Annotated in this window: 215 protein-coding genes and 4 pseudogenes (2 of these 219 cut by a window edge); 106 read left to right on the top strand and 113 right to left on the bottom strand. The window is 71.4% G+C overall.

Translation table 11 applies throughout. The features are described from left to right. From OCT49_RS22825 to OCT49_RS22805, 5 genes are all read left to right on the top strand, one after another. On the top strand, positions 1 to 114 hold the 3' portion of the coding sequence (locus OCT49_RS22825; RefSeq protein ID WP_283853700.1) for an SPFH domain-containing protein. It extends 858 nt beyond the left edge of the window; 114 of the gene's 972 nt are visible here — the last part of the coding sequence; its start codon lies off the left edge, out of view; the stop codon is at positions 112 to 114. Beyond that, positions 111 to 374 (top strand): type II toxin-antitoxin system antitoxin, encoded by a 264-nt coding sequence (locus OCT49_RS22820; protein ID WP_502963405.1) that lies wholly within the window; start codon positions 111 to 113, stop codon positions 372 to 374. Before OCT49_RS22825 ends, OCT49_RS22820 begins: the two co-directional genes overlap by 4 nt. 181 nt (positions 375 to 555) lie before the next feature. Then, positions 556 to 1,080, top strand: a complete 525-nt coding sequence (locus tag OCT49_RS22815) for a PadR family transcriptional regulator (protein WP_148838964.1) — start codon at positions 556 to 558, stop codon at positions 1,078 to 1,080. Beyond that, positions 1,077 to 1,763, top strand: coding sequence for an ABC transporter ATP-binding protein (locus OCT49_RS22810; protein WP_283853699.1), 687 nt, complete (start codon positions 1,077 to 1,079; stop codon positions 1,761 to 1,763). Before OCT49_RS22815 ends, OCT49_RS22810 begins: the two co-directional genes overlap by 4 nt. Continuing rightward, on the top strand, positions 1,760 to 4,177 hold the full coding sequence (locus tag OCT49_RS22805; protein ID WP_283853698.1) for an FtsX-like permease family protein: 2,418 nt from the start codon (positions 1,760 to 1,762) through the stop codon (positions 4,175 to 4,177). Before OCT49_RS22810 ends, OCT49_RS22805 begins: the two co-directional genes overlap by 4 nt. Before the next feature lie 177 nt (positions 4,178 to 4,354). Here the strand turns inward: OCT49_RS22805 and OCT49_RS22800 are convergent, their stop codons facing one another. Then, positions 4,355 to 5,317 (bottom strand): hydrogen peroxide-inducible genes activator, encoded by a 963-nt coding sequence (locus OCT49_RS22800; protein ID WP_283853697.1) that lies wholly within the window; start codon positions 5,315 to 5,317, stop codon positions 4,355 to 4,357. Positions 5,318 to 5,448: 131 nt separating this feature from the next. Here OCT49_RS22800 and OCT49_RS22795 point away from each other — a divergent pair, with 131 nt between their 5' ends. Together OCT49_RS22795 and OCT49_RS22790 are read left to right on the top strand one after the other, a co-directional pair. Next, the gene (locus tag OCT49_RS22795; protein ID WP_189542777.1) at positions 5,449 to 6,003 is read left to right on the top strand and encodes a peroxiredoxin; all 555 of its coding nucleotides are present in this window, start codon (positions 5,449 to 5,451) and stop codon (positions 6,001 to 6,003) included. 12 nt (positions 6,004 to 6,015) lie between these two features. Then, positions 6,016 to 6,549, top strand: coding sequence for an alkyl hydroperoxide reductase (locus OCT49_RS22790; RefSeq protein WP_283853696.1), 534 nt, complete (start codon positions 6,016 to 6,018; stop codon positions 6,547 to 6,549). Between the two features lie 122 nt (positions 6,550 to 6,671). Here the strand turns inward: OCT49_RS22790 and OCT49_RS22785 are convergent, their stop codons facing one another. The 4 genes from OCT49_RS22785 to OCT49_RS22770 form a co-directional block, all read right to left on the bottom strand. Continuing rightward, the gene (locus OCT49_RS22785; RefSeq protein WP_283853695.1) at positions 6,672 to 8,078 is read right to left on the bottom strand and encodes an AI-2E family transporter; all 1,407 of its coding nucleotides are present in this window, start codon (positions 8,076 to 8,078) and stop codon (positions 6,672 to 6,674) included. A gap of 144 nt (positions 8,079 to 8,222) precedes the next feature. After that, positions 8,223 to 8,927, bottom strand: coding sequence for an aggregation-promoting factor C-terminal-like domain-containing protein (locus OCT49_RS22780; protein WP_283853694.1), 705 nt, complete (start codon positions 8,925 to 8,927; stop codon positions 8,223 to 8,225). A gap of 389 nt (positions 8,928 to 9,316) precedes the next feature. Beyond that, entirely contained in the window at positions 9,317 to 10,639 is a 1,323-nt protein-coding gene (gene phoH2, locus OCT49_RS22775; protein ID WP_283853693.1) for an RNA 5'-3' helicase PhoH2, read from the bottom strand. Between the two features lie 463 nt (positions 10,640 to 11,102). Beyond that, a complete protein-coding gene (locus OCT49_RS22770; protein ID WP_283855904.1) occupies positions 11,103 to 11,864 on the bottom strand; it encodes an isoprenyl transferase in 762 nt (253 codons plus the stop codon). A gap of 198 nt (positions 11,865 to 12,062) precedes the next feature. Here OCT49_RS22770 and mgrA point away from each other — a divergent pair, with 198 nt between their 5' ends. After that, complete coding sequence (gene mgrA, locus OCT49_RS22765; RefSeq protein WP_283853692.1) at positions 12,063 to 13,103, top strand: L-glyceraldehyde 3-phosphate reductase; 1,041 nt, start codon at positions 12,063 to 12,065, stop codon at positions 13,101 to 13,103. A 288-nt stretch (positions 13,104 to 13,391) separates the two neighbouring features. Here the strand turns inward: mgrA and OCT49_RS22760 are convergent, their stop codons facing one another. The 4 genes from OCT49_RS22760 to OCT49_RS22745 all read right to left on the bottom strand — a co-directional run bounded on the left by OCT49_RS22760 (position 13,392) and on the right by OCT49_RS22745 (position 16,539). Beyond that, complete coding sequence (locus tag OCT49_RS22760) at positions 13,392 to 13,940, bottom strand: hypothetical protein (RefSeq protein ID WP_283853691.1); 549 nt, start codon at positions 13,938 to 13,940, stop codon at positions 13,392 to 13,394. A gap of 177 nt (positions 13,941 to 14,117) precedes the next feature. After that, positions 14,118 to 14,585, bottom strand: coding sequence for a hypothetical protein (locus OCT49_RS22755; protein ID WP_283853690.1), 468 nt, complete (start codon positions 14,583 to 14,585; stop codon positions 14,118 to 14,120). A 108-nt stretch (positions 14,586 to 14,693) separates the two neighbouring features. Then, positions 14,694 to 15,503: a class I SAM-dependent methyltransferase gene (locus tag OCT49_RS22750; RefSeq protein WP_283853689.1), complete on the bottom strand. Its 810-nt coding sequence runs from the start codon at positions 15,501 to 15,503 to the stop codon at positions 14,694 to 14,696. A 94-nt stretch (positions 15,504 to 15,597) separates the two neighbouring features. After that, positions 15,598 to 16,539 carry a prepilin peptidase gene (locus OCT49_RS22745; RefSeq protein ID WP_283853688.1) on the bottom strand — a complete coding sequence of 314 codons (942 nt, stop codon included), beginning with the start codon at positions 16,537 to 16,539 and terminating at the stop codon, positions 15,598 to 15,600. 103 nt (positions 16,540 to 16,642) lie between these two features. Between OCT49_RS22745 and OCT49_RS22740 the strand changes: the two genes are divergently transcribed. The 4 genes from OCT49_RS22740 (at position 16,643) to OCT49_RS22725 (ending at position 20,401) form a co-directional block, all read left to right on the top strand. Further along, positions 16,643 to 17,026, top strand: coding sequence for a DUF192 domain-containing protein (locus OCT49_RS22740; protein WP_502963404.1), 384 nt, complete (start codon positions 16,643 to 16,645; stop codon positions 17,024 to 17,026). A 153-nt stretch (positions 17,027 to 17,179) separates the two neighbouring features. After that, entirely contained in the window at positions 17,180 to 19,189 is a 2,010-nt protein-coding gene (locus OCT49_RS22735) for a hypothetical protein (RefSeq protein ID WP_283853686.1), read from the top strand. Between the two features lie 85 nt (positions 19,190 to 19,274). Beyond that, positions 19,275 to 19,859, top strand: coding sequence for a hypothetical protein (locus tag OCT49_RS22730; protein ID WP_502963403.1), 585 nt, complete (start codon positions 19,275 to 19,277; stop codon positions 19,857 to 19,859). 92 nt (positions 19,860 to 19,951) lie between these two features. After that, positions 19,952 to 20,401 (top strand): DUF3592 domain-containing protein, encoded by a 450-nt coding sequence (locus OCT49_RS22725; protein WP_283853685.1) that lies wholly within the window; start codon positions 19,952 to 19,954, stop codon positions 20,399 to 20,401. Between the two features lie 68 nt (positions 20,402 to 20,469). Here OCT49_RS22725 and OCT49_RS22720 read toward each other — a convergent pair whose 3' ends face one another. From OCT49_RS22720 to OCT49_RS22710, 3 genes are all read right to left on the bottom strand, one after another. Beyond that, complete coding sequence (locus OCT49_RS22720; RefSeq protein WP_283853684.1) at positions 20,470 to 21,198, bottom strand: Imm52 family immunity protein; 729 nt, start codon at positions 21,196 to 21,198, stop codon at positions 20,470 to 20,472. Between the two features lie 77 nt (positions 21,199 to 21,275). Next, entirely contained in the window at positions 21,276 to 23,699 is a 2,424-nt protein-coding gene (locus OCT49_RS22715) for a Tox-REase-5 domain-containing protein (protein ID WP_283853683.1), read from the bottom strand. A 227-nt stretch (positions 23,700 to 23,926) separates the two neighbouring features. Next, positions 23,927 to 24,520 (bottom strand): hypothetical protein, encoded by a 594-nt coding sequence (locus tag OCT49_RS22710; protein ID WP_283853682.1) that lies wholly within the window; start codon positions 24,518 to 24,520, stop codon positions 23,927 to 23,929. Between the two features lie 366 nt (positions 24,521 to 24,886). Here OCT49_RS22710 and OCT49_RS22705 point away from each other — a divergent pair, with 366 nt between their 5' ends. After that, positions 24,887 to 25,390 carry a DinB family protein gene (locus OCT49_RS22705; protein ID WP_283853681.1) on the top strand — a complete coding sequence of 168 codons (504 nt, stop codon included), beginning with the start codon at positions 24,887 to 24,889 and terminating at the stop codon, positions 25,388 to 25,390. A gap of 170 nt (positions 25,391 to 25,560) precedes the next feature. Then, a complete protein-coding gene (locus OCT49_RS22700; RefSeq protein ID WP_283853680.1) occupies positions 25,561 to 26,085 on the top strand; it encodes a VOC family protein in 525 nt (174 codons plus the stop codon). A gap of 178 nt (positions 26,086 to 26,263) precedes the next feature. Here the strand turns inward: OCT49_RS22700 and OCT49_RS22695 are convergent, their stop codons facing one another. Beyond that, complete coding sequence (locus tag OCT49_RS22695; RefSeq protein ID WP_283853679.1) at positions 26,264 to 26,635, bottom strand: hypothetical protein; 372 nt, start codon at positions 26,633 to 26,635, stop codon at positions 26,264 to 26,266. Between the two features lie 480 nt (positions 26,636 to 27,115). Here OCT49_RS22695 and OCT49_RS22690 point away from each other — a divergent pair, with 480 nt between their 5' ends. After that, positions 27,116 to 27,589, top strand: coding sequence for a carboxymuconolactone decarboxylase family protein (locus OCT49_RS22690; protein ID WP_283853678.1), 474 nt, complete (start codon positions 27,116 to 27,118; stop codon positions 27,587 to 27,589). A gap of 105 nt (positions 27,590 to 27,694) precedes the next feature. On the opposite strand, the gene OCT49_RS22685 is transcribed toward OCT49_RS22690, so the two are convergent. Next, complete coding sequence (locus tag OCT49_RS22685; protein WP_283853677.1) at positions 27,695 to 28,342, bottom strand: TetR/AcrR family transcriptional regulator; 648 nt, start codon at positions 28,340 to 28,342, stop codon at positions 27,695 to 27,697. Between the two features lie 301 nt (positions 28,343 to 28,643). Between OCT49_RS22685 and OCT49_RS22680 the strand changes: the two genes are divergently transcribed. The 3 genes from OCT49_RS22680 (at position 28,644) to OCT49_RS22670 (ending at position 32,127) form a co-directional block, all read left to right on the top strand. Beyond that, a complete protein-coding gene (locus OCT49_RS22680) occupies positions 28,644 to 30,047 on the top strand; it encodes an MFS transporter (protein WP_283853676.1) in 1,404 nt (467 codons plus the stop codon). Next, the gene (locus OCT49_RS22675; protein WP_283853675.1) at positions 30,044 to 31,267 is read left to right on the top strand and encodes an FAD-dependent monooxygenase; all 1,224 of its coding nucleotides are present in this window, start codon (positions 30,044 to 30,046) and stop codon (positions 31,265 to 31,267) included. The genes OCT49_RS22680 and OCT49_RS22675 overlap by 4 nt, the downstream gene beginning before the upstream one ends. 287 nt (positions 31,268 to 31,554) lie before the next feature. Further along, a complete protein-coding gene (locus OCT49_RS22670; protein ID WP_283853674.1) occupies positions 31,555 to 32,127 on the top strand; it encodes a dihydrofolate reductase family protein in 573 nt (190 codons plus the stop codon). A gap of 155 nt (positions 32,128 to 32,282) precedes the next feature. Here OCT49_RS22670 and OCT49_RS22665 read toward each other — a convergent pair whose 3' ends face one another. Continuing rightward, positions 32,283 to 32,609, bottom strand: a complete 327-nt coding sequence (locus tag OCT49_RS22665) for a hypothetical protein (RefSeq protein ID WP_283853673.1) — start codon at positions 32,607 to 32,609, stop codon at positions 32,283 to 32,285. Positions 32,610 to 32,645: 36 nt separating this feature from the next. Here OCT49_RS22665 and OCT49_RS22660 point away from each other — a divergent pair, with 36 nt between their 5' ends. Together OCT49_RS22660 and OCT49_RS22655 are read left to right on the top strand one after the other, a co-directional pair. Further along, positions 32,646 to 32,840, top strand: coding sequence for a hypothetical protein (locus OCT49_RS22660; RefSeq protein WP_283853672.1), 195 nt, complete (start codon positions 32,646 to 32,648; stop codon positions 32,838 to 32,840). Between the two features lie 90 nt (positions 32,841 to 32,930). Further along, positions 32,931 to 33,620: a DUF899 domain-containing protein gene (locus OCT49_RS22655; protein ID WP_283853671.1), complete on the top strand. Its 690-nt coding sequence runs from the start codon at positions 32,931 to 32,933 to the stop codon at positions 33,618 to 33,620. A gap of 142 nt (positions 33,621 to 33,762) precedes the next feature. Here OCT49_RS22655 and OCT49_RS22650 read toward each other — a convergent pair whose 3' ends face one another. Beyond that, positions 33,763 to 33,981: a hypothetical protein gene (locus OCT49_RS22650; RefSeq protein WP_283853670.1), complete on the bottom strand. Its 219-nt coding sequence runs from the start codon at positions 33,979 to 33,981 to the stop codon at positions 33,763 to 33,765. Between the two features lie 623 nt (positions 33,982 to 34,604). Here OCT49_RS22650 and OCT49_RS22645 point away from each other — a divergent pair. Together OCT49_RS22645 and OCT49_RS22640 are read left to right on the top strand one after the other, a co-directional pair. Continuing rightward, on the top strand, positions 34,605 to 35,456 hold the full coding sequence (locus OCT49_RS22645) for a helix-turn-helix domain-containing protein (protein ID WP_283853669.1): 852 nt from the start codon (positions 34,605 to 34,607) through the stop codon (positions 35,454 to 35,456). An 11-nt stretch (positions 35,457 to 35,467) separates the two neighbouring features. Further along, positions 35,468 to 35,659, top strand: a complete 192-nt coding sequence (locus OCT49_RS22640) for a hypothetical protein (protein ID WP_283853668.1) — start codon at positions 35,468 to 35,470, stop codon at positions 35,657 to 35,659. 70 nt (positions 35,660 to 35,729) lie between these two features. Here the strand turns inward: OCT49_RS22640 and OCT49_RS22635 are convergent, their stop codons facing one another. The 14 genes from OCT49_RS22635 to OCT49_RS22570 all read right to left on the bottom strand — a co-directional run bounded on the left by OCT49_RS22635 (position 35,730) and on the right by OCT49_RS22570 (position 47,793). Further along, on the bottom strand, positions 35,730 to 36,380 hold the full coding sequence (locus OCT49_RS22635; protein ID WP_283853667.1) for an OmpA family protein: 651 nt from the start codon (positions 36,378 to 36,380) through the stop codon (positions 35,730 to 35,732). A gap of 7 nt (positions 36,381 to 36,387) precedes the next feature. Then, positions 36,388 to 37,008 (bottom strand): hypothetical protein, encoded by a 621-nt coding sequence (locus OCT49_RS22630; protein ID WP_283853666.1) that lies wholly within the window; start codon positions 37,006 to 37,008, stop codon positions 36,388 to 36,390. Between the two features lie 31 nt (positions 37,009 to 37,039). Next, a complete protein-coding gene (locus OCT49_RS22625) occupies positions 37,040 to 37,642 on the bottom strand; it encodes a pilus assembly protein TadG-related protein (RefSeq protein ID WP_283853665.1) in 603 nt (200 codons plus the stop codon). Continuing rightward, a complete protein-coding gene (locus tag OCT49_RS22620; protein WP_283853664.1) occupies positions 37,642 to 37,872 on the bottom strand; it encodes a hypothetical protein in 231 nt (76 codons plus the stop codon). The genes OCT49_RS22625 and OCT49_RS22620 overlap by 1 nt, the downstream gene beginning before the upstream one ends. Positions 37,873 to 38,117: 245 nt before the next feature. Beyond that, the gene (locus OCT49_RS22615) at positions 38,118 to 39,215 is read right to left on the bottom strand and encodes a response regulator transcription factor (protein ID WP_283853663.1); all 1,098 of its coding nucleotides are present in this window, start codon (positions 39,213 to 39,215) and stop codon (positions 38,118 to 38,120) included. 70 nt (positions 39,216 to 39,285) lie between these two features. After that, complete coding sequence (locus OCT49_RS22610) at positions 39,286 to 40,602, bottom strand: sensor histidine kinase (protein ID WP_283853662.1); 1,317 nt, start codon at positions 40,600 to 40,602, stop codon at positions 39,286 to 39,288. A gap of 51 nt (positions 40,603 to 40,653) precedes the next feature. Beyond that, on the bottom strand, positions 40,654 to 41,541 hold the full coding sequence (locus OCT49_RS22605; RefSeq protein ID WP_283855902.1) for a DUF5936 domain-containing protein: 888 nt from the start codon (positions 41,539 to 41,541) through the stop codon (positions 40,654 to 40,656). A 14-nt stretch (positions 41,542 to 41,555) separates the two neighbouring features. Further along, positions 41,556 to 42,494 (bottom strand): type II secretion system F family protein, encoded by a 939-nt coding sequence (locus OCT49_RS22600; protein ID WP_283853661.1) that lies wholly within the window; start codon positions 42,492 to 42,494, stop codon positions 41,556 to 41,558. Positions 42,495 to 42,504: 10 nt separating this feature from the next. Next, positions 42,505 to 43,842: a TadA family conjugal transfer-associated ATPase gene (locus tag OCT49_RS22595; protein ID WP_283853660.1), complete on the bottom strand. Its 1,338-nt coding sequence runs from the start codon at positions 43,840 to 43,842 to the stop codon at positions 42,505 to 42,507. A gap of 69 nt (positions 43,843 to 43,911) precedes the next feature. Continuing rightward, positions 43,912 to 44,298: a TadE/TadG family type IV pilus assembly protein gene (locus tag OCT49_RS22590; protein WP_283853659.1), complete on the bottom strand. Its 387-nt coding sequence runs from the start codon at positions 44,296 to 44,298 to the stop codon at positions 43,912 to 43,914. Further along, positions 44,295 to 44,738 (bottom strand): TadE family protein, encoded by a 444-nt coding sequence (locus tag OCT49_RS22585; RefSeq protein ID WP_283853658.1) that lies wholly within the window; start codon positions 44,736 to 44,738, stop codon positions 44,295 to 44,297. Before OCT49_RS22585 ends, OCT49_RS22590 begins: the two co-directional genes overlap by 4 nt. A 114-nt stretch (positions 44,739 to 44,852) precedes the next feature. Beyond that, entirely contained in the window at positions 44,853 to 46,133 is a 1,281-nt protein-coding gene (locus OCT49_RS22580; protein WP_283853657.1) for a CpaE/TadZ family protein, read from the bottom strand. A 7-nt stretch (positions 46,134 to 46,140) separates the two neighbouring features. Next, positions 46,141 to 46,851 carry a Flp pilus assembly protein CpaB gene (gene cpaB, locus OCT49_RS22575; RefSeq protein ID WP_283853656.1) on the bottom strand — a complete coding sequence of 237 codons (711 nt, stop codon included), beginning with the start codon at positions 46,849 to 46,851 and terminating at the stop codon, positions 46,141 to 46,143. A gap of 75 nt (positions 46,852 to 46,926) precedes the next feature. Then, positions 46,927 to 47,793: a hypothetical protein gene (locus tag OCT49_RS22570; RefSeq protein WP_283853655.1), complete on the bottom strand. Its 867-nt coding sequence runs from the start codon at positions 47,791 to 47,793 to the stop codon at positions 46,927 to 46,929. A 717-nt stretch (positions 47,794 to 48,510) separates the two neighbouring features. On the opposite strand from OCT49_RS22570, the gene OCT49_RS22565 reads away from it, so the two are divergent. Together OCT49_RS22565 and OCT49_RS22560 are read left to right on the top strand one after the other, a co-directional pair. Next, positions 48,511 to 50,247: a chitinase gene (locus OCT49_RS22565; protein ID WP_502963402.1), complete on the top strand. Its 1,737-nt coding sequence runs from the start codon at positions 48,511 to 48,513 to the stop codon at positions 50,245 to 50,247. Between the two features lie 19 nt (positions 50,248 to 50,266). Further along, on the top strand, positions 50,267 to 52,450 hold the full coding sequence (locus OCT49_RS22560; RefSeq protein ID WP_349632800.1) for a protein kinase domain-containing protein: 2,184 nt from the start codon (positions 50,267 to 50,269) through the stop codon (positions 52,448 to 52,450). Positions 52,451 to 52,471: 21 nt separating this feature from the next. Here OCT49_RS22560 and OCT49_RS22555 read toward each other — a convergent pair whose 3' ends face one another. From OCT49_RS22555 to OCT49_RS22540, 4 genes are all read right to left on the bottom strand, one after another. Further along, positions 52,472 to 53,947, bottom strand: a complete 1,476-nt coding sequence (locus OCT49_RS22555) for a GntP family permease (RefSeq protein WP_283853653.1) — start codon at positions 53,945 to 53,947, stop codon at positions 52,472 to 52,474. Between the two features lie 212 nt (positions 53,948 to 54,159). Then, positions 54,160 to 54,570: a RidA family protein gene (locus OCT49_RS22550; RefSeq protein WP_283853652.1), complete on the bottom strand. Its 411-nt coding sequence runs from the start codon at positions 54,568 to 54,570 to the stop codon at positions 54,160 to 54,162. 6 nt (positions 54,571 to 54,576) lie between these two features. Continuing rightward, entirely contained in the window at positions 54,577 to 55,338 is a 762-nt protein-coding gene (locus OCT49_RS22545) for an IclR family transcriptional regulator (RefSeq protein WP_283853651.1), read from the bottom strand. Beyond that, positions 55,335 to 56,477, bottom strand: a complete 1,143-nt coding sequence (locus OCT49_RS22540) for a sugar kinase (protein WP_283853650.1) — start codon at positions 56,475 to 56,477, stop codon at positions 55,335 to 55,337. The genes OCT49_RS22545 and OCT49_RS22540 overlap by 4 nt, the downstream gene beginning before the upstream one ends. A 169-nt stretch (positions 56,478 to 56,646) precedes the next feature. Here OCT49_RS22540 and OCT49_RS22535 point away from each other — a divergent pair, with 169 nt between their 5' ends. Together OCT49_RS22535 and OCT49_RS22530 are read left to right on the top strand one after the other, a co-directional pair. Next, positions 56,647 to 57,987, top strand: a complete 1,341-nt coding sequence (locus tag OCT49_RS22535) for an alanine racemase (protein WP_283853649.1) — start codon at positions 56,647 to 56,649, stop codon at positions 57,985 to 57,987. A gap of 162 nt (positions 57,988 to 58,149) precedes the next feature. Then, positions 58,150 to 59,781, top strand: a complete 1,632-nt coding sequence (locus OCT49_RS22530; protein WP_283853648.1) for an N-acyl-D-amino-acid deacylase family protein — start codon at positions 58,150 to 58,152, stop codon at positions 59,779 to 59,781. Positions 59,782 to 59,802: 21 nt separating this feature from the next. On the opposite strand, the gene OCT49_RS22525 is transcribed toward OCT49_RS22530, so the two are convergent. Next, the gene (locus OCT49_RS22525; RefSeq protein WP_283853647.1) at positions 59,803 to 60,639 is read right to left on the bottom strand and encodes a siderophore-interacting protein; all 837 of its coding nucleotides are present in this window, start codon (positions 60,637 to 60,639) and stop codon (positions 59,803 to 59,805) included. An 84-nt stretch (positions 60,640 to 60,723) separates the two neighbouring features. Between OCT49_RS22525 and OCT49_RS22520 the strand changes: the two genes are divergently transcribed. Beyond that, positions 60,724 to 61,536, top strand: a complete 813-nt coding sequence (locus OCT49_RS22520; RefSeq protein WP_283853646.1) for a TetR/AcrR family transcriptional regulator — start codon at positions 60,724 to 60,726, stop codon at positions 61,534 to 61,536. A 186-nt stretch (positions 61,537 to 61,722) separates the two neighbouring features. Here the strand turns inward: OCT49_RS22520 and OCT49_RS22515 are convergent, their stop codons facing one another. Both OCT49_RS22515 and OCT49_RS22510 read right to left on the bottom strand, forming a co-directional pair. Continuing rightward, positions 61,723 to 62,610 carry a S1 family peptidase gene (locus OCT49_RS22515; protein ID WP_283853645.1) on the bottom strand — a complete coding sequence of 296 codons (888 nt, stop codon included), beginning with the start codon at positions 62,608 to 62,610 and terminating at the stop codon, positions 61,723 to 61,725. 165 nt (positions 62,611 to 62,775) lie between these two features. Then, positions 62,776 to 63,642: an AraC family transcriptional regulator gene (locus OCT49_RS22510; protein WP_283853644.1), complete on the bottom strand. Its 867-nt coding sequence runs from the start codon at positions 63,640 to 63,642 to the stop codon at positions 62,776 to 62,778. Between the two features lie 246 nt (positions 63,643 to 63,888). Here OCT49_RS22510 and OCT49_RS22505 point away from each other — a divergent pair, with 246 nt between their 5' ends. The 3 genes from OCT49_RS22505 to OCT49_RS22495 all read left to right on the top strand — a co-directional run bounded on the left by OCT49_RS22505 (position 63,889) and on the right by OCT49_RS22495 (position 66,689). Beyond that, positions 63,889 to 64,722: an arylamine N-acetyltransferase family protein gene (locus OCT49_RS22505; RefSeq protein ID WP_283853643.1), complete on the top strand. Its 834-nt coding sequence runs from the start codon at positions 63,889 to 63,891 to the stop codon at positions 64,720 to 64,722. A 252-nt stretch (positions 64,723 to 64,974) separates the two neighbouring features. Beyond that, positions 64,975 to 66,186: a pyridoxal phosphate-dependent aminotransferase gene (locus OCT49_RS22500; RefSeq protein ID WP_283853642.1), complete on the top strand. Its 1,212-nt coding sequence runs from the start codon at positions 64,975 to 64,977 to the stop codon at positions 66,184 to 66,186. A 101-nt stretch (positions 66,187 to 66,287) separates the two neighbouring features. After that, positions 66,288 to 66,689 (top strand): SCO4983 family protein, encoded by a 402-nt coding sequence (locus OCT49_RS22495; RefSeq protein WP_283853641.1) that lies wholly within the window; start codon positions 66,288 to 66,290, stop codon positions 66,687 to 66,689. 270 nt (positions 66,690 to 66,959) lie between these two features. On the opposite strand, the gene OCT49_RS22490 is transcribed toward OCT49_RS22495, so the two are convergent. Continuing rightward, positions 66,960 to 68,702 carry an NHL repeat-containing protein gene (locus OCT49_RS22490; RefSeq protein ID WP_283853640.1) on the bottom strand — a complete coding sequence of 581 codons (1,743 nt, stop codon included), beginning with the start codon at positions 68,700 to 68,702 and terminating at the stop codon, positions 66,960 to 66,962. Between the two features lie 281 nt (positions 68,703 to 68,983). Next, a complete protein-coding gene (locus OCT49_RS22485; RefSeq protein ID WP_283853639.1) occupies positions 68,984 to 70,816 on the bottom strand; it encodes a phosphoenolpyruvate carboxykinase (GTP) in 1,833 nt (610 codons plus the stop codon). Positions 70,817 to 71,028: 212 nt separating this feature from the next. Here OCT49_RS22485 and trhA point away from each other — a divergent pair, with 212 nt between their 5' ends. Next, positions 71,029 to 71,769, top strand: a complete 741-nt coding sequence (gene trhA, locus OCT49_RS22480; RefSeq protein WP_502963401.1) for a PAQR family membrane homeostasis protein TrhA — start codon at positions 71,029 to 71,031, stop codon at positions 71,767 to 71,769. Between the two features lie 51 nt (positions 71,770 to 71,820). After that, complete coding sequence (locus OCT49_RS22475) at positions 71,821 to 72,453, top strand: TetR/AcrR family transcriptional regulator (protein WP_283853637.1); 633 nt, start codon at positions 71,821 to 71,823, stop codon at positions 72,451 to 72,453. Between the two features lie 89 nt (positions 72,454 to 72,542). Here OCT49_RS22475 and OCT49_RS22470 read toward each other — a convergent pair whose 3' ends face one another. After that, complete coding sequence (locus tag OCT49_RS22470) at positions 72,543 to 74,576, bottom strand: thioredoxin domain-containing protein (RefSeq protein ID WP_283853636.1); 2,034 nt, start codon at positions 74,574 to 74,576, stop codon at positions 72,543 to 72,545. 142 nt (positions 74,577 to 74,718) lie between these two features. On the opposite strand from OCT49_RS22470, the gene OCT49_RS22465 reads away from it, so the two are divergent. The 8 genes from OCT49_RS22465 (at position 74,719) to OCT49_RS22430 (ending at position 82,669) form a co-directional block, all read left to right on the top strand. Next, positions 74,719 to 75,285 carry a Uma2 family endonuclease gene (locus OCT49_RS22465; RefSeq protein ID WP_283853635.1) on the top strand — a complete coding sequence of 189 codons (567 nt, stop codon included), beginning with the start codon at positions 74,719 to 74,721 and terminating at the stop codon, positions 75,283 to 75,285. Between the two features lie 464 nt (positions 75,286 to 75,749). Beyond that, positions 75,750 to 76,493, top strand: coding sequence for an NUDIX hydrolase (locus tag OCT49_RS22460; protein ID WP_283853634.1), 744 nt, complete (start codon positions 75,750 to 75,752; stop codon positions 76,491 to 76,493). Continuing rightward, positions 76,494 to 77,651 (top strand): 5'-methylthioadenosine/S-adenosylhomocysteine nucleosidase family protein, encoded by a 1,158-nt coding sequence (locus OCT49_RS22455; RefSeq protein ID WP_283853633.1) that lies wholly within the window; start codon positions 76,494 to 76,496, stop codon positions 77,649 to 77,651. Further along, a complete protein-coding gene (locus OCT49_RS22450; protein ID WP_283853632.1) occupies positions 77,648 to 79,630 on the top strand; it encodes a hypothetical protein in 1,983 nt (660 codons plus the stop codon). The genes OCT49_RS22455 and OCT49_RS22450 overlap by 4 nt, the downstream gene beginning before the upstream one ends. Positions 79,631 to 79,656: 26 nt before the next feature. Then, positions 79,657 to 80,196, top strand: a complete 540-nt coding sequence (locus OCT49_RS22445; protein ID WP_283853631.1) for a hypothetical protein — start codon at positions 79,657 to 79,659, stop codon at positions 80,194 to 80,196. Positions 80,197 to 80,428: 232 nt separating this feature from the next. Next, entirely contained in the window at positions 80,429 to 81,880 is a 1,452-nt protein-coding gene (locus OCT49_RS22440; RefSeq protein WP_283853630.1) for a CBS domain-containing anti-phage protein, read from the top strand. Between the two features lie 112 nt (positions 81,881 to 81,992). Continuing rightward, positions 81,993 to 82,265 carry a hypothetical protein gene (locus OCT49_RS22435; protein WP_283853629.1) on the top strand — a complete coding sequence of 91 codons (273 nt, stop codon included), beginning with the start codon at positions 81,993 to 81,995 and terminating at the stop codon, positions 82,263 to 82,265. Next, positions 82,262 to 82,669, top strand: a complete 408-nt coding sequence (locus OCT49_RS22430) for a type II toxin-antitoxin system VapC family toxin (RefSeq protein WP_283853628.1) — start codon at positions 82,262 to 82,264, stop codon at positions 82,667 to 82,669. The genes OCT49_RS22435 and OCT49_RS22430 overlap by 4 nt, the downstream gene beginning before the upstream one ends. A gap of 33 nt (positions 82,670 to 82,702) precedes the next feature. Here the strand turns inward: OCT49_RS22430 and OCT49_RS22425 are convergent. From OCT49_RS22425 to mca, 3 genes and pseudogenes are all read right to left on the bottom strand, one after another. Then, positions 82,703 to 82,861 (bottom strand): annotated as a pseudogene (locus OCT49_RS22425) (DUF255 domain-containing protein); the annotation flags it as partial. A gap of 199 nt (positions 82,862 to 83,060) precedes the next feature. Next, positions 83,061 to 83,297: a hypothetical protein gene (locus OCT49_RS22420; RefSeq protein WP_283853626.1), complete on the bottom strand. Its 237-nt coding sequence runs from the start codon at positions 83,295 to 83,297 to the stop codon at positions 83,061 to 83,063. Position 83,298: 1 nt separating this feature from the next. Beyond that, positions 83,299 to 84,180 (bottom strand): mycothiol conjugate amidase Mca, encoded by an 882-nt coding sequence (gene mca, locus OCT49_RS22415; protein WP_283853625.1) that lies wholly within the window; start codon positions 84,178 to 84,180, stop codon positions 83,299 to 83,301. A gap of 97 nt (positions 84,181 to 84,277) precedes the next feature. Between mca and OCT49_RS22410 the strand changes: the two genes are divergently transcribed. Next, positions 84,278 to 84,694, top strand: a complete 417-nt coding sequence (locus OCT49_RS22410; protein WP_283853624.1) for a DUF4307 domain-containing protein — start codon at positions 84,278 to 84,280, stop codon at positions 84,692 to 84,694. Between the two features lie 250 nt (positions 84,695 to 84,944). Beyond that, complete coding sequence (greA, locus tag OCT49_RS22405; protein WP_283853623.1) at positions 84,945 to 85,442, top strand: transcription elongation factor GreA; 498 nt, start codon at positions 84,945 to 84,947, stop codon at positions 85,440 to 85,442. A 118-nt stretch (positions 85,443 to 85,560) separates the two neighbouring features. On the opposite strand, the gene ilvA is transcribed toward greA, so the two are convergent. After that, positions 85,561 to 86,790: a threonine ammonia-lyase gene (gene ilvA / locus OCT49_RS22400; protein ID WP_283853622.1), complete on the bottom strand. Its 1,230-nt coding sequence runs from the start codon at positions 86,788 to 86,790 to the stop codon at positions 85,561 to 85,563. 186 nt (positions 86,791 to 86,976) lie between these two features. On the opposite strand from ilvA, the gene OCT49_RS22395 reads away from it, so the two are divergent. The 4 genes from OCT49_RS22395 (at position 86,977) to OCT49_RS22380 (ending at position 88,808) form a co-directional block, all read left to right on the top strand. Then, positions 86,977 to 87,507 (top strand): MarR family winged helix-turn-helix transcriptional regulator, encoded by a 531-nt coding sequence (locus OCT49_RS22395; protein WP_148838895.1) that lies wholly within the window; start codon positions 86,977 to 86,979, stop codon positions 87,505 to 87,507. Between the two features lie 213 nt (positions 87,508 to 87,720). Further along, complete coding sequence (locus OCT49_RS22390) at positions 87,721 to 88,218, top strand: sigma factor-like helix-turn-helix DNA-binding protein (RefSeq protein ID WP_283853621.1); 498 nt, start codon at positions 87,721 to 87,723, stop codon at positions 88,216 to 88,218. Beyond that, a complete protein-coding gene (locus OCT49_RS22385) occupies positions 88,215 to 88,463 on the top strand; it encodes a hypothetical protein (RefSeq protein WP_283853620.1) in 249 nt (82 codons plus the stop codon). The genes OCT49_RS22390 and OCT49_RS22385 overlap by 4 nt, the downstream gene beginning before the upstream one ends. Before the next feature lie 153 nt (positions 88,464 to 88,616). Beyond that, positions 88,617 to 88,808, top strand: a complete 192-nt coding sequence (locus OCT49_RS22380) for a DUF1059 domain-containing protein (protein WP_283853619.1) — start codon at positions 88,617 to 88,619, stop codon at positions 88,806 to 88,808. Positions 88,809 to 88,931: 123 nt separating this feature from the next. On the opposite strand, the gene OCT49_RS22375 is transcribed toward OCT49_RS22380, so the two are convergent. Beyond that, positions 88,932 to 90,077, bottom strand: a complete 1,146-nt coding sequence (locus tag OCT49_RS22375; protein ID WP_283853618.1) for a cystathionine gamma-synthase — start codon at positions 90,075 to 90,077, stop codon at positions 88,932 to 88,934. Between the two features lie 68 nt (positions 90,078 to 90,145). On the opposite strand from OCT49_RS22375, the gene OCT49_RS22370 reads away from it, so the two are divergent. Next, positions 90,146 to 91,249, top strand: a complete 1,104-nt coding sequence (locus tag OCT49_RS22370) for a hypothetical protein (protein ID WP_283853617.1) — start codon at positions 90,146 to 90,148, stop codon at positions 91,247 to 91,249. A 98-nt stretch (positions 91,250 to 91,347) separates the two neighbouring features. Continuing rightward, positions 91,348 to 91,956 carry a hypothetical protein gene (locus OCT49_RS22365; protein WP_283853616.1) on the top strand — a complete coding sequence of 203 codons (609 nt, stop codon included), beginning with the start codon at positions 91,348 to 91,350 and terminating at the stop codon, positions 91,954 to 91,956. Between the two features lie 39 nt (positions 91,957 to 91,995). Here the strand turns inward: OCT49_RS22365 and OCT49_RS22360 are convergent, their stop codons facing one another. Then, positions 91,996 to 92,187, bottom strand: a complete 192-nt coding sequence (locus tag OCT49_RS22360; RefSeq protein ID WP_283853615.1) for a hypothetical protein — start codon at positions 92,185 to 92,187, stop codon at positions 91,996 to 91,998. 238 nt (positions 92,188 to 92,425) lie between these two features. Here OCT49_RS22360 and OCT49_RS22355 point away from each other — a divergent pair, with 238 nt between their 5' ends. From OCT49_RS22355 to OCT49_RS22345, 3 genes are all read left to right on the top strand, one after another. After that, the gene (locus OCT49_RS22355; RefSeq protein ID WP_283853614.1) at positions 92,426 to 92,977 is read left to right on the top strand and encodes a DinB family protein; all 552 of its coding nucleotides are present in this window, start codon (positions 92,426 to 92,428) and stop codon (positions 92,975 to 92,977) included. A gap of 254 nt (positions 92,978 to 93,231) precedes the next feature. Continuing rightward, positions 93,232 to 93,936 carry a tectonin domain-containing protein gene (locus OCT49_RS22350; protein WP_283853613.1) on the top strand — a complete coding sequence of 235 codons (705 nt, stop codon included), beginning with the start codon at positions 93,232 to 93,234 and terminating at the stop codon, positions 93,934 to 93,936. 286 nt (positions 93,937 to 94,222) lie between these two features. Continuing rightward, on the top strand, positions 94,223 to 94,681 hold the full coding sequence (locus OCT49_RS22345) for a YrdB family protein (protein ID WP_283853612.1): 459 nt from the start codon (positions 94,223 to 94,225) through the stop codon (positions 94,679 to 94,681). A gap of 72 nt (positions 94,682 to 94,753) precedes the next feature. Here OCT49_RS22345 and OCT49_RS22340 read toward each other — a convergent pair whose 3' ends face one another. Further along, positions 94,754 to 95,632, bottom strand: a complete 879-nt coding sequence (locus OCT49_RS22340) for a hypothetical protein (protein WP_283853611.1) — start codon at positions 95,630 to 95,632, stop codon at positions 94,754 to 94,756. A gap of 395 nt (positions 95,633 to 96,027) precedes the next feature. Between OCT49_RS22340 and OCT49_RS22335 the strand changes: the two genes are divergently transcribed. Next, a complete protein-coding gene (locus tag OCT49_RS22335; RefSeq protein ID WP_283853610.1) occupies positions 96,028 to 96,873 on the top strand; it encodes an endo alpha-1,4 polygalactosaminidase in 846 nt (281 codons plus the stop codon). 171 nt (positions 96,874 to 97,044) lie between these two features. Here OCT49_RS22335 and gdhA read toward each other — a convergent pair whose 3' ends face one another. The 3 genes from gdhA to OCT49_RS22320 form a co-directional block, all read right to left on the bottom strand. Continuing rightward, complete coding sequence (gene gdhA / locus OCT49_RS22330; protein WP_283853609.1) at positions 97,045 to 98,424, bottom strand: NADP-specific glutamate dehydrogenase; 1,380 nt, start codon at positions 98,422 to 98,424, stop codon at positions 97,045 to 97,047. Positions 98,425 to 98,650: 226 nt separating this feature from the next. Next, a complete protein-coding gene (locus OCT49_RS22325) occupies positions 98,651 to 98,818 on the bottom strand; it encodes a hypothetical protein (RefSeq protein WP_283853608.1) in 168 nt (55 codons plus the stop codon). A 151-nt stretch (positions 98,819 to 98,969) separates the two neighbouring features. Then, complete coding sequence (locus OCT49_RS22320) at positions 98,970 to 99,482, bottom strand: hypothetical protein (protein ID WP_283853607.1); 513 nt, start codon at positions 99,480 to 99,482, stop codon at positions 98,970 to 98,972. Positions 99,483 to 99,807: 325 nt separating this feature from the next. Between OCT49_RS22320 and OCT49_RS22315 the strand changes: the two genes are divergently transcribed. Further along, positions 99,808 to 100,281 (top strand): RDD family protein, encoded by a 474-nt coding sequence (locus OCT49_RS22315; RefSeq protein ID WP_283853606.1) that lies wholly within the window; start codon positions 99,808 to 99,810, stop codon positions 100,279 to 100,281. Between the two features lie 315 nt (positions 100,282 to 100,596). Here the strand turns inward: OCT49_RS22315 and OCT49_RS22310 are convergent, their stop codons facing one another. The 7 genes from OCT49_RS22310 to OCT49_RS22280 form a co-directional block, all read right to left on the bottom strand. Then, positions 100,597 to 101,859, bottom strand: coding sequence for a L,D-transpeptidase (locus OCT49_RS22310; protein WP_283853605.1), 1,263 nt, complete (start codon positions 101,857 to 101,859; stop codon positions 100,597 to 100,599). Between the two features lie 280 nt (positions 101,860 to 102,139). Further along, positions 102,140 to 102,613, bottom strand: a complete 474-nt coding sequence (locus tag OCT49_RS22305; RefSeq protein ID WP_283853604.1) for a hypothetical protein — start codon at positions 102,611 to 102,613, stop codon at positions 102,140 to 102,142. A 119-nt stretch (positions 102,614 to 102,732) separates the two neighbouring features. Continuing rightward, complete coding sequence (gene hutH / locus OCT49_RS22300; protein ID WP_283853603.1) at positions 102,733 to 104,283, bottom strand: histidine ammonia-lyase; 1,551 nt, start codon at positions 104,281 to 104,283, stop codon at positions 102,733 to 102,735. A gap of 196 nt (positions 104,284 to 104,479) precedes the next feature. Further along, positions 104,480 to 105,637: a GGDEF domain-containing protein gene (locus tag OCT49_RS22295; protein ID WP_283853602.1), complete on the bottom strand. Its 1,158-nt coding sequence runs from the start codon at positions 105,635 to 105,637 to the stop codon at positions 104,480 to 104,482. A gap of 94 nt (positions 105,638 to 105,731) precedes the next feature. Next, the gene (locus tag OCT49_RS22290; RefSeq protein ID WP_283853601.1) at positions 105,732 to 106,544 is read right to left on the bottom strand and encodes an enoyl-CoA hydratase/isomerase family protein; all 813 of its coding nucleotides are present in this window, start codon (positions 106,542 to 106,544) and stop codon (positions 105,732 to 105,734) included. Positions 106,545 to 106,688: 144 nt separating this feature from the next. After that, a complete protein-coding gene (locus OCT49_RS22285; protein WP_283853600.1) occupies positions 106,689 to 107,864 on the bottom strand; it encodes an adenylate/guanylate cyclase domain-containing protein in 1,176 nt (391 codons plus the stop codon). A 305-nt stretch (positions 107,865 to 108,169) separates the two neighbouring features. Continuing rightward, positions 108,170 to 109,033, bottom strand: coding sequence for a biotin--[acetyl-CoA-carboxylase] ligase (locus OCT49_RS22280; RefSeq protein WP_283853599.1), 864 nt, complete (start codon positions 109,031 to 109,033; stop codon positions 108,170 to 108,172). Between the two features lie 134 nt (positions 109,034 to 109,167). Between OCT49_RS22280 and OCT49_RS22275 the strand changes: the two genes are divergently transcribed. From OCT49_RS22275 to OCT49_RS22260, 4 genes are all read left to right on the top strand, one after another. Continuing rightward, positions 109,168 to 110,751, top strand: a complete 1,584-nt coding sequence (locus tag OCT49_RS22275; RefSeq protein WP_283853598.1) for an acyl-CoA carboxylase subunit beta — start codon at positions 109,168 to 109,170, stop codon at positions 110,749 to 110,751. Between the two features lie 14 nt (positions 110,752 to 110,765). Continuing rightward, positions 110,766 to 110,981 (top strand): acyl-CoA carboxylase epsilon subunit, encoded by a 216-nt coding sequence (locus tag OCT49_RS22270; RefSeq protein WP_283853597.1) that lies wholly within the window; start codon positions 110,766 to 110,768, stop codon positions 110,979 to 110,981. 165 nt (positions 110,982 to 111,146) lie between these two features. After that, positions 111,147 to 111,278: a morphogenic membrane protein MmpB gene (mmpB, locus tag OCT49_RS22265; protein ID WP_283853596.1), complete on the top strand. Its 132-nt coding sequence runs from the start codon at positions 111,147 to 111,149 to the stop codon at positions 111,276 to 111,278. 97 nt (positions 111,279 to 111,375) lie between these two features. Beyond that, positions 111,376 to 111,987 carry a nucleoside triphosphate pyrophosphatase gene (locus tag OCT49_RS22260; protein WP_283853595.1) on the top strand — a complete coding sequence of 204 codons (612 nt, stop codon included), beginning with the start codon at positions 111,376 to 111,378 and terminating at the stop codon, positions 111,985 to 111,987. A gap of 323 nt (positions 111,988 to 112,310) precedes the next feature. Here OCT49_RS22260 and OCT49_RS22255 read toward each other — a convergent pair whose 3' ends face one another. Next, positions 112,311 to 112,772: a hypothetical protein gene (locus OCT49_RS22255; RefSeq protein WP_283853594.1), complete on the bottom strand. Its 462-nt coding sequence runs from the start codon at positions 112,770 to 112,772 to the stop codon at positions 112,311 to 112,313. A 412-nt stretch (positions 112,773 to 113,184) separates the two neighbouring features. Between OCT49_RS22255 and OCT49_RS22250 the strand changes: the two genes are divergently transcribed. Together OCT49_RS22250 and OCT49_RS22245 are read left to right on the top strand one after the other, a co-directional pair. Then, entirely contained in the window at positions 113,185 to 114,939 is a 1,755-nt protein-coding gene (locus OCT49_RS22250) for an acetyl/propionyl/methylcrotonyl-CoA carboxylase subunit alpha (protein ID WP_283853593.1), read from the top strand. A 221-nt stretch (positions 114,940 to 115,160) separates the two neighbouring features. Continuing rightward, the gene (locus tag OCT49_RS22245; RefSeq protein ID WP_283853592.1) at positions 115,161 to 115,760 is read left to right on the top strand and encodes a TetR/AcrR family transcriptional regulator; all 600 of its coding nucleotides are present in this window, start codon (positions 115,161 to 115,163) and stop codon (positions 115,758 to 115,760) included. A gap of 234 nt (positions 115,761 to 115,994) precedes the next feature. Here OCT49_RS22245 and OCT49_RS22240 read toward each other — a convergent pair whose 3' ends face one another. Next, a complete protein-coding gene (locus OCT49_RS22240) occupies positions 115,995 to 116,975 on the bottom strand; it encodes a DeoR/GlpR family DNA-binding transcription regulator (protein ID WP_283853591.1) in 981 nt (326 codons plus the stop codon). Between the two features lie 202 nt (positions 116,976 to 117,177). After that, positions 117,178 to 118,617 carry an NAD(P)H-quinone dehydrogenase gene (locus OCT49_RS22235; protein WP_283853590.1) on the bottom strand — a complete coding sequence of 480 codons (1,440 nt, stop codon included), beginning with the start codon at positions 118,615 to 118,617 and terminating at the stop codon, positions 117,178 to 117,180. A 304-nt stretch (positions 118,618 to 118,921) separates the two neighbouring features. Between OCT49_RS22235 and OCT49_RS22230 the strand changes: the two genes are divergently transcribed. From OCT49_RS22230 to OCT49_RS22220, 3 genes are all read left to right on the top strand, one after another. Next, a complete protein-coding gene (locus OCT49_RS22230) occupies positions 118,922 to 119,359 on the top strand; it encodes a gamma-glutamylcyclotransferase family protein (RefSeq protein ID WP_283853589.1) in 438 nt (145 codons plus the stop codon). Between the two features lie 101 nt (positions 119,360 to 119,460). After that, positions 119,461 to 120,285, top strand: coding sequence for a purine-nucleoside phosphorylase (locus tag OCT49_RS22225; RefSeq protein ID WP_283853588.1), 825 nt, complete (start codon positions 119,461 to 119,463; stop codon positions 120,283 to 120,285). Positions 120,286 to 120,393: 108 nt separating this feature from the next. After that, entirely contained in the window at positions 120,394 to 122,034 is a 1,641-nt protein-coding gene (locus OCT49_RS22220; RefSeq protein WP_283853587.1) for a phospho-sugar mutase, read from the top strand. Between the two features lie 145 nt (positions 122,035 to 122,179). Here OCT49_RS22220 and OCT49_RS22215 read toward each other — a convergent pair whose 3' ends face one another. Further along, on the bottom strand, positions 122,180 to 123,625 hold the full coding sequence (locus OCT49_RS22215; protein WP_283853586.1) for an NCS2 family permease: 1,446 nt from the start codon (positions 123,623 to 123,625) through the stop codon (positions 122,180 to 122,182). A 284-nt stretch (positions 123,626 to 123,909) separates the two neighbouring features. Here OCT49_RS22215 and OCT49_RS22210 point away from each other — a divergent pair, with 284 nt between their 5' ends. The 3 genes from OCT49_RS22210 to OCT49_RS22200 all read left to right on the top strand — a co-directional run bounded on the left by OCT49_RS22210 (position 123,910) and on the right by OCT49_RS22200 (position 126,443). Then, positions 123,910 to 124,587, top strand: a complete 678-nt coding sequence (locus OCT49_RS22210) for a helix-turn-helix domain-containing protein (RefSeq protein ID WP_283853585.1) — start codon at positions 123,910 to 123,912, stop codon at positions 124,585 to 124,587. Between the two features lie 162 nt (positions 124,588 to 124,749). Next, entirely contained in the window at positions 124,750 to 125,406 is a 657-nt protein-coding gene (locus tag OCT49_RS22205; protein WP_283853584.1) for a TetR/AcrR family transcriptional regulator, read from the top strand. Continuing rightward, entirely contained in the window at positions 125,403 to 126,443 is a 1,041-nt protein-coding gene (locus OCT49_RS22200; protein ID WP_283853583.1) for a DMT family transporter, read from the top strand. Before OCT49_RS22205 ends, OCT49_RS22200 begins: the two co-directional genes overlap by 4 nt. 382 nt (positions 126,444 to 126,825) lie before the next feature. Here OCT49_RS22200 and OCT49_RS22195 read toward each other — a convergent pair. Further along, positions 126,826 to 127,917, bottom strand: a pseudogene (locus OCT49_RS22195) (serine hydrolase domain-containing protein); the annotation flags it as partial. 85 nt (positions 127,918 to 128,002) lie between these two features. Between OCT49_RS22195 and OCT49_RS22190 the strand changes: the two are divergent. Next, positions 128,003 to 128,671 carry a TetR/AcrR family transcriptional regulator gene (locus tag OCT49_RS22190; RefSeq protein WP_283853582.1) on the top strand — a complete coding sequence of 223 codons (669 nt, stop codon included), beginning with the start codon at positions 128,003 to 128,005 and terminating at the stop codon, positions 128,669 to 128,671. Positions 128,672 to 128,871: 200 nt separating this feature from the next. Continuing rightward, positions 128,872 to 129,447 (top strand): hypothetical protein, encoded by a 576-nt coding sequence (locus OCT49_RS22185; protein WP_283853581.1) that lies wholly within the window; start codon positions 128,872 to 128,874, stop codon positions 129,445 to 129,447. A 281-nt stretch (positions 129,448 to 129,728) separates the two neighbouring features. Here the strand turns inward: OCT49_RS22185 and OCT49_RS22180 are convergent, their stop codons facing one another. After that, on the bottom strand, positions 129,729 to 130,397 hold the full coding sequence (locus tag OCT49_RS22180; protein WP_283853580.1) for a PH domain-containing protein: 669 nt from the start codon (positions 130,395 to 130,397) through the stop codon (positions 129,729 to 129,731). Between the two features lie 157 nt (positions 130,398 to 130,554). On the opposite strand from OCT49_RS22180, the gene deoC reads away from it, so the two are divergent. From deoC to OCT49_RS22165, 3 genes are read left to right on the top strand one after another with little or no spacing between them, the layout of a single operon-like run. After that, positions 130,555 to 131,517 carry a deoxyribose-phosphate aldolase gene (gene deoC, locus OCT49_RS22175; protein WP_283855900.1) on the top strand — a complete coding sequence of 321 codons (963 nt, stop codon included), beginning with the start codon at positions 130,555 to 130,557 and terminating at the stop codon, positions 131,515 to 131,517. 5 nt (positions 131,518 to 131,522) lie between these two features. After that, positions 131,523 to 132,962, top strand: a complete 1,440-nt coding sequence (locus OCT49_RS22170; protein WP_283853579.1) for an aldehyde dehydrogenase family protein — start codon at positions 131,523 to 131,525, stop codon at positions 132,960 to 132,962. Beyond that, the gene (locus OCT49_RS22165) at positions 132,952 to 133,857 is read left to right on the top strand and encodes an aldehyde dehydrogenase family protein (protein WP_283853578.1); all 906 of its coding nucleotides are present in this window, start codon (positions 132,952 to 132,954) and stop codon (positions 133,855 to 133,857) included. The genes OCT49_RS22170 and OCT49_RS22165 overlap by 11 nt, the downstream gene beginning before the upstream one ends. 201 nt (positions 133,858 to 134,058) lie before the next feature. On the opposite strand, the gene OCT49_RS22160 is transcribed toward OCT49_RS22165, so the two are convergent. Further along, positions 134,059 to 134,496, bottom strand: a complete 438-nt coding sequence (locus OCT49_RS22160) for a hypothetical protein (protein WP_283853577.1) — start codon at positions 134,494 to 134,496, stop codon at positions 134,059 to 134,061. Between the two features lie 63 nt (positions 134,497 to 134,559). Between OCT49_RS22160 and OCT49_RS22155 the strand changes: the two genes are divergently transcribed. Beyond that, complete coding sequence (locus tag OCT49_RS22155; protein WP_283853576.1) at positions 134,560 to 135,267, top strand: uridine kinase family protein; 708 nt, start codon at positions 134,560 to 134,562, stop codon at positions 135,265 to 135,267. 330 nt (positions 135,268 to 135,597) lie between these two features. Here OCT49_RS22155 and OCT49_RS22150 read toward each other — a convergent pair whose 3' ends face one another. Then, the gene (locus OCT49_RS22150) at positions 135,598 to 136,359 is read right to left on the bottom strand and encodes a SigE family RNA polymerase sigma factor (protein ID WP_283853575.1); all 762 of its coding nucleotides are present in this window, start codon (positions 136,357 to 136,359) and stop codon (positions 135,598 to 135,600) included. 225 nt (positions 136,360 to 136,584) lie between these two features. On the opposite strand from OCT49_RS22150, the gene afsQ1 reads away from it, so the two are divergent. The 5 genes from afsQ1 to OCT49_RS22125 all read left to right on the top strand — a co-directional run bounded on the left by afsQ1 (position 136,585) and on the right by OCT49_RS22125 (position 140,412). After that, positions 136,585 to 137,262 carry a two-component system response regulator AfsQ1 gene (gene afsQ1, locus OCT49_RS22145; RefSeq protein WP_176729344.1) on the top strand — a complete coding sequence of 226 codons (678 nt, stop codon included), beginning with the start codon at positions 136,585 to 136,587 and terminating at the stop codon, positions 137,260 to 137,262. After that, complete coding sequence (locus OCT49_RS22140; RefSeq protein WP_283853574.1) at positions 137,259 to 138,797, top strand: ATP-binding protein; 1,539 nt, start codon at positions 137,259 to 137,261, stop codon at positions 138,795 to 138,797. The genes afsQ1 and OCT49_RS22140 overlap by 4 nt, the downstream gene beginning before the upstream one ends. Beyond that, entirely contained in the window at positions 138,794 to 139,429 is a 636-nt protein-coding gene (locus OCT49_RS22135) for a GerMN domain-containing protein (protein WP_283853573.1), read from the top strand. Before OCT49_RS22140 ends, OCT49_RS22135 begins: the two co-directional genes overlap by 4 nt. Positions 139,430 to 139,573: 144 nt before the next feature. Beyond that, positions 139,574 to 140,116 (top strand): VanZ family protein, encoded by a 543-nt coding sequence (locus tag OCT49_RS22130; protein ID WP_502963485.1) that lies wholly within the window; start codon positions 139,574 to 139,576, stop codon positions 140,114 to 140,116. Positions 140,117 to 140,208: 92 nt separating this feature from the next. Then, on the top strand, positions 140,209 to 140,412 hold the full coding sequence (locus OCT49_RS22125; protein ID WP_283853571.1) for a PspC domain-containing protein: 204 nt from the start codon (positions 140,209 to 140,211) through the stop codon (positions 140,410 to 140,412). Between the two features lie 82 nt (positions 140,413 to 140,494). Here OCT49_RS22125 and OCT49_RS22120 read toward each other — a convergent pair whose 3' ends face one another. Continuing rightward, entirely contained in the window at positions 140,495 to 140,833 is a 339-nt protein-coding gene (locus tag OCT49_RS22120; RefSeq protein WP_283853570.1) for a hypothetical protein, read from the bottom strand. 152 nt (positions 140,834 to 140,985) lie between these two features. Next, on the bottom strand, positions 140,986 to 142,137 hold the full coding sequence (locus OCT49_RS22115; protein WP_283853569.1) for an adenosine deaminase: 1,152 nt from the start codon (positions 142,135 to 142,137) through the stop codon (positions 140,986 to 140,988). Positions 142,138 to 142,239: 102 nt separating this feature from the next. Here OCT49_RS22115 and OCT49_RS22110 point away from each other — a divergent pair, with 102 nt between their 5' ends. Beyond that, positions 142,240 to 143,001: an alpha/beta fold hydrolase gene (locus OCT49_RS22110; RefSeq protein ID WP_283853568.1), complete on the top strand. Its 762-nt coding sequence runs from the start codon at positions 142,240 to 142,242 to the stop codon at positions 142,999 to 143,001. A gap of 350 nt (positions 143,002 to 143,351) precedes the next feature. Here OCT49_RS22110 and OCT49_RS22105 read toward each other — a convergent pair whose 3' ends face one another. Then, positions 143,352 to 144,305 carry a LysR family transcriptional regulator gene (locus tag OCT49_RS22105; RefSeq protein ID WP_283853567.1) on the bottom strand — a complete coding sequence of 318 codons (954 nt, stop codon included), beginning with the start codon at positions 144,303 to 144,305 and terminating at the stop codon, positions 143,352 to 143,354. Positions 144,306 to 144,367: 62 nt separating this feature from the next. Between OCT49_RS22105 and OCT49_RS22100 the strand changes: the two genes are divergently transcribed. From OCT49_RS22100 to OCT49_RS22085, 4 genes are all read left to right on the top strand, one after another. Continuing rightward, positions 144,368 to 145,690 (top strand): MFS transporter, encoded by a 1,323-nt coding sequence (locus tag OCT49_RS22100; protein WP_283853566.1) that lies wholly within the window; start codon positions 144,368 to 144,370, stop codon positions 145,688 to 145,690. A 169-nt stretch (positions 145,691 to 145,859) separates the two neighbouring features. Then, a complete protein-coding gene (locus tag OCT49_RS22095) occupies positions 145,860 to 146,576 on the top strand; it encodes a L,D-transpeptidase family protein (protein ID WP_283853565.1) in 717 nt (238 codons plus the stop codon). Positions 146,577 to 146,825: 249 nt separating this feature from the next. Continuing rightward, positions 146,826 to 147,818, top strand: a complete 993-nt coding sequence (locus OCT49_RS22090; RefSeq protein WP_283853564.1) for a sigma-70 family RNA polymerase sigma factor — start codon at positions 146,826 to 146,828, stop codon at positions 147,816 to 147,818. A gap of 10 nt (positions 147,819 to 147,828) precedes the next feature. Further along, complete coding sequence (locus OCT49_RS22085) at positions 147,829 to 148,146, top strand: hypothetical protein (protein WP_283853563.1); 318 nt, start codon at positions 147,829 to 147,831, stop codon at positions 148,144 to 148,146. 132 nt (positions 148,147 to 148,278) lie between these two features. On the opposite strand, the gene OCT49_RS22080 is transcribed toward OCT49_RS22085, so the two are convergent. Next, positions 148,279 to 148,656, bottom strand: coding sequence for an STAS domain-containing protein (locus OCT49_RS22080; protein ID WP_283853562.1), 378 nt, complete (start codon positions 148,654 to 148,656; stop codon positions 148,279 to 148,281). Positions 148,657 to 149,026: 370 nt separating this feature from the next. On the opposite strand from OCT49_RS22080, the gene OCT49_RS22075 reads away from it, so the two are divergent. Then, the gene (locus OCT49_RS22075) at positions 149,027 to 152,332 is read left to right on the top strand and encodes a S8 family peptidase (protein WP_283853561.1); all 3,306 of its coding nucleotides are present in this window, start codon (positions 149,027 to 149,029) and stop codon (positions 152,330 to 152,332) included. 146 nt (positions 152,333 to 152,478) lie between these two features. On the opposite strand, the gene OCT49_RS22070 is transcribed toward OCT49_RS22075, so the two are convergent. From OCT49_RS22070 to OCT49_RS22035, 8 genes are all read right to left on the bottom strand, one after another. Beyond that, entirely contained in the window at positions 152,479 to 153,069 is a 591-nt protein-coding gene (locus OCT49_RS22070; protein ID WP_283853560.1) for a Uma2 family endonuclease, read from the bottom strand. Between the two features lie 98 nt (positions 153,070 to 153,167). Then, on the bottom strand, positions 153,168 to 154,445 hold the full coding sequence (locus tag OCT49_RS22065; protein ID WP_283853559.1) for a thymidine phosphorylase: 1,278 nt from the start codon (positions 154,443 to 154,445) through the stop codon (positions 153,168 to 153,170). 224 nt (positions 154,446 to 154,669) lie between these two features. Next, a complete protein-coding gene (locus OCT49_RS22060; RefSeq protein WP_283853558.1) occupies positions 154,670 to 155,068 on the bottom strand; it encodes a cytidine deaminase in 399 nt (132 codons plus the stop codon). Further along, positions 155,065 to 156,330, bottom strand: a complete 1,266-nt coding sequence (locus tag OCT49_RS22055; RefSeq protein ID WP_283853557.1) for an ABC transporter permease — start codon at positions 156,328 to 156,330, stop codon at positions 155,065 to 155,067. The genes OCT49_RS22060 and OCT49_RS22055 overlap by 4 nt, the downstream gene beginning before the upstream one ends. Further along, positions 156,327 to 157,445 carry an ABC transporter permease gene (locus OCT49_RS22050; protein ID WP_283853556.1) on the bottom strand — a complete coding sequence of 373 codons (1,119 nt, stop codon included), beginning with the start codon at positions 157,443 to 157,445 and terminating at the stop codon, positions 156,327 to 156,329. The genes OCT49_RS22055 and OCT49_RS22050 overlap by 4 nt, the downstream gene beginning before the upstream one ends. Beyond that, positions 157,442 to 159,025 (bottom strand): ABC transporter ATP-binding protein, encoded by a 1,584-nt coding sequence (locus tag OCT49_RS22045; protein ID WP_283855899.1) that lies wholly within the window; start codon positions 159,023 to 159,025, stop codon positions 157,442 to 157,444. Before OCT49_RS22045 ends, OCT49_RS22050 begins: the two co-directional genes overlap by 4 nt. Before the next feature lie 343 nt (positions 159,026 to 159,368). Further along, positions 159,369 to 160,418: a BMP family lipoprotein gene (locus tag OCT49_RS22040; protein ID WP_283853555.1), complete on the bottom strand. Its 1,050-nt coding sequence runs from the start codon at positions 160,416 to 160,418 to the stop codon at positions 159,369 to 159,371. 420 nt (positions 160,419 to 160,838) lie between these two features. After that, positions 160,839 to 162,068, bottom strand: a complete 1,230-nt coding sequence (locus tag OCT49_RS22035; RefSeq protein ID WP_283855898.1) for an amidohydrolase — start codon at positions 162,066 to 162,068, stop codon at positions 160,839 to 160,841. Positions 162,069 to 162,587: 519 nt separating this feature from the next. Between OCT49_RS22035 and OCT49_RS22030 the strand changes: the two genes are divergently transcribed. The 3 genes from OCT49_RS22030 (at position 162,588) to OCT49_RS22020 (ending at position 164,578) form a co-directional block, all read left to right on the top strand. Beyond that, positions 162,588 to 163,562, top strand: a complete 975-nt coding sequence (locus tag OCT49_RS22030) for an ArsR/SmtB family transcription factor (protein WP_283853554.1) — start codon at positions 162,588 to 162,590, stop codon at positions 163,560 to 163,562. A gap of 191 nt (positions 163,563 to 163,753) precedes the next feature. Continuing rightward, complete coding sequence (locus OCT49_RS22025) at positions 163,754 to 164,137, top strand: peptidase inhibitor family I36 protein (protein ID WP_283853553.1); 384 nt, start codon at positions 163,754 to 163,756, stop codon at positions 164,135 to 164,137. Positions 164,138 to 164,263: 126 nt separating this feature from the next. Continuing rightward, on the top strand, positions 164,264 to 164,578 hold the full coding sequence (locus OCT49_RS22020) for a helix-turn-helix domain-containing protein (RefSeq protein WP_349632799.1): 315 nt from the start codon (positions 164,264 to 164,266) through the stop codon (positions 164,576 to 164,578). On the opposite strand, the pseudogene OCT49_RS22015 reads toward OCT49_RS22020, so the two are convergent. The 10 genes and pseudogenes from OCT49_RS22015 to OCT49_RS21970 form a co-directional block, all read right to left on the bottom strand. Next, positions 164,553 to 164,768 (bottom strand): annotated as a pseudogene (locus OCT49_RS22015) (helix-turn-helix domain-containing protein); the annotation flags it as partial. The gene OCT49_RS22020 and the pseudogene OCT49_RS22015 overlap by 26 nt on opposite strands. Positions 164,769 to 164,803: 35 nt before the next feature. Then, positions 164,804 to 165,142 (bottom strand): helix-turn-helix domain-containing protein, encoded by a 339-nt coding sequence (locus OCT49_RS22010; protein WP_103532846.1) that lies wholly within the window; start codon positions 165,140 to 165,142, stop codon positions 164,804 to 164,806. After that, the gene (locus tag OCT49_RS22005) at positions 165,139 to 165,477 is read right to left on the bottom strand and encodes a type II toxin-antitoxin system RelE/ParE family toxin (protein WP_283855897.1); all 339 of its coding nucleotides are present in this window, start codon (positions 165,475 to 165,477) and stop codon (positions 165,139 to 165,141) included. The genes OCT49_RS22010 and OCT49_RS22005 overlap by 4 nt, the downstream gene beginning before the upstream one ends. Positions 165,478 to 166,185: 708 nt before the next feature. Beyond that, positions 166,186 to 166,626: a winged helix-turn-helix domain-containing protein gene (locus tag OCT49_RS22000; protein WP_283853551.1), complete on the bottom strand. Its 441-nt coding sequence runs from the start codon at positions 166,624 to 166,626 to the stop codon at positions 166,186 to 166,188. After that, positions 166,593 to 167,000: pseudogene (locus OCT49_RS21995) on the bottom strand (hypothetical protein); the annotation flags it as partial. The gene OCT49_RS22000 and the pseudogene OCT49_RS21995, both read right to left, overlap by 34 nt. Positions 167,001 to 167,118: 118 nt before the next feature. Further along, positions 167,119 to 168,126 carry a LamG domain-containing protein gene (locus OCT49_RS21990; RefSeq protein WP_283853550.1) on the bottom strand — a complete coding sequence of 336 codons (1,008 nt, stop codon included), beginning with the start codon at positions 168,124 to 168,126 and terminating at the stop codon, positions 167,119 to 167,121. Between the two features lie 139 nt (positions 168,127 to 168,265). Next, positions 168,266 to 169,321, bottom strand: coding sequence for a hypothetical protein (locus tag OCT49_RS21985; RefSeq protein WP_283853549.1), 1,056 nt, complete (start codon positions 169,319 to 169,321; stop codon positions 168,266 to 168,268). 11 nt (positions 169,322 to 169,332) lie between these two features. Further along, positions 169,333 to 170,265: an N-acetylneuraminate synthase family protein gene (locus tag OCT49_RS21980; RefSeq protein WP_283853548.1), complete on the bottom strand. Its 933-nt coding sequence runs from the start codon at positions 170,263 to 170,265 to the stop codon at positions 169,333 to 169,335. Between the two features lie 167 nt (positions 170,266 to 170,432). Next, entirely contained in the window at positions 170,433 to 171,659 is a 1,227-nt protein-coding gene (locus OCT49_RS21975; RefSeq protein ID WP_283853547.1) for an acylneuraminate cytidylyltransferase, read from the bottom strand. A gap of 122 nt (positions 171,660 to 171,781) precedes the next feature. Next, a complete protein-coding gene (locus OCT49_RS21970) occupies positions 171,782 to 173,131 on the bottom strand; it encodes a DUF6716 putative glycosyltransferase (RefSeq protein ID WP_283853546.1) in 1,350 nt (449 codons plus the stop codon). A 208-nt stretch (positions 173,132 to 173,339) separates the two neighbouring features. On the opposite strand from OCT49_RS21970, the gene OCT49_RS21965 reads away from it, so the two are divergent. Continuing rightward, positions 173,340 to 174,320: a glycosyltransferase family 2 protein gene (locus OCT49_RS21965; RefSeq protein ID WP_283853545.1), complete on the top strand. Its 981-nt coding sequence runs from the start codon at positions 173,340 to 173,342 to the stop codon at positions 174,318 to 174,320. Next, positions 174,317 to 175,633 carry a polysialyltransferase family glycosyltransferase gene (locus OCT49_RS21960; protein WP_283853544.1) on the top strand — a complete coding sequence of 439 codons (1,317 nt, stop codon included), beginning with the start codon at positions 174,317 to 174,319 and terminating at the stop codon, positions 175,631 to 175,633. Before OCT49_RS21965 ends, OCT49_RS21960 begins: the two co-directional genes overlap by 4 nt. Positions 175,634 to 175,702: 69 nt before the next feature. Here the strand turns inward: OCT49_RS21960 and OCT49_RS21955 are convergent, their stop codons facing one another. The 4 genes from OCT49_RS21955 to OCT49_RS21940 form a co-directional block, all read right to left on the bottom strand. Next, positions 175,703 to 176,854: an acyltransferase gene (locus OCT49_RS21955; protein ID WP_502963400.1), complete on the bottom strand. Its 1,152-nt coding sequence runs from the start codon at positions 176,852 to 176,854 to the stop codon at positions 175,703 to 175,705. After that, complete coding sequence (locus OCT49_RS21950) at positions 176,851 to 178,194, bottom strand: polysialyltransferase family glycosyltransferase (protein ID WP_283853543.1); 1,344 nt, start codon at positions 178,192 to 178,194, stop codon at positions 176,851 to 176,853. Before OCT49_RS21950 ends, OCT49_RS21955 begins: the two co-directional genes overlap by 4 nt. 3 nt (positions 178,195 to 178,197) lie before the next feature. Continuing rightward, positions 178,198 to 179,163 (bottom strand): glycosyltransferase family 2 protein, encoded by a 966-nt coding sequence (locus tag OCT49_RS21945; RefSeq protein ID WP_283853542.1) that lies wholly within the window; start codon positions 179,161 to 179,163, stop codon positions 178,198 to 178,200. A gap of 190 nt (positions 179,164 to 179,353) precedes the next feature. Continuing rightward, entirely contained in the window at positions 179,354 to 179,992 is a 639-nt protein-coding gene (locus tag OCT49_RS21940) for a TetR/AcrR family transcriptional regulator C-terminal domain-containing protein (RefSeq protein ID WP_283853541.1), read from the bottom strand. 44 nt (positions 179,993 to 180,036) lie between these two features. Between OCT49_RS21940 and OCT49_RS21935 the strand changes: the two genes are divergently transcribed. Further along, positions 180,037 to 181,521, top strand: coding sequence for an FAD-dependent monooxygenase (locus OCT49_RS21935; protein WP_283853540.1), 1,485 nt, complete (start codon positions 180,037 to 180,039; stop codon positions 181,519 to 181,521). Positions 181,522 to 181,571: 50 nt separating this feature from the next. Here the strand turns inward: OCT49_RS21935 and leuE are convergent, their stop codons facing one another. The 3 genes from leuE to OCT49_RS21920 form a co-directional block, all read right to left on the bottom strand. Further along, positions 181,572 to 182,249, bottom strand: a complete 678-nt coding sequence (gene leuE, locus OCT49_RS21930; protein ID WP_283853539.1) for a leucine efflux protein LeuE — start codon at positions 182,247 to 182,249, stop codon at positions 181,572 to 181,574. Between the two features lie 83 nt (positions 182,250 to 182,332). Continuing rightward, positions 182,333 to 182,944, bottom strand: a complete 612-nt coding sequence (locus OCT49_RS21925) for a Uma2 family endonuclease (protein ID WP_283853538.1) — start codon at positions 182,942 to 182,944, stop codon at positions 182,333 to 182,335. Between the two features lie 89 nt (positions 182,945 to 183,033). Continuing rightward, the gene (locus OCT49_RS21920; protein WP_283853537.1) at positions 183,034 to 184,614 is read right to left on the bottom strand and encodes an acyl-CoA mutase large subunit family protein; all 1,581 of its coding nucleotides are present in this window, start codon (positions 184,612 to 184,614) and stop codon (positions 183,034 to 183,036) included. Positions 184,615 to 184,761: 147 nt separating this feature from the next. Here OCT49_RS21920 and OCT49_RS21915 point away from each other — a divergent pair, with 147 nt between their 5' ends. Further along, the gene (locus OCT49_RS21915) at positions 184,762 to 185,724 is read left to right on the top strand and encodes a L,D-transpeptidase family protein (RefSeq protein ID WP_502963399.1); all 963 of its coding nucleotides are present in this window, start codon (positions 184,762 to 184,764) and stop codon (positions 185,722 to 185,724) included. Between the two features lie 455 nt (positions 185,725 to 186,179). Here OCT49_RS21915 and OCT49_RS21910 read toward each other — a convergent pair whose 3' ends face one another. Together OCT49_RS21910 and OCT49_RS21905 are read right to left on the bottom strand one after the other, a co-directional pair. Further along, on the bottom strand, positions 186,180 to 187,433 hold the full coding sequence (locus OCT49_RS21910; RefSeq protein ID WP_283853536.1) for a hypothetical protein: 1,254 nt from the start codon (positions 187,431 to 187,433) through the stop codon (positions 186,180 to 186,182). Continuing rightward, positions 187,433 to 188,212 (bottom strand): RNA polymerase sigma factor, encoded by a 780-nt coding sequence (locus OCT49_RS21905; protein ID WP_283853535.1) that lies wholly within the window; start codon positions 188,210 to 188,212, stop codon positions 187,433 to 187,435. The genes OCT49_RS21910 and OCT49_RS21905 overlap by 1 nt, the downstream gene beginning before the upstream one ends. Positions 188,213 to 188,738: 526 nt before the next feature. Between OCT49_RS21905 and OCT49_RS21900 the strand changes: the two genes are divergently transcribed. Beyond that, positions 188,739 to 189,320 carry a Uma2 family endonuclease gene (locus OCT49_RS21900; RefSeq protein WP_283853534.1) on the top strand — a complete coding sequence of 194 codons (582 nt, stop codon included), beginning with the start codon at positions 188,739 to 188,741 and terminating at the stop codon, positions 189,318 to 189,320. A 151-nt stretch (positions 189,321 to 189,471) separates the two neighbouring features. On the opposite strand, the gene OCT49_RS21895 is transcribed toward OCT49_RS21900, so the two are convergent. After that, the gene (locus tag OCT49_RS21895) at positions 189,472 to 191,079 is read right to left on the bottom strand and encodes a beta-N-acetylhexosaminidase (protein WP_283853533.1); all 1,608 of its coding nucleotides are present in this window, start codon (positions 191,077 to 191,079) and stop codon (positions 189,472 to 189,474) included. 463 nt (positions 191,080 to 191,542) lie between these two features. Between OCT49_RS21895 and OCT49_RS21890 the strand changes: the two genes are divergently transcribed. From OCT49_RS21890 to OCT49_RS21860, 7 genes are all read left to right on the top strand, one after another. Next, positions 191,543 to 192,043, top strand: a complete 501-nt coding sequence (locus OCT49_RS21890; RefSeq protein WP_283855894.1) for a 2-oxo-4-hydroxy-4-carboxy-5-ureidoimidazoline decarboxylase — start codon at positions 191,543 to 191,545, stop codon at positions 192,041 to 192,043. 209 nt (positions 192,044 to 192,252) lie between these two features. After that, on the top strand, positions 192,253 to 192,633 hold the full coding sequence (gene sdhC, locus OCT49_RS21885) for a succinate dehydrogenase, cytochrome b556 subunit (RefSeq protein WP_283853532.1): 381 nt from the start codon (positions 192,253 to 192,255) through the stop codon (positions 192,631 to 192,633). 5 nt (positions 192,634 to 192,638) lie between these two features. Continuing rightward, positions 192,639 to 193,115, top strand: a complete 477-nt coding sequence (locus OCT49_RS21880; RefSeq protein WP_283853531.1) for a succinate dehydrogenase hydrophobic membrane anchor subunit — start codon at positions 192,639 to 192,641, stop codon at positions 193,113 to 193,115. Between the two features lie 29 nt (positions 193,116 to 193,144). After that, the gene (sdhA, locus tag OCT49_RS21875) at positions 193,145 to 194,899 is read left to right on the top strand and encodes a succinate dehydrogenase flavoprotein subunit (protein ID WP_283853530.1); all 1,755 of its coding nucleotides are present in this window, start codon (positions 193,145 to 193,147) and stop codon (positions 194,897 to 194,899) included. Beyond that, positions 194,899 to 195,657, top strand: coding sequence for a succinate dehydrogenase iron-sulfur subunit (locus OCT49_RS21870; RefSeq protein ID WP_283853529.1), 759 nt, complete (start codon positions 194,899 to 194,901; stop codon positions 195,655 to 195,657). Before sdhA ends, OCT49_RS21870 begins: the two co-directional genes overlap by 1 nt. 181 nt (positions 195,658 to 195,838) lie before the next feature. Continuing rightward, positions 195,839 to 196,426, top strand: a complete 588-nt coding sequence (locus OCT49_RS21865) for a hypothetical protein (RefSeq protein WP_283853528.1) — start codon at positions 195,839 to 195,841, stop codon at positions 196,424 to 196,426. A gap of 122 nt (positions 196,427 to 196,548) precedes the next feature. Next, a complete protein-coding gene (locus OCT49_RS21860) occupies positions 196,549 to 197,292 on the top strand; it encodes a TetR/AcrR family transcriptional regulator (RefSeq protein WP_283853527.1) in 744 nt (247 codons plus the stop codon). A 127-nt stretch (positions 197,293 to 197,419) separates the two neighbouring features. Here the strand turns inward: OCT49_RS21860 and OCT49_RS21855 are convergent, their stop codons facing one another. The 3 genes from OCT49_RS21855 to OCT49_RS21845 form a co-directional block, all read right to left on the bottom strand. Further along, complete coding sequence (locus tag OCT49_RS21855) at positions 197,420 to 198,976, bottom strand: ABC transporter substrate-binding protein (protein ID WP_283853526.1); 1,557 nt, start codon at positions 198,974 to 198,976, stop codon at positions 197,420 to 197,422. Positions 198,977 to 199,185: 209 nt separating this feature from the next. Beyond that, the gene (locus OCT49_RS21850) at positions 199,186 to 200,613 is read right to left on the bottom strand and encodes a metallophosphoesterase (RefSeq protein WP_283855893.1); all 1,428 of its coding nucleotides are present in this window, start codon (positions 200,611 to 200,613) and stop codon (positions 199,186 to 199,188) included. A 54-nt stretch (positions 200,614 to 200,667) separates the two neighbouring features. Continuing rightward, on the bottom strand, positions 200,668 to 200,913 hold the full coding sequence (locus tag OCT49_RS21845; RefSeq protein WP_283853525.1) for an SCO4848 family membrane protein: 246 nt from the start codon (positions 200,911 to 200,913) through the stop codon (positions 200,668 to 200,670). A gap of 121 nt (positions 200,914 to 201,034) precedes the next feature. Between OCT49_RS21845 and OCT49_RS21840 the strand changes: the two genes are divergently transcribed. Then, entirely contained in the window at positions 201,035 to 202,288 is a 1,254-nt protein-coding gene (locus OCT49_RS21840) for a D-alanyl-D-alanine carboxypeptidase family protein (protein WP_349632798.1), read from the top strand. Here the strand turns inward: OCT49_RS21840 and OCT49_RS21835 are convergent. Beyond that, a complete protein-coding gene (locus OCT49_RS21835; protein WP_283853524.1) occupies positions 202,236 to 203,177 on the bottom strand; it encodes a YihY/virulence factor BrkB family protein in 942 nt (313 codons plus the stop codon). The genes OCT49_RS21840 and OCT49_RS21835 overlap by 53 nt on opposite strands. A 142-nt stretch (positions 203,178 to 203,319) precedes the next feature. On the opposite strand from OCT49_RS21835, the gene dprE1 reads away from it, so the two are divergent. Together dprE1 and dprE2 are read left to right on the top strand one after the other, a co-directional pair. Beyond that, the gene (gene dprE1 / locus OCT49_RS21830; RefSeq protein WP_283853523.1) at positions 203,320 to 204,684 is read left to right on the top strand and encodes an FAD-binding oxidoreductase; all 1,365 of its coding nucleotides are present in this window, start codon (positions 203,320 to 203,322) and stop codon (positions 204,682 to 204,684) included. Positions 204,685 to 204,773: 89 nt separating this feature from the next. Then, complete coding sequence (dprE2, locus tag OCT49_RS21825) at positions 204,774 to 205,637, top strand: decaprenylphospho-beta-D-erythro-pentofuranosid-2-ulose 2-reductase (protein WP_283853522.1); 864 nt, start codon at positions 204,774 to 204,776, stop codon at positions 205,635 to 205,637. A 67-nt stretch (positions 205,638 to 205,704) separates the two neighbouring features. On the opposite strand, the gene OCT49_RS21820 is transcribed toward dprE2, so the two are convergent. Together OCT49_RS21820 and trpS are read right to left on the bottom strand one after the other, a co-directional pair. Further along, positions 205,705 to 206,295, bottom strand: a complete 591-nt coding sequence (locus tag OCT49_RS21820; protein ID WP_283853521.1) for a 2'-5' RNA ligase family protein — start codon at positions 206,293 to 206,295, stop codon at positions 205,705 to 205,707. A 111-nt stretch (positions 206,296 to 206,406) separates the two neighbouring features. Continuing rightward, complete coding sequence (gene trpS, locus OCT49_RS21815) at positions 206,407 to 207,420, bottom strand: tryptophan--tRNA ligase (protein WP_283853520.1); 1,014 nt, start codon at positions 207,418 to 207,420, stop codon at positions 206,407 to 206,409. A gap of 245 nt (positions 207,421 to 207,665) precedes the next feature. On the opposite strand from trpS, the gene rocD reads away from it, so the two are divergent. Both rocD and OCT49_RS21805 read left to right on the top strand, forming a co-directional pair. Beyond that, on the top strand, positions 207,666 to 208,871 hold the full coding sequence (rocD, locus tag OCT49_RS21810) for an ornithine--oxo-acid transaminase (protein WP_283853519.1): 1,206 nt from the start codon (positions 207,666 to 207,668) through the stop codon (positions 208,869 to 208,871). A gap of 72 nt (positions 208,872 to 208,943) precedes the next feature. Continuing rightward, the gene (locus tag OCT49_RS21805) at positions 208,944 to 209,723 is read left to right on the top strand and encodes an SMI1/KNR4 family protein (RefSeq protein ID WP_283853518.1); all 780 of its coding nucleotides are present in this window, start codon (positions 208,944 to 208,946) and stop codon (positions 209,721 to 209,723) included. Positions 209,724 to 209,795: 72 nt separating this feature from the next. Here the strand turns inward: OCT49_RS21805 and OCT49_RS21800 are convergent, their stop codons facing one another. From OCT49_RS21800 to pdxR, 3 genes are all read right to left on the bottom strand, one after another. Beyond that, positions 209,796 to 210,995, bottom strand: a complete 1,200-nt coding sequence (locus tag OCT49_RS21800; protein ID WP_283853517.1) for a glutathionylspermidine synthase family protein — start codon at positions 210,993 to 210,995, stop codon at positions 209,796 to 209,798. Positions 210,996 to 211,001: 6 nt separating this feature from the next. Then, positions 211,002 to 211,274: a hypothetical protein gene (locus tag OCT49_RS21795; protein ID WP_283853516.1), complete on the bottom strand. Its 273-nt coding sequence runs from the start codon at positions 211,272 to 211,274 to the stop codon at positions 211,002 to 211,004. 151 nt (positions 211,275 to 211,425) lie between these two features. Next, positions 211,426 to 212,835, bottom strand: a complete 1,410-nt coding sequence (pdxR, locus tag OCT49_RS21790) for a MocR-like pyridoxine biosynthesis transcription factor PdxR (protein WP_283853515.1) — start codon at positions 212,833 to 212,835, stop codon at positions 211,426 to 211,428. 47 nt (positions 212,836 to 212,882) lie between these two features. On the opposite strand from pdxR, the gene OCT49_RS21785 reads away from it, so the two are divergent. Together OCT49_RS21785 and OCT49_RS21780 are read left to right on the top strand one after the other, a co-directional pair. Further along, complete coding sequence (locus tag OCT49_RS21785) at positions 212,883 to 213,401, top strand: carboxymuconolactone decarboxylase family protein (RefSeq protein WP_283853514.1); 519 nt, start codon at positions 212,883 to 212,885, stop codon at positions 213,399 to 213,401. A 206-nt stretch (positions 213,402 to 213,607) separates the two neighbouring features. Continuing rightward, positions 213,608 to 214,342, top strand: coding sequence for an isocitrate lyase/PEP mutase family protein (locus OCT49_RS21780; RefSeq protein ID WP_283853513.1), 735 nt, complete (start codon positions 213,608 to 213,610; stop codon positions 214,340 to 214,342). A 69-nt stretch (positions 214,343 to 214,411) separates the two neighbouring features. On the opposite strand, the gene OCT49_RS21775 is transcribed toward OCT49_RS21780, so the two are convergent. The 4 genes from OCT49_RS21775 to OCT49_RS21760 all read right to left on the bottom strand — a co-directional run bounded on the left by OCT49_RS21775 (position 214,412) and on the right by OCT49_RS21760 (position 219,162). After that, entirely contained in the window at positions 214,412 to 215,788 is a 1,377-nt protein-coding gene (locus OCT49_RS21775) for a B12-binding domain-containing radical SAM protein (RefSeq protein ID WP_283853512.1), read from the bottom strand. A gap of 150 nt (positions 215,789 to 215,938) precedes the next feature. Then, positions 215,939 to 216,928, bottom strand: a complete 990-nt coding sequence (locus OCT49_RS21770; protein ID WP_283853511.1) for a malate dehydrogenase — start codon at positions 216,926 to 216,928, stop codon at positions 215,939 to 215,941. Between the two features lie 635 nt (positions 216,929 to 217,563). Beyond that, complete coding sequence (locus OCT49_RS21765; RefSeq protein WP_283853510.1) at positions 217,564 to 218,268, bottom strand: DUF3017 domain-containing protein; 705 nt, start codon at positions 218,266 to 218,268, stop codon at positions 217,564 to 217,566. Between the two features lie 30 nt (positions 218,269 to 218,298). Next, the gene (locus OCT49_RS21760) at positions 218,299 to 219,162 is read right to left on the bottom strand and encodes a bifunctional methylenetetrahydrofolate dehydrogenase/methenyltetrahydrofolate cyclohydrolase (protein WP_283853509.1); all 864 of its coding nucleotides are present in this window, start codon (positions 219,160 to 219,162) and stop codon (positions 218,299 to 218,301) included. Between the two features lie 228 nt (positions 219,163 to 219,390). On the opposite strand from OCT49_RS21760, the gene OCT49_RS21755 reads away from it, so the two are divergent. After that, positions 219,391 to 220,113: an RDD family protein gene (locus OCT49_RS21755; protein ID WP_283853508.1), complete on the top strand. Its 723-nt coding sequence runs from the start codon at positions 219,391 to 219,393 to the stop codon at positions 220,111 to 220,113. Between the two features lie 137 nt (positions 220,114 to 220,250). Here the strand turns inward: OCT49_RS21755 and purH are convergent, their stop codons facing one another. Next, a complete protein-coding gene (purH, locus tag OCT49_RS21750) occupies positions 220,251 to 221,810 on the bottom strand; it encodes a bifunctional phosphoribosylaminoimidazolecarboxamide formyltransferase/IMP cyclohydrolase (RefSeq protein WP_283853507.1) in 1,560 nt (519 codons plus the stop codon). Continuing rightward, positions 221,797 to 222,453 carry a phosphoribosylglycinamide formyltransferase gene (gene purN / locus OCT49_RS21745; protein WP_148838790.1) on the bottom strand — a complete coding sequence of 219 codons (657 nt, stop codon included), beginning with the start codon at positions 222,451 to 222,453 and terminating at the stop codon, positions 221,797 to 221,799. The genes purH and purN overlap by 14 nt, the downstream gene beginning before the upstream one ends. 308 nt (positions 222,454 to 222,761) lie before the next feature. On the opposite strand from purN, the gene OCT49_RS21740 reads away from it, so the two are divergent. Further along, positions 222,762 to 223,646: a hypothetical protein gene (locus tag OCT49_RS21740; RefSeq protein WP_283853506.1), complete on the top strand. Its 885-nt coding sequence runs from the start codon at positions 222,762 to 222,764 to the stop codon at positions 223,644 to 223,646. Between the two features lie 38 nt (positions 223,647 to 223,684). On the opposite strand, the gene OCT49_RS21735 is transcribed toward OCT49_RS21740, so the two are convergent. Further along, on the bottom strand, positions 223,685 to 224,851 hold the 3' portion of the coding sequence (locus tag OCT49_RS21735) for a cell division protein PerM (RefSeq protein WP_283853505.1). Its footprint extends 600 nt past the window's final position; the window shows 1,167 of its 1,767 coding nt (coding positions 601-1,767); the start codon falls outside the window, past its right edge; its stop codon occupies positions 223,685 to 223,687.

The raw sequence follows: 224,851 nt of genomic DNA, 5'->3' as shown, positions 1-224,851 counted from the left end.
ATCGTCGAGCTCGACTCGGAGCGGAAGGCCGCCATGGTCAGCAATCTGATGGTGGTGCTGTGCGGTGACCGCGCGGCGCAGCCGGTCCTCAATACGGGCACCCTCTACCAGTGACCGAGCAGCCCCCGGAGCGCAGGAAACAGCCGCAGCGCAAGCAGATGCTGCTGCGGCTGGACCCCGCGGTGCACGACGCCCTGGCCCGCTGGGCCTCCGACGAACTGCGCAGCGCGAACGCCCAGATCGAGTTCCTACTGCGCCGCGCGCTGGCGGAGGCGGGCCGGCTGCCGGGGACGGCCCGGCCGATCCCGCGCCGCGGACGCCCGCCGAAGAACCGGCCGGAGCCGGACGAGGGCCGGGCACCGGACGGCGCCTGAGGGCGGGGACCACTACGGGCGCGGGAGAACGGGCACCGCTACGGCGCAGGAGAACGGGCCCCGGGCGGAACGAACCATTCCGGGAAGACACGGGCGCGGGGAGGACACCTCCCCGCGCCCGTTCCCGTACCCCCACCCCGGGTATACACCCGAGGTATACACACCATGTACAGTGCTCCACATGTCTATCGGCCACACCCTGCTCGGGCTCCTGGAGTCCGGCCCACGCCACGGCTACGACCTCAAGCGCGCGTTCGACGAGAAGTTCGGCCACGACCGCCCCCTGCACTACGGGCAGGTCTACTCGACCATGTCGCGGCTGCTCAAGAACGGGCTCGTCGAGGTCGACGGGATAGAGAGCGGCGGCGGCCCCGAACGCAAGCGGTACGCCATCACCGAGGCCGGCATCACCGATGTCGGCGCCTGGCTGGCGCAGCCGGAGAAGCCCGAGCCGTACCTCCAGTCGACGCTCTACACCAAGGTCGTCCTGGCCCTGCTCACCGGGCGCAGCGCGGAGTCCCTGCTGGACACGCAGCGCGCCGAGCACCTGCGCCTGATGCGCATCCTGACCGACCGCAAGCGCGGGGGCGATCTGGCCGACCAGCTGATCTGCGACCACGCGCTCTTCCACCTCGAGGCCGATCTGCGCTGGCTGGAACTGACCGCCGCCCGGCTCGACCGGCTCGCCATGGAGGTGGGCGCGTGATCCCCGCCGGTTCCCTGCTCAGCGCCGACGGTCTGCACAAGACGTACGGCCGGACGCCCGCCCTCGACGGCGCGTCCTTCTCCATCCACCCCGGCGAGGTCGTCGCCGTGCTGGGCCCCTCCGGCTCGGGCAAGTCGACCCTGTTGCACTGCCTCGCGGGCATCGTCACCCCGGACCAAGGCACGATCATGTACGCGGGCCGCGAGCTGTCCGCCATGTCGGACGCCGAGCGCAGCGCGCTGCGCCGTACCGAGTTCGGCTTCGTCTTCCAGTTCGGCCAGCTCGTCCCGGAGCTGACCTGCGTGGAGAACGTCGCCCTGCCGCTCCGGCTGGCCGGTGCCAAGCGCAAGGACGCCGAGCGCACCGCCCTGCACTGGCTGGAGCGGCTGGAGGTCGACACCGTCGCCGCCCAGCGGCCCGGCGAGGTCTCCGGCGGTCAGGGGCAGCGCGTCGCCGTGGCCCGCGCGCTGGCCGCCTCCCCGAAGGTGATCTTCGCGGACGAGCCGACCGGCGCGCTGGACTCGCTGAACGGCGAGCGCGTGATGCAGCTGCTCACCGAGGCCGCCCGGTCCACCAACGTCGCCGTGGTCCTGGTGACCCACGAAGCGCGGGTGGCCGCGTACTCCGACCGTGACGTGACCGTGCGCGACGGGCGGACCCGCGATCTGGAGCCCATCGGATGACCCTGCTCGACGAGAAGAGCGCGGCGGCCCCGCCGGCCGCCCCGCGCCCCACCGCCCCCACCGGTCTCGCGGCCTGGATCCGCGACCTCGGCCTCGGCATGCGCTTCGGTGCCGGGGGCGGCCGCGAGGGCTGGATCCGCACCGCGCTGACCGCCGTCGGCGTCGGACTCGGCGTGGCCCTGCTGCTGACCGCGGCCTCCGTGCCGCACATGCTCCAGCAGCGCTCCGACCGCAGCGCGGCCCGCGCCGCGAACCCCCTCGACCCCTCGTCGGGCGGGCCCGCCTCGAAGTCCGGCGCCTCGGTGCTGCTGGCCGACATCGAGACGGAGTTCCGCGGGCACGTCGTCGAGGGCTGGCTGATGCGGGCGGACGGCGCGCACCCGGTGCGCCCGCCGGGCGTCGACCGCTTCCCCGCCCCCGGCGAGATGGTGGTCTCCCCCGCGCTGAAGGAGCTGCTGGGCTCCTCGGACGGCGCCCTCCTCAGGGAACGGCTGCCGTACCGGACCGTCGGGACCATCGGCACCCCGGGCCTGGTCTCGCCGAACGACCTGGTCTACTACGCGGGCGACGACACCCTGGCCACCGGACCCGGCACCCACCGGATCGCCGGGTACGGCGACCGGAACCTGGCCGAGGAGATGCCGCCCATCCTGATCGTGCTGATCATCATGATCTGCGTGGTGCTGCTGATGCCGGTCGCGATCTTCATCGTGACGGCGGTGCGGTTCGGCGGCGACCGCCGCGACCGCCGGCTCGCCGCGCTGCGCCTGGTCGGCACGGACATCCGGATGACCCGGCGGATCGCGGCGGGCGAGGCCCTGTTCGGGGCGCTCCTCGGGGTGGTGACGGGTGTGGCGTTCTTCCTCGTGGGCCGGCAGTTCGTCGGCCGCATCGAGATGTGGAACGTCAGTGTCTTCCCGGCCGATTTGGTGCCCGACCTCCGGCTGACGGCCCTGGTGGTCGTCGCGGTGCCGCTGACGGCGGTGGTGGTGACGCTGGGCGCGATGCGCGCGGTGGTCGTCGAGCCGCTCGGGGTCATCCGCAACGGCCGCAGCCGCGGGCGCCGGCTCTGGTGGCGGCTGCCGCTGCCGTTCGCCGGCCTGGCGGTGCTCGGCCTGACCGGCAAGGTCGACACGTACGGCACGGTCGACCCGTATCCGATCGCGGGCGGGGCGGTGCTGGTCCTGGTCGGGCTCGCGCTGCTGCTGCCCTGGCTGGTCGAGGCGCTGGTGAACCGGCTGCACGGCGGCCCGGTGGCCTGGCAGCTCGCCATCCGCAGGCTCCAGCTGAGCAGCGGGTCGGCCTCCCGGGCGGTCAGCGGGATCACGGTCGCGGTCGCGGGCGCGGTGGCGCTGCAGATGCTGACCGCCGCGGTCGCCGACGAGTTCATCAAGGTGACCGAGCAGGACAGCACGCGGGCCCAGTTCTCCTCGTACTCCGAGAAGGTCACCCGGGACGGCGCCACCAGGACCGTCGAGGCGCTCCGGGCCGCCAAGGGCGTGACGTGGGCCATCGGCAAGATCAACGTGTACGTCACCCATCCCGGCGACGCGAAGGGCGCCGCGGGGGGCGAAGGAGAGGTCCAGCGGACCACCAGCCTGACCGTCGCCGACTGCGCGAGCCTGCGCGAGATGGCCCGGATCGGCTCCTGCAAGGACGGCGACACCTTCGTCTCGCACCCCGCGAAGAACAAGGAGCTGTCCCTCTGGGTCGACAAGACGGCCCGCAAGGGCGAGGACGTCGTGGCCACTTCGGGGGATCTCAAGAAGTCGGTGCGGTGGAGGCTGCCCGCCGACGCCCGGACGGTCACCGCCCGGAACACCCCGCTGGGCGACGAGACCAGCGGCATCCTGGCCACCCTCGGCGCGGTGGACCCGAGCACCCTGCCGGACGCGACGACCGAGACGCACGTCCGGGTCGACGAGAGCGTGGAGGACGTCGCGGAGTACGTACGGAACGCGGTGGCCGAGGTCGACCGCGCGGCGCGGGTGTCGTCCCTCACATCGGTGGCCCGTGACAAGAAGTACGCCAGCGTGCAGCGCGGCCTCCAGGTCGGCGGCACGGCGACGCTGCTGCTGATCGCGGCCTCGATGATGGTCTCGCAGCTGGAGCAGCTGCGCGAGCGCAAGCGCCTGCTGTCGGTCCTGGTCGCCTTCGGCACCCGGCGCTCCACACTGGGCTGGTCGGTGCTCTGGCAGACGGCGGTGCCCGTGGTCGTCGGACTGGCGGTGGCGGTCGCGGGCGGAATCGGCCTGGGCGCGACCCTGATCTCCATGCTCGACAAGGAGGTCACCGACTGGTGGCTGTTCCTGCCGATGGCCGGCGCGGGCGGCGCGCTGATCCTGCTGGTCACACTGATCTCGCTGCCACCGCTGTGGCGCATGATGCGGCCGGAGGGCCTGCGCACGGAGTGACGGCACGGAGGTGCGTGAGGGGGTGCGGCCCCGGACTCCCGGACATCCGGGGGGCCGGGGCCGCCCGCCGTCCCGGGGTCACGGGGTAACGGCGCCACGGCGCCACGGGGTCACGGCGTCCGCCGGGAACCGCGCGGGGCCGTCACGCCCTTCCCGTACCGGCCCTCGCGGCGGCCTTCATCCGCCGCCCGCCGTCACCCGTACCGGCAGCGCCTCCATCGCCTCCCGCAGCGCCGCCGCGAACTCCTCGAACTCCTCGTGCCGCGCCGCCCCCGTCCGCATCGCCAGGGCCACCCGCCGCGACGGCGCGGGCTCCGCGAAGTATCCGGTGGCCAGCGCGTCGTTGCGACCGGTCTCGACCGGTACGGCGGTGCGCGGCAGCAGCGTCACACCGAGCCCGCCGGCCACCAGCTGCACCAGCGTGGAGAGCCCGGCCGCGGTCGTGGTCACCGGCGTCCCCTCCGTGCGCCCCGCCTCCCGGCATATGTCGAGGGCCTGGTCGCGCAGGCAGTGCCCCTCGTCGAGCAGCAGCAGCGGCAGTTCGCGCAGCGCCTCGCGCGGGATGTCGACCCGCCCGCCCAGCCAGTGGTCCCGCTCCATCACCAGCACGAAGTCCTCGTCGAACAACGGGAGTTCGGCGACCCCCGGCACCCCGAGCGGCACCGCGAGCAGCAGCAGGTCCAGCCTTCCTGCCGCCAGCCCCTCCAGCAGCGAGGAGGTCTGCTCCTCGTGCACCTGGAGGACCAGCTCCGGGTAGCGCTCGTGGACCAGCCGCAGCACGGTCGGCAGCAGGTACGGGGCGACGGTCGGGATGACACCGAGCCTGAGCACCCCGGTGAACGGCGCCCGGACCGCCTCGGCCTCCTCCATCAGCTCGCCGACGGCCTCCAGCACCGCCCGCGCCCGCACCGCCAGCCGCTCACCGGCCGGCGAGAGCAGCACCTTGCGCGTCGTACGCTCGATGAGCTGGACCCCCAGTGCCTCCTCCAGCGCGGAAACGGCCCCGGACAATGCGGGCTGGCTCATCCCGATCGCTGCCGCCGCATCCCTGAAGTGCAGATGTTCGGCGACGGCCGCGAAGGCGCGCAGCTGCGAGAGGCTGGGCTGTTTGGGTCGATTGCCCTGAATCCCCTGCACCACTGATAGGCACCTCCGATCATCACAGCAAAGTGTAGCTATTTCCGTGATCAATGCACCCTGTGCCAAGGTGGATCCCGTCCAACCCTCAGGAACTCCCCCAAAAGGGGATTCCAACGCTGCAAGGAGAGCGCGTGCTCACTGTCGGTGACAAGTTCCCCGAGTTCGACCTGACCGCTTGCGTCTCGCTGGAGAGCGGCAAGGAGTTCGAGCAGATCAACCACAAGACCTACGAGGGCAAGTGGAAGATCGTCTTCGCGTGGCCGAAGGACTTCACCTTCGTGTGCCCCACCGAGATCGCCGCCTTCGGCAAGCTGAACGACGAGTTCGCCGACCGTGACGCGCAGATCCTCGGCTTCTCCGGCGACTCCGAGTTCGTGCACCACGCCTGGCGCAAGGACCACCCGGACCTGACCGACCTGCCCTTCCCGATGATGGCCGACTCGAAGCACGAGCTCATGCGTGACCTCGGCATCGAGGGCGAGGACGGCTTCGCCCAGCGCGCCGTCTTCATCGTCGACCAGAACAACGAGATCCAGTTCACGATGGTGACCGCCGGTTCCGTGGGCCGTAACCCCAAGGAGGTCCTGCGGGTCCTCGACGCCCTGCAGACCGACGAGCTGTGCCCCTGCAACTGGACCAAGGGCGAGAACACCCTCGACCCGGTCGCGCTCCTCGCGGGCGAGTGAGCTGACAGCGACATGGCACTCGACGAACTGAAGGCCGCCGTCCCGGACTTCGCCAAGGACCTGAAGCTGAACCTCGGCTCGGTCATCGGCAACAGCGAGCTCCCGCAGCAGCAGCTGTGGGGCACCGTCCTCGCCTGCGCGATCGCCTCGCGCTCGCCGAAGGTGCTGCGCGAGCTGGAGCCGGAGGCGAAGGCCAACCTCTCCGCGGAGGCGTACTCCGCCGCGAAGTCGGCCGCCGCCATCATGGCGATGAACAACGTGTTCTACCGGACCCGGCACCTGCTGTCGGACCCCGAGTACGGGACGCTCCGGGCGGGCCTGCGGATGAACGTCATCGGCAAGCCCGGCGTGGAGAAGATCGACTTCGAACTGTGGTCGCTCGCCGTCTCCGCGATCAACGGCTGCGGCCAGTGCCTGGACTCGCACGAGCAGGTCCTGCGCAAGGCCGGCGTGGACCGCGAGACCATCCAGGAAGCCGTCAAGATCGCCTCGGTGATCCAGGCGGTCGGCGTGACCCTCGACGCCGAGGCCGTGCTCGCCGAGTAGGCCGGCAGTACCCTGTTGCACGAGCGGGGCCCCGTGGACGACCGACCGTCCCCGGGGCCCTTCTCGCGTCCGCCGCTCCCCGCCCGGCGCCCGGCGACCCGTTCGGCGCCCTGCGGACCGGCCTACGCGCCGTTCTCGTCCTCCTCGCGGCCGGACTTCCCGGCGGGCGATCCCGGCGCGGGCGTCGGGGCGACGTCGACGGCGCTCGCCCCGCGCGGCTGGGGCGCGTGCCGCAGGGCCTCCTCCCGCCCGAACGTCCGCAGATAGCCGACCACCGTGTTGGTGACCGCGACCAGCGGCACCGCGACCACGGCTCCCCCGATACCGGCGATGAGACCGCCGGCGGCGACGGAGAGCACGACGGCCAGCGGATGCACCCGCACCGCCCGGCCCAGGATGAACGGCTGGAGCACGTGGCCCTCGATCTGCTGCACGGCGAGCACCACGGCCAGCACCATCAGCGCGGTGAACACGCCCTGGGTCACCAGCGCGACGACCACCGCCAGCGCCCCGGAGATCACGGCGCCGACCAGCGGGATGAAGGCGAAGAGGAAGATGAAGACGGCCAGCGGCACCGCCATCGGCACGTCGAGGAAGAAGATCCCGAGCCCGATGAAGATCGCGTCGATCAACGCCACTATGACGGTGCCCCGCACGTAGGCGGTCAGCGTCCGCCAGGCGCGCGGCCCGGCGCCCGCGACGCCCGGCCGGGCCTGGGCGGGCACCAGCTTCAGCACCCATTCCCAGATGCGCTTCCCGTCGTACAGCAGGAAGAGCGTCGAGAACATCGCCAGCAGCATCCCGGTGAGGACCTCCACCATCACCGTGACGCCCTCCAGCCCGGCGGAGGTGATCTGTTCGGTGTTGGTGCCGATGGTGTCGCTGAGGTTCTTCGCGATGTCGTTGATCTGCTGCTCGGTGACGTGGAAGGGGCTGTCGAGCAGCCAGCGCTTCAACTCGTCGATGCCGTCCCGCACCCGGTCGGACAGGGTGTCGAGGTTGTCCATGACCTGCCAGACCACGAACCAGCCGACCAGCCCGATGATGACGAAGCCCAGGACCGCGGTGACCGCGGTGGCCAGGCCGCGCGGCAGCCCGTGCCGTCGCAGCCGGGCGACCGTCGGCTGGAGCATCGCGGTGACGAGCAGCGCGGCGACGAAGGCCAGGACCACCAGTTCCACGGCGCTGATGATCTGCGTCAGCACCCAGACCGTGCCCGCGAGGACGAGCAGCCGCCAGCCCGCCTCGGCCGCGACCCGCATGCCCCAGGGGATCGCCGCGACCGGATCGGGCCGGGCGGCCACGGAGGGCGCGTACGAGGGGGGCGGCGGCACATGGTCGGTGACGGTCGCGGCGGGCACGGCGGAGGGCTCGGCGGCCCCGGCGGATGCGGTGGCGGCCTCGGCCGGTCCGGGGCCGGACCCTGCGGTCACGTCCTCCTCGGCGTCGGCCCTGCGCCGCTCCAACCGCTCACCCAGTTCGGTCAGTTCGGCCCCGAGCCGGCCGAGCCACCCCGGAATCTTCGACATGTTCGTCCCTCTTCCCCCGTCTTCTCCCCCGCCGCTCCCCGCCGGGCGGTCCGGACCCGACCGTACACGCGCGAAGCCCCCCGCCGTAGGAGGGCGGGGGGCTCTGCACGTTCGAACCGCGAACCTGTGAGGGCTCCGGCAGGTCTAGTACCAGTGGTTGGCCTGCCAGAAGGCCCAGGCACCACAGGGGCTGCCGTACTTGGCGCCGTTCATGTAGCTGAGGCCCCACTTGATCTGGGTGGCCGGGTTGGTCTGCCAGTCCGCGCCGGCGCTCGCCATCTTCGAGCCGGGCAGTGCCTGCACGAGGCCGTAGGCGCCGGAGGACGGGTTGCTCGCGCGGTAGTTCCAGCTCGACTCGACGTTCACGATGTTGCTGAAGCACTGGAACTGGTCGGCGGGCACGATCTGCCGCGCGATCGCCTTGAGCTCGGCGACGGTGTACGAACCCTGCTGGGCGAACGAGGCGGTGCTGCGGACCTCGGAGCGGCTGGCGCGCTCCTTCTCCTCCTTGGCCTTGCGCTCCTTCTCCAGCTTCGCCTCGGCCGCCTGCTTCTTCGCCTTGGCGTCCTTGGCGGCCTGGATGCGGGCCGATTCCTCCGCGGACTTCTTCGCCGCGGCGTCGGCCGCGGAGGCCTGCGCGTCGGCCTGCTGGGTCAGCGAGGCCGTCTGCACCTGGGCCTGCTCACCCGCAGGGATGTCGGCGAGAAGCGTCGTGTCGGCTGCGGCCGCCTCGAAGTTGTTGTCGTCGACAGCGGGGCTGCTGCCCGACGCAACGCCCACGACGGCGCCGACGGTGGTGACCGCAGTGGCAGATGCCACGGCGAATCCCCGGACCGAGATCCGGCTCACACGGTGTCCTTCCAGCATCGCCCGCTTAGGTGACCTCGCGGACGCAATCGTGCCCCTGGCGCTGGCCTCCCCACTGCTTGGGTCACGGGAGGCACGGGCCCGGTGGGCGACTCCGCGAAGGAGTGCCGCGTGGTACTCGCGGGCGGCATACGGACGGCGTGTGTTGAGTTGTGTGGTGCGTGGCACCTCTGGAGGTGCTCGTGTGCCGTATGCGGGGCCTGACGGAAGCAAGACTTTGCCGGAACGGGCCACCGGGAAGCAATTCCCCGTCGCGTGTGAAAGCTCACACCCCGTTCGGAGCAAGTGATTTACGAAAATGTCGCCGCAGCGCGGTGCCGCCCGGCTAAGCTACTGCGCTCGCCGGGCGGCACCAACGGTCGTATCCCGTATCAGATCTGGCCTTCCTCCAGCATTTCGGTCACCAGTGCGGCGATGTGCGAACGCTCGGAGCGGGTGAGCGTGACGTGCGCGAAGAGCGGATGCCCCTTCAGCTTCTCGACCACGGCGACGACCCCGTCGTACCGGCCGACCCTGAGGTTGTCCCGCTGGGCCACGTCATGCGTGAGGACGACCCGGGAATTCGACCCGATCCTGGACAGCACGGTCAGCAGGACGTTCCGTTCGAGCGACTGCGCCTCGTCGACGATCACGAAGGCGTCGTGCAGCGACCGGCCCCGGATGTGGGTGAGCGGCAGGACCTCCAGCATCCCTCGCCCCAGCACCTCCTCGATCACCTCGCGCCCGGCGACCGCCGAGAGCGTGTCGAAGACCGCCTGCGCCCAGGGGCTCATCTTCTCGGCCTCGGTGCCGGGGAGGTAGCCCAGCTCCTGCCCGCCGACCGCGTACAGCGGACGGAAGACCATCACCTTCCGGTGCTGCCTGCGCTCCAGGACGGCTTCGAGACCGGCGCAGAGCGCCAGCGCCGACTTGCCGGTGCCGGCCCGGCCGCCCAGGGACACGATGCCGACGTCCTGGTCGAGGAGCAGGTCGAGCGCGATGCGCTGCTCGGCGCTGCGGCCGTGGATGCCGAAGACCTCCCGGTCTCCGCGCACCAGCCGCACATTGCCCTCGGCGGTGACCCGGCCGAGCGCCTTGCCGCGCTCGGACCGCAGGACCAGCCCGGTGTGCACGGGCAGTTCCGCGGCCTCCGGCACGTACAGCGTCTCCTCCCCGTAGAGGAGGTCCACCTGGTCGGCGCCGAGCGGGAGCTCCGACATGCCCGTCCAGCCGGAGTCGGTGATGGCGAGTTCGGCGCGGTACTCCTCGGCGAGGAGGCCGACCGAGGACGCCTTGATGCGCAGCGGCAGGTCCTTGGAGACGACCGTGACGTCGTACCCCTCGGCCTGGAGGTTGCGCGCGACCGCGAGGATCCGTGAGTCGTTGTCCCCCAACCGGTAGCCGGCGGGCAGCACGCCGGGATCGGAGTGGTTGAGTTCGACGCGCAGTGTCCCGCCCAGATCCCCGAGCGGGATCGGGGCGTCCAGCCGGCCGTACCTGACCCGGAGGTCGTCCAGCAGGCGCAGGGCCTGCCGGGCGAAGTAACCGAGCTCCGGGTGGTGCCGTTTGGCCTCCAGTTCCGTGACCACGACGATCGGGAGCACGACTTCGTGCTCGTCGAACCGGGCCATGGCGTTCGGATCGGCCAGCAGCACGCTGGTGTCGAGAACATAGGTGCGCCTGTCGGGAATGCGGCGCTTTGTGCTGGTCACCACGGAAGGACGTACCCCCTCGGACGAGGTTGGGGTGCGACGGCGTCGCGGAGCATCCCAATGGGAGAGAACGGACCGGGCTCTGGCCCCGTTGCGCGGGCCGAGCACCGGCCCTCCGCGTCGGCCGCACGGTGTGTACGGTCCTTCGTGTGCAAAGGGCCTCCCGGGCGAGCGGACTCCATGCCGCTCATCTGGACACGACATCCGCCTGGTTCCTGACCGGATGTCGACCTGTCAGGGGTATTCCCTCGAACACGCGGAGCCATGCCGCCCGGGGCGGGTGAGCTGGGAGTTGTGCCCCGGCCGCATGTGATCCGGGGTCTGGTCCGGGGCCCGGCCCGGGAGGTGGGCCGGGGTGGGATCCCGGGCGTGAGCCGGGGTGCGATCCGGGGCCCGGTCCGGGATGGCCGTCCGTATCGTTGCGTCCCGCGCCCCCGGACGGACCGGGGGCGGGCGGGCGATGGCGTCAGCCGCCGTAGCGGCGGTGGCGGGCCGCGTAGTCGCGCAGGGCGCGCAGGAAGTCGACCCGGCGGAAGGCCGGCCAGAAGACCTCGCAGAAGTAGTACTCGGAGTGCGCGCTCTGCCAGAGCATGAAGCCGGACAGCCGCTGCTCGCCGCTGGTGCGGATGACCAGGTCCGGGTCGGGCTGGCCCCGGGTGTAGAGGTGTTCGGAGATCAGGTCGGTGGAGACGATCTCCGCGAGGTCCTCGAAGGACGTCCCCTTGGCGGAGTGCTCCAGCAGCAGCGAGCGGACCGCGTCCGCGATCTCCTGCCGCCCGCCGTAGCCGACCGCGACGTTGACCAGTATTCCGTCGATCCCGAGCGTGGCCTGCTCGGCCTCCTTGAGCACCGTCTGGGTGTGGGAGGGCAGCAGGTCGAGCGTGCCGACGTGGTGGACCCGCCAGCGGCCGTCCGCCGCGAGGTCGCGCACCGTGTTCTCGATGATCTTGAGGAGCGGGGTCAGTTCGGACTCGGGCCGGTCGAAGTTGTCCGTGGACAGCAGCCAGAGCGTGACGACTTCCACGTCCGTCTCGCTGCACCAGCCGAGGAGGTCCTTGATCTTGTCCGCACCGGCCTGGTGGCCCTGCGCGGCCGTGCCGCCGGACGCCTTCGCCCAGCGCCGGTTGCCGTCGAGGATGACGCCGATGTGCTTGGGCACCTGGGTGTGGTCTAGGCGGGCCTCCACCCGGCGCGCGTAGAGCCCGTACACCAGGTCGCGCAAGTTCACTGAGTTCACCTCTCGGTTCCGTGCGGGCCCGCCCGCCCCTGTGCCCGGGGTCGTCCCCCCCGGGTCACCGCGCCGGTACACAGAGTCCGTCGCCCCGCCATGGCATGTCATGACGGCCCCCCGAAGCCGCCACATTACTGCGCAGGGGGCGTACCGACCCAACCCGGTCTGTCACAAGTCCGTGATAAGGAGAGAAACGTGACTGATTCCCCTCTCCATTACCTGGCCGCCGGTTCGCGCTACGACTCCATGGAGTACCGCCGCACCGGCCGCAGCGGTCTCAAGCTGCCCGCCGTCTCGCTCGGTCTCTGGCACAACTTCGGCGACGACCGCACGCTGGGCTCCCAGCGGGCCATCCTGCGTCGCGCCTTCGACCTGGGCGTGACCCACTTCGATCTGGCCAACAACTACGGGCCGCCGCCCGGCTCCGCCGAGCTCAATTTCGGGAAGATCTTCCACCAGGACTTCGCCCCGTACCGGGACGAGCTGATCGTCTCCACCAAGGCCGGTTACGAGATGCACCCGGGCCCGTACGGCGAATGGGGCTCCCGCAAGTACCTGCTGTCCTCGCTCGACGCCTCGCTGAAGCGGATGGGCCTGGAGTACGTGGACATCTTCTACTCCCACCGCTTCGACCCGGAGACCCCGCTGGAGGAGACGATGGGGGCCCTGGCCTCCGCCGTCCAGCAGGGCAAGGCGTTGTACGTGGGGGTGTCCTCGTACAACGCGGAGCAGACCGCCGAGGCGGCCCGGCTGCTCAGGGGGATGGGCGTCCCGGCCCTGATCCACCAGCCTTCCTACTCGATGATCAACCGCTGGATCGAGGACGACGGCCTGCTCGACACCCTGGAGGAGGCCGGCATGGGCTGCATCTCCTTCGTGCCGCTCGCCCAGGGCCTGCTCACCGGCAAGTACCTGACGGGCATCCCCGACGGTTCGCGCGCCACCCAGGGCAAGTCCCTGGACCCCGGCCTGCTGTCGGACGAGGTGCTCCGCCGGCTGAACGGCCTGAACGACATCGCCCGGCGGCGCGGCCAGTCGCTCGCCCAGCTGGCGCTCGGCTGGGTGCTGCGCGACAGCCGGATGACCTCCGCCCTGATCGGCGCCTCCAGCGTGGCGCAGCTGGAGGAGAACGTCGCGGCGCTCACCGGCTCACCGCTGTCCGCCGAGGAACTGGCCGAAATCGACACCTTCGCCGTGGACACCGCGGGCGCCAACATCTGGGCCGGGCGGAGCTGACGGGCTCCGAAGTTGACGGGATCCGAGCTCCGGGCCGACGGGATCCCGGATCCGAAGCTGACGGGAACCGGGCTCCGCGGGACCGGCCCCTGACCGGCCCCGCGGCCCAAAAGAAAACGGGCCGGTCCGTGGGGGGGGGATACGGACCGGCCCGAGGGGGGTTTCCACCATAACCCTTCGTAAGTGATGCTGCGCGCCACGCCACTCCACAATTACTCTCCGGGTTCACTGAACTCCGTTGCGCGCGCATCACCGGGTTGACGGCCCGCGGGCCCGCCCGGCGGGCTCTCAGTGGCCCCCGACCGGCTTCACACAGCCGGTGCCCTCCAGGTACTTGCCGTGCGCCTCGGCCTTGACGAGCCCGCCGACCTCGCCGTCCAGCGACCCCACCACGCAGAGCCTGCCGAGGTCGAGGATGAAGGTGGTGCGGTGGGGGCCGAAGGTGCCGGTGGATACGGACTCGGGCGGGTAGCCCAGGCCGGTGAGCGCGGTACGGACCCGGGGTTCGGTGCTCCTGCGGCCCTCCGCGAGCCCGGACAGGCCCGCCACGACCTTCTTCACCTCGGCGTCGCCCCGCTCCCGCTCGGCCGGGGAGAGTTCGGCGGTGGACTGGAAGGCGTGGTTCTCCCGGTACTTCGAGGCGTCGCTGCCGTCGACGGGTCCGTCGGAGCGGGTGTTCCCGGCGAAGGGGGCGCTGCTCGTACCGGACCCGTCGGCCCCGGCCCCGGCTCCGGCCCGCTCCGTGCCGCAGCCGACGAGGACGAGGGCGAGGACGGGTACGAGAACGAGTGCCGTCGCGGTGGCGGCGGCTCGGGCCGCGCGTCTCACAGAGGTCATGCGCCGAGTATGGGACAGGGCCCGGCCCCGGGGCCGCCCTCCCCGAATCGTCCGGCATCGTCCCGGATCGCGGTCATCTGCCGGGCGGGGGCGCGGATTTGAGGCCGGGCCGGCTCCGGGGCCGGGGTCGGTGTCGGCTCCGGGGGCGGCGGGGCGCGGGTGGGCGGTTGCCCGGGTTCAGGCGGTGGCCGGGGCGCCGCGGTGGCCGCGGGTGAAGCGGATCGTCATGCTGTCGCCGCCGAGGACCACGAAGCTGCCGCCCTCGCAGCGGATGGCGGCCTCGCGCACCTGGCCCCGTTCGTCGCCGTGCTCCTCGGTGCGGGTGACGGTCCAGCCGCCGTCGGGCGGCGGCGGCAGGTTCGTCACGGGGGCGAACTCCCACTGGCCCGAGGGCACGCACCAGTCGGGCAGTCGGGGCCAGGCACCCGGGCCGACCCGCAGGGCCCCCTCCGACGCACAGGTCAGGAGCACCGACTGGCCGTCGGCCAGCAGGAACTCGACGGCCTCCGGCTCCCCCACCCGCCCCTCCGGCCGGTAGAAGACACCGAGCACCCCGACGATCCGGGCGCCCCTGAGCCAGTCGGCCCTCCCCTGCCGCGGGACGCGCGGTGTTCCGTTCTCGTGGCCCGTGTTCCCCGTCCTCATGACGATCCCCTTCCCCGGCGTTCACCGTCCAGGGTCGCACCCTTCGCGAAGTACGGGGCGGTGATCGTCCGGGTGGCGACCGGTCGCGACCGGTTCCGGCCCCGGCGGCTACCGCGGTTTGCGGGCCTCGATCAGGAAGCGGGTGGTGTGGGCCACGAACGGGCCCCCGGTCTCGATCCGGTGGTGCAGTTCGGCCAGCCGCGAGCGGTACTCCTCGACGGTGAAGCCCGGCACCATCCAGATCACCTTCCGCAGGAAGTAGACGACGGCGCCGATGTCGAAGAACTCGGTGCGCAGCCGCTCCGCCCGCAGGTCGACGACCTCCAGCCCGGCCGCCTCGGCCGCGGCCCGGGCCCGCTCGGGGTCCCGGGCGCCGCGCACCCGCGGCGGCTGCGGGCCGAGGAAGTACTCGACGAGCTCGAAGACGCTGGCCGGGCCGACCTGCTGCGAGAAGTACGTGCCGCCGGGGGCGAGCACCCGCGCGATCTCCTCCCACCAGGTGGTCACCGGGTGCCGGCTGACCACCAGGTCGAAGGCGTCGTCGCCGAACGGCAGCGGCGGCTCGTCCGGATCGACGACCACGGCCACACCGCGCGGGTGCAGCAGGGCCGTGGCGCGGGCGACGTTCGGCGGCCAGGACTCGGTGGCGACCACGAGCGGCGGCAGCTTCGGCACGGACGCGAGGACCTCGCCGCCGCCGGTCTGGATGTCGAGCGCGGCCCGGGCCCGCCCCATCCGGTCCGCCATGGCGCGGGCGTACCCCCAGGAGGGGCGCTGCTCCGTGGCCCGGCCGTCGAGCCAGGAGAAGTCCCAGCCGGCGACCGGTGCGGCGGCGGCCTCGGCGACGAGGGCGTCGAACCGTGCGCGTTCGGCCTCCGCCGCCGCGCCCGCTGTCTCTTCTTCGGGTGTACCGGTCATACGGAGATCGTGTCAGCCGGGTGTCGGCCCACGCGACCTCAATACCCCGGGGCCACCGCGGATCGTGGCGGGGCCGGGAACCGCCCGCCGGTTCTCAGGCGGCCAGGGCGCCGAGCAGGATGCCCAGCAGCGCACCCGTGATCATGAACGGGCCGAACGGGATGCCGGTCTTGCGCCCGGCCCGGCGCAGGACCATCAGCCCGAACCCGTACACCGCGCCGAGCAGGAACCCGGCGAAACCGCCGGCGAACAGCACGGCCCAGCCGTACCAGCCGAGGGCCACGCCCAGCGAGAGGGCGAGCTTGACGTCGCCGAAGCCCATGCCGTTCGGGTTGATGAGGAAGAGCAGGAGGTAGAAGCCGCCGAGCGCGGCCCCGCCGAGCAGCCCGGACAGCCACGATCCGCCGTGCTCGGGAAGGAGCGCCGCGACGCCCAGGAGCACGGTGACGGCGCCGGCCGCGGGCAGGGTCAGCAGGTCGGGCAGCCGGTGGACGCGGCGGTCGATGGTCGCGAGGAGCACGCCGACGGGGGCCAGCAGCAGCCAGACGGCGAGTTCGGGACGGGTTCCGGTGGCGGCGGCGAGCACGGCGCAGGCGAGCGCGGTGACGACGGGGACGAGGGTGCCGGGGGCGTAGCGCGCCGGGTGCGTGGGGGCGGGGGGCGCGGGGGCGGGGAATGCGGATTCCGAGGGTGTGGATTCCGGGGGCGCGGATTCGGGGGGTGTGGAGCCGGGATGGGGGGACTCGGGGGGTGTGGAGCCGGGATGGGGGGACTCGGGGGGTGTGGAGTCGTCCGCTTCGTCGGCGGGGGTGCCCGGTCCCGTACCCGCGGCGACGGGCACGGGCGTTGCGGCGCACACCGGGCAGCGGGTGGAGCCGAGCCAGCCGCGGGCGATCCCGGTCAGGGGGTGTCCGGAGGGGCAGGTGTCGCGCCATGGCTCGTCCGGCTCGACGGAGAACCGGTGGGCGGCGCGCGGGACCAGCAGTCCGGCCGCTGCGCCCCAGAGTGCGGCGAGCACTGTCAGCATGGCTTCCACGGAGCCGACCCTAGGCGGGTGCCGGGCACCGGTCATGGGTCCTGGGGCCCACTGCACACCGTTCCGGACCCAGCAACCGTCACCGGGCGCTACCTTCATGGCCATGGCTCAATGGCGCAATGGCAGCGGTACGTTGACGGTCACCGGCACCGGGGGAGGTCAGGGGCGGCGCATTCCGTTGCGGATCGCGGCCTCGTACCGGGCCCGCAGCCGGGGGCTGCTCGGGCAGGACGGGATCGACGGTGCCCTCATGATCACCCCGTGCGGGAGCGTGCACTGCTTCGGGATGCGGTTCACCATCGACGTGGCGTACCTGGACCGGAAGTTCAGGGTTCTGGCGGTGCGCACGATGAAGCCCGGACGGCTGGGGCTGCCCCGGCTGCGGGCCCGGCACGTGATCGAGGCGGAGGCCGGCGCGATGGAGCAGTGGGGGCTGCGGCCGGGGGCGCGGGTGGAGATCGTCCAGGACGTGGTCGACGGCAACTGAGGGGGCGACAACCGCCCCTCTCCTGCCTGTTGGGCCCGACTTTGGGGCCAAGGGCCCAGGTCACGGGGCTCGTACGTCCGTACGCTCACGCTGAACCCGAAATGCTGAACTGCGGGCTCGGGCAGGGCAAGTGGACGTCGGAGAGGAAGAACCGTGACTGGTGGCGGGGGCTGGGGAAGCGGAAGCGCGGGCCACATACCGCCGGGGAACGGGGGTGCCGGCTCCCACCAGGGCGGCGGCGGCGTGTTCTTCGCACTGACCCGCAGCTGGGCCGCCGGCGCGCTGGTGTACATCGCCGCCGGGTACCTCGTGTCGCGCGGGCTCGTCGAGATGCTGGCCACCGAGGAGCGGCTGGCCAGTTTCGGCTGGCGGCTGGGAGTGCTGCACATCCCGAACGTCATCACGACCGTCCTCACCGTGCTGGCCGCCGCCCGTGTCCTGCCCGACGAGCACCGCGAGTCCCGCCTCGTGTCCCTCCTGGCCGCCCTCGGGGTGCCGGTGGTCGCGCTCGGCTACGGCCTCGCCGTGTCCTGGCACGTCATGAACATCGAGGGCACGCTGATGCCCATCGTCTCGCTGGCGACCGGCGCGGCGGCCGGGCTGGCCGTCGACCGGCTCCTGGACGACCGCGCGGACGACCCGGCGCCGGCCCCGTACCACCCGTACTCCTGGCGGGACGGCGGTGCCACCGCCATGGAGTACCTGGGGGTGGTCGTCCTCGTCGTCACGCTGATCGGCGCGATGTCCATGGCGGGCGTCGGTGGCCAGATCGGCGAGCGCATCCGTTGCGCGATCAGCTCGCTGGGCGGCGGCGGGGGCGGCTGTTCCACGGGCGGCGGCAACGGGGAGAACACCGCCAAACCGAAGACGGACGCCGACTACGAACCCAAGATGTGCCAGGTCTCCAGCATCTCCGACACCGTCGGCGGCAAGGTGAAGATCGGCTGGTTCGAGTGGGGCAACGAGTACGGCTTCCAGCAGAAGGTCAGCCAGGCCAACACGGACGTGAACGAGGACGGCAAGGTCGACGAGAACGACAAGCTGGTCTACATGACGTTCACGGACGCCATCTCGGCCGGCGCCACCGGCAGCACCCCCGGCGCCAAGCTCGGCAAGCTGGGCAAGGCCGATGTGGACGTCGGCGGCGGCATCAAGATCACCAACGGTGACACCTGGGTCTTCAAGAGCGAGGAGGAGGCCCAGAAGATGCGCGACGACATCGAAGAAATGAAGATGTGGGAGACCTCCACGAAGTACAGCGGCGGCTACGGCGGCGGCTGGTACTCCGGGATGAAGTGGGCCGACAAGAAGAAGCAGGTCGAGGACCAGATCGGCGACAAGAAGATCTCCTACTCGACCATCGGCCTCAACGGGTACGCGGACGGCGGCCTCTCCATCAGCGCGGGCGACGAGTCCGAGCTGGGCGCGAAGCTCGGCGGCAAGGCGAAGTTCTCCCCCGAGGTGACCATCACCAAGGACGACGTCAACGGCAACGAGTCGTACACGTACACCGCCAAGCTCGAACTGGAGGGCAAGGTCAGCGGTTCGGCCGGCCCGCTGGGCGGCACGGCCGGCGCGAAGGACAACCGGACCGGGGCGATCACCGTCACCCGCGACCAGAAGACCGGCAAGATCGTCCGCATCGACATGACCCAGACCCTCGAAGGCGGCTCGACCTCCAGCAAGGGCGACATCAAGGGCGACAACGGCGAGAAGGGCAAGGACAAGCGGGGCGGCAAGGTCAGCGGCTCCGACTCCTCCGGCGAGACCGGCGTCCAGGTGCGGACCAACTCGATCGTCTTCGGCAAGGACACGGACAAGGCCACCGAGGACAAGCGGGCCATCGCCGAGCAGTGGCTCGACGGCTCCGGCAACAACACCGCCCCGTTCGAGTACATGTTCGGCGACCACTCCCTGCAGGACCGGCCCACCAACGGCGACGCCTTCGAGCAGCTGATGTTCGAGGACGGCCTGTCGAGTTCCATGAAGTACACCGGCCTGACGGACGCCCAGGAGTTCGGCTTCGAGGTGTCGCTCGGCATGAGCCTCGGGTTCTCCTTCTCCGACGAGCACAAGAAGGAGACGCTGACGGACGCGGAGTTCCTCGGGGCCCCGCAGGGCGACAAGCGTTCGTACCTGCCGTACAGCTACTGCGCGAAGTAGCGACGGCGGTACGACGGGCGGTACCGGGTCCGGCTACGGTGCCCGGTGACCGCGGCCACCACGCACGACGACAAGGCGATAGGCGATGACGACGACGATGAAGATGTCCCGGGCGATCGGCGCAGCTGCTGCCGCCGCCATCGGCCTCGCCCTGCTCGCCGGCTGCGGCGGCGACCCCGCCGCCGTCCCGGAGGGCTGGGGCACACTCGACACCAAGAGCCTCTCCGTCGGTTACCCGGAGAACAAGGGCTACAAGGAGCAGGCGGAGGCCGACCGTGCCGAGTCCAACGCCGCCGTCGCGCTCAAGAAGGAGGGCGGGGTGCGGGCCGGCATGGTCTCCGTGCAGCTCGACTTCGCCACGGGTGTGGACGACGCCGCCGAGGCAGCGGCGGCGGCGGGCGCCGGGATCGGTCTCGGGGCGACCCGCAAGAACACCGAGGATGTGCGGCTCGCAGGCGCGGAGGACGCCCGGGACGCCCGCCGGATCGACTACGAGTTCCTGTCGAGCGGCAAGGACGAAACCCCGGCGCCCGGCACCCGGATGACGGGCGTCGTGGTGGCCGGTGTCGACTCCAAGGGCGTGCCGTTCGCCGTCCGGATCAACGCCGTGAAGGGCGCGCTGAGCAAGCAGGACCTCGACGCCTTCGTCGGCTCCATCACGGTCAAGTAGGCCGCGCGGGCCGAGTGGGCCGCGCAGGTTGAGCAGGCCGCGTAGGTTGATTCGGTCAAGTAGGTCGAGCAACGGATCGGGAGCACCCGTTCATGCAGATCCTGCCCGGTGGCACAGCCACGTTCCTGCTGCTGTTCGGTCTGTTCCTCGGCGCGTTCGCGGTCCGTTCGGCGCTGCGCCTGTACCGGGTGCTGCGGCTGCTGCAGCACGGTGAGCGCGTCGAGGGCCGGTGCACGGACCGCCTGACGGTGGACCGGGGCCCCGGCTCGGAGCGCGGCTACACCACCGAGTACGTCTTCGCGTTCCGCACCCGCGACGGCCGCGACGTCGAGTTCACCGCCCACGCCCCGGGCCCGTTCGGCTTCGAGGTCGGGGCGCCGGTCCAGGTCAGTTACGACCCGGCCGACCCGGAGCACAGGGCCGCGCTCGCCGGGCCGGGGGCGTGGGGGCCGGTGGTGATGCCGGCGGTGTACACGCCCATGCTCGGGGCGTTCGCGGGGATGCTGCTGGCCGGTTTCGCGATGATACGGGGCTGGATCTGAGGCGCGGTACGGCTCGGGCCGGGGCGTGCCAGTGGGCGTGACCCCGGGTGTGCGCGGCCCCGTGGCCGTCAGAACGTGGCGCGGTCGAACGGCTTCGGAAGCGCCTCCAGCGCCCCGGCCTCCCGCAGCCGTTCGTTCGCCCCGATGACCGTGTCGAGGTCCGGGAGCTTCGTACCGCCGCACGTGAGGTCGACGACCAGGCCGTCGTTCGCGGTGCGGACGTACGTCCCGGGCAGGTCCTCGGGGGCGCGGGCGGCCCGGCCGGCGGAGAGGAAGACCGCCCGGCCGCAGCGGGGGTCGCTGTTCTTCAGGTCGAATCGCTCGGCCACCGCCCGGTACTGGGGCCGGTCGTACACCTGGCCCGCGTCGAACTCCCAGTGCTCCGCGAGGAGCCGCAGGATCTCCGGGGCGCGGCGGATCACCTCCGCGGTCTCGTCCACCTCGCGCGAACGGAAGGAGAGCGCGACGGAGTTCCCCGCGTACTGCGAGGTGCTGCCCGCGTGGACCGCCAGGGACACGTGCGGCGAACCGGGGTTGCTCGCCCACAGCGAGGCGGTGTAGCCGATCACGTCGAGGTCGGGGCCCGTGTTCCCCCGCTCGATGTACTCCGCCAGCGCGGCGGCCGAGGGTTCCAGCACCGGGTCGGACGGCCGGCCGTCCCCGGCCTCGTGCCAGGTGCCGAAGGTCGGACCGTCGATCTCCCCCAGGGCGGCGAGCGTCACGGCCCAGCGCTCGGCGACGGCCGCAACGGACTCCCCTCGAAGGCCCCAGAGGCCGTTCACCACGACGTTCAGCACGACACGTTCTCCCTGGGGCCCGGGCCCCGGTCCTCGATCCTCGGTTCTCGGCTCACGGTCCGTCGTTCTTCCGACGCTCAGTCGCCGACCACGTCCCCGGGGGTGTGGATCACCTTAACCGGGATGCCCCGGTCCTCGAACATCTCCCGCGCCGCCTCGGCGACGTCCGGGTCGGACATGTGCCACTCGACCGGCTTGCCGCGGGCCGCGTCGACCTGCCGGCTGGCCTGGTCCGCCCACCGGTCGGCGACCTTCGGGGTGAGCGCCCCGGTGTCGGCGTCGTAGAAGTCCTTGCCCCGGTACCCGTACTTCGCCTCCAGGTAGGTGCCCCGCGAGGCGTCCCAGCCGTCGAAGTCGACCGGCTTGCCCGTGAGTTTGTCCAGCGGCACCCGGTACTCCTTGCCGCGGCCCACCTTGGAGATCTGCTCCTGGTAGCGGGCGCCCATCTCGGTCGGGTAGCTCCAGACGCCCGGCTTGATCTCCTGCCAGTTGCCCTCGCCGCCGTCCTTGGAACCGGTCGTCGGGTCCTTCAAGTCCTTGTACCACTCCGGCTTCGGCTGGTTCTGGGCACGCTCCAGGTCCTTCTTCCGCTTGGCCGCCTTCGCGGCCGCGGCGGCCTCGTCGGCCAGTCGCTGGGCCTCTTCGGCGGCGGCCTTCTTGTCCGGATCGACCTCGCCGCAGTCCTGCGCGAAGAACCCGACGGGCACGGCCGTGCGCGGGCCGGCCAGGACCCCGGTGCCGGTGCCGGGCAGCCCCGGCGCGGTGCCGCCGCCGTACGGGACCCGCAGGCGACCGCCCAGGCCGACGGTGCAGCCCTTGAGACCGGCCTCCTCGGCGGCGTCGTCGGCGTGCTGCTGCGCTTCCTTCGCGGCCTTCTCCGCGGCGTCGACGTCGCCCGCCTTGGCGGCCTTCTTCGCCTTGGACGCGGCCTCCGACGCCTTCTCGGCGACCTCGCCCAGCTTGCCGAGTTTCCCGAGCTTGCCCAGCTTCCCGAACTTGCCGACGAGCTTGGCCTCGCCGTATCCCGGGATGAGGAGGGAGCCGATGTTCCAGAGACCGGTGCCGATCGCCTGGCCCTCGTTGCCCTCCTTCCACATGTCCCGGACCTCGTCGCCGATGAACATGTCGTCGAGGACCTTGATGCCGGTGCCGCCGGACGCCTTGGTCCAGTCCCAGATCGCGCCGAGGTAGTCGCCGTCGGCCCACTTCTTCCCGGCGTCCTTGGAGTCCTGGCTCCACTTGTCGCCGAGGCTCTTGCCGTAGTCCATCAGGCCGTTCCACGCGTCGACCGGGTGGAAGATCGTGTCGATCGTGCCGGTGATGTCACCCCACAGGCCGTCGCCGATCAGGCCCTCGAAGAAGCCGCCGGTCTGGTCCACGGCGCAGGAGAAGAACGCGCCGATGCCCGAGGTGCAGCTCTCGTCGTCGCCCCCGTCGCCGTTGTCACCGCCGTCGCCGTCGCCGTCCGGGATGTCGCCCCCGTCCACCTCTCCCGAGGTGTCCACGTCGTCGCCGCCGTCGTCGACCTGGATGGTGTCGCCGCCGGTGGAACCGGAGCTGCCGGAACTGCTGGAGTCACCGGAGCCGCCGGATGCGTCCGCACCGCCCGAGCCGCCCGATGCGCCGGAGCCGCCCGTCGCGTCCGAGCCGCCGGACGCATCCGAGCCGCCCGTCGCATCGGCGCCGCCGGAACCCGAGTCCGTACCACCGGAGTCCGTGCCGCCGGAGTCCGTGCCGCCGGAGTCCGTACCACCGGTGGCGACCGAGCCGCCCGAGTCCGTACCGCCGGAGTCCGTGCCGCCGGACGAGGTCCCGTGCCCCGCCTCCACCTCGCTGCCGCCGGGCGCGGGGCAGGCGCTGCCGGTCAGCCGGCAGATCGCGTCCTGCATGCCGCCGGTGATCTGGGCGCCGATGCCCGTGACGACGAGCCCGGCGATGAGGGCCACGACCACCAGGACCATGCCCAGGTATTCCATCGCGGTCTGGCCGGCGTCGTCGCGGCGCCACCTGATCATGCGCGCGATGCTGAACCGCCGGTGCGGGGCGCGCTGTTCGGGGCTCAGGGCGAACCACTCGCGGGAGCTCACCCGGAACAGCAGGACGACGACGACCACGGGGATCACCAACTGCGTGATGCCCCGCCCGCTCCCGTCCCCGCCGAGGGTCGACAGCGCCCCGGCGATGAACCAGACGTGTACGGCGAGGAGGCCGCGCCAGATCCAGACGCCGCCCGTGCGCACGTAGAGCGACAGCACCAGGCCGATCACGCTCGGCAGCGCCGCGTACAGCAGCAGCCCGAAGAGCCGGCCGTCGACCTCGTTGACCGCCGACGCCACCGTCAGGACACCGGCACCGCCCAGCACCGCGGCCGCGAAGAGCAGCCGGACGAGGATCAGTACCGCCTGCAACGGTCGCGGCAGGGGCTGTCTGCCCTGCCGGGTCATGACGGCGCCACCACCGTCGGCGCCGCCCGCGATCGCGAATCCACCTGTGCCAGACACGACGAGTCCCCCAGCTTGCCGGTGTGCGGCCACAGTTCAGCCACTCCACGCATCCGACCACACCGGCACCCTTCGGGGCATGGGCCCCAGGGCCCAATGCAACGCTCAAAGTCGCCGATTCCCACGGGAGTTGCGGATCAACGGAACAAATAGGGCACCTGCCGCCACCACCGAACGGGGACTCCGTCACCGCCGCGCGGGGCCTCGCCATCGCCGCACGGGCCCCACTACCGCACGGGGACCTCGCTGCCGAACAGCATCCAGGGCGACTGGTCGTAGGAGGCCACCCCGGACAGCTGCGGCTGCACCGCGGCGATCTCGTGCCGCACGGCGAGCGTGTCGGGCCAGCTGTCGAAGCACGTCGTCCCGTTGACGACGACACCGCTCCAGTCCGTCGCCGCGGAGGCGCCCTCGCGGTCGACGACGAACCCGATGCAGAGCACGGAGGCCCGCCCTATCGCCTCCCGGATCGCCCGCGCGGCCGCCTCCTGCTCGTCCCGGGTCAGCCGGCCGAGCCCGAATTCCAGCGCGACGACCCCGTCCCGCATCCGGTAGATGCGGGCGGGGACCTCGGTGCCGCCGCTCGTCCACAGCAGGAAGTCGACCGTGTCGAGCCGTTGCAGCCCGGCCAGCAGCACGAGCTGTTCCCGGGTCACCCAGGACGGGGCGGCCCGGGAGCCGGGCCCCGGACCGAGGAGGGTGACCCGCCTGGTGACGGGGTGGGCCAGCCGCAGCCCCGCCGCGTCGAGGTCGTTGAAGAGGGACTCGGCGTCCGGTCGGCTCCAGCCGAGGTGGTACGAGTAGAAGAAACCGTCACTCATCGACACATCACCCCATGAACGGATACAGGTGGAGCGTGCAGATCAACGTGCGTGCGGGCGCGCCGGACGGACGCCCGTGACGGGCGCCGGGTCGGGTGTGCTCACGATTGGTCACGCATGAGCGTAATGAGATCCATCCGTGCGGGCGTGGGCCCACGGACCCAGGGCGGACCCCAATGGTCCGGTACCGGCCTCCCGGCGCCCGCGCCGACCCGGTGCCCGGGCCCCGGCCCCGCCCCTTGGCCGACCCCGTGGCCGATTCCGTCGCCGGTGCGGCCACCGGTGCCTCGCCGCCGGTGCCGGGACCGCGCGGGCGCCGGTTTATACGTTGGACAGGCCCCGGCCCGTCGCCCATGGTGTACGTCGATGACACGCACCGATTCGCCTCCCGCATGGGACGAGCGCACCCAGCTGACCACCTTCCTCGACTACGTCCGCGACACCGCACGCGCGAAGTGCGAGGGCGTCTCCCCCGACGACGCCCGCCGGGCCCCGTTGCCGGGCTCGCCCCTGATGACGATCGCCGGGCTGATCAACCACCTCAGCTGGGTCGAGTACTACTGGTTCGAGGTGGTCTTCCTCGGCGGGGAGGACGAGGGCCCCTGGACGGACGAGGACCCCGACCGCGAGATGCGCGTCGCGGTGGACATGCCGCTCGCCGACGTCCTCGCCCTGTACGCCGAACGGAACGCCCGTTACCGCGAGTTGGTCGCCTCCCACGACCTGGACACCCCGGCGGAGCGTCCGCGCCGGGACGGCAGGTCCCCCGATCTGCGCTGGATCGTCCTGCACCTGATCGAGGAGACCGCCCGGCACAACGGCCACCTCGACATCATCCGCGAGATCGTCGACGGCACCACCGGCGTCTGATCCGGCCCCCGCACCGCAGGGGCCCTTCGGCAACCGCATCCGCTGTCACCCGGCCGAAGGGCCGAGTGCCCGTCACATCCCGTACCCCTTCGTCGATACAGGACCGGACCCGACCTATTGGGTTCCTACGATCGTCACGTCCGGAAAGACCCCGAGGAAGGACGTGACCGATGAACCCCATCGCCCCCGAAGGCCACACCTCCGTCGCCCCCTGGGTGGTGACCGACGACACCGGCGCCCTGTTCGACTTCCTCACCGCGTCGTTCGGCGCCGAGGAGCTCGTCCGGGTACCGGTCGAGGACGGCAGCATCGGCCACGGCGAGATCCGGATCGGTGACACGGTCGTGCTGGCCTTCGACCGCCGGCCCGACTGGCCGGTGATGCCCTCGCTGCTGCGGGTGTACGTCCCCGACGCGGATGCCGCCATGGCCACCGCCGTCGCCCACGGGGCGCGGGTGGTCACCGAGGCCGCCGACAGCGCGTGGGGGGATCGCGGCGGCCGGGTGCGGGACCCGTTCGGCAACATCTGGTGGGTGGTCGGCCGGGTCGAGCAGGTCGCGCCGGACGAGGCCTGGGAGCGGATGTCGGAGCCGAAGTACGTCGAGTCGATGCGCACGGCCCAGGAGACCCTGGACGTCGAGCTCAGTGGCCGCGCGACGGGCGTGGCGAGCACCCCGCTGCGCCCGGCGGACTGAGCCCGGGGGCCGGGGACGTCGAGCCGAGTCCGGGGGCCGGGGCCGGTGGGCCGGGGACGGCGGAGGAACGGAACCGGGCTCCGGAACGACTCGCGGCGGTCGGCCATCCGTCGAGCCGCACCCGGTCCCGTGCGGGCCCTGGATGCTCCCGGCCCCGCGCGGGGCCGGGGGCGTGGCGCTACTCCGGTTCCCCCCGAAGCTTCCTGATCATGACCGCGAACGCGGAAAACCCTCCCGGGCAGGAGAGGATCGCGTCGCGGTACTCGTAGGCGTCACTCACGAGGGACGAATAGGTGACCGGACGAGGGCAGTGCAGCGAGAAGAACCAGATGTGGGCGCTCCAGTCGCGCTGCGTCATGGCCTCCCATTCGTCCCCGCACCCCTCCGCCAGGGCGTGCAGGCAGGACGCCACGGAACGGGCTTCGTTCCCGGCCCACTCCTCGTCGAGCCAATGCCGGAAATTCGAGGTCAGCCGCTCCACGTCACGTGCCGTGTGATCTCCCCTGAAGACTTTGCCGACGATCTCACCCTGTTCGTCCGACATCGCCATACCGCCAGCTCACCGGCCTTCCGCACTCAAGGACGAGCTTCCGGACACCCTGCGTTTCGCCATCGCCGCCGGAGCGGGTCCCTCCCCGTCCCCACCGGCCGTCGATCACCGAGCACTGGCCGCGAGCACGCCAACGATGCCCAGCATTAAAACTTTCTAGAAAAATATTCTTGTTTTACCTACCGTCCCATGTGCGACTCCCAACGTCAACGCCCTTGCCACGGACGGCAACTCACTCGCGCGCGGCCAGGCGCACCAGGGCAGGCTCCCCCGCGCATCGGAATTCGATCCGTTGGCTACCGGGTACCCGTCCGCGACGTGACGCCTGCCCCTGGAGCGTCACGTTCGTCCGCACCCCCGCGCCCCGCGCCCCGCGCCGCACCGTCCCCCGAAGAGACGTACGCCACATCGCCCCCTGTCACATCTTGCCGAGCTGTTCCGTCAAGGAGGTGTAGTCATCGAAACGGCAAGGAGTTCACCATGGACGCCCGTCTGAACCTCTTCGAAAACCCGATCGCGACCAAGTTCCTGAGGCACATCGTCTCGGCGGGCAAGGTGATTGCGGACTCGACGCTGCCGGCCACGACACAGCACCTGGTCGAGATCCGCGCCAGCCAGATCAACGGCTGCGCCTTCTGCACCGACATGCACACCAAGGAAGCCGCCCACATCGGGGAGACCCCGACCCGCCTCAACCTGGTTGCCACCTGGCGCGAGGCCACGGTCTTCACCGACGCCGAGCGCGCCGCCCTGGAGGTGGCGGAGCAGGGCACCCGCATCGCCGACACCGCCGGTGGCGTCACGGACGAGGCCTGGGCGAACGCGGCCAAGCACTACGACGAGGACCAGCTCGCCGCCCTGCTGTCGCTCATCGCCCTCATCAACGCCTTCAACCGGCTGAACGTCATCAACCAGCAGCCCGCCGGCGACTACCAGGTGGGCCAGTTCGGATAACCGATCGGTTCGGGGCACCCGGACCCGGACACCCGGACCTCGACGGCAGGGGCCCGGCACCGCGAGCACGTCGCGGTGCCGGGCCCTGCCGTCGTTGTCGCGGACCTACGCGCTCCGATATGCCCGGAGAAAGGTCCGCACTCCCTCGACGACGAGCGGTCGGACGCGGGTGTCCTCCGCGGCGTTCGCGGAACCGAGCCTGTCCAGCGCGACGCCGAAGGTCAGCGCGAGGAACTGGTCGGCCGCGAGCCGGGGGTCGGGGACGTCGAGCAGCCCGGCCGCGGCGAAGGCGGCGAACCGCCCGGCAAGCGCCTCGTCGGGAGTGTCGGCCATGGAGTTGTAGCCCGGGTGCGGCAGGTGGCCGGATTCCGCCCGGACCAGTCGTCGCAGCGTTGCGTACTCCGCCGAGTCGAGCATGTCGGTCGCGATGCGCATCGAGAACGTGACCAGGGCGTCCTCCAGGCCGGCGGCCTCGGTGGGGCCGGTGAGGGTCTCGTCGAGGGTGCGCCGGATCGTGGTGACCAGTGACCGGCCGATGTCATCGACGACTGCTCGCAGCAGCGTCCGCTTGTCGCCGAAGTAGTCGTAGACCGTTCGCTTGGACACCTCGGCCCGGGCGGCGACCGCGTCGACGCTGGAGCGGTCGAAACCGTCGGCGAGGAACAGCTCCCGGGCCGCCAGGAGGATGGCGGCCCGCTTCCGCGCGGACCCCTCGCGCAGTGTCTTCGTGGTCGGCGTCTTCATGGTCGGCATGGGCACATCCTAACCTTCCTACACTGCACGGTGTAGTGCAATACTGGCTCGGCGGGGACTGCACCCCTACACCCGCTCCGTCCGGCGGAGCCACACATGAGCCGCCTCGGGTACCGCTTTCCCCGGGTTCACCCCGCCGGACGACCTCGGACCTGTCCACAGAGCACCCTGCACACCGCGCCCGAGCGAATGGCCGCCGTGTCCGCGCCGGGCCCGGCAGGGCGGCAGCACCCCGCGTACGGCCGGTTCCTTCCTCGCCCGGCAATGACGGAAAGGACCACCCTTGAAAGGCAGGACGTCCATGACCACAACTTCGGCTCCCCCGGCCCGCATCGGGATCGGAAAGGCCGCTGTCGGGGCCCTCGGCATGCTGGCGGTCGCCACCGGCGCCCTGGAATCGGTGGTGACGCCGACGCTCCCGCTCCTGCAGCGCGAGCTGGACATGAGCCCCGCCGAAGGCGCGTTACTCAGCGTCGTGCTCCTCATCACCGGCGCGCTCGTCACACCGGTCGCAGGCAGGTTCGGCGACCGCTACGGCGGAAAACGGGTCCTGATCCGGCTGATGACGGTGGTCTGTGCCGGTGGTCTGGTGTCCGCCCTGGCGCCGAACCTGCCGGTGCTGCTGCTCGGTCAGGTACTGCAGGGAGCGATGGTGGGCGCGCTGCCCCTGTCGTTCATCCTCGTGCGCGAACACCTCCCCGCGGGAGAGTCGAAGGTGGCCATCGGGGTGGTCAGCGGGTTGTTCGTGGGGGGCGGGATGGCGGGAACGCTGTCGGCCGGGCCCGTGGCGGAAGGGCTGTCCCGGCACTGGATGTTCGCGCTGCCGACGATCGCGGTCATCGGGGCCACCGTGCTGGTGAACAGGCTGATGCCGCACGATCCGCCGGCCCGGTCGGACGGCACCGGGGTCGACTGGCCCGGCCTGGTTCTCCTGAGCGGGACGCTGGTCACGCTCATGCTCGTGCTCGCGCTGGCGCCCGACATCGGCTCGCGGCCATTCGTGCTCGGCGCCCTCGTCGTGGCCTTGGCCGCCTTCGTGACCGGATGGACAGCCGTCGAGCGTCGTGCGGCCTCGCCGATGGTCGATCTGCGCATGCTGGCACGGCCCGCGGTGTGGAAGTCGTGTGTGCTGACGTTCGTGATCTGCGTCGGCACCTCGGTGGCGGTCTATCTCGTCCCGCAACTGTTCGCGGTGCCCGCCGACAAGTACGGCTTCGGGGCCGGCGCCACCGAGATCGGCTTCTTCCTGCTGCCCGGCGCCGTGGCCGCGTCGCTGGCCGGGCCGATCGGCGGGATCGGGGCGCGGCGTTTCGGCTCGCGTGCCGTGGTCACCACCGGGGCCGTCATCATGGTCGCCGCCCTGATCGCCCTGGCAGCCGTGCACACCGAGGTCTGGCACCTCGTCGTCGGCAAGGCGCTGATCGCGCTCGCCAACGGCCTGTGCGTCACGGCGATGGTGGCCGGCACCGCCACATCCGTCGCCCAGGGCGACACCGGCATCGCCACCGGCCTGGTCCTGGTGACGCGCGTGCTCGGCTATGCCGTGGGGGCGCAGATCAGTGGCGCGATCCTCACCGCCGAAACCCCTTCCGGGTCGGATGTCCCGGCCGAATCGGCCTTCGTCACCGGCTTCGTCATGGCCGGCGCCGTCACGGCGCTGTCCCTGTTCGTCGCCCGCACCACGAGCAAAGGAGTCGAGGAATGAGCCGCACCGGTCTGTTGAGGGATGCCCGTACCACGCCGAGGCGCACGGCCCTGGTATCCGGGGCCGGCATCGCGGGGCCCGCCCTCGCGTTCTGGCTGAACCGCCACGGATTCGCGGTCACGGTGGTCGAGAGGGCGGGCACGCTTCGTGGCGGTGGTTATCCCGTCGACGTGCGCGGCACCGCACTCGAGGTCGTCCGGAGGATGGGAATCCTGCCGCGGCTGCGGGACGCGCACATCGATCTGCGCCGGCTGACCTTCCTCGACGGCGACGGCGGCGAGGTGGCCTCGGTCGACCCGCACGCCGTCACCGGCGGTGTCGCGGGACGGGACCTGGAGGTACGGCGCGGGGATCTGGCCGGCGCTCTCCACGCGGCGGTCCGTGACGACGTGGAGTTCTTGTTCGACGACTCCATCGAAACCCTCGACCGGTCCGGCCACGGGGTCGACGTCGCCTTCCGCGGGGGCGGCAGGCGTACGTTCGACATGGTGTTCGGTGCGGACGGCCTGCACTCGCGCACCCGCGAGTCCGTGTTCGGCCCCGAGGAGCAGTTCCACCGGTACCTCGGCTACTGCTTCGCCGGGTTCACCATGCGCAACACCTTCGGGCTCCTCCGCGAGACCGTGATGTGGAACGCCCCGGGCAGGGCCGCGACGCTCTACGCCGTGGGGGACGACAGCGACGAGGTCCACGCCTTCCTGAACTTCGCCCGGCCGAAACCGCCGTTCGACGCGTTCCGGAACCCGGAGGCCCAACGGGACCTGGTCGCCGCGGTCTTCGCCGACGCGGGATGGGAGGTCCCGGGCATGCTCGCCGCCATGCGCGACGCGGACGACCTGTTCTTCGACGGGGTCGGTCAGATCCGCATGCCCCGCTGGTCCAGCGGCAGGGTCGCGCTGGTCGGCGACGCCGCGTACGCGCCCTCGTTCCTCACCGGGCAGGGCTCCAGCCTCGCGCTCGTCGGCGCGTACATGCTCGCCGGTTCCCTGGCCGGCCGGGACCACGCCGCGGGCTTCGCCGCCTACGAACACAGCACCCGCGAGTTCGTGACCCTGAACCAGGATCAGGTCGGCGAGGGCGATGCCATGCTCTTCCCGACCACCGCTCGGGCCTTGGAGCAGCGCAACGACATGCTGCGCAATCTCGGCGCCACGCCCTTCGCGGAGGGGCGACCGGCCCATTCGGCCCTCACCCTGCCCGAATTCACGCCCATCACGTGAGTCCGGGCACGCGCGCCACGGAGCGCTGCTGCGGGGAGGCCGACCGGGCCCAACTCACCGGTCACAAGGGCCGGACCGAGATGGGCGGCCCCACCGGATCGCTCGGATGCCCCCCGCACGGGCGAACTGACCACCCCCTTCTGCCACAGGTGTACGAAGTCCGATGAGTTTCCCGGCGATCCGCAGTCATATGGATGATGGTTGGTGCACCGCAGCCGCGAAGCGGGCCGAGCGGACACCGGCCGAACCTGCTGCGGGCACGCCACATGACTTTGGGAGACCTTCAGATGCGCACCCTGATCAGCACCGCCTTCGTCTCGCTCGACGGCGTCGTGGAGGCCCCTGGCGGGGAGCCCGGATACCGGAACTCGGGGTGGACCTTCAAGGACATGGAGTTCGTCCCGGAGGCATTCGAGATCAAGGGCCAGGAGCAGCAGGAAGCCACCGCGCTGCTGCTGGGCCGGGTCAGCTACCAGGCGTTCAGCCCGGTCTGGCCGGACATGGTGGAATTCGCCGGCTACCGGCCGATGCCGAAGTACGTCGTCTCCACCACCCTCACCGAGGCCGACCTGGTCCCCGGCTGGGGCGAGACCACGATCCTGCGCTCGCTCGACGAGATCGCCACCCTGAAGGAGACCGAGGGCGGCCCGATCATCGTCCACGGCAGCGCCACCCTCAATCAGAACCTGTCGGACGCCGGCCTGATCGACCGCTACCACCTGCTCGTCTTCCCCCTGCTGCTCGGCGCGGGCAAGCGCCTGTTCAGCGGCACGGACAAGGACACCCAGAAGCTGAAGCTCGTCGAGCACGAGGCGTACTCCAACGGCCTGCAGAAGAACATCTTCGACGTCGTCCGCTGACGCCACGGCCAACGGAGCAACCGCACCCGGGACTTGGCACCCGGCCGCGACGAATTCGTTTCACCGGCACACCCACCTCGGCCGCGGCCGGACGGAACGAGGTGGGGCCTGCCGCACGGCCGCCCCGGACAGCCGGTCCGGGGCGGCCGGCGCACTCAGTAGGCCACGAAACTCAGGTATTCACCCGCCTCGAAGCCCCGCAACGTGCCCAGGCCCCACGCCCCTCCAGTACAGTCCGCGCTTTTGTACGCGATGACCTGGGTGACATCGCTCCACCCGACGAGGAGGGTCGCGGTCGAGGGGAACGCGGTGCACTCGCCGTCGGGGTCGGGGAAGTTCGCAACCGGTGTGAGCTGGTCGGCGTCGACGGCGTAGAAGGTCAGGCCCGTCTCCTCCGGTTCGGATGCCGCTGCGGCCGGATTCGCCGTGATGAGCACGGCCGCGGCCGCGGCCACGCCGATGGCGGTACGTAAAGCACTCATCCGCATGATGTCTCCTCAGAATCCCGGAACCAGTAGTTGAAGTTTGAAAGACGACAGAACGGAGCGCAACCCCCTCTCCGTTGCACCGACAGCCACCCCGAGGCGGCCCACCGAGCCAACGCCCTCACCTCCACCGGCACCCCGGCGACGATCTTCGGCCACGCCCTCGCGCTGCCCAGGACCACCTCCGGCACCGCTCAGTCGGCGGAGTCGGCCATCGCCTCGGCGTGACTGGCCCGGATGGGTGAGCGATGAGTCCGGGGACCCGACCCGGTCTACCCATGTGTCAGTGACAACCGCACCCGAACTCTGTGAGGGACCATGACCACCCACCCGCTGCCGCCCGTCGTCGACGCCGCCACCTGGGAGCGCCGGCTCCGGACGCTGCGCGCCAGGGAGAAAGCCGCGACGCGGGAGCTGGACGCCATCGCCGCCGAGCGCCGTCGCCTGCCGATGGTGGAGATGCCCGACTACACCCTCGTAGGCGAGGACGGGCCGGTCCGGCTGGTGGACGTCTTCGACGGCAAGCGGCAGCTGATCGTCTACAACCACATGTGGTTTCCCGGCGAGGAGTGGCAGTGCCCGGGATGCACGGGCTTCACCGCGCAGTTCACCCGCCTGGAGTTCCTGAACGACTACGACGCACGTTTCGTCATTGTCACCCAGGGACCGATCGACGAGGCGCTCGCGTACAAGCGGCGGGTCGGCAACCGGATGACCTGGTACTCGACCGCCGACAGCTCCTTCGGAGCCGATGTCGGCGCGCCGCCCGGGGGAGAGTTCGCGGTGAACGTGTTCCTGCGCGACGGGGACACCGTCTACCGCACCTGGCATACCAGCGGCCGGGGCATCGAGCAGCTCACGCACACCTTCGCCCTCATCGACCTCCTGCCGTACGGGCGACAGGAGGAATGGCAGGACTCGCCCGAGGGGTGGCCGCAGTCCCCCGCCTACAGCCGGTGGCCGAGTTCCCAGGACATCGCCGCGCGGTACGGCACGGGCGCCGACTGAGCCGAACGGCCGCGTCAAGGTCGGTGACCGTGCGAGGCCGTCGCCGTCCCACTTCTCGGTGACCCGTCGGCGCACGTCCTCGGGGAAGGAGTTGTGGAACGACGCGGTGACGGCGATGCCCCCGGCCAGGCCGTCGAACCTCTCAACGAGGCAGCTGAACCCAGGACTTGGTGCCACCCCACGGCGGCTTCGCCTCTCCGGTGCCCCACTCCCCGCCCCAGTCGTCCACGACGGCCGCCAGCAACCAGAGCGCCCGGCGCCGCCGCGTCTCGCAGAGCGCGGCGACATCGGCCCGGTCGTGCCGCGGATGCTGGTCCCAGACCAGCATCCGGACCGCGTCGTCCCGATGACGCAGGGACACGTACAGCTCCTTCCCCGGGCTGTTCCGGACGCTGACGGCAACCAACTCGTCCACGACGTGCGTCGCGGGCCAGACGTACCGCGCAAGCCCGTGCGCCTCCAGCGCAGTGGCAACCGCCGTACGCCCGATGAACGGACTGCGGGCATCACCCGGCAGCGTGAAACTCATCCCGAACCCGCGCCAGGAAGCCCCGTCCGGACGCGGGCGAGAACGGAGGTGCGGCTGTGGAACAAACTGCGGATACGGAACCGGCGTACCCACCTCGGTGACGGCCGGACAGAGCGAAGTGATCGAAACCGAGCGCATGACTGACTCCCCTTACACGGGTGGTGAGTTGACGTTGTCTCTTTTCGCGTGGGCGCGCACGAGTGGCTCACGTCGTTGTGCTGCGGACGAGCAGTGGCCTGTCTCCCCGACGCGGAACCACCCCTCCCAGGGCAGGAGGTTGCGGGCAGGACCACGCGATGCACTTCCGGCTCGTCGTCACTGAGTGAGCGGTGCGTAACTCAACGTAGGACACCAAGGGTCATATTGGCCACCCAACTCTGAAAAGTTGACCCTTGCGTGGCTCGGAGCGCCCTCCACGCGGCAGACTTCACGGACAAGGTCACGGAAGGACTGACATGGCATCGCGAACGTCCCCGACCGAACGACAGAAACGCCTGGGGTACGAGGTCCGGAAGATGCGGCTGGCCGCCGATATCACCGCCGAGGCTGCTGCGGGCTTACTCGGAGTCGACCGGTCCAGACTCTCCAACATCGAGCAGGGCAGTCGGGCGATCAATGAGAGTCGGCTGCGCACGCTCGCCCAGGCGTGTGACTGTCCGGACCAGGCATATGTCGAGGCGCTCGCTGCCATGGCGGGATCCGCAAAGCGCGGTTGGTGGGAGCGTTACCGTGGCTTGCTTCCCGAAGGGCTCCTGGACATTGCCGAGTTGGAGGCCCATGCCCTTCGCATGCGAACCGCCCACTCTGTGCACATCCCGGGAATTCTCCAGACCAGCGACCACGCCCTGGCCGTCTTCCGAGTGGTCGTACCCGCACTCCCGGAGCACGAAGTCGCCCTGCGGCTCGCGCATCGAGTGGAGAGACAACAAGTCCTGGAAGGAGCAGGTCCCCCTGAGTACGTAGGAATCGTGCACGAAGCCGCTCTGCGCATGCAGTTCGGCGGTCGCTCGGTGGCCCGTGCCCAGCTCGACCACCTGCTCTCCGTATCCGAGAACCCTCACATCACACTTCGGGTCATCCCCTTCAAAGCCGGAGCATTTCCGGGCGCGGGACAGACGGTCAATTACGCGGAGGGACCTGTGCCGCAGCTGGACACAGTCCAGGTGGACAGCACTCATGGACCTGAATTCCTTTACGAGGAAGACCAGCTGGCGAAATACCGTTCACACCTCGACTGGATGGAGGGCATCGCACTGCCGCCCAATGAGTCGCGAGACTTCATCCACGGCATCGCACGTCACCTCTGAGGGGAGTCACCATGCAGAACGTCACGTGGGAAGAACCATTCTGCGGCGAGGGCGCCAGCTGCTACCGGATAGGCACCGACGACCGGGGCAACAGCTACATCGCCGTCAACGGCTCGGAGGATCGCTTCCTCACCGACAGCCGCGAAGCACTCCAGCAGCTGATCCTCGACATCAAGGCCGGCAAGGCCGACCACCTGCTGTAGACCGAACACGGCAGGGGCCCGGTACCGCGATGCGCTCGCGGTGCCGGGCCCCTGCTGGTGGCGCGGTTCCTCAGGAAGTCGTGCTGCGCGGGAAGGAGACCTCCACGCGCCGGTTCTTCTTCCGGCCCTCTTCCGTGCCGTTGTTGGCGATCGGGTACTGCTCGCCGTAACCACGGATCTCGAAACTGATGCCCGACCCCAGTTCCTTGGCCAGCACGCCGTGCACGGCGTTGGCGCGCTGCTTGGACAGCACGTCGCCGTGGGCCGCCGAGCCGAGGTTGTCGGTGAAGCCGAAGACGCGCACCTTGGTGGCGTTCTGCTTCTTGATCTCGGCGGCGATGGCCGCGATGCGGGAGTTGGCGGCAGAACTCAGCTTGGCGCTGTCCTTGCCGAAGAGGACCTCGGCCTGGAGCGCGAACTTGACGTTCGCGTTGGTGTCCTCACGACGCTCCTCGCCGCCTTCGTCCTCGATCACCTGGACGATGTCGAGGACCTTGGCGGGGGCGAGCGTGCCGCCCTCGGGCATCTTCAGGTCGGTGTCGTTGGGGTCGACCTTCACCGGCGGCACCGATGTCGCCTCCGTGCCGGGAGGAACGGAGGGGCCGTCGTCGGCAACGGCGTTGGTTGCACCGAGGACGCCGACACTCGCCACCAACAACGCGGTCGCGACGACATGGCTCGCCAGGTACGGCGGCCTACGACGAGTACGGTTGTGGTTCACGTCCGCCTCACCCGGAGATCTTGAGCGATGTGGTGGCGAAGGTCGGCAGCATGAAGTCGACCTCGGTCGTGGTGCTGGGCGGCGCCGGGAACTGCATGAACACGGGGGTCGAGCCGTTGGGCTGGAGCGGCAGGATGCCCGTGGTGCAGAGGCAACGACCGTCCGTGTCCCTCAGAACGTAGTAACGCTTCTTCCCCGCTTTGTCGATCAGCGCGGCACCTGCGACCGAGTTGGGGTTCTTTTCGACGAGCAGTTCCTCGGAACCGGACCAACCGCTGGTGGGCTGGTTCATGTCGCTCCCGTTCTTGACCTCGCCCTGAACCGTGACGAAGCCACCGGAATCACGCTTCACCTGGTTGATGACCAGGGTGATCCCTCGCTGCCCCCTGATCTCGGCGAGCTTCACATTCGGGTCCACGTTCTCCCCGGCAGCCGTGTCCTCCGGCTTCTCGTCCTCCTTGTCCCCGTCCGAGGACTTGGAAGGAACGGAGGAGGGCGACGAGCCGGCGTCATTGGACTTGTCGCCACCGTCGTCGGTGCCGCAACCGGTGACGGCCAAGGCCATTGCCGCCGCCAGCGAGACGGCTGCCACAGCCCTTCGGGACCTGGTGGAGCGCCGAATGCTCATGGGTTCTGATTCCTTTACTCGTCGTTCGCCATCAATTGTCGACCAGGTGCACGTCGTAGAGGATCCTGCTCACCGTGGACCAGGGCGGAGGACTGGCCGGAGCGATCTGGAGGAAGTCCTTGCCGCACGTGAAGAAGAACATGTCCCGGATGCTGTCGTCGTTGTAGTCGACCGATGTCCAGCTGCAACGGAACTTGATGACAGCGGTGGCCTCTGCCTCCGCCTTCGTCTCCTTCGAGTCGGGAAGCACCGGTGAGTCCACCGGCTTGAGTCCCCGAACCTTCACCTTGATCCGGTCTTCGTAGCCACCAGGCATCGGTGTGCAGCTCACAAGCTCCGTCTGATTCGCCGAAGCGAGCCCCGATGCTGCGGAGCAGCCGCCCACCGGGTGGGCACGAAGGTAGGCGTCGAGCAAGTCCTCGGGGAGCGAGGCGAGGAATCCGCCCTGGAACTCCTCACGGGCCTGACGCGCCGCAGCCAGAGCTGCCGCGTCCGCCGCCCCCTGGGCGCTGTTGCGCAAGGCAGCTGCCTTGCCGACGGCAAAGAATGCGAACACGAGGAAGAGCAGGCCCGCCACCATCACTACATAGATGGGGAAGGCCTGCCCTGCGTCTCGGCGATTAGTGCCGGTCATCAGCCCGAGGTGATCGAGGACACCAGGCCCTGGATGCGGCTCGAGATCGCGCCACCGATGCCCGTGGCCATGATCGCACCGATGATCGCCACGACCACCAGGATGATGCCCAGGTACTCGAACGCCGTCTGGCCGCGGTCCTTGGCCTCGTAGCGCTTCTGGATGGCGCTGACGGCGGTGTTGGCCCAGCCGTTGACGCGGACGGCGGTCTTCAGGGTGATGTTCGACATGGTGTTCCCCTCCGGGTTCGGCCGACCGGTAGCCGGCCGACTCGCAAGTTTCCTGGGTGTCGCCCGCGGTACCGGCTTCCTCCTGGCCGGTGCCGCTGGCGACATGAGAAACATACGGCGGCGCGCCCCGCTCGCCGGAGGGTCCCAGGGCCCATTCCCGGGCCCAAAGCGTCAGTTGGGTCTGTGGGATCGGCGCACCGCGCCGGGGCCCACGTCCCGTCGTACTCCCGTTCGCATTCCCGCGCTCAGCCACGGTGACCACCGGCCTCGCGCGCTCCCCGTCCCGCAGAGGGGGCCGTGCCGAGCCAGCGGGCGATGGCCTCGCTGCGGCTCGTGCTGTGCAACTTGGTGAAGATGCGGTTGATGTGGTTCTTGACGGTCTTCTCGCTGATGAAGCAGGTGGCGGCGATCTGCTGATTGCTCATGCCGGACGCGATCAGCTCCATGACCTCCACCTCCCGTGAACTCAGCCCGTACTGCTGCCTGTTGAGCGCTGCACCCGGTTCCCCGGTCATGGAAGACTGTGCCACAACTGGTTGCAGATGCGAAAGACCTTGCGGTGCTCGAACAGGTCGCGGCGCAGGTGGAGCCGGTTCGGGCGTGGGTGCGTGTGCAGGCGCACCGTGTTGCTGGACGGAACTCGGGCCATGGCCGTCGTAGCCGGACCCCTGATAGGGAACGCCGGTGGTCAGCGCCGTTCCGAGCCCCTCGGGAAGCGGTCGCTGCTGCGGTCCCGGGCCCTGGCGCATGTGGGCGAGGAGGGCGTTGGCCGCAGTGGCGGTGAAGTGGGCGCGGCCTTCCTTCGTGTCGCGCACGGCCTGCACCAGCTGGTCGGCCGTGAATTCGCCGTGGACCAGGTAGCCGCCGGCGCCCAGGCGCAGCGCCTCGTGGACGATCTCGTTCTCGCGGCTGTAGGTCAGCATCATCACGGGTGCGACCTGTACGAGGTGGGGCAGGGCGGAGATGCCGTCGACGCCGGGCATCCGGACGTCGAGCAGGACGACGTCCGGGCGGTGCAGGACGGCCATGTCGTAGGCCTGGCGGCCGTCCGTGGCCTCCGCGACGACTTCGATGTCCTCGCGGCCGGAGAGCAGGACGCCGAGGCCGGCCCGGACCACGGGGTTGTCGTCGGCGACGACGACCCGCAGGACGCCGGGCACCGGTCGGTTCAGGGCCGCCGGGAAGGGGGACAGGGGCTCGGATGCCGCGGACTGCTGGGGAACGGGGAAGGCGTGGGAACCGGGTTCCGGGTCGAGCGGGGTGACGTGCGAGGACGTGTGCTGGGACGCGTGGTTCTGCGCGGCCCGGTGCTGGCCCGACGCGCGGGAGATGTCGTCCGGCATCTGCGACCTCCTCTCAAGGGTCTATGGGGGGTGAGGGTGGAGTACGGACGGTTCATGCGGTTCATACGGTTCATGCGGGGTGCTCCGCGCCGGGGGCGGCGGTCAGAGCGGCGATCGGGAGTTCCAGGCGCACCTCGGTGCCCTTGGCCGCCTGTCCCTTCCCGATCCGGATGCGGGCGCCGATGGACGCGGCGCGTTCGACCATGCCGACCAGGCCGAAGTGTCCGGCGTGCCGGAGGTCGTCGAGCGTCGTGCCCGGGGGCAGGCCGCGCCCGTCGTCGTACACGCTGACACGCAGGACGTCGCCCTTCACGCCTGCGAGCACGACGAGGTAGGTGGGTTGTGCGTGGCGGTGGGCGTTCTCCATCGCCTCGGAGGCGATGGTGAGCAGCTGGCGGGCGACGGCCTGGGGGACGTGCGGTATCGGTGCGTCGTCGAGGAGCCGGAAGGTGGCGGTGAGCCCGTGCCGCCGGGTGAAGTCCTCGGCACGGGCCCTCAGCTCGCGTACGACGTCCACTCCCCCGTCGAGGCCGGACTCGCGGCGCAGGTCGGAGAGCAGTTCCCGGGACTCGGCGGCGGCCCGGCGGGCGGAGCGGGCGACCAGTTCGGCCTGGTGCCTGACGGTGAGCGGGTCCATCCGGTCGGAGGAGGCCGCCAGGCCGTCGGCCGCCAGCGCCAGGCCGTGCAGGGTCTTGGCCACCGAGTCGTGCATCTCCCGGGCGAGGCGGGTGCGCTCGCCCTCCACGGCCTCGTTGACGGCGAGGCGGGCCCTGGTCTCGGTGAGGGCCTGGCTCGCCGTCCCGAAGCGCAGGAGCAGGTTGCGCAGGGTGACGCCGACGGCTCCGGCGATGCAGCAGAAGCCGGGCAGGAGGATCGCCGTGGCGTCGGCGGGCTGGAGCTTCGGGTTGGTGTTGTACACGCCGAGGACGATGATCACCTGGAGCGCGGCGAAGACCGCCGCGCCGCGCCAGCCGTAGACGAGCCCGGCCAGCAGCGGGGTGCAGACGGTGACGTACGCGAGGGTGGACTCGGGGCTGGCCGTGATCAGCAGCAGGGCGCCGAAGAAGGCGTCGATGCCCAGCAGCCAGGGGTAGCGCAGCAGGACCGGGCCGAAGCGCTCCCAGTCACGGAACAGGACGTACGACCCCATGAACGTGACGAGGATGGCCGAGCCGATCAGCCAGGAGGCCAGGCCCGCGGCGGTGTGGTTGATCGCGAACGGGGTGGCTATGGCGATCATGGCGAGCCGGAAGCCGAAGACCTGGCGACACATCGCCTGGAGCGCGTTCAGCTGGATCGCGAACGCCGGTCGTGAGCCGGGATCGGCGATCGCCTGACGCACCTCGGCGTTCAGTTCGTTCTGGGCGTTGCCGAGCGGGAACGACATGAGCCTGCCACCTCCTTCCGACCGTTCTGCCCACCGTCCGCGTCGTCCACGTCATCCGCCCGTGAGGAACCCGAAGTCGATGTTGGCGCCGTAGACGAAGCCGACCGTCAGCAGGACCAGCGTTCCGGGCAGCAGGAACGTGGTGACGGCGAAGGTGGCCTTGGGGACGGCCCTGGCCGCCTTCCGGCGGGCGTTCTGGGCGTCCGTGCGCCGCATGTCGTTGGCGATCTGGATCAGCGTCTCGACAATCGGCGCACCGAGCTCCTCGCCCTGCTGGAGCGTGGTCACGAACATCGCGACCTGTTCCGAGTCGTTGCGCCTGCGCAGCTGCTCGAACGCCTCGCGGCGGCTGACGCCCATGTCCATCTGGCGCAGGGTGATGCGCAGTTCGTCGGCCCAGGGGCCCTCGTACTTGTCGGCGACCCGGGCCAGGGCCTGCCGGAAGCCGAGACCGGCCGACACGACGACGGCGAGGACGTCGAGGAAGTCGGGAAGGGTCCGGTCGATGTGGTCACGGCGGATGCGGACCGCGGACCAGAGGCCGACCTCGACCCAGAAGATACCGAAGGCGACCAGCAGCAGGGCCAGGAAGATCTGGCCGCGCATGAGCATGCTGAAGGCGCCGAGCGCGCCGAGGCCGCCGTAGACGGCGCGGCGTGCCGCGTAGCGGTCGATGGTCAGACCGCCCGGGTTGCCCGCCATGTCGATCTGGCGGCGCTTCTTGTTGACGGCCTTGGGGCCCATCATCCGCAGGACCGCGGGGGCCCAGCGCATGCCGAGTCGGTCGATGCCGGAACCCACCGCGCTGGTGCGGGTGGAGCCGACCTCCAGCGCGATCGCGAGGTCGCCGGGAAGCTTCGCGTCGCGGCGGTACATGCGGATGCCGGCGATGGCGCCGTACACCGCGAGCCCCATGATGCCTGCGAGGACCAGGTCCATGTTCGCCCCGCCCATCAGACGTCGATCTTCGACATGCGGCGGATCACGATGAATCCGATCGCGTACAGGGTGATGGAGATGACCACCGCTGCCTGGCCGATGAAGGCGCCGGTCATCCGGTCGAGCGCGCCGGGCATGACCGCGTCCATCAGGAGCATGGTGCCCAGGCCGAACATCGGTACGGCGTAGGCGGTGACGGTGACCTGGGAGAGCTGGGTCTTGACCTCTCGGCGGGTCTCCTTGCGCTCCTCCAGCGTCTCGGTGAGGTTGCGCAGCGAGCTGACGACCGTACCACCGGCCCGGTTGGACAGGACGAGGGTGGTGACGAGGACGACGAGTTCGCGGGAGGGCAGCCGGTCGGTCAGCTCGCTCAGCGCGTCGTCGAGGGACTCTCCGACGGCGAGGCGCCGGGAGACCCGGGACAGTTCCTCACCGGCCGGGTCCTCCATCTCGTCCGCCGCCATGCCGATCGACGTGCGCAGTGCCAGGCCGGCCTGGGTGGCGTTGGCGAGGATGCGGGCGAGTTCGGGGAGCTGGTTGATGAAGCGCTCGGTGCGCTTGGTCCGCTGCCAGTTCAGGAAGGCGTTGGTGCCCCAGAGGCCGATGAGGGCGGCGACCGGGCCGAAGAAGCTGGCGAGGAGCGACGAGGCGATCATCCAGAGCCCGGCCAGGGCGGCGACCGCGTAGACGAAGAACTCGCCCGGGGTGAGCTCCAGGCCGGTGGCGGCCAGCTTGAGTTCGAGCTTCCGGCCCAGACCCGTCCTGCGCAGCTTGGCGTCGAAGCCCCGGAAGCGGCGGTGCCGCCCGGTCTCCGGGATGTGTCCCGTGTGCGAGAGCCGGTCCACCAGGGCGTCCCGGTCGGCCTTGCCGCCGCTGTAGGCATGCAGGCCCACCACGCCCGTGACGCCGGCCAGCAGCGTCACACCGATGGTGAGAAGAGGAAGATTCGTCATGGCGCGTTACCTAGTTGGCCTCTCGAGTGGCGAGCTGATCGGCGGATTCGGCGACTCCGAAGGCCTGCGGGATGGGCTGGCTGGCCATGTAGAGGCGTTCGGCGATCCTGCGCGGGATGGGGAGGTAGTTGAACTCGCCGTTGATCCGTCCCTCGGCGTCCATCGGCTGGGCGTCGAACTTGGCGACGGTCACGATGCGGTAGGGGTCGCGTCCGTGGGAGTCGAGGACGGCGATCTCGGTGATCTTTCGGGAACCGTCGGCGTGCCGGGTGAGCTGGACGATCACGTCGACGGCGCTGTTGATCTGGTCGTGCAGCGCCTCGAACGGGATCTTGATCTCGGACATCGAGGCGAGGGTCTGCAGACGCATGAGCGCGTCCTCGGCGTTGTTGGCGTGGACCGTGGCGAGCGAGCCGTCGTGACCGGTCGACATCGCCTGGAGCATGTCGAGCGACTCGCCGCCACGGACCTCACCGACGACGATGCGGTCGGGACGCATACGCAGGGAGTTGCGGACCAGGTCACGGATGGTGATCTGGCCCTTGCCCTCGACGTTCGCCGGCCGGGACTCCAGCCGGATGACGTGGCTCTGCTGGAGCTGGAGCTCGGCGGAGTCCTCGATGGTGACGATGCGCTCGCTGTTGGGGATGAGCCCGGAGAGCGCGTTGAGGAGCGTCGTCTTGCCGGTACCCGTGGCCCCGGACACGATGACGTTCAGCTTCGCCTGGACGAACCCGGCCAGCAGGATCAGCATCTGGTCGTCGAGCGAGCCGACGTTGATCATTTCCTGGAGCGTGAAGGCCCGGGGGAACCGTCGGATGGTGAGCGTCGCCCCGGTCAGCGACAGCGGCGGGATGATCACGTTGACACGCTCACCACTGGGTAGACGCGCGTCGACCATGGGGTTCTGCTCGTCCACGCGACGGTTGACCGTCGACACGATGCGTTCGATGGTCTGCATGAGCTGTTCGTGCGAGCTGAAACGCATGGGCAGTTTCTCGACCCTGCCGCTGCGCTCCACGAAGATCTGGTCCGGCCCGTTCACCATGATCTCGGTGATGGACGCGTCCTCGAGGAGCGGTTCCAGGATGCCGAGGCCGAGGGCCTCGTCCACGACCCGGCGGATCAGCTGGGTGCGCTCGACCGTCGAGAGAACCGGCCCCTCGCGGCTGATGATGTGGCTGAGCACGCGCTCCAGCCGGGCCCGCCGGTCTGCGGCGGCGAGCGAGGACATCTCCGCCAGGTCGATCTCTTCGAGCAGCTTGGCGCGGTAGGCGGCCACCATGTGGCTGTCCTCCCGCGCCCCGCCGTTCTTCTCGGGGGCGCTCATGCGTGCCCGCAGGCTCATTGCGTAACTCCTCGTTCCGACTTGCTTGTTGAGCCGCTGGAGAGATCGTGGAGCGGCGTGCCGCGGGCGTCAGGTGCGGGGCATGGTGGAGCTGCGCTCGGCGGTGCCCCAGATGTTGACGCCCGGAAGGATGTCGGGCACCTTGACGCGGGTCGTGCAGGTGACCTCTTGGCCGGAACCACTGGTGCGGATGCGGGCCCGCTTGGCGGTCCAGCCGCTCATCGCGTCCTTGCCCGCCTCGACGTCGCAGCCGCCTCCGAGCGACATGCTGGCCGAACGCGCTGCCGCGCGGGCCCCCGTGCCCGCCTGGTTGGCGGCGTACGCGGCGAGGCCCGCCTGGATCGCGAGGAGGCCGCACAGGAGCATCAGGGGGATGAAGCCCAGGTACTCGATGGCGACCTGGCCGCGGTCGCGACGGGTGGCCGTGGTGTGGGAGTCGGGAATGTGCTCGTTCACAGTCGGTCCGCCTCCACCGGGAATGCGCCGTTGCCCTTGACCTCGAACGGCCAGTTGAGTACGCCGGGCACCAGGATCGGCACCTGGAGCTTGACCTCGGCCTTGTACATGCCGCCGGAGGTGCGGCACCTGGGGTTCTTCATCTCGTCCTCCCAGGCGTCCGGCAGGTTCTCCTTGGCCGCGTGCCGGCACGCCTGACCGCGCATGCTCTGCGCGATGGCTCCCGCGTGCGCCGCCTTGTCCGCGGAGTTCCCCGCCAGGGAGAACGTGTAGCCGATCAGCGCGCACTGCCAGAGCGCGATCATCAGCAGGATGATCAGCGGTGTGACGCCCAGGAACTCGATCGCGGTCTGTCCCCGGTCGCGCCCGCGGCCGGACAGCCGGCCGTGGGCCCGGGCGGGCGGACGGCCGTGGGCCCGTCCGGACAGCCGGCCGCGCATCCGGCCCCGTGCGGTATCTCGTTCCGGTCCCCGTGCCGGGGAAGGGTCACCGTGCTGCCTTCCCCGTATCTCCGTGTCTCTCGTCTCGGTGATTGCCATTGGTCAACTTGCCCCCTAGGTCGTCGCCCGGTTCCGGGAGTCGCTGCCGCGCCGGCGCCCGATCGAGCCCCGGTCGTTCTTGAACTTCGCGTTGCTCTTCGCGCCGTTCTTTTCCGCCTTCTCAGGAACCTTGACGATGCCCAGCTCTCCCGCAAGGGCCCAGAGGGCCTGTTTGACCGTGCTCTTGGAATCGAGTTCGTGGAGTCGACCCGCGTCGACCACGCTCTGTAGTTCCTTGAAGTTCGCGGGGATGGCCGTGTCGGCCGTCCTGGTGCCGGTGATCTTCTCGATCAGCTGCGGCTGGATCTCGGTGTTGCGGATGAAGCGGTTGACGAGGGTGACCGTCTCCTCCGCCTTGCGGATCTGGAGCCGGTCCCACATCCGTACGGCCCGCTTGGCGCCGCGCACCGCGATCACGTCGGGGGTGGTGACCAGCAGCGAGGTGTCCGCCATCTCGATGGCCGCCGCGTTGGCGCCGTTCAGCTGGCTCCCGCAGTCGATCACCACGACCTCGTTGCGCGAGCGCAGGGCGCTGACGATCTGCCGGGCCGAGCGGTCGGTGACCTCCTCGGCGCTCTCCCCCTCGTTGGGGGCGAGCAGCAGCGACAGGCCGGTGTCGTGGCTGAACACGGCGTCGGCCAGGACGCGCGGCGAGATGTCGGTGATCGTCGACAGGTCGACGATGGAACGCCGGAACTGCACGTCGAGGTACGAGCCGATGTCACCGGCCTGGAGGTCCATGTCGACCAGGGCGACGGTGCGCCCGGACGCCTGGGCCGCCAGGGCCAGTTGCACGGCGGTGATGGTGGCGCCCACGCCGCCCTTGGCGCCGCTGACGGTGATGACCGTACCGCCGGGTCCGGTGAAGACGTCGTTGCCGGTGGACAGGTGACGGCGCACCCCGACGGACCATTGGGCCGCGGATTGAACCCTGTTGGCCAGTTCTTCGTAACTGAGGGGGAGGGTGACGACGCCTCGCGCGCCCGACTCCATCGCGGACGAGAACAGACCGGGGGTGACATCGGCGGTGATCAGCACGACCCCGATGGCGGGGAAGCGGAGGGAGACCTCCCGGATCAGTTCCAGGGCCGGCACCGGCCCGATCCGCTCGTGGACCAGGACGACCTCGGGCAGGTCGTCGAGCGATTCGCCGGCGAGCCGGGCGAGGGTGTCGATGAGCTGCGTCGAATCACTGACCGGTGCGGCCGGCTCCGCCTCGGGGAGCTGGCTGAGCAGGGTGCTGACGGATCTGGCCGCGTCGACGTCACCGACGGCCGGGAGGATCCTCGTGGTCATTCGATCCTCACTTGTCCTTGTTGAGCGTGTAGGTGCGGTCGCCGGGGCGGATGGTGCTGTCGCTGCCGGAGGCCAGGAGCGCGAGGCGTACGTGCTCCGCGAAGGACTCGGCGTAGGCGATGCGCTGGGTGTCGAGCGTGTTGAGCGCGAAGGTGATCGGAACGGCCTCGGTGCCCATGTTGGACTTGGTGCCATCGGTGCGGGGCTCCAGGGCGGTCAGCTTGCCGACGTCCAGCACCTTGGCGTTGGAGACGATGACCTTCGACTGGGAGGGGTCGCCGTCGCGCTCACCGGCGAAGGTGGCGTAGATGTTGACGGTGGCGCCGGGGGTGATCTTGCCCGCGACCCCGGTCGCGGCGTCGATCATGATGGCGATCTCCTGCTCCCCGGGTTGCAGTTCGGGGCGCCGCTGCATCATGTCGGACTGGAGCAGCGAGCCCTTGCGCAGCTGGGTGACGGCGATCTTGCCGTTGACCTCGGAGAGGTCCGTCACCGCGTTGGTGGACAGCCAGCGCTTGGGCATCGAGATCTTCTCGAACTGTCCGGCGGACAGGGCGGTGTAGGGGGCCACGTCGGACTTCAGCTGGTAGGCCGAGACCTCCGGCCCGACCTTGGAGTTGACATCGCTGATGACCGAGAGCACGCCGGCGAAGGCGCCGAAGGCGCACAGAACCGACAAGAGCAGGAGTATCACGCCGCGGCGCTGACGGGAGTTCATGGGCCGGACAACCTCGTTCGATTCGGATGCGTGGGGCAGCGGACGGAAGGGCGTCTACGGAGGAAAGCGGAAGCGCTAGGACTGCGGTGGTGCGAGCGCTCCATGGCTGAGGACACCGGCTTGGTGCGTTCGGTTCTCGGCCGCGGGAAGCGGGGAGGAGCAGAACCCGCAGCGGTCACCGATGAGTTCCATCCCGCACCAGTGACAGTTCTCCCGGCGTACGGAGGAGACCAGCTGGTACAGGACGGAGAGGTCTGGCAGGTAGGCGGCGAATTCCACCAGTTTTCCGGTTCCCCACCAGGCGGGGGAGGCGGAGGGGAGCGCGGCCTCGTGGACGGACTGGACCTTCCACGCGGGCGCGAGGGTCTCCTTCACCCACTCGGACTGCGACTGCCCCTTGGCGGTCATCAGATGAGTGGCGAACTCGGGGCCGGTCGGGGGTTCCGCCTTCGGACCGACCTTGACGAGCTGCGGTTCGGGGGCCGCGACCACGGCGAACTGGGAGCCGGGCACCCAGGACTGGGCGTGCGTCCTGAGGTCGACCGGGACCCGGTCGAACTTGGCGACCGAGTGCAGCAGGGCACCCGCGTGGATGTAGTGCGTCAGCAGCCGGGCGGCGGAGGCGACCACTCCCGGGCTGAAGTCGCAGATGGACAGCTGGCGCAACTGCCGTACGAGCACGGCCACGCCCAGCGGCGGCAGGTCCACCTTCACCAGGGCGATGCGATCGCTCTCCAGGACGGCGCGGACGGAGTAGAGCCGACGCTCGTGGGCGGAGGAGATGCCGGTCGGATAGACGGCGACGACATAGCCGTGCTGTTCGAGCAGCACGTGCATGTCGCCGATGGCCATCTCCAGGGCCTGGGCGTCCGGAGCCTGCAGCAGGGCGGCTGTCGGCGTCTGCTGATCGGTCGGAGGTAGTACCAGGTCAGCACTGGTCACTGCTATTGCGGTCGGCACGCTGTTCCCCGTTTCGGCTCCGACCGACGCCGGTCATGACGTCGGTCGCAATCGCTCCTGCTCCGCGGTTCTGCCTCAGCACTTTATCCACGTCTTACCTGGCAGAGAACACTTTTCAGAGGCCAGTCCGACAACGTGTGCGAGGCGCCCGCGCAACGTCGCGGTGCTAAATCGGATCAAATCGAAAATCGTCAACTTCTGTACAACTGCGGAGGGTTACCGATACACCTTCCGGTTACCTGGTCAAGAAATTCATCGCCGCACGTCAGGGCGGTGAAGGGGGATTCACCCCTCCCTCCGATGAGGGGTGGTTCGTCACTGTCCGGACACCCCCGGCACTTCACCCGCATGAGGTTGCGAGGCTGCAACAAAACGTCAATCCACAGGTTGGAAGGGGCCGTTCCGCTACCCCTCCGGGGGTATTCACGGGGTTCCGCCGAGGCCGTTCGCGGACTCCCGGCGGACCTGTTCCGAAGGGCCGAACAGACCCGCCCGTCGCAGCCTCCGCCGCCAGAGGTCTTGACAACTTGATTGGTCTGGACCAGTTTTGTCGGCCAGCGGTGGCCACCGTTCACCTACTCCGTCTCCTCTTCATCTGCCCGTCACCTCCCGGCCGTTCCGAAGTGCCGCCGGTCCACCCCGCCGGCTCATCCCCAGGTACCCCGGCAGGCATCCCCCGACTCCCCACGGAGGCAGCAAGTGGAACCTTCCCCCGTCAACGGACGCAGAATCCGCAGGCGTTACAACCGCCCGTTCGCCGGCATCGCGACGGCCGTCCTCGCGGCCGGTGCGCTGACCGCCACGGGCATGACCGGCAGCGCCCAGGCCGCCGACGTCAACGTCGCCAAGAACGCGGGCTTCGAGTCCGGGCTCGCCAACTGGTCCTGTACCGGCGGCACCGCCACCACCGTCTCCTCCCCGGTGCACGGCGGCACCTCCGCGCTCCAGGCCACCCCGACCGGCCAGGGCACCGCCCGGTGCACCCAGACCGTGTCCGTGAAGCCCGACTCGACGTACACGCTCAGCTCCTGGGTGCAGGGCGGTTACGCGTACCTCGGAGCGAGCGGCACCGGAACCACCGACGTGTCCACCTGGTCCCCCGGCTCCGGCAGCTGGACCCAGATCACCACCAGTTTCAAGACCGGCCCGAACACCACGTCGGTCGACGTCTACACGCACGGCTGGTACGGCCAGGCCGCCTATCTGGTGGACGACGTGTCCGTCAACGGCCCCGACGGCGGCAGCGGCCCCGACCCCGAACCCGAGGTTCCCGCACCGCCCGCCGGTCTCGGCGTCGGCACGACCACGGCCTCCTCCATCGCCCTGTCCTGGAACGCGGTGCCCGGCGCGACCGGCTACACCGTCTACCGCAACGGCACGAAGGCGACCACGACCACCGGGACCTCGGCGACGGTCACGGGACTGGCCGCCGACACCGAGTACCAGTTCTCGGTGAGCGCCACCAACGCGGCCGGCGAGTCCGGCAAGTCCGCCACGGTCAGCGCCCGCACCGCCAAGGAGGGCGGCGGCGAGCCCGGCCCCGGCCCCGCGGTGCCCAAGCACGCGGTGACCGGTTACTGGCAGAACTTCAACAACGGCGCGACCGTGCAGAAGCTCAGCGACGTGCCCGCGAACTACGACATCATCGCGGTCTCCTTCGCCGACGCCACGAACACCCCGGGCGCCGTCACCTTCAACCTGGACACCGCCGGGCTGAACGGCTACACCGACGACCAGTTCAGGGCCGACATCAAGGCGAAGCAGGCGGCCGGGAAGAACGTCATCATCTCGGTCGGCGGCGAGAAGGGCACCGTCTCCGTCAACAGCGACGCCTCGGCGACCAACTTCGCCAACTCGCTCCACGCGCTGATCCAGGAGTACGGCTTCAACGGCGTCGACATCGACCTGGAGAACGGCCTCAACTCCACGTACATGACGAAGGCGCTGCGCTCCCTGTCGCAGAAGGTGGGCCCCGGCCTCGTCATCACCATGGCCCCGCAGACCATCGACATGCAGTCGACCGCGGGCGAGTACTTCAAGACGGCGCTCAACATCAAGGACATCCTGACCGTCGTCAACATGCAGTACTACAACAGCGGTGCGATGCTCGGCTGTGACGGCAAGGTCTACTCGCAGGGCTCGGTGGACTTCCTCACCGCGCTCGCCTGCATCCAGCTGGAGGGCGGCCTCGCCCCGTCGCAGGTCGGTCTCGGTGTCCCCGCCTCGCCGAGCGCCGCGGGCGGCGGCTACGTCTCCCCGTCGGTGGTGAACGCGGCCCTGGACTGCCTGGCCTCCGGCACCAACTGCGGTTCCTTCAAGCCCTCGAAGACGTACCCGGACATCCGCGGTGCGATGACCTGGTCGACCGCCTGGGACGCCAAGTCGGGCAACGCCTGGTCGAACGCGGTGGGCCCGCACGTGCACGGCCTGCCGTAGCCACTGGCCCGGCACATCCATGACCAGCAGCGCCGCCGCTCCCCCGGCGGCGCTGCTGCATGTCTGTACGTCTGCATGTCGCGGGGCGCGGTCCGGGCCGGGCCGGTGGCTGGGTTCGGTGGCCGGGCATGTCGCGGACCGGCAACAGAGTGCCCGGGACTTCCCGCGTTCCATGGCCGTTCGGGCACACTCGTGGCACCGTTGTGGGGCGCGATGGCGGTGCGACGGGGGGAATGACATGGCCGCGGCACGGGTGCGAGCACTGGACACGGACGATCCGACGGCTCTCGGGCCGTACCGGCTGATCGGACGGCTGGCGTCCGGCGGCATGGGACGGATCTATCTGGCCCGCGACGACCAGCGCGGCGGCCGGGGTCTCGTCGCGGTGAAAACACTGCTGGCCGAGGGGCACGTCAGTGACATCGACCGGCGGCGCTTCGCCCGCGAGGTGAAACTCGCCCAGCGCATCGACAGCGCGTACACGGCGCGCGTACGGGACTCCGACCCGGACGCCGAACGGCCCTGGATGGCCATCGACTACATCGCCGCCCCCTCGCTCGCCGAACTCACCCGCACCTGCGGGGTGTTGCCCGCATCGGCGGTGCGATGGATCGCCGCCGGAACGGCCGAGGCGCTGGTCACCCTCCACCGCGAGGGCATCGTCCACCGCGACGTGAAACCGCAGAACGTACTGCTCCCGCTCGACGGCCCCCGGGTCATCGACTTCGGCATCTCGCACGCCGACGACCTCACCCGTACCAGCCTGACTCTGGGCACGATCGCCTTCACCTCGCCCGAACAGGCCCGCGGCGAGGCGTCGACGGCGGCCTCCGACGTGTACTCGCTGGGCGCCACGCTGTTCCTGCTCGCCACCGGACGCCCGCCCTACACCGCGGACGGCGACACCCTGCGCCTGCTCGCCCGCGTCCAGCGCGGCGAACTCGACCTCGGCGGACTGCCCAAGGAACTCGTACCGACGATCCGCCCCTGCCTGGCCACCGACCCCGCCGAACGCCCCGCACCCGCCGAACTGCTTGCCCGGTTCCGCAAGGACCAGGCCGGGATGCCCACCACGCGCGGCGGGAACCGCTGGCTGCCGCCGCGCTGGACGGCACTGATCGGGGAGTACGCGGCCCAGGGCCGGGAGTTGACCCGCGCGAACCGGATCGACCCGGACGCCCTGACCGTGGACCAGCGCACGAGCGTGATACCACCGCCGAACCCCACCCGGATGTACACGGCGGAACGCGAACGGGAGCGCGCCGCTAAGGAGCACGAACGCGCCGAACGCGAGCGCGCCGAGAAGCATGCGCAGCGCGAACGCGCGCGGAAGGAACGGGCGGAGAGAGAACGCGCGGAGAAGGAGAAGGCCGAAAAGGCGCGGGCCGAGAAGGCGCGGGCCGAAAAGGCGCGGGCTGAGAAGACGCGGAACGCACGGCGCGCCCGCGCCACGTCGTCCGCCTCGGGCTCGACCCCGTCGTCGTCCTCGACCCGCTCCGAGCCCAAGCCCGAACCCGCACCGACACCCACGCCGGCGGCGAAGAAGTCCTCCAACGACGCCTGGATACTCATCCCGCTCGCCATTCTCGTCCTCTTCTTCTGGCGGCCCTGGGAAACGGACACCACCAGCACCTCGACCACCGGCAGTTCCTACGGTTCCTCGGCGAGCCGGAGTTGGACGCCGACGCCGACGCCCACCCCGACCGCCGACGCCACGGACCGGGCGTTCCGGTCCGTACGCAGCGGTCAGTGCCTCAACGCCTACGCCGACGGGCACGGGAACTGGAACTCCACCGTGCCCGTCCCGGTCGACTGCGACTCCGCCAACGCGTACGTCCACGTCACCCGCGCCTCCTCGACCGGCGGCACCTCCGACCCCTGCCCGTCGGGGAACGGTCGCGGCAGGTGGTACCACGCCGCGAACGACGACATGAACACAACGCTGTGCCTGAGCCGTCAGTTCCGCAAGGGCCAGTGCTTCCCCGCCGACCTCGACGGCAACGGCAACGCCGATCTGCTGGTGGTCTGGAGCTGCAACTCGGACAAGGTGCCCGTCGCGGGCCAGTCGATCGCACAGATCACCGGTTACTACCGGGCGCCCAAGTCGTACCGCGGTCAGATCTGCCCGGCGAACGGCGGGCAGCGCTATTGGTACTGGAAGGTGGACGGCGGCAAGAACATCGTCTGCGTCAGCCCGGCCTGAGGCCGGACGGGGAACCGCCGGCTAGATCACCAGGCTCAGCAGCGCCGCCACCACGAAGCCCGCGACCGACAGGACCGTCTCCAGGACCGTCCAGGACTTCAGGGTGTCGCGTTCGGAGATGCCGAAGTACTTCGACACCATCCAGAAGCCGCCGTCGTTGACGTGCGAGGCGAAGATCGAGCCGGCCGAGATCGCCATGATGATCAGCGCCAGGTGGGCCTGCGACAGGTCCTGTCCCTCGACCAGGGGGACGACGATGCCGGCGGTGGTGACGATGGCGACCGTCGCCGAGCCCTGGGCGACGCGCAGCACCACGGAGATCAGCCAGGCGAGCAGGATGACGGGCAGACCGACGTCGTTGAAGGTGTCCGCGAGCGCGTTCGCGATGCCGCTGCCCTTGAGGACGGCGCCGAAGACCCCGCCCGCGCCGACGACCAGCAGGATGTTGCCGACCGGCTTGAGGGAGGAGGTGGACACCGTCTCCAGGGACTTGCGGGACCAGCCGCGCCGGATGCCGAGCAGGTAGTAGGCGAGCAGCAGCGCGATCGTCAGGGCGACGAAGGGGTTGCCGAAGAACTCGATGACCGAGCGCGGGGTGGAGGGGTCCAGCGCGATGGAGGAGAACGTCGCGGCGAGGATCAGCACCAGCGGGGTGCCGATGATCGTGAGCACGGTGGCGAGCGCGACCGGTTCCTCGCGCGGGGTGACCCCGGCCTCCCGCTGTTCGGCGGCGACCGCGGCCTTCGCCTCCTCGGCGGCCTCGACCATGTCCTGCGGGACCGCGACGAAGATCCGCTTCCCGATCCAGGCGGCGTAGCCCCAGGCGGCGAGGACGGACGGGATGCCGACGACGGCGCCCATCAGGATGACCCAGCCGAGGGAGACCTCGAAGAGTCCGGCGGCGGCGACCGGGCCGGGGTGCGGCGGCAGGAAGGCGTGGGTCATGGAGAGGCCCGCCAGCAGCGGCATCGCGTAGAGCAGGATCGACTTTCCGGAGCGCTTCGCGGCGGCGTACACGATCGGCGCGAGGACGAAGATGCCGACGTCGAAGAAGACCGGGATGCCGAAGATGAGGCCGGTCAGACCCATGGCGAGCGGGGCCCGCTTCTCGCCGAAGAGGTTCAGCAGGCGGGCGCTCAGCACCTCGGCCCCGCCGGAGACCTCCAGGATCGCGCCGAGCATCGTGCCGAGGCCGATGATGATGGCGACGTGGCCGAGGATGCCGCCCATGCCGGATTCGATGACGGAGACGGCGGCGGACTTCTGGACCGTGCCGAAGAGTTCCGTGACGGAGAGACCGGCGCCGAGGCCGACGGCTATGGAGACGGCGAGCAGCGCGACGAACGGCTGCAGCCTGACCTTGATGATCAGGAAGAGGAGGAGCGCGATGCCGAGGGCGGCGACGGTCAGCAGACCGGCGGTGCCGTCGACGAGCAGGAGGAGACCACCGGTGTGGGGTGGCGCCTCGGCCGATTGCGGGGAAGCGGCGAGCGACATGGGCAACTCCGTGTTCGGAGACGGCTTTTGGGTGCGGTGGAGCGCGGCACGGCGCTTTCATGGGATGAAGCGCCGTGCCGTGCGCGAGGGGGTGGAGGGGGTGGCGGAGCGGGTGTGACAAAGGGATCGGTCGGGTCGGCCGGATCGGTCAGGTCGGCTGAGGACCGCGAGGACCGGCCGAGAACGCGAGGACCGGCCGAGAACCGCGAAGGTCAGCCGAGGACCGCGAGGGCGTCGATCTCGATGAGCAGGCCCTTGGGGAGGCCGACGTAGACCGTCGTGCGGGCGGCCGGGGGCTGCGTCAGGTTCTGCTCGGCGAAGTAGGCGTTGTAGATCTCGTTCATCTCGGCGAAGTGGTCCACGTCCGTGAGGTAGACGCGCATCATCATCACGTCGTCCCAGCTCGCGCCGCCCTCCTCCAGGATCGCCTTGACGTTGGCGAAGGTCTGGAGGGTCTGCTCGCGCAGGGTCGGGCCGGCGGGGGTCGGGGCCTGGCCCTCGACGGCGGGCAGGAAGCCGACCTGGCCGGCGACCTGGAGGATGTTCCCCTTCTTCACCCCGTGCGAGAACTTCGCGGGGGGCGTGGTGTGGGTGCTCGGGGTGAGGGCGATCTTCTCGGTCATGGCTGTTCAGGCTTTCTTGGGTCGGTTGTCGGTACCGGAGTACTCCCGGCTGATGGTTTCGGCGGTGCGCCGCACCAGGGGGAGCAGGGTGAGGAGTTCCTCGGCCGTGACGACGACATTGGGCGCGGAGACCGACATCGCTGCGACGACCCGCCCGTCCGCTCCCCGGATGGGGGCGCCGATGCAGTTGATGGACTCCTCGTGGCCGCCGAGGTCGGTGGCCCAGCCCTGTTCGCGGACGACGGCGAGCTCCTTGAGGAAGGCACCGGCGTTCGGGGTCGAACGGGACGTGTACATGGGGTAGTCGAGCTTCTCGGCGACGGCGCGCCGCTCGGGCTCGGGGAGGTCGGCGAGCAGCAGTTTCGCCACGGCGGCGACGGTGATCGCGACGGGCTTGCCGATCCGCGAGTACATCCGGACCGGGTAGCGGCTCTCGACCTTGTCGATGTAGAGGACCTCCTGCTCCTCGTACACCGCGAGGTGGACGGTGTGCCCGCAGTTCTCGTTGAGTTCGACGAGGTGGGGGTGGGCGATCTCCCGTACGTCGAGGTTCTCGACGGCCTCCTGCGCCAGGGCGAAGAGCCGGGCGCCGAGGCGGTAGCGCTGGTCCTGCTGGCGGTAGACGAGTCCGTGCTCGTGGAGCGTGCGGAGCAGGCGCAGCGCCGTGGACTTGTGGACGTCGAGCCGCTCGGCGACCTGTCCGAGGTCGGCGGGTCCCTGGGCGAGCAGCGGCAGGATGCTCAGCGCCCGGTCGACGGTCTGACTCATGTCGTACGTACCTCCTGGTCCTCCCCCGTCCAGCCGGGGCCGAGACGAAGTCTCCCCCAGGCCCCGTCGTCCAGGGCGGCAAGGGCGTCGGCGTGCGCACGGGCGGGCGGATCGGTGAGGTCGCCGGGGACGGTGAGGACGGCGGCGGCCATGAGGTGGCCGTGCCGGGCCCGGTCGCGCACCGGCAGGCCGCGGAGGGTGGCGGAGAGGAACCCGGCGGCGAAGGCGTCACCGGCGCCGACGGGGGCGACGACGTCGACCCGGAGCGCGGGGACGACGGTGACGGCATCGGCCCGGGAGTCGGTGCCGGCGCCGGATTCGGTACGGGAATCGGCTTCGGTACGGGAGTCGGCTCCGGTACCGGAATCGGCCCCCGCAGCATGCGAGAAGGCCGCGCGCGAGAAGACCGTGGCGCCCTCCGACCCCCGCTTCACGACCAGCACCTCCGGCTCCGGCAGGGCCGCGCGGATCGCCTCGGCGCCCCGCACGTCCCACGCCTCCTCCGCCTCGTCCTCGCCGACGAAGACGAGGTCCGCGCCGCGCGCCAGGTCGAGCAGGACGGACGGCTCCGCCCCGTCCCGCCACAGGCCCGGCCGGTGGTTGACGTCGAAGGAGACGAGCGGGCGGCCGGGCCGGGGGGCGGTCAGGTCGCGCAGCAGGGCCAAGCAGTCGGCGGAGAGCGCGGCCGTGATGCCGGACAGGTGCAGGACCCGGCCGGCGAGCAGCGCCTCGTACGGGACGTTGTCCGGGGACATCGCGGAGGCGGCGGACCCGGCCCGGTAGTAGGCGACCTCGTGCACGTCGGCGGCCCGGTCCGTGGCCGTGCGGAAGTAGATCCCGGTGGGCCGCGCCGGGTCGCGCCGCACGGCGGAGGTGTCCACCCCGTATCCGGTGATCGCCTCGACGAGGTGGTCCCCGAAGCCGTCCGCGCCGACCCGGCTCACCCAGGCCGCCCGGTGCCCGGCGGCGGCCAGCGCGCAGGCGACGTTGGACTCGGCGCCCCCGATGCCGCGGCCGAAGGAGGGCACGTCGGCGAGGCGTCCGGGCTGCGACGGCAGGAACGTCACCATGGACTCGCCGAGGCACACGACTTCGGTGGCCGTGGCGGCGTCGGTGGTCCTGGCCGGGGTTCCGGACACTCGGGGGCTCCTCGCGGGTTCGGGGGTACGGCTCGGTGACGCGGGTTCGGTGGTACGGCCCGGTGATGCGGTTCGGGGCGCGGTGGGTGGTGGCCCGGGGCGCGGCGGTGGTACCCGCCATTGACCCGGCGTCGGCTCGGATGTTAGACAGCGTTAAGCGATATACGCAATGGGTGTTGCACATGATGCAACGACTACTTCGATCGAGGAGGCCCCCTTGGCCGCCGACCGTTCCGTGGCCGGACTCTCCGACGAGCCGGTCGACCACCGCTTCAAGGCGCTTCCGCCCGACGCGGAGGGCCTGACCGTGGGCGCCCTCGCCGCCGAGCGGCGCGACCTCTTCACGGGGGGCTTCACCACCCCGGTGCTCGCCCTGTCCGCCGAGTCCGTCGAGCACAACCTCGACCTCCTGGAGACGTACGCGGAACGCCACGGGCTCGCCTTCGCCCCGCACGGCAAGACCTCCATGTCCCCGCAGCTCTTCGCCCGCCAGCTGGAGCGCGGCGCCTGGGGCATCACCGCGGCGGTGCCGCACCAGGCGCGGGTCTACCGGGCGTACGGGATCCGGCGGATCTTCCTCGCCAACGAACTGGTCGACGCGGCCGCCCTGCGCTGGCTGGCCGGCGAACTGGACGCCGATCCGGAGTTCCGCTTCGTCTGCTACGTGGACTCGGTGCGCGGCGTCGAGCTGATGGACGAGGCGCTGCGGGCCGCGGGCGCCACCCGTCCCGTCGACGTCGTCGTGGAGCTGGGCGCGGGCGAGGGGGCGCGCACCGGCGCCCGTACCGAGGCCGAGTGCGCGGCGGTCGCCGACGCGGTGGCCGCGACCGGGACGCTGCGGCTGGTGGGCGTGGCCGGTTACGAGGGCGAGGTGCCGGACGCGTCCGGCGAGCGGGTGCGCCAGTGGCTGCACCGGCTCGTCGCGCTGACCGTCGAATTCGACCGGGCGGGCCGGTTCGCGGCCGCGACGGAGGCCGGCGGGGAGATCGTGATCAGCGCGGGCGGCAGTGCGTGGTTCGACGCGGTGGCGGACGTGTTCGCGCAGGTCCCGGAGCTCTCCGCGCCGGTGCTGAAGCTGCTGCGCTCGGGTGCGTACGTCTCGCACGACGACGGCCACTACCGCCACCTCACCCCGTTCAACCGCGTCCCCGAGGAGGGGGCCCTGCGTCCCGCCTTCCGGCTGTGGGCGCAGGTGGTCTCCCGCCCCTCCCCCGAGCAGGCGTTCCTGAACGCGGGCAAGCGGGACGCGGCGTACGACCTCGACCTCCCCGAGGCACAGGTCGTGCGCTCCGGCCGCGACGGCACGGTCCGGCCCGCGACCGGCGTCACGGTCAGCGGACTGTCGGACCAGCACACCTGGGTGCGCACCGGGCCGGAGGCGGAGCTGGAGGTCGGCGACTGGGTGGGGATGGGGTTGTCCCACCCGTGCACGAGCTTCGACAAGTGGCAGCTGATTCCGCTGGTCGCCGAGGACGGGACGGTCGTCGACTTCGTCCGCACGTTCTTCTGACGCGCGGGGGAGCCGCCCCGCGGGACGGCTCCCCTCCCCCTCCCCCGCCCCGCGACCGGGGCCCGCCCCGCGACCGGACTTCGCCCCGGCCCCTCCTCCTCGACCGCGCAGGAACTCGCCCCCGCTCCCCCGTCACCGGGGTGGCCCGACCCGGGAGCCTCCATGGACCTCGTCATCCGCAACGCCCACGTCGTCGACGGCACCGGCAGCCCCGGCCGCCGGGCCGACGTGGCCATCACCGAGGGCCGGATCGCCGAGATCCACCCCGAGGGCGCCCCCGGCCCGCGCCCCATCGCCCGCCGCGTCCTCGACGCCGACGGGCTCGCGCTCTCCCCCGGCTTCGTCGACATGCACGCGCACAGCGACCTCGCCCTGCTCCGCGACCCGGACCACAGTGCGAAGGCCGCGCAGGGCGTCACCCTCGAAGTCCTCGGCCAGGACGGGCTGTCGTACGCGCCGGTCGACGACCGGACGCTCGCCGAGGTCCGGCGCTCCATCGCCGGCTGGAACGGCAACGGCGACGACATCGACTTCGACTGGCGCACGGTCGGCGAGTACCTCGACCGGCTGGACCGCGGCCCCGACGGCCGGGGCATCGCGGTCAACGCCGCCTACCTGATCCCGCAGGGCACCGTCCGGATGTACGCGATGGGCTGGGAGGACCGCCCCGCCACCGGCGCCGAACTGGCCCGGATGAAGGAACTCGTCGCCCGGGGCATGGCGGAGGGCGCGGTCGGCATGTCCTCCGGGCTCACGTACACCCCCGGCATGTACGCGAACGACGCCGAACTCACCGAACTGTGCCGGGTGGTGGCCGAGTACGACGGCTACTACTGCCCGCACCACCGCTCGTACGGGGCGAGCGCGCTCGAGGCGTACGAGGAGATGGTGCGACTCACCCGGAACGCGGGCTGCGCCCTCCATCTCGCCCACGCCACCATGAACTTCGGGGTGAACGAGGGCCGGGCGCCCGAACTGCTCGCCCTGCTCGACGACGCGCTCGACGGGGGCGCGGACATCTCCCTCGACACCTACCCGTACACCCCCGGCTGCACGACCCTCGTCGCGATGCTGCCGAGCTGGGCGGGCGAGGGCGGGCCGGACGCGGTGCTCGCCCGCCTCGCGGACGACGCGACGGCCGAACGCGTCCGGCACCACCTGGAGGTGGTGGGCTCGGACGGCTGCCACGGGGTGCCGATCGAGTGGGACACCATCGAGATCTCGGGCGTCGGCGCGCCCGCCCTCGCCGACCACGTCGGACGCACGGTCGCCGAGTCCGCCCGGCTGCGCGGCGAGGCGCCCTGGACGACCGCCCGCCGGCTGCTCGTCGAGGACCGGCTCGGCTCGACGATCCTCCAGCACGTGGGCCACGAGGAGAACGTGCGGCAGATCATGCGCCACCGGGTGCACACCGGCGGCAGCGACGGCATCCTCCAGGGCGACAAGCCGCACCCGCGCGCCTACGGCACGTTCCCGCAGTATCTCGGCCGGTACGTCAGGGAGTTGGGCATCCTCACCCTGGAGGAGTGCGTCGCCCACCTCACCTCGCGCCCGGCGAAGCGGCTGCGGCTGACCGACCGCGGGTACGTCCGCGAGGGCTACCGGGCCGACCTGGTGCTCTTCGACCCGGCGACGGTGGCGGCGGGCTCGACCTTCGAGGAGCCGCGCACCCTGCCGGTCGGCATCCCGCACGTGCTGATCGACGGCCGGTTCGTCATCGAGGACGGCCACCGCACCCAGGTCCTCGCGGGCCGGGCCGTACGGGGAGCGGGGCGCACCCGGAACACCCCGTGAGGCCCCCGCCTGCTCCGCCGCCTACTCCGCCGTCCGCTCCCTCGCCCAGGCCAGGTCCTCCTCGGTCGGGACGTCGTCCTGGGTGAGGCTGCGGCGCCAGTAGCCGCTGAACTCCACGGCCCCGCGGCCCATGCCGCGCTCCTCGACCAGGTGGCGGCGCAGGGCCCGGACCGTCGACGCCTCGCCGGCCAGCCACGCGGCCCCGGACCCGGCGGGCAGCGGGGTGTCCCGCACCGCGTGCGGCAACGACCCGCCCCGGTCCCGGTGCACCCACCGGACGCTCACGTCACCGGGCGAGTCGAGCGGCAGTTCCTCCGCCTCGTCGGCCACCTCGACCCGGACCAGCGCCCGCGCCCCCGCCGGCAGGGCCTCCAGGATCGTCCCGATCGCGGGCAGCGCCGTCTCGTCCCCGGCCAGCAGCAGCCAGTCGGCGGCGGGCAGCGGACGGGCGTACGCGGACGACGGGCCGACCATGCCGAGCACGTCGCCGGGACGGGCCCGCCGGCCCCAGCGGGCGGCCGGCCCCTCCTCGCCGTGGAGCACGAAATCGACCGTCATCAGGCCGGAGCCGGGGTCGTACCCGCGGACGGTGAAGCTCCGCATCAGCGGGCGCTCGGGCTCCGGGATCGCCAGGTACGCCTCGTACCAGCGCATCCCGTACGCGTCGTCGGCGTCCGGCTCCGGCAGCCGGGGGACGTCCTGCCCCTCCCGCGGGAAGCAGAGCTTCATCTGCTGGTCCGGCCGGTCCTCCATGAGCCCGGCCAGCGCGTCCCCGGCGAAGCCGACGCGCGCCGTGCGCGGGGTGATCCGCTCCACGCCCACGACCCGTACGTACGACACCGCCAACGCCTGCCCCATCGCGGATCCCACCCTCTCCGACTGATACTTTACGACGTAAGGAATTACCCCGGGGAAGTTACTTTACGGCGTAAGGAGTTGCAAGTGGTGGTCTTTGCCGGGCAGGGCGACGCCCGCCGGTCGATGTCCCTGCTGTGGCGCGCCGGCCGGCCGGAGGAGCAGGACCGGCGCCCCGGCCCCCGGCCCGCGCTGAGCGTGGACGCGATCGTGGCCGCCGCCGTCGCCGTCGCGGACGAGAAGGGGATGGCCGCGCTCTCGATGCGCGCGGTGGGCGAGCGGCTGGGGCGTACGGCGATGGCGCTCTACACCTACGTCCCCGGCAAGGACGAACTGCTGGACCTGATGTACGACGCCGTCCACGCCGAACTGCCCACCCACTACCCGGACACCGGCGACTGGCGCGCGGCGCTCACCGACTGGGCGCGGGACACCCTCGCGTTCCAGCTGCATCACCCCTGGGTGCTCCGGGTCTCCCAGGCCCGCCCGGTCCTCGGCCCGCACGAGTACGCGGCACTGGACACCCTGGTGCGCCTGCTGAGCGGGACCGGGCTCGACGCGGCCGTGGTGCGGCGGCTGGCCGGGACGCTGTCCCACTTCGTCCGGGGCTGCGCCGGGACGGTCGCCGAGGCGCGGCAGGCCGCGGCGGCGACGGGCGAGCCGGACGAGGAGTGGTGGTTCGCCCGCTCGGCGCTGCTGGGCGAGGTGGCGCCCGATTTCGCGGAGCGCTACCCGAGCCTGAGCGCGATGGAACGCGCGTCCGCCCCGCCGCCCCCGGACCCGTCGTCGACGGACGGCATGCCGCACCTGGAGCGCGAGGCGCGGAGGACGTTCGAGGCGGGGCTCGACGTCCTGCTGGACGGGATCGAGGCGGCGGTCCGCCGCGCCGGGACACCCTGAGCGGGGCGGGGCGGATCACAGCGGGGCGGGCCCAGGCCGTACGAGTACGCACCCCCTACGCACAACACGACCGCCGCGACACCCCGTCGGGCATCGCGGCGGTCACACACGTACGTTCACGACACGCATACGTTCACGACACGCATACGTTCACGAGCGGTCGTTTACGAGCGGTCGTTCACCCGTTCACGGCTTGGGCAGTTCGCATCCCGGCCGGTCGAGGTCGAACTCGTTGCCGGCGCCGATGCACGGCACGAGACCGTAGGTCTGCTGGGCGTAGTTGATGCCCTCGCGCACAGTCACGTCGCCGTTCTCGTCGACCTCGCACGGGTTGTTGTCCGCGCACTCCAGGCCGTTCTCGTTGCCGGTGTTGTTGACGGCGACGACCTTGCCGGTCGCGTTGTCGACCACCGGGGAGCCGGACGTACCGCCGATGGTCCGGCAGGCGGAGGTGTAGCGGACCGAGTCCTTCCAGGTCCACGCCCCCTCCTTGAGGCGGTAGACGAAGCCGTCGATGTTGCAGGAGTACGTGCGCTTCCAGTAGCCGGACACGACCGTGATCGCGGTGCCCTCGACCGGGTGCGCGGCGTTGAGCTCCAGCGCCTTGATGCCGTAGGTGCTCTCGATCTGGGCGTAGGTGCGGGTGAGTTGGTACACCGATATGTCGGTGTCGGTCATCGTCCCGTACGAGATCTTGCTCGCGCGCAGGGTGCCGACGCCGCTGCCCGAGGCGTTCAGCAGGGTGAAGCTCCGGCTGGACGGCTGGTCGACCACGACCTCGCCCGGCCCGGGGAATCCCGTCTCCATGCAGTGCCCGTTGGAGAGCACGAGCGCGGGATCGTCGGGCTGGGAGTCGGGGGTGCGGACGACGGAGCCGGAACAGTTGCTCAGCGCCACGGTTCCGGCGAAGTTGACCGCCTTGGGCCTGGCCTTCTCCTTGACCGCAGCGGGCCTGGCCTTCTCCTTGACCGCGCTGGGCGACGTCGTTTCTTGGGCGGTGGCCGCGGTCGCCGGAGCGACACCCGCTCCGAGGAGCAGAACGGCGAACAGCGCACCGACGAGAGGCTTTTTCATGTGGGGGTCCCCTCCAGGCGTATGTGCAGGGTCCGAATGGCCCCTGCCACCGAAGTTCCTTCGGTTTTGACATGCGCATGTTGGCGTACTGGAGGGGCCCCCACAAGGGGCGGTTTCAAGCCGTCCTCGAACCGCCGGGCCCGACGGCGGCCTTCGAGCCGGGCCTCAGGAGGCGGTCGGCTCCACCGGGATCCACAGCTCCGCCTCGGCCCGCGCACCGTCGGGCGAGGGCCTGGTGCGCAGGATCTCGGGACCGGGCCGGCTCCGGTACGGATTGGACGGGAACCACTGGGTGAACACGTCCCGCCACAGGTACTGGAGCGCCTCCGGGAAGGGCCCGGAGTTCTCGAAGACGGCCCAGGTGCCCGCCGCGACCACCAGCACGTCCAGGTCGTCCGGCGCGTTCGCACCGGTCACCACGGCGTGGTAATAGTCGAATTCGGTCCCCTCCGCGCGGCCCTCCGCGAGATTGTCGCTGACCTGGACGATGCCCTCCGGCTGCTGGTCGGACAGTGCCGCGATGCGCGCCACGGCCTCCTTGCCGATGCCCCGGACGAACTCGGCGATGGCCCAGTTGACGCCCTCGTGCACCAGGGGGACCCGCGCCTTCCTGCCGACCACCCGGAACTCGCCCTTCGTCACGATCCGGTATTCCATGCTGCTGCTCCCTTCGACCACGAGGCGGAAGGACATCCGGGGCTGCGAGCGCAGTGCCGCACCGACCCGCCGGGCCTCGCCCGGACCGACGCCGTGCATGGCCCGGAACGCCCGCGCGAACGCCTCCCCCGAGGAGTAGCCGTACCGGACGGCGATCTCCAGCAGCGTCCGCTCCCCCGCGAGCACCTCGGCCCCCGCGAGCGTCAGCCGCCTGCGCCGGACGTACTCCGACAGCGGCATCCCGGCCAGCGCGGAGAACATCCGCCGGAAGTGGTACTCCGACGTCATGGCGATCCGTGCCAGCTCGGTCACCTCGATCCGCCGGTCGAGACGGCCCTCGATGTGCTCCATGGCCTGGTTCAGCTTGTCCAGCACCCCGGACTCCTTCCCTTGCGGGTCACCACGTTAGGAACGGCGCACCCGCCCCGACCCGACATCCTGTGCCCGGTGCGGTCGGGTGAGGCGCAGTCAGGTGGGGTGCGGGGTGCGGGGGTGCGCCGGGGCGGGCCTCCGGTTCCGGCGGACCGGCGACCGCGACCGGCGGACCGCGACTCGGGGACCAGGGCCCCTCCGCCCCGGGACGGAGGCGGCCGGCCGCCCGCGCTGCGTACTGTCGGGAACATGACTTCCGACCGCGAGCACCTGCCCGACCTCGACGCCTACCTCGATCGCATCGGCTGGAGCGGGACGCGCGAGCCGACCGCGGAGGTGCTGCGCTCCGTGCACCGCGCCCACGCCCTGGGCATCCCCTTCGAGAACCTGGACCCGGTCCTCGGCAGCGCGCCCTCGCTCGCGATCGCCGACCTGGAGGCGAAGCTCGTGCGCGGCCGGCGCGGCGGGTACTGCTACGAGCACAACACCCTGTTCGCCGCCGCGCTGACCGCGCTCGGGTTCCAGGTCACCCGGCTGTGCGCGCGGGTCGTGGTGGGGGCCCGGCCCGGGGACGTCCGGCCGCGCACCCACATGCTGATGGCGGTACGGATACCGGGCGGGTCCACCCCGTACCTGGCCGATGTCGGCTTCGGCTCCCCCGGTTCACTGCTGGAGCCGATCCCGCTGGTCGCGGGCGCCGAGGTGCACGACGCACCGCGCCGCCACCGGCTCGTGACCGTCCCGCACGACGGGCCGCTGGAGCTGTGGGAGCTGCGGACGCTCGCCGCCGACGGGAGCTGGGAGCCGCAGTACGCCTTCACCCTGGAGCCCTTCGAGGCGCCGGACTACGAGGTCATCAACTGGCACATCGCGACCAACCCGCGCTCCCCCTTCTCGTCCGGCGTGTACGCGCAGCGGACCGTCCCGGGCGCGCACCTGTCGCTGACCGGCCGCACGTTCGTGACCACGACCGACGACGGCGGCCGCGAGGAGCGCGAGCTGGCGGACGGCGACGAGGTGCTGCGGGTGCTGGCCACCGGGTTCGACATCCATCTGCCCCCGGGCACCCGACTGCCGGAGTGAGGACCGGGGCCGCCGCCCCGGTCCCGCCCGCCCCGGTCCCGCCACGTGGCCCATCTCACCCGTCCGTGTTCGTCACGCCCCCGATCCACCCCATTCGAAGCCCGGCCCCCGTCCCCGCCCGGCGTTCCCACGGTCCGGGACGGGGGATGCATGGCTATGGAAGACACGTCCGGCGCACCGGACCACCCGGGTGGGCCCACCCCGGCGGGAAAGCCCCGGCGGCACGCGGGGCGCGGTCGTAAGCTCCCGGACATGCAGGTCATCCAGTCCACGAAGCTCGCCAACGTCTGTTACGAAATCCGGGGCCCCGTGCTGGAGGAAGCGATGCGGCTGGAGGCAGCCGGTCACCGCATCCTCAAGCTGAACACCGGCAACCCCGCCGCGTTCGGTTTCGAGTGCCCGCCCGAGATCCTCGAGGACATCCTGCGCAATCTCGCCGGGGCGCACGGCTACGGCGACGCGAAGGGCCTGCTGTCCGCGCGGCGGGCGGTGGTGCAGCATTACCAGACCAAGGGCATCGAGCTCGACGTCGAGGACGTCTACCTGGGCAACGGCGTGTCCGAGCTGATCCAGATGTCGATGCAGGCGCTGCTCGACGACGGCGACGAGGTGCTCGTACCCGCCCCGGACTACCCGCTGTGGACCGCCTCGGTCTCGCTGGCCGGCGGCACGGCCGTGCACTACCGGTGCGACGAGCAGTCCGACTGGATGCCGGACCTCGCCGACATCGAGCGGAAGATCACCGACCGCACCAAGGCGCTGGTGATCATCAACCCGAACAACCCGACGGGTGCGGTGTACGACGAGGAGATGCTGCGCGGGCTGACCGAGATCGCCCGGCGCCACAACCTGGTCGTCTGCTCCGACGAGATCTACGACCGGATCCTGTACGACGGCGCGGTCCACGTCCCGACCGCGACCATCGCGCCCGACCTGATGGTGCTCACCTTCAACGGGCTCTCCAAGAACTACCGGGTGGCCGGCTACCGGTCGGGCTGGCTGGCCGTCTGCGGCCCGAAGGCGCACGCCTCCTCGTACATCGAGGGGCTGACGATCCTCGCCAACATGCGGCTCTGCGCCAACATGCCCTCGCAGCACGCCGTGGCCACCGCGCTCGGCGGGCGGCAGTCGATCGACGACCTGGTGCTGCCGGGCGGGCGGATGCTGGAGCAGCGCGACACCGCGTACGAGCTGCTGACCCGGATCCCGGGCGTGACCTGCGTGAAGCCGAAGGGGGCGCTGTACCTCTTCCCGCGCCTCGACCCCAAGGTCTACAAGATCAAGGACGACCGGCAGATGGTCCTCGACCTGCTGCGGGCCGAGAAGATCATGGTGGTGCACGGCACCGGGTTCAACTGGCCGGAGCCCGACCACTTCCGGGTCGTGACGCTGCCCTCGACCGAGGACCTGACGGACGCGGTCAACCGGATCGCCCACTTCCTGGACGGGTACGGCCAGCCCTGACGACCGGCGGCGGGCTCGGGGGCGATCCCCGGATCGATCGCAGTCAACTTTAGACTCAATCCAATGTAGGATGGTTCCACAGCACCACCAGGAGGCCATCCATGTACGAACCGATCCGCACCAAATCGGTCCACACACCGGCCGACCACGCCGACGACTTCCCGCATCGTTCCCGCGAGGAGGAGCTGGACATCCAGCTCGCCGGGCACCTGGCCGCGCTTCTCGCGGTCACCGACGAGCTGGGCCTCGGCGAGGCGGGCGACCGCATCGCCGAACAGGTCGCCAGGCTGCGCGGCGCGGCGCCCGCCCGGCACGCCGGCCGGACCGAAGCATCCGCAGCCGCGCTGCACCGCCGCGCCCACGCCCTGGCGGGCCGTGCGCTGGTGGTGGCCGCGTCCCGCGCCGACACCGCCGCGGCGATCCTCGCGGCCGGGCGCATGGACGCCCACGCGGCGGCCGTCGCCGCGCCCGCCGCGCCCGCGCGGCTGGTCGGCGCCCACTGACGGCCCCGGTCCGCACGCCGCCGAGGCGCGTGGACCGGGCGCCCCTCACCCCCGCACCGGGCGCCACTCACCCCTGCTCCGGGCACCCTTCGCCCCCGCGCCAGGCACCCTCAGCCCCGCGCCGGGCACCCTTCGCCCCGCACCCGGAACAGAACCGCCCGGAACGGAACCGCCCGCCCCGGGCCGCACTCCACCGCACCGGAACCGCCTGCCCTCCGCGGGCCCCCGCGCCGCACCGGAACCACCCGTCCCGGTGCGGCGCGGCCGTGGTCAGCGACGGACCCGTACCGTCGCCGACGCCGTCGATCCGCTGTGCAGGTCGTCGCCCGCGTAGCCGATCTCGTACGTCACCTCTCCGATGGCCCGGGGCAGGTCGTTGACGGTGAAGGTGCCGTCGGCGGCGACGGCGGCCGAGGTCAGCGTGCCGGTGCCCTTCCGGTCGGTGCGCACCACGGACAGCGTGATCCCGGCGGGCAGCGCCCTGCCCTGCCCGGTCAGGGTGCCGGTGATCGTCAGGCCCGCGCTCTTGGTCGCCTCCGTCGGCGCCCGGAGCGCGATGGCGGTCGGGGCCTTGTCGACGGTGACGGCGAGCGTGACGTCCTCGGCCGGGCGGTGGGTGACGTCGCCGGTGAAGGAGACGGTGTAGGTGGCGTCGCCGACCAGGGACGGGACGTCGAGGACGGTGAACGAGCCGTCGGCCTCGACCTCGGCGGCGGCGAGCCTGCGGTCGCCGTTCGCGTCGTGCCGCACCGCCGTCACCCGGACCGGTTCGGCGGGGGCGGGGCCGTCCAGCTCCAGCCGGCCCCTGATCCCGACCGGTTCGCCGACGACGGGCCGGCCCGGGGTGGTGGAGAGGCCGCCGGTGAAGCGGGAGTCGTACTGGGCGGCCGGGGGCTGGATGACGTGCAGCCAGTACTCGGTGCCGGAGGTGTTGGTGGTGACGGCGAACAACCGCGAGCCGTCCTTCGACCAGCCGAGGCCGCGCGGCGCGACCCGGTCCCCGTCGAGCACTCCCTCGAAGGCGAACTCCAGCGGGGCCCGGCCGGACGCCGGGTCGGCGGGCTGCACCAGCAGGTCGGCCGTGCCCCCGGTGGCGGCGGCGCCCCGGGCGATGTACGTGCCGTCGCCGCTGAACGCGACGGCCGACGCCTTGGCCCCCTCGGGCAGCGGCTGGTACGGGACGGGCGCGTCGGACAGGTCGGCGGCCTCCAGGAGCCGGGTGCCGTACGCGGCGTCGGCGACCGCGATCCGCCGCCCGTCGGGGGACTGCGCCACGTCCTTCATGTCGAGGCCGCCCTGCCCCTGGGCGTCGGCGAAGCGTCGTTCGGGACCGCGCACCAGGGTGTCGCCGCTCGCGTCGAACGTGGTGACGAAGGGGTTGGTCTCGGTGGCGGTGCGGGTCTGCGCCATCACCAGACGGTCCGGGACCTCGGGGTCGCTCTCCAGCCGCAGCCGGCTCGCCGCGTTCCACCCGGTGCTGACCGACGCGCTGCCCGCCGCACCGTAGAGCGTGCTCCGGAAGGCGGCGCAGTCGGTTCCGTTGTACGGCGTCTCGGCGTGCCACTCCTTGCCGCCGGCGAAGGCCACGTCGCGCGGGCAGGTCGGCGCGGTCGCGGTGGAGACGGCGCCGGTGCGCTCCCAGGTCACGGTGTCGAAGGCCAGGACGGCCGAGGACTGCGAGACGTAGAGCGTCCCGCCGTCCGTGCTCAGGGCCATCCCTGACGGGACGGTGCCGACGGCGAGCGATCCGGTCCTCTGGCCCTGGAAGTTGTAGATGTGGACCTGGTTGTTCGTGCTGCGGTCCTGACCATCCGTCACGTAGACCCGCTCGTGCACGGAGTCGACGACCATCGCCGCGTACGAGGAGATCGGCAGCTTTGCCACGGTGTCGCCGGGCACGGTGCCGTCGGCCGCGCGGGCGGCCGGGGGTGCGACCGCGGTGAGGCCCGCGGTGCCGAGGGTCAGCGCGGCCAGCGTCGCCGCGATGCGTACATGGTGCCGGTTCTTGCTCAACTGAGTCCCCCACAAGATCTGTTGGCCTCCGGCCGACCGAGCCGGAGGCGATGTGAAGGAACATCGAATCGTTGTGGAGGTTGTGTGCGCAAGTCTCGGGCGATCTTGGGACGTTCGCCATGAAACGCCGGAAAGGGAGCGACCCCCGGAACCGTGAGGGAGTTCCGGGGGTCGTACCGCGGCCGGGCTGGTGAGACCCACAGGTCAGGGCGGATGTCCAGGGCCCGGTCGCGGGGCATGCGGGGCGCACCCGCGCGGGGTGCGCCCGGAGCCCGGCGGGATCAGCCCAGGCGCTGGACCAGCGCGCGGTACTCGTCCCACAGCTCCTTCGGCGTGTGGTCGCCGAAGGTGTTGAGGTGCTCGGGCACCAGCGACGCCTCCTCGCGCCAGATCTCCTTGTCGACGTCGAGCAGGAAGTCCAGGTCGGCGTCGGAGAGGTCCAGGCCGTCGGTGTCCAGCGCGCCCTTGGCCGGCAGGATGCCGATCGGCGTCTCGACGCCCTCGGCCTTGCCGTCCAGGCGCTCGACGATCCACTTCAGGACGCGGCTGTTCTCGCCGAAGCCGGGCCACACGAACTTGCCCGCGTCGTTCTTGCGGAACCAGTTCACGTAGTAGATCTTCGGGAGCTTGGCCTGGTCCTTGTCGGCACCGACCTTGATCCAGTGGTTCATGTAGTCGCCCATGTTGTAGCCGCAGAACGGCAGCATGGCGAACGGGTCGCGGCGCAGCTCGCCGACCTTGCCCTCGGCGGCGGCGGTCTTCTCGGAGGCGACGTTGGCCCCGAGGAAGACGCCGTGCTGCCAGGTGAAGGACTCGGTGACCAGCGGCACTGCGGAGGCGCGACGGCCGCCGAAGAGGATCGCCGAGATCGGCACGCCCTTCGGGTCCTCCCACTCGGGCGCGATGATCGGGCACTGCCCGGCCGGGACGGTGAAGCGGGCGTTGGGGTGGGCGGCCGGGGTGTCGGAGGCGGGCGTCCAGTCGTTGCCCTTCCAGTCGGTGAGGTGGGCCGGAGCGGTCTCCGTCATGCCCTCCCACCAGACGTCGCCGTCGTCGGTGAGCGCCACGTTGGTGAAGACGGAGTTGCCCCACATGGTCTTCATGGCGTTGGCGTTGGTGTGCTCGCCGGTGCCGGGCGCGACGCCGAAGAAGCCGGCCTCGGGGTTGATCGCGTAGAGACGGCCGTCCTCGCCGAACCGCATCCAGGCGATGTCGTCGCCGATGGTCTCCACGGTCCAGCCGGGGATCGTCGGCTCCAGCATGGCGAGGTTGGTCTTGCCGCAGGCGCTCGGGAAGGCCGCGGCGATGTACTTGGGGGCCTCGGCCTCGCCCTGCGGCGGGGTGAGCTTGAGGATCAGCATGTGCTCGGCGAGCCAGCCCTCGTCACGCGCCATGACGGAGGCGATGCGCAGCGCGTAGCACTTCTTGCCGAGCAGGGCGTTGCCGCCGTAGCCGGAGCCGTAGGACCAGATCTCGCGGGCCTCGGGGAAGTGCGAGATGTACTTGATGGAGTTGCACGGCCACGGAACGTCCTCCTGGCCCTCCTCCAGCGGGGCGCCCAGGGTGTGGACGGCCTTGACGAAGAAGCCGTCGGAACCGAGCTCGTCCAGCACCGCCTGCCCCATGCGGGTCATGGTGCGCATGGAGACGGCGACGTACGCGGAGTCGGTGATCTCGACGCCGATCGCGGAGAGCGGGGAGCCGACGGGGCCCATGCAGAAGGGCACGACGTACATGGTGCGACCGCGCATGGCCCCGCGGAAGACGCCGTTCTCACCGGTGAAGATCTCCCGCATCTCGGCGGGGGCCTTCCAGTGGTTCGTCGGACCGGCGTCCTCCTCCTTCTCGGAGCAGATGAACGTACGGTCCTCGACGCGGGCGACGTCGCTCGGGTCGGACGCGGCGTAGTAGGAGTTCGGGCGCTTGGTCTCGTCCAGCTTCGTGAAGGTGCCCTTGGCCACGAGCTCCCCGCACAGGCGCTCGTACTCGGCCTCGGAACCGTCGCACCAGACCACCCGGTCCGGCTCGGTGATCGCCGCGATCTCGTTCACCCAGGAGATGAGCTCCTGGTGCTGGGTGGGGGCAGTGGGGGGAGCCGCGATGTCGCGCGCCACGATCGCTCCTTGTTGAGGGTGTCTGTTTGGTAGTTGCCCCGTGGGGGCTGCGACCCGGATGCTTCGACCCCTTCAAATCCCGTTGGCGCTCATCCGGTGCCGACCGCACTCATTTGATCATCCGACCGTTTCGCCCATATGTCCAGGGGACCTCACACGTGAGCATTGCCACTCGCATCCGTTACTTACGGTTGCGTAGGTACGATGCGGGAATGACTGCCGCCGCCGCGCCCGAGTCCCCCGGGCTGGAACCAGCCGATTCCCATCTCCTCCCGGCGAATCCCCTCCCGGCACCTCCTCTTCCGGCGAATCCCCTTCCTGCGAAACCGCGGATGCGCGGCTGGCTGCACGCCGGGATGTTCCCCGCCGTGATCGTCGCGGGGGTCGCCCTGATCGCGTTCACGGACAGCGCCCTCGGCCGGATCGCCTGCGGGATCTACACGCTGACCGCGTGCCTGCTGTTCGGGGTCAGCGCGCTCTACCACCGGGGCACCTGGGGGCCGCGCGGCGAGGCGGTGCTCCGCCGGCTCGACCACGCCAACATCTTCCTGATCATCGCGGGCACCTACACCCCGCTGACCCTGCTCCTGCTGCCCGAGTCCACCGGCACCCCGCTGCTGTGGGCGGTCTGGGCGGCCGCGGCGGCCGGCATCGCCTTCCGGGTGTTCTGGGTCGGCGCCCCGCGCTGGCTCTACACGCCCTGCTACCTCGCCATGGGCTGGGCCGCGGTCTTCTTCCTGCCGGACTTCCTGCGGACCGGCGGGATCGCCGTACTGGTGCTGGTCGTCGTCGGCGGCCTGCTCTACAGCGCGGGCGGGGTCATCTACGGCATCAAGCGGCCCAACCCCTCCCCGCGCTGGTTCGGCTTCCACGAGGTCTTCCACTCGCTGACCCTGGCCGCCTTCGTGGTGCACTACGTCGGCATCTCCCTGGTGGCCTACAACCACGGCTGAGCAGCGTCCCGGCCGGTGCCGACGGCCCGCCGATGCCCGACAATGGCGACCATGGCCGCCACCTCCCGTACCCCTTCCGTTTCCGCCCCGGAAACGCCGCCGCAGCTGGGACTGCGCGAGCGGAAGAAGCTCCGGACCCGGATCGCGATCCGGCACGCCGCCTGCCGGCTGATCGCCGCGCAGGGCTACGAGGCGACGACGGTCGAGCAGATCGCGGAGGCGGCCGAGGTGTCGCCCAGCACCGTCTTCCGGTACTTCCCGGCCAAGGAGGACATCGTCCTCGCCGACGAGTACGGCCCGGTCCTGGAGGCCGCCCTGCTCCGCCGCCCGGCCGGTGAACCGCTGCTGGAGTCGCTCCGGCACGTCCTGACCGAGACGTTCGCGGCGATCCTGGCGGCCGAGGAGGACGAGATCCGCCAGCGCGCCCGGCTGATCGTGGAGGTCCCCGCGGTCCGGGCCCGGATGACGGAGAGCATGTCGGACACGGCCGGCACCCTGGCCGCCGCCCTCGCCACCCGCGCCGGCCGCGCCCCCGACGACCTGGCGGTCCGGGTGTCGGTCGCGGCGGTCCTGGGCGCGCTGCGCGAGGTGACGCTGTACTGGTGCGAGCACGACCGGGAGGGCGACCTCGTCGCGATGATCGGCCGGGCGCTGGACAGCCTGGAGAACGGCCTGTCGCTGTGACACCGTGCCGGCCCCGCCGGACGCCCGGAACATGACTGACGCACGACCGACGGACGCCCCGCCGCCCCTCCTCCCGCCCTACTGACTGCTCACCGCACCCCGCGCCCCGAGCCCCCGCCCAGCCGCCGCGCCAGCTCCTGCGCGTCCGTCGTCGGGACGTCGCACACGAAGTTCCGGCACACGTAGGCCGTCGGCGCCCCGCCCGTCATCGGCCGGTCCGCCAGCAGCGGGAACTCGCTCCCGCCCGTCTCCCCCGCGGCCACCACCGCGCCCGGGGCCGTGCCCAGCAGCGCCGTGCGGTGCAGCTCGCCGCCGACCGGCCCGGCGACCGCGACCTCGCGCGGCCCGTCGAGCAGCGCCTCCGCGACCGCGAGCCCCCAGCCGGTGAACCGGGGAGCCCGCGGACCGAGCGCCTTCACCACGCCCAGCGCCCCCTCCCCGGCGGTGCGGTGGGCCTCGGAACCGGTGTGCGCGGCGTACGAGAGCAGTGCCCCGGCCGCCGCCGTCCAGCCCGCCGGGGTCGCGTTGTCGGTGGGGTCCTGCGGGCGGCGGATGAGCTGCTCGGCGTCGTCCGCCGTGTCGTACAGCTGACCGCCCTCGCCGGTGAAGTGCTGGAGCACGATGTCGAGGAGGAAACCCGCGAACTCCAGCCAGACGCCCTCGCCGGTGACCGAGGCCAGGGCGAGGAAGCCCTCGGCGACGTCGCCGTAGTCCTCCAGCACCCCGGCGTTGGCACCGGCCCGGCCGTCCTTCGAGGTACGGGCCAGCCGGGCGACGTCCCCCATGTGGACCCGGACCAGCAGGTCGGCCGCCTCGGTGGCGCGCTCGATCAGGTCGGGCCGGCCGAAGTACGCCCCGGTCTCGGCGAGCGCGGCGATCGCCAGACCGTTCCAGGCGGCGACCACCTTGTCGTCCCGGCCGGGCCTGGGGCGCAGCTCGCGGGCGGCCAGCAGCCGGGCCCGCACGTCGGCGACCCGGTCCGCGTCCGCCACGCCCGTCCCCGGCAGCCGCAGGACGGAGGCCCCCTCCTCGAACGTGCCCTCCTCGGTCACGCCGAAGTACTCGGCGGCGAAGGCCGCGTCCTGCTCGCCGAGCACCTCCCGCAGCTGCCCGGGCGTCCACACGTAGTACGCGCCCTCGACGTGCCGCCCGGCCCCGTCCTCGCTGTCGGCGTCGAGCGCGGAGGCGAACCCCCCTTCGGCGGTGCGCAGTTCGCGCACCATGAAGTCGGCGGTCTCCAACGCGGTCCGCCGGGCCGACTCCGAGCCCGTGACCCGCCACAGATGCGCGTACACCCGGCAGAGCAGCGCATTGTCATAGAGCATCTTCTCGAAGTGGGGCACCACCCACTCCCGGTCCACCGAGTAGCGGGCGAACCCGCCGCCGAGCTGGTCGTACATCCCGCCCCGGGCCATCGCCTCGCAGGTGTCGACGGCCATCTGGAGGGCACCCTCCGCCCCGGTGCGGGCGTGGTGGCGCAGCAGGAACTCGATGATCATGGACGGCGGGAACTTGGGCGCCCCGCCGAACCCGCCGTGCTTGCCGTCGTACTCGCGGGTGAGCCCGAGCAGCGCCTGCGCCAGCTCCGGCTCGCCCGGCAGCCCCTGGCCGGCGTGCACCAGGGAGCGCCGGGAGAGGTCCTGGACGATGCGCCCGGCGACCTCGCCCACCTCGTCCCGCCGGCTCGTCCAGGCCGCCGCGACCCCTTCGAGCACCTGCCGGAAGGACGGCATGCCGTGGCGCGGCTCGGGCGGGAAGTACGTGCCGAAGTAGAAGGGTTCGGCGTCGGCGGTCAGGAAGACGGACATCGGCCAGCCGCCCTGCCCGGTCGCCGCCTGCACGGCCTCCATGTAGACCGCGTCCACGTCGGGGCGCTCCTCGCGGTCCACCTTGACGTTGACGAAGTGCTCGTTCATGTACGCGGCGGTGGCCTCGTCCTCGAAGGACTCGTGCGCGAGGACGTGGCACCAGTGGCAAGCGCTGTATCCCACGCTCAGGAACACCGGCACATTGCGCCGCCGCGCCTCCTCGAAGGCCTCGGGGGACCACTCCCACCAGTCGACCGGATTGTCCGCGTGCTGAAGCAGATACGGGGACGTGGACTGCGCAAGTCGGTTGGCCATGAGTCCAATCCTCGCGCACCCACTCCCACGACACACGCGCGCCACGGGGCAGAGCGGTGAAGGGCGGGTGGGGCACCACACCGGGCAGTGGGCTGAGCCCAGCAGCGCCCGGACTGTTGAGGCACCACGAAGGAGGTACACCATGACCGCCGAGATGGTGGCGCCCGCGTGGATGCACACCCAGATCAGCGCGGAGCAGTACGACTCCTGGTCCGAGGAACAGTGCGCCGGCATCGAGATCGTGGACGGGATGGTCGTCGTGAGCCCGAGCGGCTCCAAGCGGCACAACCGCCTGGCCCGGCTCCTGGCCAATGCCCTGGACGCCGCCGCGGGCCCGGAGTGGAACGCCGATGCCGACTTCGACGTCCGCCTGCAGGACGTCCCCCTCACCAACCGCCGCCCGGACGTCACTGTCCACCGGTCGGAAACCATCGACCTCACACCCACCCGCCCCGAGCACGTGCTCCTGGTCGTCGAGGTCGTATCACCCGGTTCGGAGACCACGGACCGGGTCGTGAAGGTGGACCAGTACGCCAAGGCCGGCATCCCCTTCTACTGGCGCGTCGAACAGGCAGCCACCGGGGTCCCGATCATCTACACCTACGTTCTCGATCCCGCCACCAAGGCTTACAGGGACGGCGAGATGTTCACCGGCACGGTGAGGGCCACCGCGCCTTTCTCCCTCACGGTCGATCTTGGGGTCATGTAAGGACGGAGGGTCTCCCCGCTTTCGACAGCTGACCGGTAGCGCCCGGATGGTCATTGTTCGCAGACCGATCGGAACATTCCCCACCTCCGAGCCGGATGCACCACCTCCGGATGCCATGCCGGCTCATGGGCGATCGTTTAGCCGTGCCTGGTCAGGAACTGATCAAGGTCACGTTGACGGGAGATCGCACCACCGGGGCAGCCGCCTACGAGACTGACACAGGGCCCGGCATCCGGTTGTGGTTCATCGACGTGCACGGGCCACGACTGCCCCCCTGTGCCCTCGACGCCACGAGCGCGCCAGTCGCAGGCCGAAGAACCGCGGCACTGCAGGCAGGCACGAGCTGACATGTTCGATTACCAGCTGACCATCCATGCGCGCCACGGCCATGAGGTCGAGCGGTATAGCGATCCCAACACTCTACTTCTTGTGCAAGTGACAGTAACTGAAGTACCTTGCAGGACATGCAAGATGACGCATGGTCACCACCCTCTGTCCTATTGACGGTCGATCTCGTGATCCTGACGCTGCGCGACAGTCGTCTGCACGTCCTCCTGGTGGAGCGGGGCGAAGACCCCTTCCGGGGCATGCTCGCACTGCCCGGAGGATTCCTGAGCCATGACGGCGAGGAGATCCTGGACGCCGCTCACCGCGAACTGAGTGAGGAAACAGCCCTGACCTCCGGCTGGGTACACCTTGAACAGCTGGCCGTGTACGGAAGATCGGGCCGCGACCCGCGGGGCCGAGTCGTCTCCGTCGCGCACCTGGCGATCGCACCGGGACTGCCCGACCCTGTCGCGGGGACGGATGCCACCGATGCCGCGTGGATACCCGCAGAAGCCGTACTGTCCGGCGAGGCGCCCCTCGCCTTCGACCACCATCGAATCGCCGCGGACGGGATAGAACGCGCACGCACCAAGATCGAATTCTCGGCACTGGCCACCGCGTTCTGTGGGGAGAGCTTCACCATCGCGGAGCTGCAGCAGGTGTACGAGGCCGTCTGGGGCACCACACTCGACACCCGCAATTTCTACCGGAAGGTCCAAGCTTCGAAGGGATTCATCGTCCCCGTCGGCACGGACCGCAGGGCCACGGGAGGACGGCCCGCACGGTTGTACCGGGCCGGTCCGAACACCGTGCTGTTCCCACCGCTGATCCGACCCGCGCCACCCGCGACGGAAGAGAACACGAGAGGGGAAGAGGAGTAGATGCCAAAGGGCCCGGTGGTGATTCTCACCGCCCTCAATCTTGAATATCAGTCCGTGCGCCAGAGGCTGGCGAATCCTCAGGTGCATCGCCATGAGCGCGGTACCCGGTTCGAGGTGGGAACCGCACGGGGCACATCGTGCCGCGTCGCGCTCGGCCTGACGAACAAGGGGAACCATTCCGCCGCGGTGATCGCCGAACGCGCGATCCAGGAGTTCTCACCGGTGGCCGTGCTGTTCGTCGGGGTCGCCGGCGCCCTGTGGGACGCCACCAGGCTGGGTGACGTGGTGATGGCGTCACATGTGTACGCCTATCACGGCGGGACCAGTGAGGACGACGGGCTCAAGGCCCGTCCCCGGGTGTGGGAAGCGCCGCACGGCATCAGCCAGCTCGCCTCGCACCTGGCCCGTTTGAACGACTGGGCGGACCCCACGCCCGGTCACGAGGACGGGCCTCAGGTGCGTTTCGGGGCGATCGCCGCCGGCGAGATCGTCCAGAACTCGAGGATCTCGGCCGAGGCGAAGTGGATCCGACAGCACTACAACGACGCGCTCGCCATCGAGATGGAGGCAGCCGGTGTGGCCCAGGCCGGCCATCTCAGCGGAGCGCCGGTGGCCATCGTCCGGGGGATCAGCGACCGGGCGGACGGCACGAAGAACAGTTCGGAGGACCGCAACTGGCAGCCGCGGGCCGCGGCGAACGCGGCGGCGTTCGCCATCCGGTTGGCAGTGGAACTGGAGCAGGAGGAGGCCACAATGCCCCAGGACGACGGGGCCCGTTCGACCGACTGGTTCGACCGGCGCGTCAGCAACACCGTCCACAACAGTACTGTCGGCATCGTGGCCGGCTCCGTCACGGGCAGCAGTGTCCACATGAACACGGCCTCGAAGGCACCCGGCCCGACGGACCTGATCACGGAACTGAACGGTTTCCGCGATCAGCTTGGGTGGCACCGTACCGAGGGCGTCCTCGACGAGGACAGCTACCGGGAAGCCCTGACCGATCTGGACTCCGCCCTCCGGTCGGCCGGGGAGCGCACCCCTGAATCGTCGAAGCGGGCGGTCATGACACTCAAGAGGCTGCGCGGACTGGTCGCGGAGTGCCCCGCGCTGGTGGCCACGTTGACTCCGTTGGTGGCCGCGGCCGGTGACCTGGCATGAACCACGACGACAGTGCCCCGTACAGCTCGGCGGCATACGGCTCGACCATCGGGATCCAGGCCGAGACCGTACACAACTCCAACGTCTACTTCGTCCACCCCGACGCCTCGCCGCAGGAGAAGTACCGGGTCGGCGTACAGCTCCTGGAAGACGGCGTTCCCAGCCGGGCCCGCGAAATGATCACCGATGCGATCGCCCACGGGTACGACGGCACGGAGGTGCGTTTCCACTGGGTGCTCGCCATGCTCAGCGCACGCACCCACCACGACCTGACCGCCGAAGAGGTCGGGCAGCTGCGTTACGCCTACGGGCTCGTGCGGGACTTCGCCGAGGACAAGTGGAAGGAAGCCCTGCGCGTCACTTTCGACCTGTTGGCGGTACTCAGCACCGCCGGCAGCGAGACCGGCCCCGTGCTGAAGCAACTGCAGGACCTGCCGCTCCGCCAGCACGACGCGATCCTCCGCCACCTCAACGTGATACTCACCGGAGGGCTGAAGGACGACCTGTGGGCGGAGACCCTCGGGCGGGCCAGGGCGGAACGCTTCGGCAACGGCCGGGCCCAGCGGGTCTGGGCCTACTTCGCACCCGACCCCATCGGGGCGCGGGCCGTTCAGCCCCGCCCGAGCACCGCTGCCGCCGCCAAGGCGGCCCTCCCTGTCCGGGCCGTCCTGTTCGCCATCAGCAGTGCTCTCCTCGGGGCCCTGGCTCTGATCGCGAATCCGGCCCAGGCGATCGTCGAGTTAGCGGTGGCACTCGGCGCGGGCCTGACCGCGGCGCGCTTCGGCGTTCGGTGGTGGGGCCAGGAGCCCAGGCCTGGCTTCGGGGCCGAGGTTCACGCCCCGGATCCGCGCGATCCCCCGATCGCCGAGGACCGGTTCACCAAGCGCGTCCGCCATTCGTTCGATCACTACTTCAGCATTCGAAGGCCCCACGGCTTCACCGCGGATGCCTGGCTCGGTCACACGGTTCAAATCCGCAGCAGCCTCGCCGCCGAGATCGCGGACCTCTACCGGGAGAGCCGAATCGGTGTGGAGCGAGTCGACTGGCTGATCCGGTACCTCGCCGAGGACGCCCGAGATCGCTACAACAACGGCACCCTGTCCGATCGGTACCGTCAGGACCGGACGTCGGGCAGGACGAAGGCCTTGACCGTGGCGGCCCTCGCCGTTCTCGGTGTCGCGGCTCTGGCCGGGTTCGGCACAGCGGCCATCGGTGCCGCCCAACCGCGGCCTCTGTGGGCGTTCCTGGCCATGCTCGGTGCGGCTTGGTCCGGGCACGCGAGCGCTTCCCGATGGCTGGAGGTCCGGCGTGAAGAGCACCGGCTGAACCGGGAGACCCAGGAATACAGCGAGCATTTGGCCGAACGGCAGATTGCCTACCATCGCTGGAAGTCGTTCCTGGACGCTACGCGCCCCAGCGAACTGGAGATGGAGACCTGGCTCACCTGCGACAAGACCTCGTTCGTCGATGAGGCACTCCGGCACCACCGGCTCACCTGGCGTGACCTGATCGCCCACACCATCCTCATGGCCCCGGGTCCATCCTGCAAGCGTGGCCGGGTCCGAGGCGGCCCATGGCGGTACTCGCGCTACGTGTTCCGCCTGTTCCTGTTCACCCAGGACGGTATCCGCGAGATCAGCTCCGAGTTCGACTTCTTCGACGGAACGCGCAAGAACGAGCAGCGGAGCAACTACCGGTTCGACGCGCTAACCTCCGTACAGGTGACGGAGAACGCCGACATTGGCTACGACCTGGAGCTCTTCCTCGCCAACGGACCGGCCAGGAAGATCCGCGTCAAGGACGCCGACGCCCATCAACTGGCGCCGACCGAGAATTCCCAGGAAATCTCCGAGATCAACCTCAGCGCGGCCGGCTCCACCCACACTTTCCGCCTTCTGGAGGGGATAGCGGCGGACGGGAAGAGCTGGATCGAACGGCACGGCCCCGACAGCCTGGCTCCCTTCCAGATCGCCGGCTGATCCTGAACTCGAGCATAGGGGTGCCTGTGACCTCCACGGATGACGTCACCGAGAGCAAGATCCTGCTGGCCGAGTACGGGTGCCTCAAGGAGGAACAGAAGACCCGCATAGGGTTTCGCGACAACCTGCTGTACTTCACCCTCGCGGCAGCCACTGCAGTCGTGGCGATCACCGCGCAGAGCGGACAGTCCCGGCTACTGCTCTCCGTCCCCGCGATCTGTCTGATCCTGGGCTGGACCTACCTGGTCAACGACGAGAAGATCTCGGCAATCGGCTACTACGTCCGCGACCGGCTGGGCCCGCGCCTGGAGGAACTCACCTCCACCCACGGCGCAGTGTTCGGCTGGGAGATCTACCACCGCAGCGTTGCGGGCCGCACCGTGCGCAAGCGGCTTCAGACCGCGGTGGACCTGTTCACGTACCTGGTCCTGCCCATGGTCTGCACGACCGCGTTCTGGTGCTCTCCCGTCGTTCAGCCCCTGCTCTTACTCGCTTCTCTTGGGCAGACACTCGCCTTGGCTGTACTGGGCTGGCAGTTCCTGCGCCGTAGGGAGCGAGAGCACTGAGCCAAATGCTGTGGCAGGCCCAGGCAATGGCGTCGAGGGCATCGGGGTGTTGCCGTTCTGGCGAGGGCCTCCCAGGCGGCAATCACGTAGACACACTGGCGGCCCCGGGTCACGCCCACTGTGAAGTGTCTGGCCCCATTCTTGGGGAAGGACGGAATCCACAGCAGCGCGGGGTGCGCCTCTGCGATGATCAGACCGTTGCGAGGCGGGATCGAGCCGGAGGAAGACACCTATGACCGATTCCAAGCTGGGCGACGGCGCGGAGGAGCCCCTGGGACGAGCCTCCTATCTGATCGAGGGACGGCGGGTGTTGGTCTCCGATCTGGTAGACGCCGGACTGCTGACCGCCGGAACGCAGCTCACCTTCCGGCGTAAGCAGTCCGGAGAGGCACACCTCGCTAAGGTGACCGGGGACGGCAGGATCGAGCTGAGCGACGGCCAGCGGTTCAAGTCCCCCTCCGCGGCAGCCGCTGCGGCCACGGGTCGGGGCCCCTACGACGGATGGACCGCCTGGGCACTTGACGACGGCACCCTGCTGGACGTTCTGAGACAGAGCCTCCTGGACACGGTGGCGGAGCAGCCCGCGTCCGGCGGCTCGGCAGCAGACGTCTCCGCCGCGCGGCACGCCCGGTTGAAAGACGCCCGGAAGCAAGCGGATGCAGATACTCCGATCACCCTCACCGTCCGGGATCTGCTGGGCTGGTGGGGGGCTTCCCGACGCGGCTACCTGATCAGCGAGCAGATAGCCAGTGAGCTGACCAACCACGGCCTGTACACCGTTCCGGACTTCGCAGCCGTAGGCATCGACGACCGGGTCACCTTGACCGGGCCGTCATTGGATACCGAGAACAGGGACGAGGAAACGGCCGAACCGGAGGCGGCAACAGAGCAGGCGGAGCTGAGGACGACCGGCACACCGGCGACCGCCACCACCTCCGGCAGCGCGGAGGACAAGGGCGAGCCGATCCAGGGACAGACGGTCGGCAACCTGCCCTCGGCACTCAGAGGAGTGGTATCGGTGACCTCCTCGGCGAGTTTCGAGGAAGCATTCACCAAGATGCAGCTCAACGGGTACTCGCAGCTGCCGGTGCTTAACGGAACTCGGAACCTCCAGGGGGCCGTCACCTGGGAATCCATTGCCCAGGCTCGTTACAAGGACAGCCAGGCTCCCTTTTCCCAGGCCATCGTCAAAGCTCACGATGTCAGCTATGCCGATCATCTGATCGACGTCCTGCCCTACCTGGAGCAGTACGGCTTCCTCTTGGTGAGGGACCAGACGAAGCAGATCGCCGGGATCATCACCATCGCGGACGTGGCCGCCGAGTACGGCGCCACGGCGCGACCGTTCCTCCTCATTGGCGACCTCGACCGGCAGCTGCGCCGGGTCATCTCGGAAGGCCTCGACCTTCAGGAGGTGATCACGCTCTGCGATCCGGACAAGCTCCGCAACATCACTGCCTTCGGTCAGATGTCGTATGGGGACTATCAGCAGATCCTCAGCAATCAGCAGCAATGGGACAAGTTGGGGTGGCCGCTGGACCGCAAGTCCTTCGTGGCCCGCCTCGACGAGCTGCGCGAGGTCCGTAACGAGTTGATGCACTTCAACGACAAGGACAAGGTCGGCGATGACGCGATACCGAAGCTCCGCAACATGATCGAGCTGCTGCGCCGATACGGAACCTGAGGCGAGGCGCGCGGCCGCCCTCGGTCCGCCGCGCGCCTCCGCCCTCACCCCCTCGTCAGTGTCGATACCTCAAGGCTTCTCGTTGTAATAGATGTCGTCTTACACTTCGGGTATGAAGCAGACTCGAGCCGGGACCACTGAGAACATCTCCGTGTCCATGCCCGCCGAGCTGGTCAGCGAGCTCCGCTCCCGAACCGGCCGCCGCGGGCTGTCCAACTACGTCGCCGAAGCCGTCAGGCACCAGCTCGCCATGGATGGACTCGCCGAGATTGTGGCGTCCCACGAGGAGGAGCACGGCGCGCTCACGGAGCAGGAGATCGAAGCCGCTCGTCGCGAGCTGTTCGGATACGTGAACGCCGAGGATGTCGAGCGGGGCGCCGCGTGAAGGAGCAGCCGGCCCGCTCGCTGGTGCTCGACTCCGAGGCGCTCTCTCTACTCCTGCGCAACGACCGCGGAATGGCGGCTCGCATCGAGGCATCCCGGCAGGCTGGGGTTCCCGTCCTCGTGTCCGCGCTGACCATTGTTGAAGCCGTACACGGGAAGACCGATCTGGCGCGCTTGAAGTGGGTGCTCTCCCGGCTGCGGGTGGAACCGGTCAGCCAGGAGGACTCCCTGACCGCAGTGGGGCTGCTTCAGGACGCAGGCGGGCTGCACGGGCACAAGTACGCGATCGACGCCCTCGTCGCCGCGCTCGCGCTACGCGTCCCGGCCCCCGTGATCGTCCTGACCTCCGACCGGGACGACTGGTCGAAGCTCTGTGGGAAGCGCGTGATCATCAGAGACGTGTAAGCACCGCCGACTACTGGGTTTGTGAGTTCACTGGCACCAGTGGCACGAGCTGTATCCCACCCTCAGGAAGACCGGCACGTCGCGCCGCCGCGCCTCCTCGAAGGCCTCGGGGGACCACTCCCACCAGTCGACCGGATTGTCCGCGTGCTGAAGCAGATACGGGGACGTGGACTGCGCAAGCCGGTTGGCCATGAGTCCAATCCTCGCGCACCCGCCTCCGCCCCGCCCATGCGCCACGGGGCGGCACACGGACGGCACACGGGCGGGGGCGCTCCTCCCGGCCCCGTGCTCGCCGCCGGGCACGACCGTGCGCGACACCGGCCGGCCCGGGGGCGGGCGGGTGCCGCGCGGTGCGACGGGGTGGACGCGGCCGTGCCGGTGCCGCCCCGGGCTACTTCTGCTTCGCGGCCCCCGCCCCGACGGCGGCGTCGGCCGCCACCGCATCCGGGTCCGGGGCCTCCTCGAAGTCGACCCGGCCCATGTGCCGGTTCATGGACTTCATGAGCAACCACACGCCCACGGCGATCGCCGCGAAGACGAGGAAGCCGAGAACGCCGGGGGTCACCTTGTTCTTGTCGAGCTCGGCGGCGAGCGGAACGAGGTCGGTCAGTGCCTGGGTCGCGTACATATCAGGCATTGTCGCGGATGCCCGCGAAGAGGTCGCTCTCGGGGAGGGAGGTATCGACGAGGGACTTCGCCAGCTCGTACTCCTCGGTCGGCCAGACCTCCTTCTGGATGTCCATCGGCACGCGGAACCAGCCGCCGTCCGGGTCGATCTGCGTCGCGTGCGCGATCAGCGCCTTGTCGCGGATCTCGAAGAAATCGGCGCACGGGATGTGCGTGGTCAGCGTGCGCTCGACGCGCTCGAACTCCTTCCAGCGCTCCAGCCACTCGCCGTAGGGGGACTCCAGCCCGCGGGCCAGCAGCGCCTCGTGCAGGGCCACCGTGCGGGGCCGGTTGAAGCCCTGGTTGTAGTAGAGCTTCTGCGGCTGCCAGGCCGGGCCGAACTCCGACTCGGGGAACTTCTCGGTGTCCGTCGCACCGTCGAAGGCGATCATCGTGATCTTGTGGGTCATGATGTGGTCGGGGTGCGGGTAGCCGCCGTTCTCGTCATACGTGGTGATGACCTGGGGGCGGAACGCACGGATGCTGCGGACCAGCCGGCCCGCCGCCTTCACCTCGTCCTCCAGGGCGAAACAGCCCTCGGGGAGCGGCGGCAGCGGGTCGCCCTCGGGCAGCCCCGAGTCGACGAAGCCGAGCCACTCCTGCTCGACGCCCAGGATCTCCCGGGCCTCGTCCATCTCCTTCCTGCGCACCTCGTGGATGTTCTCCTCGATGTACGCGTCGCCCTGGAGCTTCGGGTTGAGGATGGAGCCGCGCTCGCCCCCCGTGCAGGTCACGACCAGCACGTCCACCCCCTCGGACACATACTTCGCCATGGTGGCCGCGCCCTTGCTCGACTCGTCGTCGGGGTGGGCGTGGACTGCCATCAGTCGCAGCTGCTCGGTCAAGACTCGATCCTCAGTGATTCGGCACATGGGCAGGCTTCTATAGTGACCGAACCGGGGGGTGGAAAATTCCTCGATCCCCGGCACGGGAGGAACGATCATGGCTGCGGTGCGCGAGTCGCTTCCGGAGAACCGCTACGGCCGCTCCGCGGACCAGCGGGCGGACCGCAAGCTCAAGATCATCGGTTCGGTGCTGGGCGTCGTCCTGCTCGGTGTGGTCGGCTGGATCGGCTACGACTACGTCACCGGCCAGGGCATCAGCGCCGAGATGATCAAGCGCCAGGTCGTCTCGGACCAGCAGATCGACGTCCACCTCGAGATCCGCAAGGACAAGGACGCCAAGGGCTACTGCACCCTGCGCGCCCAGCACGAGGACGGCAGCGACGTGGCCCGCAAGGACTTCCGGTTCGACGAGAGCACGGAACGCATCGACCGCGTCGTGTCCCTGCGCACGACCGCCAGGGCGACCAGTGTCGAACTCCTCGGATGCACCACCGACGGCGGTGCGCCACGCTGACCCGGCCCGGGACCGCGGTCCGTCCCGCGGGGTGGCGTCGCGTTGACCTCCGGCGGCGGCACATTGACCGCCGCGCACCGGCGCCGAATCGCCTCTGACTGCTCTGACCTGCGCATATGTGGTCCCGAGGTTTTACCTTCTCCCCCTTTCCCCGGTGAATTGTTAGGCTCGTGGTTTCGCCCACCCGTAGGGGCACATGCTTACGGGTAGGGCGATGCTTTGTATTCCCAGTACCGACGAGGAGCACCCTGTGACCCAGACCAGCGAAAACGTCACCTGGCTCACGCAGGAGGCGTACAACCAGCTCAAGGCCGAGCTGGAGTACCTGTCTGGTCCCGCGCGCACGGAGATCGCCGTAAAGATCGCGGCGGCCCGTGAGGAGGGCGACCTGCGCGAGAACGGCGGGTACCACGCGGCCAAGGAGGAGCAGGGCAAGATGGAGTTGCGGGTGCGCCAGCTCACCCAGCTCCTGGAGCACGCGAAGGTCGGCGAGGCGCCCGCCGACGACGGCGTGGTCGAGCCCGGCATGGTGGTCACGATCGCCTTCGACGGCGACCCGGACGACACCTTGACCTTCCTGCTCGCCTCGCGCGAGTACGCGAGCTCGGACATCGAGACGTACTCCCCGCAGTCGCCGCTCGGCACCGGCGTGAACGGCAAGCGGATGGGCGACGACGCCGAGTACGAGCTGCCGAACGGCAAGATGGCCATGGTGAAGATCCTCGCGGCGAAGCCGTACACCGGCTGATTCCTCGTCCGTCGAACGTGTGGGGAGCCCCCGGCCCGACAGCCGGGGGCTCCCCACACGTACGGGCGGCGCCGGGGCGCACGCGCGGTGCCGGCCCGTGGGGCGGGGCGCGCCGGGGTCAGCCCATCACCAGGTATCCCGCGTCGCGCAGCCTCGTCGAGACCTCGGCGCAGTGCTCCGGCCCCTTCGTCTCCAGGTGGAGCTCCACCTCGACCTCGGTGAGTCCGAGCCGGGGGTCGGTCCGTACGTGGCCGATGTCGAGCACGTTGGCGTCGACCTCGGTGAGCGCGGCCAGCAGGGCGGCCAGGGCGCCGGGCCGGTCGGCCAGCCGCAGCCGCAGGCTCAGGTAGCGGCCGGCCGCCACCATGCCGTGGGTCAGGACGCGCTGCATCAGCAGCGGGTCCACGTTGCCGCCGGAGAGCAGCGCGACCACCGGCCCGTGGAACGACTTCGGGTCGCTCAGCAGGGCCGCGACCGGGCTCGCCCCGGCCGGTTCCACCACCAGCTTCGCCCGCTCCAGGCAGAGCAGCAGCGCACTGGACAGCTCGTCCTCGGAGACCGTACGCACCTCGTCGACCAGCTCCCTGACCAGCTCGAACGGCACGTCGCCGGGGCGCCCCACCTTGATGCCGTCCGCCATCGTGGCCGGCGAGTCGATCGCCACCGGGTGGCCTACGGCCAGTGACGGCGGGTAGCAGGCCGCGCCCGCCGCCTGCACCCCGACGATCCGCACGTCGGGCCGGACCGCCTTGACCGCCACCGCGATGCCCGCCGCGAGACCGCCGCCGCCGACGCCCACGACGATGGTGCGCACCTCGGGGCACTGTTCGAGGATCTCCAGGCCCACCGTGCCCTGCCCGGCGATGATGTCGGGGTGGTCGAAGGGGTGGATGAAGACCGCGCCGCTCTCCCGCGCGTACTCCTGGGCCGCCGCGAGCGTCTCGTCGACGACGTGGCCGTGCAGCCGGACCTCGGCCCCGTACTGGCGGGTGGCGGCCACCTTCGGCAGCGGTGCCCCGACCGGCATGAAGACCGTCGACCGTACGCCGAGCAACGAAGACGCGAGTGCGACACCCTGCGCATGGTTCCCGGCGCTCGCGGCGACGACCCCGGACGCCCGCTCCACCGGGGACAGGCCCGCGATCCGTACGTACGCGCCCCGCAGTTTGAACGAGCCGGTCCGCTGGAGGTTCTCGCACTTGAGGTGGACCGGCGCGCCCACGAGCCCGGTCAGATGGCGGCTGCCCTCCATGGGGGTCTTCCTGGCCACGCCGGAGAGCATCTTCTGCGCCCCCCGGACGTCGTCGAGGATCAGGGGAGGGAAGTGGCCGGTGACGCGGAAGTTCATACCGCAAGTCTGGCAGCTCGCCACGGCTGCGCCCGTGATGTCCCGGCTCCTTCCGGGCCGTTGTCCCCGGGTTCGCGTGCCGCTGGTGCGCGGTCCACGGGTTTGCGCAGGGCCGGTACGCGGTGCCCCGGGGCCGCGTACTCTGTCCCCCACCCATCCGACACCGCACGAAGAGAGCCCCCGGCCATGCCCCCTCAGGACATGACGACAGCTGCGTCTCCTTCCGGGGGCGCCGCCCCCGAATCCACGGGTTCCGACCACGTCCTCGATGCGCTGCAGCACCAAGTGGCGGTATTCGCCCGCCGTGCCGAGCAGACCCGCCTCGGCGGTGTCGGCCAGGTGCGCAATTCCATGGACCGGGCCGCCTATCTGCTGCTCAACCGGCTGGACCAGGAAGGTCCGATGGGCGTCAAGGCACTCGCCGCGGGCATGGGCATCGACTCCTCGACGGTCACCCGGCAGGTCGCGCCGCTCGTCGACACCGGCCTGGTCAAGCGCACCTCGCACCCCGAGGACGGCCGGGCCGTGGTGCTCCAGCTGTCGCCGCGCGGCCAGGCCCGGCTCGACGAGGTCCGCAGCTCCCGGCGCGAGCTCATGACGCAGGTGACGGACGGCTGGACGGCCGAGGAGCGCGAGACGTTCTGCACGCTGCTCACCCGGTTCAACGCCTCGCTGGCCGCCCGCCAGGCCGCGCACCAGGCGCCCCCGGCCGGCTGACCGCGCCCCGCCGATCACCCCGGCCGGCCGCACCCCGCCCGGCCGATCACCCCGGCCGGCCGTCGCCGGCCCGGTTCCGCTGTCCCGTGGCAGCCGGTTTCCGGCGGTTCCGGGGCGGAAGCGCCGCGTCCGCCCCGGGGCCGCCGGAACCGGCACGACCGACCCGTGCACGCCTCTTGACCCGGGCCCCCGCAGCGGCTCGTATGGTGGATTGTGCGAGAGCGCCAGACGGGCCGGGAGCGGCGCCGAGCCCAGGAATTCGAGGCCTTCGTGGCGGGCGCGGCCGGCCGTCTGCTGCACACGGCCACGCTGCTCACCACCGAGCCCCTGCGACCGCCCGGCGCCAATCCCCGCGCCCGGCGGATGCTCACGGCCGCGCTGGCGCGCACCTACGCCCAGTGGGACCGGCTGCGCGGCGAGGACCCGTACGACCGTGCCCGGCGCGAACTGGTCGTCCGGTTCGCCCACGAGGTCTGGCGGCACCACCGGTCGCGCGGCGGACCCTTGGACCCTCTGACCCCGCAGGAACGCCTCGTCCTCGTGCTGCGGTTGTACGAGGGGGTCGCGGAGGAGCAGGCCGCGGCGCTGCTCGGCCTGCCGGTGGAACGGGTACGGGCGATCTGCAACCGTGCGGTGGCCACGATGCGCGGCACCCGCAGGCCCACGGAGCGGTGGGGGCTGCCGCCCGGTCCGCTGGGGGTGGCGCCATGAGCCGCAGCGGCGACCGCGAGGACGAGGTCCGGCGGATGCTGGACGGCCCGCATCCGCAGGTGCCGGCCGATCTGGCGCAGCGGGCGGCGGAGCGGGGCGGCAGGCTGCTGCGCAGGCAGTTGTTCGCCCGCCGGGCGCTGTTCCTGGTGGCGTGTGCCGCGGTGGCGGCCTTCGCGGTCTGGGCGTCCGTCGTGCATCCGTGGGAGGTGCCCCCGGCGGAGACCACACCGAACGGGGGCTGGTGAGCGCGGAACGCGGACCGAGGGGTGCCGGATACGGGGATACGGGGCGCCGATGGGCCCCGGAGTACGGGCCGGGGGGTGCCGGACGGGGCGGACTACCCTGGAATTCGCGGCGCGGTACGCGAAACCGGCGGGATCGGCCGAGGAGGCTCTGCCATGACCAGGAAAGTCGCTGACTGCCGAAAGCACCCGAGCGTGTCGCACTGCTCGCTCACCATCGCGGGTGAGGAAGAGGAAGTCGTACGGGCCGCGGCGGAACACGCGGTCTCCGTCCACGAGCACACCGACGGTCCCGAGCTGCGCGAGCAGATCCGGGCGTCGCTGGAGGACGAGAAGGCCAACGCCTGACCGGCGCGTGTCGGCACGCGCCGGCGGGCGCTGCGGGAGAGCGGGCGCGCCCGGACGACCGGCCGCACCCGCTCCCGTTGCCGTTGCCGTTGCCGTTGCCGTTGCCGTTGCCGTCTCCGACGACTAGCCGAGCGCCTGCGTCAGGTCGGCCAGCAGGTCGTCGGCGTTCTCGATGCCGACGGAGATCCGGACGAGGTCGGCCGGCACCTCCAGCGGGGAGCCGGCGGCGGAGGCGTGCGTCATCCGGCCGGGGTGCTCCACCAGCGACTCGACGCCGCCGAGGGACTCACCGAGGGTGAACAGCCGGGTCCGGTTGCAGACCTGGACCGCCGCCTCCTCGCCGCCCTCGACCCGGAAGGACACCATGCCGCCGAACGCCTTCATCTGCTTGGCGGCGATCTCGTGGCCCGGGTGCTCGGGCAGCCCCGGGTAGAGGACCTGGGACACCTTGGGGTGCCGGGTCAGCAGGTCGACGACCTTGGCGGCGTTCTCGCTGTGCCGGTCCATGCGGACCGCGAGGGTCTTGATGCCGCGCAGCACCAGCCAGGCGTCGAACGGTCCGGCGACCGCGCCCATGGCGTTCTGGTGGTACGCCAACTGCTCGGCCAGTTCCGGGTCGTCGACGACCAGCGCACCGCCGACGACGTCGGAGTGGCCGCCCATGTACTTCGTCATGGAGTGCACCACGACGTCGGCGCCCAGGGCCAGCGGCTGCTGGAGGTACGGGCTGGCGAAGGTGTTGTCGACGACCAGGCGCACGCCCGCCGCCCGGGCCACCCCGGCGACCGCGGCGATGTCGGTGATGCCGAGCAGCGGGTTGGACGGGGTCTCCACCCAGATCGCCTTGGTGCGCGGGGTGATCGCCTCCCGTACCGCCGTCACGTCCGAGGTGTCGGCGACCGAGAAGTCCACGCCCCACCGCGAGACGACCTTCGCGAACAGCCGGAAGGTGCCGCCGTAGGCGTCGTTGGGGATGACCACGTGGTCACCGGGGGTCAGCAGGGTGCGGAGCAGGCAGTCCTCGGCGGCGAGGCCGGAGGCGAAGGCGAGTCCGCGGCGGCCGCCCTCCAGGGCCGCGAGGTTTTCCTCCAGGGCGGTACGGGTCGGGTTGGCGCTGCGGCTGTACTCGTAGCCGCCGCGCAGCCCGCCCACTCCGTCCTGTTTGTACGTGGAGACCTGGTAAATGGGCGGGACGACGGCGCCGGTGAGGGGATCGGCGGTGTTTCCCGCGTGGATCGCGAGGGTTTCGAAGCTGTGCTGGTCGCTCATGGGGCCCGAGCGTAGTTCGTCGCGAGGGCCCTGGCCGGAGTACTCGGCCGTCCGGTGACAATGGGGGCATGGAGATTCTCTGGTTCCTGATCGCACTGTGCATGCTCGCGGCGGTCTTCGGCCCCTTCGTGCTGCGCCGCCGCGGCGGCATCCGGCAGGTCGCGCCCGGTTCCCCGGACGCCGCCGACCCGGACGCGTACGGCTTCGTGCGGCAGGAGGACCTGGACATCCGGCTGCCGGGTCCGGACCAGGATCTGCTGGACGTGATCGAGGCCGTGCAGCGTTCCCAGGACTGGCGGGCGGCCTCGCAGCTGCTGGCCGGTACGCCGAAGGAGGACGAGGCGCGGTGGCAGCGGGTGCAGGCGTTCGCCGGCGCGGCCTCGCTGGAGCTGGCGCAGCAGCCGGGTGTCGGGGGTGCGTGGCTGCGCGCGTGGCGGGCCGAGGCGCCGAAGGACGCGGGCGGCGCGGCGGTGCACGCGGAGTTCCTGGTGCAGCAGGCGTGGCGTTCGTCGACCGCGGGGACGGACGACTTCCGGATCATCCTGGAGGAGGCCCGTACGGTCTGCGGCGAGGCGGCGCTGCTGGCACCGGGCGACCCGGTTCCGTACATCGTCGAACTGGCCGTGGCGCGCGGACTGGGCTACTCCCACGAGGAGTTCGACCGGCTCTGGGCGAAGGTGATCGACCGGGCCCCGGCCCACATGGGCGCGCACATCGCGGCGCTGCACTACTGGTGCGAGAAGTGGCACGGCTCGCGCGAGGAGGCGGAGCGTTTCGCCACGACGGCCGCCGCCCGCGCCCCGCAGGGCTCCCTGCTGGCCGCGCTGCCGCTCTTCGCCTTGTACGAGCACCTGCCCGAGGTCAATCTGGTGCAGGGCTTCTACCGGGGTGTGACGGTGACCAAGGCGGTCGAGGGCGCCCTGTTCGCGGTGCACGCGGCCCGCCCCGACGACCCGGTGCTCGCGCACGTGCGCCATCTGCTGGTGCTGTTCCTGGTCCAGATGGAGCGCTGGTCGGAGGCGATGCACCAGCTCGTCCACATCGACGGCCACGTGGGCGCCCTGCCCTGGACCCAGGGCCCCGACCCGGCCGCCGAGTACACCGTCTGCCGCGCCCTGGCGGTGGCCGGCTACGAGGCGAACGGCGGCAGCCCGGCGACTTTGCCGCGGTAGCGGCGGGGGGTTCGGGGCACGCCCCTCCGTAAAACCCGCAGGCTTCCCGGGGCGGGGCATGAGAAGGTGCGGTTCGGCCCGGCGGAGGGGAGGACGGCATGGGGCTGAGCTACGGCTACGACATCTATCTGCCGCCCCGGAACATCGCCGGGGCGCTGAACGAGTTGGCCGCGCTGGCGCCGCCGGGCCGGGACGTGCCGCCGCTCGATGTCACGCTGCCCGGGGGTGAGCGGGTCGTCCTCCCGTTCACGTCGAACTTCGGGAGCGAGCCGGTCGACCGTTCCGCGGGCGGCACGCTCGATCTCGACACGTCCCTGTTGTTCGGCGCCGACGACGTGGTGCGCGCGTACGCGGAGGAGCGCGGGCTCGAAGCCGAGGAGGACGGGCGGGTCGGGATCGGGTACGTCTATCTGACGGTCCGGTTCGCGTCCTTGCCGCATCCCCGTTACGCGGCAATGGAGTTCTGGGCGGCGACCTCGGCGATGAGCCGCGTGTTCGCACGGTCGGCCCGTGTCAGGGAGGTGTTCACCGGCCTCACCGCCGCCGCGGGCGGGGTGTGTTGCCTGTTCGACACCGGGGACGGCGGGCCCGGGGAGGTGTGCTGGGCCAACGGTGCGGCGAGCCGGGAGTTGGTCCAGATGGTCTCCGGGGCGGCCTTTCCGGATCCGGAGGCCGTTGTGGCGGCCTGGCCCGACCCCGGCCGGTGAGGTTCCGGGCCGGGGTGCTGGGGCGCGGGCCGGGCCGGGTCAGCGGCCGAGGGCGGTGCGCAGGGTGAGGCCGTGGCGGCTCCTGAGGCGTCGCAGTTCCCAGAGGCTCACCGCCGTGACCGACAGCGGGCCGCCGAGGACCGCCGCCGGGCGGCCATCCCTGCGGCGGCACTCCCGGCCCCTGGGGTTGCGGTGGCCACCCGGGCGGTCCTCCGGCCGGCTGTGGGCCACCGCCGTACGGGCCCCACGGGCCTGGTCCGGCGCTCATCCTCGTCCCCCGAAATTGTCACCGTGGCAATTTTTCGCCCCCGACCATACGTCGCCGGTTTCCGTGGACGCAGTCGGACGGGCGTCCCCCGTGCCCCGGTCGTGTGCGGCGTCGTCCGGGTGCCCGACTGCCCGGGTGCCCGTGCGCGGCCCCGTCGGATATTCGTTTCCCACCGGAGCCGCCACGTGCGAGGGTTCTGCGGTGACTGCCTCCCCTCAGGACCCCTCCCACCAACTCGACTTGCTGCGTTGGCAGTTCGATCTGACGTGGTCGCTCTTCGAGTACCACCTGGAGCGGCTCGAAGCCGATGACTTCCTGTGGGAACCGGCCGCGGAGTGCTGGACGCTGCACCGGGCCGGCGACGGAACGTGGACGGTGGACTGGGCGGAGACCGAGCCCGATCCCGTTCCCGTGCCGACCATCGGCTGGCTGAGCTGGCACATCGGCTGGTGGTGGGGCGTGGCCGCGGATCACACCCGGGGGCGGGCGCCCCGGGGGCGGGAGGACGTCGCCTGGCCCGGCCCGGGGAAGCCGACGGTCGAGTGGCTGCGCGGTCTGCGCGAGGACTGGCTGGAGGCGCTGGACCAACTCACCGGCGCCGATCTGGAGGCCACCGCCCCGTTCCCGCAGCAGGACGATCCCGAGTACACCGTCACCCACATGATCGCCTGGGTCAACGCCGAACTGATGAAGAACGTCGCAGAGATCGGCCAGCTCCGCCTCCAGCGGGCCGTCGTCCGGCCAGGCACCTGACCGACGGCCCCGCGCGGCTCCGGGTCAAGCGGGTCTCATCCGCAATTCCCCGTAGGTGTGACTGCCCTTCGGGCCATGCGCGGTCCCCTCGCGCGGTCCCACTCCGGGAGGGCTGCGGAGCACCAAAAAGTAAAACGTCAGTTTTAAGACCTTTTTATGGGCCAGTCAGGATATCTGCTCGTTTCTCCGCCCTCGTTTTCGCCGACCCATCAGATGCACATCCGCGTGGGCAGGAACGAAGGGAACGGGACGACATGGCTCATTGGCAGAAGATCCCCGGAGGGCTCTCGGCGATCTCGGCCGGGTCCAGGACCAACGTCTGGGGCGTCAACTCCGGCGGAAACATCTACCGCTACACCGGCGACGACGCCAACCCCTGGCACCGGATCCCCGGCGCCCTCACCGACATCGGCGCAGCCGCCGACGGCACCGTCTGGGGCGTCAACTCCGCCGGAAACATCTACCGCTACACCGGAGACCAGGGCGAACCCAACCACTGGAAGCAGATCCCCGGCGGCCTCACCCGCATCTCCGCCGGATCCAGGACCAACGTCTGGGGCGTCAACTCCGGCGGAAACATCTACCGCTACACCGGCGACGACGCCAACCCCTGGCACCGGATCCCCGGCGCCCTCACCGACATCGGCGCAGCCCCCGACGGCACCGTCTGGGGCGTCAACTCCGCCGGAAACATCTACCGCTACACCGGAGACCAGGGCGAACCCAACCACTGGAAGCAGATCCCCGGCGGCCTCACCCGCATCTCCGCCGGATCCAGGACCAACGTCTGGGGCGTCAACTCCGGCGGAAACATCTACCGCTACACCGGCGAGGACGCCAACCCCTGGATCCAGATTCCCGGCGCCCTCACCGACATCGGCGCAGCCCCCGACGGCACCGTCTGGGGCGTCAACTCCGCCGGAAACATCTACCGCTACACCGGAGACCAGGCGGGCTGAGCCGCACCCACTGCACTCGCGGGCCCTCCGACCCGACCGGGCCGGGGGCCCGTTCGCTTCCCGGTCCGGCCGGGGGTCCGTGCGCTCTCCGGTCCGGCCGGGGTCCGCTCGCTTCCCGGTCCGGCCGAGGACACCCGCGCGGGCCGTCACCGGCATATGCTGACCACTTGCTGTTCACATGATCTCCCCGCTCTCCACGGGCGGTACACACCGGAAGCGGCGATCCTCGTGTCGCCGGGCCCCGGTGACGAGCGCCGGACGCCGGACGAAGAGGAGTTGTCCACCGATGACGAGCGAAGGTCACGGCTCCCCCGCTGCCCCTGCCTCGCCGCCGTGGTTCATGGCCAACGAACTCCTCGCCTTCCTCATCGAGCTGGCCGCGCTGGTCCTGCTGTCCTGGTGGGGTTTCACCGCCGGGGACGGCACGACCGTCCATCTGCTGCTGGGGCTCGGGGCCCCGGCGGTGGCCGCCGCGGTCTGGGGGCTGTTCGCCGCCCCCCGCGCCCGTTTCCAGCTGCCCCTCGCGGGGGTGCTGCTGGTGAAGGCGGTGGTGCTCGGCGGGGGCGTGTACGCGGTCCACGCGATGGGGCATTCGAAGGCCGCGGTGCTCTTCGGGATCGTGGTGGTCGCGAACACGGCCGCGGCGGAGACCCTCCGGCACCGGATGCCCGACCACGGGCCGGGACGCGGGCCGGGGCACGGGCCGGACCGGGAGCCCGACCGCGGCCGACCGGACCGCGACTGACCGGGCGTCGGCCCGGTTGGTGGTCCGGTCGGCCCGACCGTCAACGGGACGATCGGCCGGGCGGGCGGTGAATCAGCCGGCCGGTGCGTAGTGCTGGAGGTAGAGGAAGATCGACTTCCAGCCGGACCCCACGTTCACGATGTGCAGTTGGCCCCCCGAGGGGCCGTAGTCCCAGGCGGCGATCCCCTGGACCTCGTCCCCCGGCTCGACGTCCTGCCGGAAGGCGTGGGAGACCTGGCCCGAGACCGGGTCGACGGTGTACACCGACTTCGCCGAATCGTCCACCGACGCGTAGAGCGTGCCCCGCCACATCGCTGCCCCCTGGATCCTGCTCAGCGGCTGGGACAGGGGCACCGTCCGCACCACCGGGAGCGTGGCGCCCGCCGGGAGGGTCAGCAGGTCGTTCAGGCTGTAGGCGACCAGCTTGTTCGTCCCCTGGGCGGCGTCCTGGGTCCAGGGCGCCGTGTAGACCAGTCCGGCGGCGGCGTCCACCGCGACCCACGGCACGCCGCCCGGCATCCGGTCGAGGGGCAGCTGCACGTAACGGCCCGTGTAACTCAGGTCGTCCGCGTCGTACAGCGCCAGCAGCGGATGCCGGTAGCCGCCCCGGCCGTCCTCGATCGGCGCGATCACATAGCCGTCGTGGTACTCCAGGTCCCCGATGTGGTCACCGCCGTACGTGCCGCTCAGCAGCGGCGGGATCGGGAACAGCGACGAGGCGACCTCCGAGTCGTTCGCCGCGGTGGCCTTCACCATTCCGCCCGGTCCGGCGTAGTAGAAGTACGTCCCGTCCGTCGCGACGCCCTGCCCGCGCTCCAGCGCGTTGAACCCGGTCCACCGGTAGTAGTCCCCCGTCCGTGTCCAGTCCGCGGCCATCGCGGGGGATCCCGCGCTTCCGACGGTCAGCGCGATCGCGATCGCCGTGGTCGCCGCAACCCTGCCCGGCTTCATCTGATGGGCCCTGCCTCTCGTCCGGCGTCGCATCGAGTGTGTTCCCCCGTCGTGTTCCCGTTGCGTTCTGTGTTGCGTTCCGTGTTGCGTTCTCCGCCGTGCTCTCCGTCGTGTCCTGCGTTGCGTTCCGCGTGAGCGAGAGGACTACAGCAGTGCCGGCCATCCGGCGTCAATGGGCATGAACTACCGTTCAGACAAAGGGACTTGAAGTCGATCCACCGCTGCGGACGAGCGCGGTGCGGGCCGGCCGGCCGGCTTCCGGGACGTACGGGCTAAAATCGGCCGGCGGACGATCCGGCACTTCGAGGGGCCGACCACACGGCGCCGTCCGCGGAGCCCGTCTCCCCCGGTGACTCCGGCCTCCTCGGCCCTCTTCCCTCCGGAGCCTGCCAGCAATGCGTACCAGGGGTTTTCTCCGTCGGTCCTCCGCGGCGCTCGCCGTGTCGGTCGCCCTGTGCCTCCTCGCCACGGCCTGTTCGGGCGACGGCGCCGGCACCGGGACGCCTCCCTCGGCGGGGATCGAGCTCCCCCCGACGCACGCGGGCTTCGACTACCAGCTCGGCGCGCCCTACCCCCCGCCGGCCGGGGTGTCCGTCGTCGTCCGGGACCACACGCAGCGGCCCGCGCCCGGGATCTACAACATCTGTTACGTCAACGCCTTCCAGGCCCAGCCGGGCGCGGAGAAGGAGTGGGACGCCGATCTGCTGCTCCGCGACGGGGCGGGCGAGCTCGTCATGGACGAGGAGTGGGGGGAGGCGATGCTGGACGTCCGTACCGCCGCCAAGCGCGAGCGGATCGCGCGGAAGGTGAACGCCTGGATCGACGCGTGCGCGGCCAAGGGCTACCGGGCCGTCGACCCGGACAACTACGACAGTTACACGCGCGCGCCCCGCGGCCTGCTCACCGCGGACGACGCGAAGGCGTTCCTCGCCCTGCTCGCCGCCCACGCCCACGCGAAGGGCCTGGCCATCGGCCAGAAGAACACCGCGGAGCTGGCCCCCTTCCGCAAGGAGGTCGGTGCCGACTTCGCCGTGGTGGAGGAGTGCGGCCAGTACGACGAATGCGGGGACTACACGGCCGCCTTCGGTGACCACGTGCTCGTGATCGAGTACACCGGGCAGGGCATGGCGCGGGCGTGCGAGGGCTGGGGCGACCGGATCGGCGTGGTCCGACGGGACCTGGACCTCGTGGCCCGCGGCCACGAGGGCTACCACTACGGAACCTGCGACGGAACCGGCTGACCCGCCCGCACCGACCCGGCGCACTCACCCCGTCCGGCCCCACCGGCCCGGATGTCCCGCCCGATCACCCCGTCCGGCGCGTCCGGCCCGGTCGCGGGGAGCGGCCGGGCCGGACGTGTTCGGGCCGGGGATCAGGTGATCAGAGGGCCGGAGGATCAGGGAGTCGGGGGATCAGATGAGTCCCTGGGCCAGCATCGCGTCCGCGACCAGCTCGAAGCCGGCGATGTTGGCGCCGACCACGTAGTTGCCGGGGTTGCCGTAGCGCTCCGCCGTGGTGTAGCAGGAGTCGTGGATGTGCCGCATGATCTCCGCGAGGCGCTCCTCGGTGTGGGCGAAGGTCCAGGAGTCGCGCGAGGCGTTCTGCTGCATCTCCAGGGCGCTGGTGGCCACGCCGCCCGCGTTGGCCGCCTTGCCGGGGGCGAAGGCGACGCCCGCCTCCTGGAACACGCGCACGGCCTCCGGGGTGGTGGGCATGTTGGCGCCCTCGGCGACCGCCTTCACACCGTTGCGCACCAGGACCAGGGCGTCGGCCTCGTGGAGCTCGTTCTGGGTGGCGCAGGGCAGGGCCACGTCGCAGGGGACGTTCCAGACCCCGGCGCCGTCGACGTACTTGACGTGCTCGCCGCGCCGCTGCGCGTACTCGGAGATCCGGCCGCGGCCGGTCTCCTTGATCTCCTTGAGCAGGGCCAGGTCAATGCCCTTCTCGTCCACCACGTAGCCGGTGGAGTCCGAGCAGGTCACCACGGTCGCGCCGAGCTGCTGGGCCTTCTCGATCGCGTAGATCGCGACGTTGCCCGAGCCCGAGACGACGATGCGCTGGCCGTCGAGGGACTCGCCGCGGCTGCGGAGCATCTCGTCGGTGAACATGACGCAGCCGTAGCCGGTCGCCTCCGTGCGCGCCTGGGCGCCGCCCCAGCCGAGGCCCTTGCCGGTGAGGACGCCGGACTCGTAGCGGTTGGTGATCCGCTTGTACTGGCCGAAGAGATAGCCGATCTCCCGGCCGCCGACGCCGATGTCACCGGCCGGGACGTCGGTGTACTCGCCCAGGTGGCGGTGGAGTTCGGTCATGAACGACTGGCAGAACCGCATGATCTCGGCGTCCGAGCGGCCCTTGGGGTCGAAGTCCGCGCCGCCCTTGCCGCCGCCGATGGGCATGCCCGTGAGCGCGTTCTTGAAGATCTGCTCGAAGCCGAGGAACTTCACGATCCCGAGGTTGACCGAGGGGTGGAAGCGCAGGCCACCCTTGTACGGTCCGAGCGAACTGTTGAACTCGACCCGGAAGCCGCGGTTCACGTGGATGTCGCCGGAGTCGTCCGACCACGGCACCCGGAAGATGAGCTGGCGCTCCGGCTCGCAGACGCGCTCGATGATTCTTGCGTCCACGAATTCCGGTCGCTGCGCGAGGACCGGGCCGAGGGTCTCCAGGACCTCTCGTACCGCTTGGTGGAACTCCTTCTCGCCCTGGTTGCGCCGGAGAATCTCCGCGTACAGCGGCTCGATGACACGGCTCTCGGTGGTGTGCGGGGTCACGGAATCAGGGGTGGCCTGCATCAGGTCAAGACCTTCCGTCGGTGGGCATCGCGCGCGAAGACGTCCCGTCCCGGGAACGTCGCGGTCCCCCCTCCCCATTGAGGGCGTCGCCCAGACATCGCACGCTCTGCGGCTCACGGAAGCGACGTACAGAACCGTTGTGGCACATCGATTGTCCCAGCCGCCCCGGAAAAGTCTCGCGCGGGACCCGTGCAAATGTCTTTCGGCCCGATTCGGACGCAAGGACCTACGCCCGCTCGGCCCGGTGCCGCAGCCACAGCCCGGTGCCCGAGGCGAGCACGACCGACCCGGTGACGACGCTGAGCACGATGTGCAGGGTGTTGTCCGCCATGAGGTTGAGGAGGAGGTTGGCGACGAGGGCGATGCAGAGAACGAGCCAGAGCAAGGGCTTCATGGAATTCCTCCGAGGGTCGGTGCCGGGGTCGGTGTCGTGGTCGGTGCCGTCTTCGTACCGGCGATGTCCCCATCCTGCTGGCGGGCGTCGGCCGCCACGAGGGGCCGCTCTCCCGGAGTCATGGTGGAGCAGGCTGCACCATGGCGGTGGCTCAGTCGGTGATGCCGAGGTCCCGCCGCATCAGCTCCCGCATGGTATCCAGACGGGGGTCGGCCGCCTTCAGGTCCTCCAGGACCTGCTCCACGCTCTCGCCGTCACGGGCGAGGCCCCGGTCCAGGCGCTTGATGGCGGCGTCCCCGGCGGCGAGCACCCGGTTGAGGTCGCGGGAGGCCTGCAGTATCCGCTCGGGGACGATCATCTGCGCCTCGGCGTAGTGGTCCCGGTGTTCGAGTCGGGCATCTTCGAGCTGGGTGCGTTCCTGATCCGTGTAGACGCCGTCGCGGATGCGGTGCAGGGCGTCCTTGAGGAGGGTGTGGAACTGCCGGGAGGCCCGGTTCATCGCCGTGTACTGGGCCCGCCGCTCCTCGAACCTCCGCTGCGTCTCCGCCGTCCGGGCCTCCTCGGCGCGCTGGCGCGCGGTCAGCCGTTGGGTGAGCACGGGGGCGAAGAGGGTGCCGAGCACCCCGACCACTGCGGTGATCATGGCGGTGATGGCGACGGTCATGGCTGCGAGACTAGGGCCCTTCGCCCCGGTCGTCCCTGACAATCGCGCAATCGCGGAGTGGGGTACGGCGCAGTGCGCCCCTGGTACAGGTGGTGCGCATGATTCCGTCGTGTCGGGAGTTCGATTTCCGGACACGGGATGACGGAACATCAGACATGATGTTGTCATGACAACGCCATGGGGGAAGAGGCGTACCCGGAACCCTTCCGGACCGACTGCGCCGACATACGGCACGGCCCTCCCGCCCACGTCCTCGCCCGCACCTGCATCGGCCCCGGCACCGGGGCACCCCGTCGGGCCGCGGCTGCCGCCACGCGCGGGCGACATGCGCCGTTACCTCGCGGTCGGGCTCGACTGCTACTTCTGCCTCATCACCGCCGGCCTGCTGGCCCGGCCGTACGTGAACGTGTCCACCACCGTCACCGAGGTCCTCGGCCTGCTGACCGGTCCGGCGCTCGCGTTCTCGTTCCTCAACCAGGTGGTCCTCACCGCGGTCGCCGGGGCCGGCCTGGGCAAGCTGATCATGGGAATCCGGGTGATCAGGCTGCCCGACGCCGGGCGCCCGGGGCTGTGGCGGCTGGTGCGGCGCTGGCTGTACGGGCTGAGCCTGCTGCCGCTGCAGCCCTGGTACGGGCTGTGTTCGTTCCTCGCCAGGGCCGGTACCGGCCCCGACGCCCCGCACCCCGGGACGCTCCCGAACGGCTGCACCGGCGAGCCGTACACCGATCCGTCGGGCCTGCGCCAGGTCCGACGCAGCGACCTGGCCGCCCACCGCGACGCCATGGCCTTCCCTCACTGAGCCCCGGCCTCCGGGCCGCGGACGGCCGGTCCCGCAGGCGTACCCACGGACAGCCCCGCAGACGTACGGGGACGGGCGCCCCCACGGACGTACGAGGACGGGCGGCCCCCGGCACAAGCACCCCACGGGCGCAGGAAAACGGCAGCACAGGAAAGCGGCAGGGACAAAAAAGCGGCAGCGCAGGAAAGCGGCAGCGCAGGAAAGCGGCAGGGACAAAAAAAGCGGCGGCGCCGCGGGATCCTGGTGGATCCGGGTGCCGCCGCCTTCATGCTGCGGGATTCGGGGTGCGCCGGGGACCGGACGCGTGGGGTCGGGTCAGACCGCGGAGCCCGCCGTCCACTGCGACCAGCTCATGTTCCAGCCGTTGAGGCCGTTGTCGGGGGTGATGGTCTTGTCCGGGGAGTTCTTGACGATGACCACGTCGCCGATGAGGGAGTTGTTGTAGAACCAGGCGCCGGGCTGGCTCGAGTCGCCCGCGCCCTTCACGTCGGCGAGGCCGACACAGCCGTGGCTGGTGTTGGCGCTGCCGAAGATCGACCGCGCGCCCCAGTAGTTGCCGTGGATGAAGGTGCCCGAGGTGGACAGCCGCATGGCGTGCGGCACGTCCTTGATGTCGTACTCACCCTTGCCGTCGTCATCGGTGAAGCCGACCGTCGCACCGTTCATCCGGGTCTCCTTGAACTTCTCGGAGATCACCATCTGACCGTTGTACGTGGGGTTGTCGGGGGAGCCGGCGGAGATCGGGATGGTCTTGATCGTCTTGCCGTCCTGGGTGACGGTCATCGTCTTCGTCTTGGCGTCGACGGTCGAGACCTGGTTGCGGCCGACCTTGAAGGTGACCGTCTTCTGCTGCACGCCGAAGACGCCGTCCGCGCCCTCGACGCCGTCGAGCTCCAGCTTCAGGGTGACGGTGGAGCCGCCCTGCCAGTAGTTCTCGGGGCGCAGGTCCAGACGCTGCGAGTTGAACCAGTGGCCGACGACCTGCTGGCCGCTGCTGGACGTCACGGTGATGCCGGACTGGACGGCCTTGCGGTCCGTGATCGGCTTGTTGAAGTTGATGGAGACCGGCATGCCGACGCCGACCGTGGAGCCGTCCTCGGGGGTGAAGTTCCCGATGAAGCTGTTGGCGGGCGAGACGGTGGTGAAGGAGGAGTTCTCGTGCGCCTCGCGGCCCTTGGCGTCCTTCGCCGTGGCGTTGATCTTGTACGTGGTGGAGCGCTCCAGCTGGACGTCGGGCTTCCAGCTCTTGCCGTCGGCGGAGAGGGTGCCCTTGACGGCCGCCCCGGCCGAGGTGGTCATGACGACCTCGGACAGCGTGCCCTTGGTGACGGTGACCTTGGCGTCGTTGTTGATGCTCGCGTTGGTCGCGCCGTTCTTCGGCGAGATCGTTATCTGTGCTTCCGAGGCGTCCTGGGCGGCTGCCTTGTCGACCTCGGCCGCCTGCGACTTCTTCGAGCCGTCGGCGCTCTTGTCCGTGCCGTCGTTGCAGGCGGTGAGCACCAGCACGCCGCCGAGCAGTGCGGACGCGGCCATGAGACCCCTGCGCCGCTTGCTGTCCGTCATCACACGCTTCTCCATCGTTGCCGAAATCCCCAAAAAACCCCGAGCGGATCCACCGGTGACCGGCGGCGCCGCCATGTCCCTGAAAAGAACCCCTGGCACGGGCCCTCCGTTCCACATCCATGAAAGATGTGGGGAACAACACTCATCGACGCATCCGCCGTTGCGGTGGTTCCCGACGCCGATCGCGTAGGGGCGAGCGGTGATCAGCACGGCCCCGGCCCGTGCGGAACGGGCCGGGGCCGGTGCTCATCACCTGCCGGGCCCGCCGCTCGCGCCGTCGCGTCCGGCGTCGTCCTCACCCATTGTGCGGGACGCCGCCGCTCCGCCCATCCTTTCCGGCCGTCTCCTCCGCCCGGTCGGCCTCGTGATCCCCGCCTCTGCCCCCGTCCCCGTGCTCCCCGTATCCCTCGTACTCCCCGTACTCCTCGTACCCCTCGTCCTCGTCGTCGAAATCCCAGTGGTCCGGGTCGTCCGGGTCGTGGTCGATGCTCTCGCTGCTCCAGGAGGCCCTGGTGAGCCGGACCCCGGGCACCTCTCCGACCAGGACGAACGGGTCGACGAGGGAGGCGAGGGCCTCGGCGCCGTCCGCCCGCACGGCGGCCTCGGCATGCGTGCGTTCCTCGGCGGACTCGCCCTCCGGTTCCGCGTACTCCCCGTACTCGGCGGCGATGGCCTCCAGGGCGGTACCGCTGAGGGCGGCGAGGTCCGTGATCTCCAGCACCATGTCGACCCGAAGGCGGACGAACCGTGATGTTTCAGAAGCGCTCATGCGCCGGAGCGTAGGCCCTCGCGCCGTCGGCCCTCCCACGACCCGCTGCACCCCACTGCGCCCCGTTGCTTTCTCCACGCGATCGTGCGGGGGCACCGTCCGGGCCCCCGCACGCCCGGCTACGCGAGCGGACCGGTCACAGGCTCGACCGCCGCGACCAGCTTCCCCGCCCGTACGAACTCGTCCGCCGCGGCCAGGTCCGGCGCCAGGAAGCGGTCCGGCCCCGGGCCCCGGACACCGGCCGCGCGCAGCGCCTCGACGGCGGCGCGCGAGGCGGGCCCCGGGACGAGCCCCTCCGCGGCGCGCAGCTCGATGGCGCGGGTCGCCGCGTACAGCTCGACGGCGATGATCCGGGCGAGGTTGTCGACGGCGGTACGGAGCTTGCGCGCGGCCGACCAGCCCATGGAGACGTGGTCCTCCTGCATGGCGGAGGACGGGATGGAGTCGGCCGACGCCGGGACGGCGAGCCGCTTCAGCTCGCTGACCAGGGCCGCCTGGGTGTACTGGGCGATCATCAGGCCGGAGTCCACGCCCGCGTCCTCGGCGAGGAACGGCGGCAGCCCGTGGGAACGGTTCTTGTCCAGCAGCCGGTCGGTGCGGCGCTCGCAGATCGAGCCGAGGTCGGCCGCGACGATCGCCAGGAAGTCGAGGACGTACGCGACGGGGGCGCCGTGGAAGTTCCCGTTGGACTCGACCCGGCCATCGGGGAGAACGACGGGGTTGTCGACGGCGGAGGCCAGCTCGCGGCCCGCGACGGTCCGGGCGTGGTCGAGGGTGTCGCGGCCCGCGCCGTTGACCTGGGGCGCGCAGCGTACGGAGTAGGCGTCCTGGACCCGCGGCGCGTCGTCCTGGTGGTGGCCCGTCAGTCCCGATCCGGCGAGGACCCGCAGCATGTTGTCGGCGCTGGCGCCCTGGCCCGGGTGCGGGCGGATGGCGTGCAGTTCCGGGGCGAGCACCTTGTCCGTGCCGAGCAGCGCCTCCAGGGAGAGGGCGGCGGTGATGTCGGCCGAGGTGTAGAGGTTCTTCAGGTCGTCGAGGGCCATGATCAGCATGCCGAGCATGCCGTCCGTGCCGTTGAGGAGGGCGAGGCCCTCCTTCTCGCGCAGCTCGACCGGGGTTATGCCGTGGGCGGCGAGCAGCTCGCCGGCCGGGCGCACGGTGCCGTCGGGGCCCTCCGCCTCGCCCTCGCCCATCAGCGTCAGGGCGCAGTGGGAGAGCGGGGCCAGGTCGCCGGAGCAGCCGAGCGAGCCGTACTCGTGGACGACCGGTGTGATGCCGGCGTTGAGCACGTCGGCCATGGTCTGCGCGACCTCGGGGCGTACGCCGGTGTGCCCGGAGGCGACCGTCTTCAGCCGCAGGAACATCAGCGCGCGCACGACCTCGCGCTCGACGCGCGGGCCCATGCCGGCCGCGTGCGAGCGGACGATGTTGCGCTGGAGCTGGGCGCGGAGCTCGTGGCCGATGTGCCGGCTGGCCAGGGCCCCGAATCCGGTGGAGACGCCGTAGACCGGCTCGGGCTTGGCGGCGAGCGCGTCCACGATCTCCCGGGCCGCGGCGAGCGCGTCCACGGCGGCCTCGGAGAGCTCGACGCGGGCGTTGCCGCGTGCCACGGCGATGACGTCCTCAGCGGTGGTACCGGACGTCCCCACCACGACTGTGTGCATATCCATATTCAGAAGCGTACGGACTGAATCCCTCCATGTCACCAGTGGTCGAGGGATTGACCCCTTACCGCCCGGCACCCCGATCACCGCCCCGAGACCCCGACCGGACCGACCTCCCCGGCACCCCGACCGGGCCCGCCACCGCACGATCCCGGACCCACCGCCACGCGCCCCGCACCCCCGCGCCGCCCGCGCCCCCGGCTCAAGGGCGGTTGCCGCGCAGGCGACGGCGGTCGCGGGCGGGCTCGGGCGGGGAGTCGGCCAGCCGGATCACCTCGTCGTCGCGCCCGGCCACCACCGGCTTCGTCGAGCGGGCCGCCTTCGCCCGGTACTGGGCCGCGTCCGCCAGCCGGAACAGCCGCCGCGCCGACATCACCGGGCCGACCGGGTCACCGGTCGACGCGACCCCGCAGGCCACCCCGTCGCCGAGCTCCAACTCGGCCGCCCGTTCGCAGAGTTCGGTGGCCACCCGGATCACGTCGTCCACCTCCGGACCCACCGCGAGCAGACAGAACTCGTCCCCGCCCAGCCGCGCCGCGAGCGCGCCGGGCAGCATCGCGCCGCACCGGGACAACACCGAGCCGAAACGTTCCAGCAGGCGATCCCCGACCGCGTGGCCGTGGGTGTCGTTGACGCGCTTCAGCCCATTGAGGTCGCAGACGACCAAACTGACCACCGCCCCGTCCGCCCGGTGCTGCTCCACCGCCTCGTCCAGCCGCACGTCGACGGCGCGGCGGTTGGCCAGCCCGGTGAGCGGGTCGGTGAAGGCGAGTTTGCGGACCTCCTCGAGCCGTTCGCTCTGGGAGATCCCGGCGGCGACGACGGCGGCCAGCACGGTCGCGAAGTCCGCGTCCTCCCGCCCGAACACCGGCTCGCCCACCCGGCGGGCCACGTACAGCTCGCCCCAGGCCCGCCCGTGCAGCACGATCGGCGCGACCACGCAGCAGCCGCGCCCGCGCCGGCGAAGGGCGGCCACCCGCTCCCGCTCGTAACCGCTGCCGTACAACCGCCCGGCGCTCGGCGCCCCGTCCACCGGGCCGTCGGCGGTCTCCACCCAGGCGTCGGGCTCGCCGCCGCCGGCCCAGCGTTCGTGCAGGAACTCGGTGATCTCCGGGAACTGGTGCACCGGATACGTCTCCGCCTCGGGGAACTCCTCCTCCCCGTCGGCCCGTTCGCCCGCGTTCACCAGCACCCGCAACCGCCCCCGCCCGCGCTCCCACACGGAGAGGGCGGCGAAGCTGCCGCCCAACGCCTCGCACGCCCCCAGCGCGGCCGCTCGCCACGAGCCCCGCGGGGTGTGTGCCGCCGCCATCGTCTGCGCAAGCGAAACCACGGCCCGCAGCCGCGCATCATCACCCATCGCTACAGCTTATGCAGTTTTGTCCCGTTTTGATCAGTTTGGGGCATCATGCGCATTCGCTGCGTGTCCTTTCCGGCCACGGCATCACGGAGTGTCACTCACCGGGCCAATTCGGCTTCCGCTTCTCGTTGAACGCGGCCACGCCCTCGGCACGGTCCCCGGAGAAGGCCACCGACCGCCAGGCCGCGTCCTCGACTTCGAGACCGGCCCGCAGGTCGAGGCCGTGGCCCAGCCGCAGCGCCCGCTTGGCGGCCCGCAGCCCCACCGGGGAGTTGGCGGCGATCCGGCCGGCCAGCTCCAGCGCCGCCGTCCGGTCCTGCCCGGCCTCCACCAGCTCGTCGACCAGGCCGAGGCCATGCGCCTCGGCCGCCTCCACCCGCCGGGCCGAGAAGACCAGTTCGGCCGCGCGCGCCGCCCCGATGCGCCGGGGCAGCAGCTGGGTGCCGCCGCCGCCCGGGATGACACCGACCGACACCTCGGGCAGTCCGACCACGGCCGTGCGGTCGGCGACGATCAGGTCGCAGGACAGGGCCAGCTCGAAGCCGCCGCCGAGCGCGAAGCCGTGCACGGCGGCGATGGTCGGCATCGGCAGTTCGAGCACACCGGTGTACGCGGCACGGGCGACGGGGCGCTGGCGCAGCAGCTCGGCGTCGGTGAAGGAGTTCCGCTCCTTCAGGTCCGCGCCCACGCAGAAGGCCCGCTCGTGGCTGGAGGTGAGGACGGTGACGCGTACGGCCGGGTCGACGGCGAGCGCGGCACAGGCGGCGGCGATCGAGCGGGCCACGTCCGTGGACACGGCGTTCATCGCCCTGGGACGGTCGAGAACCAGCTCGGCGACGTGTTCCTGCCCCTCGTGGACCCGTACGCCGACGAAGTCCCCGAACCGCTGCTCGGACGTGATGGTCATGACTGCACCCCTCCGGTTAACGAGCGTTACCGGAGGGATCCTATGGCGCACCGGCGCGACGGTCCCGGGCCGGTACGGACGCGATACGGGGGCGGGGCCGGAAACCGCCCCGGGGCGGGGCGGGAAGGGATCGGGGGAAGAGGGTCAGGAGGTCGTGCCGCGGCGGGCCAGCAGCCAGGGCTCCACCACGCCGAGCCCGCGCACCGGGCGCTGCCACATCGGCTGCAGCCCGTAGCGGTACGTGGGCAGCGCCGCAGGCTCCGCGCCCTCCCGGCGCTCCTTCTCGGCCGCCGCGGCCTCCTCCGCCGCCTGCACCTCGGAGGCGGGGGCGTCGCCGGTCCGGGTCAGTTCCTCCGCGAACGCCCCGTCCACGAGCACGGCGTTCTTGGGCGCTATCGACGTCAGTCGGCTGGCGAGGTTCACCGTCGTCCCGAAGACATCGCCCATCCGGGTGGTGACCGTGCCGAAGGCGATGCCGACGCGCAGGGCGGGCATCGTTTCGTCCTGCGTCATCGCCTCGATCAGGCGCAGCGCGATCTCGGCCGCGGTGCCCGCGTCGTCGGCGGCGAAGAGGACCTCGTCGCCGAGGGTCTTGATGAGCCGGCCGCCGTGCGCCGCGACCAGGTCGGCCGCGGTGGTCTCGAACGCCTCGACCAGCTCGCCGAGCTCCTCCTCCTCCAGGCGCCTGGTCAGCCGGGTGAACCCGACGAGGTCGGCGAAGCCGACGGCGAGGCGCCGGTCGACCATCTCCTCGTCGTCGGCGGCCTGCACCACCCGCCCGGTCGCGGCGGCCAGCTGGCGCCGCCACACGTACACCAGGAACTCCTGGAGCTCCGGCAGCAACAGCTCGACCAGCGGGTACGTGACCTCGGTGCGGGTCATCCCGGGCTCGGGCGGCTCGGTCAGCCCCTCCAGGAAGGAGTCGATCTGCCACTCCGCCAGCCGGGCGGTGGTCTGGCCGGTGGACCGGGCCACCTGGATCGCCATCGGTTCGCTGAGCAGCCCCGCCTCGACGAGACCGGCCAGGCGGCGCAGCGCCAGCACGTCGGCCTCGGTCAGTGCCCTGGCCTGCCCGATGTCGGCGAAGCCCATGGCCCGCCAGAACCGGGACGCCAGGTCCATGGAGACACCGGCGGTACGGGCGGCCTGGAACGGCGTGTAGCGGCGGTCGGCACCCAGGATCAGGTGTTCCAGCCGGATCGCGAGGGGGTCGTCGCTCGGTTCCGCCGTGTGGTCGACTTCGTGATGCGGTGTCGCGTGGACCGAGGATTCCGACGGGGGCTGCGTCCCCGCGCCAGAAGTCGTGTCGTCGACGGTCACCAGCCGCCTCCTGCCCGTTCCCTGCGCACTGCCCTGCCGATCTGTCGGTGGATCGCCTCAACGATACGGCAGGTGTGCCGTGGCTCACGCCTTTATGGCGTCCCGGAACGCGCCCGGAAGATCCGGTCCCGCCCGCCGGGGCGCTCCGGAACACCCCTGGTGGACACGTGTGCCCTGCGCCGCTCCGGGGCCGTACGCCGTTTGCCGGGGCCGAACCGTGCCGCAGCGCGGAGACCGGACCGGACCGCGGCACGGAGGCGGGGCCGGGCCGCGTCGCGCAGACCGGGCCGGGGCGCGTCCGGGGGTCAGACCAGGCCGCCGCCGACGCCCCGCAGGTGGACGATGTCGCCCGCCGACACGGGCTCCCGGAGGCCGTCGGGCGTGGACAGGAGCAGGCGGCCGTCGCCGTCGATCGCCACCGCCTCGCCGACGAGCGTGCGCTCGCCGGGCAGCTGGGCCCGCACCGTCCGGCCGAGCGTCGCGCAGCCCGCCGCGTACGCCTCCTGCAGGCCGCTCGCCGCCGCGTCGCCGTCCGCCTCGCGCCACCGGCCGTACCAGTGCTCCAGCGAACGCAGCACGCCCCGCAGCAGCGTCTCGCGGTCGGTGGAGACCGCACCGGCCAGGGCCAGCGACCCGGCCGTGGGCGCGGGCAGCTCGTCGGCGCGCAGGGTGACGTTGAGGCCCATGCCGATGACGACGCCGTCCCCGGCGCGCTCGGCCAGGATGCCGCCCGCCTTGCGTTCCTCGCCCCCCACCGTGACCAGCAGGTCGTTGGGCCACTTCAGGCCCGTGTCGACGCCTGCGGCCCGCGCCAGGCCGGTGGCCGCGGCGACACCGGTGAGCAGCGGCAGCCAGCCCCACCGCTCGACGGGGACGTCGCCCGGGGTCAGGTAGACGGAGAGGAAGAGGCCCGAACGGGCCGGGGCCGTCCAGGTGCGGTCGAGGCGGCCCCGGCCCCGCGTCTGCTCCTCGGCGACCAGCACCGTGCCCTCGGCGAGCCCCTCCGCCCGCAGGGCCAGGTCGGAGTTGGTGGAGCCGGTGGACTCCACCACGTCGAGCGCGGTCCACAGCGCGCCCGGCCGCAGCAGCCCGCGGCGCAGCGCGGGAACGTTCAGGGGCGGCCGGTCGAGGTCCGACCAGCGGCTGTGTGGCGCATCCGAAGGTGTCATGCAACCCAGACTAGGTGTGGTAAACGACGCACTGCCGAACCGTATCCACGCCGATACGCTACGGATCAGTAGGTGTTCACGCAGCTGATCAGCACCACAGTCGTCCCCGTGACCAGGCAGGGAGCCGCCACCCGATGTCCGAGCCGGAAGAGATCGACATCCACACCACCGCGGGCAAGATCGCGGACCTGCAGCGCCGTATCGACGAGGCGACCCACGCGGGTTCGGCGCGCGCGGTCGAGAAGCAGCACGCGAAGGGCAAGTTGACCGCCCGCGAGCGGGTGGACCTGCTGCTCGACCAGGGCTCCTTCGTGGAGCTCGACGAGTTCGCCCGGCACCGTTCCACCAACTTCGGCATCGAGAAGAACCGCCCCTACGGGGACGGCGTCGTCACCGGATACGGCACGGTCGACGGCCGCCCCGTCTGCGTGTACTCGCAGGACTTCACCATCTTCGGCGGCTCGCTGGGCGAGGTCTACGGTGAGAAAATCGTCAAGGTGATGGACTTCGCGCTGAAGACCGGCTGCCCGGTCATCGGCATCAACGACGGGGGCGGTGCCCGCATCCAGGAAGGCGTCGCCGCGCTCGGCCTGTTCGCCGAGATCTTCCGCCGCAACGTGCACGCCTCGGGCGTCGTCCCGCAGATCTCGCTGATCGTCGGACCGTGCGCGGGCGGTGCGGTGTACTCCCCCGCGATCACCGACTTCACGGTCATGGTCGACCAGACCTCGCACATGTTCATCACCGGCCCCGACGTCATCAAGACCGTCACCGGCGAGGACGTCGGCTTCGAGGAGCTGGGCGGCGCCCGCACCCACAACACCACCTCCGGTGTGGCGCACCACATGGCGGGCGACGAGAAGGACGCCATCGATTACGTCAAGTCACTGCTGTCGTACCTGCCTTCGAACAACCTCTCCGAGGCGCCGGCCTTCCCCGAGCAGGCGGACCTGGCCACGACGGACGAGGACCGCGAGCTCGACACCCTCATCCCGGACTCGGCGAACCAGCCGTACGACATGCACACCGCCATCGAGCACGTGCTGGACGACGGCGAATTCCTGGAAACCCAGGCCCTGTTCGCGCCGAACATCATCACCGGCTTCGGACGCGTCGAGGGCTACCCGGTCGGCATCGTCGCCAACCAGCCGATGCAGTTCGCGGGTTGCCTGGACATCAACGCGAGCGAGAAGGCCGCCCGCTTCGTCCGCACCTGCGACTCCTTCAACGTGCCCGTGCTGACCTTCGTCGACGTCCCCGGCTTCCTGCCCGGCGTCGACCAGGAGTACGGCGGCATCATCCGGCGCGGCGCCAAGCTGATCTACGCCTACGCCGAGGCGACCGTCCCGCTGATCACCGTGATCACCCGCAAGGCGTTCGGCGGCGCGTACGACGTCATGGGCTCCAAGCACCTGGGCGCCGACATCAACCTCGCCTGGCCGACCGCGCAGATCGCCGTGATGGGCGCGCAGGGTGCGGTGAACATCCTGCACCGGCGCACCATCGCCGCCGCCGAGGATCAGGACGCCACCCGCGCCGCGCTGATCGCGGACTACGAGGACACGCTGCTCAACCCGTACGTGGCGGCCGAGCGCGGCTACGTCGACGCGGTGATCATGCCGTCCGACACCCGTGCCCACATCGTGAAGGGGCTGCGCCAGCTGCGCACCAAGCGGGAGTCGCTGCCCCCGAAGAAGCACGGCAACATCCCCCTCTAGAAAGGGTCCTGGCCATGATCAAGGTCGTACGGGGCAACCCGACCCCTGAGGAGCTGGCCGCCGCACTGGCGGTGGTCCGGGCGCGCACCGCCGCGTCGCTGGCCGAGCCCGAAGCGGCGTCCGCCGCACCGACGCCGCCCGGCCAGTGGTCCGACCCGGGCCGCATCGCTCGGCGCGAGCGCCACCTGCCGGGGCCGCGCGCCTGGGCCCGGACGTACTGGCCCGGCTGACCGCGCACCCGATCGGCGAAGCGCGTTCCGGAGGTCCGGCCCCTCGACGGCGAGTCCCGGGGGCCGGGCCTCCGCCGCGTTCGGAACGGTTTGCTCCGTACGCACCGCGACGGTTGAGTACCCGTACTCAGGCGCGCTGCGCGCCCGGACAGCAGGATCGTTTCCATGCTGTGGTCCGACCCCGAGAACAAGCCGCCGAAGGAACTGCGCGACGCCCAGAACATGATGCGTCGTGCGGGGGTGGTACTTGCGCTCGCGATGGTGCTCGCGATGTTCGTGCTCGGCGTGTACCCCTGAAGAACCTCGTGAAAGACCGCGTGAAGGAGCTCGGGAAGGACTTCACGAAGGCGCCGGGGCCGTCTCGGATCCCGGCGGCCGGTCCGCCCCTTCTACGATGGCGCGTATGACTGATCAGCGCCGTCTCGTGCTCGCCTCCGCCTCCCCCGCCCGGCTCGGCCTTCTCCGGCAGGCCGGATTCGCACCCGAGGTGGTCGTCAGCGGGGTGGACGAGGACGCGCTGAGCGCCCCCACCCCCGCCGAGCTGGCCCTGGTGCTCGCCGAGGCCAAGGCCGCCGCGGTGGCCGGCCGGCCGGAGGCGGCGGGCGCGCTCGTCATCGGCTGCGACTCGGTGCTCGAACTGGACGGCGAGGCGCTCGGCAAGCCCGCCGACGGCGAGGAGGCCGTCGCCCGCTGGAAGTCCATGCGCGGCCGGGCCGGGGTGCTGCGGACCGGCCACAGCGTGGTCGACACGGCGACCGGACGCACGGCCTCGGCGACCGCCTCCACGACCGTCCGCTTCGGCGAGCCGACGGACGCCGAGATCGCCGCCTACGTGGCCACGGGCGAGCCCCTCCACGTCGCGGGGGCCTTCACCCTGGACGGCCGCTCGGCACCGTTCGTCGACTCCATCGAGGGCGACCACGGCAACGTCATCGGCCTGTCGCTGCCGCTGCTGCGCCGGCTGCTGGGCGAGCTGGGAATCTCCGTCACCGAACTCTGGGCCTGAGGACCGGGACGCTCCGGGCGCGAGGGCCCGAGCACCGGGACCGGGGAGCCGCGCGAACCCCGGCCGACGCACCGGAACTGGGGAGCCACGCGCGAACCCCGGCCAACGCCCCGGCGACACGCCCGCGACACGCCGTGCGCGACGCCCTGCAGGAAGCGGCAATCCGGGCCCGGACGGCGGGCGGTCGCGGGGCGTCGGCGGGGCCGTTCGGGCGATCGGCGCCACGGCACCCGGCCCGGTGGCGGTGGCGGAACTCGACAGGCCCGTCCGGGCGACCGCACCGGGGTCCGGCCCGGCACCGGCGGCGGGCCCGGCAGGGCCGTTCAGGCGACCGGGGCCACGGTCCCCGACCCGGCTCCGGCGGCCGGTCCGTCGGCCCCGCCGGCCTCGTCGCCGTACGCCACCAGGGTCAGCACGATCAGCCCGAGCACCACCATCAGGACCGCGAACGCGGCCCAGCCGACCAGGCCGACCGTCAGCGCGCCCAGCACCCCGTGCACGACGGCGCAGACGATCAGGACGATGCGGGCGATCCGGCCCGGGGCCCGGTCACGGATGCCGGTCAGCAGGAGGATCAGCCCGCACAGCAGCAGGTACGCGCCGGAAACGCCGCCCATCGCCCAGGTGCCGGTGGACATGGCGGAGGATTCGAGACCGGCCAGGGACATGTCCTGGTTCTCGACGACCGTCGCCAGCACGGCGTTGACGAACACGATGCCCACGGCCTCCGCGAACAGCACGATCGCGGCCACGAACGCCACCGGTCTGCGCACCACGGTGTCCACCCCCTGTTACCTCCAGTACGTGCGATAGCGCGGACCCTACTAACGGGTAACGGCTCGGACAAGGGTTTGAACGCCCCTCGCCCGCTCCCCGCACCCGGGACGCGCGCCTCCGCACTTCCCCCCTCCGCCCCCTCCCCGCCGGCCTCGCACGCCGGGCAAAGAATCGTTCGCCCATTAGTGGGGACTCGACAAAAAATTACGGAAAGTCGCTGCTCGCACGAACAGAGACCTGGACCACACCTCGTGGCTACTGTGCGGTCATGGTTCCCGGCGTACCGTGGTGCCACAAGGGATTTCGCGACTTGGGCAAGCCACGAATCACACTCCGTGTGGGCAAGCTCACCATTGGGGACGGGTCGTAGGGCCGTGTCGGTAGTCCCTAAACTCAGCTTGTTTCAAGGAGGGAGCCATCGTGCGCAAGGTGCTCATCGCCAACCGTGGCGAAATTGCTGTCCGTGTTGCTCGGGCGTGCCGGGATGCCGGGATCGGGAGTGTGGCCGTTTACGCGGACCCGGACCGGGATGCTCTGCATGTGCGGGTGGCCGACGAGGCATTCGCTCTGGGCGGTGAGACTCCGGCGGCCAGTTATCTGGACATGGCCAAGGTGCTGCAGGCGGCGAAGGACTCGGGTGCGGATGCGATCCATCCGGGTTACGGGTTCCTGTCGGAGAACGCGGAGTTCGCGCAGGCGGTGATGGATGCGGGGCTGACGTGGATCGGGCCGCCGCCGCAGGCGATCCGGGACCTGGGCGACAAGGTCGCCGCCCGGCACATCGCGCAGCGGGCCGGGGCGCCGCTGGTGGCCGGCACTCCCGACCCGGTCTCGGGCGCGGAGGAGGTCGTGGCGTTCGCGCGGGAGCACGGGCTGCCGATCGCGATCAAGGCGGCGTTCGGGGGCGGCGGGCGGGGGCTGAAGGTGGCCCGCACGCTGGAGGAGGTTCCCGAGCTGTACGAGTCGGCGGTGCGCGAGGCGGTCGCGGCGTTCGGGCGCGGGGAGTGCTTCGTGGAGCGCTACCTCGACCGGCCCCGCCACGTGGAGACCCAGTGCCTGGCCGACACCCACGGCAACGTCGTGGTCGTCTCCACCCGCGACTGCTCGCTGCAGCGCCGCCACCAGAAACTGGTCGAGGAGGCCCCCGCCCCCTTCCTGAGCCAGGAGCAGAACGAGAAGCTGTACGCGGCCTCCAAGGCCATCCTGAAGGAGGCCGGCTACGTCGGCGCCGGCACGGTGGAGTTCCTGGTCGGCCAGGACGGCACGATCTCCTTCCTGGAGGTCAACACCCGCCTGCAGGTCGAACACCCCGTCACCGAGGAAGTCACCGGACTGGACCTGGTCCGCGAGATGTTCCGCATCGCCGACGGCGAGGAACTCGGCTACACCGACCCGCCCGTGCGCGGGCACTCCTTCGAGTTCCGCATCAACGGCGAGGACCCCGGCCGCAACTTCCTGCCCGCCCCCGGCACCGTCACCGCCTTCGACCCGCCCACCGGCCCCGGCGTCCGCCTGGACACCGGCGTGGAACCCGGCTCCGTGATCGGCCCCGCCTGGGACTCCCTGCTCGCCAAGCTCATCGTCACCGGCGCCACCCGCGAACAGGCCCTCCAGCGCGCCGCCCGCGCCCTGGCCGAGTTCCGCGTCGAGGGCATGGCCACCGCCCTGCCCTTCCACCGCGCCGTGGTCACCGACCCCGCCTTCACCGCCGACCCCTTCCAGGTCCACACCCGCTGGATCGAGACCGAGTTCGTCAACGAGATCAAGCCCCACACCGCCCCCGCGGACGCGGACACCGACGAGGAACCCGGACGCGAGACGGTCGTCGTCGAGGTCGGCGGCAAGCGCCTGGAGGTCTCCCTGCCCTCCTCCCTGGGCATGTCCCTGGCCCGCACCGGCCTCGCCGCCGGCGCCAAGCCCAAACGCCGCGCGGCCAGGAAGTCCGGCTCCGCCGTCTCCGGCGACACCCTCGCCTCCCCCATGCAGGGCACCATCGTCAAGATCGCCGTCGAGGAGGGCCAGGAAGTCCAGGAGGGCGACCTCATCGTCGTCCTCGAGGCCATGAAGATGGAACAGCCCCTCAACGCGCACCGCGCCGGCACCGTCAAGGGCCTGGCCGCCGAGGTCGGCAGCTCGATCTCCTCCGGTGCGGTCATCTGCGAGATCAAGGACTGACCACCCGGGCGCGACACCCGTGGCACCACCGGGGCCCTGCGAAGCCGTACGCGGCCGAGCGGGGCCCCTGCCGTTTTCCCCGGGACCGGAGCGGACCGCACGGACCGGCGAGGGGACCGGGCCGCACCGACCGGCGAGGGGTCCGTTCACGGATGCCGGCGGGGCCACGGGGCGCGCGGTGGCATCCTGGACCCCGGGACGGAGATCGGGAGGACCGCGCGATGACGACCAGTACGGCACGGACGCCGGTCCGGCCCATGCGCGCCGACGCGCGCCGGAACCACGAGCGGCTGCTGCGCGAGGCCCGGGCCGCCTTCGCGGAGCACGGCACCGACGCGCCGCTGGAGGAGATCGCCCGGCGCGCGGGCGTGGGCATCGGCACGCTGTACCGGCATTTCCCGAACCGGCACGCGTTGATGAACGCCGTCTTCCAGGAGGCCCTGACCTCCCTGATCGCCCGTTCCCACGAGCTCGCCGGGGCCGAACAGCCCTGCCGGGGTCTGGTGGAGTGGCTGCGCGCGATCATCACTCACGCGGGTGAGTACCGGGGGGTCGCCCAGGCGCTCATGTCGACGTCGCGGGACGAGACTTCGGCGCTCTCGCAGTGCAACGTACCGCTGCGCGAGGCGGGCGCGACCCTGCTGGCGCGGGCGCGGGCGAGCGGGGCCGTTCGGCCGGACGTGTCGATCGACGACCTGATGCAGCTGACGAACGCGATCGCCCTGGCCGCCGAGCAGTCGCCGGAGGACCCGGAGTTGGCGGACCGGCTGCTGATGCTGACCCTCCAGGGGCTGAAGGGGCCGAACGCGGAAGGGAGTTGACCCCGGCCGGTCGGCGCCCGGCCATTCGACACCCCGGCCATTCGACACCCCGGCCATTCGACACCCTGGCCGTTCGGCACCCCGGCCGCACCCGGCCCGCACCGCGCCGCGCGCCGCACCCGGCCCGCACCGCGCCGCGCGCCGCACCCAGTCCCCCACCGCGCCGCGTGCCACGCCCCGTCGCCCCGTGGACGACACCCCACCGGCCGACGGCCCGGCCCTCGGCCGGTGGGGCTATCGGCGGCGCAGGTCCGCGACCCTCGCCCGGTCCCCCTGGCCCTGGTCCGCCAGCGCCGCCGCGCTCCGCAGTTGCTGCGGGCCCGGTCCCGAGGTGGTGCCACCGCCCCCGTGCGTACGGCGCTGACCGGGCAGCGGCATGTCCCGGCGGGGCTGCCGGCCGTGCGGGAGGGGCTCGGGCGGGGCCGGGTCGTTGCCGGCACCGGCCACGGCGATCTGCACCCCCTGGTCCGCCAGTGCCTGCAGTTCGGTCGCGGCACGGTCGTCGTGGCCGGGGGGCTCGTCCGTCACGAGGCGGGTGATGAGGTCCGTCGGCACCGTCTGGAACATGGTGTCGGAGCCGAGCTTCGTGTGGTCCGCCAGGACCACCACCTCGGCGGCGGCCTGCACCAGGGCCCGGTCCACGCTCGCCGAGAGCATGTTGGACGTGGAGAGGCCGCGTTCCGCGGTGAGTCCGCTCCCGGAGAGGAACGCGCGCGAGACCCGCAGCCCCTGGAGGGACTGCTCGGCGCCACTGCCCACCAGGGCGTAGTTGGAACCGCGCAGCGTGCCGCCGGTCATCACCACCTCCACCCGGTTGGCATGGGCCAACGCCTGGGCGACCAGCAGCGAGTTGGTGACGACGGTCAGCCCGGGGACCCGCGCGAGCCGGCGGGCCAGCTCCTGGGTGGTCGTACCGGCGCCGACGACGACGGCCTCGCCCTCCTCCACGAGACCGGCGGCCAGGTCGGCGATGGCCGTCTTCTCCGCGGTGGCGAGATGGGATTTCTGCGGAAAGCCGGACTCCCGCGTGAAACCCCCGGGCAGGACCGCACCGCCGTGCCGGCGGTCGAGGAGTCCTTCTGCCTCCAGTGCCCGCACGTCCCGCCGTACGGTCACTTCGGAGGTCTGGACGACGCGGGCGAGCTCACGGAGCGATACCGCCCCGTTGGCACGCACCATTTCGAGGATCAATTGACGACGTTCTGCAGCGAACACGAAACTGACAGTAACGTGACCGCCCGAGCGTTTTCAGCAGTTTGCGCCGATTAACGGAAGTTGCGCACACGCGTGACCGTCAAGTGGTATAGACGGCCCTGTTGTTGTCCCGTACTGATCGAACGGAACGCCCCGGCGGCCCCCCGGGTCACCGGGAGTCGCCGGGGCGCGGCCGGGCGGGAACCGCTCGTCGGCCGGGGTGTCAGGCCTCGCCCGCGCGCTTGCGGGTGTGCAGCTGCCTGGCGACTTCCGCGATCGAACCCGACAGGGACGGATAAACGGTGAAGGCGTTCGCGATCTGTTCCACCGTCAAATTGTTGTCGACCGCGATCGAGATGGGGTGGATCAGTTCGCTCGCCCGGGGGGCGACGACACAGCCGCCGACCACGATGCCGGTGCCGGGGCGGCAGAAGATCTTGACGAAGCCGTCGCGGATGCCCTGCATCTTGGCGCGCGGGTTGCGCAGCAGCGGCAGCTTGACGACCCGGGCGTCGATCTTGCCGGCGTCGACGTCGGCCTGGGTGTAGCCGACGGTGGCGATCTCGGGGTCGGTGAAGACGTTCGAGGAGACCGTCTTCAGGTCCAGCGGGGCCACCGCGTCGCCGAGGAAGTGGTACATCGCGATCCGGCCCTGCATGGCGGCGACCGAGGCGAGGGCGAAGATCCCGGTGACGTCACCGGCCGCGTAGACGCCGGGCGCGCTGGTGCGGGAGACCTTGTCGGTCCAGATGTGGCCGGACTCCTTGAGCCGGACCCCGGCCTCCTCCAGGCCCATGCCCGCGCTGTTCGGGATCGCGCCGACCGCCATGAGGCAGTGCGAGCCGGAGATGACCCGGCCGTCGGCGAGGGTGACCTCGACCCGGTCGCCCACCCGCTTGGCGGCCTGGGCGCGGGAGCGGGCCATGACGTTCATGCCGCGGCGCCGGAAGACGTCCTCCAGCACGGCGGCGGCGTCCGGGTCCTCGCCGGGCAGCACGCGGTCGCGGGAGGAGACGAGCGTGACGCGCGAGCCGAGCGCCTGGTAGGCGCCCGCGAACTCGGCGCCCGTCACGCCGGAGCCGACCACGATGAGCTCCTCGGGCAGCTCGTCGAGGTCGTAGACCTGGGTCCAGTTCAGGATGCGCTCGCCGTCGGGCAGGGCGTCCGGGATCTCCCGGGGGTGGCCGCCGGTCGCGATCAGCACGGCGTCGGCGGTGAGCCGCTCCTCCGTGCCGTCCGCGGCGGTCACGACGACCGTGCGGGAGCCGTCGGCGGCCTGGAGGCCCTCCAGCCGGCCGCGCCCGCGCAGCACCCGGGCGCCGGCCCGGGTGACCGAGGCGGTGATGTCGTGGGACTGGGCGAGCGCCAGGCGCTTCACGCGCCGGTTGACCTTGCCGAGGTCGACGCCGACCACGCGGGCCGCCTGCTCGACGTGCGGGGTGTCGTCCGCGACGATGATGCCCAGTTCCTCGTACGAGGAGTCGAAGGTGGTCATCACCTCCGCCGTCGCGATCAGGGTCTTCGAGGGCACGCAGTCGGTGAGCACGGACGCGCCGCCGAGGCCGTCGCAGTCGACGACGGTCACCTCCGCACCGAGCTGGGCGCCCACCAATGCCGCCTCGTACCCGCCGGGTCCGCCGCCGATGATCACGATCCGGGTCACGAAAAGTCCGCCTCGCGTGTGTCATCCCGCGGCCGTCTGCTGCCCCGGCCGGGGGTCCGGGGGGTGGCCCCGGGGAATGCAGTACGTACTTCATTGTCCCGCACGCGCCAAGGTGCTTCGCCCCGGGGCCCTCCATACGGGCACCGGGGGTGCGCGGCCGGGCCGGGCCGGTGGCGGGCGGACCCGGCCGGGAGGGCGGATGCGGCCGGTGTGCGCGGCGGGTCCGGGCGCGGGGGCGGCCCCCTCGGGGGATCTTCCGCCCGGGACCGACGTTCCCCCCGTCCCCTCCCGTACCCTCGATGCCATGTCGCTCTACGCCGCGTACGCCGGCAACCTCGACGCGCGGCTGATGACGCGCCGCGCACCGCATTCCCCGCTGCGCGGTACCGGCTGGCTCAACGGCTGGCGGCTGACCTTCGGCGGGGAGCAGATGGGCTGGGAGGGCGCGCTCCCCACGGTGGTGGAGGCCCCCCGCTCCCAGGTCTTCGTGGCGCTGTACGACCTGGCGGCGATGGACGAGGACTCCATGGACCGGTGGGAGGGCGTCGGCCTGGACATCTACCGGCGGATGCGGGTGCGCGTGCACACCCTGGACGGCGAGGAGCCGGCCTGGATGTACGTGCTGAACGGGTACGAGGGCGGGCTGCCGTCCGCCCGCTACCTCGGCGAGATCGCCGACGCCGCGGAGTCCGCGGGCGCGCCGCACGACTATGTGATGGAACTGCGCAAGCGCCCCTGCTGACCCCTCGACCAGCGCATTTGTGCGAACGTACGAAGGATCGCGCACGGACTCCGCGCATGGGCATCTACGCGCGTAGGGAATCACCGGTTACCCTCATCCGCGTGAACGCATCAGTTATTCCGGACAACATCCAGGGCGGGCCGTACGCCGCCGCTGCCGACGCCGCCGCCCGCCTGCGCGAGCTGACCGGCGCCGAGACCCACGACGTCGCGCTCGTGATGGGTTCCGGCTGGGCGCCCGCCGGTGACGCGCTCGGCGTCCCGGAGGCCGAGTTCCCGGTGACCGAGCTGCCCGGTTTCCCGGCGCCCGCCGTGCAGGGGCACGGCGGCACGATCCGCTCGTACCGGATCGGTGAGAAGCGGGTGCTGGTCTTCCTCGGCCGCACGCACTTCTACGAGGGCCGGGGCGTCGCCGCCGTCGCGCACGGGGTCCGCACCGCCGTCGCCGCGGGGTGCCGGACCGTCGTCCTGACGAACGGCTGCGGCGGTCTGCGCGAGGGCATGCGCCCCGGTCAGCCGGTGCTGATCAGCGACCACATCAACCTGACCGCCGCGTCCCCGATCGTCGGCGCCAACTTCGTCGACCTGACCGACCTGTACTCGCCGCGGCTGCGTGCGCTGTGCAAGGAGGTCGACGCCACCCTCGAAGAGGGGGTGTACGTGCAGTTCCCCGGCCCGCACTACGAGACGCCCGCCGAGATCAACATGGTCCGGGTCATGGGCGGCGACCTGGTCGGCATGTCCACCGTGCTGGAGGCCATCGCCGCGCGCGAGGCCGGCGCCGAGGTGCTGGGCATCTCGCTGGTCACGAACCTGGCGGCGGGGCTGAGCGGCGAGCCGCTCAACCACGAGGAGGTGCTCCAGGCGGGGCGGGACTCCGCGACCCGGATGGGCGCACTGCTGGCCCGGGTCCTCGAACGCATCTGAGACGCCTGTCGGGCGGCCGCACCCGGTCGGACCACCCGGCGGGCTCCGGACCGGCCGCTGCCGGTCCGCGCCCCCACCCACGAAGCAGACCGCAGAAAGGCGGACGCCGTGCAGCAGGACCTCATCGAGCGGGCCAGGACGTGGCTCGCGGAGGACCCCGACCCCGAGACCCGTGAGGAGCTCGCCGCGCTCCTCGAATCCGGGGATCTCGACGAGCTCGGCGCGCGGTTCGCCGGCACGCTGCAGTTCGGCACGGCCGGGCTCCGCGGCGAACTGGGCGCCGGGCCGATGCGGATGAACCGCGCCGTCGTCATCCGCGCCGCGGCCGGCCTCGCCGCGTACCTGAGGGCGCGGGGGCAGGACGGCGGGCTCGTCGTCATCGGCTACGACGCCCGCTACAAGTCCGCCGACTTCGCCCGGGACACCGCGGCCGTGATGACCGGCGCGGGCCTGCGCGCGGCGGTCCTGCCCCGCCCGCTGCCCACCCCCGTGCTCGCGTATGCCATAAGGCACCTGGGCGCCGTGGCCGGGGTCGAGGTGACCGCCAGCCACAACCCGCCGCGCGACAACGGCTACAAGGTCTACCTCGGCGACGGTTCGCAGATCGTCCCGCCGGCGGACGGCGAGATCGCCGCCGAGATCGCCGCGGTCGGCCCGCTCGACGGTGCGGCCCGCCCCGACGACGGCTGGGAGATCCTCGGCGAGGAGGTGCTGGACGCCTATCTGGCCCGTACGGACGCCGTGCTCGCGGCCGGCTCGCCGCGCACCGCCCGGGTCGTGTACACGGCGATGCACGGAGTCGGTACGTCCGTGCTGACGGCGGCCTTCGAGCGGGCGGGCTTCCCCGCCCCGGTGCTCGTCGCCGAACAGGCCGAGCCCGATCCGGCGTTCCCGACCGTCGCGTTCCCCAACCCGGAGGAGCCCGGCGCGATGGACCTCGCCTTCGCGACCGCCCGCCGCGAGAACCCCGACATCGTCATCGCCAACGACCCGGACGCCGACCGCTGCGCCGTCGCCGTCCCGGACCCCGCGGCCGACGGCGGCTGGCGGATGCTGCGCGGCGACGAGGTCGGCGCGCTGCTCGCCGCGCACCTGGTGGACCGCGGCGCGAGCGGGGTGTTCGCCGAGTCGATCGTGTCGTCCTCGCTGCTCGGCCGGATCGCCGCGAAGGCGGGCCTCGGCCACGAGGAGACGCTGACCGGCTTCAAGTGGATCGCCCGCGTGGAGGGTCTGCGGTACGGGTACGAGGAGGCGCTCGGCTACTGCGTCGACCCGGAGGGCGTGCGCGACAAGGACGGCATCACGGCCGCGCTCCTGGTCGCCGAACTGGCCTCCGGGCTCAAGGAACGGGGACGCACCCTCCTCGACCTCCTCGACGACCTGGCGGTCGCGCACGGGCTGCACGCCACCGACCAGCTGTCGGTCCGGGTGGAGGACCTGTCGGTCATCGCGGACGCCATGCGCCGGCTGCGCGAGCAGCCGCCGGCCGCGCTCGCCGGGCTGCCCGTCGTCTCGGCCGAGGACCTCGCGCGGGGCAGCGCGCAGCTGCCGCCCACCGACGGGCTGCGCTACCGGCTGGAGGGCGCCCGGGTGATCGTCCGCCCGAGCGGCACCGAGCCGAAGCTCAAGTGCTACCTGGAGGTCGTGGTGCCGGTCGGTTCGGCGGACGAGCTGCCGGCCGCCCGGAGGAAGGGCGCGGAACTCCTCGCCGGGATCAAGCGCGACCTGGCGGCCGCGGCCGGGATCTGAGCACGACGCGACGCGCCACCGGGGCGGCCCGACGGGAGTCGGGACCGCCCCGGTGGCGCGTGTCCGTCCGTGCGGGAGGTCTCCGTACGGGAGATCCGTGCAGGAGGTCTCCTCGCGGGAGGCCCGTACGGGCGTCCGTGCGGGGTTACTTGATGCCGAGCAGCTGCTCCAGCGGGTCGATGCCGAAGTAGACCAGGAAGAGCGCCGCGGTGCCCCAGAGCAGCCAGTGCACCTCGCGGGCCTTGCCCAGGCACGCCTTGATGACCACGTACGAGACGAAGCCCGCGCCGATGCCGTTGGTGATGGAGTACGTGAGCGGCATGACGGCGATGGTCAGGAAGGCGGGGACGGCGAGCTCGTACCGGTCCCAGTCGATGTGCTTGACCTGGGTCATCATCAGGAACCCGACCGCGACGAGGGCGGGGGACGCGGCCTGGAGGGGCACGATCGTCAGGACCGGGGTGAAGAAGAGGGCGAGGGCGAACAGACCGCCGGTGACGAGGTTGGCGAAACCGGTGCGCGCACCCTCGCCGACGCCCGCCGCGGACTCGATGTAGGTGGTGGCGGACGAGGCGGAGGCGGCACCGCCCGCGACGGCGGCCGCGCCGTCGATGAGCAGGACCCGGCCCAGGCCGGGGACCTGGCCGCGCTCGTCGAGGAGGCCCGCCTCGGCGGTGACGCCGACGATGGTGCCCATCGTGTCGAAGAAGTCCGACAGGATGAGGGTGAAGATCAGCAGGATGACGGTCAGCACGCTGACGTGGGCGAACGAGCCGAACAGGTCGAAGTCGCCCAGGAGCCCGAAGTCGGGGGCGGCGATGGGCTTGTCGGGCAGCGCGGGCTCGGTCAGCCCCCAGGTCTTGACGTCGGCGACCGCGTCGATGATGACGGAGAGGACGGTCATCAGGACGATGCTGATGAGGATGGCGCCCTTCACCTTGCGGGCCAGGAGGACGATCGTCACCAGCACGCCGAGGCAGAAGACCAGCATGGGCCAGCCGGTCAGGGTGCCCGTGCCGAGCTGGACGGGCACGGTGGAGTTCGCGGCGTCCGGGACGCGGGTGACGAACCCGGAGTCCACGAAGCCGATGAAGGCGATGAACAGACCGATGCCGACGCTGATGGCCTGCTTGAGCGGCTGCGGGATGGCGTGCATGACGGCCTCGCGCAGACCGGTCATCACCAGGACGCAGATCAGCAGACCTTCGAGCACGATGAGGCCCATCGCGTCGTCCCAGCTCATCAGAGGAGCGATCTGGAACGCGACGACGGCATTCAGGCCCAGACCCGCGGCCAGGGCGAGCGGCAGGTTACCGGCCACACCCATGATCACGGTCATCACCGCAGCAACTAGTGTTGTCGCAGTGGCCAGTTGGGCGGCATCCAGTTGTTCGCCGAACTTGTCCTCGGTACTGCCGAGAATGATCGGGTTGAGCACGAGAATGTACGCCATGGTGAAGAATGTGGCGAGCCCGCCACGTATTTCACGCCCGTACGTCGAACCACGTTCACTTATTCGGAAGAACCGGTCGAGCGGGCCGCCCGGTGCGGCTGCCGGCTCGCGCACCGGGTCTGTCGCGCTGGTCTTCATGACTGCGTCTCCTGGACCTGCTGGGGAGGGGGAAAAAGGGGAAAAGTCGTCATGACGCCGGGAGCGCGTGGCAGTCGGTGGTGCGAACACACTTGCGGCGTCATGCGAGCGGATCATACGCGGCGACTATTCGACCTCAAGGTGTTTGCAGCTTTCTCCAGTTGACTCGCCCACACCCCCCGTACCAGTTCCTGCAAAAAGCCGGGCGACCTGTCCCACAAAAATAGGAAGAAAGCGAAAGCACCCTCTGGAATTGACCAGGGGTAACTCTTTAGTCTCGGCGCGTGCATCCACCACTCCCCTTCAACGCGCGCGCCGCCCGCATCCTGCGCGAGAAACTCGGGATGGCACCCGGTCACGTCGCTTACGGCATGCGCGCCTCATACGGAATGACCCACATAACCCCCGACCACATCACCGCATGGGAACGCGGCACCGCTCTGCCGGCCGACGGTGAAGTCGCCGCCCTGGCCGCCGCCTTGTGGTGCACCCCCGGCGAACTCATGGGCACCCCCCACACCTTGCGCGAGCACCGGATGGCCCGCGGGCTCGCCGCCGAGGACGTCGCCCGCGCCACCGGTCTCCCCCTGGACGCCTACCGCCACATGGAGGAGACCGGCGTCTGGACCGGCGACAAGCGGCACTCCGCCGAACTGGGCGCCCTCTTCAACCTCCCGCCGCGGGACTTCATCGCCATCACCGGCCGCGAGGAGGAGCTCGCCCAGCTCCTCACCGAGGCCGTCTCCACCCGCTGGCAGGCCCACATCCGCTCCATCGCCCGTCTCGTCTCCGCGGACCGCCGCAGCCTCCAGGACCCCCTGCGCACCATGCACCAGGAGTACCAGGGCCTCATGGCGGCCACGCTCAGCCGGGCCGGCGGCGCCAGCGCCTCCGGCGAGGACGGGCGGCGCTACATCGAGGACATCGTCGACCGCTTCTGGTCCCTGGTCCCGGAACCCTAGACCGGGTGCGGCGGATGCCGCCCCGCGCGACGGCCGGGCGGCATCCGCCGCGCACGGCCCCACCCCTCCGGAACGACGGCCCCCTCTCCCCCCACCGCCCAGGAAGGCGCATGCCCACATGATTAGGTAGACTGGTCTACCCAATTAGGGAGAGGGGCAGCCATGACCGAGGCCGGGTCCGCCGGAAAGCCGCCGGTGAAGCGACGTGGGGGGCCCGCGCGGGGACGCATCCTCGAAGCCGCCGCGCGCCGGTTCTACGCCGACGGCGTCGCGGCCACGGGGATCGACACCATCACCGCCGAGGCCGGTGTGGCGAAGATGAGCCTCTACAACAACTTCGCCTCCAAGGCCGACCTCGTGACCGCCTACCTCGGCGCCCGGCACGACGAGTGGCTCGGCCTCTACCGGCGGCGGCTGGCCGACGCCCGGACCCCCCGGGACGCCGTACTGGCCGTCTTCGACGCCTACGCCGACCACGCGGGCCTCGCCTACGAGCACGGCTTCCGCGGCTGCGGCCTGCTCAACGCCGCCGCCGAACTGCCCACCGGGCACGAGGGCCGGGCCGTGGTGCGCCGGCACAAGGAGGAGGTCGAGGGCCTGCTCGTCACCCACCTCCGGGAGCTGCTGTCCGACCGGGAGCCGTCCGATCGCGACGAGAGGGCCCCGGACGGGGAAGCGCTCGACGAGAAGGTCCGGGATGTCGCCGAACACCTGGCGTTCCTGCTCGAAGGGGCCATCGTGCGGGCGGGCCTGGAGGGCGACGGCACCCGTATGCGGCGCGCCCGCGCCCTGGCGGAGTCCCTGGTGGACGGGCTGTGACCCGGCCGGCCGACGGGCACACCGCCGCCGGGGCGGGCGCGGGCGTGCTCGCCGTGCTGCTCGCCTCGGTGCTCTGGGGCACCACGGGCACCGCCGCGACCCTGGCACCGCAGGTGGGGCCGCTGGCGATCGGCGCGGCGGCGATGGGCGCGGGCGGACTGCTCCAGGCCCTGCTGGCCGGGCGCCGCATCGTGCGGGACCGCGCGGCACTGGCGGCGCGGTGGCGGACGGTGCTCCTCGGAGGGGCGGGCGTGGCCCTGTACCCGCTGGCGTTCTACACCTCGATGCGGCTGGCCGGGGTCGCGGTGGGGACGGTCGTCTCCATCGGCTCGGCCCCACTGGCGTCCGCCCTGCTGGAACGGGTCGCCGACCGGCGGAGCCTGTCCCGGCGCTGGACGGCCGGTGCCGCGCTGGGCCTGACCGGCACCGTGCTGCTGTGTGCGGCCGAGGCCGCGGGGGCCGGTGTGGGAAGCGGTACGGGCTCCGCCGGGCGGACCGTCGTCGGCGTGGCGCTCGGGCTGGTCGCGGGCGCGACGTACGCCGTGTACGCGTGGGCGGCGCACCACCTCATCGCACGCGGCATCGCCTCCCGCGCGGCCATGGGCGCGGTGTTCGGGCTGGGCGGGCTGATGCTCGTACCGGTCCTGCTGGTCACCGGCGCGCCGCTGCTCGCCTCCTGGACGAACGCGGGTGTCGGCCTCTACATGGCGCTGGTGCCGATGTTCACCGGGTACGTCCTGTTCGGCTTCGGCCTGGCCCGCATCCCGGTCAGCACCGCGACGACCCTGTCCCTGCTGGAGCCGGCCGTGGCCGCCGTGCTCGCGGTCCTGGTCGTGGGCGAGCACCTGCCCGCGCTCGGCTGGGCCGGGATCGTGCTCGTCATCGCCTGCCTCGGCGTCCTGACCACCCCTTCCCGCCCCCTGCGCCGTCCGCGTGCGGGGCGGCGGGCCGGCCCGCTCCCGCCGGAGCCGGCCCCGGCCCCGGCCTCGGTACCGTCCCCCGGCCGCGGGCGCCGCGCACCGCGAGGGCGATCCTGAGGAGCGCGGTCACGGCTCCGGCGGCCACCGCGGTCCAGAGGGAGACGGCGACGTCGGGCACCCAGTTCGCGAGCTGCCCCGGGCCCAGCCGGTCCGCGACCAGGGCCAGGGCGATCAGGGGCGCCCCGCCCGCGAGGCACCAGAGCACGGTCGAAACGATGCGGCGCGACGCGGGGGCCGGGCGGCGGAGGAGCAGGGCCGAGCGTCCGGCCGCGAGGACCAGGGCCGCGGCCGGCACGGTGGTCCCCCACACCGCCCAGTGGTAGAGGGACGAGGAAGCGCCGCTCCCGGGGGTCCGGCCGTCGGCGAGGATGCGGGCGGCGCCGAAGCCGACCTCCATGACGGCCTCGTCCTGGAGGAGTCCGTACAGGTTCTGTTCGAGGACGAGGGCGAGGTTCCGTTCCGGCAGCAGGAACAGCATCGCCGAGTAGCCGGGGGTCCCGCCCGTGTGCCAGAGGGCGTCGTCGAGCGGGCCGTCGAGCCCGCCGACCCGCCAGCCGAGCCCGTACCCCGTGCCCACGCCGTCGGCGGTCCTGCCCTCCTCGCGCATCAGCCGTACGGACCCGGGAGTGAGCACGGTGCGGCCGTCGGCGGTCCTGCCCTGCCGGAGCTGGAGCGAGGCGAAGGCGGCGAGGTCGTTCAGGTCGCCGCCCAGGTAGCCGTAGGCGGCGCCGCCGTCGTCCACGCCGTCGGCGATCGCGGCCGGCCCGCCCCACAGGTACTGGTGCCCCGGCGCCAGGTTCCGCCTCCGCGCCGAGGCCCGGTCGGCGATGGCCCCGTCCATGCCCGCCGGGCCGAGCACGGAGCGCCGGAGGTGTTCGGCGAAGGGGCGGCCGGTGACGGACTCGACCACGGCGGCGAGCACCAGGTAGTTGGCGCTGGTGTAGGCGTACCGGGTGCCGGGCGGGCCGAGCGGTCGTACGTCGTCCAGCGCGCCGACGCGCTCCGTCGGGCCCGGGCAGTCGGCGTCGAAGCAGTCGGCGACCGCGAAGGTGGCCGACCCGGGCAGGCCCGTGGTCTGGGCGAGCAGGTGGCGGACCGTGACCCGGGAGGCGTGCCCGGGGCCGCCGAACCGGAAGTCCGGCAGATGGTCGACGACCCGGTCGTCGAGGCGGAGCCGGCCGTCCTGCACGAGCGTCAGCACGGCGGTCGCGGCCACCGGCTTGGCGACCGAACCCCACAGGAACGGGGTGTCGGCCGTGACCGGATCGCCCCGGCCGTCGCTCCCCCAGGACCGCCGGTGGACCGGCCCGTCGGGACCGACCACCGCGTAGGCGACCCCGGGCGCCCCGGTGGCCCTCATCCGGTCCCGGACGTAGGAGTCGATCGCGGCGAAACGCTCGGCCCCGGCCGGTGCAGCGGGGCCCGCGGGCGCGGCACCGGCCGGGGCGGCCGGTACGCACAGGAGCAGGAGGAGCAGGCAGAACAGCGAGGCGGCCGTGGACGCGGCGGCCCGCCGTGAGGAAAAACGCATGGGGGTCCCCCGTCGTCCCGCCGGGCGGCGGGCTGGATAACCGTATGGCGATATGGTTTTTACCGTACGGTGATACGGTTATCAAGTGCCGAGAACTTCCGACCACGAGGAACGCCGCCGTCAGATCGCCGTCGCCGTCTGCGCGCTGATCGCGGACCGCGGGCTGGACGCCGTCACCGTCGCCCGTACCGCCGCCGGGGCCGGGATGTCGGTCGGGCTGGTGCAGCACTACTTCCGCACCAAGGACGAGATGCTGCTCCACGCGTTCGGCGAGGTGAGCGCGGCCATCCGGCGGCGGGCCGACGAGCGCATCCGGGCCGGGATCGAGCACCACCGGCCCATCTCACAGGTGCTGGCCGAGGCGATGACCGAGTTCGTCCCGCTGGACGAGACGCGCCGCACCGAGTTCCGGGTCACCCGGGCGTTCGCCGGTCGCGCGCTGGACAACCCCGCCCTCGCCGCGGTCGACGTGGAGACCGCCCGGCGGCTGCGCGAGGACATCGCGCGGGCCGTGCACAACGGCAAGGAGTGCGGCGAGGTCGAGGAGGAACTGGACCCGTGGCCCGCGGCCGTCCGTCTCACCGCCGTGACGGAGGGGCTGGCCCTGCAGGTCTACCGCGATCCCGCCGGGGTGAACGGGGTGCCCGCGGCCGAGCTGTGCGCGTCGCTGATCGCCGCCGAACTGGCCACCGTCTTCACCGGGGAGTGCCGCCAGTACCCCGCCGGGAACGCTGCCACGGCCGCCGGCGCGTGATCGCGCCGGCGGCCGTGGCCGCCGTGTTCGCGGCCCTGGTCGTGGACGAGCACCTGCCCGCGCCCGGCCGGGCTGGTCCCCGGAGGATTCCGGGCTGCCGTCTCCTCGGAGGGCCGGGCTGCCGTCGCGATGCGGTCACGCTCCTGTCACGGGGGGACGGCGATGCTGGGTCCGATCTGCCCAGGCCAAAGGAGGAGATCATGCGTCACAAGCGACTCTTCGCCCTGCTCACGGTGCCGCTCGGTGCCTCGTTCGCGCTGCTTCCGAGCGGCTCCGCGCAGGCTGCGGACACCTCGCCCTCGCTCGTGCCCAGCCAGTTCTGCCAGGTGACCGCCGGGTTCCCCAACAACCGGCTCACGGGTTCGGGGTTCTCCAGTTTCGGGCCCGTTCACATCGTCGAAGGCGGGCGGGGCTTCGCGGACACGAGCGCCAGTGCGGGCGGCGGCTTCTCGCTCTCGGGCACATTCACGGCACCGTCCTACCTCGCGCAGGATGTGGCCTCGGGGAGGAGCGCCGTCTGCAACAACCCGATCTCCACCACCCCGCCGAAGACGGACACGGAGCCGGCGTCCACGGGCAAGACTCCCTTCCAGACCGGGTTCGATTCCGGCTTCCAGGAGGGCAAGGAGGCCTGTCAGACAGGACGCCAGGCCCGGCAGCGGCAGGGGATCGCCCCCGCCGATCAGGACTTCCTGAACGGTTTCGCGACAGGCGTCCAGAGCGCGACGACCCTGTTCTGCGGCCCGGTCCGACCGGGTGGGGGCGGAGGCCGCTGAGGCCGGACGGCCCGCGCGGGGACATCGGGAAATCCGGCGTCCCCGCGACGGACCGGGGAACGGGCCCCGGCAACCGGCCGGAGCCGATCGGCCAGGGCGCCGTCTGTGTGGACACCGGCCCCCATGTACACGTGTGAGGCCCCGAACCGCGCAGGTTCGGGGCCTCACCCCTGTCCGACGGGACGGCCGCCCTGGATGGCCTTCAGGCCCTCCCGCCGGCTCGGGTCTGTTCAGGTCTGTTGGGGTCCCGGGGTTCCGGGGTCCCGCCTCAGCAGCCCGCCTCAGCCGGTCGCGAGAAGGATCGCCAGCAGCACGGCACCCACTACCGCCGGCGCGATCACCTCGTACGCCCAGCGCACCGACACGGCCGACTCCGCGCCCTCCGCCGAGGAGGAAGCGGCCGAGGAGGACTTCGCGCCCGCCTTCGCGCGCTCCGCCAGTTCCCGCAGGTCCGCCATGGTCTGGTCGGCCGTCGCCATCCGGGCCTTGGTGTCACGGACGTCGGCGGTCGCGGACGTCCGGTCGTACGGGTCGTCCAGCGAACGCCGGGACTGCTGCCGGGCCGCCTTCTTCCGCTGCCGCAGCGAGACCGGCACCGCCCACAGCTGGTACTTGGCGCCGCCCTCGGTGAACAGCTCGCTCGAATACCCGGCCCGCAGGTCCGCGACCTCGGTCCACGGCATGGTGATCGTCCGGAACGGGTTGCGGATGCGGATGCGCTGCTCGTTGGCGGACACCACGGGCCGCAGCGTGAACGCGACGATCAGCGGCACCGCCGTCAGCGCCCCCGCCAGCGCCAGCCACGGCACCCGGCCGCTTCCCCGGAACAGGGCGTCCCCGCCGATCCAGCAGATGAGCAGGAGCAGCAGAACGCCTCCGACCATCCCGGCGGGCGAGCGGAAGGTCCGGTCGGCGTAGACCGGCTCGGCGGGCGGTGTGGGGCTCGTCATGGGCCCGATTCTGCCTGACGGTCCCGAACGGCGCCGGGGCGGCCGCCCCGTACCGCGCACCCGCCGCCGCGCGCGCCGCACCACCCACCGCGCACCTCTCGGGGGGCCGGGCCCCTGTACAGGTCGCTACGCGCGTAGATATGCTCCCCTGGTGACCATGCCCACCACAGCTCCAGCATTCGCCGACGCAACCGCGTCCGACAGTGCGCTGCGCCGCTTCCTGCACGGGCTGCCCGGCGTCGACGCCGTCGGCCTCGAAGCGCGTGCCGCGTCCCTCGGAACCCGTTCGATCAAGACCACGGCCAAGGCGTACGCCATCGACCTGGCCATCTCGATGATCGACCTGACGACCCTGGAAGGCGCGGACACCCCGGGCAAGGTCCGGGCCCTCGCCGCCAAGGCCCTCAACCCCGACCCGACCGACCGCACCACCCCGCGGACCGCGGCGGTCTGCGTCTACCCCGACATGGTGCCCACCGCCGTCGCCGCGCTGGCCGGCTCCGACGTGAAGGTGGCCTCCGTGGCGACGGCCTTCCCCGCCGGACGCGCCGCGCTCGACGTGAAGCTCGCGGATGTCCGCGACGCCGTGGCCGCCGGGGCCGACGAGATCGACATGGTGATCGACCGGGGCGCCTTCCTCTCCGGCCGCTACCTGAAGGTCTACGAGGAGATCCTCGCCGTGAAGGCCGAGTGCGCGCGGCCCGACGGCCCCGACGCCCGCCTGAAGGTGATCTTCGAGACGGGCGAGCTGTCCACGTACGACAACATCCGCCGCGCCTCCTGGCTCGGCATGCTGGGCGGCGCCGACTTCATCAAGACGTCGACCGGCAAGGTCTCCACCAACGCCACGCCCGCGAACACCCTGCTGATGCTGGAGGCGGTGCGCGACTTCCGGGCGCAGACCGGCGTGCAGATCGGCGTGAAGCCGGCCGGCGGCATCCGCACCTCCAAGGACGCGATCAAGTTCCTGGTGCTGGTGAACGAGACCGCGGGCGAGGACTGGCTGGACAACCACTGGTTCCGGTTCGGCGCCTCCAGCCTGCTGAACGACCTGCTGATGCAGCGTCAGAAGCTCAGCACCGGCCGTTACTCCGGCCCCGATTACGTGACGGTGGACTGATCCCCATGGCATCTGCATTCGAATACGCCCCCGCGCCCGAGTCGCGCTCGGTCGTCGACATCGCGCCCTCGTACGGCCTGTTCATCGACGGCGAGTTCACCGACGCGGCCGACGGCAAGGTCTTCAAGACCGTCTCGCCGAGCAGCGAGGAAGTGCTCTCCGAGGTCGCACGGGCCGGGGCGGCCGACGTGGACCGGGCGGTGAAGGCGGCCCGCAAGGCGTTCGAGAAGTGGTCGGCGCTGCCCGGCTCCGAGCGCGCCAAGTACCTCTTCCGGATCGCCCGGATCATCCAGGAGCGCAGCCGCGAGCTGGCCGTCCTGGAGACCCTCGACAACGGCAAGCCGATCAGGGAGACCCGCGATGCGGACCTCCCCCTGGTCGCGGCGCACTTCTTCTACTACGCGGGCTGGGCCGACAAGCTGGACCACGCCGGGTTCGGCGCGAACCCGCGCCCGCTCGGCGTCGCGGGCCAGGTCATCCCGTGGAACTTCCCGCTGCTGATGCTGGCCTGGAAGATCGCCCCGGCGCTCGCCACCGGCAACACGGTGGTCCTCAAGCCCGCCGAGACGACCCCGCTGTCCGCGCTGTTCTTCGCGGACGTCTGCCGTCAGGCGGGCCTGCCCAAGGGCGTCGTGAACATCCTTCCCGGCTACGGGGACGCGGGCGCCGCCCTGGTCGCGCACGAGGACGTGAACAAGGTCGCGTTCACCGGTTCGACCGCGGTCGGCAAGGCCATCGCCCGCCAGGTCGCCGGCACGGACAAGCGGGTCACCCTCGAACTGGGCGGCAAGGGCGCCAACATCGTCTTCGACGACGCCCCGATCGACCAGGCCGTCGAGGGCATCGTCACCGGCATCTTCTTCAACCAGGGCCAGGTCTGCTGCGCCGGTTCGCGCCTGCTCGTGCAGGAGTCGATCCAGGACGAGCTGCTGGACTCCCTGAAGCGCCGGCTGTCCACGCTCCGGCTCGGCGACCCGCTGGACAAGAACACCGACATCGGCGCGATCAACTCCGCGGAGCAGCTGGCCCGGATCACCGCGCTCGCCGAGACGGGCGAGGCGGAGGGCGCCGAACGCTGGTCCGCACCCTGCGAACTGCCCTCCACGGGCTACTGGTTCGCCCCGACGCTGTTCACCAACGTCACCCAGGCGCACACCATCGCACGCGACGAGATCTTCGGCCCGGTGCTGTCGGTGCTGTCCTTCCGCACCCCCGACGAGGCGGTCGCCAAGGCCAACAACAGCCAGTACGGCCTCTCGGCCGGCATCTGGACGGAGAAGGGCTCCCGCATCCTCGCGGTGGCGAACAAGCTCCGGGCCGGCGTCGTCTGGGCCAACACGTTCAACAAGTTCGACCCGACCTCGCCCTTCGGCGGCTACAAGGAGTCGGGCTTCGGCCGCGAGGGCGGTCGTCACGGCCTGGAGGCGTACCTCGATGTCCGATAACCGTCTGAGCGTCTTCAAGACCTACAAGCTGTACGTCGGGGGCAAGTTCCCCCGTTCCGAGAGCGGCCGGGTGTACGAGGTGACCGACTCCAAGGGCAGGTGGCTGGCGAACGCCCCGCAGTCCTCCCGCAAGGACGCGCGCGACGCGGTCGTGGCCGCCCGCAAGGCGTTCGGCGGCTGGTCGGGCGCCACGGCGTACAACCGGGGCCAGGTCCTCCACCGCATCGCGGAGATGCTGGAGGGCCGCAGGGACCAGTTCGTGCGGGAGGTCGCGGAGGCCGAGGGCCTGTCGAAGTCCAAGTCGGCGGCCGTCGTGGACGCGGCGATCGACCGCTGGGTCTGGTACGCCGGCTGGACCGACAAGATCGGCCAGGTCGTGGGCGGGGCGAACCCGGTCGCGGGCCCGTTCTTCAACCTGTCCACGCCCGAACCGACCGGGGTGGTCGCGGTCCTGGCCCCCCAGGAGTCGTCGTTCCTGGGCCTGGTCTCGGTGATCGCCCCGGTGATCGCGACCGGCAACACCGCGGTCGTCGTCGCCTCGGCGGACCGCCCGCTGCCCGCGCTCTCCCTGGGCGAGGTGCTCGCCACCTCCGACCTGCCGGGCGGCGTGGTGAACGTCCTGTCCGGCCGGACGGCGGAGATCGCGACCCCGCTCGCGTCCCACCAGGACGTCAACGCCATCGACCTCACGGGAGCGGACGCCGACCTCGCGAAGGAGCTGGAGATCGCGGCGGCGGACAACCTGAAGCGCGTCCTGCGCCCGCAGGACACGGACGGCGACGGCACCGCGGACTGGACGGCCGACCCCGGCATCCACCGCCTGACGGCCTTCCTGGAGACGAAGACGGTCTGGCACCCGACGGGCGCACTGGGCGTGTCGGGCTCCTCGTACTGAGGACGGGTCGGACTCCTCGCAACCACTGAGGACATGTCCGGCTCCTCGTACTGAGGGGCTGTCGGGTGGCCTCCGGGTCGCCGACCGCCCCTCGCCGTGCCGCCGGCCGGCCCGTGCGCTCCCCCTCGCCACGGGCCGGCCCGTGCGGCCGGGCGGAGGCCCGCCCCTCCGGGAATCCCGGCGGGGCGGGCCTCCGTCGTCTCAGCCGCCGTGCAGCACCTGGGCCGCCTGCCCCACCACCGGCAGGTCCTTCAGCGCGCCGCCACTGGTCAGCGGGTCGGTCAGAACGGTCGTGGAGAGCGGCTGGAAGTCGGCGACCTGGGTCTCCACCCCGTTGTTCAGCGGGTCCGTGCCCGTCCTGGCCAGCGGGTCGAGCTGCAGATGCGTGACGGGGGCGATGCCGTGCTTCAGGGGCGGCCCGAGCGACCCGGTCACCGCGCCGGTCACCGCGCCCGTCGCCGCGTCCACGTCCGTGCCGAGGCCGGTGTCCTGCGCACCGGCGGCCGGTGCGGGCGCCGGGGCCGGTGCCGCCTGGGCCGCCGCGCCTCCCGCGCCGAGCGCGGCACCCACCGCGGTGACGGTCAGGCCTGCCCTCAGCAGGGCGCGGCGCGGGGACTTGGAAAGTGCATGACGTGCCATGTGTTTCCCACCTGATCGAGACGATCGAGTAACCACCTGAGTGCGCAGAGTAGTTGAGATGTGATGCTGGATACCAACACGGGTACCGGGGGATCCCCTGCGCGGGTGGATGCCTCACACTCGTGTCCTGTGAATTCCCAACCGATCCCGACCCGCGTGGTGCTCCTCGCGGGCCCTTCCGGCTCCGGCAAGTCCTCCCTCGCCGCCCGCACCGATCTGCCGGTGCTGCGCCTGGACGACTTCTACAAGGAGGGCGACGACCCCACGCTGCCGCTCGTTCCGGGCAGCACGGACATCGACTGGGACTCCGCACAGTCCTGGGACGCGGACGGCGCGGTGGCCGCGATCGTCGAACTGTGCCGCACGGGACGCACGGACGTCCCGGTCTACGACATCGCCACGAGTTCGCGGATCGACCGGGAGACCCTCCACATCGAGCGCACACCGCTGTTCGTGGCCGAGGGGATCTTCGCCGCCGACATAGTCGCGCGCTGCCAGGAACTGGGCGTGCTCGCCGACGCGCTGTGCCTGCGCGGCCGCCCGACGACGACGTTCCGCCGCCGGCTGCTGCGGGACCTGCGCGAGGGCCGCAAGTCGGTGCCGTTCCTGCTGCGCCGCGGCTGGCGCCTGATGCGGGCGGAACGCCGGATCGTGGCCCGGCAGACGGCCCTGGGCGCGTACCCGTGCGGCAAGGAGGAGGCGCTGGGCCGCCTGGCCGCCGCGGCGGCGGGACGGTGCCGCCGCGCGCCCGTCTCGCGCGAAACGGCCTGACACCCGGGCCGGGGGCCCGGCACCCCGGGCGCCCTCGGCCCCTCGCGGGGCGCCCGGTCCGTGCGGAACCCGGGCCCACGGGCCCGTACGGTGCGGAAACCGGGTCGCAGGCCCGTACCGCACGGAATCCGGGGCCACGGACCCGTACCGTGCGGAAACCGGTCCCGCAAAGCCCCTGTTCATGCCGACGGGGCCGGACAGGACCCCCCGGCCCGTCCGACCCCGCGACTTTTCCCCGTGCTGCGCCGCCTCCCCCGAAGCGGCGCCCCCGTGATTCCCCGTTGTCCCCCGTGGTTTCCCCCTCGGGTCCCCCCGTTTTTCCCCCTCGCCTCAGGCCACCAGCTCGCCGAAGGACTCCTCCTGGTCACGGCCGAAGCTGAGGACCTCGTCCTCGCGCAGCCGGCGGAGCGACCGCCAGATGCTGGACTTCACCGTGCCGACACTGATGTCGAGGATGGACGCGATCTCCGGGTCGGTGCGGCCCTCGTAGTAACGCAGGACCAGCATCGTGCGCTGGAGTTCGGGCAGCCGCGCCAGCGCCTGCCAGAGCACGGCGCGCAGTTCCGTGCCGCGCATCGCGTCCGTGTCGCCCACCGTCTCCGGCAGCTCCTCGGTCGGGTACTCGTTGAGCTTGCGCCTGCGCCAGGCGCTGATGTGCAGGTTCGTCATGGTGCGGCGCAGGTAGCCGCCGACCGCCGCCTTGTCGCTGATCCGGTCCCACGCCCGGTACGTCGAGAAGAGGGCGCTCTGCAGCAGGTCCTCGGCCTCGAACCGGTCACCGGTCAGGTGGTAGGCGGTCGCGTACAGGGAGGCGCGGCGCTCCCGGACGTAGGCGGTGAACGCCGCTTCGGCGTTCTCGGCCTGCGCCGGGACCTTCCGCTCCCCCGTGCCCTCCCCGTACGCGTTGCCCCCGTTGTTCCCCCCGTTGCCCCCCACAGGTGCGTCAACCACCGTCATGTACGACGTGTGCTGACGCCCGGCACCACGAACGCACCCCCGCCCGTTCGAAGTGCCGGACTTCTCGATGCTCCGACCGACGTCGTGCAGACGCGTGACAACTGCGCTTGCGGTGATGCTGTGAGCTGCCTTCATCTCGCGCCCCCCATCGGTGGAGTCCGTCCGTTCCTTGTGCCGAAGAGCTTGCCGGGGCAGTTTCATGACCCTGTCCGCCGACTGTCACAGGCCTGTCACAGGGGACTTCGCCCGCGCGCCGGAGCCGCACCGTGGGTACGCGGGAGGTGCGTCGGAGGTGCGCCGGAGGCACGAGTGGACCGCAACGGTCGAACTGGGGCTCCACCATGGGTCAGAATGACCAGCGTGCCTTTCCTGTTGCTGATCGAGGACGACGACGCCATCCGCACGGCCCTCGAACTCTCGCTGTCACGCCAGGGCCACCGTGTGGCCACTGCGGCGACGGGAGAGGACGGCCTGAAACTGCTGCGCGAGCAGCGGCCGGATCTGATCGTGCTGGACGTGATGCTGCCCGGCATCGACGGTTTCGAGGTGTGCCGGCGCATCCGGCGCACCGACCAGCTGCCGATCATCCTGCTGACCGCGCGCAGCGACGACATCGACGTCGTGGTCGGGCTGGAGTCCGGGGCGGACGACTACGTGGTGAAACCCGTGCAGGGCCGGGTGCTCGACGCCCGTATCCGCGCGGTGCTGCGCCGCGGCGAACGCGAGTCCACCGACTCCGCGTCCTTCGGGAACGTGGTGATCGACCGGTCCGCGATGACCGTGACCAAGAACGGGGAGGACCTCCAGCTCACGCCGACCGAGCTGCGGCTCCTGCTGGAGCTGAGCCGCCGGCCGGGACAGGCCCTGTCGCGGCAGCAGTTGCTGCGGCTGGTCTGGGAGCACGACTACCTCGGTGACTCCCGGCTGGTGGACGCCTGTGTGCAGCGGCTGCGCGCCAAGGTGGAGGACGTGCCGTCCTCGCCGACCCTGATCCGTACCGTCCGCGGTGTGGGCTACCGGCTGGACTCGCCTCAGTGAGCGATGCCACCGCGCGGCGCCTGCTGACCGGGCTCCGCTGGACCAGTCTGCGCCTGCGCCTCGTCGTCGTGTTCGGGCTGGTCGCGCTGACCGCCGCGGTCTCCGCCTCGGGGATCGCGTACTGGCTGAACCGCGAGGCCGTGCTGACCCGTACCCAGGACGCCGCGCTCGGGGACTTCCGTCAGGAGATGCAGAACCGGGCGGCCGCGCTGCCGTTGCACCCCACCAAGGACGACCTGCAGAACGCGGCCACGCAGATGGCGAACAGCTCGCCCGGCTACAGCGTGCTGCTGGTCGACGAGCGCGACGCCGGCAAGCCGATCGCCGGCAACTCCGACCTGGACACCTTCACGCTCGACAACGTGCCGCTGCCGTTGCAGAAGGCGGTGAACAAGAAGCAGTCGCTGAAGTCCGGCAACAAGTACGAGTACCACCTGTTCTGGCAGCGGACCAGCATCCGGGGCACCCCGTACCTGGTGGGCGGCACGAAGATCATCGGTGGCGGCCCGACCGGTTACATGCTGAAGTCCCTCGACCAGGAGCGGCAGGACCTCAACTCCCTGGCCTGGTCGCTGGGGATCGCCACCGGGCTCGCGCTGGTGGGTTCGGCGCTGCTCGCGCAGGCCGCGGCGACGACCGTGCTGCGCCCCGTGCAACGGCTCGGCGACGCCGCCCGCAAGCTCGGCGAGGGCAAGCTCGACACCCGGCTCGTGGTGTCCGGCACGGACGAACTGGCCGATCTCTCCCGTACGTTCAACAGGACCGCGAGTTCGCTGGAGAAGCGGGTCGCGGACATGAGCGCCCGGGAGGAGGCGAGCCGGCGGTTCGTCGCCGACATGTCGCACGAGCTGCGCACCCCGCTCACCGCGCTGACCGCCGTCACCGAGGTGCTGGAGGACGAGGCGGACGGGCTCGACCCGATGATCGCGCCCGCGGTGCACCTGGTGGTGAGCGAGACCCGGCGCCTCAACGACCTGGTGGAGAACCTGATGGAGGTGACCCGTTTCGACGCGGGCACGGCCCGGCTGGTCCTCGACACCGTCGACGTCGCCGACCAGGTCACCGCCTGCATCGACGCCCGTGCCTGGCTGGACGCGGTGGACCTGGACGCCGAGCGCGGCATGATGGTCCGCCTCGACCCGCGCCGCCTCGACGTGATCCTGGCGAACCTGATCGGCAACGCGCTCAAGCACGGCGGTTCGCCGGTACGGGTCGCGGTGCGGACCGAGGACGACGAACTCGTCATCGAGGTCCGCGACCACGGCCCCGGCATCCCCGAGGACGTGCTGCCGCACGTCTTCGACCGGTTCTACAAGGCCAGCGCCTCGCGCCCGCGCTCCGACGGCAGCGGTCTCGGCCTGTCGATCGCCATGGAGAACGCGCACATCCACGGCGGCGACATCACTGCCTCGAACTCGCCGGACGGCGACGGCGCGGTGTTCGTGCTGCGGCTGCCGCGGGACGCCGAACGTCTCACCCGTCCCGCCGGGGGAGACGGTGCCGGCATCCGGGACGAGGAGGGCGACGAGGCATGAGGAACAGCGAGAACCGCCGGACGCTCCGCCGGGCCGCGGCACTGACCGGTGCGGTGGCCGGGGCGGTGCTGCTCTCGGCCTGCGGGATCAGGTCCACGTCGGTACCGGTGGACGCCGGGGCCGCGCCGTCCCAGGTGCCCTGCACGACGTCCGCGAAGAACGTGGCGACGCAGGACCTGCGGGGCGTCCCCGTACAGGTCTATCTGATCTGCTCCTCGCAGCTGGTCACGGTGGACCGTACGGTGCGGACGACCGACGGTTCCGGGGTGGACCGGATCCGCCTCGCGCAGGAACTCCTCGACGAGCTGCGGCAGAAGCCGCCCGCCGCCGAGCGGAAGGCCGGGTACTCCACCACCGTCCCGGAGACCCTCCGGGTCGGCCCGGCCCGCACCGGCGACCGGACGGGCACGCTGCGGCTGACCAAGCAGCCGGAGGACCTGCAGTCCGAGGCACTGGCCCAGATCGTGTGCACGTACGCGGAGAGCGAGTCGCTCGCCCCGGACGGCACGGTGATGCTGGGTGGCCCGGGGAAGTACGAGCCGCGCGGATACCTGTGCACCTCGGAGATGAAGGCCCGCCCCCAGGCGGTACCGGACCTGGGCGTGGGCGCGGGCGCGGGCGCGGGGGCCTGAGGGCGGATGCGGGGGCCTGTCCGAACGGGCCCCGGATCGCCCCAGGCCGCCCCCGGACCGGCCCTGGGCCGCCTCCAGGCCGGATTCCGGCTATGCGGAACCGATCCTGCCGTACGACGCGTCTTGGGGGACGTGCGTCAAGGTCTGGAAGGTTTGGACGGCCAAACCGTTATCCGTTTCCGCGGGGCCGGGGTGTCTCTCCTCCTCGCGCATCTGCTGTTCGTCGGGTGGCTGACCCTGCGGCCGCTCGACGTGCCCTGGATGACTGCCTCGAATCTGCAACCCCTCGCCGGGATCAGAGCGGACCTGTCCCTCGGCCCCGTCGAGGCCACCCGCCGGATCGGCGAGGGACTGCTGCTGCTCGCCCCGCTCGGCGTACTGCTGCCGATGGCCGGGGGCCGGCTGTTCGTCTCCCCGTGGGCCTCGCTGGCCCGCACCGTCGCCGCGGGCGCGCTGATCTCGCTGGGCATCGAGCTGGCGCAGACCGGCGTGCCCGGCCAGGTCGTCGACGTCGACTCGCTGCTCCTGAACACCATCGGCGTGGCGTTCGCCCATCTGCTGGTGGTCCCCATGTGCCGGGCGCGGCTGCGCCGGAAGCAGGAGCGGGTCGGGGTGCTGCCCCGCCCCGGGGACGAGGCGGCTCAGGGGGCGACCCCGACGATTCCCAGGGTCGGGGTCGCCCCGTAGAGCGACGCTTTGCCCCTGTTCGCCGGGCCACCATGGATGCATCGGGAGCACGACGGAGCTGCTCCCCGCAACGGTTCGCGAAGGAGCCCACCATGGCCGCACTTGCCCGCCCCACGGACGGACGCATGATCGGCGGAGTGTGCGCAGCGCTGGCACGGCGCTTCGGCACCTCCGCGGGGACCATGCGGATCGTCTTCCTGGCCTCCTGCCTGCTGCCGGGGCCGCAGTGCCTGCTCTACCTGGCGCTGTGGCTGTTCCTCCCGTCCGAGAAGACGTCGTCGGCCTCCGCCTGGTGACCTTCGTACGTACGCATGCGCCTGTGGGCGGACACCCGGACCGGGTGTCCGCCCACAGGCGCATGCGGCAGGTGCTGCGAGGTCAGCCGCCGAGCGGGAGGTTACTGGTCGACAGGCCGTTGGCCGTCAGACCGTTGGCGTTCAGGCCGCCGCCCGCGGGCAGGCCGCCGAGCAGGCCCTTGGCCGGGGCGGTGGCCTTGCCGACGAGCTTCTGCTGACCCTTGCCGAGGAGCGTGGTGGCGGCGCCCTCGACCGGCAGGGTCCGGGTCGTGGTGTCCACTGCCGCGCCGGCGGCCGGCAGGACGGTGGTGGCGGCGGCGCCGCCCGGCAGCACGGCGGCGGAGGCGGTACCCGCGGCGGCAGCGGCGAAAGCGGCGCCGAGGGCGGCGACGCCGAGAGTCCTGGCAGCAGACTGCTTCATGTGAAATTCATCCTTGGGGGAAAGGGACGTGGGCTCTGAAAATTAGTCATCCCACCACCTTCCCGCAAACATGGCGACACGCGGAAAAAGCAGAAAAAGACGACCGGCGGCCGGGAAAAACTCGTCCCGGCCGCCGGTCGCGAAGGCAGTGATCAGGCAGTGGAAGCGGAAGAAACGCTGGTCGCAGCGGTCTGCTCGAAGAGCCACTCGGACTTCAGCTCGGCGTATCCGGGCTTGATCACCTCGTTGATCATCGCCAGACGTTCATCGAAAGGAATGAATGCCGACTTCATCGCATTGACGGTGAACCACTGCATGTCGTCGAGTGTGTATCCGAAGGTTTCGGTCAGCTTCTCGAATTCCTTGCTCATGCTCGTACCGCTCATCAACCGGTTGTCCGTGTTGACGGTGGCCCGGAAATGCAGCTTCCGCAGCAGCCCGATGGGGTGCTCGGCGTACGAGGCGGCGGCACCGGTCTGCAGGTTGGAGGTCGGGCACAGCTCCAGCGGGATGCGCTTGTCCCGCACGTAGGAGGCGAGCCGGCCGAGCTTCACGCCGTCGTCGGTGACCTCGATGTCGTCGATGATGCGGACACCGTGACCGAGCCGGTCCGCGCCGCACCACTGGAGGGCCTGCCAGATCGACGGCAGGCCGAACGCCTCGCCGGCGTGGATGGTGAAGTGGTTGTTCTCGCGCTTGAGGTACTCGAAGGCGTCGAGGTGGCGGGTGGGCGGGAAGCCCGCCTCCGCGCCCGCGATGTCGAAGCCGACGACGCCCTGGTCGCGGTAGCCGTTGGCGAGCTCGGCGATCTCCAGGGAGCGGGCGGCGTGCCGCATCGCGGTCAGGAGCGCGCCCATCCGGATGCGGTTGCCGTCCTCGCGGGCCCTGCGCTCCCCCTCGCGGAAGCCCTCGTTGACCGCCTCGACGACCTCTTCGAGGCTCAGCCCGGCCTCCAGGTGCTGCTCGGGGGCGTACCGCACCTCGGCGTAGACGACCCCGTCCGCGGCGAGGTCCTCGGCGCACTCGGCGGCCACCCGGAACAGCGCCTCACGGGTCTGCATGACGGCGCAGGTGTGGGCGAACGTCTCCAGGTAGCGCTCCAGCGACCCGGAGTCGGCCGCCTCGCGGAACCAGATGCCGAGCTTGTCGGGCTCGGTCTCGGGAAGTCCGTCGTAGCCGCTCGCGCGGGCGAGGTCGACGATCGTTCCCGGGCGCAGACCACCGTCGAGATGGTCGTGGAGAAGGACCTTGGGGGCACGCCGGATCTGATCCTGGCCGGGCGTGTGAAGGGTCGGGCTCATCATCTGCGCACTCTAGCCCCTACGCGCGTAGATGTCGCTTGTCGATACGTAACAGTGACCGCGAATACGGGTGGAGTACACCCGCCCTTCTGACACTGTTCTGCCATGGCACAGCGCGCACTCCCCCTGCCTGCTGCGAGGCTGGGACGGGCCGTCAGGACGGCCGGAGCACCAACAGCGGTCAGCGGCGTGGTTCTGCTGCTCCCGGACGGCGAGGCCGACTCGTACCGCCGGCCCTCCCCCGTCTCCTACGCACTCCAACTCCCCCTGGCCCGATCCCTGGCCCGCGCGGGCCGCGAGGACGGCCTCGTCACGCACGTGGTGCGTTACCGCTGCCACGGCTGGAACGCGACGGCCGCCCACCTCGCGGCGGACGCCGAGTGGGCGGCGGACGAGGTCGTACGACGGTACGGCGACGTCCCCGTCTGCCTGGCCGGCCACGGCATGGGCGGCCGAGCGGCCCTCCGGGCGGGCGGCCACCCGGCGGTCAACTCCGTCCTCGCGATGGCCCCCTGGCTGCCGGAGGACGAAACCGACCACCCCGAACCGGTGAAGCACCTGCTCGGCCGCCAGGTCCTCCTCGTCCACGGCACCAACGACGCCCGCACGGACCCCGAACTCTCCTTCCGCCTGGCCGAACGCGCCAAGAAGACCAACCGCGACACCTGCCGCTTCGAGGTCCACTCGGACGGCCACTCCCTCCGCCAGCACCGCTCCGAAGTCTCGGCCCTGGCAACCGACTTCATCCGCGGCTCCCTCTTCGGCCACCCCTACGCCCGCCCGGTCGCCGACGCTTTGGCGGCCCCACCGCCACTGGGGCTGCGGATGCCGTTGGCGGCGGGGTTCGGGAAGTCCTTGCGAAACTGACTGAGGGATTTGGGGAGTTGAGGAGCTGAGCAAATGATTCAGGATGACCGCACCGCGCGGAGGCCGCCCGACCACTCGAGCGGGACCACCCTTATCGCCGTTATGCCGGAATCTGCGAAAGTGGGCAAAATCGGCACTCGGGCGCGGTAACGTCGCAGGTCATGGACTATGGTCCCCGCGCGTGCGGGGGTGGTCCCCGTTCCCGCACCGGGACTTCCCTTCCGGAATGGTCCCCGCGCGTGCGGGGGTGGTCCCGACATCCCCTCGGCCGTCACCGCCGCCGTGGCGTGGCCCCCGCGCGCGAGTCCGTAACGGCAAGGTGCCCCCGGCCGTCGCTGCGGCGGCCTCGTTCAGTCCGGCAGCAGGTGTCCCCGGCGGGACAGGAGGAAGCGTTTGAAGGCGGCCACCGGTGGGGTGTCGGGGTGGCCGTCGAGCCAGGCGACGCCGATTTCGCGGGCGGCTCTCGGGGCCGTGACCGTCAGTTCGACGACTCCGGGGCGGGCCACCGCCGGAGGGGGGAGAAGGGCCACGCCCAGGCCGGCGGCCACCAGGCCGCGGAGGGTTTCCGCCTCCTCGCCCTCGAAGGCCACCCGGGGGGTGAAGCCCGCCTCGGCGCACAGGTCGTCGGTGATCCGGCGCAGGCCGTAGCCCGGTTCCAGGGTGACGAACTTTTCGTCGGCGGCCTCCGCGAGGCGGATCCGGCGGCGGCCGGCGAGGCGGTGGTCGTCGGGGACGACGAGGCGCAGGCGCTGTTCGTCCAGGCGGCGGGCGACCAGGTCGGGGGCGTCCGGGACCGGTGAGGTGAGGCAGAGGTCGAGGCCGCCGGCCCGGAGGCGTTCGAGCATTGCCTCGCCGTAGTTCTGCACGAGCTGGAAGCGGACCCGGGGGTGGTCGGCGCGGAAGGCGCGGATGAGGGCGGGGACGGTCTCCGAGCCCATGGTGTGCAGGAAACCGAAGGCGACCTTGCCGGTGGCCGGGTCGGCGTCGGCCCGGACCGAGTCGGCGGCCTTCTCCACCTCGGCCAGGGCCCGCTCGGCGGAGCCGAGGAAGGTGCGGCCCGCCGGGGTGAGCGAGACCGTGCGGCCCTTGCGGGCGAACAGGGCGACGCCCAGGTCCTGTTCGAGCCTGACCATCGCCCGCGACAGCGTCGACTGCGGGACGCCGAGTTCCTGCGCGGCGCGCGTGACGTGTTCGTGGCGGGCCACCGCCGCGAAGTGGGCCAGGCGCGGTGCGAGCACGGCGCGGATGTCTTCTTCGTAACTACCCGGTGACAGCCGAGGCCGTGAGCTGTGTTCATGCACCATGGGATTGATTATCGCCGTTTTGTGCATTGGACGCATGAAATGGAGAGGTCTACTTTCGAAACATGCCTCCTGCCAGTACCGGGGCGTCCACGCTCGTCGTGGCCGCCTCGTCCCAGCCGTCCCCCGCCGCCGCCACCGCCGCGCCCGCCGCGCCCGCCGCGACGGATCGTCTCGAACCCGGCCGCCCCGGCTACCGCCGGATGAGCTTCGCGCTCTTCGCCGCAGGCGTCGCGACCTTCGCGCTCCTCTACTCCACCCAGGCCCTGCTGCCCGCCGTCTCCGCCTCCTTCGGCGCCACGGCCGGCCAGGCCAGCTGGACGGTCTCCGCCGCGACGGGTGCGCTGGCCCTGTGCGTACTGCCACTGAGCGCGCTCTCCGAGCGGTTCGGGCGGCGGCAGATGATGACCGCGTCGCTGACGGTCGCCGTACTGGTCGGGCTGCTCGTGCCCTTCGCCCCCTCGCTGGGCTGGCTGATCGCGCTGCGCGCCGTCCAGGGCGCGGCACTGGCCGGACTGCCCGCCTCCGCGATGGCGTACCTGGCGGAGGAGGTACGGCCGAAGGCGCTGGTCGCCGCGATCGGACTGTTCGTGGCCGGCAACAGCATCGGCGGCATGAGCGGCCGCATCGTCACCGGCTGGATCGCCCAGCTGTGGGGCTGGCGGGCGGCGCTCGGCGCGGTCGGGCTGATGGCCCTGGCCTGCGCGGTGATCTTCCACTTCATGATCCCCCGGGCCCGGCACTTCACCCCCGGGACGCTGAACCCGAAGGCCCTCGCCAGGACCGTGGGCGGCCACCTCGCCGACCCGCTGCTGCGCCGACTGTACGCGATCGGCGCACTGTTCATGACGGTGTTCGGCGCGGTCTACACGGTGATCGGCTACCGCCTGGTGGAGGCGCCGTTCAACCTCCCGCAGGGTGTCGTCGGCTCGATCTTCCTGGTCTACCTCGTCGGTACGGTCTCCTCCGCCGCGGCCGGCAAGCTGGTCGCCCGGCTCGGCCGCCGGGGGGCGCTGTACCTGGCCGTCTCCACCACCGCCGCCGGGCTGCTCCTCTCCCTCGCCGACCGGCTGGCCGCCGTGCTCCTCGGCCTGGTCCTGATCACGGCGGGCTTCTTCGCCGGGCACGCGGTCGCCTCCTCGTCCGTGAGCCGTACGGCGACCAAGGGCCGCGCCCAGGCGTCGGCGCTCTACCAGTCCGCGTACTACCTGGGCTCCAGCGCGGGCGGCACGCTCGGCGCGGTCGCCTTCCACGCGGGCGGCTGGGCCGGGACCGTGGCGCTGGGGCTGTTCGCGGTGCTCGGCGTCGTGTCGATCACGCTGTACGGCTCGCGGGCCGCCCGCGCCGAACGGCTCCGGACCTCGCCGGTGACAGCCGTACGGGCCTGAATCCCCGGCCCACCCTCCTGCACTCCCGCCCTCCCGCCCTCCCGCACTCGCCCGGGTACCGGATCCGGTACCCGTACGGAACTGAGACATACGGCGCACAACCATCGGCTCCCCGGCGCGCGTCCAACAGGTGGAAGCACCTCACGGCGCGCGAAGGGGAGTCGGCGTAATGGGAGTCACGGGGAACATACGGGGAGTACGGCTGCGGCGCGGCATCGCGCTGACGGTCGCGGGGCTGGCCTCGGTGCCCGCCCTGGTCATCGGTACCGGCGGGTCGGCGCAGGCGGCGTCCTGCACGAAGTCCACCGGGCCGTACCAGAAGCAGGTCGAGAAGTACCTCCACCGGCCGGTCGACGGCAAGCAGTCGTCCGCCGACTGCAAGGCGATCCGGTCGTTCCAGAGCACGTACGGCGTCACCCCCACCATCGGGTACGCGGGGCCGGTCACCTGGCGCACGATGAAGACGCTCACCGCCCAGAAGGCGGCCGGAAAGAACCCGAACAAGGACAAGAAGTGCCCCACCAACAAGGGGCGCATCGCCTGCGTCGACCTGACCCGGCAGCTGAGCTGGATCCAGGACGGCAGCAAGCTGAAGTTCGGCCCCGTGCCGGTGCGGACCGGGCGCAACGGGTACGAGACCCGCACCGGGTCCAAGAAGATCTACTGGCGGAACATCGACCACGTCTCGTCGATCTACCACGTGGCCATGCCGTACGCGCAGTTCTTCGACGGCGGGCAGGCGTTCCACTCGGTGGGCGTGAAGATGTGGAACCCGCCGGGGTCGCACGGCTGCGTCAACATGCGGCCCGCCGACGCGAAGTCGTACTGGAAGTTGCTGCGGAACGGCGACGACGTCCACGTGTACGGGCGCAAGCCCGGCACCTGATCCGGCCCGCCCCGCCGACCGGACCTCGGCCCCGGGCCCTTCCCCGGGCCCTTCCTCAGGCCCGGACCGAGCCCGGCCGGGGCCCGCTCGGAGTCCGGTCGGAAGTCGGCCGGAACTCGTCCCCGAACGCGACTGGAACACGGCTGCGGCAAGGGCGGCTTCGGTACTTTCCGCCCCTGTTGTCAGTGGCCTGCTGTAGCTTCCGGAGTGCCGAAGTGGGCGGTGTCACAGCGCAACAGGGGTGGAGCGATGAGTGATCTGACGGCGACGACGGACATCGACAGCCGTCTGGAGGGGCACCGGGTCGAGCTGACCGGCTACTGCTACCGGATGCTCGGCTCGGCCTTCGAGGCGGAGGACGCCGTGCAGGACACGCTGGTGCGTGCCTGGCGGAACTTCGAGAAGTTCGAGGGGCGTTCCTCGCTGCGGTCCTGGCTGTACCGCATCGCCACCAACGTCTGTCTGGACATGCTGAAAGCGGGCAGCAAGCGGGCCCGTCCCGTCGACCTGACGGGGCCGACGCCGCTCGCCCGGGCAGCGCTCAACCCGCTGCCGGAGAACACCTGGCTGGAGCCGATGCCGGACGGCCGCATCCTGCCGACGGTGGCCGACCCGGCGGAGGCCGCCGTGGCGCGGGAGTCGGTGCGGCTGGCGTTCGTCGCCGCGCTCCAGCACCTGCCGCCCAAGCAGCGGGCCGTGCTGATCCTGCGCGAGGTGCTGGCCTGGAAGGCGAGCGAGGTCGCCGAGCTGCTGGACACCTCGGTGGCCTCCGTCAACAGCGCCCTCCAGCGGGCCCGGGCCACCCTCACGGAGCAGGAGGGGAAGACCGCGGACACCGCGAATCCGCTCGACGAGGAGCAGCGCAAGCTCCTGGAGCGGTACGTGGCGGCCTTCGAGGGCTACGACATGGCGGCGCTGACCGCGCTGCTCCACGAGGACGCGGTGATGACCATGCCGCCGTTCGACCTCTGGCTCCAGGGGCACGACGACATCACCGGCTTCATGCTCTCCATCGGCGCGGGCTGCGCGGGCTCCCGCCTGGTGCCGACGTCCGCCAACGGCACCCCGGCGTTCGCCCACTACAAGCCGAATCCGGAAGGCCCCGGGTTCGTGCCGTGGGCGGTGCAGGTCATCGACATCTCGGAGGGCTCCATCACCGGGATGCACTGCTTCCTGGACACGCCGCGCTGGTTCCCGCTCTTCGGGCTGCCGGACCACCTCGACGGCGACGCGGCGGTGTGAGGCCGGGCCGGTGAGACGCGGAATACGGAACGGGCTGGTGGCCGGCTGGGTGGTGCTGGCGGCCGGTGGCTGGGGGGTGAGCCGGTGGATGGGCGAGCCCTCCGCCACCGGCGGCCCGGCCCCGGTGACGCCGCCGTCCTCCGGGGCGGAGCCGGGGCCGCAGCCCGAGTCCGCCTGCGGGGACTTCGTGGCGGCGCCGCCGGGCCCCAGCGCCTCCCCGAACTCGTCCGCCGCACTGACGAAGGTCGCGGCCGACGGGAAGGCCTCCGTCGGTGTGAGGGTCTGCGACTCGGCCCGGTCCGTGCCGTCCGGCGGCGAGGGGGACTGAACGGGACGGGTACGAAGCCTGGCGATCAGGGGCCAGTCGAGCAGGGGCGGGGTGGGCAGGGAAGGGGTGGCGAACCGGGATTTGGCAAGGTGGCAAAGGGGGATTCGGCGGGTGGGACCGGGCGCGGGGTCGTCAGCCCGCGGTCTCCGCCGCGCCCGTCCCGCGGTTCGCGTCCCGCGCGCCCCTTGCGTCAGTTGCGCCCGCATCGCTCGTCACGTCCATCACCTCGGCCAGTCCCACCAGGTCCAGCAGGTTCCGCAGTTCCGGGGACGCGTTGCGCAGCCGTAGCCTTCGGCCGCCCGTCCGGCGTGCGACGAGCACCAGTCGCGCCACCGCCTCGACCAGGGCCAGGTCCGCCCGTACGACCCCGCCCACGTCGCAGTCCACCCCGGCGTCCGGGTCGCGGGCGGCGCCGTCGGGGCCGTGCAGCAGCGCCTCCAGCTCGGCACAGAGTCCCGGCACCGCGTCCCTGGTGACGCGGCCGGTGACGACGAAAACGATCGGGGTCATGGCTTCCACATCAGGGGAGACCGACGCGGCGGCCGAAACTCATCGTTGCCCGGTCCGGTACTTCTCCTCGGCCGTCTGCGGCCGGCCCGGGCCATTCCGCGTCGCCCCCTGACCGTCCCGGGCCATTCCGCGTCGCCCCCTGACCGTCCCAGGCCGTTCCGCGTGGCTCCGGACCGGTGATCTTCGGTCAACTCCGTTGGCCTGTGCGCCTTCTGTGAACCCGTCTGCCCCATTCCCCCTCTAGGTACGTGAACCGGCCGGCACCGGCGTCGCCGTCGTGCCGACTGACCAGTGGCCCTCGGGGCCGCCTGATTCTCCAGGGGGAGAGTTGCGCAGACACGTGAAAAACGCGTGTGTTTCGACCGTCGCCATGGCAGCCGCCGTGGCGCTCGCGGCCGGGATGACCAGCCCGGCCGTCGCCCAGTCCGACACCACCCGGCCCACCGGCACCAAGTCCCCGGCCCAGCACCGGCTGACGCTGATCACCGGTGACCTCGTCACGGTGGACGCCAAGGGCCGGGTCATCGGCTTCCGCGCCGCGAAGGGACGCGAGCACATACCCGTGCAGCGCCGGGTGCACGACGGGCACACCCTGCTCGTCCCGGCCGACGCACACCGGCTGATCAGCTCCGGGAAGCTGGACCGCCGGCTGTTCGACATCACCGAGCTGAGCCGGGCGGAGAACCGCCGGGCCCAGAAGTCGGGCCTGAAGCTGATCGTCTCCTACCGGGGCGCGAAGGCCGCCACCGCGAAGGCCGAGGTCCACGACGCCGGTTCCACCCGGGTCGCCCGGACCCTGAAGACGCTGAACGCCGAGTCGGTGGTCACCCCGCAGCGCGACGCCGGGGACATCTGGCAGGCGCTGACCAGCAAGACCTCCCGCGGCGGCCGGCTCACCACCGCCGCCGGGATCGACCGGGTCTGGCTGGACGGCGTGCGCAGGGCGAGCCTCGACAAGAGCGTCCCGCAGATCGGCACCCCGGCCGCGTGGAAGGCCGGTTACACCGGGAAGGGCGTCAAGATCGCCGTCCTGGACACCGGAGTGGACGCCACCCACCCCGACCTCAAGGGCCAGATCCTCGCCACGAAGAACTTCACCTCCTCCCCCGACGCCAAGGACCGGGTCGGCCACGGCACCCACGTCTCGTCGATCGCGGCCGGTACGGGCGCCAAGTCGGGCGGCAAGTTCAAGGGCGTGGCCCCGGACGCCAAGCTCCTGGAGGGCAAGGTCCTCGACGACGACGGCTTCGGCGACGACTCCGGCATCCTGGCCGGGATCGAGTGGGCGGTCGCGCAGGGCGCCGACATCGTCAACCTGAGCCTCGGCGGCAGCGACACCCCCGAGATCGACCCGCTGGAGGCGGCGGTCAACAAGCTGTCGGCCGACAAGGGCGTCCTGTTCGCCATCGCGGCGGGCAACGAGGGCCCCGACGCCGGCACCGTCGGTTCCCCCGGCAGTGCGGACGCCGCGCTGACCGTCGGCGCCGTCGACGACAAGGACGCCCTGGCGGAGTTCTCCAGCCGCGGCCCGCGCCTGGGCGACAGCGCGATCAAGCCCGACGTCACCGCCCCCGGCGTGGACATCACGGCCGCCGCCGCCCCCGGTTCCGCCATCGACCAGGAGGTCGGGCAGAACCCGCCGGGCTACCTGACGATCTCCGGCACGTCGATGGCGACCCCGCACGTCGCGGGCGCCGCCGCGCTCCTCAAGCAGCAGCATCCGGAGTGGAAGTACGCCGAGCTCAAGGGCGCGCTCACCGCCTCGACAAAGCCGGGCGCGTACACCCCGTTCGAGCAGGGCACGGGCCGGATCTCCGTCGACCGGGCGATCGCCCAGACCGTCGTCGCCGAGCCGGCCTCGCTGAGCTTCGGCCTCCAGCAGTGGCCGCACACCGACGACACCCCGGTCACCAAGCAGGTGACGTACCGCAACCTCGGCACCAGTGACGTCACCCTCGACCTCGCGGTCACCGCGACCGGCCCGAAGGGCAAGCCCGCCCCGGCCGGCTTCTTCACCCTCGGCGCCGACAAGGTCACCGTCCCCGCGGGCGGCACCGCCGACGTGCCGCTGACCGTGAACACCAAGCTCGGCGGCACCGCCGACGGCGTCTACTCCGCGTACGTCGTCGGGACCGGCGGCGGCCAGAGCATCCGCACGGCGGCCGCAGTCGAGCGCGAGGTCGAGTCGTACGACGTCACCGTCAAGAGCATCGGGCGCGACGGCAAGCCGGCCGAGTTCGCCGAGACCGACCTCTTCGGCCTCTCGGGCACGGCGCTCGACCAGTGGTTCTCCCCGACGAGCACCGACGGTACGGCAAAGATCCGGGTCCCCAAGGGCCGTTACGCGCTGAACGAGACCGTCACCGTCGACCCCGAGGACTACTCCAAGGGCGCCGACTGGCTGGCCCATCCGAAGCTGGACGTCACCAAGAACCTCACCGTGACGCTCGACGCGCGCAAGGCCAAGCCGGTGAACATCACCGTGCCCGCCGCCGGGGCGAAGTCCCTGCTGGCCGCGCCCGACCTCCAGTTCACGACCAAGGACACCAGCTACTCCTACGGCTGGCTCCTCGACACGTACAAGAACTTCCGCACCGCGCACTTCGGCCCGAAGGTGACCGACGGCTCGCTCTCCCAGCAGTGGCTCGGCAGCTGGTCCAAGGGTGCCTCCACCCGGTACGACATCATGGCCGGCGGCCCGGTGACGCAGGCGGCCACCGGTTTCGAGCGGAAGTACACCACCGGCCAGCTGGCCAAGGTCGGCCTCACCCTCGGCTCGCCCGCCAAGGGCAAGACCGGTGAGGTCGCCGCGTGGGCCACGCTGCCCGGCTCGAGCGGCGGCTGGACGAACTGGACCCTCCACAAGATCCCCGGCAACGTCACCGCCTACGTCTCCACCGCCGACAAGGTGAAGTGGGGCTTCGACTTCGGCCAGAACGGCGAACTCGACGAGGACGGCTACCCGGTGGTCGAGGCGCAGTACTCCCTCGGCGCCCCGCAGCCCCTCAAGGCGGGCAAGTCCTACACGAAGAAGGTCAACACCGCGGTGTTCGGCCCCGCGGTCACCTCCGAGTACGGCATCATCCGCGACGGCAACGACCTCGTCGGCATGCTGCCGCTGGTGACCGACGGACAGGGCAACCTCGGTGGTTCCGCCTACAGTTCGGCCAAGACGGTCCTGTACCGCAACGGCAAGAAGTTCGCCCGGAACGAGGACCCGCTGACGGGTGGCACCCCCTTCGCCGTGCCGTCCGGCGCCGCCGACTACCGGCTGACGACCTCGATGCGGCGCAGCGCGGCGCTCTCCCCGGTCTCCACCCGGATCGACGCGAGCTGGACCTTCCGCTCCAAGCGGACCTCGGGTCCGACCATGCTGCCGGTCTCCACGGTGCGGTTCACGCCCAACGTCACCGCGGACAGCCGGGTCACGGCCGGCCGGACCGCTTCCGTGCCCGTGACGGTGCAGGGCGCCGCCGCCGGCAAGAACCTCAAGTCGCTGACGGTGTACGTCAGTTACGACGGCGGCAAGACGTGGAAGAAGTCCGCCGTGAAGAAGGGCAAGCTCTCCGTGAAGAACCCGGCGAAGGGGAAGTCCATCTCCTACCGGGCCGATGTCACGGACAAGAAGGGCAACAAGTCGTCGGTGTCGATCTACCACGCCTACTTCGGCAAGTGACCGGCCCCGGGCGGTGAGCCGACAGGCCCCCGCCCGCGCACGACCCCGCCCGACCGCGCATAACAGCGCATGACCACGCATGACAGCGGCCCGCCGGGACGGATTCCTCCGCCCCGGCGGGCCGTTCGCCTTCCCGGCAGCACTTGTCAGCTCACCGGGAACACCCCGGTGTCCAGGACGAGCCCGAACGGCTCGGGCAGCGTCAGCTTCTCCCCGTACTCGACCGTGTCCAGCACCCGGTAGGTGCCGCCTTCCGGCTCCCCGTACAGCGTGGCGGTGGGGCGGCCCGAGTGCCACGGGTCGAGCAGCAGGAACAGCTCCACCCCTGCCTTCGCGTAGCCGCGCACCTTGCCGATGCGGTCTTGGTTGGCGTTGGTCTTCGAGGTGATCTCGACGACGAGGCGGGCTTCTTCGGCGGGGAGGCGGTTGCCCGGTCCGATCACCACGGTGTCCGGCACGACGACCAAGTCCGGGATGTAGAGCCCGGCCCGGCCCGGTACCGAGAGACCGAGGGTCTGGAAGATTTCCCAGTCCTCCGGAATGACGCGGTACAGCCTGCGCTGGAGGCGCGCCGCGGTGAGATTGTGGTCCTTGGACGGCGGTGGCGACACGGTGACGATCCCCTCGATGATCTCCACCTTGCAGCCCTCGGGTGCGTCCGTCTCCTCCCAGATCCGGACGAGGTCGTCCCATTCCCGGCCGTGGCCCGGAGCGGGATCGACGGTGAGTGCGCTCATGGCGGTCTCCTCTTATCGGTGCGTCACCGAGTCCAGCATGCCGAACGGGACCGGCGGTGGTCCACCGGTCCCGTTCACCCGTACGGGAAAACCGCAGGTCAGGCGATGCGTTCCCGCACCACGGGGGTGGCGGTGAAGGCCGTGCCCGCCGGGGCGATGTCGTACGCGTCGGGCAGGGCCTTCAGCGCGTAGTCGAACTTCTCCGGGGTGTCGGTGTGCAGCGTCAGCAGCGGCCGGCCGGCCGTGACCGTGTCGCCCGGCTTGGCGTGCAGTTCGACGCCCGCGCCCGCCTGCACCGGGTCCTCCTTGCGGGCCCGGCCCGCGCCCAGGCGCCAGGCGGCGACGCCGATGTCGTAGGCGTCCAGGCGGGTCAGCACGCCGGTGGACGGAGCCGTGACCACGTGCTGCTCGCGGGCGACCGGGAGCGGCGCGTCCGGGTCGCCGCCCTGGGCGGAGATCATGCGGCGCCAGACGTCCATCGCGGAGCCGTCGGCGAGGGCCTTCTCCGGGTCGGCGTCCTTGAGGCCGGCCGCGTCCAGCATCTCGCGGGCCAGGGCGAGAGTGAGGTCGACGACGTCCTTCGGACCGCCGCCGGCCAGCACCTCGACGGACTCGCGCACCTCCAGGGCGTTGCCCGCGGTCAGGCCGAGCGGGGTGGCCATGTCGGTGAGCAGGGCGACCGTGCGCACACCGCTGTCGGTGCCCAGCGCGACCATGGTGGAGGCCAGTTCGCGGGCGTCCTCGATGGTCTTCATGAAGGCGCCGGAGCCGACCTTGACGTCCAGGACGAGCGCGCCGGTGCCCTCGGCGATCTTCTTGGACATGATGGAGCTGGCGATCAGCGGGATGGCCTCGACGGTGCCGGTGACGTCGCGGAGCGCGTACAGCTTCTTGTCGGCGGGGGCCAGGCCGTCACCGGCGGCGCAGATGACCGCGCCGGTGGTGTCCAGGACGTTCAGCATCTCCTCGTTGGACAGGTGCGCGCGCCAGCCGGGGATGGACTCCAGCTTGTCCAGCGTGCCGCCGGTGTGGCCGAGGCCCCGGCCGCTGAGCTGCGGCACAGCGGCGCCGCAGGCGGCGACCAGCGGGGCGAGCGGCAGGGTGATCTTGTCGCCGACGCCGCCGGTGGAGTGCTTGTCGGTGGTGGGCCGGGAGAGCGAGGCGAAGTCCATCCGCTCGCCGGAGGCGATCATCGCGGCGGTCCAGCGGGCGATCTCGGTGCGGTTCATTCCGTTCAGCAGGATCGCCATGGCCAGCGCGGACATCTGCTCGTCGGCGACCTCACCGCGGGTGTACGCGTCGATGACCCAGTCGATCTGTTCGGGGGTCAGCTCGCCTCGGTCCCGCTTGGTGCGGATGACGGAGATGGCGTCCATGTCCTGGGAGTCCTTCCGGCCGGTACGTGCGTGTGCGTGTGCGTGCGTACGGTACGCGAGAGTCCCGGATGACTCTACGCGCATAGAGGGTGGGGAGGGGAGTGGCCCTCCCGACGGGCGGGAGGGCCACGGTGGTCGCGGTGACCTCGGGGCCGTGATGGCCCGGGGCGCGGTGGGCGCGGTGGGCGCGGTGCGGATGTCCGCCGCCGCCCCGGGTGTCCCGGTTACTTCAGGTGCCCCGGGCCGAACGCCTGCGGCAGCATCTCGTCGAGCGTGCGCAGCCCGTCCGGCGTCTCCAGGACCAGTTCCGGCCCGCCGAACTCGTACAGCAGCTGCCGGCACCTGCCGCACGGCACCAGGATCTCGCCGGCCCCGTCCACGCAGGTGAAGTGGGTCAGCCGGCCGCCGCCGGTGGCGTGCAGTTCGGAGACCAGGCCGCACTCGGCGCACAGCCCGAGCCCGTACGAGGCGTTCTCGACGTTGCAGCCGGAGACGGTGCGGCCGTCGTCGACCCGGGCCGCGGCGCCGACGGGGTAGTGCGAGTACGGCACGTACGCACGCGTCATGGCGGCCCGTGCGGCACCGCGCAGCACCGTCCAGTCGACCTCCGCGGCGGCCGTCACTTGCCCTGGCCCTTCCGGTAGACGAGACCGTCCGCCTTGGGCATGCGCAGCCGTTGCGCGGAGAGTGAGAGGACGAGCAGCGTGGTGACGTAGGGGGCGGCGTCGACGAACTGGCTCGGTACCTGGTCGGTCAGCGCGTACCAGGTGAAGAGCAGCCCGGAGACCGCTGCCGAGACCACCGCCGCCACGTACTTCTTCCGGTACAGCTGCCAGATCAGCACGGCCACCAGCAGGATCGCGAGCAGCAGGAGCATCGCGTGCACGTTCTCGGCACCGCCGCGCAGCTTGAGGCTGTCGGTGAAGCCGAACAGGCCCGCGCCGAGCGCCATTCCGCCCGGCATCCAGTTGCCGAAGATCATCGCGGCGAGACCGATGTAGCCGCGTCCGCCGGTCTGGCTCTCCTGGTAGATGCCGGTGGAGACGATCGCCAGGAAGGCTCCGCCGAGTCCGGCGAGACCGCCGGAGACGACGACGGCGATGTACTTGTACTTGTAGACGTTGACGCCGAGCGACTCGGCGGCGACCGGGCTCTCGCCGCAGGAACGCAGCCGCAGCCCGAACGACGTGCGCCACAGCACCCACCAGGTGCCGGGGATCAGCAGCAGCGCGACGACGGTCAGCCAGGAGAGGTTGGTGACCAGGCCACCGAGGACCCCGGCGATGTCGGAGACGAGGAACCAGTGCTTCTGCTGGATGTCCAGGAGCCAGTCCGACAGTCCGGGGATGGTGATGCGGTCGATCGCGTCGATCCGCGGGGACTGCTTGGAGGAGCCGCCCTCGACGCCGTCGAAGGCGTAGTTGGAGAGGTAGCGGGTGGCGCCGACCGCGAGGATGTTGATGGCCACACCGGAGACGATGTGGTTCACCCCGAAGGTGACGGTGATGATCGCGTGCAGCAGGCCGCCGAGGGCGCCGCCGATGATGCCGAACAGGACGCCCACCCACGGGCCCCACTGGAACCCGGCCCAGGCACCGAACCAGGTGCCCAGGATCATCATGCCTTCGAGACCGATGTTGACGACGCCCGCGCGCTCGGCCCACAGGCCGCCGAGTCCGGCGAGGCCGATCGGGACCGCCAGTTCGAGTGCGCCCGCGACCTGTCCGACGGACGTCACGTCGTTGGCGCCGCTGATCAGGCGGACGAGCGAGACCAGTGCGAGACCGCCCGCGATGATCAGCAGGACGACGGGCAGGGTGAGCTTGCGGCGGCCGCCGCCCTTCTTGGGGGCGACGCTCGCGGCGGAAACCTGGGTTGCGCTCACAGTGCGGCCTCCTTCTCGGTCTTGAGGGCATGGCCGGCGGCGAGTTCCTCGCCGACCTTCTGCTGCTGGCGGCGGGTTCCGTAACGGCGCACGAGTTCGTAGCTGACGACGACCGAGATCACGATCAGCCCCTGCATGATCGTGGCGATCTCCTTCTCGTACCCGAACTGGTCGAGCGAGGCGGACGCCTTGTCCAGGAAGGCGATCAGCAGGGCGCTGAAGGCGATGCCGACCGGGTTGTTCCGGCCGAGCAGGGCGATGGTGATGCCGGTGAAGCCGATCCCGGTCGGGAAGTCGAGGCTGTAGGTGTGCGCGTCGCCCAGGAGCGTCGGCATGCCCGCGAGACCGGCGACGGCGCCGGAGATCAGCATCGAGGTGAGGATCATCTTCTTGGCGTCCACGCCGGAGGCCTGGGCGGCGCTCTCGCTCTCGCCCGTGGCCCGCAGGTCGAAGCCGAAGCGGGTGCGGTTCAGGACGAACCAGTAGATGACGCCGCAGGCGGCCGCGACGAAGGTGAATCCGTAGATCTCCCCCGCCTCCGCGCCCATGGACAGGCCGGGGAACCAGGCGGACTCCGGGAGGTCACCGGTGGTCAGGTTGTTGGAGCCGGCCGGCTGCACACCGAAGTTCTTCGGCAGGATCAGCCAGGCGATCAGCGCGGTCGCGATGGAGTTGAGCATGATCGTCGAGACGACCTCGCTCACTCCCCGGGTGGTCTTGAGGAAGCCGGCGATGCCCGCCCAGAAGGCGCCGACCAGCATCGCGACGATCACGATCAGCGCGATCTGCAGCGGTCCGGGCAGGTCGACGCTCGCGCCGACCAGCGCGGCCATCATCGCGGCGAGCCGGTACTGGCCGTCGACACCGATGTTGAAGAGGTTCATCCGGAAGCCGATGGCGACCGCGAGGGCGGCGAGGTAGTACGTACCGGCCTGGTTGATGATCAGCACCTGCACGTCGACGTACGCCGCCGAGTCGAGCATCAGCTGGTACGGCTCGAACGGGTTCTTGCCCGAGGCGAGCAGCACCACGGTGGTGAGCACGAAGGCGACGACCAGGGCGAGAACGGGGCCGGCGAAGCCCAGGATCAGCCGGTCCTTGTCGAATTTCTTCATCGGTCCTCGTCCTCCGGTGCTGCCTCGAGATGACCGGTGGCGGCGCCGGTCATGGCCGAGCCCAGTTCCTCCGGGGTGATGGTGCCGGGGTCGGCGTCGGCGACCAGCCGACCGCGGTACATGACGCGCAGGGTGTCGGAGAGCCCGATCAGCTCGTCCAGGTCCGCCGAGATGAGCAGGACGGCGAGGCCCTCCCGGCGCGCCTCCCGGATCTGGTCCCAGATCTGCGCCTGCGCGCCGACGTCCACGCCGCGGGTGGGGTGGGCGGCGATCAGGAGCTTCGGGTCGTGGCTCATCTCCCGGCCGACGATCAGCTTCTGCTGGTTGCCGCCGGAGAGGGAGGCCGCGGTGACCTCGATGCCGGGGGTGCGGACGTCGTACTCGCGCACGATCCGCTCGGTGTCGGCGCGGGCCGCCTTGATGTCCAGCATTCCGTGCCGGCTGTTGGGCCGTTCCGTGACGTGGCCGAGGATACGGTTCTCCCAGAGGGGCGCCTCCAGCAGCATGCCGTGCCGGTGGCGGTCCTCGGGGATGTAGCCGATGCCGCTCTCGCGCCGCTTGCGGGTGGGGATGTGGGAGATGTCCTCGCCGTCGAGGGTGATCACCCCGCCGTCGGGGTTCCGCATGCCGATCAGGGCCTCGATCAGCTCGGTCTGGCCGTTGCCCTCCACCCCGGCGATGCCCAGGACCTCGCCCTTGTGGATGGTGAGGTCGATGCCGGCCAGCACGTCGCGCACCGCGCCGTCCGGGTCGGTCACGGTGAGCGCGAGGTCCTCGACGCGCAGCATCGGAACGTCCGTCACCGTGGACTCACGGGTCTCGGGGGAGGGCAGTTCGCTGCCGACCATCAGCTCGGCGAGCTGCTTGGTGGTGGTGGTGGCCGGGTCGGCGGTGCCGACCGTCGTGCCGCGGCGGATCACCGTGATGTCGTCGGCGACCGACAGGACCTCGCCCAGCTTGTGCGAGATGAAGATGACGGTCAGGCCCTCGGCCTTGAGCTCGCGCAGGTTGTCGAAGAGCGCGTCGACCTCCTGGGGCACGAGCACGGCGGTCGGCTCGTCCAGGATCAGGATGCGCGCGCCGCGGTAGAGGACCTTGAGGATCTCCACCCGCTGGCGGTCGGCGACCCCGAGGTCCTCGACGAGGGCGTCGGGCCGGACCCCCAGACCGTACGCGTCCGAGATCTCCAGGATCTTCTTGCGGGCTGCGGAGCCGATGCCGTGCAGCTTCTCACCGCCGAGGACCACGTTCTCCAGGACGGTGAAGTTGTCGGCGAGCATGAAGTGCTGGTGCACCATGCCGATGCCGCAGCCGATGGCATCGGCCGGACTGCCGAACGTCACCTCGGTCCCGTCGACCGTGATGGTGCCCTCGTCCGGCTTCTGCATGCCGTAGAGGATCTTCATCAGGGTGGACTTGCCGGCACCGTTCTCACCGACGAGGGCGTGGACCGTGCCCTTGCGGATGGTGATGTCGATGTCCCGGTTGGCGACGACGCCGGGGAAGCGTTTGGTGATGCCGTGCAGTTCTACGGCAGGGGGGCTGGACGCGTTGATGACGCACTCTCCTTGGCCGGACAGGAGCGGGGCGGAGGGGCAGGGGCGGGGTGAAGTTATCGCGCCGGAGGGCTGTCTACACGCGTAGCGCTGCCGAATCGTAAGACGCCTGTGCTCAACACGGCGAAAGACCGGGGTCATGCCTCTGTGCTGGGAAGACGCCGTGACGGGCGGAACTTCTTCGGAACTTCCCGCGGGACTTCCTGCATGGCTTCTCGCAGGACTTCCCACAGGACTTCTTCGGGGCTGCTCAGGATTTCTCAGGACTGCTCAGGGCTGCTCAGGACTTCTTCGAAACACCCCCTGAGCCCGGAGCGGCGGTGTGCGCGCTCCGGGCCCGGGGAAGCAGCCGTTACGGCAGGTGCCGTTACGGGGTGGTCTTGACGGTGACCTTGCCGTCGATGATGTCCTTCTTCGCCTTGTCCACGGCGGCGATGACGTCGGTCATCTTGGTGAAGGCCGGGTTGGAGTCGGCCAGGCCGACGCCGTCCTTGTCCAGGCCGTAGCGGACCTCGCCGGACTGCGGCTTGCCGTCCTTGACCGACTTGATCAGGTTGTAGACGGAGTCCGCGACGTCCTTGGTGACCGAGGTGAGGATCTGGTCCTTGTAGGCGGCCAGGCCCTTCTGGTTGTACTGGTCGGAGTCGACGCCGATGGCCCACTTGCCCGCCTTGGCGGTGGCCTCGATGGAGCCGGAGCCGGCCAGACCGGCCGCCGCGTAGACGACGTCGGCCTTCTTGTCGAGCTGCCCCTGAGCGGCGGCCTTGCCGAGGTCGGGCTTGGAGAAGCCGTCGAAGTTCGGCGGCTGGGTCAGGTACTGCGACAGGACCTTCACCGACGAGTCGGTGTCCTTGACGCCCTGCTCGAAGCCGGCCTGGAACTTCTTGATCAGCGGGGTCTCCACACCGCCGATGAAGCCGACCGTCTTGGACTTGGTCACCTTGGCCGCCGCGACACCGGCGAGGTAGGAGCCCTGCTCCTCGTTGAAGACCATGTTGGCGATGTTCTTGCCGGTCACCGAGGCGTCGTCGATGATGCCGAAGGTGGTCTTCGGGAACTTCTCCGCGACCTTCTTGATGGCGGGCGCGTACGCGAAGCCGACGCCGATCACCGGGTTGTTGCCGGCGCGGGCCAGCGTGGTGAGGCGCTGCACCTTGTCGGCGTCCGCCTCGCCGTCCGACGGCTCGGCCTCGGTGCCCTTGAAGCCGAGTTCCTTCTCGGCCTTGGACAGACCGGCGTAGGCGGCGTCGTTGAACGACTGGTCGCCGCGACCGCCGACGTCGTACGCGATGGCCGCCTTGGCTTCCTTGGAGTCGGAACCAGCATCCGACGACGTCTTACTGCCACAGGCCGTGGCGCTGAGTGCGAGCGCCGCGGACGCGAGGCCCACGGTGGCAATCCGGGTGATCCGGCGCAAGGGAAGGCTCCTTCAAACCTGACCGAAGCGCCTCTTCCGGCGCTGGTTTCGCGGCGATCGTAACGCGCGTAGATGTCAGATAAAGCCCCGTACGGAAGCCGTTATCGGATCGTCGCGAACGGGAGGTGACCGACCCGGTTACGGGTGGTTGCCATCGGTCGACACGGAGACAGCGAACGGCCCGGGGACACGGTACCCGCCGCGCGGCAGGGCCTGTTCGGGCGGTCGGGAAACGGGGCGGGGGCCGCAGTGATTCCGCCCCGTTTCCCGACCGTTTCCACCGTTCCCGCCGTTACCACCGTTCCTGATCGGTCGCCGTTCCCGCCGCTGCCGTCCGGTCGCCGTTCCCGTCCGGTTACCACTCTCCCCCGGTCGCCGTTTCCGTCCGGTCGCCGCTGCCGTTCCGGTCGCCGTTCCCGGTCAGTCGCCGCGGCCGTCCAGGAGTGCCGAGGCGGTGAAGAGTTCGACGGCCACCGTGATCGCCTCCTCGTCCGCGTCGAAGTCGCCGCGGTGCAGGTCGAGGCGGGCGGTGTCGCCGGGGGTGCGGACGCCGAGGCGGGCCATGGCGCCGGGGACGTGCTCCAGGTACCAGGAGAAGTCCTCGCCGCCGAGGCTCTGCTCGGTGCTCTCGATCGACTGCGGTCCGCGGCGGGCGGTCATCGCCCCGGCGAGCAGGTCGATCATGGCGGCGTCGTTCACGACGGGCGGGACGCCCCGGATGTAGTTGATCACCGTCTTGGCGCCGTGCAGCCCGGCCACCTCGTCGATCGCGGCGTGCACCAGGTCCGGCGCCTCCCGCCAGGCCGCCAGGTCCAGGCAGCGGACGGTGCCCGACAGCTCGGCGTGCTGCGGGATCACGTTGCAGGCGTGGCCGGTCTCCAGCCGCCCCCAGGTGACGGCGAGACCCGAGCGGGCGTCGACCCGGCGGGCCAGCAGCGCGGGCACCTCGGTGGCCACCTTGGCGGCGGCGGTGACCAGGTCGGTGGTCAGGTGCGGGCGGGCGGTGTGGCCGCCCGGCCCGTCGAGGGAGACCTCCAGGCGGTCGCAGGCCGAGGTGATCGCCCCGACCCGCAGGCCGATCCGGCCCACGTCCACCTTCGGGTCGCAGTGCACCCCGATGATCCGCCCGACACCCTCCAGCGCCCCGGACAGGATCGTCTCGGGCGCCCCGCCGGGCAGCACCTCCTCGGCCGGCTGGAAGATCAGCCGCACCGGGTTCGGGAGCAGCCCCCGCCGGTCGAGGTCGGCGAGCACGAGGCCGGCACCGAGGACCGCGGTGGTGTGGACGTCGTGCCCGCAGGCGTGGGCCCGGTCGGGGACGGTGGAACGGTACGGGACGCCGCTCTTGGTGTCCGGAATGGGCAGGGCGTCGATGTCGGCGCGCAGGGCGAGGACGGGCGGGGTGGACTCGTCCCGCGTACCCACGTCACAGATGAGTCCGGTTCCGGTGGAGAGCACCCGGGGCCGCAGACCGGCCTTCTCCAGCCGGGCCTTGATGGCCGCGGTGGTGCGGAACTCCTGGTTGCCGAGCTCGGGGTGCATGTGCAGATCGCGCCGGAAGGCGATCAGTTCGGCACGCAGGTCCTCGGGCAGGGTGCCGGGAAGCCGTTCGTCGTGAGGCGTCGGCTCGGCGTCGGAATCGCGGGACATCAACTGGTTCACCTGGCGAAGGGTACGGCCCTTCCCCCTTCAACTGACCATGAAACAAGAAAAGTTCAGCCACATAGACGAACAAAAGATGGTGTGACGGCGAGTGATGTGGCCGACGGACGGGTAAGCTGCCCCGCCATTTCGAGGATACGGCTCACGGGAGCAGGGCGTTCCGGCACGTCCGCCGGGGTCGCGGCCCCCACCGGGAGCCCGGCACCGACCGAACACCCGGGCGACACACCGACCGGGACGCCCCCGCCAGGATCGACCGAAAACCACCGCTTCCCGCTCACAGCGTTTGGTGACCACCGGAACGGGGCGGCGCCCCACCTGGCGCGAAGCCGTGGCCCCCGGAACCGTCGGAGGACGTCGGAACGGTCAGGAATCCGCCACTCCCCCGGCCCGGTCGGCGCCCGCCGTCCTTGCCCCCTTTGGCTCGGCGACGGGCGGTGGGATCTTTTCCGTACGGCCGCCTCGCCAGGGGGGAGAGGGTACGGCCCGCATCTCGGGGGACGCCGCATGCTGCGTATTCACTTCACCTCCGAAGACCTGACCCGTATCCGGATCGCGAGAACGCCCGACCCGCTGTGGGAGACCGCCTTCAGCCTCCACCGGCTCCAGAGCACCCCGGGCCGCTGGGCCTTCGCCGAGTGGCACCGCACCGCCCGGCTGAAACTGATCGGTACGCCGCTCGGCATCGCCGTCCGCAAGATCCTGTTCCAGGTGGTGCCCAGGGCCCGCTACTTCCCGGACTTCCTCACCCCGCCCGAGGCCGAAGAAGGACTGGACGCCGGCTGCACGGCGATCCTCGACACCCCGCCGGACCGGGTCCGGCGGGAGCTGGAGACCCTCGACAAGGTCGTCGGGGCTCCCGCCTGGGCGGCCCGGCTGGCGGAGCGGCGGGCGCGGGAGGAGCTGGTGAGCACCCTGCGCGCGTACCACTCCGCCGTGATCGCCCCGCACCACGACCGCATCCTGGCAAGGATCGACGGCGAACGGGCGCTGCTCGGCCGCTCCGTCCTCGACGAGGGCCTGGACGGGCTGCTGGCCGGGCTGAAGCCGGGCATGCACTGGCGGCCCCCGGTGCTGGAGGTCGACTACGCGGAGGACCGCGACATGCACCTGGACGGCCGCGGGCTGCGCCTGGTCCCCTCGTACTTCTGCTGGCACCGGGCGGTCGCCTTCGCCGACCCGGCGCTCGAACCGACCCTGCTGTACCCGCTGCACCGCGACAGGGCCCCCGAGCCCGAACCTCCCGGCGCCGCCTCGCTCGGCGCGCTGCTCGGCCGGACCCGCGCCGCCGCCCTGCGCACCGCCCGTCTGGGCGCCACCACCTCGGAGCCGGCCCGCGCGCTGGGCGTCTCCCCGGCCACCGCCACCCACCACACCTCCGTACTGCGCGAGGCGGGGCTGATCAGCAGCCACCGGTACGCGAACACGGTCCTGCACACGGTGACCCCGATCGGTGCGGCACTGCTGCGGACACCCCGCTGAGCCCGGACCCGCACTGGCCCGCCCCCCGCCACGAGTCACCCGGACCGCCTCCGGGCTGCGTCTTTGGAGCGGCGTCGAATGTCCTGTCGGGGGCGCGCCCGTCCGCGTCATCGTGGTCCCACGACAACGGGCCGTCCGCCCGGAGGGAATGCCGGGGCGGGGGGAAGCGGTCCGGACGAAGGGGGTAACGCATGCACATGACCAGGAAGTTCGCCGCCGTCACCAATGGCATCGCACTGACCGGGGGCCTGCTGGTCACCAGCGCGGGAACCGTCGGCGCGAGGGAGGTCACGCCGAGCGCGGCGTCGGACTGCCCGTCGGGCTGGTACTGCGTCTGGTCCGGGGAGAACTACACCGGCAGGATGCAGAAGGTCGAGGGGAACAACGCGGACCTGACCCGGTTCGTGGTCTTCCAGGGCTTCAAGTCCCGCTACCAGCACGGCAGGAACTGCGACTTCAAGTGGTACTCGGGGACGAACTACACGGGCAGCAGCGGCATCATCAAGCGGGGCTCCAAGCTGACCGGGTCCACCACCCACTTCATCAAGTCCAACAAGTGGGTCAACTGCGTCTGATCCGATGCATCCGCCGTCAGGGCATCGGGCCCCCTCCGCGACAGGCTCGCGGAGGGGGCCTTCGGGTCGGCAGGCCGGGCCCCCTGACCACCCCGGTCGATCGTTGTTCGGCTGATCCGGGGCGGCGTGGCGGGGGTACCGTCTGGGTGTTGTCTCAGAACGGAGTTCGCCGTGTCGCAGAGCCCCGAGGAGTACACCGGCGCCCGGATCGCCCGCATCCGGAAGCAGCGCGGTCTGACGCAGCAGGGGCTGGCGATGCGCGCCCATGTGTCCAAGTCGTTGTTGTCGAAGGTGGAGTGCGGGCAGAAGCCTGCCTCCCCGGCTCTTGTTGCCGTCTGTGCTCGTGCGCTGGGCGTCTCGCCGTCCGATCGGCGGTCTACCCCGCCTGGGGAGTTCCAGGAATTCCGAATACGTGTCAAGCGGCTTTGCCGTGCAGGGTGAGGCTGATGGTCAGGTCGGCGCCGAGAGCCTGAGCCAGGCGGCGCAGGAGGGGAAGTGTGGGCACGGTCCCGCCGCCTTCGAAGCGGGAGATCTGCGGCTGTTTCATCCCGCACCGCTCGGCCAGCTCGGCCTGGGACAGCCCGAGCTCGATGCGCCGGTCGTGGACGAGTTGCCCGAGCTCACGGGCGAGCGCGGAAGGCGGGTCCTGCATGGTTCCTCCCCGCTTCAGGCCGCTGGGGCGACGATGGTGACGGTGGGCTCGTCTCCGCCGGCGAGGTGCACGTCGACCGTGAGGTCCAGGGCGCGGGCCAGGCGCATGATGACCGCGATGGGCGGCAGCTCGGTGGCCGTCTCGATGCCTTCGATGTCATCGACGTCGACGTGCATGCGCTCGGCGAGGTCGGCCTCGCTCAGGCCCAGCTGCTTACGCCGGTTGTAGACGGCCTTGCCCAGTGTCATGGCGAGGCCGGCCTCTTCGTAGACCCGGTCGTACTCGGGGTCGGCGTCCAGGTGTTCGCCCAGCAGCTGGCGGTGGCGACGGGTCCTCCATTCGCTGTGGTTCATCGGTTCTCCTTGAGGTTGCGACTGTAGAGGTCGTGCTCGGCGGCGGCTTCATGCTCTGCCTCGCACAATCGCTGTGCGGCGTGGGCGCGGTCCACTTCGGCCTGCTCGCGCATCTTGGTTTTGTGGAACACGGTGAGCAGCACGACACGTCGGCCGGGCACCAGCCAGTAGATGATCCGCTGATGGGCATCGCCGAGACGGAAGCGCAGCTCGCGGACCTTGCCGCCCAGATGGCGGGAGTGCGGTTCGTCGAGTGTGGTGGGCTGTTCGGCGAGCAGGTCGGCGACGCGTTCGGCCTGTTTGTAGTGATGGGCGGGAATGTTCTCCAGCCACAGCCTTGCCTACGGCTCGATCTCGATCGAGTAGCGCCCGCCGTCCATAGCACCGATGCTATATGGCGCGGGGGGCAAGAGCGCGGCTTCGTAGTTCAGGTCGTGTGCCGTTGCCGCGATCGCAGCCACTCCGGCGTCGCACGCCCCAATGGTCCCCCCTCATCCTGATGCGGCGGCGGTGTCGCAAACCAGCGGCAACCGGCCGGGGCGGCGCAGGGTCGGCTTCTTCCGGCGGGATCGGGCCCGAGCGGGAGAGGCAGCGTACGGCCGGGCTGATGCGTCGCCCGGTCTGGCGGCGCGGGGACCGGGGCGGGAGGGTTCGGTCTGTCACGGGCGGTCGGGAGCTCGCTCCCCGCCGGAGGCGACGCCGGCCGCCGCCCTCGGTAAGCCCGGCGAGGGATATTGAGGGTCGGCCCCCTGGTCGGCCCTTGCCTGCGATCCAGCCGTAGGACGGTCGCAGGCGATAGCTTGCTCCGCCAGGAGTCCGGCTCCGGTCATCCCGGTGATCTGGTTGGCTGCCGCTCCCGCAGCCCGGCTGCCGCGTCGGCTCGGTGCCTCCAGTAGCGCCTGATCACGGGAGTAGACGGTGGGCCTTGTCGGCGACGGCGGCCCGCTCAGGCGGGCGGTGCCCGCCTTGAACCTCGTAGAGAAAATCTGAACGCACGCCCCCGGGCGACGCTTGTCCGGTCCTGGGCCACGCGGTACGGCGGGTCAGCGGCCCCGCTCGCCGCCGCCTGACTCCAGGGCCTCGACACGGCCACGGAGGTCGGCAATCTGCTGAACAGCCTCGGCCAGCGCACGTTCCAGCGCCTCGACGCGGGCCGCCGTCCCGGTGGCGGGCGCGGTCGCCTCGGGACCGTCGAGGTCATCAGCGTCGCCTGCGGCGTGGTCGCGGTGGGCGACAAAGGCACCCTTGCCGGGCCGGGAAACCGCCCACCCCTCCTGCTTCAGCAGGACCATGGCCTTCTGCACGGTCAGGCTCGACGCCCCGAACTCCCGCATCAACACGGCCTGCGTCGGCAGCGCGTCACCCGGCCGCAGCCCGCCGGAGCGGATGCGCTCGCGCAGGGTCTCGGCGATGACCTCGAACGTCAGCGGTACCCCGCTGCCCGCCGGCCTGCGCCCGCGCAGATGGTGACGGGCTGGGCCCATGCCTCCGTGACCCGACCGAGGCAGTCGTAGACGAAACACTGGTTGTCGGTGCCGCTGCGGGAGACGTCCGCCATCGACAGCACGTTGCCGACCTCGTCGTACCGGTAAGTGACGCTGCGATCGACGCCCAGCTGGTCCTGGCGGTCGACACGTGAGGTCGCCAGCCGCTGGGTGCCCCACTCGTACGCGTTGGTCACCCGGGTCTTCTTGGTGCTGCCGGGCAAGCCCATTGCATACTCCAAGGGCTTGCCCGTCAGGCTGTAGGAGACGCTCGACGGCATCCCCTCGCCGGAGACCGAGATCAGCCGGAGCGTCTCATCGTCGTAGGCGTAGCCGGACCCGCCTCCGGGCGGCGAGCCTGCCGCGGAATAGCTGTGGGTCAACTGCGTCTGACCCGACGCCTCCGGCCCACGGCGGACGATCAGGACGCGCCGAAGGCCCTCACCGCGACAGGGGCGCGGAGAGGGCCTTCGGGTCGGCAGGGCGGTGGCCTCAGCTGCCGGCCGGAACCTCGGTCGGAAGGTCGAAGTAGTGAGAGGAGAGCCACCTGACCTGGCTTTCGTTCAGCGCGCCCTGGAAGACCCAGACGTCGTCGATCGTTCCGGCGAAGTACTCACCCGCCGTGTCCGACATCGCACGCCCCACCTGCAGGGGCCCGTCGGCCCTGAACATCCGCACGTCGTCCGCCCAGGCCACCTCGTCCTGGCAGGTGCTGTCGTCCGGCTCGCCGTCTCCGTCGTCGTCGGGGCACCTGAATTCCTGGAGCAGGCCGTTGACGTAGAGCCGGGCCTGCTCGGCGATGCTGTCGTAGACGACCGTCAGGTGGTTCCACTCACGGACGTCGTAGAACTCACTGCTGCCGGCCTGCCTGGTCGCAGCCCCTGGGCGGTCCGCGTGGGCCAGCGTCAGTTCCCAGTGTCCGAAGCCTTCGGAATCATCGGGAGTCGACAGGAAGCGCAGGGCGAAGGCGCTGCGCTTGTTTCCCGCAGCGTTGATCACGGTCATGGGCTGGTCCGACAGCTCGGACGCCTGAACCCATGCGGTCACCGTGAAACTCGAACTCGTGTCGACCGACACGGCCGGAAGCTCGGCGTAGGAATCGACGCCGTTCAGCCGAAGACCACTGGCGTCGATCCACCCCGGTCCGAGCTGCACGCCCCCGTGCAGGTTCATCGGGCCGGACTGTGCCGCGGAGTCCGGGGTGCTCGCAGGCGCACCGGTGGTCATCTCCTCGAACTGCCAACGCCCCTTGACTGCCTGCCCCTGTCCGAACTGCTGCGGCAGACCGGTCGTGCGGCCCGGGCCGGAGGGTTTCGGCGAGATCCCCGCCGGACTCCACCGGACGCCGGCCTCCCCGTTCGCCCCGGCTTCACTGCCGGCCCGCACCGCCGCCGGGTCCGCCGCCGTCGCCTGTGGTGCCAGCGCCCCTCCCGCGACGAGGCTCAGCGCGGCGACGGCCACCACTCCGAGCCCTCTTCGACGGCACAAGCGTCCTCGCATGATCCCCACCCCAGTTCCACGAAGAAGAAGATTCCCGGGAGAGGGAATCTCCAGAACTCTACGCAGAGGCCGTCCAGTTGTCCGGACGATCCGGTGGCTGCCGGGTACTCCTCTCGGACAGCGGCAGCGGGAATGGTTCCTACGCCTCCGTCACCGCCGTGGCCCGCCACGGGGCCAGGCGCTGTACGTCGCGGGCGGTCGCCGTGACGCCGCTCAGGAAGCCCTGGGCGCGGGGGGAGGCCGTGTCGCGGAGCCATTCCGGGGCGATGTCGCAGACCGCGACCTTCGCCTCGGTGCCGGCCAGGGCGAGGGGCAGGGTGTGGACGACGGTGGAGGGGAAGCTGAGGACCGTACGGCCGATGGGGCCGCGGCGGGCAATGAGTTCCAGGGGAAGGTCGGGGCGGACGATCTCCAGGCCGGTGAGGGCCTCCAGGGCGTGGAGCTTGTCGGTGGACTCGCGGCGGTGGGCGAAGTAGCGGGTGGCCCCGTGGGTGCGGGACAGGGCGGCTACGGCCTCCAGGTACTGGTCCCGGTCGACCACGCCCGTCTCGACGAGGGAGGTGCCGACCAGGTCCGCGCCCCTGGTGAGGTTCGGCGGGCCGAAGCGGGCGCGGGTCCAGGCGAAGGTGTTGGGGGTGAGGGTGACGCCGGGCGGAGCCTCGACCGGCATCGCCGTGAAGACCTCGACCGTGCGGGTGCCGGACGGGACGAAGCGGCTGCGGGCGCGGGCCGTGACCGGGGCCAGGACCAGTTCGCGCGGGCCCGAGCCGCCCTTGCGGTGCCAGCGCACCAGGCGTTCGCCGCGCTCCAGTTGGGCGACGAACTCCATGGTGGCGGTGCCGTCGTCGACCACCGTGAGGCGGCGGGCCCGGACCATGGTGAGCAGGAGCTGGACATACCGGGAGAACGGGTCGCCGATGACGACGTGGCGGGCCCTGCGGACGAGACCGGCCAGGTCGCGGAGGCTCTTCAGGGGAGCGCTCGCACCGCCGCGCGCCTCCTGCCAGCGGACGTGGATGCCCTCGTCGCGGGCCAGCTCCGCCATCCGGCGCAGCTGGCCGCGCGACATCGGGTCGACCGGGGGGAGGACGACGACCGTGATGTCCGTCAGGACCCGGTCGTCGCCTCCCTCTGCGTAGGCCCACTCCAGGACGTTCAGGAGCTGGACCGGGCTCTCGACGAAGGCGAGGTTCACCGGTCGGCCCGTCAGACCGCGACCGGCTCGGCGGCCGGGGCCGCCTCGCTCTCGGCGACGACGCCCGTGACCCGGCGAAGCTTCTTCATCGGGCCGAGCTCGGACTCGTACACCTTCTTGACGCCGTCGCCGAGCGAGGCCTCGATGGTGCGGATGTCGCGGACCAGGCGGCTGAGGCCCTGCGGCTCGACGGAGGCGGCCTGGTCGGAGCCCCACATGGCACGGTCCAGGGTGATGTGGCGCTCGACGAACGTGGCGCCGAGGGCGACGGCGGCCAGGGTGGTCTGGAGGCCGGTCTCGTGGCCGCTGTAGCCGATCGGGACGTTGGGGTACTCCTGCTGGAGGGTGTTGATGACCCGCAGGTTCAGCTCCTCGGCCTTGGCCGGGTACGTCGAAGTGGCGTGGCAGAGCAGGATGTTGTCCGAACCGAGGACCTCCACCGCGTGGCGGATCTGCTTCGGGGTGGACATGCCGGTGGAGAGGATGACCGTGCGGCCGGTGGCGCGCAGCGCGCGCAGCAGCTCGTCGTCGGTGAGCGAGGCCGAGGCGACCTTGTGGGCGGGGACGTCGAACTTCTCCAGGAAGGCGACGGCCTCGGTGTCCCACGGGGAGGCGAACCAGTCGATGCCGCGCCGGGCGCAGTGCTCGGAGATGGCCCGGTACTCGTCCTCGCCGAACTCGACGCGGTGGCGGTAGTCGATGTACGTCATCCGGCCCCAGGGGGTGTCGCGCTCGATGTCCCACTGGTCGCGCGGGGTGCAGATCTCCGGGGTGCGCTTCTGGAACTTGACCGCGTCGCAGCCCGCCTCGGCGGCGACGTCGATCAGGGCGAGGGCGTTGTCGAGGTCGCCGTTGTGGTTGATGCCGATCTCGCCGGTGATGTAGACGGGGCGGCCGGGGCCGGCGGTGCGGGTGCCGAGGGTGCGCAGGCGGGAGGTGCTCATGAGGTGTGTTTCCTTAGCTCGGGTGAGTTGGGGGCTTGGGGCCCTGGTGGCCTTGGGGGCCCTGGTGGGCGCGGATGAGCTCGGGTGAGCTCGGTTGGCCCGGATGGCTTGGGGGAATTGGGGGACTTGGTGAGCTCGGGTGACGTGGTGGGCTTGGGGGCCCGGGGTCACTTGGGGGACTTGACGGTGGCCGTGAGGGTGGGGCCGAGCAGCCAGGCCGCGATCTCGCGGATGGCGCCGAAGCCGCCGGGGACGGTCGTGACGGCGCGTGCGGCCGCCCGTACCGAGTCGTGGGCGCTCGCGACGGCGACGGGCCAGCCGGCGAGCGCGAAGCAGGGCAGGTCGTTGACGTCGTTGCCGACGTAGAGGACGCGTTCGGGGGCGATGGACTGTTCGTCGCACCACTGCTTGAGCGCGAGGTCCTTGCGGTCGATGCCGTGCAGGACCGGGATGCGGAGCTTGTGGGCGCGGGCCGCGACGACCGGGTTCTGCTCGGTGGACAGGATCAGCAGCGGCAGCCCGGCCCTGCGCAGTGCGGCGATGCCGAGGCCGTCGCCGCGGTGGACGGCGACGGTCTCGCGTCCGTCGGCGTCGATGAGGACCCGGTCGTCGGTCTGGGTGCCGTCGAAGTCCAGCACGACGGCGTCGATGTCGTCGAGGGTGGGCAGCGGCGACGGGTCGAGCAGCGGGGCGAGGGCGCGGGCGCGGGCCAGGTCGTGCGGGTCGTCGACCTCCAGGACCCGGGCGGCGTCGGTGCGCACCAGTGCGGTGTGGCCGAAGAAGCGGTGGCGGTGGGTGCGGAAGCCCTCGACGTCCATGGCGTACGCGGTGCCGGTCTCGAGGAGGTCCTCGGGGCGGTCCTGACGCATCTGGCGTATGGACTTGTCGTGGTTGACGCCGTAGTTGCCCTCCTCGACCGCGCTGCCGTCGCGCCAGAGGAAGCCGTGGAAGGGGGCGACCGTGACCGCCGTGTCGGCGCCGTCGCGGGCGACCGCGACGGCGACGCCGTCGATGTCCTCCCGTACGACGAAGGGGCTGGTGCACTGGACGAGCAGCACCACGTCGGCCTTCCGGTCGCGCATCGCCTCGTACGCGTCCAGGGCGTGCAGCACCGCGTCCTCGCTGCTGGACCTGTCCCCGGCGATGGCTGCGGGGCGCTGGACGATGTGCAGCCGCTCGGGGGTGGCCGTGGTGTCGCCCGCCGCGCGGGCCGCGTCGGCGATGGCCGCGTCGTCGGTCGTCACGACGACGTCCGTGACCTCGTGGGAGGCCAGGCAGGCGCGTACGGCGCGGGCGACCAGCGGTACGCCGCCGACCTGGGCGAGGTTCTTGGCCGGTACGCCCTTGGATCCGCCGCGGGCGGGGATCACGGCGAGCACGGTGGGCGGCGTCATCGCTGCTCCTGGAGTCGAGGTCGGGTCGGGAGTCGGAGTCGGGTCGGGAGTCGGGGCCGGAGGCCGGTTCGGGGCCGGCAGCGGGTTCGGGGACGGAGTTGGCGAAGTGGTGGGCTGCGGGGTCACAGTTCGCCCATCCGCCGGATGACCGGGGCGACCCGCTGGACGCCCTGCCGGTACGCCCCGCGCGCCGCCTCCCGGACCGCCTCCCGGACCGCGCCGCGCACCCCGCCCGTCTCGCGCGGCCGTTCGGCGCCCGGCAGCGGGTGGCCGTCGGGGGCGAGGTGGTGGCGGGCGAGGATGCCGGGGAGGTAGCCGGGCGCGGTGGCCGGGGTGTAGTAGGGGGCGAGGTCGGGCAGCCGGGGGGCGGCAAGCAGCGCGTCGACACGGGCGCGGGCGCGGTCGTAGGCGGTGGCGTACGTGCCGTCGGCGGCGACGCCCTGGCCGGCCAGCCACTCCGGGTCGGGCTCGGGACGGAAGCCGCCGTCGAGGTGGTCCCAGGAAGTGAGCAGGCCGGAGCCCACGAAGTGGTGGTTGCCGAGGGCCTCGCGGACGCCGAGGTCGGTGAGGACCGCGGTCGGGATGCGCCGGTGCAGGGACTCCAGCGCGGCGGTCGAGGAGACCGTGACCAGCAGGTCGGTGCGGTCCAGGACCTCGCCCATGTTTCCGTACGCCAGGCGGAAGTTGGGCGGTGTTCCGCCGGGCAGCTTCTCGGCGAGCCGCTGGTAGGGGAGCTCCTCGATGTGCGTGGTGTGCTCGCCGGGCTTGGAGCGCAGTTTCAGCACCACCTCGCGGCCGGGGTGCAGCCGGGCGTGCTCGACGAGCCTGCGCAGCAGGTACGTGCGGTCGGCGCGGGAGGCCGGTACGGACGGCTGGGCGGCGAAGACGACGGTGTCGCGGCCCTCCTGCGGGCGGTGCGGTTCACCGCCGAGGAACGGCAGGGCGGCCTCCGTGACGGCCGAGGCGTCGGCGCCCACTCCCTCGTACACCGCGCGGAAACGCTCGGCGTCGTGGCGGGAGTTGGCGAGGACGATGTCCGCGCCGTGCCGCAGCAGCAGTCCGTCGGCGAGCTTCTCGTAGACGACGCCGACGTAGCCGGTGACGACGACGGGCCGGGTCGGCAGCCGCAGCGCGGCGAGGCCGTGCAGCATGGCCTGGACGCCACCGCCGACGAGGGCGAGGACGACCACGTCGTACCCCTCGTCGCGCACGGTGTGCAGGAACTCGACGGCCGTCACCTCGCGCACCCGGTCGGGTCCGATGCCGACGTCGCCGACCTCGGCGAGCTGGCGCGGGGTCGGGGTGGCCCGGCCGCGCAGCAGCAGTCCGCTGATCTCGACGCGCTGCGCCGGCGCCCCGGACGCACCGGCGGTGAGGCGGCGCGCGGTGAGCGCGCCCCATTTCCACCGGGTGTCGGAGTCGGCGAGCACGGCTACCCGGAGGGCGGTCGTCTTTTCGGTACGTGGGGGCACGTCCCAGAACTTAGGAAGGCATTTCGATTCGCGGCCCAACGCGATGGCAACAGCTGGTTAACAGCCCGCCGACGATTGGCTAATCGGCCCGTTTCACACGCCGGAGAACCCGCGCATTCACGCCGGTTCATCATTTCCGCATGTGCCGTTCATCCGCCGTACTTCTCCGGGACAGGGCAAATGCCGAAACCGCCCTTAGCGTGACCGAGTGGTTAAGCTCTCCGTCATCGTGCCGTTCTACAACGTGCGGACATATGCCCCCGACACCCTTCGAAGTCTGCGCGCCAACGCGCGCGAGGACTTCGAGTTCGTCCTCGTCGACGACGCCTCGACCGACGGGACCTCGGACGTCCTGCTCCGGGCGCGGGACGAGATCCCCGGGGTGGTGCTGCGGCGGCACGAACAGAACCAGGGGCTGGCGACCGCCCGCAACACCGGTCTCGACGCGGCGGGCGGCCAGTACGTCACGTTCCTCGACGGGGACGACTGGCTGGCACCCGGCTACTGCGCCGAACTCGTCGCCGCCATGGACCGGTTGGGGTGCGACTTCCTGCGGACCGACCACGTGCAGTGCCACGCCAGGTCGCGCACCGTGGCCCGGGTGCCGCACGGCCTGCGCGCCGTGCCGATGAACCCGCGCGACGCGATCCTCCCGGTCGGGCGCACCACGTCCGTCGACTACCCGTACGCCTGGGCCGGCGTCTACCACCGCCGTCTGGTCGAGCGCGGGCTGATCCACTTCACGGACGGGCTGCGCACCGCCGAGGACCGGCCGTGGATCTGGCGGCTGCACCGGGAGGCGGAATCGTTCGCCGCGGTCGGTCTGCTCGGAGTTTTCTACCGGCGCGGGGTCTCCTCGTCATTGACCCAGATCGGTGACATCCGGCAGCTCGATTTCATTCGCGCGTTCGACCAGGTCCTGGAGGAGACCGCGCGGGATCCGGAGGCCGACGCGCTGCTGCCGAAAGCGGTGCGCACCTATTGCGCGCTGATCTCCCACCACGTGGCGACCATTTCGAAATTCGAGCCGGCCGTGGCCCGCGGTCTTCTCGACAGGGGCGCGGCAGCGCTGCACCGCATGCCGCAGGACATTCTGAAAGAGACGATCGACGCCATGGACGCCGACAGGTCCGCCCGGTTGCGACGACTGCGCCGTCGCCCCTTCGCCGCTGCGAGGGCCGCCGCATGACCACTCAGATCCTCTGCGCGTCCACCCTCTACGGGGCGGCCACCCTGGCCGCGGCCGTCGACACGGGCCTCATCCGGCCCGCGGACCGGCGCGTCCTGCTGATCAGCAACAACGCCGCCGTCCCCGAGGTCGCGCCGCCGCTCGACGCGATGCCGGGCTTCGAGGCGATCCGGGACCGGTTCGACGAGGTGCTCTCCTGGAACGCGGCGATCGAGCCGTTCCACCCGTCGGGCTGGTCGCCGCGGGCCGAGGACGTCCCGCTGTGGGAGCGCCATCTGCGCAGGCTGTGGGAACTGGGCGACGACGACGTCGAGTTCGCCGTCGAGTCCATCCAGGTCAACCCGGCCCTCGCGGTCACCGGGATCTTCACGGGCGCGGCCGTGGACGTGTACGCGGACGGGCTGATGAGTTACGGGCCCACCCGGATCAAGCTCGACCCGCTGCTCGGTACGCGGGTGCGCCGGGTCCTCCACCTCGATCTGGTGCCGGGCCTGGCCCCCCTGCTGCTCACGGAGTTCGGCGTCGGGGCGGAGACGATCCCCGACGACGCCTTCCGCGCGGTACTCGAACAGATCGGGGCGCGCACGCCCGCCCCGGAGGTCCCGTACGACAGTCCGGCGCTCCTGCTCGGCCAGTACCTCTCGGCGCTGGACATCCTCACCGTCGAGGAGGAAGAGGAGCTGCATCTGCGCATGCTGCGCGGGACCGCCGCGCGCGGGCACCGGCAGATCGTCTTCAAGCCCCATCCGACGGCGCCCGCCCGCTGGTCCCGGCTGCTGGAGGCCGAGGCCGCCCGGCTGTGCGTGGAGTTCACCGTGCTCGACGCGCCGGTGCTCGCGGAGACGCTGTACGAACGGTTGCGGCCGGTGCTCGTCGTGGGCTGTTTCTCCACCGCGCTGTTCACGGCACGGCAGTTGTACGGTCTGGACACCGCCCGCACCGGTACGGGGATGCTGCTGGCGCGGCTGACGCCGTATCAGAACAGCAACCGGGTACCGGCGGTCCTCGCCCACACCCTGCTGCCCGAGCTGGAGACGGGGCGCACCCGGACGCCGGGCGACACGGGCCGGCTGGTGACCGCGATCGGATTCACGATGCAGCCGCGGATCCATCCGGGGCTGCGGCCGGCCGCCACCGCGTACCTCACGGACGGTGTCACTCCGGACGAGCAGCGGCTGTTCCCCCGGCGCAGGCTCACGGCGCTCGGGCTCCCCGGCGGTCTGCCCGGCCGGCTCGCCGCCCTCTCCCGCAATCCGGCGGTGCGGCGGGCGGCCCGGAAGGCGCGTCGGCTGGGGCGGGCCGTGCTGCGCTGAGCCGGGAATGTCGAACGGGCGGGACCACCTGTGGTCCCGTCCGTTCGGCGTTCCGGGGGTCGCCCGGTTTCAGCCGAGCACCCTGCTCATTCCCAGCCGCCCCCACAGCAGCGCCGCGCCGAACGACAGCAGCGTGGTCGCCGCCGTCACCGCGACCATCAGCGCGGCGGCCGGCAGCAGTGCCAGGTCGGCGGAGACGAACAGGTCCGTGAGCACGCCGAGGACCAGGACGTGGACCAGGTAGGCGCCGAACGACGCGTCGGCCAGCCGGGTCAGACGGGGGCGCAGCCGCTCGGGAATCCGCAGCCGGTGCAGGGAGAGCAGCACCCCCGCGCTGAACAGCGCCACCAGCACGCTGGCGTACGGGATCGCGTAGTGGACCCGGTGCTGGTAGCCGATCACCGCGGTCAGCGCCACCAGCGCCGGCAGGGTCCACAGCAGGCGCTTGCGCCCGGCGATCCCGGCGATCCCGGCGATCCCGGCGGGCAGCGCGAGCAGGAACGCGCCCAGCACCGCGTAAATCAGCTGGTACGGGCCGAAGCCCCAGCCGAAGCGCGGCAGTTCCGCCCCCGTGACCCGGGAGAGGTCGCCGAAGAGGGACGGGGCCGCCGCCAGGACCAGGAGCGCCGCGCCCAGCCCCCACGGCCGCCTGCCCGACCGCACCAGCACCACGAAGGCCAGGAGCATGACCACGGGGATGTAGGCGTACAGGTACCAGAGGTGGTAGGCGGGGCGCACCGAGGCGAGGAGCGAGTCGAGCGCCAGGTCGCCGACCGGGTCGTCGTTGGTGCCGCGCAGTCGCCCCCATGCCAGGTAAAGGGCGGTCCACACGGCGAGCGGCAGCACGATGCGCACGATGCGCCGCCGCAGTTGCACGCCGTCCTTCGGCGGGGCGCCGACCAGGACGACCCACCCGGCGATGGCGAAGAACAGCGGCACGGCGAACCGGCCGGCCGAGTCCGCCACCAGCCCCGCCCAGTAGGTGCCCGCGCCGCCCGAGGGCTCGCGGCCGACGGCGTTCACGAACGCGGAGCCCGTGTGGCAGAGGATCACGCCGACCGAGCAGAGCAGCCTGATCAGGTCGATGTCGTAACGGTGCTCGCGGGGCGGGCGCCCGCCCCGCGGGTCCGCCGCCACCGGTACGGGCGGTACGGACGAGGAGGCCGGCGGGACCGGCGGTACGGGCGAGGAGGCCGGCGGGACCGGCGGGGAGGCCGTCACACCCGCAGGGTGCTGCGGGTGCGCCGTACCGTGCTGCGCAGCCGGGCCGCGGCGCCCGGGGTGCTGCCGCCGGGCAGGGAGAGCTTGCCGAGCCGGCGGCGCTTGAAGTAGCGCCGGGTGCTGTCGTCCAGCCGCTCCCGCAGCCAGCTCTCCGCCTCGTCGCGCAGCTCCGGGTGGAGTTCGGACTGCATGCAGTAGCCGACCGTGCGGACCAGCGGTCCCAGGGTCGCGGGCGCGGTGGCGGGCAGGGCGGGCACCTCCCCGCCGCCGTGCCGTTCCAGGTCGGGCACGTAGTGGTCGACGATCGTCAGCGGGACGCGGTTGCTGTTCTCGTACGGGGCGATGCGGTCCAGGACCAGGCCGGTGCCGACCCGGGCGACCGGGATGCCGTAGTACACGGCGGCGGTGAGCATGGCGGTCGAGAAGCAGCCGACGACGAGCGTGGGCGCGCACCTCTCGAAGAGGGTCTCCGCCAGCAGGGGCGTATCCGTCGTGACGAGCCGGACCCCGGCCTCGGCCGCGGCCCGCTCCAGGGCGTCGGAGTAGCGGACGGGGGCGGTGGGGTGGGGCTTGAAGAGGACGGAAGTATGCCCGGCCCGGGCGGCCCCGTGCAGCATGCGGATGTGCAGGGCCTCCTCCTCCTCGACGGTCAGGATGTCGAGGGCGGCCAGGTACTGGCCCAGGAGCACGGCGGTGGGAGCCTGCGCGACGGCCTCGGCGAGCTGCCGGTCGCCGTCCGCCGACGCGGCGATCTCGCCCAGGACCTTGCGGAAGGCGTCCTCCGGCACGAGTTCGGTCGCCACGTCGAACTCGGACAGCAGCAGGGGCTTCAGGCCGGGCACCAGGTCGAGGTGGAGCACCCGACGGACCCGGCAGCCGATCGACTGGGGCAGCCGGGTGCGGGTCGGGCCGTAGCTCATGAGGCCGTCCGCGTAGACGTGCAGGGCGCTCTCGGAGAAGATCGCCGCGAGTGCGCGGGCGGGGTCGACCTGGATGGACTCCAGGACCAGTTCGACGGGTTCCTCGCCCAGCCCCCAGGCGAGCCGCAGCGCGCGCTGCCACAGCACGACGTCGTCGGCGCGCGGCCCCCAGGCGCCGGGGTGATAGGGGCGGATCGTCTCGTTCCAGCTGATGACGGAGTCGAAACGGGCGGCGATGCGGTCGTAGCCGAGCAGCGCGTCCGGGCCGGCGGCGGTCTCCGGCACCGGGGCGTTGTTGCACACCAGCAGGATGCGGCGGCTGTCCGCCGGCGGTCCGAACTGGCCGGCGTCGAGGGCGGCGGCGAGCGTGGCGGCCCCGTACAGGGTCGAGACCTGGAAGATCTGGGTGCGGGTGGGCATGGGTCAGGCCGCCTTCTGCTTGTCACGCAGGCGTCGGAGCAAGGTGCTGCGCTTCGTGTCCATCGTCGTCAGGATGTGGTCCAGCACGTGCGGGGGCATGCGGTGCAGCGCGGCGGCCGACTCCTGCCGCAGCCGGCGGGCGGTGGCGGCTTCGTACTCCCCCGCCTTCTCGGTGTGGAAGGCGATCAGCGCGCAGTAGGTGCGGACCGCCTTGGGCAGGAGGAGTTCCGCGTCCCGGTCCTGTGCCAGCTCCGCCAGCAGGGTGTCGTAGGCGGGGAAGAAGTCCAGCTGGCGGGAGTCCTTGATCTGGGTCAGCGAGGTGGTGACCCCGCGCCGGTAGAAGATCCCGTGGAGCCCCAGGACCGCGCAGGAGCGGGCCCGCAGGTGCAGCCGCCAGGTCCACAGCCGGTCCTCGGCGGTGCGCAGTGCCGGGTCGAAGCGCATGGCCCCGTCCTCGAAGAGCCGCCGGTGGTAGAGGCCGGCCCAGACGAAGGGGTAGTCGACCATCGTCTCCATCCCCGGGTACGCGATGCCCTCCCGGGGGTCGGTCGCCCGGTCCCGGATCCGGGCCGGGGCGCGGCGGACCACCCGGCCGGTGCCCGTCGCCTGCACGTGGTCGTGGCGGACGAAGTCGACGCCCAACTCCTCGGTGGCGCGCAGCAGTCGGTCCAGGTGGCCGGGGGCGTACCAGTCGTCGCCGTCGAGGAAGGTGAGGTACTCCCCGTCCGCCGCCTCGATGCCGCTGTTGCGGGCGGTGGCGATGCCGACGTTCACCTCGTGGCGGATGACCCGGGCCTGCGGGAGCCGCTCGGCCCAGCGGTCGATGACGGCCGGTGTCTCGTCCGTGGAGCAGTCGTCCACCAGCAGGAACTCCACGTCCCCGGCCGCGTTGCGGGCCAGGCTGCCCAGCGTGGTGTCGGCATACGGGGCGACATTGTGGAGCGGTACGACAACGGACAGTTTCGGCACGCCGGCCCTCGCCTTCGGTCTTGTGGCCGCCCAACGTAATGAGGCGCGCCGAGGGGAGGGTGGCGGACGGGGCGACGGGCGGTGAACTCTGGACGACGCTCGCGTGACGCGGCGCGCATGACCCGGGGGGCGCGACACGCGGGACGACACGCGGGGGCGACACGCGGGGCGCGACGCGCCCAGGGGCGACTCAGCGCACCCCGTACCGCGCCTCGATGCCCGCGACGATCAGCCGCAGACCGTCCTCGAAGCGTTCGTCGTAGTTCGCGAAGATCTCGGCACCGGCCGCCGCGGCGAGCGGGTACGCGGCCATGCGGTCGGCCCGTTCGTCGATGTCGAAGCCGTCCCGCCGTTCGTCCGGCATCGGCAGGACGCCCTGCTCCTCGGTGACGAAGCCCATCGTGTACGAGTAGGCCGTGGTGCCCGCCCGCACGGCCTGCCACAGCTCGAACCCGGCGTCGACCATGGTCCGCAGATGGGTCTCCAGGCCCTCGGCGTGGTCGGTGCCGGTGAATTTGGCACCGCTGTAGACCTTGGCCCCGTCGCGGTAGCGCAGCAGGGCGGCGCGCAACGCGCTGTTGTACGCGACGAGCTGGTCCTGCCAGCGCGCCGGGGCCGGGCCCGGCAGTCCCTCGGCGAGCATCCGGCGGTACATCACGGTGGCCATCTCGTCGAGCAGCGCCTGTTTGTCCTTGAAGTGCCAGTAGAGGGCGGGCGCCTTGACGTCCAGCTCCCTGGCGATGGCGCGCAGGGTGAGGCCGTCGAGGCCCACCTCGTTCAACAGCCGCAGCCCGGTGTCGGCCACCCGGGCCCGGTCGATCTTCGTCATACCCACCTTGACAATTTAACAGCGTTAAGCCCACACTCCCGACCATGGAACTTAACAGCGTTAAGGAAACGGTCGGTGAGGCAACTCCCGCAGGGGCGAGGACCGGACCCGAGGTCGTGGTCGTCGGCGCCGGCCCCTGCGGGCTGGCCCTCGCCTGCGACCTGGTCCGGCGCGGGGTGCGCGTCCTGGTCGCCGAGCAGGCCCCGGGCCTCTTCCCCGGCTCGCGCGGCAAGGGCATCCAGCCGCGCACCCGGGAGGTCCTGGACGACCTCGGCGTCGGCGACGCGGTCCGCGAGCACGGCGGACCGGCCCCGGTGGGGATGGCCTGGAAGGACGGGGAACGGCAGGGGGAGCACGAGATGTTCCGCCGCGCGGCCCCGACCGGGACCGAGCCGTACGGGGAGCCGTGGCTGATGCCGCAGTGGCGCACCCAGGAGATCCTGCTGGCCCGGCTGCGCGAACTGGGCGGCGACGTGGCCTTCTCCACCGGGCTGACCGGCCTCGACCAGGACGCGGACGGCGTCACCGCCCACCTGACCACGGGCCCGGTCCGGGCCGCCTTCCTGGTCGCGGCGGACGGCGGGCGCAGTACGGTGCGGCGCGCCCTGGGCATCGCGATGACCGGCGAGGACGTGGACCCGGCGCCGATGCTGGTGGCCGACGTACGGGTGGCCGAGGACGTGCTGGACCGGCTCAACTGGCATGTGATGACCGGCGGGCAGGGCTTCCTCGCGCTCTGCCCGCTGCCCGGCACGGCGGACTTCCAGCTGGTCGCCCGGTTCGAGGAGGGCGAGCCCGACACGTCACCGGAGGGGGTGCGCGCCCTGGTCGCCGCCCGTACCCATCTGACGGCGCGGGACGTCACCGAGGTCCGCTGGGCCTCCGACTTCCGGCCGCGCGCCGCGCTGGCCGACCGGTTCCGCGCGGGCCGGGTCTTCCTCGCGGGCGACGCCGCGCACGTGCACTCCCCCGCGGGCGGCCAGGGGCTGAACACCAGCGTGCAGGACGCGTACAACCTGGGCTGGAAGCTCGGCCAGGTCCTGCGGCACGGGGCGCCGGACGCCCTGCTGGACAGTTACGAGCAGGAGCGCCGCCCGGTCGCCGCCGACATGCTCGGCCTGTCCACCCGCATCCACCGGGGCGAGCAGAAGCGCGGCGCGGCGGTCCAGCAGCTCGGCCTCGGCTACCGCACCGGCCCGCTGTCGGTGGGCCGGGCCGGCGCCCTGCACTCCGGCGACCGCGCCCCGGACGGCCCGGCGGGCGGGGGCCGGCGCCTCTTCGACGTCTTCCGCGGCCCGCACTTCACCCTGCTGGCGGTCGGCCCGGACACCGCACCGCCCGTGCTCCCCCTGCCCGACGGCGCCCTGCTCCGTACCCACCGCACCGACGCCCACGAGGCGTACGAGGCATACGGGAAGGGCCTGTTCCTGGTCCGCCCCGACGGCTACATCGGCTGGGCGGGCGAGGACCCCGCGGAACTGGTGCGGTACCTGGCCCGGTTCGGACTCGCCCCGGTCACGGCCTCCTGAACCCTGAACCGGAACATCACACACTGCTGAACGTCACACGCCGCTGAGCATCACACGCTGCTGAGCGAGAGCTTCGTGGCGAACCCGAGGAACAGCAGCCCGGCCGCCGACGTGGCCCCCGCCGACAGCCGCTTGCGGCGGCGGAACGCGGCGGCCAGCCGGGTGCCGCCGAAGATCAGCATCGACAGGTAGAGCGCGCTGGCGATCTGCAGCAGGGTGCCCAGCACCAGGAAGGACAGCGCCGGATAGGCATAGTCGGGGTCGACGAACTGCACGAAGAACGAAATCAGGAACAGGATCGCCTTCGGGTTGAGGAGGCTGACCACCAGCGCCCGCCGGTACGGCCGCTCCATCGGCGCCGGGGCCCCGACACCGGACCCGGCGCCGTCGCCCTCCCCGGCCGGCTCGGCCGCCTTCCGGTGCCGCTCGCGCCACATCGTGACCGCGGCCCGCAGCATGCCGACGGCCAGCCAGGCCAGATAGCCCGCACCGGCGAACTTGACGACGGCGAACAGCACCGGGTTCGTCCGCAGCAGCGAGGAGACGCCGAGCGCGGACAGCGTCATCAGCACGGTGTCCCCGGTCCACACCCCGGCCGCCGCCACGTACCCGGTCCGCACCCCGCGCCGGGCGGCGACGGACAGCACGTACAGCGAGTTCGGCCCCGGCAGCAGGACGATCAGCAGCAGGCCGGCGAGATAGGTGGGAAGATCGGTGACACCCAGCATGGACCGGAGTGTCGCACGCGAGTACGACCCTCTGTCCAGGGGGTTCCAGAATTCGGGAAGCCCCGGACGGAAGCGGCCCGGAGTCAGTCCTCGTCACCGTCCAGAAGCCGGTCCACGGAGAGCTTCATCTCGACCCCGACCACTTCCGGCACGGTGAACGAGGTGCCGCGCTTGTGGTGCGCCTTGTTCTTGTACTCGCCGCCCCGGGGGTCGGTGCAGAGCAGCACCCGGTCGTGCTTGCGGTCGGCCACCACGTAGACCGGGATGCCCGCCTGGGCGTAGTCCTCGACCTTGGGACCGAGGTCGTCCGCCCAGTTGGTCGAGGTCACCTCCACGACCATGCGGAAGACGTGGGCGGCGTAGCAGTTCTTCATGACATGGGCGTCCTTGATGTCGGCCTCGACGACCGACAGGTCGGGAATCGCGTAGTCCTCCGGCCCGGAAGGCAACCACAGCCCGACCCCCTGGACGAGTCTGAGCCCCACGGTGCGCGCCCGCGCTCCGAACTCCTCGCCGAGCCAGGACAGAGCCAGAGCGTGCGCTACGTCCGCCGGTGGTGTCACAGTGAGCCTCCCCTGGAGAATCTCCACGCGATGCCCAGGCAGCGAGCGAGCGAGCTGGTCGGCTGCCTCGCCGAGCGTCAGCTCCGGCTGTTCCTGCACGTGCACCTGCTCCTCGTGCTGTATTACGGCCACGGCATCCTCCTTTCGGGACCACTGTTCACGAGCTTATCCACGGCCGCAGGCATTCGGCGAGGGATCACCCGCGCGGGTACACCACCCGCTCAGAACGCGTCCGACGGCTCGTACCTCCCCCACACCTCGCGCAGGGCGTCGCAGACCTCGCCCACCGTGGCCCGGGCCCTGAGCGCGTCCTTCATCGGGTGCAGGACGTTGTCCGTTCCCCCGGCGGCCCCGCGCAGCCGGTCCAGTGCGGCCGCCACGGCGTCCCCGTCGCGCCCGGCGCGCAGTTTCGCCAGGCGGGCGGCCTGTTCGGCCTCGATGGCGGGGTCGACGCGCAGGGGTTCGTAGGGTTCCTCCTCGTCGAGGCGGAAGCGGTTGACGCCGACCACGACCCGGCGGGCCTCCTCGGTCTCCAGCGCGACGCGGTAGGCGGAGCGCTCGATCTCGCTCTTCTGGAAGCCGTGCTCGATCGCGCGCACCGCCCCGCCCATCGCCTCCACCCGCCCCATCAGTTCCCGCACGGCCGTCTCGATGTCGTCGGTCATCCGCTCCACGGCGTACGACCCGGCGAACGGGTCGACGGTCGCGGTCACGTCCGTCTCGTGGGCCAGGACCTGCTGGGTGCGCAGGGCCAGGCGGGCGGACTTGTCGGTGGGCAGGGCGATGGCCTCGTCGTAGGAGTTGGTGTGCAGGGACTGGGTGCCGCCCAGGACCGCGGCCAGGGCCTGGACGGTGACCCGGGCCAGGTTGACCTCGGGCTGCTGCGCGGTGAGCTGGACCCCGGCGGTCTGCGTGTGGAAGCGCAGCATCAGCGACTTGGGGTTCTCCGCCCCGAACTCCTCCCGCATCACCCGCGCCCAGATCCGGCGGGCCGCCCGGAACTTCGCGACCTCCTCCAGGAGCGTGGTGCGGGCGACGAAGAAGAACGACAGCCGGGGCGCGAAGTCGTCCACGTCCATGCCCGCCGCCAGGGCCGTGCGCACGTACGCGATGCCGTCGGCCAGGGTGAAGGCCACCTCCTGCACCGGCGTGGCCCCGGCCTCGGCCATGTGGTAACCGGAGACCGAGATCGTGTTCCACCGCGGCAGCTCGTCCCGGCAGTACCCGAAGACGTCCGCCGTCAGCCGCAGCGAGGGCCCCGGCGGGAAGATGTACGTACCGCGCGCGACGTACTCCTTGAGCACGTCGTTCTGCACCGTCCCCGTCAGCTCCCGCCCCGCCACCCCCTGTTCCTCGCCCACCAGCTGGTACAGCAGCAACAGCACCGCGGCCGGGGCGTTGATCGTCATCGACGTGGACACCCGGTCCAGCGCGATGGAGTCGAACAGGACCCGCATGTCGTCGAGGGAGTCGACCGCCACCCCCACCCTGCCCACCTCCCCCGCCGCGACCGGGGCGTCGGAGTCGTACCCCATCTGCGTGGGCAGGTCGAACGCCACCGACAGCCCCGTCGTCCCGTTCGCGATCAGCTGCCGGTAGCGGGCGTTGGACTCCACCGCCGTCCCGAACCCCGCGTACTGCCGCATCGTCCACGGCCGCCCCGTGTACATCGACCCGTACACCCCGCGCGTGAACGGATAACCCCCCGGCACCCCCAACCGCTCACCGGCGTCCCACCCCTCCAACGCCTCCGGCCCGTACACCGGCTCGATGGGCAGTCCCGACTCCGACTTGCGCGTCATCCGCTGTGCCTCCCGTTGGAGCTGCTCGCCGCAGCCGCTTGCCCGGTGACCACGGTTCCGGCACCGTTCCCCCATCATGCGCGGGCTTTGGCAACCGGGCAGAGCGGGAATCCGTCTCATGAGTTACCGGACGTCCAGGGGGCCGAGATGAGACACAGCACCAGCGGAAGCACGACACGGGCAGGTATACGGGCACGGAACAGGGCACTGCGGTTCGGGCCGCGGGGCCGGGCGGGGGCGACCGCGGCACTCGCCGTGCTCGCCGTGACCACGGCGGCGGGCTGCCGGGCGGAGGCCACCGGCAGCGCGTCGGCGGCCCGGCCGTCATCGCCCCGGGCCACCGCGAGCGACGACGGCAGGTCCAGTCCGCCGCCCTCGCCCACCACCCCGGCCCCGCCGTCGCCGTCACCGTCGTCCTCGCCGTCCTCGTCACCGTCGCCGACGGCCACGACGTCGCCCACGCCGAAGCCGGACCCGCAGGGCAGGACGCTGATGTCGAACGGTTCCCAGGGCGAACAGGTCCGGGAACTCCAGGCGCGGCTGCGGCAGATCGGCCACTTCGACCGCAGCCCGACCGGCTACTACGGCACCGTCACGGTCGCCGCCGTCCAGTCGTTCCAGGGCAAGCGCGGTCTCTCCCGCACCGGCAGGACGGACACCCTCACCTGGCAGAAGCTGCTCGGCATGACGCGCCGTCCGACGGCCACCGAGCTGAACCCGCCGACCACCAGGCCGGTCGCCAAGCCGGACAAGCGCTGCCTGACCGGCCGGGTCCTGTGCATCAGCAAGAACAGCCGGACGCTGTCGTGGATGATCGACGGCCGGGTGCTCTCGTCGATGGACGTCCGCTTCGGCTCCCAGTACACGCCCACCCGCGAGGGCACCTTCTCGGTCCAGTGGAAATCGCGGGACCACGTGTCGACGATCTACGACACGCCCATGCCGTACGCGATGTTCTTCAGCGGCGGCCAGGCGGTGCACTACTCGGCGGACTTCGCGGCCCGCGGCTACAACGGCGCCTCGCACGGCTGCGTCAACGTCCGGGACAGGGGGAAGATCGCCTCGCTCTTCGACCAGGTGAAGACGGGCGACAAGGTCATCGTCTACTGACAGGCCGCGGAGGATGGGCTGCGGTCGGCCCTGACGGGCCCCACGGGAAGGGCCCTGCGGCCCGGAGGAGAAGGGGCGCGGACGGGACCGGGGGAACGTGTCCCGCCCGCGCCATGTGCGCTGAGCCGTAGGTACGGGGGGAACCCCGGCTCTGTGCGCTGCCGATGACCAGTCGGCTCAATCTGTACTGCGTCACAGCCTCGAAAAGTGTCACACCCGGTGCTGCGGGGCCGGAGAAACCTGTCGTGTTCGGGGCGTCCGACCCGGTCCGGCCTGCGGTTCGACCGGTTCGCGGCACGGTCGGCGCGGGTCTCCCCGGATCGGCACGGCGCGGCCGGGGAAGCGGTCCGCCCGATTCGGCCGACCTGATTCGGCCAGTGGGATTCGGCCGCCCCGCGCGGTCCGGTCAGGCGCACGGCCGGCACCCCGGTCTGCGGCTCGGTTTACGAGAAGGCCTACGCGCGGCTGCTGAACAGGGCCATGGAGGGCGAGGGCGGGGGCGTGGGGGACCCGTCGGAACCGCCACCGGAACCGCCATCGGAGCCACCGCCGGAACCGCCACCGGCCGAACCGTTCTCGCCGTTCGACCCGTCCCCGTCCCCGTCCCCGTCCCCGTCCCCCTCTCCCTCCCCGTCTCCGTCACTGTCGCCGTCGCCCCGGCCGTCGTCGCCGCCCTGGCCCCCGTCACCCTTGCCGCCGTTGCCGCCGTTGCCGCCGTGGCCGCCATTGCCACCGCTGCCGCCGCCGTCGCTGCCCGGGGCGCCGTTCCCCCCCTTGTCCGACCCCTCGATCACCCGGTCGCAGAACCGGTCCAGGTTGCGGGCCCCCTTGGCCAGGATCTCCAGCTTCCGCCTGCGGTCGTCGTCCAGGTGGCCGTTGCGGTAGTCGCGGCAGGCCTTGAGCGCCTTGGCGTACCACTCGCCGGACGAGCCGCCGCCGGAGCGATCGGGCAGCCCGCCCCTGCCGGGGGTCTTCGTCGGGCCGCTCGCGGAGCCGCCGGGCTCGCGCGCACCGCGTTTCTCGGTGCGGTTCGATCCGGCGTCGGCCGACCGGCCGGACGAGGAGGCGGAACGGTCCGGCGTCGGCTCGGTCACGCCCCGTTCCGGAGCGGACGACGGGGCCCGCGGGGTCTCGGCCCCGGCGGGCCGCGAGCCCAGTTCCTCGGGGGTCGCCGCGGCCGAGACCGAGGTCGCGGGCACCGGGGCACGGCCGCCGAACGGCCCGGGAAGCATTCCCGTACCCGCCGCCACGGCCACCCCGCCGAGCGCGCAGCCCGCGAAGGAGGCCACCAGGCCGAAGCGGACGGGACGGCTCCACCGCGAGAGACGGTTCCGGCCCGCGCCCACCGACGCGGCGGACGTGCGCGGGCCGGAACCGCCGGACGCGGCCCTGATGCGCACCGTCGGCAGGACCTCGGTCCCGGTCTGCCGGGTGGCGTTCTCCGCGCCGCCCGCCTGCGCGCCCGCCGTCTTCCGGGCGCGCGCGGAATCGCGTGCGGAGCGCCTGGCGGTGCGGAAGGCGGCCAGCGCCGCGGCCTCGCCGGGCAGTTCACCGGTGGCCGGGCGGGCGGCCCGGGCGGCGGCGTCCAGCGCGGCCACCAGGCTCTCCGCCTCCGTACACGCGTGACCACCGACGGGATCGACCGGTTCGCCGCGGAGCAGTCTCTCCGCGACTTCCTTGTCAAGCCATTCGTACTGCTCGTCGGCCATCACATGTCCTTCTGCGTCCAGGGACGCGAATGCGTCACACCCGCCGGCGCCGCCAGACCGTTGCGGACGGGGCGTTGGGGGGGTACGGCATCGAGTTCCGCCGCGGGGCCCGCCACGCTCCGGCGGAGGGCGGTCGGGTCGGCCGGGTCCTCCCCGGCGGCGCGGTCCGCGGCGGTGTCGTCGTCCCCGCCGTCCGCCGCGCGGGAGCCGGTGCCGGAGCCGCCGGCACCGTCCGTGCGCAGCAGTTCGGCCAACCGCTTCAGCCCCCGGTGCGCCGCCGTGCGGACCGCTCCCGGGCGCTTGCCCAACGTCTGCGCGGCGCTCTTCGCGTCCAGGCCCACGACCACCCGCAGCACCACCGCCTCGGCCTGGTCCTGCGGCAGCTGGGCGATGAGCGACATCGTACGGCCGGTGGCCAGTGCCTCGATCGCCTCGTCGGCGGTGTCGGACTCGGCAGGCCGCTCGGACAGTTCCGACTCGTCGCCGCCGACGGCCGGGCGTCTGCCGCGCATCCGCAGATGGTCCAGCGCGCGGTTGCGGGCTATGCGCGCCGCCCAGCCCCGGAAGCGGTCGGCGTCGCCGCTGAACCGGCCGAGGTCGCGGGCTATCTGCAACCAGGACTCGGAGGCCACGTCCTCGGCGTCCGGCTCTCCCACCAGTGTCCGTATGTAGCCCAGCAGCCGCGGCTGTACGGCGCGGTACACAGTACGGAAGGCGTCCTCGTCCCCGTCCTGTGCCGCGACCACCGCGGCAGTCAACTCCGCGTCGTCCCCCAGCACTCCCTCAACCTGCCCTGCCGTCGCGAATCGCAGCTGGTCATCACTGCTCGCGCCACCCTGCGCGACACAGCACGCTACGTCCTTCGCGGGGCCCGCGTCCATGACTTGTACAACCCGCAACATTCCTCGGCCGTGAGGCGGTGTGACAGAAAACGCAGCGATGGCGCTGAGAGGAGTACGGGGTCGTCCTACGGCCCTGTCGGAAGACGACCGGGGCCTCTCCTGTGGGGGGTGGCGGCCCCGGTCGTCCTCTTTTTCTCCGAGCTTTTTCTCTGCGCCTCTGCGCCTCTGATCAGGCATGATCCAAAGCGCGGGAGCCTGATGCCCCCAGGCCTCTCAGGAGGCCTGATCCGCTACGAGCGCCTGGTGCAGGACCAGATCGCTCTGATGCGACGCATCCGTCACGACGCTCTGGACGAAGGCGTCGTCCCCGTGCCGTAACGATCGCCGGTGGCCGTGCGAAGCCTTGATCCGAGGCTCCGGGAAGCTCCCGGCGCGCCGCAACCGCAGCCGTTACCGTAAGGGCATGACCGCACTGCCCGACTGGATGCGCCCGCCCCGCGCGGAAGGCTGGTTCGCGGAGGACCTGGATCACCTTCCCGAGGCCCCGCGCCATACCGAGCTGATTGACGGAGCCCTCGTATTCATGATGTCGCCCCAGCGGTCCTGGCACGGCCGCCTGATCACCGCTCTGACCACCACGCTGATGGCGCAGGCACCGGCCGGCGTAGAGGTCGAGCGAGAAATGACGATTCGCCTCGACGCCCGGAACCGCCCCGAGCCCGACCTCCTCCTGACTGACCTGCCGTACGAACCGGACCGTACCTGGTACGCCCCGGAGCACGTGAAGCTCGTCGTCGAGGTCGTCTCCCCCGAGTCCGCCCACCGCGACCGTACGGTCAAGCTCCACAAATACGCGGAGGCCGGCATCCCGCACTACTGGTGCATCGAGGACGAGGACGGCACACCTGTCGTCCACGTCTACGAGCTCGACCGGCCAACGGGCGCCTACGCGCCCGCCGGTATCTTCCGGGGCTCCCTCCGGCGCCCGGTGCCCTTCGAGATCAGTCTCGACCTGGACAAGCTCACACCTCCCCGAAGCAGCTGAAGGGGCCTTGGCAGGGAGCACGCAGAGGCGGCCCCGGTCGTCCTCGTCCCCCTTCACGACGCGTCCCGGCCCGGCCCGGCAGGCTCGCCCGATCCGCCTCCCCGGCCCCGCAGCACCGCGCCCCGTCCGCCGGTCCCGCGCCCCGTCCGGTTCAGCCCGTCCCGTCGATCCGGGCGGCCAGGGCCCGGAACTCGTCCCAGCTCAGCGCGGGCTTGCCCGGCACCCACAGCTTCTGGGCGGTCGCCCGCAGCGGCATCCGGATGCCGCGCGCCACCTGGTCCGGGGTCTGCGCCTGCGGGAGGTCGCCCCAGACGGCGAACCGGCCGCCGAGGATCCGGCCCGACCAGCGCGCCGGGACCGGCTTGGTGCCGCGCAGGACGAGCGGGGTCCACTGCTCGTAGATCCGCTCGCCCGTCGGGTAGACGAAGTTGTTGGGCTGGCCGAGCACGTAGTAGAGGAACTCGTCGTTGAGGTTCACCACCCGCCGCCCCTCGCGCAGGTACTCCTCCGGCTCGCGGGCGCCGTACTCCTTGCCCGTCCAGTACTCGACCTCGATGTTCTTGTCGGCGGTGACGGTCCCGCCGCGGAAGAAGCCGTCGTTCCACGCCTTGGGCTGCTTGCCGTGCGGGCGCACCACGGCCGCGCGGTCGTTGAGCCAGCCGGTGGCGAGGTCCTTGATCCCGGCCCCCGCCCCGTACTTCCGCTGGGCGGCGCGCTGGAGCTGCGGGTACGAGGCGGCCGGGTCGCGGGCCATCAGCGCCAGGTACTCGTCGGCGCCGAGGTGCCAGTACGCGCCGTCGAACAGCTCGGTGTACTCGCCGAGGAGTTCGTCGACGAGCTTCGCCGCCCCCGGGTCGGAGATGTCCAGCGAGCCGGGCGAGAGCCGGCCCGAGGCGCTGCGCAGCTGGAGGCCGGGGTGGGCCCGCAGCACCGCGCCGAGGTGGCCCGGGGAGTCGATCTCGGGGACGACCTCGATGTGCAGCCGGCCCGCGAGCCCGAGGATCCGGCGCACCTCCGCCTTGGTGAGGTGCTGCGGCGACACCACCTCGGGGTGGGTGTCGGACTCGATGCGGAAGGCCTGGTCGTCGGAGAAGTGCAGGCCCAGCTGGTTGAGCTTGAGGTCGGCCATCTCGCGCAGCCGGTCCTCGATCCAGGCGGCGGTGTAGTGCTTGCGCGCGATGTCGAGGTTGAGGCCGCGCTGCGGCCGGTCGGGGCGGTCGCGCACCTCGCCCTCCGGCATCACCCCGTCGGCCCGCACCGACTGCTTCAGCGTGCGGGTCCCGTAGAAGACGCCCGCCTGGTCGGGCCCGCTGATCCGCACCCGTCCGTCGCGGACGACGAGGGTGTACGACTCGGGGGTGCCGCCGCCCGGGACGATCGCCAGTTCCACGTCGCCCGCGCGGGCGGGGACGTCGCCCCGGTAACGGATCTTCAGCTCCTGGGCCAGCAGCCGCCCCTCGTCCGCGAGCGCCCCGCTGCCATCGGCGACGACGACCCCGCCGTCCGGGCCGGGGCGCCAGCCGGGGCCGCGGGCCGCCCGGTGTTCCCGCACGGCGGGGATGGTGCGGGGGGCCGTGGAGAGCGGGTAGCTCCGGGTCGGCGAGGGGGCGGCGGAGGAGGGCGCGGAGGCGCGGGAGGCCGAGGTCTGCCCCGCGAGCCCGCTGTCGGAGCCCTCCGGCCAGACGACGACGGCGATCGTCGCGGCGGCCGCCGCGGTGAGGACCGCGCCGGCCGCGAGGGCGCCGCGTGAGGGCGACATGGTCAGGAACCTCCATTGTTCGCGGGAAGCGGGGAGCAGGAAACGGGACAGGGAGAAAAAGGAAGCCGGTCGGACAACTGCCGGGGCAGCCGAGAGCGGTCGGGAACAGCCGGAAACAGTCGGAAGAAGCTGGAAACAGTCGGCAACGGTCGGGAACGAGGAGGCCCATGCCGGACGTTCTCCTCGGGGGCACCGCCCATCAGACCGGATCGCGGACCCTCAGCCGTTCCGAAACCCTCTCGTCCGGGTGAAATTCGCGCATCCGTCGGACGTCTGTTGCCCCGTCTCGGTAGCTTTGAGGCACATTCGTCTCTCCCTTCACCCTGCATCTGTCCGGTCTCTTCCGTCCCTTCCCACTCAGGGTCACAGATGCCGTTGATCCGAGGAGCCCACGCTGTCCAGGTCCAGCGAGTCCCACGCCGGCCTCCCGGAGCGGTTGCGGCAACCGGTCACCCGGACGGCCCTGCCCGTCCAGGGGCCCGCGCCCGCCCGGGGTCCGGCCCGTCACCCGGCTCTCGACCGGTTCAACGCCGTGCCGGCCGCCGAGGCCGAGGCGGCCCTGCTGGCGTGCTGCGGCAGCCGTCGCTGGGCGCACCGGCTGACGCTCCACCGCCCCTACCCCGACCTCGACGCCCTGCTGGCCGCGGCCGACGAGGCGGGGTACGACCTGGCGCCCGCCGACCTCTCCGAGGCGCTCACCGCCGAGGTCTCCCCCGGTCTGCACCACGCCGCCCCGCCCTCCGCCCATCTCGCGCTGCGGGCCGCGCACGCCGCGTACGAGAGCCGCTTCGGCCATGTCTTCGTGATCTGCCTGGACGGCATGGAGCCGGCCGAGCAGCCCGACCAGGTGCTCGCCGCGATCCGGACCAGGCTGGGCCACGAACCCGACCACGAGCGGGTGGTCACGGCCGACGAGATGCGGCGGCTCGCCCGGGGCCGCATCATCGACCTGGTATCGGCTTGATAACGGAACGGGCTCGATCGGGGAGGTCGACAGGGCGTTCTAGGCCGTCCGTGCCCGTTTGATTGCCACTTTGATCACACCGTGGGCCCCCGCGCGAACGAACCGACAATCCGTCGCTACGATGGCCGGGGCCGGTGGACCGTACCCGGCCGGGTCAGACCGACAGTCAAGCCGGCCGACCCCAATCCCCGCTCCCGGAGGGTTCTTCCGTGCCGGCTGGAACGCTGTACCGCGGCCGGGAAGGCATGTGGTCCTGGGTGGCTCATCGAGTCACCGGTGTCCTCATTTTCTTCTTCCTGTTCGTACACGTCCTGGACACCGCTCTCGTCCGTGTCTCCCCCGAGGCGTACGACGACGTCGTGGCCACGTACAAGACGCCGATCGTCGCGCTCCTCGAATACGGCCTGGTGGCCGCCATTCTCTTCCACGCGCTGAACGGTCTGCGCATCATCGCCGTGGACTTCTGGGCCAAGGGTCCGCGGTACCAGAAGCAGATGCTCTGGTCCGTCGTGGGCATCTGGGTCGTGCTGATGGTCGGGGCGCTGTACCCCGTCCTCGGCCACGCCGTACGCGAAGTCTTCGGGAGCTGAGGCCAATGTCCACCGAGTCCTCCGCCGCGATCGGCTCCGTCGAGGCCGTGAGCCTGTACGACGTCGACAACCCGGCCCCGGTCATCGAGCCGCCGCGCAAGCGCACCGGCAAGACCCCCAAGGGTTCGCGCACCAACTTCGAGATGTACGCCTGGCTCTTCATGCGCCTGTCGGGCATCGTCCTGGTCGTCCTGGTCCTGGGCCACCTGCTGATCCAGCTGGTGCTGGACGGCGGCGTCTCCAAGATCGGCTTCGCCTTCGTCGCGGGCCGCTGGGCCTCGCCGTTCTGGCAGGTCTGGGACCTGACGATGCTGTGGCTGGCCATGCTCCACGGCGCCAACGGCCTCCGTACGGTCATCAACGACTACGCCGAGCGTGAGAACACCCGCTTCTGGCTGAAGATGCTCCTGTACACCGCCACGGTGTTCACCGTCCTGCTGGGCACGCTGGTGATCTTCACCTTCGACCCGAACATCCGCTAGGCGCCGGGCCAGAGGGACCAGAGGAAATCATGCAGATCCACAAGTACGACACCGTCATCGTCGGCGCCGGCGGCGCCGGTATGCGCGCGGCCATCGAGTCCACGAAGCGCAGCCGCACCGCCGTGCTCACCAAGCTCTACCCCACCCGCTCCCACACGGGCGCCGCGCAGGGCGGCATGGCCGCCGCGCTGGCCAACGTGGAGGAGGACAACTGGGAGTGGCACACCTTCGACACGATCAAGGGCGGTGACTACCTGGTCGACCAGGACGCCGCCGAGATCCTGGCGAAGGAGGCCATCGACTCCGTCCTCGACCTGGAGAAGATGGGCCTGCCGTTCAACCGCACGCCCGAGGGCCGCATCGACCAGCGCCGCTTCGGCGGGCACAGCCGCAACCACGGCGAGGCCCCCGTCCGCCGGTCCTGCTACGCCTCGGACCGCACCGGCCACATGATCCTCCAGACGCTGTACCAGAACTGCGTCAAGGAGGGCGTGGAGTTCTTCAACGAGTTCTACGTCCTCGACCTGCTGCTCCAGGAGGTCGACGGGGTCAAGAAGTCCGCGGGCGTCGTCGCGTACGAGCTGGCGACCGGCGAGATCCACGTCTTCCAGGCGAAGTCGATCATCTTCGCCTCCGGCGGCACCGGCAAGTTCTTCAAGGTGACGTCGAACGCGCACACCCTGACCGGTGACGGCCAGGCCGCCGCCTGGCGCCGCGGGCTGCCGCTGGAGGACATGGAGTTCTTCCAGTTCCACCCGACGGGCATCTGGCGCATGGGCATCCTGCTGACGGAGGGCGCCCGCGGTGAGGGCGGCATCCTCCGCAACAAGGACGGCGAGCGCTTCATGGAGAAGTACGCGCCGGTCATGAAGGACCTCGCGTCCCGTGACGTCGTGTCCCGCTCCATCTACACGGAGATCCGCGAGGGCCGCGGCTGCGGTCCCGAGGGCGACCACGTCTACCTCGACCTCACGCACCTGCCGCCGGAGCAGCTGGACGCCAAGCTCCCGGACATCACCGAGTTCGCGCGCACGTACCTCGGCATCGAGCCCTACACGGACCCGATCCCGATCCAGCCGACCGCGCACTACGCCATGGGCGGCATCCCGACCAACGTCGAGGGCGAGGTGCTGGCCGACAACACCACCGTCGTCCCGGGCCTGTACGCCGCCGGCGAGGTCGCGTGCGTGTCCGTGCACGGCGCCAACCGCCTGGGCACCAACTCGCTGCTCGACATCAACGTCTTCGGGCGTCGCGCGGGCATCGCCGCCGCCGAGTACTCCGCGAAGCACGACTTCGTCGAGCTTCCCGAGAACCCGGCGCAGCTGGTCGAGGAGCAGGTCGAGCGCCTGCGCAACTCGACGGGCACCGAGCGCGTCGCGGCGCTCCGCCAGGAGCTGCAGGAGTGCATGGACGCCAACGTGATGGTGTTCCGCACCGAGCAGACCATCAAGACGGCCGTCGACAAGATCGCCGAGCTGCGCAGGCGCTACCTCGACGTGTCCATCCAGGACAAGGGCAAGCGGTTCAACACGGACCTCCTGGAAGCCATCGAGCTGGGCAACCTGCTCGACCTGGCCGAGGTCATGGCGACCTCCGCGCTGGCCCGCAAGGAGTCCCGCGGCGGTCACTACCGCGAGGACTACCCGAACCGCGACGACGTCAACTTCATGCGCCACACCATGGCGTACCGCGAGGTCGCGGCCGACGGCACCGAGTCGATCCGGCTCGACTACAAGCCGGTCGTCCAGACCCGCTACCAGCCGATGGAGCGTAAGTACTGATGGCAACCCCGACTCTGGACAAGGTCGAGACGCAGTCCGCCGCCTCGCCGTACATCACGGCGACCTTCCGGATCCGCCGCTTCAACCCCGAGGTCTCCGACGAGGCCCAGTGGCAGGACTTCCAGGTCACGATCGACCCGAAGGAGCGTGTGCTCGACGCCCTTCACAAGATCAAGTGGGACATGGACGGGACCCTGACGTTCCGCCGCTCCTGCGCGCACGGCATCTGCGGCTCCGACGCGATGCGGATCAACGGCAAGAACCGGCTCGCCTGCAAGACCCTGATCAAGGACATCAACCCGGACAAGCCGATCACGATCGAGGCCATAAAGGGCCTCACGGTCCTCAAGGACCTCGTGGTCGACATGGAGCCGTTCTTCCAGGCGTACCGCGACGTCATGCCCTTCCTCATCACCAAGGGGAACGAGCCGACCCGCGAGCGCCTGCAGTCCGCCGAGGACCGCGAGCGCTTCGACGACACCACCAAGTGCATCCTGTGCGCCGCGTGCACGTCCTCGTGCCCGGTGTTCTGGAACGACGGCCAGTACTTCGGCCCGGCGGCGATCGTCAACGCGCACCGCTTCATCTTCGACTCGCGCGACGAGGGCGGCGAGCAGCGCCTGGAGATCCTCAACGACCGTGACGGCGTGTGGCGTTGCCGCACCACGTTCAACTGCACGGACGCCTGCCCGCGTGGCATCGAGGTCACCAAGGCGATCCAGGAGGTCAAGCGGGCGCTGATCACGCGCCGCTTCTGAGCCCCCTCGGTCACCGACCGCATCGGCGGCCCCGTCCCCCGCAGTGTTCGCGCGGGAGACGGGGCCGCCTTGCTGCGCCGCCCGGCACTTGACGGTACGGTCGTGCGGAACCGGTCACCGGTTCACCGCCCCGGTGCGGCAGGGCCCCGGGGCGCGCAGGACCGACCGAGAGCGGGGAACGTTGAGCGATCCGAATCCGTACGCGGACGAATCGTACAAGTGGGGTCCTGACCCCCGGCAGCAGAACAATCCGCCCACCGCCGCGGACGGCCAGGGGGGCGGCGCCCCGGCGTACGGCTATCCGCAGCCGCTGCCCGAGTCCGCCGCCCAGCCCGGCCCCGCCCACGGCTATCCGCAGGGGGCCGCCGCCCAGCCGACCATGCCCGGCGCCGGTTTCCCGCAGCCGGGGATGCCGCCCGGAGCCGGCATGCCGGTGCTGACGTTCGGCGACATCGCCGTCATGAACGACCAGATCGTGACGCCGGCCGGGCCGATGCCCCTCAAGGGCGCGGTGTGGACGGCCACGGACCTGTCGCGCACCGAGGAGAAGATCCCGACGGTGGCGATCGTGCTCGCGATCGTCTTCGCGCTGCTCTGCCTGATCGGTCTGCTGTTCCTCCTGATGAAGGAGAAGCGGACGACCGGCTTCATCCAGGTCACGGTGACCAGCGGCGGCCGGCACCACTCGACGATGATCCCGGCGGTCTCCCCGGACACCTTCCCCATGGTGATGGCCCAGCTCAACACGGCCCGCGCCATGAGCGTCTGAGGTTACGCCGGACCTTTCGGGCACCCCGCACCACCTCCCGCGTTCTGTTTCTGCGGTCCGCGGCCGTGGTCCGTCACCACCGGCCCGGGGTCGTGCGGCCCCGGGCCGATACCCTCAGGACCGTGGTGAAGGAAGTGAAGGACGTAAAGGCAGTCAAGGCTCCCAAGAGCGAGCAGACCCGCGCCCTCATCCTCGAAACCGCGCTCCGGCTCTTCCAGGAACGCGGCTACGACAGGACGACGATGCGGGCCATCGCCCAGGAGGCGGGCGTCTCCGTCGGGAACGCCTACTACTACTTCACGAGCAAGGAACATCTCGTCCAGGGCTTCTACGACCGGCTCGCCGCCGAGCACGCGGCGGCCGTGCAGAAGGTCCTGGACGAGGAGAAGGACCTCGCGGCGCGCATGCGGGGGGTCCTGCTCACCTGGCTGGACGTGGCGGAGCCGTACCACCGCTTCGCCGCCCAGTTCTTCAAGAACGCCGCCGACCCGGAGAGTCCGCTCAGCCCGTTCTCGGCCCAGTCCGTCGCGGCGCGCGAGGCGGCGATCGCCATCCACCGGCGGTGCCTGGACGGCTCCGACACCCGCACCGACCCCGAACTGGACGATTACCTGCCGCAGTTGATGTGGCTGGTCCAGATGGGCCTGGTGCTGTACTGGGTGTACGACCGGACCGAGCACGCCGAACGCAGCCGCCGGCTGGTCGAGCGCTGCACCCCGATCGGCGCCCGCGTCATCGCGCTCTCCCGGTTCCGGATGCTGCGTCCGGTGGTGCGGCAGATGCACGACGTGCTGGAGGAGTTCCTGCCCGGCGCGGCGAGGGCCAAGGACGGGCCGTCCGGCGGACCGGAGCCGAAGAAGCCCTGAGAGCCGGGGGCGAACGGACCGAGGGGCGGTGCGCTCCCCGGCGTTCTGCCGGGGGCGCACCGCCCCTCGCTCGTCCTGCGGGGCCCGCTCTGCGGGGGCCCGGTCCTCGGCCCGCCCTGCGGGGCCGTCAGATCCGGCGCAGCTCCCAGAGTCGCCAGATGCCGGTACCGTCCGAGAGGTACTGCGAGCCGGCCACGCTCGTCGTGCTGACGGAGTACTCCTTCTTCTGCCACAACGGGATCAGCGGCACGTCCTCGCCGACCTGCGCCTGGAGGGACTTGAAGTCGTCCGTGGTGCGGCCCCGGTCGCTGTACTGCAGCGTGGAGCCGATCAGGCTGTCCACCTTCTTGCTGGAGTAGCCGTTGTGGAGGGCGTTGCCCCGGCCGACCAGCGGCTGGCTGAAGGTGTCGGGGTCCGGGTAGTCGGGGAACCAGCCGACCGTGTACGCGTCGTACTTGCCGGCCGCGTACTCCTTCTGGAACTTCGTCCACTCGACGGCGTGGACCTCCAGCTTGAACAGCCCGTCCTCCTCCAGCTGGCGGCGGAGCTCCTCGGTCTCCTTCGCCTGGATCTCGTCGCCACCGCCGTAGCCGAATTTGATGCGCACCGGCGTCTGCACGCCGGCTTCGTCCAGCAGCTTCCTGGCGCGCTCGGGGTCGGGCGTCGGGTAGGCGTCGAAGAACGGCGTGCTGTGCCCGATGTACCCCTGCGGTATCAGCGAGTAGAGCGGCTCGACGGTGCTCTTGTAGACGTTGCTCACCAGGGGCCCGCGGTCGACGATCGAGGCGACCGCCTGCCGGACCTTCTTGTCGGCCATCGGGGAACCGGGGCGGACGTTGAAGACGAGGTTGCGGATCTCGGCGCTGTCCGCCTCGGTGACGCGCAGGTCGGGGTCACCGGGGTTCAGCTCGGCGATCGTGGCCGGCGGCAGCTCGCGGTGCGTGATGTCGATCCGCTTGCCCTCCCATGCGGCCAGGAGCTTGTCCGAGTTCTCGTAGTAGCGCACGGTGACCGGGACGCCGGTCTCCTTCAGCGCGCCCTTGTACCGGGGGTTGGGGACCAGCTCGGCGATGACGCCCGACCGGTACGACTTCAAAGTGAAGGGCCCCGAGCCGTCGACCGTGTTGCCGCTCCTGAGCTTGTCCGCCGGGTACGACGCGCGGTCGACGATCGAACCGGCTCCCGTGGCGAGCTTCTGCGGGAAGGTCGCGTCGCGCGAGGAGAGGTTGAACGTGATGGTGCGGCCCTCGGTCACGACGTTCTTCAGGCTCGGGAACAGCACCCACGGGCCGGCTTCCGTCTTGATCTTGAGCATGCGGTCGATGGAGTACTTGACATCGGCCGCGGTGATCGGCCGGCCGTTGGAGAAGGTCAGGTCGTCACGGAGCTTGCACTGGTACGTCTGAAGCTTCTGGCCGACGAATCCGCAGCTCTCGGCGGCGTCGGGCTCGGGGACGGTCGCCCCGGGCTTGAAGGTCAGGAGGGACTGGTAGAGGTTGCTGTAGATCGCCCAGGAACCCGCGTCGTACGCACCGGCCGGGTCCAGCGAGGTGACCACGTCCGTGGTACCGACCGCGATCGGGGTCTCGTCCACATCGCTCGAGGGGAGCAGCTGCCAGACCCCGACGCCCACGACAAGCAGAACCCCGATGATCGCAAGAATCCGTAGCCGGATCGACTGCATTGTCGTGCTCTCCCTTACCAGCCCCACCTCGGTGTTGTGCTTCAGATACGCACATCACCGCACGCTCCCGCTCACCCAATCACACGATATTCACATCTGGAAGAGTGAAACTGGCATTCATAGCCTTTCGTTGGACACTTGAAACCTCGGGTGCACCCAAAAGGCCGGAACCTGCCGTTCCCCGCGGCCCGGACCCACGAACCACGAGGTCAGGCCCGAAGCGAGGCGAGTTCCACGACGGTGATGTCGGAGGGGGCGCCGACCCGCACGGGCGGCCCCCAGGCGCCCGCGCCGCGCGAGACGTAGAGCTGGGTGTCGCCGTACCGGTCGAGGCCGGCGACGGTGGGGTTGGCCAGGCCGGCGATGAGGTTGCCCGGCCAGAGCTGACCGCCGTGGGTGTGGCCGGAGAGCTGGAGGTCCACGCCATGGGCGACGGCGTCGTGGATGACGACGGGCTGGTGGGCGAGGAGGACGGCGGCGCGGGCCCGGTCCCGGTCGCCGAGCGCGCGGGCGAAGTCGGGGCCCTGCCCCTCGCTCTCCCCGGCGACGTCGTTGACGCCCGCGAGGTCGAACCCGTCGATCTCCACCCGGGCGTTCTCCAGCGGGTGGAGGCCCAACTCGCGTACCTGGTCGATCCATTGGGCCGCACCGGAGTAGTACTCGTGGTTTCCGGTGACGAAGAAACTGCCGTGCCGGGCGCGCAGTCCGGCGAGCGGCTCCGCCGCCGGGCCGAGGTCGGCGACGGTTCCGTCGACGAGGTCGCCGACGACGGCGATCAGGTCCGGCCCGGTCCGGTTGATCGTGTCGACGATCCGCCGGGTGTGGGCGCTGCCGAGGATCGGGCCGAGGTGGATGTCGCTGACGACGGCGATCCGGAAGCCGTGCGCGGAGCGGGGCAGTTTGGCGAGCGGGACGGTGACCCGCTCGACCCTCGGCCCGCGCAGCACCCCGTGGGCGCCCAGGCCGACCGTCCCGAGCCCCGCGACGGCGGCGGCACCGCCGACGATCCGGGAGACGAACAACCGGCGCGAGGGGCCGAGGGGGCGGCGCGGGGCGGAGGCGTCGACAGTGCTCGGGGCGTCGGGGGCCGGCGCGTCGCCGGCGGCGGTGGCGACCGCCAGGGAGCCGGGTGCGCCGGCCGCACCGGCCGTCCCGTCGGCTCCCTCCGTCGCGGCCTGCCGGGATCCGGTGACCGGCCCGGTCGACGCGGCCACCTCGGCCGGCTCGGCCAACTCGGTCGGCCCGGTCGGCTCCGCGGCCGGGGAGCGGTCCGGGTGGCTCCCGTCATCCGTACCGGGCTCCCGTGCCCCGCCCCCACCGCTTCCCGCCCGGTCCGCCCGCCTCGCGAGCACCCGGCGCAGGACCGGCCGTACCGCCTCCCCCACCAGCAGGGCCAGGGTCAGGTACAGCACCGCGGCCAGCCAGAGGTAGCCGGGCCAGGCCAGCGCCTGCTGGAGCGGGAAGGGCGCCCCCACACGGCCGGAGACCAGGGCGCCGAGGCTCAGCAGCGGCAGGACGAACGCGGCCGCGGTGCCGGCCCTGCGCAGGGCGCCGCCCCCGGCCGTCGTGTCACGGACCAGTCGGCACCACAGGTAGCGGTGCACGCCGCCGAACAGCGCGAGCACCACGACCACCATCACCACGAAACCCGCCACTGCCACCAGCTTGCTCCCCACCCGGCCTACTGCTCGTCACGTACGGTCGCGACGCAGCGCCCTGACACCACGGAACCCGATCACGCCGATGACCGTCCCCAGGAGAAAGGACGTGATCGCGAGCAGCAGATGCACCCAGAAGTACGCAGTCGGGTCACCCGCGTCGTCGAAGGCGAGTCCGCTGCCGTCCTTCCATAGGTTTTTGACGAAAGTGATCCAGATGAACCAGCTCCACACCCCGAAAGCGAGCAGGAACCAGGAAACGGGGCGGCTGAGCTTCATGGACCCAGTATCTCCGCCGCGCTCCGGCAAAGCCGCCCGGGGTGGGCCGTCCCGGCGGTACATGCGGCGGGTCAAGCCATCCGCCCTCCTTCCCATATCATCTGCCTGTACGTTTCCGACCGTGCCTGCTCTCAAAAAGACCGCCCTGACGGTCATCTCAGCCGCCTTGTTGTCCAGTTTTGCCATCGCGCCGGCATCGGCGGTCGGCAAGGACACCTCCGACGACGCGCCGAAGCCGCCCGCAGGCATGTCCCGGGTCGGTGGCGAACTGCTGGGGAGGAGCGGTACGCAGGTCCGGCTGAAGCCGGGCGCCCCGGTGCTGCCGAAGGACCTCACGGGCCGGTCCTGGATCGTCGCGGACGCGGAGAACGGCGAGGTCCTCGCCTCGCACAACGCGCACTGGCGGCTGCCGCCCGCCTCCACCCTGAAGATGCTCTTCGCGGACACCCTGATGCCCGCGCTCCAGCCGAAGACCCGTGAGTACACCGTCCGGGACGAGGACCTGGCCGATCTCGGCGAGGGCAGCAGCCTGGTCGGCATCAAGGAGGACCTCTCCTACACGGTCCACGACCTGTGGCTCGGGGTGTTCCTGCGCTCGGGCAACGACGCGGTGCACGTGCTGTCCGCGATGTACGGCGGCGTGCCCAAGGCCGTCGAGGCCATGCAGACGCACGCCGAGGAGTTGCAGGCGCTCGACACCACGGTGGTCTCGCCCGACGGGTACGACGCGCCCCGGCAGGTCTCCAGCGCGTACGACCTGACGCTGTTCGCCCGCAGCGGGCTGCAGAAGGCGGACTTCCGGGAGTACGCCTCGACGGTCGAGGCGCAGTTCCCCGGCGCGAAGAAGAAGGGCGGGAAGCGGGAGAGCTTCGCGATCCAGAACACCAACCGGCTGCTGACCGGCGCGGACGGCGTCGAGCCGTACAAGGGGATCGCGGGCGTCAAGAACGGCTACACCTCGCACGCCGGGAACACCTTCACCGGTGTCGCCGAACGCGACGGCAAGGTGCTGCTCGTCACCGTCATGAACCCGTCATCCGAGGAGACCCACGCCGTCTACAAGGAGGCCGCGAGCCTGCTGGACTGGGGCTTCCAGGCGAGCGGCAAGGTCACCCCGGTCGGTGAGCTGGTGCCCCCGAAGTCCGCCGACACCGGATCGGGCAAGGGCGCCCCGGCCGCGCAGGGCGAGGACAGGGGCGGGCACGGCCCCGAGAGCGCCGGGAAGACGGCCGCCGACGACGAGGGCGGCAGCAGTGGTGTCGGGGTCGCGCTGGGCATCGTCGGCGGCGTCCTGGTGCTGCTGGCCGGCGGGGTGTTCCTGGTCAACCGGCGCTGGCCGCTGCCGGACCTGGTGCGTCGCCTCCCCCGCCGCTGACGGCCCCCTTCCCGGCCCCTTCGGCGTCCTCGGCGCCCCCGCTGTTCTGCGTCGCCGTCCAGGCGGCGCAGAACAGCAGCAGTTTCGCCGTGAAGTTGAGCCAGAGCAGCAGGGCCACGGGCACCCCGAAGGCGCCGTACATGCTCTTGGACGCCACGTCCTTCATGTAGCTGCCGAGCAGCAGCTTGAGCAGTTCGAAGCCGATCGCGCCGATCGCGCCCGCGACCAGCAGCCTGCGCCGCGGCGGCTCCACCCCGGGCAGCAGGGTCAGCAGGTAGAGCAGCAGCAGGAAGCCGCAGAGCGCCCCCACGGCCATGGCGGCCACCTGGAGCACCACACCGCCCGCGCCCCGGTCCGGGATGTTCAGCAGACCGGCGGTCCGGCCGACCGCGACGGTGCCCACCGAGGAGATCGCGAGGGTCGCGAGCGCCGCGCCGCCGAGCCCGAGCAGCAGCCCCGCGTCCTTGAGCTTGCGGACGACCGGGTTGCCGGTGTCCACGTCGTCCCGGCCCCAGACGGCGCGCAGGCAGTCGCGCATCGAGCCGAGCCAGCCGATCCCGGTGAGGAGCAGCAGCGCACCGGCCACCGCCCCGACCGTGCCCGCGTGGGCCACCAGGCCCTCGATGCCGAGCTGGTCGGAGATGCCCGGCACCTGCTCGGCGAGCTTGTCCTCGATCTTGCGCAGCTGCTCGTCGGAGAGCAGCGCGGCACCGATCGCCGCACCGACCGCGATCAGCGGGAAGAGCGCCAGGAAACTGGTGAAGGTGATCGCGGCGGCGAGCCTGGTCCAGTGGACCCGTTCCAGCGTCTCGTAGGAACGCCACGCGTGCGTCGCCATCAGCCGGGAGACGATCGGCCCGATGACGGGGAGTTTTTTCAGCCAGTCCATGACGTACGGCTTACCCGTCCGGGCGCCGGGAACCGTGCCCGGCCCCGCCGGTGTGCGACCCGGCACCCCCTCAATCACCCATAACGGTGAGCACCGTAACAAATCCCCCAAAAGGGTTTTCCCTGGCGCTACGGTCACCGTCATGTCTGTCGACACGGTGTCCCTGACCGGCTGGGGCCGTACCGCCCCGACGACCGCTCTGCGGTTCCGCCCGCGCACGTACGAGGAGGCGGCGGCGACGGTACGCGGCTGCGGGCCCCGCGGCTCCATCGCCCGGGGGCTGGGCGGATCCCACGGCGACGCGGCGCAGAACGCGGGCGGCTCCGTCCTCGACATGACCGCGCTCGACCGGATCCGCACCGTCGACGCCACCGCCGGGCTGGTGGTCTGCGACGCCGGGGTCGGCCTGCACCGGCTGGCGGAGGTCCTGCGGCCGCTCGGCTGGTCCGTGCCCACCCCGTCCCCGAACCGGTACGTCACCGTGGGCGGCGCGATCGGCGTCGACGCGCACGGCCACGACCAGCACCACTCCGGCTCCTTCTCGCGCCACGTCCAGGAGTTGGAGCTGCTGACCGCCGACGGCGAGATCCACACGGTCCGCCCCGGCACCGTGCTCTTCCACGCGACCGCGGGCGGTCTGGGCCTGACGGGCGTGATCCTCTCGGCGACGCTGCGCTGCCACCGCGTCACCGGATCGTGGCTGTCGGTCGACACCGAACGCGCCGTCGACCTGGACGACCTGATGGACCGGCTCTCCGCCGGGGACCATCGCTACCGCTACTCGGCCGCCCGGATCGACCTCCTCGCCCGCGGCCGGGCGACGGGGCGCGGCGTGCTCACCCGGGCCGAGCCCGTGCCCCGGGACGGCCGGGCGCCCCGGTACGCGCGCCCGGCGCCCGCCCGGCGCACCCCGTTCGCGTTCCGTCCGGGCCGGCTGCCCTCCCTCTCCGCCCTCGTGCCCCACTCGCTGCCCGGCGGGGTCTGCGCCGCCCTCCTGGGCGAGCTCCGGTACCGCGGCGCGCCCGGGTACCGGCCCGGCGAACTCCAGCGGCCCGCCGCGTTCTTCCGCTTCCTGGACGGGCCGGCCCGGGACCGGCCCCGGGGGCGCGGCGGGTCGGTGCGGTACCAGTTCGCCGTCGGCTTCGGACAGGAGGAGGCGCTGCGGCGGATCGTGCGCCGGATCTCCCTGCGGCGCTGCCCGTCGTCGTACGCGGTGCTGAAGCGGTTCGGCGCGAGCGACCCGGGCTGGCTGTCGTTCCCCGTGCCCGGCTGGACGCTCGCCCTCGACCTGCCCGCCGCCCTGCCCGGCCTGGCCCGGTTCCTGGACTCGCTGGACGAGGAGGTGGCGGCGGCCGGCGGCCGGGTCTGCCTGGCGAAGGACTCCCGGCTGCGGCCCGAACTGCTGGCCGCCATGTATCCGAAACTGGACGAATTCCGTTCGCTGCGCGCCGAGTTGGACCCGTACGGGGCGTTCCGCTCGGACCTGTCGCGCCGTCTGTCGCTCTGACCGGCGCCGCGTTCCGCGCCCTCCGTCACCATGCCCTCCGTCACCACCCCCACCCCTGGTCATCACACCTGTCTGCAAGGAGCGTTTTCGTGAAGGACGCCTTCGGAGCCCCGCAGTCCCTGCTCGTACTCGGCGGCACCTCGGAGATCGCCCTGGCCACCGCGCGGCGGCTGATCGCGCTGCGGACCCGCACGGTCCGGCTGGCCGGGCGCCCCTCCCCCGCCCTCGACGCGGCCGCCGCCGAACTGCGCGCACGCGGCGCCGACGTCCGCACGGTCGACTTCGACGCCCTCGACTCCGAGTCCCACGAGGCCGTGCTCGGCGAGGTCTTCGCCGAGGGCGACATCGACATGGTGCTGCTCGCCTTCGGGATCGCGGGCGACCAGGAACGCGACGAGGAGGAGCCGCTGTCCGCGGTCCGGGTCGTCCGGACCAACTACACGGGGGCCGTCTCCGCCGGGCTGGTGTGCGCCGGCGCGCTCCAGGCGCAGGGGCACGGTTCGCTGGTGGTGCTGTCCTCGGTGGCGGGCGAGCGCGTGCGCCGCGCCGACTTCATCTACGGGTCCAGCAAGGCGGGCCTGGACACGTTCGCGCAGGGGCTGGGCGACGCGCTGCACGACACCGGGGTGCATGTGATGGTCGTGCGCCCCGGTGTCGTGCGGCCGGGGGCGGCCCCCGACGACGCGACGGAGACGGCCGGGGCCGGGGAGGCGGCCGGTACGCCGTGGATCGGGGCGCCCCGGGTCGAGGCGGCCCGGCTGGCCGCCGCCCGGTTCGCCTCGGCTCCCCTGGAGGCGCCGTCCCTCACCACGACCCCGGACGCGATCGCGGAGGCCATCGTGGCGGGGCTGCGACGGCGCTCGGAGACGGTCTGGGTGCCCGGGTCGCTCCGCGCGGTGATGTCGGCACTGCGGCACGTGCCGCGCCCGCTGTTCCGGCGCCTGCCGCTCTGAACCGGAGGAGGTGAAGGGGTCACCCGGGGCACGCCGGGGGGCGAAGAGGGCGTGCGGAGGGTGGTGATCAGGGCTGCAGAGAGGGCTCGTCCACGGACGAGCCGCTCTGCGCGGGCACGGCCGGCATGCCGTCCCCGGCCCCGAACGGGAACTCGTTGATCTTGCGCCAGACGCTGTCCGCGCCCTGCTCGTACAGCGCGAAGGAACCGCAGGTCCAGGACGCCTCGTAGTCGGAGAGCTCCTCGTACGCCCGGTCCATCGCCGCCTCGGGGATGTCGTGCGCCACGGTCACGTGCGGGTGGTACGGGAACTGGAGCTCGCGGACCAGCGGCCCCGAACCGTCCCGGACCCGCTTCTGGAGCCAGGAGCAGGCCGAGCCGCCCTCGACGACCTGCACGAAGACCACCGGCGAGAGCGGCCGGAAGGTCCCCGTGCCGGACAGCCGCATCGGGAAGGGACGGCCGCCCGTCGCGATCTGGGCGAGGTGCGCCTCGATCGCGGGCAGGGCGGCCGCGTCGGCCTCGGTCGGCGGAAGCAGGGTGACGTGGGTGGGAATGCCGTACGCGGCAGGATCCCCGAAGCTCGCGCGCCGCTCCTGGAGCAGGCTGCCGTAGGGCTCCGGGACCGCGATCGAAACGCCGAGCGTTACGGTCCCCACGTCGTTCTCCTCAATCCTCGATGGTCGATGACCTGTTTTCGGCCACCCACCTGGTCGGCTTCCGTCGCCAGTGTGCCGCCTGCGGCACCGAAACCGCCAGGGCCCTTGGACTCAGTGCTTCGCAGGCAGGAAGCCCATTCGGTCGTACGTGCGGGCCAGGGTCTCGGCGGCCACGGAACGGGCCTTCTCCGCGCCCTTGGCCAGGATCGAGTCCAGTGTCTCCGGGTCGTCCAGGTATTCCTGGGTGCGGGTCCGGAACGGTGTGACGAACTCGACCATGACCTCGGCGAGGTCGGTCTTGAGCGCACCGTAGCCCTTGCCCTCGTACTTCTGCTCCAGATCCGCGACACCGGTGCCCGTGAGTGTCGAGTAGATGCTCAGCAGGTTGCTGACGCCGGGCTTCTCCACGCGGTCGAAGCGGATGACCGTGTCGGTGTCGGTGACCGCGCTCTTCACCTTCTTGGCGGTGGCCTTCGGCTCGTCGAGGAGGTTGATCAGACCCTTCGGGGTGGCCGCCGACTTGCTCATCTTGGACGACGGGTCCTGGAGGTCGTAGATCTTCGCCGTCTCCTTGAGGATGTACGGGTCCGGCACGGTGAAGGTGTCGCCGTAGGTGCCGTTGAACCGCTCGGCGAGGTTGCGGGTCAGCTCCAGGTGCTGGCGCTGGTCCTCGCCGACCGGGACCTGGTCGGCCTGGTACAGCAGGATGTCGGCGACCATCAGCATCGGGTACGTGAAGAGACCGACGGTGGTGCGGTCGGCGCCCTGCTTGGCCGACTTGTCCTTGAACTGCGTCATGCGCGAGGCCTCGCCGAAGCCGGTGAGGCAGTTCATGATCCAGCCGAGCTGGGCGTGCTCGGGGACGTGGCTCTGGACGAAGAGCGTGCACCGCTCGGGGTCGAGACCGGCGGCGAGGAGCTGGGCGACGGCGAGCCGGGTGTTCGCGCGCAGCTCCGCCGGGTCCTGCGGAACGGTGATCGCGTGCAGGTCGACGACCATGTAGAAGGCGTCGTGGGATTCCTGCAGCGCCACCCACTGGCGGACCGCACCGAGATAGTTGCCGAGGTGGAACGAGCCTGCGGTGGGCTGGATTCCGGAGAGCACGCGGGGACGTTCAGAGGCCATGGGACTCATTGTCTCAGGTGTGGAGGCGATCTCCGGCAGCCGGTACGGAAGGTGCCGGGCCCGGGTGCGCGTACCGTCATGAATGAGACGAGGATCACGACGGGGCCCTCGGGGACGGCCGCGGGCGCCGCTGCCCGGCCGCTCGGGCACACCGGGAATCGGAGGTTTCCTCGGACCGGATCCGACCGACGATACAGAGTGGGCGCCACCCCGCCCACGCCCCGCCCACGACGAACGGAGATCCCGTGTCGATCACGGAAAACGCCATCGCCTCCGCCGAGGCGCACAGCGCGCACAATTACCATCCGCTCCCCGTCGTGATCGCCACGGCGGAGGGGGCCTGGATGACCGATGTCGAGGGCCGGCGCTACCTCGACATGCTCGCCGGTTACTCGGCGCTCAATTTCGGCCACGGCAACCGGCGCCTGCTCGACGCGGCCAGGGCGCAGCTGGACCGGGTGACGCTCACCTCGCGCGCCTTCCACCACGACCGGTTCGCCGACTTCTGTACGCGGCTCGCCGAGTTGTGCGGCATGGAGTCGGTGCTCCCGATGAACACCGGGGCGGAGGCCGTGGAGACCGCGGTGAAGACGGCCCGCAAGTGGGGCTACCGGGTGAAGGGCGTCCCGGACGGCATGGCGAAGATCATCGTCGCCGCGAACAACTTCCACGGCCGGACGACGACGATCGTCAGCTTCTCCACGGACCCGGAGGCGCGGGAGGACTTCGGCCCGTACACGCCGGGGTTCGAGATCGTGCCGTACGGGGACCTCACCGCGCTCCGGGAGGCGATGACGGAGAACACCGTCGCGGTGCTCATGGAGCCGATCCAGGGCGAGGCCGGGGTGCTGGTGCCGCCGCCGGGCTACCTCCCGGGGGTGCGCGAGCTCACGCGCGAGCGCGACGTGCTGTTCATCGCGGACGAGATCCAGTCGGGGCTCGGCCGGACCGGGAAGACCTTCGCGTGCGAGCACGAGGGCGTCGTGCCGGACATGTACCTGCTCGGCAAGGCGCTGGGCGGCGGTGTGGTGCCGGTGTCGGCGGTGGTCTCCTCGCGGGAGGTGCTCGGGGTGTTCCGGCCCGGCGAGCACGGTTCGACGTTCGGCGGCAACCCGCTCGCCTGCGCCGTCGCGCTGGAGGTCGTCGCGATGCTCCGCACCGGCGAGTTCCAGCAGCGGGCGGCCGAGCTGGGCGAGCACCTGCACCAGGAGCTGGGGCTGCTGGTGGGTGGCGGCGCGGTGGAGGAGGTGCGGGGCCGCGGGCTGTGGGCGGGCGTGGACATCGCCCCGGCCCTCGGCACGGGCCGGGAGATCTCCAAGAAGCTGATGGAGCGCGGGGTGCTGGTCAAGGACACCCACGGCTCGACGATCCGGATCGCGCCGCCGCTGGTGATCAGCAAGGAGGACCTGGACTGGGGGCTGGAGCAGCTCCGCGGCGTCCTGCGCCACTGACCGGGGGGCCGTCGCGCCACTGGCCCCGGGAGCCGGCCCGTCCCGGTGGCGGGGCCTGGCAGACTCTGCGCCGTGAGACCTGACCTGACGCAACTGCGGGATCTCGTCGAGGAGTCGCCGGGGTTCGGCGTCGGCGGGCCGGCCGCCGCCGTGCCGGAGGAGGCGATCCGGGACGCCGAGACGCGCGTCGGCCCGCTGCCGCCCTCGTACCGGTGGTGGCTGGCCGAGTTCGGCCACGGGCAGGCCGGCGGCGCGCAGATCGCGACGGCCGGGCCCGCCGGGGCGGCCGACGACGACATGTACGGCGACATGTACGAGGCCATCACCGCCGCGTGGCGGCTGAACGGCGCCCGGCTGTGCTTCGCCGTCGAGCCCGACTGCGGGGACGGCTACTCCTTCGCCCTCGACCGGAGCGGGGAGGCCGGGGAGGGGGAGCACCCGGTGGTGTGCCGGGACGGCGTCGACGGCGAGGAGTACCCGGTGGCGGAGTCCTTCGCCGGGTTCCTGGCCGTCCGGGCCGCACGGCTGCGCGGGCTGCGGGACGGCCCCAACCCCACGATCGCCCGGCTGTGGCGCTCGACCCCGGGCGTGCTGCTCGACAACGGGATCCACGTCTACGGCCCGCACACCCTCGCGGAACGCAACGAGACCTTCGAAGTGGCCCGGTACGCGCCCCACTGGGTGCTGGTCGGGGACGACAGCGGGGGCGACGGGTTCTTCATGCGCCGCCACGGCCGCGACCGCGTCTCCGTCCACCGGCTCGGCCTGGGCGCGGTCTGCGCGGACGTCGCGGCGGCGGGCGAAGCCGTGACGGACGACCTGATCGGCTGGCTGCGCGCGGCCGGGGCCTGACGGGGCGACGGGTTCCCGCCGCTCCGCCCCGCCGGGCCGAGCCGGATCGGCCCGGACCGGCTCGCCCGGCCCTCAGAGGATGACGTGCGGCAGGAAGCGGGCGTACTCGTCGGTGACCGGTCCGGCGGACTCCCGGATGCCCAGGCCGGCCGCCTCGTCCTCGACGACCCAGGCCCCCAGCACCACGCGGTTGCCGTCGAAGTCCGGCAGCAGCGCGAGCTCCTGGTAGCAGCACGGTTCGTCGCGCAACACCGCGGGGCTGCCCGGTCCGTGGACCGTGACCCCGGCCCCCTCGCGGCCGAGCAGCGGCTTGGCGACATAGCCGGGGCCGGGCCCGCCGACCGGGCCCGTCGCCAGTTCGCGGGGGCCGTCGAGGTAGGACGCGAGCAGGTTCGGGTGGCCCGGGTAGAGCTCCCAGAGGATCGCCAGCAGCGCCTTGTTGGACAGCAGCATCTTCCAGGCGGGCTCGATCCAGCAGGTGGTGCCGGTGCCGCCGCCGTTGTCGAGGGTGTCCAGCACGTGCGGGCCGAACCGGTCGGTGGCCAGCCACTCCCACGGGTACAGCTTGAAGCAGCTGCGGATGAACCGGAGCCGTTCGTCGACGAACCGCCCGCTCAGCCGGTCCCAGCCGATCCGTTCGACGGAGAGGGCCTCGGTCTCGATGCCGGCCTGCTCCGCGGTCTCCCGCAGATAGGCGACCGTCATCAGGTCCTCGCCCAGTTCGTCCCCGTCGGAGTGCGCGAAGTGCAGTGGCCCCGGCGGCAGCAGGGCTGCCTGCCGCCGCCACGCCTCGACGAGCCGTTCGTGCAGCGAGTTCCACTGGTCGGCGCCCGGGAAGCGGTCCTCCATCCAGAACCACTGGGCGCTCGCGGCCTCCACCAGGGAGGTGGGGGTGTCCGCGTTGTACTCCAGCATCTTCGCCGGGCCGGTCCCGTCGTAGCGCAGGTCGAACCTGCCGTACAGGGACGGGAGTTCGGCCCTGCGGTGCCAGGACTGGGCGATCAGGCCGGCCAGCCTGCGGTCGGTGATGCCGAGTTCGGCGAACCGGTCCTTCGCCACGATGTGCGCGGCCGCGGCCAGGCACATCGCGTGCAGCTCCTCGACCACGTCCTCCAGGGCCTCGACCTCGGGCAGGGAGAAGACGTAGTAGGCGCTCTCGTCCCAGTACGGGCGCAGCGACCCGTCCGGGTAGCGGGTGAGCGGGAAGACGATCCCCTGCTCCTCCACGGTCCCCTGCCAGTCGGGACGCGGCTGTGTGGTGCGGCGCTCCATGCCGGCTCAGCCGCCGCCGGTGCCCGAGCAGCCGAAACCGCCCCGGTCGACCGCCGACTTGTCGAAGCTGCCGCCCTCGGCCTTGCCGTTCCTGCTGCTGCCGCCGTAGTAGTACGAGCCCTTGCCGCCGCCCTTGCACTCGTAGCTCGGCAGCTTGTCCCGGCTGACCGGGTCGACGCACCGCTTGTCCGGTTCCGAACCGCAGGAGGTGATCATCGCGGCGAGCACCCCCATGCCGCCGAGCACCACCGTGCTCGACCGCAGCCTTCGTACAGCCATGTCCCCGTCTCCCCCATGGTAAAGATCAAGCCAGTGCGACCATCGAACGCGACCGTTCATCAGACTAGCGCGGGGGGTTCGGGCCCCGGCAGCACAGGTCCCGGGCCCGGGGGGCACGGGTCGGGAGGGGCACGGGTCGGGAGGGGCACGGTCACCGGGTGGGCAGGACCCGGCAGAGGGCCTCCAGGGCGCCGGGCCAGGCGCTGTCGGTGGGGGTTCCGTAGCCGATGACCAGCGCGTCCCGCCCCGGTGCCGCGTCGGGGTGGCGGAAGCGCGATATCCCCTCCAGCGCCAGCCCCTGCCACGCGGCCGCCCGCAGCACGGACGGCTCGCTGCCCTCGGGGAGTTCGAGCACGGCGTGCAGTCCTGCGGCGATGCCGCTGATCCGGACCTCCGGGGCCCGTTGGGCCAGTGCCTCGACGAGCTGGTCGCGGCGGCGCCGGTAGCGCAGCCGCATCGAGCGCACATGGCGGTCGTACGCGCCCGACGCGATGAACTCCGCGAGCGTCAGCTGGTCCAGCGCGCTCGACGACCAGTCGCTCACCCCCTTGGCCTCGGACACCTCCCCCACCAGGTCCTCCGGCAGCACCATCCATCCCAGCCGCAGGCCGGGGGCCAGCGACTTGCTCGTCGTCCCCAGGTGCACCACGCGGTCGGGGTCGAGGCCCTGGAGCGCGCCGACCGGCTGGCGGTCGTAGCGGAACTCGCCGTCGTAGTCGTCCTCCAGGATCAGCCCGCCCGTGGCCCGTGCCCAGTCCACCGCCGCGGCCCGGCGGTCGGGGTGCAGCGGCACCCCGGTGGGGAACTGGTGCGCGGGCGTCATCAGGACCGCGCCCACGCCCCGCAGTCCGGCCAGTTCGTCGGTGCGCGCCCCGAAGCCGTCGACCGGCAGGCAGGGCAGCCGCAGCCCGGCGTCCCGGAGCAGGTCGTAGTGGAAGTCCAGCCCGTACGACTCGACGGCCACCTCCCGCACCCGTCGCTTGCGCAGCACCGGCCCCATCAGTTTCAGCGCGTGCACGAACCCGGCGCAGATCATGATGCGTTCCGGGTCGGCGTGGACGCCCCGGGCGCGGGCCAGGTAGCCGGCGAGCACGGTGCGCAGTTCGACGCGCCCCCGCGGGTCGCCGTACCCGAAGGCGTCGTGGGGCGCGGCCGTCAGGGCGCGGCGGGCCGCCTTGAGCCATTCGGCGCGCGGGAACGTCGAGAGGTCGGGCGACCCGCCCAGCAGGTTGTGCGCGGCCCGGGAGCCCCGCGTCCGGGTCCGGGTGACCCGGACGGCCGAGGGGCGCGGCTCGGCCCGCCGGGCCACCCGGGTGCCCGAGCCCTGCCGGGCGGTGAGCCAGCCCTCGGCGACCAGTTCCGCGTAGGCGTCGGCGACGGTGTTCCGGGCGATGCCGAGGTCGGCGGCGAGCCCGCGGGACGACGGCAGCCGGGTGCCGGGGGCCAGCCTGCCCGTCCGCACGGCCTCCCGCAGGGCGTCCATGAGCCCGGCCCGCAGCCCGGTCGATCCGGTGGTGTCGAGATGCAGGTCGGCACCGAAAGTGGCCCATGAATCCGTCATGGAAATGGACCATACATGTGTGCCACCCGGCTCGTAGTGTCGTACGCATGACGACGAACGAGAACAGCGCACCGGCCTCCGGCCTCAACCCCGAGCACACCCCCCGCCTGAAGCAGTCCTGGGCCGAGCTGGCCCCCGACGCCTACCGGGCGATGGTCCAGCTGGACAGGGCGTCCCGGAAGGGTCTCGATCCGGTCCTGGCCGAGCTGGTGAAGATCCGGGCCTCGCAGCTGAACCACTGCGCCTTCTGCCTCGACATGCACACCAAGGACGCGCTCGCGGCGGGCGAGTCGGTCGAGCGGATCATCCAGCTCGGCGCGTGGGAGGAGTCGCGGCACTTCTACACGCCCAAGGAGATCGCGGCCATCGAGCTGACCGAGGCGGTCACCGTGCTGACCGACGGTTTCGTGCCGGACGAGGTGTGGGAGAAGGCTTCCGAGCACTTCGACGAGACCGAGCTCTCCCACCTGGTCGCCGCGATCGTCACGATCAACGCGTGGAACCGCTTCGCGGTGACCACCCGCATGGTTCCCGGCCACTACAAGCCGGGCGACATCAAGCACTGACCCGGCACGGTCGGCCCCGGTGCGACCGGGTGACCCGACTGCGCGCCGGGTCACGGGCGCCCGGGTCACGGGAGCCGGGATCCAGGACCCCGGGTCACGGGATCCCTGGTCACGTGCCGGGTGCCACCCGGCGCGTCCCCGTTCCCGTCCCCGTCCCCGTTCCCGCCCCTCGTCCGTCTTCCGGCCCGCACCCACAGGAGTCACGCATGACCGCGTCCGTCCTCCGCTCCCTGCACCACGACCGCGCCCCGGGCGACCCGCTCGTCCTCCCCGGCCCGTGGGACGCGGCGAGCGCCCGCGCCTTCGCCGAGGCGGGCTTCCCGGCGCTCGCGACGCCCAGCGCCGGGATCGCGGCCTCGCTCGGTTACGAGGACGGGGCGACGCCCGCCGCCGAGATGTTCGCGGCCGTGGCCAGGATCGTGCGGGCCGTCCCGGCCTCCGTGCCCGTCTCGGCGGACGTCGAGGCGGGTTACGGGCTGGCCCCGAAGGAGCTCGTGGAGCGGCTCCTGGAGAGCGGGGCCGTCGGCTGCAACCTGGAGGACTCGGTCGACGGCACGCTCGTCGAAGCCGAGCGGCAGGCGGACCGGATCGCCGCGGTCCGGGAGGCCGCGGGCGACCTCCTCTTCGTCAACGCCCGCGTCGACACCTACGTCCACGGCTCCCCCGGCACTGCGGACCCGGAGGCGGAGACGGTCCGCCGGGCCCTGCTGTACGTGGCGGCGGGCGCGGACTGCGTCTACCCGATCCTGGCCCCGCCCGAGGCGCTGCCCCGGCTGGCCGCCGCCGTCCCCGGCCCGCTCAACGCCCTCGCCCTGCCGGACGGTCCGGCCCCGCGCCGGCTCGGCGAGCTGGGCGCGACCCGGATCACCTTCGGCCCGGGGCTGCAGCGGCGCGCCCTGGCGGCCGTGCGGGAGATCGCGGACGAGCTGCGGAAGGCGTAGGGCCTCCCGTTCGGACCGGGCCGGGCCCGGTCTCGTGCCCGGCCGCCGCCCAAGGCCGCCAGGGCCGTCTCATGCCCGTCTGCCGCCGAAGGCCGCCAGGGTCCGTTCCAGCATCGGCATGGCCCGCACCACGTTGCGGGAGCGGATCAGGGCGTCCCAGGCGGGCTCGAACTTCTTCCAGCCGCCCGCGTACGCCAGGTGCCTGAGCCGTTCGTGCGTACCCGGCTGGGCCGCGGCGCCGCGCCATATGTTGGACCACCGGTAGAAGTCGCGGTACGCGCGCCAGTAGCCGTCCTCCAACTGGCGCGGCGTCATGCCCTTGGGCCGGTACACGACGTGGCGGGTGTCGTAGAGGTCCCAGTCCCGGTGGACGATCCGGTCCTCCGCCTCCAGCTGCTTCCACAGCCCGGTGGACGGGTACGGCGTCATGATGTGGAAGGTGGCCGTCTCGATGCCCTGTTCGACCGCCCACTCCACCGTGCGGTCGAAGACGTCCGGGCCGTCGTGGTCGAGCCCGAAGACGAAGCTGGCGTTGACCATGACCCCGGCGTCGTGGAGCCGGCGCACGGCGGCGGTGTAGTCCTTGCCGATGTTCTGGTCCTTGCGCCGTTCGGCGAGGTTCGCGCTGTTCACCGTCTCGAAGCCGACGAACAGGCTGCGCAGCCCCGCGTCCACGGCGCGTTCCAGCAGGTCCGGCTGGAGCACGGACTTCACGGTGCCGGCCGCCTGCCAGAGCCGCCCCATGCCGGCCATCCCGTCGAACAGCGCCTCGGCGAAGCGGCGGTTGCCGAACAGGTGGTCGTCGAGGAAGTACAGGTGCCTGCCGGGCAGCCGCTCGATCTCGGCGAGCGCGTCGTCCACGGCCTGGGTGTAGAAGGACTTCCCGCCCTCGAAGAAGGCGTCCTTGTAACAGAAGTCGCAGTGGTGCGGGCAGCCCCGCGAGACGACGATCGAGTTCGGCACCAGGTACAGGTGCCGTTTGATCAGGTCCCGGCGCACGGGCGGGAGCCCGGCCAGGGTGCGCAGCTTCGAGTCGTACCGGCGGCCCGGCACCCCGTCCCGGAACTCCTTGAGGAACAGCGGCCAGGTGTCCTCGCCCGGCCCGGTGAAGATCGTGTCGGCGTGCGCGGCGGCCTCGTCCGGCAGCGAGGTCACGTGCAGACCGCCCATGGCGACGTGGACGCCCCGGGCACGGAAGTGGTCGGCGATCTCGTAGCCGCGCCGCGCGGAGGTGATGTACGGCTGGACGACCAGGAGGTCGGGGCTTTCCAGCGTCTCGATGTCGACCCGTTCGACGTGCTCGTCGAGGAGCGTCACCTCGTCGTCCGGGTCGAGGTACCCGGCGAGGGTGGCCAGGCCCAGCGGCGGGAAGAGCGAGTACTTGATGGGCCGGAACAGCGGGCTGGTCGCCTCGGTCAGTGCCGGGAGGATCATCGTCACGCGCATGAAAGCCCAGACTCGGGAAGCCGCACGATCAGTTCCCGGCCGGGGGGACGCGACCCGTCCGGCACGTCCGCCGACGCACGTCGCCCCCGGCGGCGGGTGCTGCCGGGGGCGACGGGGTACGCGAAGGGGCGTACGGAAAGGACGTACGGATCAGATCAGGCCGAGCTCGCGAACGGCGTCGCGCTCCTCGGTGAGCTCCTTCACCGAGGCGTCGATGCGCTTGCGGGAGAACTCGTTGATCTCCAGGCCCTGGACGATCTCGTACGTGCCGTTCTTCGTGGTGACCGGGAAGGACGAGATGAGGCCCTCGGGGACGCCGTAGGAGCCGTCCGACGGGATGCCCATGGAGGTCCAGTCGCCCTCGGCGGTGCCGTTGACCCAGGTGTGCACGTGGTCGATGGCGGCGTTGGCGGCGGAGGCGGCGGAGGACGCGCCCCGGGCCTCGATGATCGCGGCGCCGCGCTTGGCGACGGTCGGGATGAAGGTGTCGGCCAGCCACGCCTCGTCGTTGACGGCCTCGGCGGCGTTCTTGCCGGCGATCTCGGCGTGGAAGATGTCCGGGTACTGGGTCGCCGAGTGGTTGCCCCAGATCGTCAGCTTCTTGATGTCGGAGACGGCGGCACCGGTCTTGGCGGCCAGCTGCGAGATCGCGCGGTTGTGGTCGAGGCGGGTCATCGCGGTGAAGCGCTCGGCCGGTACGTCCGGGGCGGCGGCCTGGGCGATCAGGGCGTTGGTGTTGGCCGGGTTGCCGACGACGAGGACCTTGATGTCGTCCGCGGCGTGGTCGTTGATGGCCTTGCCCTGCGGCTTGAAGATGCCGCCGTTGGCGGAGAGCAGGTCACCGCGCTCCATGCCCTTGGTGCGCGGGCGGGCGCCGACCAGCAGGGCGACGTTGGCGCCGTCGAACGCCTTGTTGGCGTCGTCGGTGATCTCGATGCCGCGCAGCAGCGGGAAGGCGCAGTCGTCGAGCTCCATCGCGGTGCCCTCGGCGGCCTTCAGGCCCTGCGGGATTTCCAGGAGACGCAGGTTGACCGGCACGTCCGGGCCGAGCAGGTGGCCGGAGGCGATGCGGAAGAGCAGCGCGTAGCCGATCTGGCCGGCTGCGCCGGTCACGGTGACATTCACGGGAGTGCGGGTCATGGCGATCTCCGTTAGACAGCTGGCGGTGGGGGTCCCTGCCCCTGGTGCTGGACATCCCCGGTCTGAATCTTGACGTGAAGAGATATCCGGCGGCCAGGCTATCCGACCCGGAACCTTCCGGCGGCCCGGCCCCCTGTGGCACCGCACACAACCCGTCACACAGCGCTCACCCGGACGAATCCGGTCACTCGGAGGAGGTCGGGGGAGGAGGGGGCGCGGGGCGGGGCGCACGGGAGTGTTCGGAACCAGGTGCACGCCCGCCGTGCGCCCTTGTTCGTCACTCCGTTGCCGGACGATCACACCTTGGCGGAATGGTCACTTCCGTGCCACAGGCCCCAGCCGTCTCTTGAACCCCATCGGCCCGTCGACCAGGCTGAACGCAGGACAGGGGCAAGGCCGATCAAGTCGCCGCGGTCCGGGACGGGAACGTTCCGGACCGGGTCTCGCCCCGGGTGTCCGTCCCTTCTCGGGGGAGGGGACGGGCGCCGTCCTGCAATCGCGCGCCCGGCCCGTACCGGCCGGGTCCGAGGACCCGGCGGCCCTGCGGCCCGATAGACCACGACCGGCCGGTTCATGAACCGGCCGGTCGTAGCTCGTGAGTTGCGCTTCGTGCCTCATGGCAGCGAATCGGTGAATCAGCGGATCGTGAAGTGGACGGCCTGTTCGAGGAACGGGACGTTCAGCCACGGCTTGGGCTGGGCCACCAGCGCCAGCATCACGATGAGGAAGCCGAGCACTCCGTAGGTCACCATGTCGGTGAAGCGGGAACGGACCGCCAGCATGCCGACCGACCGGACCGTCATCCGCAGCACCGCGCCGCCGATGAGGGCCGCGCCGATCAGCATCGTGCCGACCCGGAACGCCTCGGCGAAGGGGTCGACGGCCACGATCAGCAGGCCGATCCCCGCCGTGCAGAGCACGGCGAGCAGCGGCCACTGCCGGGCCGGGGCGGGCGCGTCCCCGGGCGCGGCCCGGCCGCCGCCCTCGGGACGCGCGGTGTCCTTGGTGAACAGGGGGAACCGCCGGGACGTCCGCGGAGCGGCGCCGGGGCCCCCGGCCCGGGTGCTGCCGGAGGCGGCGGGCACGTCCGTGCCCGCGTCGGCGTCGGTGTCGGCGTCCGGCCGCGCCTCGCCCCCGGCGTCGGCGCCGTCACCACCGCCGTCACCACCGTCGGCATCGGTTTCGGCACCGGCCGCCGCGGCCTTCCCGGACTCCGGGCCGGGCTTCTCCTTCCCCGGGCCGGATCCGGTCTCCGCCCCGGTCCCCGCGCCCGTCGCCGGGGCCTCGTCCGTACGCGTGTCCTCGGCGGTCGGGTCGGCCGGACTCGTACCAGCACCCATGGGGTTCCTTCCGGATTCGGGTCGGCCGGCTCAGACGGCGGCGGCCGCGTTGCGCTCGGCCGCCTCGACCACGTTGACGAGCAGCTGCGCGCGGGTCATCGGGCCGACACCGCCCGGGTTCGGGGAGATCCAGGCGGCGACCTCGGCCACGCCCGGGTGGACGTCCCCGACGATCTTGCCCTGCTCGTCCCGGCTGACGCCGACGTCGAGCACGGCGGCGCCCGGCTTCACGTCCTCGGGCTTGATGATGTGCGGCACCCCGGCGGCGGCGACGATGATGTCGGCCTGCTTGAGGTGGGCGGAGAGGTCACGCGTACCGGTGTGGCACTGGGTGACGGTGGCGTTCTCGGACCTGCGGGTCAGCAGCAGCGGCATCGGGCGGCCGATCGTGACCCCCCGGCCCACGACCACGACGTTCGCCCCGTTGATCTCCACGCCGTGGTGGCGGAGCAGCTGGACGACGCCCTGCGGGGTGCAGGGCAGCGGGCCGGTCTCGTTGAGCACCAGGCGGCCGAGGTTCATCGGGTGCAGGCCGTCGGCGTCCTTGGCCGGGTCCATCAGCTCCAGGACGCGGTTGGTGTCGATCCCCTTGGGCAGGGGAAGCTGCACGATGTAACCCGTGCAGTCGGGGTTCTCGTTGAGCTCCCGTACGACCGCCTCGATCTCCTCCTGGGTGGCGGTGTCGGGGAGTTCGCGCTGGATGGAGCCGATGCCGACCTGCGCGCAGTCGCGGTGCTTGCCGTTCACGTACCAACGGCTGCCCGGGTCGTCCCCGACCAGCAGGGTTCCCAGGCCGGGGGTGATGCCCCGCTCCTTGAGGGCCGCCACGCGGACGGTGAGATCGGACTTGATCGCGGCTGCGGTGGCCTTGCCATCGAGAATCTGGGCAGTCATGTCCCCATACTCGCGGATGACCCCGCCCGCATACCAATTCCAGGTGCTGTGAGCGGCCACGATGTTGCGCTTGAGCAACATCCACCGGCCGCGACTGGACAAACTTACTTTTCGTTTATAACGATTAACACCGCAGTGCCGCAGTAGTACCCGGGGGGCGGACCACTGAAATCTTCTTTCCTCCGTGCGGCCGCATCGTCCCCGCATGCACGTTGGAGGAACGCCCACATGAGTTTCGGCGCCCCGAACCCGGACCCGAACAATCCGTACGGCCAGCAGCCCCCGCAGGGCCAGCCCGGCTACGGATACCCGCAGCAGCCGCCGCAGGGCCAGCCGGGCTACGGATACCCGCAGCAGCCCCCGCAGGGTCAGCCGGGCTACGGATACCCGCCCCAGGCCCCGGGCACGCTCCAGGCCAACAACGGCTACATCAACGTCCCGGTCCTCGGCACGGTCCAGGTCGCCTCGATGGGCCGCCGTCTCGGCGCGCGCCTCCTCGACGGCCTGATCATCGGTGTCCTCTACGGCATCCTCACCGCGGTCGGCGTGGCCGGCGCCCTGGGGCTCGCCGAGAGCGCCGAGGACTGTGGTTCCTCCCTGGACCCGGGTTACCAGTCCTGCATCAATGACGTGGGCGGCAGCTTCTTCGTCACCATGCTCGGCATGCTGGCCCTCTTCGGCCTGATCACGCTGCTCTACGAGTGGCTGATGATCGCGCTGGTCGGCGCGACCCTCGGCAAGATGGCCCTCGGCCTGAAGGTCGTCAAGGAGAACACCGGCCAGAACCCGGGCCTCGGCGGCGGCTTCATCCGCTGGATCATCCCGATCGTCGGCGCGTTCCTCTGCTACATCGGCGCCGTCCTGGTCTACCTGTCGCCGTTCTTCGACAACTCCGGCAAGCTTCAGGGCTGGCACGACCGTGCCGCCGGAACCATCGTCGTCAAGAAGTAACGCGACACCTTTTCCGTTCCACAACACGAAGGGCCGGAACTCCTCCCGGAGTTCCGGCCCTTCGTGTTGTGCGGCAGTGTCCTGCGGCAATGTTGTGCACCGAGGGTGCGGAACGGTGTGGTGAACCGTCGACGAAATCAGTGGAAGAAGTGGCGCGTGCCCGTGAAGTACATCGTCACGCCGGCCTTCTTCGCGGCCTCGACGACCAGTTCGTCACGGACCGAACCGCCCGGCTGGGCCACGGCCTTCACCCCGGCCGCGGTCAGGATCTCCAGCCCGTCGGGGAACGGGAAGAACGCGTCGGAGGCGGCGTACGAACCGCGGGCGCGCTCCTCGCCGGCCCGCTCGACGGCCAGCTTCGCGGAGTCGACGCGGTTGACCTGGCCCATGCCGACGCCGACCGAGGCGCCGTCCTTGGCGAGCAGGATCGCGTTGGACTTGACCGCGCGGCACGCCTTCCACGCGAAGGCGAGCTCCTTCAGCTCGTCGGCGGTCAGCGCCTCACCGGTGGCGAGGGTCCAGTTGGCCGGGTCGTCGCCGTCGGCCTGGAGGCGGTCGGCGACCTGGAGCAGCGCACCGCCGTCGATCGGCTTGACCTCGACCGCGGCGGCCGGGGCGTCGGGGCAGCGCAGCACGCGGATGTTCTTCTTGCGGGCCAGCACCTCGACGGCACCGTCCTCGTACGCCGGGGCGACGATGACCTCGGTGAAGATCTCCGCGACCTGCTCGGCCATCGCGACGGTCACCGGGCGGTTGACGGCGATGACGCCGCCGAAGGCGGAGAGCGGGTCGCAGGCGTGGGCCTTGCGGTGCGCCTCGGCGACGTCGTCGGCGACCGCGATGCCGCACGGGTTGGCGTGCTTGATGATCGCGACGCACGGCTCGGCGTGGTCGTACGCGGCCCGGCGCGCGGCGTCGGTGTCCGTGTAGTTGTTGTACGACATCTCCTTGCCGTGCAGCTGCTCGGCCCCGGCCAGGCCGCCGGTGCCGGTGGCGGCGGCGTAGAGCGCGGCGGGCTGGTGCGGGTTCTCGCCGTACCGCAGGACGTTCTTGCGCGCGAAGGTCTCGCCGAAGAACTCGGGGAAGCCCGAGTCGCCGTCGGCCGCGTACTCGTCCGCGAACCAGGACGCCACGGCGACGTCGTACGCGGCGGTGTGCTGGAACGCCTCGGCGGCCAGGCGCTTGCGGGCGGTCAGGTCGAAGCCGCCCGCCTTGACGGCCGCGAGGACGTCGGCGTAGCGCTCGGGGCTGGTCACGACCGCCACGGACGGGTGGTTCTTGGCGGCGGCGCGGACCATCGACGGGCCGCCGATGTCGATCTGCTCGACGCACTCGTCGTCGGAGGCGCCGGACTCGACGGTCGCGGAGAACGGGTAGAGGTTGACGACCACCAGGTCGAACGGCTCCACGCCCAGCTCGGCGAGCTGCTCGCGGTGGGCGTCCAGGCGCAGGTCGGCGAGGATGCCGGCGTGGACGCGCGGGTGCAGCGTCTTGACGCGGCCGTCGAGGCACTCGGGGAAGCCGGTGAGCTCCTCGACCTTGGTGACCGGGACTCCGGCGGCGGCGATCCTTCCGGCGGTGGAGCCGGTGGAGACCAGCTCGACACCCGCCTCGTGCAGACCGCGGGCGAGGTCTTCGAGCCCCGTCTTGTCGTAGACACTGACCAGGGCGCGGCGGATGGGCTTATTCACCGACATGACCGAGATGAACCTTTCGTCCCTCAATGCGATAGCCGTCGCGGGCGAGCCGGCCGACGGCCTCGACGAGCAGCTTGCGCTCGACTTGTTTGATGCGTTCGTGGAGGGCCTCTTCGCCCTCCGCCGTGTCCTCTTCGGTCACCTCGACCACGCCCTGCGCGATGATCGGGCCGGTGTCGACGCCGTCGTCGACGAAGTGGACGGTGCACCCGGTGACCTTCACGCCGTACGCGAGGGCGTCACGCACCCCGTGGGCACCGGGAAAGCTGGGGAGCAGGGCGGGGTGGGTGTTGACGAACCGGCCGCCGAACCGGGCGAGGAACTCCTTGCCCACGATCTTCATGAACCCCGCGGACACCACGAGGTCCGGGCGGTGTTCGGCCGTCGCGGCCGCGAGCGCCGCGTCCCACTCCTCGCGGGTGGCGTGGTCCTTGACCCGGCACACGAAGGTCGGCAGTCCGGCGCGCTCCGCCCGTTCGAGGCCGGCGATGCCGGAGCGGTCGGCGCCGACCGCGACGACCTGTGCGCCGAAGCCCTCGGGGTCGTCACCGATGGCGTCGAGCAGCGCCTGGAGATTCGTGCCCGAACCGGAGACCAGTACGACCAGACGGGCCGGGGCGGCGGAGGGGGGCGGGGAGGCCACGGCTGGGCCCTTTCTCGCGTGATGAAGCAGAGCGGTGCTGATTTGTATGGTCGTACGAAAGAACCGAGCCCCTCGATACGGGGAACTCTACGAACAAGTCGACCGCCAGCAACGATACCGGCACCGCGGGGAACCCCCACGGGACGGGGGTCGCGGGCCCCCGGCCCCGCGGTGCGCGTCCGGGTGAGGGGTATCGGCCATCCGTGCTCCGCTCCCCGCTTTCAACGGCTCCTGGCCGGGAGGTAGCGTCAGGGGACAGCGAACCGTCCACAGGGCGGAAATGACGAGATGGGGAAGACGTTCACCACATGCCGGACCCACGCCGCAGCACCGCCTTCCGCCGCCCGCTGCCCGAGCGGACCTCACTGCTGATGCGGGAGCGCCAGTCCTCCACGGACTCTTCCTCCTCTTCCTCCGGCGCCCCGGGGCCCGCCGGGGCGCCCGGCCCCGCGGACGACAACCCGTTCGCCGCACCGCCCGAGAACCGGCCCGACCAGCCCTGGCAGCCCCGCCGCCTCCCCTCGGACACCGGCAACGGCGGGAATGGCGAGGGGTCGTCCGAGGGCGGCTCCTCCGGCGACCGGCCGGGCCGGGGCAGCCGGTGGAGCAGCCGGCAGCCGGGCCGCCAGAACGGCGGCTTCGGCGGACGCCCGGGGGGCCAGGGCGGGCCGAACGGCCAGGGCGGGTCCGAGGGCAACCCCGGCGGCCTGCGCTGGGACCCGACCGACCCCGCCCAGCGCCGGGCGCGCTACGCGCTGCTCTGCGGCATGTGGGCCTTCTTCTTCGCGATCTTCGACTTCCCGGAGATCGCCCTGCTGCTCGGCTCGCTCGCCGTGTACTGGTCGATCAGCTCGCTCCGGGCGAAGCCGGGGGAGGCCACCGGCCGGGCCGGTTCCGCCCCGGCTCCGGGTGCCCCGGCCGGCGGACCGCTCCAGGGCTCCGGCTCCGGACGCCTCCCGGCGCCCGGCGCCCCGGCGGTCCAGGGCGGCGGCAGGCAGCAGACCACGGCCGCGATCAGCGGTCTGGTGACGGCGCTGATCGCGCTCTCGATCGTCGCGACGACGTTCACGGTGCAGCTGGTCTACCGCGACTACTACACCTGCGTGAACGACGCCCTGACCAAGTCCGGCCAGCTGGCCTGCAACGACCACCTGCCGGAGCCGCTGGAGCCGTTCTTCGGCGTGAAGAACTAGTAAGCGACCGGGCCCCTGCGAGGCGGGGCCCCGCCCGCTCACCGGTCCCCGGACGGTCCGGCCTCTCCTGGCCGGGCCGTCCGCCCGTGCCAGGGGTCGGTCGGCAGGAAGTCATACGGTTCGAGGCCGTCGTCCCCGTCTTCGCCCTCGCCCTCGTCAGGGCGGGGCGCGACGGCCGGGCAGGGCGTGCCGGCCGGGCCCGGCACCCGGACGGAGGGGGCGGGCACGGTGGTGGGTGCGGGCACGGCCACCGCCGCCCCACCAGTACCGCTGGCACCACTGACACCGACATCGGCCTTCGGTTTCGGCTTGGGCTTCGTCTTCGGTTTCGGGGCGGGGGCCGGGGCGGCCACGGACACGGCATCCGGTACGGGCGGTTCGGCCCCGGCCGCCCCGACATCACCCCGACGGCCGCGCCACGACCACCACCGCCGCTGCCCCTCGCCGTCCCCTTCCTGCCGGTCCTGCCGCTCCCCCTGCTTCCGGCCCGGCCGTTCCCCGCCCCCGGCGCCGGTTCCGGCCCCGTCCTCGCCTTCGTTCTCGTCGTACTCCCGCAGCCGCCAGGTCCTCAGCAGGAGCGCTCCCGGAACGCCGATGAGCATCGTCCACCCCAGGGCCGCCGCCCCCGTCAGCCACCACACCGGCCCGAACTCCGCCAGGGCCCGGGTCCCGAGCGGCCCTCCCGACACCGCCGCCAGCACCGCCATGCCGATCCCGCACCCCACCGCGCCCAGGGCGGCCGTCAGCGCGGTCTCCCGCAGGCTCCACGCCTCCTCCCGTGCCGCGTGCGCGGGCGCGGCCCGGTGCACCGTGAACCAGGCGATCGTCGCCCCCGCCGCGACCGGCACCACCCCGGCCGCCCAGTTCGGGGCCGTGCCGGGGCCCTCGGCCGGTACCGCGGCGAGCAACGGGAAGGCGGGCAGCGCCGGGCTCCCCGAGAAGGCGATCGGGGTGACCGTGGACGCCGTACCGAGCGCGAAGCCCGGCCCGAGCCCGTACGCCGCGGCCCAGACCGCCGCGTTCGGCACCAGCACCAGCGCGAGCAGCAGGACCGAGACCTGCCCCGCCCCGTCGCCCGCGAGCCGGCCGAACGACTGCTGCACGGACTCCGCGTGCCGGACCAGCGCCACCGCGACGAGCAGCGCCCCGCCGCCGAGCAGCACCGCCGCCCCGGCCGCGGCCGAGCGGCACGCCGTCCTCGCCCG

This window comes from Streptomyces sp. ML-6 (assembly GCF_030116705.1).
Lineage (GTDB): Bacteria > Actinomycetota > Actinomycetes > Streptomycetales > Streptomycetaceae > Streptomyces.
The sequence above is the reverse complement of the archived record's forward strand: the minus strand, read 5'-3'. Positions and strand labels throughout refer to the sequence as shown.

Coding starts and splice junctions, on each gene's coding strand:
- OCT49_RS22815 (WP_148838964.1), top strand. CDS start 556: ATGTCTATCGGCCACACCCTGCTCGGGCTCCTGGAGTCCGGCCCACGC.
- OCT49_RS22805 (WP_283853698.1), top strand. CDS start 1,760: ATGACCCTGCTCGACGAGAAGAGCGCGGCGGCCCCGCCGGCCGCCCCG.
- OCT49_RS22790 (WP_283853696.1), top strand. CDS start 6,016: ATGGCACTCGACGAACTGAAGGCCGCCGTCCCGGACTTCGCCAAGGAC.
- OCT49_RS22785 (WP_283853695.1), bottom strand. CDS start 8,078: ATGTCGAAGATTCCGGGGTGGCTCGGCCGGCTCGGGGCCGAACTGACC.
- OCT49_RS22760 (WP_283853691.1), bottom strand. CDS start 13,940: ATGACCTCTGTGAGACGCGCGGCCCGAGCCGCCGCCACCGCGACGGCA.
- OCT49_RS22755 (WP_283853690.1), bottom strand. CDS start 14,585: ATGAGGACGGGGAACACGGGCCACGAGAACGGAACACCGCGCGTCCCG.
- OCT49_RS22750 (WP_283853689.1), bottom strand. CDS start 15,503: ATGACCGGTACACCCGAAGAAGAGACAGCGGGCGCGGCGGCGGAGGCC.
- OCT49_RS22740 (WP_502963404.1), top strand. CDS start 16,643: ATGGCTCAATGGCGCAATGGCAGCGGTACGTTGACGGTCACCGGCACC.
- OCT49_RS22730 (WP_502963403.1), top strand. CDS start 19,275: ATGACGACGACGATGAAGATGTCCCGGGCGATCGGCGCAGCTGCTGCC.
- OCT49_RS22725 (WP_283853685.1), top strand. CDS start 19,952: ATGCAGATCCTGCCCGGTGGCACAGCCACGTTCCTGCTGCTGTTCGGT.
- OCT49_RS22710 (WP_283853682.1), bottom strand. CDS start 24,520: ATGAGTGACGGTTTCTTCTACTCGTACCACCTCGGCTGGAGCCGACCG.
- OCT49_RS22705 (WP_283853681.1), top strand. CDS start 24,887: ATGACACGCACCGATTCGCCTCCCGCATGGGACGAGCGCACCCAGCTG.
- OCT49_RS22700 (WP_283853680.1), top strand. CDS start 25,561: ATGAACCCCATCGCCCCCGAAGGCCACACCTCCGTCGCCCCCTGGGTG.
- OCT49_RS22695 (WP_283853679.1), bottom strand. CDS start 26,635: ATGGCGATGTCGGACGAACAGGGTGAGATCGTCGGCAAAGTCTTCAGG.
- OCT49_RS22690 (WP_283853678.1), top strand. CDS start 27,116: ATGGACGCCCGTCTGAACCTCTTCGAAAACCCGATCGCGACCAAGTTC.
- OCT49_RS22685 (WP_283853677.1), bottom strand. CDS start 28,342: ATGCCGACCATGAAGACGCCGACCACGAAGACACTGCGCGAGGGGTCC.
- OCT49_RS22680 (WP_283853676.1), top strand. CDS start 28,644: ATGACCACAACTTCGGCTCCCCCGGCCCGCATCGGGATCGGAAAGGCC.
- OCT49_RS22675 (WP_283853675.1), top strand. CDS start 30,044: ATGAGCCGCACCGGTCTGTTGAGGGATGCCCGTACCACGCCGAGGCGC.
- OCT49_RS22670 (WP_283853674.1), top strand. CDS start 31,555: ATGCGCACCCTGATCAGCACCGCCTTCGTCTCGCTCGACGGCGTCGTG.
- OCT49_RS22665 (WP_283853673.1), bottom strand. CDS start 32,609: ATGAGTGCTTTACGTACCGCCATCGGCGTGGCCGCGGCCGCGGCCGTG.
- OCT49_RS22655 (WP_283853671.1), top strand. CDS start 32,931: ATGACCACCCACCCGCTGCCGCCCGTCGTCGACGCCGCCACCTGGGAG.
- OCT49_RS22645 (WP_283853669.1), top strand. CDS start 34,605: ATGGCATCGCGAACGTCCCCGACCGAACGACAGAAACGCCTGGGGTAC.
- OCT49_RS22640 (WP_283853668.1), top strand. CDS start 35,468: ATGCAGAACGTCACGTGGGAAGAACCATTCTGCGGCGAGGGCGCCAGC.
- OCT49_RS22630 (WP_283853666.1), bottom strand. CDS start 37,008: ATGAGCATTCGGCGCTCCACCAGGTCCCGAAGGGCTGTGGCAGCCGTC.
- OCT49_RS22625 (WP_283853665.1), bottom strand. CDS start 37,642: ATGACCGGCACTAATCGCCGAGACGCAGGGCAGGCCTTCCCCATCTAT.
- OCT49_RS22620 (WP_283853664.1), bottom strand. CDS start 37,872: ATGTCGAACATCACCCTGAAGACCGCCGTCCGCGTCAACGGCTGGGCC.
- OCT49_RS22615 (WP_283853663.1), bottom strand. CDS start 39,215: ATGCCGGACGACATCTCCCGCGCGTCGGGCCAGCACCGGGCCGCGCAG.
- OCT49_RS22610 (WP_283853662.1), bottom strand. CDS start 40,602: ATGTCGTTCCCGCTCGGCAACGCCCAGAACGAACTGAACGCCGAGGTG.
- OCT49_RS22605 (WP_283855902.1), bottom strand. CDS start 41,541: ATGGACCTGGTCCTCGCAGGCATCATGGGGCTCGCGGTGTACGGCGCC.
- OCT49_RS22600 (WP_283853661.1), bottom strand. CDS start 42,494: ATGACGAATCTTCCTCTTCTCACCATCGGTGTGACGCTGCTGGCCGGC.
- OCT49_RS22595 (WP_283853660.1), bottom strand. CDS start 43,842: ATGAGCCTGCGGGCACGCATGAGCGCCCCCGAGAAGAACGGCGGGGCG.
- OCT49_RS22585 (WP_283853658.1), bottom strand. CDS start 44,738: ATGCGCGGCCGGCTGTCCGGACGGGCCCACGGCCGTCCGCCCGCCCGG.
- OCT49_RS22580 (WP_283853657.1), bottom strand. CDS start 46,133: ATGACCACGAGGATCCTCCCGGCCGTCGGTGACGTCGACGCGGCCAGA.
- cpaB (WP_283853656.1), bottom strand. CDS start 46,851: ATGAACTCCCGTCAGCGCCGCGGCGTGATACTCCTGCTCTTGTCGGTT.
- OCT49_RS22560 (WP_349632800.1), top strand. CDS start 50,267: ATGACCAGCAGCGCCGCCGCTCCCCCGGCGGCGCTGCTGCATGTCTGT.
- OCT49_RS22555 (WP_283853653.1), bottom strand. CDS start 53,947: ATGTCGCTCGCCGCTTCCCCGCAATCGGCCGAGGCGCCACCCCACACC.
- OCT49_RS22550 (WP_283853652.1), bottom strand. CDS start 54,570: ATGACCGAGAAGATCGCCCTCACCCCGAGCACCCACACCACGCCCCCC.
- OCT49_RS22545 (WP_283853651.1), bottom strand. CDS start 55,338: ATGAGTCAGACCGTCGACCGGGCGCTGAGCATCCTGCCGCTGCTCGCC.
- OCT49_RS22535 (WP_283853649.1), top strand. CDS start 56,647: ATGGGTGTTGCACATGATGCAACGACTACTTCGATCGAGGAGGCCCCC.
- OCT49_RS22530 (WP_283853648.1), top strand. CDS start 58,150: ATGGACCTCGTCATCCGCAACGCCCACGTCGTCGACGGCACCGGCAGC.
- OCT49_RS22525 (WP_283853647.1), bottom strand. CDS start 60,639: ATGGGGCAGGCGTTGGCGGTGTCGTACGTACGGGTCGTGGGCGTGGAG.
- OCT49_RS22515 (WP_283853645.1), bottom strand. CDS start 62,610: ATGAAAAAGCCTCTCGTCGGTGCGCTGTTCGCCGTTCTGCTCCTCGGA.
- OCT49_RS22505 (WP_283853643.1), top strand. CDS start 63,889: ATGACTTCCGACCGCGAGCACCTGCCCGACCTCGACGCCTACCTCGAT.
- OCT49_RS22500 (WP_283853642.1), top strand. CDS start 64,975: ATGCAGGTCATCCAGTCCACGAAGCTCGCCAACGTCTGTTACGAAATC.
- OCT49_RS22495 (WP_283853641.1), top strand. CDS start 66,288: ATGTACGAACCGATCCGCACCAAATCGGTCCACACACCGGCCGACCAC.
- trhA (WP_502963401.1), top strand. CDS start 71,029: ATGACTGCCGCCGCCGCGCCCGAGTCCCCCGGGCTGGAACCAGCCGAT.
- OCT49_RS22475 (WP_283853637.1), top strand. CDS start 71,821: ATGGCCGCCACCTCCCGTACCCCTTCCGTTTCCGCCCCGGAAACGCCG.
- OCT49_RS22470 (WP_283853636.1), bottom strand. CDS start 74,576: ATGGCCAACCGACTTGCGCAGTCCACGTCCCCGTATCTGCTTCAGCAC.
- OCT49_RS22465 (WP_283853635.1), top strand. CDS start 74,719: ATGACCGCCGAGATGGTGGCGCCCGCGTGGATGCACACCCAGATCAGC.
- OCT49_RS22460 (WP_283853634.1), top strand. CDS start 75,750: ATGCAAGATGACGCATGGTCACCACCCTCTGTCCTATTGACGGTCGAT.
- OCT49_RS22455 (WP_283853633.1), top strand. CDS start 76,494: ATGCCAAAGGGCCCGGTGGTGATTCTCACCGCCCTCAATCTTGAATAT.
- OCT49_RS22450 (WP_283853632.1), top strand. CDS start 77,648: ATGAACCACGACGACAGTGCCCCGTACAGCTCGGCGGCATACGGCTCG.
- OCT49_RS22440 (WP_283853630.1), top strand. CDS start 80,429: ATGACCGATTCCAAGCTGGGCGACGGCGCGGAGGAGCCCCTGGGACGA.
- OCT49_RS22435 (WP_283853629.1), top strand. CDS start 81,993: ATGAAGCAGACTCGAGCCGGGACCACTGAGAACATCTCCGTGTCCATG.
- OCT49_RS22420 (WP_283853626.1), bottom strand. CDS start 83,297: ATGTACGCGACCCAGGCACTGACCGACCTCGTTCCGCTCGCCGCCGAG.
- OCT49_RS22410 (WP_283853624.1), top strand. CDS start 84,278: ATGGCTGCGGTGCGCGAGTCGCTTCCGGAGAACCGCTACGGCCGCTCC.
- ilvA (WP_283853622.1), bottom strand. CDS start 86,790: ATGAACTTCCGCGTCACCGGCCACTTCCCTCCCCTGATCCTCGACGAC.
- OCT49_RS22395 (WP_148838895.1), top strand. CDS start 86,977: ATGCCCCCTCAGGACATGACGACAGCTGCGTCTCCTTCCGGGGGCGCC.
- OCT49_RS22385 (WP_283853620.1), top strand. CDS start 88,215: ATGAGCCGCAGCGGCGACCGCGAGGACGAGGTCCGGCGGATGCTGGAC.
- OCT49_RS22380 (WP_283853619.1), top strand. CDS start 88,617: ATGACCAGGAAAGTCGCTGACTGCCGAAAGCACCCGAGCGTGTCGCAC.
- OCT49_RS22375 (WP_283853618.1), bottom strand. CDS start 90,077: ATGAGCGACCAGCACAGCTTCGAAACCCTCGCGATCCACGCGGGAAAC.
- OCT49_RS22370 (WP_283853617.1), top strand. CDS start 90,146: ATGGAGATTCTCTGGTTCCTGATCGCACTGTGCATGCTCGCGGCGGTC.
- OCT49_RS22365 (WP_283853616.1), top strand. CDS start 91,348: ATGGGGCTGAGCTACGGCTACGACATCTATCTGCCGCCCCGGAACATC.
- OCT49_RS22350 (WP_283853613.1), top strand. CDS start 93,232: ATGGCTCATTGGCAGAAGATCCCCGGAGGGCTCTCGGCGATCTCGGCC.
- OCT49_RS22345 (WP_283853612.1), top strand. CDS start 94,223: ATGACGAGCGAAGGTCACGGCTCCCCCGCTGCCCCTGCCTCGCCGCCG.
- OCT49_RS22340 (WP_283853611.1), bottom strand. CDS start 95,632: ATGAAGCCGGGCAGGGTTGCGGCGACCACGGCGATCGCGATCGCGCTG.
- OCT49_RS22335 (WP_283853610.1), top strand. CDS start 96,028: ATGCGTACCAGGGGTTTTCTCCGTCGGTCCTCCGCGGCGCTCGCCGTG.
- gdhA (WP_283853609.1), bottom strand. CDS start 98,424: ATGCAGGCCACCCCTGATTCCGTGACCCCGCACACCACCGAGAGCCGT.
- OCT49_RS22325 (WP_283853608.1), bottom strand. CDS start 98,818: ATGAAGCCCTTGCTCTGGCTCGTTCTCTGCATCGCCCTCGTCGCCAAC.
- OCT49_RS22320 (WP_283853607.1), bottom strand. CDS start 99,482: ATGACCGTCGCCATCACCGCCATGATCACCGCAGTGGTCGGGGTGCTC.
- OCT49_RS22315 (WP_283853606.1), top strand. CDS start 99,808: ATGCGCCGTTACCTCGCGGTCGGGCTCGACTGCTACTTCTGCCTCATC.
- OCT49_RS22310 (WP_283853605.1), bottom strand. CDS start 101,859: ATGGAGAAGCGTGTGATGACGGACAGCAAGCGGCGCAGGGGTCTCATG.
- OCT49_RS22305 (WP_283853604.1), bottom strand. CDS start 102,613: ATGAGCGCTTCTGAAACATCACGGTTCGTCCGCCTTCGGGTCGACATG.
- hutH (WP_283853603.1), bottom strand. CDS start 104,283: ATGGATATGCACACAGTCGTGGTGGGGACGTCCGGTACCACCGCTGAG.
- OCT49_RS22295 (WP_283853602.1), bottom strand. CDS start 105,637: ATGGGTGATGATGCGCGGCTGCGGGCCGTGGTTTCGCTTGCGCAGACG.
- OCT49_RS22290 (WP_283853601.1), bottom strand. CDS start 106,544: ATGACCATCACGTCCGAGCAGCGGTTCGGGGACTTCGTCGGCGTACGG.
- OCT49_RS22280 (WP_283853599.1), bottom strand. CDS start 109,033: ATGACACCTTCGGATGCGCCACACAGCCGCTGGTCGGACCTCGACCGG.
- OCT49_RS22275 (WP_283853598.1), top strand. CDS start 109,168: ATGTCCGAGCCGGAAGAGATCGACATCCACACCACCGCGGGCAAGATC.
- OCT49_RS22270 (WP_283853597.1), top strand. CDS start 110,766: ATGATCAAGGTCGTACGGGGCAACCCGACCCCTGAGGAGCTGGCCGCC.
- mmpB (WP_283853596.1), top strand. CDS start 111,147: ATGCTGTGGTCCGACCCCGAGAACAAGCCGCCGAAGGAACTGCGCGAC.
- OCT49_RS22260 (WP_283853595.1), top strand. CDS start 111,376: ATGGCGCGTATGACTGATCAGCGCCGTCTCGTGCTCGCCTCCGCCTCC.
- OCT49_RS22245 (WP_283853592.1), top strand. CDS start 115,161: ATGACGACCAGTACGGCACGGACGCCGGTCCGGCCCATGCGCGCCGAC.
- OCT49_RS22230 (WP_283853589.1), top strand. CDS start 118,922: ATGTCGCTCTACGCCGCGTACGCCGGCAACCTCGACGCGCGGCTGATG.
- OCT49_RS22215 (WP_283853586.1), bottom strand. CDS start 123,625: ATGAAGACCAGCGCGACAGACCCGGTGCGCGAGCCGGCAGCCGCACCG.
- OCT49_RS22205 (WP_283853584.1), top strand. CDS start 124,750: ATGACCGAGGCCGGGTCCGCCGGAAAGCCGCCGGTGAAGCGACGTGGG.
- OCT49_RS22185 (WP_283853581.1), top strand. CDS start 128,872: ATGCGTCACAAGCGACTCTTCGCCCTGCTCACGGTGCCGCTCGGTGCC.
- OCT49_RS22180 (WP_283853580.1), bottom strand. CDS start 130,397: ATGACGAGCCCCACACCGCCCGCCGAGCCGGTCTACGCCGACCGGACC.
- deoC (WP_283855900.1), top strand. CDS start 130,555: ATGCCCACCACAGCTCCAGCATTCGCCGACGCAACCGCGTCCGACAGT.
- OCT49_RS22170 (WP_283853579.1), top strand. CDS start 131,523: ATGGCATCTGCATTCGAATACGCCCCCGCGCCCGAGTCGCGCTCGGTC.
- OCT49_RS22165 (WP_283853578.1), top strand. CDS start 132,952: ATGTCCGATAACCGTCTGAGCGTCTTCAAGACCTACAAGCTGTACGTC.
- OCT49_RS22160 (WP_283853577.1), bottom strand. CDS start 134,496: ATGGCACGTCATGCACTTTCCAAGTCCCCGCGCCGCGCCCTGCTGAGG.
- OCT49_RS22155 (WP_283853576.1), top strand. CDS start 134,560: ATGCTGGATACCAACACGGGTACCGGGGGATCCCCTGCGCGGGTGGAT.
- OCT49_RS22150 (WP_283853575.1), bottom strand. CDS start 136,359: ATGAAGGCAGCTCACAGCATCACCGCAAGCGCAGTTGTCACGCGTCTG.
- OCT49_RS22135 (WP_283853573.1), top strand. CDS start 138,794: ATGAGGAACAGCGAGAACCGCCGGACGCTCCGCCGGGCCGCGGCACTG.
- OCT49_RS22125 (WP_283853571.1), top strand. CDS start 140,209: ATGGCCGCACTTGCCCGCCCCACGGACGGACGCATGATCGGCGGAGTG.
- OCT49_RS22120 (WP_283853570.1), bottom strand. CDS start 140,833: ATGAAGCAGTCTGCTGCCAGGACTCTCGGCGTCGCCGCCCTCGGCGCC.
- OCT49_RS22115 (WP_283853569.1), bottom strand. CDS start 142,137: ATGATGAGCCCGACCCTTCACACGCCCGGCCAGGATCAGATCCGGCGT.
- OCT49_RS22110 (WP_283853568.1), top strand. CDS start 142,240: ATGGCACAGCGCGCACTCCCCCTGCCTGCTGCGAGGCTGGGACGGGCC.
- OCT49_RS22105 (WP_283853567.1), bottom strand. CDS start 144,305: ATGGTGCATGAACACAGCTCACGGCCTCGGCTGTCACCGGGTAGTTAC.
- OCT49_RS22100 (WP_283853566.1), top strand. CDS start 144,368: ATGCCTCCTGCCAGTACCGGGGCGTCCACGCTCGTCGTGGCCGCCTCG.
- OCT49_RS22095 (WP_283853565.1), top strand. CDS start 145,860: ATGGGAGTCACGGGGAACATACGGGGAGTACGGCTGCGGCGCGGCATC.
- OCT49_RS22090 (WP_283853564.1), top strand. CDS start 146,826: ATGAGTGATCTGACGGCGACGACGGACATCGACAGCCGTCTGGAGGGG.
- OCT49_RS22080 (WP_283853562.1), bottom strand. CDS start 148,656: ATGACCCCGATCGTTTTCGTCGTCACCGGCCGCGTCACCAGGGACGCG.
- OCT49_RS22075 (WP_283853561.1), top strand. CDS start 149,027: ATGGCAGCCGCCGTGGCGCTCGCGGCCGGGATGACCAGCCCGGCCGTC.
- OCT49_RS22070 (WP_283853560.1), bottom strand. CDS start 153,069: ATGAGCGCACTCACCGTCGATCCCGCTCCGGGCCACGGCCGGGAATGG.
- OCT49_RS22065 (WP_283853559.1), bottom strand. CDS start 154,445: ATGGACGCCATCTCCGTCATCCGCACCAAGCGGGACCGAGGCGAGCTG.
- OCT49_RS22050 (WP_283853556.1), bottom strand. CDS start 157,445: ATGAAGAAATTCGACAAGGACCGGCTGATCCTGGGCTTCGCCGGCCCC.
- OCT49_RS22035 (WP_283855898.1), bottom strand. CDS start 162,068: ATGTCCCGCGATTCCGACGCCGAGCCGACGCCTCACGACGAACGGCTT.
- OCT49_RS22030 (WP_283853554.1), top strand. CDS start 162,588: ATGCTGCGTATTCACTTCACCTCCGAAGACCTGACCCGTATCCGGATC.
- OCT49_RS22025 (WP_283853553.1), top strand. CDS start 163,754: ATGCACATGACCAGGAAGTTCGCCGCCGTCACCAATGGCATCGCACTG.
- OCT49_RS22010 (WP_103532846.1), bottom strand. CDS start 165,142: ATGAACCACAGCGAATGGAGGACCCGTCGCCACCGCCAGCTGCTGGGC.
- OCT49_RS22000 (WP_283853551.1), bottom strand. CDS start 166,626: ATGGGCCCAGCCCGTCACCATCTGCGCGGGCGCAGGCCGGCGGGCAGC.
- OCT49_RS21990 (WP_283853550.1), bottom strand. CDS start 168,126: ATGCGAGGACGCTTGTGCCGTCGAAGAGGGCTCGGAGTGGTGGCCGTC.
- OCT49_RS21980 (WP_283853548.1), bottom strand. CDS start 170,265: ATGAGCACCTCCCGCCTGCGCACCCTCGGCACCCGCACCGCCGGCCCC.
- OCT49_RS21975 (WP_283853547.1), bottom strand. CDS start 171,659: ATGACGCCGCCCACCGTGCTCGCCGTGATCCCCGCCCGCGGCGGATCC.
- OCT49_RS21960 (WP_283853544.1), top strand. CDS start 174,317: ATGACCACTCAGATCCTCTGCGCGTCCACCCTCTACGGGGCGGCCACC.
- OCT49_RS21950 (WP_283853543.1), bottom strand. CDS start 178,194: ATGCCCACCCGCACCCAGATCTTCCAGGTCTCGACCCTGTACGGGGCC.
- OCT49_RS21940 (WP_283853541.1), bottom strand. CDS start 179,992: ATGACGAAGATCGACCGGGCCCGGGTGGCCGACACCGGGCTGCGGCTG.
- OCT49_RS21935 (WP_283853540.1), top strand. CDS start 180,037: ATGGAACTTAACAGCGTTAAGGAAACGGTCGGTGAGGCAACTCCCGCA.
- leuE (WP_283853539.1), bottom strand. CDS start 182,249: ATGCTGGGTGTCACCGATCTTCCCACCTATCTCGCCGGCCTGCTGCTG.
- OCT49_RS21920 (WP_283853537.1), bottom strand. CDS start 184,614: ATGACGCGCAAGTCGGAGTCGGGACTGCCCATCGAGCCGGTGTACGGG.
- OCT49_RS21915 (WP_502963399.1), top strand. CDS start 184,762: ATGAGACACAGCACCAGCGGAAGCACGACACGGGCAGGTATACGGGCA.
- OCT49_RS21910 (WP_283853536.1), bottom strand. CDS start 187,433: ATGGCCGACGAGCAGTACGAATGGCTTGACAAGGAAGTCGCGGAGAGA.
- OCT49_RS21900 (WP_283853534.1), top strand. CDS start 188,739: ATGACCGCACTGCCCGACTGGATGCGCCCGCCCCGCGCGGAAGGCTGG.
- OCT49_RS21895 (WP_283853533.1), bottom strand. CDS start 191,079: ATGTCGCCCTCACGCGGCGCCCTCGCGGCCGGCGCGGTCCTCACCGCG.
- OCT49_RS21880 (WP_283853531.1), top strand. CDS start 192,639: ATGTCCACCGAGTCCTCCGCCGCGATCGGCTCCGTCGAGGCCGTGAGC.
- sdhA (WP_283853530.1), top strand. CDS start 193,145: ATGCAGATCCACAAGTACGACACCGTCATCGTCGGCGCCGGCGGCGCC.
- OCT49_RS21870 (WP_283853529.1), top strand. CDS start 194,899: ATGGCAACCCCGACTCTGGACAAGGTCGAGACGCAGTCCGCCGCCTCG.
- OCT49_RS21855 (WP_283853526.1), bottom strand. CDS start 198,976: ATGCAGTCGATCCGGCTACGGATTCTTGCGATCATCGGGGTTCTGCTT.
- OCT49_RS21850 (WP_283855893.1), bottom strand. CDS start 200,613: ATGGTGGTCGTGGTGCTCGCGCTGTTCGGCGGCGTGCACCGCTACCTG.
- OCT49_RS21845 (WP_283853525.1), bottom strand. CDS start 200,913: ATGAAGCTCAGCCGCCCCGTTTCCTGGTTCCTGCTCGCTTTCGGGGTG.
- OCT49_RS21835 (WP_283853524.1), bottom strand. CDS start 203,177: ATGGACTGGCTGAAAAAACTCCCCGTCATCGGGCCGATCGTCTCCCGG.
- dprE1 (WP_283853523.1), top strand. CDS start 203,320: ATGTCTGTCGACACGGTGTCCCTGACCGGCTGGGGCCGTACCGCCCCG.
- trpS (WP_283853520.1), bottom strand. CDS start 207,420: ATGGCCTCTGAACGTCCCCGCGTGCTCTCCGGAATCCAGCCCACCGCA.
- OCT49_RS21800 (WP_283853517.1), bottom strand. CDS start 210,995: ATGGAGCGCCGCACCACACAGCCGCGTCCCGACTGGCAGGGGACCGTG.
- OCT49_RS21795 (WP_283853516.1), bottom strand. CDS start 211,274: ATGGCTGTACGAAGGCTGCGGTCGAGCACGGTGGTGCTCGGCGGCATG.
- pdxR (WP_283853515.1), bottom strand. CDS start 212,835: ATGACGGATTCATGGGCCACTTTCGGTGCCGACCTGCATCTCGACACC.
- OCT49_RS21785 (WP_283853514.1), top strand. CDS start 212,883: ATGACGACGAACGAGAACAGCGCACCGGCCTCCGGCCTCAACCCCGAG.
- OCT49_RS21780 (WP_283853513.1), top strand. CDS start 213,608: ATGACCGCGTCCGTCCTCCGCTCCCTGCACCACGACCGCGCCCCGGGC.
- OCT49_RS21775 (WP_283853512.1), bottom strand. CDS start 215,788: ATGCGCGTGACGATGATCCTCCCGGCACTGACCGAGGCGACCAGCCCG.
- OCT49_RS21770 (WP_283853511.1), bottom strand. CDS start 216,928: ATGACCCGCACTCCCGTGAATGTCACCGTGACCGGCGCAGCCGGCCAG.
- OCT49_RS21765 (WP_283853510.1), bottom strand. CDS start 218,268: ATGGGTGCTGGTACGAGTCCGGCCGACCCGACCGCCGAGGACACGCGT.
- OCT49_RS21760 (WP_283853509.1), bottom strand. CDS start 219,162: ATGACTGCCCAGATTCTCGATGGCAAGGCCACCGCAGCCGCGATCAAG.
- OCT49_RS21755 (WP_283853508.1), top strand. CDS start 219,391: ATGAGTTTCGGCGCCCCGAACCCGGACCCGAACAATCCGTACGGCCAG.
- purH (WP_283853507.1), bottom strand. CDS start 221,810: ATGTCGGTGAATAAGCCCATCCGCCGCGCCCTGGTCAGTGTCTACGAC.
- OCT49_RS21740 (WP_283853506.1), top strand. CDS start 222,762: ATGCCGGACCCACGCCGCAGCACCGCCTTCCGCCGCCCGCTGCCCGAG.